We start from the raw sequence: 228,393 nt of genomic DNA on the forward strand, positions 1-228,393 counted from the left end.
TGGCTCTGAGTCCTTAATGTTGATTATCGAGTTCCGAGATCGGAATTCTTTGAACCCATTGGGCGTACGGTACTCGTTCGGATTGGCAGGATTAAGTTCTTCGATCAGAACATCCTGATCATCCAGATAGGCCGAGGTCAGCCCCCAGCCCATTCGGTCGCTACGCCCAGTCAGAATGGCTGGGATTCCGGGGATCGTGCCGCCAATCACACCACCTTTAGACAGCTCCATCCGTGCAAGATACCAAATCGCAGGGGCGCTCAGCTCAAGATGTGGGTCATTGGCCAAGAGCGTTCCGCCCGCTGCGGACCGTGTTGTTGCTGCTGCCCAAGCATTTGATGCGCCGGCTAAACCACGTGGATTGAATGGTGATAGCGGATGATAGTCACGAGGGGTGGCCTCAACAAATCGCTGCGTGCCAGGTACAAGAGCGGCATATTCAGGAAGTGCGGCAATGCCAGCGCCTGGGAAATCTGGCATGATGTCAGACAGGCGGTTGTCATCGGGTACCAGCAGAGAGACCCGCGCGCGCAGAACTTCCTCGTCCAGATGAGCAGCCAGCTGAAGCGCCATAACCCGCTGGATGGCAAGGGAATCCGCAGGCCGCCAAGGTGCAATTGGCGCAGAGAAAAGGAACATTTCCGGTGCGCCGCGTCCCAGCGCTTCTGTGTTCACTTCGTTGATGCGGGCATTCACGCCGTTGGCATAGGCTGACATCAACTGGCGGGTACGATCAGACAGTGAATCCACCGACTGCACCGACAGTGGGTATATATCTAACCGGCGGATCAACTGATCAATTTCAACGGTTGTGGGGCCGAAGACTTCAGACAATCGTCCTTGGGCGGTGCGGCGCAAAGTGACCATTTGCCAGAGGCGATCCTGCGCGTGGGCATAGCCAAGGCCAAAGAAAACATCCGCGTCCCTTTCACCAAAAATATGCGGCACATTGGCGTTGTTGCGCACAATTTCTACTGGTGCGCTGACAAATCCTGTCTGCAAGTCTTTGTTGTACTCCGGCAAGGACCGAGAGGCGAAGAAATAGACCAAAGCAATGGCCAAACCACCAAGTACCAACAGGCCGCTTAAGATTCGCAGCAGCCATTTAAAAATTAACGCCATGTCTTGCCTTTATCGCCTTGCGCTTCGGGATGCGCCCGCCATTAATACGGGCCAGTATTACTGCGAAACTGTGACAGGGGAAAGCACATGGCGAAGGTTGCGTTTTTGGGATTGGGCGTAATGGGTTTTCCAATGGCAGGACACCTGCAGTCGGCAGGTCACGAAGTCACGGTTTTCAACCGGACAGCGGCCAAAGCGGAGGCTTGGGTGGCCCAGCATGGTGGCAAAATGGCGCTGACGCCGGGTGAGGCTGCTTCGGGTGCAGGCTTTGTCATGGCCTGTGTCGGGAATGACGATGATTTGCGTCATGTCTGTATTGGAGAAGGTGGCGCTTTTGCGGGTATGAAGCCGGACGCTGTGTTTGTGGATCACACCACGGTGTCTGCGAAGGTGACTGCGGAGCTCTATACTGCGGCCAAAGATGCAGCGTTGAATTTCGTAGACGCTCCAATTTCAGGTGGTCAGGCGGGCGCTGAGAACGGCGTTTTGTCGATTATGTGTGGCGGTGACCAAGACGCCTATGATGCGGCTGAGCCCATCATGCAGTCTTATGCCCGTATCTGTCGCCGCATCGGCGATAGCGGCGCGGGTCAGATGACCAAGATGTGCAACCAGATCGCTATCGCAGGCTTGGTTCAAGGCCTGTCCGAAGCGCTGCATTTTGCCGAAAAAGCGGGTCTTGATGGGCGTGCGGTTGTCGAAGTGATTTCGCAGGGGGCCGCAGGCAGCTGGCAAATGCAGAACCGCTATGAAACCATGCTGGATGATCATTTCGATCATGGGTTTGCGGTGGATTGGATGCGCAAAGACCTGGGTATTTGCCTTGATACTGCAGACGAAACCGGTGCGAGCCTGCCGGTCACAGCTTTGGTCGATCAGTTCTACAAAGACGTCCAGAAAATTGGCGGCGGTCGCTGGGACACGTCCAGCCTTATCAAACGCCTCCGCGCTTTGGATTAATCCCGTGCCAATTCCGGATGCTCATAGGCCTCTGGATAAGGCATCGGATGAAAAGGGCCCAGCGGCACAACATTGTTCCACGAGCGGCCAAAATATCCCTGGCGACAATGCACTAGAGAATTGCTCTCTGAAACGCCAGGGAGTGCATAGACACGACAAAGCCAGCGCCACAGATTTGGATAATCCAATATGCGCGCGCCGTTGAGTTTCATGCGCGTGTAGTAAACCGGGTCATGGCGATAAAGCGTCGGGAAGAGGCGCAGGTCTGCTTCAGTGAAATTGGAACCGGTCAGAAACGCGCGGCCGTCTGAAAGCTGACCCTCAAGATGGGCAAGGGTATCAAAGTAGCTTTTATAGGCAGCTGCATATACTTGCTGATCAGAGGAGAACCCTGCTTTATAGGCGCCATTATTGATGGTGACGTAAATACGTTCGTTAAGCGCACCAATGTCTTCTCTCAGAGCTTGGTCGTCAGCCCCGGATGGATAGAGAATTGGACGCCCGTCTGGTGCGCCTAAAAGATCAGCCTGCGCATCCAGCATTCGAACAATCTCTGCGCTTTCATTGGACACGATGCGCTTTGACACTTTGTCATATAGGATCGGAACAGATTTCTCCGTCGAGCCCTCGGCCTCGTAGATATCTTTGACCAAGCGATAGTCTTGCCCGGTTCCCGTTTCCAAGGTGCATTCTGGTAAAGCCGCATTGGACAAAGTGGCTATTCGCTCAGGTGCGAACTCCCAATGATTGGGACCAGAAGGATCGAGCTCTGTTGTCCTGTTCGGAAAAGCAACATCCATCGTAATGCTGTCTTGCAGCCCCAGAACATTCCGCGCCAGCGTCACGCGGTGACACCAGGGACAATTCAAAGCGACAAAAAGGTGGTAGCGACCAGGTTCTGCAGGGAAATCTTTGCCTTGCCCCAGGACTGAGCGGAAACCGCTAACGCCGCGCACAAACTCCCCCCTAGAGCGCCGACAGCTGGCGTCATTCTGAGATTCTTCAGTCGCGTCGTTGGTCATATCGCTCTCCTTCTGGAGCGATCATGCGGCGGATTCGTGCTGAATTCTATAGAGAAGCCCGCGCATTTAATGTGCGCTAACTGATGGAAAAGGCCCAGCCAAATGGCTGGGCGCTAAATTTACGGAATAATCCGTGTGTATTTTGTGCCTTCCAGCGTCGCGCCGACACGCAGGCCTGCCCGGCCAAAGACGACAGCCAGTACCGGCGCTGTCAAAGTTGTGGTCTCTGTCGCCAGGCTGTCGCCCTGATCGGAAATCACATATTCAAGGTCAGCACCTGCAGCCCAACCGCTGGAACGGCGGAAGTTCAGAAGCGCGTCTTGGGTCATGAAGAACAGTACGTGTGCGTATTGCTGAGCGCCGATCTGCAGGCCGAAGTTGGCTTTGGTGGTTGAGTAGTAGTCGACCGTTATACCGTCCACCAACAGCGCTCCGCGTCCATAAGCGCCGCCGAAGCCGAGTCCCGCCTCGGTCACCAAAGGCATGACCAGCATGCCCACGGATTTTGCTTCCAAATCCACGGTGTTGGGGTAGGTGGAATACATGTGGTTCAATGTCTGATCGACACGTGCGTCGATTGCCGCGCCACCGTTGCCACCAATGCCATTGCCGCAGGCGGCTGTCACAGATGCGCCCGCCAAAGCCGTCAGCGCGAAGGTCCGTCTGTTCATAGATTTCATGGTCTTGCCCATATCAAGTTAAACTGCTGTACGCCGCATATTTTGCGGTCTTGTCGCGACTATAGCGAAACACCCGAAGATTGTCATCTAAAGCCGCGTAAATGCGCGATTAAGCGCTGAGTCTTCAGCCCTTCGCCAATGCCTTGGCCACTGCGGGTGCAAAATAGGTAAGGATACCGTCACACCCGGCGCGTTTGAACGCCAGTAGGCTTTCAAACATGGCCTTATCACCATCAATCCAGCCATTCTGCGCTGCGGCTCTGATCATCGCGTATTCACCAGAGACTTGATAGGCAAAAGTTGGAACGCCAAAGGTCTCTTTCACTCGGGAACAGATGTCGAGATAAGGCATGCCCGGTTTGACCATAACCATATCCGCACCTTCCTGAAGGTCACGCTCAACTAGTCTAAGCGCCTCATCAGTGTTCCCTGGGTCCATCTGGTAGGTTTTCTTGTCGCCCTTCAAAGCACCTGACGCACCAACCGCATCGCGGAATGGGCCATAGAAAGCGCTCGCGTATTTGGCAGAATAGCTCATCAGCATGGTTTTCTGATGTCCCGCCGCCTCAAGCGCTTCCCGGATCGCACCAATGCGATTGTCCATCATGTCCGATGGGCCGATGATGTCTGCTCCGGCTTCAGCCTGGCTCAGCGCTTGTTTCACAAGAGCTTCGACGGTGCGATCATTCACAATCTCACCGTTATCGACAAAACCGTCATGGCCGTTGATGTTGTAAGGATCCAGCGCCACATCCGTCATCACAGCGATGCCGGGAACTTCTGCTTTGATGGCACGGGTCGCGCGGTTGGAGAGGTTTTCAGGGTTCCAGGCCTCAGCACAGTCTTCGGTTTTCTTCGAAGGGTCCGTGTAAGGGAATAAGCAGATCACTGGGATGCCGAGATCGCGGGCCATCTTTGCTGCTTCAACAACGCGATCAACCGAATATCGGTTGACGCCCGGCATGCTTTCAATCGGTTCCACAACGTTTTCGCCGTCGCGCAGGAACACAGGCCAGATCAAATCTGACACGGTTAATTGGTTTTCCTGCACGAGCGCGCGAATGGCGTCAGTCTGACGGGCGCGGCGAAGGCGCGCGGCGGGGAAGGGAGCAACCGTAGGGCGCATGTTTACCTCTCAAAGTGTTGCTATCCAGTTGCCATGGATAATCCTTGGCGACAAGGGTAGGAATTGCCTCATGCGCGCGCTATGTGGGGGCGTTGAAGACAAGGATGCCGCTGTGGACTGGTATAGTACCGTACTCGAATTGATCGATCTGCGCAGTTTCTCGAACCTGTGGTTCTGGATCATGTTGGCCGTGATTTGGTCGTCAGCCAGCCACTGGGTGCTGGGTGTACCTTATGACCTCGTCCTGCGTGCGCGCCGCAAAGGTGGACGTCATGAAGAAGACCTGCATGATCTTGTTCGCATCAATGTGGGGCGTCTGCTGTTTATCGGCCGCGTATCCGGACTATGGATGACGTCTTTCGGCTGTTTCTCACTCAGCATCATTGCGGTTCTGGGGTTCTTTTATCGGATCGAATTTGCGCAGGCGATTTTCCTCATCATGTTCCCGCTGGCCTTTGTCGGGCTTTTGACGCTGGCGACGGCGCGCGGAATTGAGGCGGATGAGGTGGTTGGCGAGGAGCTTTATAAACGGCTCGCACGGCATCGGGTCTATGTGCAACTCATTGGTGTTATTGCCATTTTTGTGACCTCAATGTGGGGCATGTACCAGAATTTTCAGATCTCACCTCTGAACTAACAGAGCAGTTTGATAAGGCAGAAAAATGCAGCAGAAGCATGTCACCATTGGCGGCGCACCTGAAGGCTATGACGCCAAGCTGATCTTGGATGAGATCGCTAAATCTGGTGGTCCTGTCATCCACGTGGCGCGCGATGACAAACGTATGGCGGCGATGAAGGCGGCATTGGCCTTTTTCCTGCCTGATATGCCTGTGGTGGATTTTCCGGGCTGGGATTGTTTGCCTTACGATCGCGTCTCGCCCAATGCTGATATATCCGCTGCGCGCATGTCGACGTTGGCGGGGCTGTTGCATGGGGCGATGCCCAAGAAGTTTGTGCTGCTGACCACTCTAAATGCGGCTACACAGCGTGTTCCCGCACGCGAAGTTTTAAAAGACGCAGTGTTCCGTGCCCAGGTGGATTATCGTATTGACGAACAAGCCCTGCGCGCCTTTCTGGTTCGCATGGGGTTCACGCAAGCGCCAACTGTTATGGAGCCAGGCGACTATGCGGTTCGCGGCGGGATCATCGATATTTTCCCTCCGGGTGACACTGGACCGGTGCGCTTGGATCTTTTCGGCGATGTGCTGGATGGTGCACGACGCTTTGATCCGGTTTCACAGCGTACGACTGAAAAGCTTGATCTCATCGAACTCGCGCCTGTGTCAGAGGTTATTCTGGATGAGGCGGCAATTACGCGGTTTCGTCAAAACTACAGAATCGAGTTTGGCGCGGCTGGCACGGATGATCCGCTTTATGAGGCGGTCTCGGCGGGACGCAAACATCAGGGTGTTGAGCATTGGCTGCCATTCTTCCATGAGCGGCTGGAGACCCTGTTTGATTATCTGCCTGAGGCATCAATTTCACTTGATGACCAATCTGAAGCGATGCGTCTTGCACGCTGGGAGTCAGTGGCCGATCAGTACGAAACACGCAAACACGCGCTGAGCCAAAAGAAACGGCTCGATTCCGTCTATAAACCTGTGCCTGCAGAGCAGTTGTATCTGGATGAGGCCGCCTGGAATGAAACCGTTGGTGACAAACGTGTTCTGAGTTTCAAACCTTTGCCGCAGGCTTCTGGCCCCGGTGCCATCGATAGTATGGCGCGGATCGGACGCAATTTCTCTCCAGAACGCCAGCAGGAAAATATAAGTCTTTTTGGTTCATTAGCATCCCATATTAAAGCAAAACTTCAAGACGGGCCGGTTGTCGTCGCGTCTTACTCTGAAGGTGCGCGGGAACGACTATCTGGGCTGATCGAAGACGAAGGATTGGCCGAAACCGTCCTTGTGGATAACGCAAAAAATATCGGGAAGTCAGGGCTTTATCTGACGGTCTGGGCGTTGGAGAATGGCTTTGAAGCACCTGGTCTGACGGTGATATCCGAACAGGACGTGCTGGGCGACCGTCTGATCCGTGCGCCAAAGCGTAAACGCAAAGCAGAGAACTTCCTGACTGAGACACAATCTCTGTCACCTGGTGATCTGGTGGTGCATGTGGACCACGGGATTGGTCGCTATCACGGGATGGAAGTCATCACGGCGGCAGGTGCTGCGCATGAATGCCTGAGCCTGGAATATGCCGAAAGCTCGCGCCTCTATCTACCAGTCGAGAACATCGAACTCCTTTCGCGCTACGGCCATGACGAGGGGTTGCTTGATAAGCTCGGCGGTGGGGCATGGCAGGCTAAGAAGGCGAAGCTCAAGGAACGTATCCGCGAGATGGCGGATAAGCTTATCCGCGTGGCTGCTGAACGTGCTTTACGAAGCGCGCCTATTTTGGAAGCCCCGGATCATGCCTGGGAGAGCTTTTCAGCCCGTTTCCCGTATCAGGAAACCGATGACCAGTTGAACGCCATAAATGACGTGCTTGATGATCTGACGAATGGCCAGCCAATGGATCGTCTGGTTTGCGGCGACGTAGGCTTTGGGAAAACCGAAGTCGCCATGCGCGCGGCCTTTGTCGCGGCTATGACAGGTGTTCAGGTCGCGGTGATCGCGCCAACAACCTTGCTGGCACGACAGCACTTCAAAAGCTTCCAAGAACGCTTCCGTGGCTTCCCATTGGAAGTTCGTGGCCTGTCACGGTTTGTCTCTGCGAAGGAATCTGAGAAGACCCGCGAAGGCTTGGCGAAAGGCACTGTTGATATCGTCATTGGCACTCATGCGCTGTTAGCAAAAAGCGTGCGTTTCCAGAATCTTGGCCTGCTAATCGTTGACGAAGAACAGCACTTTGGGGTGGGCCACAAAGAGCGTCTGAAACAAATGCGATCTGACATTCACGTGTTGACCCTGACAGCGACGCCAATCCCTCGAACCCTTCAACTCAGCCTCTCCGGAGTGCGCGATCTGTCGATCATCGGCACACCGCCTGTGGATCGACTGGCGATCCGCACCTATGTCAGCGAATTTGACGCGATCACGATCCGTGAGGCGCTGTTGCGGGAGCATTATCGCGGTGGTCAGAGTTTCTATGTGGTGCCGCGGATTTCAGACCTTCCAGAGATTGAAGAGTTCCTGAAAGAACAGCTGCCAGAGCTGACTTATGTGGTTGCGCATGGCCAGATGGCAGCCGGTGAGCTCGATGACCGCATGAATGCTTTCTATGACGGCAAATACGATGTGCTCTTGGCGACAACCATCGTGGAATCTGGCCTTGATATCCCCACGGCGAACACGATGGTTGTGCACCGTGCAGATATGTTTGGCCTGAGCCAGCTGTATCAAATCCGTGGCCGGGTCGGTCGCAGCAAAACCCGCGCCTATGCATATCTGACAACAAAACCACGCAAGAAACTAACGGCAACTGCTGAGAAGCGCCTGCGCGTGCTGGGGTCGCTTGATACGCTGGGTGCCGGCTTCACACTCGCGAGCCAGGACCTCGACATTCGCGGGGCAGGCAACCTTTTGGGTGAAGAACAATCAGGCCAGATGCGGGATGTGGGGTATGAGCTCTACCAGTCCATGCTGGAAGACGCGATTGCCAAGATCAAAGCGGGTGAGATGGAAGGCCTGTCTGACACTGACGATCAATGGGCACCACAGATCAACCTTGGTGTGCCGGTTCTAATCCCAGAGAAATTCGTGCCTGATCTGGATGTGCGTCTGGGACTTTATCGGCGTTTGTCTGGTCTTTCGACCAAAGTTGAGCTTGAAGGCTTTGCCGCCGAACTCATTGACCGGTTTGGTAAATTACCGCGCGAGGTCAACACCTTGCTCTTGGTCGTGCGCATCAAGGCGATGTGTAAAAAGGCAGGCATTGCCAAGCTTGATGGTGGGCCAAAAGGCGCGACCATTCAGTTCCATAACGACAAGTTCAAATCGCCCAAAGGCCTTGTTGAATTCATCACAGAACAAAAGGGCCTTGCGAAGATCAAAGAGAATAAGATCGTTGTGCGGCGCGACTGGAAGAGTGAGAAGGACAAGATCAAAGGCGCCTTTGCGATTGCCCGTGATCTTGCCCATAAAGCGCGCGTCGAAAGTTAGACTACGAGCTTGAGGTCAGGCCTCAAGCTCGATCGGCGCGTCACGCTGCCCAAGACGCATCATCAGCAGTAATGCGATGAATTCAAACATCAGGACCCCCATAAGCAGGGAAACTGGTGTTCCCTCGAAGCTTAGGCTAATCGGTATTGCAAGAATGGCAGCGCCAATCGTGGCTATTGCGCTGTTTATCGAAGCTGCCATTCCAGCGATGTGTCCCAACGGTTCCATTGCCAGCGAGTTCAAATTCCCGAACACAAAGCCGATTGAAATGAACATCGTTGTTGCCCAGAAGAAAAACAGCCAGACGCTGGTTATCCCTAAAAGCCAGAGCACGAGTGTCATTGAGGTGGTAATAACCACACCTAAAATCGATGCCTTAATCAATTTGCGCATGCCATAACGTAGAACCAGTTTGCCGTTAATGATGCTGGCGGGCATTGACAGGATTGCGGATGCCGCAAACAGCAGTGGGAATTGGTCTGCCTTGTCGTAGGTTTGAGCGTAGATTGGTTGTACAGTCGAAATGCTAGAAAATAGCGCCGCATACACCATCATCTGCGAGGTGACCGAGAACCGGAAGACGCGGTTTGAGAAACACTCACGTACAGCCGATGAAATAGCTCGGGCAGAGAGTTTCGTTCTGTTTTCACGCATCAGCGTTTCAGGTTGTCTCGAGGCCAGCCAGAGGCTTACGATTAAGGCAAACGCGGCAAATATGTAGAAAATCGCACGCCAGCCATAAGTATTCATGACCATCTGTCCCATCGAAGGCGCAATTGCGGGAACGACGGCAAAAACCGTCATGGCAAAGGACATGATCGAAGCCATTTTTTTGCCCGAGTAAAGGTCACGGACCATGGCCATGGCTGCAATGCGCGGGCCTGCAACCGCCAGACCTTGCAGGAAACGACCTGCGAGGATCCCTTCAAGATCGGAAGCTGCCGCCGCCCAAAGCGCGCCAAGGGCGTAAATCATAAAACCGATTAGAATGATGTACTTACGTCCGTAAGCATCCGAGAGTGGCCCTGCAAAGAAAGTACCAATTCCCATGCCGAGGACAAAAATCCCCACGACCAGCGTGGCGTTTTCAGGTGCTGCGGGACTCAGCTCTCGTCCCATCTGTGTTAGCGCCGGGAGCATCGCATCGATGGACAGGGCGATCGTCGCGAATAGCATGGCGATCAGAGCAACGAATTCTGTCTGCCCGAGTTTGGGTTTTGTCGACATGACAATTCCTTTGATTTTGGGAGATCAAAGCAGACGAGATTAAGCTTTCGCGTGACTTTGACATTTCGCGCGAACTTATCCGTGAAATATCATTATGCAAGTACGGAAACATGCATTGTCGGCCATGCGTTTATGCATAGCAGCAGCAACGCGTGTAGCTCTAGGCTTCTGCCTGTTGCTCGCGCAGTTCAGCAATGACTTTGCGCCAAAGCTCTGGCTGCTGAGCCCCTGGAACCGCGTGGCGTCCACCGACAATGAAGGTCGGGACAGAATTCACCCCCATTTCGCGCGCCATGGCGTCGCGTTGTTTGATCTCTTCGACATCCGCATCACTTTTCAGAAGTCGCTGCACCATGGCGGCATCCATGCCAACGGCATCCGCGAGGTCTGCGAGTACTTCGTGGTCGCCGATGTCGCGGCCATCCACAAAATAGGCCTGAAAGAGCGCATTTACGATGGCGTTCTGTTTGCCTTCGATTTTGGCCCAGTTGATCAGACGGTGCGCATCCAGCGTGTTTGGCGTGCGCTTAATATCACCCACATTCAGTGTGATATTGGCTTTTTCAGCATGCTCAACGATCTGAGAATAGACGCGCACAGCGTTCTCTTGGCCGCCAAACTTGGTTTCCAGATACTCCGCACGATCCATACCGGCAGCTGGCATGTCCGGGTTCAGCTGAAACGGGTGCCATTCAATCAGGAAGGGGTGATCGCCTTCCTGCTCCAGCGCGCGTTCAAGCAGAGTCTTGCCGATATCGCACCACGGGCAAATCGGGTCGGACATGATATCAAGCTTGATCGGATCCATGGTGTTTGGCCTCATAGTCGGCGCGCAGCCGTTTTCGGTCGAGCTTGCCATTCGCGTTGGTCGGCAAAGCATTGACCCTTTGGTAAATTCGCGGCTGCTTGTAACGTGCCAATGCGTCTTTGGCAAAAGCTTCTAGTGTTTCTGCGCTGACATTCTCGTCAGTCACATAAAAAGCAGCGATCACGCGGGTATCGGTTTTGATCTCGACATCCGTCACGCCGATCTGTTGCACTCCGGGCAGGGCAGAGAAGGCCATTTCGACTTCCAAGGGAGAAACGCGGAAACCACCAGCGTTCATCATGTCATCAGCTCGGCCCTCGTAGTGGATACTGCCATCTTCAGACATATGGCCAAGGTCACCGGTCAGGAACCAGTGGCCGTGAAAGCGGCGTTGGGTTGCGTCAGGTGCGTTGAAGTAGCCTAGCATCAGGCCAGGATCATCATGATGAATGGCAATTTGACCTGTTTCGCCGAGAGCAACCGGTCCGTTGTCACCCAGTAGTGCAACACGACGACCTGCTTGCGGTCGACCTAGTGCGCCGGTTTCCGCACGGTTTCGGGGAGCATGCGAAATGAAAGTTGAACATTCGGACATGCCAAAAGCTTCGAAAATGTCAGTACCTGTGCGCGTCAGCCAGCGGTCGCGTAAGGACTCCGAGAGTTTTTCTCCGGCTGAGAGTGAATGGCGCAGGGTGTCAAGTTCCAGCAGGGTCTCGCCCTGTAGCAGCTTGCGATAAACACCCGGAACTGCAGCAAAGATGCTGGCTTTATGCTGCGCCATGATCTGTGGGATATCGCCAATGGGTGTGTCTGGTTCAAGGATCAGGCTGGTTGCACCGATGCTCCAAGGGTCCATCAGGCCAGCGCCCATGGTGAAAGTCCAGTTGAAGGCGCCAGCGTGCAAAAGGCGATCTGCGGAGTTTAGACCATACCAGTCATTCATCATCATCCGTCGTGCCCAGATTGCGCGGTGAGCGTGCATCACGGCGCGTGGCGTGCCTGAGGTGCCAGAGGTGTAAACGATGTAGGCGAGGCGGTTCGGGTCAGCCAGATGATAACTGGCCTGGGCGCCATGTTTCAAAGATTGCAATTCTGATTGGCTTATCACTGGGCAGGTCGGATTGCCGGTGGCAACCTCCGGTGCGCTGACGACCAAAGCAGGTGAGAGCTCGGCAATCATTTTGTCAACTTCTCGATCAGTCAGCATGCTGGATGTCGGTACAGGCACCATGCCGACCGCGATCGCCGCCAGATAGGTGATTGGGAAATCCACCGTATTTCCCAGGCGCATCAGAATTATGTCACCCGCGGACAGGCCCTGATTCAAAAACCCCTGCGCAACTCCAAGAACGGCCGCTTCAAGTTCGGCATAGCTCAACGTGGTCACACCTTTGGTGCTGACCACGGATAATGCTGTTTTGCCTGGCTGTTCCGAAGCCTTCTGCAGTACGTATTGCGCCATATTGAAGGGCGACGGGCAGGGCGGCGGTGCACCTTTATCAAAGATCGACAACATAAATTTGTGCTACGCGGCGATGGGCTTTGGCGCAAGCCGTCTGAGATGCGGCGCGACCAGATGGCACGTTGAGCACGTGGATTGCTTTGCTGATCTGGCTTGATGTTTGCCGCCCTGAGGCCTAAAGACCCAGAATGAAGGATGAAAACCAGAAATCTCTTGTTCAAGTCGCGCGTGAAAACGGAACCCAGGAAGAAGCGGAACCGTTAGATCTGGGCGTGCGTGTGCGCGAATTGCGCAAGGCACGCAATTGGACCCTGGAACAGGCCGCCACACAAGCTGGCTTGGCGCGTTCCACGCTGTCCAAGATTGAGAACGGGCAGATGTCTCCGACCTATGACGCCCTGAAAAAGCTTGCAGAAGGTTTGGAAATTTCAGTTCCGCAGCTTTTCACGCCGCCCATCAAGGGGCAGGTGAATGGTCGCATGATCATGACAAAGCAGGGGCAGGGAGCAGAGCGTATCACCGCGACCTATGAACATGAGCTGTTGGCCGAGAACCTTACCAAAAAGACCATGCTCCCTTATCGCGCCCGCGTCCGCGCGCGCTCAATGGATGAGTTTGACGGATGGGTGCGCCATGATGGCGAAGAATTCCTCTATGTGCTGACAGGTGTGATCAAGCTCTACACAGAGTTCTACGAACCGATTGAGATGCGCCGTGGCGACAGCGCTTATTACGATGGTGCCATGGGGCACAACGTGATTTCAGTCAGCGAGGAAGATGCAAATATCCTGTGGGTGACGTCTCTCGTTTAAGACTTTGCAACAGTTTCGAGGCTCGTGGCCAAATCACCATAACCGGTGAAACGGTATTCGAAGGCAAGGCCCAGTCGATCGGCACATTCGCGCGCTTTTTCAACCAGAGCCGGATCATTGATCTGGGCTTGGTAAACCAGCTTTTCATAATTGCCAAAGATCATGTCACGCAGTTCTGGGTGCTTGTCCAACCCCATGGGCTTCCAGACAAAGGCGTCAAACTGACGAACCAGAAAATCCGTGAGATAGAAACTGGTGAATTGAGTTTCTGTCAGCTCTGCGAAACGATCATTGCCTTCAAAGAAACTGTAGCAGTGGGGGCCCGCGACCATTTCCACGCCAAGTTCATCGCAAGTCGCCTTGAGAAGACCGCCAGTGCCGCAATCTGCGTAAACGACGAATATTTTCTGATAGTTATCCCGCTCTCTCGCCACGACTTCGCGCACTGCACCAGGGATCTTTTCAGGGCGAATATGATAGATCGCGGGCAGGCAGCTCAGCACCATGTGATCCCAGCCATTTGCGTTTTTCAAAGCCAAGATCTCGCGCGCCAGAGCACCGCAGGCCAGAAGCAGAATGCGGCCAGAGGCAGCGTCTGCATCCAAGCCTTTGTCGGTCAATTGTTGATCACTTACATCTACCATCGGAACTCTCCCAAAATAAAAGCCCGCACATTGCTGCACGGGCCTAAATCGATCTAGTTTGATAAAAGATCAAGCGTGCAAAGCGTTATGCTTGCGACCCATCATCTCTTTGGCTGTTTCAACCGCAACAGCAGCATCACGGCAATAAGCGTCAGCACCAATAGCCTTACCAAATTCTTCGTTCAGAGGTGCACCACCCACCAGAACGATGTAGTCTTCGCGGATCCCTTTGGCGACCAGCTCATCAATGACCACTTTCATGTAAGGCATTGTGGTTGTCAGCAGAGCAGACATGCCCAGAATGTCTGGTTTTTCGTTTTCCAGCGCTTCCAGGTAGTTCTCAACTGGGTTGTTGATGCCCAGATCGACAACTTCAAAACCAGCGCCTTCCATCATCATTCCGACGAGGTTTTTACCGATATCGTGGATGTCGCCTTTTACAGTGCCGATCACCATTTTACCGATCTGTGGTGCTCCGGTTTCAGCAAGCAATGGTTTCAGGATGGCCATGCCACCTTTCATCGCGTTTGCCGCCAACAGAACTTCTGGAACAAAGAGGATACCGTCACGGAAGTCTTGACCAACAACAGTCATGCCACCAACCAGTGCACGAGTCAGGATGTCATAAGGTTCCCAACCGCGCTCAAGAAGGATGTTTGTGCCTTCTTCAATCTCTTCCTTCAGACCGTCGTAGAGGTCGTCATACATTTGATCGACAAGCTCTTCGTCGTTCAGTTCCGACAGGATGATTTCTTCTTCGTCTGACATTCAATTGTTCCCACGGATACAAATTTCTCTGCACCCTTCTCTCATTTTCTGCCCAATAATCGATGTTTAATTCCGACCACGGTGCGTTCAGTTCCGACTTATAGAGCGAAAAGATTATGAATGCTTTTGAAAAATATTCATTGATAACATGTCGCTCACTTCAATTGTTCTTGCTTTGTTCTATATTTGGCGCCAAATTATCGGCATGCCCCATGATTCAGAGATTTCCATTGATGAAAAACGACGTCGTGCGCGTGGCGCTGTCAGTAATGTCAGCGGACGGTTCGAAACTCATCAAGAGGTAGAGACATTTGACGGCTGGGACATCGAGGAAGAACGCTCTGTTTTTGCAACCCATGTCGAAGATGAGCTGGCGAAGTCGATCATCACTAGAAATAGTTCACCTGACATTCCCTTTGATCGCTCGATTAATCCATATCGCGGCTGCGAGCATGGCTGTATCTACTGTTTTGCACGCCCTACGCATGCGTATCTGGGCTATTCACCTGGGCTGGATTTTGAGACGCGCCTGACCGCAAAAGTGAACGCGTCAAAGCTGCTGGATAAAGAATTGCGCAAACGCGGCTATGCTGTTGCGCCGATTGCCATTGGAACCAATACGGACCCGTATCAACCGATCGATAAAAGCTATCTGATCATGCGCCAATGCCTTGAGGTACTGCAGAAATTCAATCACCCGGTCATGATTGTCACCAAAGGTACATTGATCGAGCGTGATATTGATATTCTTGCAGACATGGCTTCGCGCGGGTTGGCCCATGTTGGGGTCTCGGTAACCTCGCTTGATAATCGCGTGTCGCGTCTGATGGAGCCGCGTGCGCCCGTGCCTGCGCGGCGGTTGAAGCTGATTGAGAGATTGAGCAAGGCGAGCATTCCCGTGCGAGTGATGCTGGCGCCGGTTGTGCCTGGCATCAATGATCATGAGATTGAGCGCATTCTGGGGTCTGGTGCGCAGGCGGGGGCCAAGGCCGCAAGCTGGATTTCCTTGCGATTGCCGCTTGAAGTCTCGGAGCTCTTCCAAGAATGGCTTGCGGCGCATTTTCCCGATCGGGTGAACAAGGTTATGAAGCAGATCTGTGACATGCATGGTGGCAGACCCTACGACCCCGAATGGGGGAAGCGTATGCGTGGGGAAGGGCACTTTGCCGAAATCATGGCCCATCGCGCAGGCCTTGCGATGCGCAAAAATAAGCTTTCCAAGAAGCTGCCGCCCTTGAATACGGATCTTTTTGCAGTGCCTTTTGAGGCAGGTAATCAATTGAGTTTGTTTGACTAATCTCCTGAGTAAGGGAATAAACTCTGTTGTGAAATACGCTTTGCCCTCATAGGGTCAGCGCATGAAGAAAGTGTTGTTGTTTCCCGTGCTTATGTTGTTTTCCTGTGGTTTGGCCGCACTCTACGGCGCGGTGCACAACCAAATCTCATACACTGTCGGGCCTGTCTATTTTCACGAGTTGAAATTCATCCAGTTCCGCATCGATCCAGAATTTCACAACAGGATCGGAGCTGCTTGGGTTGGCGTTCAAGCGAGTTGGTGGATGGGTTTGGTGATCGGCCTGCCGATCTATCTACCGGCTTTGTTCATCAGAGGAACGGCTCCATTCGTACGCGGGTTCATGCGCGTCTCGCTATTGGTTGTCATAATAACTTTGCTGGTTGGCATGGCGGCGCTGATCTATGCGGAATTAAGTTTCTCTCAGACGAGGTATCCCGATGGTCCTTGGGTGCAAAGGGTCTCTGATCCGCTGGCCTTCGCGAAAGCGGGACACATGCATAACTACAGTTACCTCGGCGGAATGATTGGTTTGCTTGTGGGTGTATTTCTGGCGATTTGGTTTGCGCGGCAATCCCGTAAGCAGAATTAAGCCAGTCAGAAACAAAACAGCCGCGAGATGAAATCGCGGCTGCTGAAATGATGAATGATCATGCTTTTGTGTGGCTTAACCGCGGCGACGGCGGCGGCGCTTTGGTGCTTCGTCTGAACCTTCCTCGGTGCCATCCACTGCGGAAGAGAACCCACCAAGTTCGCTTGTAATTTTCTCAAGCGATGGGCGCTCGCTGCGTTCACGGGTTTCCAGCGCCTCTCGCATCGCCACAAGATGCTCGCCCTTTGTACCACAGCAACCACCGATGATAGTTGCGCCAGCATCGCGTGCCATAACTGCATATTCTGCCATCAGTGGAGGGGTGCCATCGTAGTGGATGTGGCCGTGTTCGTATTTCGGGATACCAGCGTTGCCTTTTGAGATGATCGGACGCTCGGTGCCCTGAGCAGAGAAGCCCAAAACCGTGCGCAAGAGATCGGATGCGCCGACGCCACAGTTTGCGCCAAAACCAATCGGAGGGTTTGGCAGGTCTTCAACAAGCTTAACCAGATCGGCAGAAGTCACACCCATCATGGTGCGGCCCGCGGTGTCAAAGCTCATGGTGCCACACCACGGCATATCGGCCAGCGCAAAGCCTTCGGCCGCTGCACGAAATTCTTCTGGGGCAGAGATGGTTTCCAGCCATAGCACGTCCACACCGCCTTCTTTCAGGCCTTCTGCCTGCTCATGGAACATTTCAACCGCGTCTGCATGAGACAGGGAGCCAACGGGTTCCATGATGTCACCGGTCGGGCCAACAGAACCCGCGACGACAATGGTGCGGCCAGAGGCATCTGCCACCTCACGACCGATTTCAGCCGCCAGACGGTTCAATTCGCGCACGCGACCCTGCGCATCGTGAAGTTTCAGGCGAGAAGCGTTGCCGCCAAAAGAGTTGGTCAGGAAGAGGTCGCTGCCTGAATCCACCGCAATCTGATATAGTGCTTTGATTTTTGCGGGCTCATCCGCGTTCCACAGCTCTGGCGCATCGCCAGACATCAGGCCCATGTTGAATAGGTTGGTGCCTGTTGCGCCATCAGCCAGCAGCCAGTCGCGTGTTTCCAGCAGGCGGGTCAAAGCGTTCGTCATGATTATGCCCTTCAATCGGGTCCCTTTAGGGAGTCCTAAATACAGTTGTACTCCCATTGCCACGTGGACGCAGGGAGCACAAATGCATTCTCTTCAGGATGATTATGAACGCGGAGCAGGATGCGTATGATTTGCAACCACATAGGCTGGTGATGGCACCGGCTTTGCGCGTTTAACAGAGCGGATCAGATCAAGTGCAGCCAGGGTCAGTTGACCACGTCCCGGCGAGGCCATGTAAAGCGGCTGCCAGCGGGGATTGAAGCAGGCTTTGAACTGACGCAAACCTGGTCCCCCGGCTTTTGCGAAAAAGATGCTGCGCAGGCGTTTTTCAATTGCGGAATGACCGCTTAGAGCACCCGCAGGTGCGGCTGCGAGAGATACACATGGAACGTCTTTTTCTTGAGCTACTTCAATCGCTTGCTGGACGAGTAGGTGCATTGTGCCATCAGGGGCATCTGAAGTGGCGCGCATCAGGTCAAGGCACCATTCATGACGGGTTTTGTGGAAGGAGACAAAGCCGATCAACTTGCCATCGAGATAGGCCAAAAATACAGCCTGACCCATAACGTAGTTTTCTTCGAATTGCCCCATCGACAAGCCGCGCGCACCACCGTGATTTGTTTCCCATTCGCGCGACACTGCTGCCATCTCTTCCAGAGGCAATTTGTCGGTCGGTGAGACGATCTGAACGCCTGCTTTTTCAGCCTGACGCAATTTGCGGCGCAGCTGACGGTATTTTGAACCTTCAAGTGAGTGTTGGTCAGGGCAGATCAGAGCTTCATCAGAAATGTGAAGAACAGACCACCCCTGACGACGTGCGCGCAGTGCGTGGCGCCCGGTGATCTTATACTTACAAATCACTCGGTTTTGCTCTCGCGCGATGCGCTTCAGAGGCGCTGCGAGATCAGAGACATCTCCGTTTACCGGATCAAAAAGTGTCGTCAGCGTCTGGCCAGTGCGCACGACACCATAGGTGCCTGCGGTGCAATGCAGGATAGATCCGCCGTTCTGACGCATAACGCCAAGCTCGGCGCGGGCGGTTTCTTGGGTCAAAGTGCTGTCGACACACCCATCAACGCTGCTTGTCCATCCATCTACCTTGCGCGCCATTGGGCGCAGCAGGGCGATGCCGCCGATGATGGCAGGGACAGCGTAGTAAACCATACGGAAGGCAAGGATCGCGGCCATGATCTCCATTTCAGGGAAATGCGGAAGAAGTGCGAGAACTGTTAGTTCAAAAGGACCAACACCACCCGGAGTGCCTGAAAGGATCGCTGCGCCAAGCGCTAGCAAATAAACGGGTAATAGTTGCGCAATTGTCAGGTCGATCCCAGCCGGTAAAAGTGCCCAGAAAGCAACGGCAGCGGCCATGACGTCTAAAAAGCAGAAACCCGCTAAAGCCATAATCGCTGGCAGGGTAGGGAGTTCGATCTCCTTGCCTGCACGTTTCAAGACGGGTTTCAGGAAGGCAATTCCCATCAAGCCAATAGTGATTGCCAAGATTGAGCAGGGGATTGCTGCTGGTACGTCCGCTGCCGGTAGGATCAGGATCGCAATGGAGGTGATCGCGGCCCAGGCCGCAAGGAAGCTAAGTGTTACAAATGCTGTGATTTTTGCGCTGTTTACCAGGCTGAGACCTGGCTGCATACGCCAGCGTATAAATGCGCCAACGACGGCGCCCGCGCCGGTGGTTTGACCAACAGCAATCGCCGTTGCGCCTGTAATGGTCGCACGGCGATCAGAAACACCTGTTCTAAAATGACGATGTGCCACGACGTCATAACGCGCGATGGCCCAGAAGCTTACGGCTGTTGCGACAAGCGCCAATGCCCATTGCCACGGCTTAACCGCCATGACAGCAGCCCAAAGCTGCCCAAAATCGATATGTTGTAATTGATTATAAAGTGCCCAACAGCAAACAGCGCCGATGCCAATCGGTACCAAATGCCGTAGCACAGTTCTTGCGCGACGGATTGCCTGCCCCAAATTCGTGTCCTCAGTTTCTTTGGTCCCGCCGTAGCCATTCTGCTCAGCAGGTTGGAGGGAATCTTAACAGGGGCTGAATTAAAGGAAGTTTAAAGCGAGCGACATGCGACACATACACCGCTCGCTTTGTGGTTGTTTTTGCAACAGTTTTCGAAGCTGACGTTAAGCGTCAGGATCTTCTGCCAACTGACCTTTGGCTTCGATGACGCACTCTTTGCGTTTCGCACGGATTTCATCGGAGGTGATTTTGCCTTCCAAATCAGCCGTCACCTTACGGATCACGTCTTCGTCGCCCGCTTCTTCGAAGTCAGCCACGATGACCGTTTTGGCATAGGCTTCCGCCTCATCACCCGAAATGCCCATCTTCTCAGCCGCCCACAGACCCAGCAATTTGTTGGCGCGTGCCTCTGCTTTGAATGTCATTTCTTCATCATGTGCGAATTTTGCTTCAAAAGCTGTTTCGCGGTCGTCGAATGTGTTCATGGCCTACCTCTTGGAAATTAACGCGTTTCTCCTAATGATATGCGCATCTGGGCCGGTTGTCGCAAGGGGGAAGCTTATCTTGCGACATTTCATTGCATGGATTAAGAGAGCGCCAAGAAGCGGGGAGTCGGTTCCCGCCCATCTGGAAAGAGCTCTCATGGCACGCGGAAAGAAAATCTACGAAGGCAAAGCTAAGGTTCTTTATGAAGGCCCAGAGCCAGGCACGATTGTGCAATACTTCAAAGATGACGCGACCGCGTTTAACGCTGAAAAAAAAGACGTTATTGACGGCAAGGGCGTGCTGAACAACCGCCTGAGTGAGTTCTTCATGGTTGGCCTTGGTAACATCGGTGTGCCGACACACTTCCTGAAACGCCTGAACATGCGCGAGCAGCTGGTACGCTCTTGCGAGATCATTCCTCTGGAAGTGATTGTGCGTAACTACGCAGCGGGCTCTATGGCGAAACGTCTGGGCATGGAAGAGGGCACACAGCTGCCACGTCCGGTTGTTGAATACAGCTATAAAGACGATGCACTCGGTGATCCGCTGGTACCAGAAGAATATATCGCGGCTTTCGGCTGGGCGAGCCAGCAGGATATGGAAGACATTCTAAGCATTGCGCTGCGAGTAAACGACTACCTCTCTGGCGTCATGTATGGCGTGGGCATCAAACTGATCGATTTCAAAATCGAGATCGGTCGCGTTTACGAAGGTGACTTCCAGCGTCTGGTTGTGGCGGATGAGATTTCCCCTGACAGCTGCCGCCTGTGGGATATCGAAACCGGCCAGAAGCTCGACAAAGACGTATTCCGCCGCGACCTGGGCAATCTGACCGATGCCTACTCTGAGGTGGCGCGACGTCTGGGTGTTCTGCCGAAAAATGCCACGCCGATTAATAAACCGACCTTGATCAACTAACCTGAGGCCCCGTCGATGACGGGGCTTTTTGAGTATTTTTGCAAAGAAGAAGCCGGGGACTGAGCTTCTTAACTGAGCTGGAGAAGAGCGACATGAAAGCACGTGTCTATGTGATGCTGAAAAACGGTGTTTTGGACCCACAGGGTGAGGCGGTGCGCCACGCACTTGGCTCCCTTGGTTTTGACGGCGTCGAAGGGGTGCGTCAGGGCAAGGTGATTGAGTTGGATCTGGCAGAAGGCACCACCGAGGCAACCGTGACCGACATGTGTGAAAAGCTGCTGGCGAACACTGTGATCGAAAGCTACCGGGTGGAGCTGTCCTGATGAAAGCAGCTGTTGTTGTTTTTCCGGGCTCCAACTGTGACCGCGATCTCGCAGTCGCATTTGAACGCGCTGGTGCAGATGTCACCATGGTGTGGCACAAGGAAACCGATCTGCCAGCGGGCGTGGACATCGTTGGTGTTCCGGGTGGCTTTTCTTATGGCGATTACCTGCGCTGTGGTGCGATTGCCGCGAACTCACCGATCTGCCGCGCGGTTGTGAAGCATGCGGAAGCTGGTGGTTTTGCGCTGGGGGTTTGCAACGGATTTCAGATCCTGACCGAAACCGGACTTCTGCCTGGCGCTCTGCGCCGCAATGCCGGTCTGAAATACATCTGCCGCACTGTTGGCCTTGAAGTTGTGACCTCTCAGAGTGCTTTCACAGCTGGTTACAATGCAGGAGATGTGATCGACATCCCAATCGCGCACCACGATGGCAATTATTTTGCTGACGATGAAACACTGGCGCGCCTGAAGGGGGATGACCGCATTGCCTTCACCTATACAGACAACCCGAACGGCTCTGTTGCTGACATCGCGGGTGTGATGTCTGCCAACAAACGCGTGCTTGGTATGATGCCTCACCCTGAACGGGCGGCGGATTCTGGCCACGGTGGCACCGACGGGACGGCAATGTTTAGCGCATTGATGCAGCAGGTCGTGTCTGCCTGACTTGAGTGCGCCGCCTCGGCGGCGTACCTTAACCCCATGAGTGGGGAAACCTTGAACACCGATAAGAAAAGCCGATTGCGCACCATTTCCTGGCGTGTGCGTGCTGCTTTGCTGTTGCTTTGCATTATCGCAGGCACAGTGATTTGGGTTACCAACTCGCTTTTGACGGATCGTTTTACGCAGAACACGCGCAACCGGGCGGAGCTGCGACTGGCGCTCTATTCCGGGAACCTGCTGTCTGAACTCCGCCGTAGCGCAATTGTGCCGCAGCTTCTGGCCCGTGACCCGGAACTGATTAGGGCGCTGGAAACCGGCGACTTCAGCCAATCGACCGCGCGTTTGATTTCCTTTGTTGAAGAAATCGGTGCGGCGTCTTTGTTCCTGCTTGATACGGACGGGCGTACAGTGGCTGCGACGGATCGCAATCGCCTGGGTGAAAACCATAGGCAGTCGTCCTATTTCGTGGATGCCATGCGGTCGAATTCAACGGTCTTTACGGTCGAGCCACGTGAAAGTGCGGGCTATAGTTTCACCTATTCAAGGCGGTTGGATGATCTGAATATCCCGCTTGGGGTGATCATCGTTGAAGTCGATCTGCAGAAGTTCGAACGGGCCTGGGCCGGGATTTCTGATGCGGTGTTGGTCACCGACTCCACGGGCACCATCATTCTCGCCACAGAGCCGCGTTGGCGGGGGCTCACAGAAGACGCAGCGCTTGTGCGTCAGCCAGCGCAGGGTGCGATCGAACGTGCGTTGCAAGCGACCTCGGATTGGACGTCACTGTCTGCTGATGCCTATGTGCAGGGCGAAGCGGTAATGCGCAAAGAGGCGCGTATCCCGTTCCGTGGCTGGCAAATCGCCAGTTTCACCACCTACACCAATGTACGTGAGCGCGTGAATGCGGTGCTCGCGCTTGAGATCATGGGATTCGCCATCCTATTGGCACTGGCCTTCTATTTTCTCAGCCGAAAGAACGCCTTGCGTATGGCTTTGTTCCAACGTGAATCGGCGAGCCTTCGCGCATTGAACCACAGGCTGCAGCGAGAAATCGCCGAGCGCGAACGCATGCAGGCGAGCCTTGAAGTGGCCGAACAAAGCCTCGCGCAGAGTTCAAAATTGGCGGCTTTGGGCGAGATGTCTGCAGCTGTTTCGCACGAGTTGAACCAGCCGCTAGCGGCGATGAAAACCTACCTTGCTGGTGCGCGACTTTTGGTTCGTCGCAATCGACCTGAAGAGGCTCTGACTTCCTTCACACGGATCGATGATCTGATTGAGCGCATGGGTGCCATTACTAAGCAGTTGAAAAGCTATGCCCGCAAAGGCGGAGAGGACTTTCGCCCCGTAGAACTTGGGGGTGCGCTGGGGTCTGCTCTGTCGATGATGGAGCCGCAGCTGCGTCAAAGGCAGGTGAAAATCGGGCGCATTGTGCCAGATGATCCGGTGCTTGTGATGGGCGATCAGGTGCGCATTGAGCAGGTCATGGTGAACCTTTTGCGCAATGCCTTGGATGCCACAAAGGGAGAGGATGAACCCGAGATAGATGTGATCCTTGCGGCCGGGGAAACCGCCACGCTGACAGTGCGGGACAATGGTCCGGGGATTGAGGATCTCGATAACCTCTTTGAACCATTTTACACGACCAAGCAGCCTGGAGACGGTGTTGGACTTGGTCTTGCCATTTCTTCAGGGATCGTGAACGACCTAGTGGGCCGATTAACGGCACGCAATGGTCAGGGACGGGGGGCTGTATTTGAAATGCAACTCCCTATCTTAACTGGTGAGATTGAGGCTGCGGAATAACGCGGAGAGAACTATGGCTCAGGCAATGAAAATCGCGATTGTGGATGACGAAAAAGATATGCGTCAGTCCATCAGCCAATGGCTGGCCCTGTCGGGATATGACACAGAAACCTTCGCAAGCGCTGAAGATGCGCTCAAGGTTCTCGGGCCGGAGTACCCGGGCATTGTGATTTCCGACATCAAGATGCCGGGCATGGATGGCATGCAGTTTCTGAAAAAGCTGATGGGCTCTGACAGCGCACTGCCGGTCATCATGATCACAGGTCACGGCGATGTACCGATGGCCGTTGAGGCCATGCGCGTCGGGGCGTTTGATTTCTTGGAAAAGCCCTTCAACCCGGATCGCATGAGCCAGCTGGCTAAGAAAGCTGCCAATGCACGCCGCCTGACCTTGGACAACCGCATTCTGCGCAAAGAACTCTCGGATGGCTCCCAGCTGATGAAGAAGCTCATTGGGTCTTCGCCTGTGATGTCCCGCCTCAAGGAAGACATCCTCGACCTCGGCCAAGCTGATGGACACGTGTTGATCGATGGTGAAACCGGCACAGGTAAAACGTTAGTTGCGCACGCATTGCATGCGGTGGGCAGCCGGGCAGGGAAGAAGTTTGTTCTGGTCAGCTGTTCTGCGCTGGAAGAAGACGCGCTGACAAAACGCCTCTTTGGCCCGATGCTGCCAGAAGACACGCAATTGCCTGCGATCGAGGAAGCGCGCGGCGGTACTTTGGTTCTGGAGGACATTGAAGCGCTGTCTGACACGCTGCAGGCGCGCCTGCTGAGCGTGATCAATGATCAGGGCACGCCAGCAGAGACTCGGATTGTGGCGATCTGCAACCTGCAAGAACAGAACCGCACCTGTGAAGACGCACTGCGCTCTGATCTCTTCTATCGCCTTGCGGCCCTGCGCATCACTGTGCCGCCCCTGCGTCAGCGTGGCGAAGACATCCTGACGCTCTTCACGCGCCATGCGGAGCAGTTCTCAGATGAATATGGCTGTGATGCGCCGCAGGTCTCTGCCCAAGAAGCGGCCCAGCTTCTGCAAGCTCCATGGCCGGGCAATGTGCGCCAGCTGATCAACCTCGCTGAACGCGCGGTTCTGCAATCCCGTCGTGGCGGCGGCACCATTGCCTCTTTGCTGATGAATGATCACGAGGAGATGCAGCCTGTCATGACTACAGAAGGCAAGCCGCTGAAAGAGTATGTCGAAGCCTTTGAGCGCATGCTGATCGACAATACCATGCGCCGTCATCGCGGCTCTATTGCCTCCGTTATGGAAGAGCTTTGCCTGCCACGCCGGACGCTCAACGAGAAGATGGCCAAATACGGCTTGCAACGGGCGGACTATCTTTGATTTCTGTAACGCGCAGACATGACAAGTGATTAGATCGTCATGGGATGGTTACATCATTGATGTTACCACAGCCGGCATAAGAAACCGGAGCTTCCCGTGACGACAATTGCAGCATTTCTCTTTGATATGGACGGTTTGCTTCTGGATACAGAGCGCCTGTTCATGCAATCGCTGATTTCATTGACGGATCAGGAGGGCATCAACAGAAGCAAGGCCGAGGAGTTCTATCTTGGCCTTATTGGGACAAGCGCCGCTGAAACCTCTCGTCAATTACAGGACTTTCTGCCGGGTCATATGAACCCAATTGCTTTCGAAAAGGCCTGGCGTGACGCCTACGATCAACGTGTTTCGCAAGGTGTACCGCTCCGGCCATATGTCAAAGAAACGCTGGAAACCTTGAAATCGCATCGCGCGCGTATGGCAGTCGTCACATCCACACATGGTCTTTTGGCGCGAGCAAAGCTGCAAAAGGCGGGCATCGACCTCTATTTTGATGTTGTCAAAGCGGGCGACGAAGTTTCCGCAAACAAACCCGACCCCGCTCCCTACCTTGAGGCGGCCGCGGCGCTCGGCGTTAAGGCTGAAAACTGCGTGGCCTTTGAAGATAGCGACTCCGGAACCACTGCTGCCGCCCGTGCGGGTTGTCGAACATTTCAAATCCCAGACCTTCGACCTACGGGGCTGCCTTTGCCTGAGCTGGGGCAAGAGGTTGTGGAAAGTTTGAGCGCAGCGCTGACGCAACTTAAGGTATTTGAGACGGCTTTAACCACTCCTGAGTGATTGAATCGCGATTCCCCATTGTGTTTTCCACAGGGCTGCCCTTATGTAGGGGTGACGGAATGCGTTTTTTGATACGCTCCGCATGAGTTTCGCTGGTTGAAGGCCGCGAAGGACGCTGAAGCGCCCGGATTTCAACCAGATTGATTATGCCCAAGCGCAAGCCTGGGCAAAAGAACCGCCCGGACCGCGTCACCGCGGAGGGCATGTAATTGGCGCCACATGTGACCATGGGCGTCGGAGAAGAACCGCGATGACACGCGCGCTGACATTGATAGACCGAGCAGAGGCCGCCCGCGGCCCCCTCGGCCGCGCGACACCCATCGCCACGACTAGACACCCCACGCAGAGCAATGAACCGCCCGGATTGACACCCCGGCGCGTAAGGCTTTCGCGCGGGTGCAAACGGAAAACATGGCTAAGAAAATGCTCATCGATGCCACCCACGCCGAGGAAACTCGCGTTGTGGTGGTTGACGGAAACAAGGTTGAGGAATTCGACTTTGAATCCGAAAACAAACGCCAGCTCGCTGGCAATATCTATCTAGCAAAAGTTACACGGGTCGAGCCGTCCTTGCAGGCGGCGTTTGTGGACTATGGCGGAAATCGTCATGGGTTTTTGGCTTTCTCTGAAATCCATCCTGACTATTATCAGATTCCGGTCGCAGACCGCGAAGCTCTGATGGAAGAGGAACGTGCCTACGCGGAAGCGATGAAGGCACGGGATGAAGAAGACGAAAAGCCAAAGCCAAAGCGCGCCCGTCGCTCACGCTCTAAGTCTCGCAGCAAAAAGGCTGAGGCGGCGCCAGCGAATGATCAGATCGAAGGTATGGAAACCATCGATCTGGAAGAAGGCGCGACCGGGGAAGACAGCGTTGCCATCGTTGATGATGCAGAAACTGCAAAACCAGAGACTGAAGTTGTAGCAGAAGCACCTGTCGAGGCAGCTGAGGAACCAGCTGCTGAAGCACAAGCTGAAGAATCCTCCGTTGAGGAACCAGCCGTGGAAACAGAATTCGCTGAAACTAGCGACGATGCTTCTGAGAAAGCCCCATCTGAGGAAGACGACAAGCCAGGCAAGACCATGGCTGCGAAATCTGATGGTGATGAAAAAGATGCGGTTGCCACTCAGGATCCTGAGACTGGTGAAGAGACCGTAAAAGACGCAGCACCTGCCGAAGAAGCCGAAGCGGAAGCGACCGAAGAAACAGCTGAAGCACCGGCTGAAGAAGAGGCTGTGACTGAAGCTGCGCCTGAAGACGTCACAGAAGAAGCGCCTGCGGAAACTGAGACAGCGCAAACAGCGACAGAAGAAGCGTCGGAAGAGAATACCGAAGAGAGCGCTGAACAAAACAAATCTGACGACGCTTCTGAAGAGGCCGCCTCTGAAGATAACAATGACGAGGAAGAGGAAGACGAAAAGTCCCGCAAATCCCGTCGTAAATCCAAGGCGAGTGAAAAGGACACATCGATTGAATCCGTAGCGGATGACGATGATAGCGAAGATATCCGTCCGCCACGCAAGCCGCGTCCACGTCGTTACAAAATTCAGGAAGTCATCAAGGTTCGCCAGATCCTACTGGTACAGGTCGTTAAAGAAGAGCGCGGCAACAAGGGCGCTGCTCTGACAACCTACCTCAGCCTTGCAGGTCGTTACTGCGTTCTGATGCCAAACACCGCGCGCGGTGGCGGCATCTCTCGCAAGATCACCAATGTGACCGACCGCAAGAAGCTTAAAGAGATCGCAAACGAGATCGACGTGCCAACGGGCGCGGGTCTGATCATTCGGACGGCTGGCGCGAAACGCACCAAGACCGAGATCAAGCGTGACTATGAATATCTTCAGCGTCTGTGGGAACAGATCCGCGAGCTGACTCTGAAGTCTTCCGCGCCTGCGAAGATCTATGAGGAAGGCGACCTGATCAAACGCTCGATCCGCGACCTCTATTCACGTGAGATCGACGAGGTTCTGGTGGAAGGCGAACGCGGCTATCGCATCGCCAAGGACTTCATGAAAATGATCATGCCGTCCCACGCCAAGAACGTGAAAAACTATCAGGACGCGCTGCCTTTGTTCGCGCGCTATCAGGTGGAAAGCTACCTCGGTGGTATGTTCAACCCGACAGTGCAGCTGAAATCTGGCGGCTACATCGTGATCGGTGTGACCGAAGCACTGGTGGCAGTCGATGTGAACTCTGGTCGTGCGACCAAAGAGGGCTCCATCGAAGAGACTGCGCTGAAGACCAACCTGGAAGCGGCAGAAGAAGTTGCACGCCAACTGCGTTTGCGTGACCTCGCCGGTCTGATCGTCATCGACTTCATCGATATGGACGAGCGCAAGAACAACACCGCGGTTGAGAAGCGTCTGAAAGATAAGTTGAAAACCGACCGTGCGCGCATCCAAGTGGGTCGTATCTCTGGATTTGGCTTGCTCGAGATGTCCCGCCAGCGTCTGCGTCCGGGCATGATCGAAGCGACCACTCAGCCATGTCCACATTGTCACGGTACAGGACTTATTCGTTCCGATGACAACCTCGCGCTGAACATCCTGCGTCAGATCGAGGAAGAAGGCACGCGCCGTCGCTCTCGTGAGGTTCTGGTCAAAGCACCAGTGGCAATCGCGAACTATCTGATGAATCAGAAGCGCGAACATATCGCTCAGATCGAAGCGCGCTATGGCCTGTCCGTGCGTGTTGAAGCAGATGTACATTTGATTTCACCTGATTTCTCCATCGAGAAGTTCAAAACTGCAACTCGCATCGTACCGGAACCATCCGCGCCGGTTGTGTCTGTTGATACGAGCCTGATGGATCAGATCGACAGCGATATTGAAGACGCGGAAGTGGTTGAAGAGACCCCAGCGGCTGAGGACGAAGAACAAAAGCCGAAGAAACGCCGTCGTCGTCGCCGTCGTCGCAAAGGTCGTGGCGACCAAGCGGGTGATGAGGCGTCTCAAGAGAACAGCGATCAGGAAAACTCTGAGTCTGCAGACAGTGCCGAGTCTGAAGCAGCCAAAACCGATGAGGCCGAAGCTCCGGACACGGAAGCATCTAAGGATGATGCTGCGGAAGAAGCGAAGGACGCAGAAAAAGACGAGGCCAAGGAAGAAAAGCCAAAGCGTCGTCGTCGTCGCTCCAGCAAATCGAAAAAAGCTGAAGAAGAGAAAGCTGTGGAAGCACCTGCCGAGGAGGTGCCAGCAGAAGAGCCTGTGAAAGCCGAGGCTGAACCAGCTCCAGAAGCACCAGCAGAAGCTCCGGTTGAAGCGGCGGCACCAATCGAAGATGCGGGCGACGTTCAAGTTCTTGAAAAAGAACCAGAGCCGCAGGTCGAAGAGGTGAAAGTGGAAGAGGCCAAGGTTGAAGACCCTAAGGCAGATGAACCACCAAAGCCAAAACGCCGTGGCTGGTGGTCAATGAAATAAAGAATGCGCCGGATCTTTGATCCGGCGTTTTTTATTCCGTGTAGTTAAATCCTTAGGGGTTACGCCCCTCGGCCTGCGGCCTCACCCCTGAGTATTTTGCAAAGGTGAATAAGGGTCAGCCTTTTTGAACGGTGAAGTAGATCGCGCCGTTTTCTTCATGGCTTTTGATCAAAGCATGGCCCTGTTCATTACAGAAATGCGGCACATCGACGATGGAGGCCGGATCATCGGCGATCAACACAATCTGATCACCTGACGACAACGGCATCATGCGTTTGCGCAGCTTCAAAACGGGCAAGGGGCAAAGTAGCCCCAAAGCATCTATTTCTGGAGTATCCGTCATAACGTGCCCATTAGCGCTGATGTTTCAGCAAGTCCACAGGCTTGTGATAGCCCGTGTGCCCATATGCCTCGTGACGTGGCTCGCGCGATGGCCTGTGTGAGTCCTATGTTTGGAATAGATATCATCGACGCCGCGCTACTGCCGGCCATGATTGTTGCGCTGGTGGCAGGGTTTATCTCTTTCCTCAGCCCCTGTGTGTTGCCAATTGTGCCACCCTATTTGGCCTACATGAGTGGCGTGTCTGTCACCGATCTCTCAGAAGGCAAGGCACAGAACAAAGCGGTCATGCCAGCGCTCTTCTTTGTGCTGGGCCTGTCGACGGTGTTCTTATTCCTTGGATTTACCGCTTCGGCCATAGGAACGCTGTTTTTAGAGTATCAACAGTGGTTTAACTATATCGCCGGTGCGTTGGTCATGTTCTTTGGAGCGCATTTTGTTGGCGTTTATCGCATTGGTTTCTTGGATCGAGAGGCGCGTATCGACGTAGGTGATCGCGGTGGCAGCTCTTTTGGGGCTTACATCCTTGGTCTTGCCTTTGCCTTTGGCTGGACGCCCTGCATTGGGCCGCAATTAGGTGCGATCCTGTCGATGGCCGCCACAGAGGCCTCTGTCACACGCGGTACGCTGTTGCTGGCCGTCTATGCCGCGGGTCTGGGAATACCCTTCCTGCTGGTCGCCGCCTTCTTGCCGCGCCTCACAGGTGTCATGGCTTGGATGAAACGTCATATGGAGCGTATCGAGCGCATCATGGGCCTTTTGTTGTGGACCATTGGCCTTCTGATGCTGACTGGTGGCTTCTCAGCCTTTTCTTATTGGCTTCTAGAGACATTCCCGGCCTTGGCGGTTCTGGGTTAAGGCGTTACTCTGATCTCAACTGACGTGCAGTAAGACACGCGGAGATCAGATTGGCCGAGCAGATGCCACAAACCGTCAAAACGCGCCGGGTGTTTTATATCCCCGGCTATGATCCGATTCATCCGCGTCGGTATCGCGAGCTTTACCGCAAGGAGGGCGCGGCGCAGGGCGATATTTCAGGCTATGAAGTTGCGCTGAAACCCAAACAGACCAAAGGTGCCTATGGTTGGCGTGTCGAAGGCTCGATTGAAGGCGGGGAAACCGTTGCCGACGTCGAGGTCCTCGTTTGGTCAGATATCGTGCAGGACAGCATGGATCTGGGCGTTTGGGCGACCTATCAGCAGATGGTTATCACGGCCTGGCGTTATATCGGCTCCGGCGCGCTTTGGCGCTTGATGCGCCTGCGCAAAGGGCCCGTCGTTGCCGCGCTTTATCCCGTTGTCTTTCTGGTGGTTCAGCTGCTGCTCGCGCTGTTGGTTGCAGCGGGCATTGGTTGGCTGATTTCCCTGTGGCTACCCGCGTGGGTGGGGCTGCTTGGCTTGGGCGTCGTACCACCGATGCTGCATTGGTTCAAAAAGCAAGATAATAAGATCCTCGCCTATTACCTGATGCATGATTATTCCTATTCAGCCTCCACGCGCGGATCTAATCCCCCCGAACTCGAAGAGCGGATGTCGGAATTCGCTGCGCGCATTGCGGAGGTGCTTGAGGGGGATGCGGATGAGGTTCTGGTGGTCGGCCATAGCTCTGGAGCGCATCTGGCGGTCTCTGTCATTTCCGATCTGATCCGGGCAGGGAAGGTTAAACCAGGCGGCCCCGTATTAAGCTTTCTTTCACTTGGGCAGGTGGTGCCCATGGTGTCCTTCTTGCCCGAAGCGCGTCGGTTGAGAGCGGATTTAAGGTATTTGTGCCAAAAAGAAGAACTGACTTGGGTGGATGTAACAGCGCCTGGAGATGGCTGCGCCTTTGCGCTCTGTGATCCGGTGTCTGTGACTGGCGTCGCACCTGACGAGGGTAAACTTTGGCCATTGGTGCTGTCAGCGGCTTTCACGCAGACCCTCAGCCCAGAGCGTTGGGCGGAATTGCGGTGGAAGTTTTTCAGACTGCATTTCCAATATCTCTGTGCTTTCGACAATCCTGGTGACTACGACTACTTCAAGATCACGGCTGGTCCAGTGACCTTAGGGCAGAGATTTGAAGGGCGTCACCCATCAGCCTCCCGGATTGAAGCGCCGGTCAATAAATTCACTTCGGTGACGCAATGATGGTGAAGCCGCCAAAACCGCCATCAAGGCCGCCTAAGGTTTCGTTGATGCAATATGCGAAGCTTTTCAAACAAGACATTCTTTCGGCTCAGCCGGCGCGGCTTTACCGGGCATGGATGGCCGAGTTTCGCACGCCTTTCTTTCGGTCCTATCTGGTAAACCAGCCCAATCTGGTGAAGACGGTTTTAAAGGATCGTCCAGATGAGTTTCCGAAGTCGGAGCGGGTCTCAGAAGGGCTTAAACCTCTGCTTGGAAACTCGGTTTTCCTCACCAACGGAGAGGTCTGGAAGAAGCAGCGGCGCATCATTGATCCAGCTTTTGAAGGCGGGCGGCTGCGCGATACTTTTCCGGCGATGTGGTCAGCGGCGGAGGCTGCGGTCGAACGCCTGAAAAGCCAAACAGGGCGCGACATAGAAATCGAAGAAGAAACCAGCCACGCGGCGGCGGATGTGATCTTTCGCACGCTCTTCTCGATCCCGATCGAACATGAACTTGCAAGTCAGGTCTTCTCAGAGTTTCGGAGCTATCAACGAAGCCAGCCCATCTTGAATATCGCAGCTCTGGTGCCGCTGCCGCGTTGGATGCCGCGGTTTTTCAGTCGCAAAACCAAAGATACCGCGGCATCGATCCGAGCCTTAATCAGCCAGCTGACGAAGGAACGCATGGCGGCGATTGAGGCGGGCACCGCTCCGGATGATCTGGCAACGAAGATCATGACAACCACAGACCCGGAAACCGGAGAGCGTTTCACGGCAGAGGAAATGGTTGATCAGGTTGCGATCTTCTTTCTGGCGGGTCATGAAACCAGTGCGTCAGCTTTGGCCTGGACGCTTTATCTGATGGCGCTTTATCCGGATTGGCAGGAGAAACTGGCGGAGGAAGCCAAGGCGCTTGAAGGGCCAGATTTCTCAGTAATGAGCAGGCTCAAGCTCAGCAGGGATGTCTTCCGCGAAAGCCTGCGTCTTTACCCGCCTGTGCCAATGATGGTGCGAGAAAGCAAATGCCCAGTCGAGTTTCGTGATCGGAATGTGGCCAAGGGCAGCCAGATTGTCCTTTCGCCCTGGCATCTGCATCGCCATGAGCGCCTATGGGACAACCCGGATGGTTTTGACCCGACACGCTGGCAAAGCGAAAACGGTAAGCAATGCATGCGCGAAGCTTATATGCCGTTTTCGGCAGGGCCACGCGTCTGTACCGGTGCTGGCTTTGCCATGGTTGAAGGGCCGCTGATCCTTTCCATGATCCTGCGCGATTTCAAGATTGAAGCTGTAAAGGGTAGGGAGCCGGTGCCCGTTGCGCATCTGACAGTGCGCAGCAAAGATGGGATCTGGCTAAGGCTTACGCCTCGATCTTGACATCAGAGATGAAAAGAGGCGCCGAAGCGCCTCAAATTCTTTGGTTTGGACCATCTCGCTTAGAACCAGCTCGATACTCGACGCGCGCCACCAGAGATATCTTCTCCGACGCCTTCAACGGTTGCACAAGCCGCCAGAGCGGCACAGAAAACAAATGTCAGTGCGATTGCCTTCATCTTATTCCTCATACCACCAAGTTTCTGGTGTCATCCAAAAGCCTTCGCCGTAGATCGGCGTTTTATCCGGGTAGCGCATTTCTTTCACATGGGCAATGCGGCCGACTGCATAGTTCCAGAAAGGGATCACATAGCGTCCAGCCATCAGGGTCCGGTCCAGCGCTTTGGTGGCTGCCACGAAGTCCTCCTGGCTTTCGGAAGTCAACATTGCGGTGATCAAACCGTCAATCGCTGGTGATTTCACACCCATCCAGTTGCGTGCGCCTTCCTGATCCGCGGCTTCGCTGCCCCAGTAAAGGAACTGCTCGTTACCCGGGCTCAGAGAGAGGCTGCGACGGAACCATGCCAGATCGAAGTCATAGCTGTTTGTGCGTTCGGTATATTGAGGCCCATCCAGGACCTCGATTTTGAGGCCGATGCCCAGACGATCGAGCGACTCTTTATAGATATCGACCACTGACTGGGTTTCGGTATCTCCTTGGCGCAGGGTGATGTTGAGAACCAGCGGTTCACCGGCTTCGTTCTTCAGAACGCCCTCGTCAATGGAGAAGCCCGCGTCAGTCAGAAGATCTGCTGCTTTGCGGATATTTGCGCGGTTGCGTGCGGTGCCATCAGAGACCGGCAGGCTATAACCTTCAAGCGCGCCTTCGGGAAGAGCGCCAGCGTGATCGCTTAGAAATTCTGCCACGCGCCCTTTGGCGGTATCATGCTCCATGCCCAGCACTGAGTTGCTGAAGTAGGAGGTGATGCGTGGCTGGCGACCACCGGTGATGGTGTCATTAATAAATTCAAAGTTGAAAGCCTGCAAAAGTGCCTCGCGCACCCGGATGTCATCCAGAGGCGCACGGCGTGTGTTCATCACCAGACCGGTCATGCCAGACGGCTTTTGGTGCAGGAATTCGCTTTTGACAACGTCACCAGACTGAGCGCGCGGAAAGTCATAGTTAGTTGCCCATTTCTCGGCATTGAATTCGCGCAGGAAGCTGATTTCACCAGCTTTGAAAGCCTCGGTCAAAACGCCTGAGTCACCAAAGAACTCAATCCGAAGTTCATCAAAGTTATGGGTGCCCCGGCGAAAAGCGAGATCTTTGCCCCAGTAATCTGGGTTCCGGCTAAGAACAACGTAGCGGTTCGCTTCAAAGTCGCTGACCATATAGGGCGAGGTGCCCATCGGCACTTGCTCAAGCGTACTGTCATTGATGTCCATGCCATCCCATTGGGATTTCTTCAGGATCGGACGTAGGCCCGCAATCAGCGCAAGCTCGCGGTCTTCCACAGCGAAGGTCATGCGGACAGAGCGCTCAGCGGTCTGTTCGATGGTGTCGATTTTCTTCCAAAACCCGTGATAGCGCGGGTGACCTACGGTGCCCAGCGTCTCATAGGACCAGATCACATCTTCGACCGTCACAGGGCTGCCATCCCAGAATTTCGCCTCAGGTCTCAAAGTGAACTCAACCCATTCGCGATTCGGTCCGGTCTCGATTGTCTCTGCCAGAAGGCCATAAAGCGCGAAAGGCTCGTCGCGGTTACGGCCCATCAGGCTTTCATAAGCGAAGAAGCGCAGCTGCCATGGCACTTTGCCCTTACGCACGAAGGGGTTAAGCGAATCAAATCCACCGTTGTTGCCGGTAACGATTCGTCCGCCCTTTGGCGCATCGGGGTTCGCATAGGGCAATGATACAAAATCTGGTGGCAGAACCGGGTCGCCATACATAGCGATGCCATGTTTGGGTTCCGCGAAAGCCGATGTGCCCATGAAAATAAGAGCCAAAGCGGCGCTTTTTTGAATAAATCTGCGGAAACGATCTGATGCCATCTGCCGAACAATCCCTCAATGCCTTTGTTTCTTTGGCTATAACGTAGCGAGGGATTCCTGCCATATCAAACTTTTAGCTTGGACTCTTGGCATGAGATTGCTTATAAAGATGTCACTGCTCGATAGGTTTCTTGCCTGTATGAAACCTGCCTCAATAACTTTACGCCCGCTTCGCGCGGGCGTTTTTTTTGGTTAAACGAAACTGCAGTCTTTTGTCCGTAGGAATACCTGCGGCGTGATTTCCCCTTATTTTGCGAATGCAGCATGCTATGTTGCGACCGCAAAGTTAATTTGAAAAGCGTCAGGGGACAGGACATGGCAGTGCAGGGCAAGACAGCAATCATCACTGGTTCAAATTCAGGAATCGGTTTGGGGATTGCGCGCGAGTTGGCAAAGGCCGGCGCGAATGTGGTTCTGAACTCTTTTACCGACCGCGATGAAGATCACGCTCTGGCGGCGGGCATTGCTGAAGAGTTTGGAGTCTCTGCGCAGTACGTGAAAGCGGACATGTCAAAAGGCGATGAATGTCGCGCTCTGATTGAGAAGGCGGGCGGCTGCGATATTCTTGTGAATAACGCGGGTATTCAGCATGTGGCCCCGATTGATCAGTTTCCGGTCGACAAATGGGACGCAATCATTGCGATCAATATGAATTCGGCCTTTCACACCATGGCGGCTGCGCTACCTGTGATGCGTGAACGTGGCTGGGGACGGATTGTTAACATCGCTTCGGCCCATGGTCTCACCGCATCGCCTTATAAGGCCGCCTATATTGCTGCAAAACATGGTGTTGTTGGCATGTCAAAAACCGTGGCCCTTGAAACTGCCGAAGAACCGATCACCTGCAACGCCATCTGTCCGGGTTATGTGCTGACACCACTGGTTGAAGCGCAAATTCCTGACACGATGAAGGAATACAATATGTCCCGCGAGGAGGTGGTGAAGAATGTCATGCTGACGCGCCAGCCTTCCAAGGAATTTGCGACCGTCGAACAGCTGGGTGGCACAACGGTTTTCCTCTGTTCTGATGCAGCGGCTCAGATCACAGGCACAACGATCAGTGTTGATGGTGGCTGGACTGCGCTTTAAGCGACTGTGATGAGGGGCGCTGCCCCTCAAACTCCCCGAGGTATTTTCGCCAAAAAGAAGGGTATAGGCCGTGGTTCGGATTAACTTGGCTTTGCAAGGCGGCGGCGCACATGGCGCGTTTACCTGGGGTGTACTGGATGTATTGCTGCAGGAGCCTGATGTCGAGATTGCAGCGATTTCTGGCACCTCTGCCGGGGCGCTGAACGGAGCGGCTCTCAAAGCCGGTTACCTTTCAGGTGGGGCTGAAGCTGCGCGCGAAAATCTGGATTGGCTCTGGGGCAAGATGGGGGCCATAAGCGGGCCCGCTATGACCCAATGGATGGGCAGCTGGGGCGCAGGCGCCGTGGCCAAAACGCTGGAGTATTCCTTGCCCTTTATGATGGCTGATATGGCGAGCCGCATGGTTTCACCCTATGCCTACGGCCCTTTTTACAGCCATCCGCTGAAACCTATCGCCGAAGCTTTTAATTACGAGAAGATTTGCTCTGATCACCCGCTGAAGCTCTTTGTCTGTGCGACCAATGTGCGGACCGGCAAAGCAAGGGTTTTTTCCTGCAATGAAATCAACACCGATGTGCTTCTGGCTTCGGCCTGCCTGCCGACGCTGTTTCAGGCCGTGGAAATCGATGATCCACAGACCGGGCGAAAGGATGCCTTTTGGGACGGGGGCTATACTGGCAACCCAGCCTTATGGCCATTCTTTGCACCAGAATTGCCTGATGACGTTCTGATTGTGAACATCAACCCGATCGAGCGTGGTGCAACGCCTGTCACGCCTCAGCAAATTCAATCGCGTATAAATGAGATCAGTTTTAACTCATCTCTCATGAGCGAGCTGCGCGCGATTTCTTTTGCCAAGCGTCTGATAAAAGAAGGTGCAGTTAAGAAGGGCGACATGAAGGATGTGAAAATCCACATGGTTGCTGATGATGATCTGATGAATGAGCTTTCAGTCGCGACAAAAATGGTGCCCGTACCCGCGATCCTTGCGCGACTAAAAGCGGCCGGTGAAGCGGCGGCAAAGGCGTTTTTAAAAGATCACAAGGCCAAGATTGGCAAGGAAAGCTCGGTTGATCTGACAGCGATGTATGGCTGACTATTCCGCCGCCTTTGGAGTGTCGTCTCCCAGATCAAGCGTCGGTTGGCTTGGATCTTTTTGATTTGGATAGACAAGACCTGCAGAAATCACCAGTTTTGCGGCATCTTCGACAGACATGTCGAGTTCGATGACATCGCTTTCTGGAAAAAACAGCAGGAAACCTGATGTCGGGTTTGGTGTTGTCGGTACAAAGACAGACAACAGCTGATCATCATGCGCTGCACGCTCATTGACCTCGCCCTTGGCGGTGGTCGAGATAAAGCCAACCGCCCAGATGCCCTTGCGCGGGTATTGCACAAGGCAGGCTTTCTCAAAGCTGCGCTCTGACTGCGCAAAGACGGTTTCAGCGATCTGCTTCACGCCGGAATAGATCGAACGCACGACGGGCATGCGATCCACCAGCGTTTCGGCGTAGCGGATCATAGAGCGCCCCATGAGACCCTTCGCGACCCAACCGATAAAGGCTGTGAAGATCAGGAAGAATACAACACCAACACCTCGGATATTGATTTTGACGTCTTCACCAATCCAAGCGTTATAGCGTTCGTCGCCAATCACATAACGCACAAGATTATCCGGCTGGTAGAATTCCGGAACAAATGGCAGCACAAAGCCATCCACCCAACCAATGAATGTCCAGATCAGCCAAATGGTGAACGCCACAGGCGCAATCACCACGAGACCGGTCAGGAAAGACGACCGTAACCGGGATAGAAAACCCGGCTTTGCCAGATGCGGGGGCTCGTCAAAGGGTGTTGTCATCGTGTGCTCATGTGTTTCTGGCTAGATAAGACGTCCAGCCTACCGCTTCAATAACGTGAGAAATAGAGGGCGTTAACCCTCCAATGCGCAAAGTTCGACCGCAATTTGCGAAGCGAGACGCGCATTGTTCAAAACAAGCGCAATATTGGCCTCTAATGACCGGCCTTCAGTCAGCTCAAAAATACGTGCAAGCAAGAAAGGTGTGACGCCTTTGCCGCTTACGCCTTGTTCGTCTGCTTCTTGAGTGGCCTGCGCAATAATCGGGGCCAGAACATCTGCTGCGATCTCAGCCTCTGATGGGATTGGGTTTGCAATCAACTGCCCCCCGGGCAGGCCCATACGTCTGCGCATTGCGTGGCTGGCTGCGATTTCTTTCGCTGTATCCAAGCGCAGTGGCGCTGCGAGGTCAGATTGCTGAGACCAGAATGCCGGGAAGCTGTCTTGACCATAAGCAATCACAGGCACGCCTTGGGTTTCGAGAACTTCAAGGGTTTTAGGCAGGTCGAGAATAGCCTTTGCACCTGCGGCTACAACGCTGACAGGGGTGGCGGCTAGTTCCGTCAGGTCGGCAGAGACGTCAAAACTGAGTTCAGCACCTTTGTGCACACCGCCAATGCCACCGGTTGCAAACACCTTGATGCCCGCCAGATGCGCACCGATCATGGTTGCGGCAACAGTTGTTGCGCCTGTGCGACCGGCTGCAATGCAAACTGGCATGTCAGCGCGGGAGACTTTCATGACATCTTTCGCCGTTGCAAGCGCTTCCAATTGCGCATCATCCAGACCGATGTGCAGCACGCCATCCATCACTGCGATGGTGGCTGGTGTTGCGCCGTGCTCGCGCACCGTCGCTTCGACTTTGCGCGCCACTTCGACGTTTTGCGGGTAGGGCATGCCATGGGTGATGATCGTGCTTTCCAGCGCGACAATCGGAGTGCCTGCGTCTTTGGCTTTGGCCACTTCAGGCGACATGACAAATAGGCTCATTTCGGGTTGCCTCCGGATACGTAAATGGCAGCGGCGCGGATCGCGCGATTGAGGGCTTCGTCGCGGTCAGCACCTTCGTTTTCTGCAGCGATATGCGCCGCCATGAAGGTATCGCCTGCGCCGGTTACACGGGTGACCATGACGGACGGAGGAACTTGCGTGATAATCCCGTCTGGTGTCGCGTCACTAGCGCTCTTGCCGCCATCGGTTACAAGCGCGCGCAGAGCGCCGCGTTCCAAGAGGCCAGCAGCGGCCTCTTCAGACGAGGTGAATTCTTTCTGACACAACAGACCTGCTTCTTCGAGATTTACGTAAAGCGTCGCGCGCTGGTGAACCAGGAAAGGCAGCAGGCGTTCAGCTTTGCCCGGAGAGGCAGGAGCAACCCGCAGATCAGCCTTCGCAAAGGCGGAGCTTACCGCGATCTTCTCAAGCAGGCTTTGGGTCAGGTTGCCATCAAGCGCGATATAGCCTTCGTATGGCGTCTCTTCACTGCCCAAGGTGCCATCATTCAGCGCGCGCAGGATTTTGCTGCCAGCAGCTTCCAATGAATGCGCATCGGCGATGGCGGCAATCAACCCATTTGCGCCTTCGACAGCCATATAGCGGTCGGTTGGCAGATCTTCTGAACGGTAAACATGGGTGGTTTCCAGGCCCAGATCTTCGCAGGCCTCAATCAGGTCGTCGCCTTGGGTATCGCGGCCAATCGCTGTCAGAAGCGATGGTTTTAAACCGAAACGGGCAAAGGTCATGGCGATGTTCATGGCGACGCCGCCGGGCAGGCGGGTGATCCGTCCAGCCACATCCGATCCCTGACGCATATGCACCGGCGCGCGGCCGATTACATCCCATAAAACAGAGCCGATGCAGAGAATATCATGTGATTTGGTCATAGATCGCTTTTGGCGTCAAAGCGCACAAGAGGCAAGGGGGATGACCTATTCGGGCACCGCAAATGTGAGTGCCGCCCAGAGGCTTTCCCAATCCAATTTACGCTCTTTGGTAAGTGCCGCATCTGGTCGCCGTAAAACGACGGAGTCGATCAGATAGCTGTGGCCTCTCGTAACGGGAATCGTGACCACACCTTTTGCATCTGCTCGCAGAAGTGAAATCACAACCTCGCCGGACGGGTTTCGATCAAACATCTCAACCTGCGCGTCAGCGCGAGGCTTGTCTTTGTAGAACAGCTGCAAGGGCAAGCCGTCACTCAAATCATCCGTATAAGGGTTTTTCAATGCTACGAATTCAATTTCCAACCCCGCGCGATCATCAGAACCTTCGCCATACCCCACTGCAACCAAGGACTTCGCGAAGCGGCTGTAGCCTTCTGATATGGGATAGGCCGGATCGAGCAGAGCAGATGTGTCGAGGTCTTTGTGGTTGACGAAGTCCTGAAATTTCTCAGGTTCTCTGTAAGTAATTGTCGACATTGTTGTCTGGTGCACGATCCGCAGCAGCCCCGCGGTTTCTATGTCCAACGAGAGCGCGGGATTGTCACCTGATCGCCCCTTGATGGCTGTCACAGTTTCCGCGATGCGCAATTCAGAGCGCTGGACGCGGCGGTCAAACCAACTGAGCGCACCACCTTTGAATTCTTGCCCATTTCGGAAGTTGGCCACCAGCGCCTCACCGGGTTCAACTTGAAAATTCACTGGCTCGATCCAGAACTCATGGCTAAGACTTGGCGTGGCGGCCATAACCGCAAGAACTAAGGACGTAACGAGGCGCATGATTTCAATTTCCAAGGGCTTGGCCCATAAGCTGATGCAATGGCTGTTTTTGTCAATCATTTCAGTGAGTATTTTCTCAACCTCTTCTCAAGCCCATGAGCTCAATCCGACCATCATAGACTATGTTGTTGAAGACGGCGTTATGACGCTGGATTTACGAATGAACGCCGAGGCCTTCATGTCGGGGCTGGATCTTGATGGATTGAGTGACACGAATGAAGCTGAGAAAGCGCAGGATTATGATGATCTGCAAGCAAGGGTTGGAGACGAGATCGAGGCGCTTTTTGAAGGTAGCTTTGATGAATTTGCCAGCGGGCTTTTGATCTCGACGGGTGACGCAGAGATATTGCCGAGTTTTGTTTCCATCGAGACACCTGCGGTTGCGCTGCCTGAATTTGCACGAGTGAGCGCAGTGCAGCTAACCGCGGAAATTCCTGCAACTGCTCAGTCGTTGATCTTTTCCTGGGGGCAGGGGTACGGGATTGTTGTGATCCGCCAACAGGGCGTTGACGAGCCCTATACGGGTGTTCTGAGCGGTGGAGAAACAACGCCACCGATCAGTATTAAAGGCGGTGCCGCGCTGACTGCTTGGCAGAGTTTTGTCAGTTACATTCCTGTGGGCTTTGATCATATCTTGCCCAAGGGACTTGACCACATCCTCTTTGTTCTGGGGCTGTTTTTCCTCTCATTGCGGATGGGCGCACTGCTTTGGCAGGTCACTGCTTTTACCGCAGCACACACGGTGACGCTTGCGTTGGGGGCATTGGGCATTGTGAATGTGCCGGGCAGCATCGTGGAGCCAATTATTGCTGCCTCTATTGTCTACGTCGGTGTCGAGAACATCCTGAGCAATGGGCTGAGCAAATGGCGGCCAGTTGTGGTTTTTGCCTTCGGCTTGCTGCACGGGCTTGGCTTTGCGTCGGTGCTTGGCGACTTTGGGTTGCCGAGCGGCCAGTTCATTCCGGCCCTTTTGGGATTCAACATAGGTGTTGAGCTGGGGCAGCTGGCAGTGATTGCGATGGCCTTTTTGGCTGTAGGCCTCTGGTTCGGCTCAAAGTCTTGGTACAAAGCCTATATCGCGAACCCAGCATCCGCTGTGATTGCTCTGGTTGGAGCCTATTGGGTTGTAGAACGGGTGTTTTTGTAGGATGGGGTTTTACCCCACCACAAAACCATGCATCGGTGGGGTAAATCCCCACCCTATGCCTATTTCATCGCTGCCATGAATTGCTTCATGCGCGCAAGCGGGTCTTCATCCCGCCAGATTTCTTCGCCGATGCCGAAGAAGTCCGTCACAGGCGCGAGTTTGCGGATAGTGTCTTCGTGCAGCGCACCTTCTGCCACCACGGGCACTTCAATCATCTGAGACCACCAGTCAAAGAGCTCATGCTCTGCGATGGTGCCGTCACCCAGGGGCGTTTCTGCAACTGGACCGAAACAGACATAGTCTGCCCCCATCTCACCCGCTGTCATGCCGTCGTGGCGAGATGCACCGCAGAAAGTGCCAACAATCGCGTCATCTCCGAGGTCCTTGCGCACTTTCCTCACAGACCGAGAGCCATCCACCAGATGCACACCGTCAAGGCCCAGACGTTCCGCAAGCAGAACATGTTCTGAAATCACCAGGGCGATGTCACGTGGGTAGCAAACCTCACGCACCGCGTCCGCCGCGCGGCTCAGACGGTCCTCATCACGGGTTGCCATTGCAACGCGCACGCAGGCCACCTCGACCTCATCCAGCACCTTTGCAAGTTCTGTTGGAAAGGTGCTGAGTTCGAACTCTGGCGGTGTGATCAGATAAATCTGTGGTTGCTCGATGTCAGACATAGTGCATTTCCCGGAACGTCTTTTGCGCTGCTATAGCGTGGAAAATGCGCGTTGGCCATCACCAAGCGTCATTTAGATGGCATTGCGCCCACGTAAGCCTTTGCCAGCGCAAGGATTTGCTGGCGTCGAGCGTCATCTTCAAAGAGATCTTCATCGGCGTCAATAAATCCCGGCATTGGCCGTTTGGTGAACGCCATCTCGCTGGCGCCATTGATGGCGAGCGCATCCGCTTCCAGCTCTTTCCCAACGCGAAACATGCCGCCACCCTTGTGCACGCCACAAAGCATATTGCCGTTCAGCATGAAGCAAATGCCGCCAAACATCTTCTTTTCAACGATTCCCGGTTCATCCACCAGATCATCGCGCAATAATGCCAAATGTCCTTCGTCATAGGCCATGATGACCTCCTTAAATCACTTGCTTATTGCAAGTAAACTGCGAGATGACTTGTTTTGCAAGCATGCTCTGGGTATGAGCCGCTGAATTCAGTCGGAGAGAGCCATGCCAAGTCCAAATCCACAGCCAGCTATTGTGCTGGTGCGCCCGCAGATGGGCGAAAACATCGGTGGTGCCGCACGCGCGATGTGGAACTTTGGATTGGATCGCATGCGGATCGTGAATCCGCGGGACGGCTGGCCAAACCAAAAGGCAGTGGCAATGTCATCTGGGGCAGGGCGACTGCTGGATGAGGCACAGATTTGCAACTCTGTTGCCGAAAGCATTGGCGATTGCACATATGTTTTTGCGACAACCGCGCGGGCACGAGATCTGACCAAGCCAGTGATGACACCTGAGCACGCCATGCAGGTGGCACGCGAAAAGATTGCCGCCGGTGAGAAGGTCGCTGTTCTTTTCGGCCCAGAACGGGCTGGGCTTGAGAATGAAGATATCGCGCACGCCAATGCGATCATCAATGTGCCGGTCAATCCTGAGTACGCGTCGCTCAATCTTGCGCAATGCGTTTTATTGACAGCTTACGAATGGATGCGTGGCACAGTTGATGTAGCGCCTGAACGTATGGAACTTGCTAAAACCGAGTGGGCCAATCAGGCGGAAGTTGAAGCATTGGCACGTCATTATGAAGAGCGTCTGGATGAGGCTGGCTTCTTCTTTCCAGAACCCAAAGCTGAAGGCATGAAGGTGAACCTGCGTAATATGTGGTCACGCCTACCTCTGACGCGTGCGGACGCACAGATGTTGCACGGCATGTTGCGCCAACTGTTGCGCCGTAAAGACTAAGCGGACCAAGCGCCGCAGCGACACAAATATCAATCCGACCCGCTTGAAGAGCAGGGGGCGCGGCCCTAGTCTCCGATCAAACCGCAAGGACAGAAGAATGAGCCAAAAGCGTAGCATTTTCGAAGACGTCTCTGAAAAAGAAACACCGGCAACGCCCGCTAAGGGCGCAATCGACGCTGCTCCGAAAGGCGCGCGGCGAGGCATTCGCGCCTGGTTGATGGCGCTCTTTGCGCTGGTTGTTGTGATGATCGTCGTCGGTGGTCTGACCCGTTTGACAGACAGCGGATTGTCGATCACCGAATGGAAGCCCGTGACTGGTGCTGTGCCACCTACCAGCGAAGCTGCTTGGTTAGAAGAGTTTGAAAAATACAAGCAGATACCAGAATATCAGTTGCAAAACAAAGGCATGAGCCTTGCTGAGTTCAAAACCATATACTGGTGGGAGTGGGGTCATCGCCAACTGGGTCGTGTGATTGGCCTTGTCTGGGCTGTCGGTTTCCTTGGCTTCGCAGTGACCCGAAATATCCCAACTGGCTGGACCGGGCGCCTGTTCCTGATCGGTGCATTGGGTGGCCTTCAGGGCGCCATTGGCTGGTGGATGGTCTCGTCAGGTCTGGAAGGCACCATGCTCGATGTGGCTTCCTATAGGCTTGCCACGCACCTCGGACTGGCCTTTGTCATCTTGGGCTTCATTGCCTGGTATATATTCCTTCTTGGACGTCAAGAGCGTGATCTGCTGCAAGCCCGCCGCGGCAAAGAAGCAAAACTGTTCTCACTCTCCACTGGGCTTTTGCATGCAAGCGGCATTCAAATTCTACTCGGTGCGCTTGTGGCAGGCATCGACGCGGGCCGCAGCTACACCGATTGGCCGCTGATGGGTGGGCGCATCCTGCCTGAAGGCATGTTTGAACTTGTGCCTCTGTGGTCAAACTTCTTTGAAAACGCAGGTACCGTGCAATTCATGCACCGCATCTGGGCCTATCTACTTTTCGCGTTTACCATTGTTGTCTGGCGCCGCGCACGCAGTTCAGCGCATGACAAAACCCGCTTCGCATTCAATCTCGTCATGGCTGCTATGACAATTCAAGCGGTACTCGGAATTATGACAGTTTTGTATATCGCTCCTTGGCAGCTTGCGATTTTGCACCAGTTGACAGCAGTTGCCGTTTGGGTGTTGATCCTGCGGGCCCGTTTCCTCAGCCATTACCCGATCTCGACTGGGATTAAGGGAGGTTAGGATTATATGAAAGCTTTCAATGATTTGATGGCGTTTCAAAAGGATACCGAGGCATTGGCCCAAGTGGCAGGCCGCCTTGGTTGGGATCAGGAAACCATGATGCCGGCAGCCGCGGCTCCCCAGCGCGGCGATGAAATGGCTGCGATGGAGAAAGTGCTCCATGCGCGCCGCATTGATCCAAAGATCGCAGAATGGCTGGACACGGTTGACGTAGATGCGTTGGACGCCGTTGGCGCGGCGCAAGTGCGCGAAATCCGCCGTTCTTACGATCGTACCTCTAAAATTCCCGCTGACCTCGCTGCTGAGATCGCGCGCGTCACCAGTATGTCACAGGGCACATGGGCCAAAGCGCGTGCGGCAGAAGATGTCGCTGCATTCTTGCCAGCTCTGGAAGAGGTCGTGCGTCTGAAGCGTGAAGAAGGTCAGGCACTGGCTCAGGGCGGTGACGTCTATGATGCGATGCTGGATGATTACGAACCGGAAATGACGGCTGAACGTCTGGCTGAGATCTTTGACGCAATGCGCCCACGCCTCGTGGATCTGCGCGCAAAGGTGTTAGACGCAAAAGCACCGCGGGCCTTGATGGGGTATTTCCCGGAAGCCAAGCAATTAGCGGTATCTAATAAGCTCGCGCAGGCCTTCGACTATGATTTCAACAGCGGTCGTATCGACAAAGCGGTGCATCCGTTTAGTTCTGGCTCCGGTCTGGATGTGCGTATCACGACACGTGTGAGCACGGATGATCCATTCAACTGCTTCTATTCGACGATCCATGAAGTTGGTCACGCCTGCTATGAGCAAGGCATTGATAACGCTTACCTTCTGACCCCTCTGGGGCGTGGCGTGTCGATGGGCGTGCATGAAAGCCAGAGCCGCATTTACGAAAATCAGCTGGGCCGATCCCGTGCATTCACCGGTTGGCTTTTTGATTTGATGCGCGACTGCTTTGACGAGTTTGATATCTCCTCAGAGGAAGACTTCTACGCCACAGTCAACCGCGTCAACAAAGGCTATATCCGCACCGAAGCGGATGAAATCCAGTATAACTTACACGTCATGCTGCGGTTTGATCTGGAGCGCGCACTGATGAGTGGTGACCTAGCGGTTGCGGATCTGGAAGCGGCTTGGAACGATCGATTTGCGGCCGATTTCGGATATACGGTTGATAAGCCAAGCAATGGCGTTCTTCAGGATGTACACTGGTCCGTAGGTCTTTTTGGATATTTCCCAACCTACGCTTTGGGCAATGTCTATGCGGGTTGTTTGCACGAGGCCCTGCGCAATGATGTGCCCGATCTGGATGCGCAGCTGCGCGACGGTAATACCTCAGCTGCGACTGGCTGGTTGCGTGAGAGATTGCAGCAACACGGTGGGTTACGCTCTCCGCAGGAGACTATTGCTCTCGCCAGTGGCATGGAGCCAGGGCCCGAACCAATGTTGAACTATCTCGAAAAGAAGTTCTCGGAAATATATGATCTTTAAAGAAAAAGGCCGCTTCTTAATGTAAGAAGCGGCCTTTCTTTTCCAGGGTGTTGGAAGATTACTCTTCCGCGCTACCCTCATCGTCTTCTTCATTCTGTTCTGCGATCCAAGCCACAGAAACAACTTCTTCACCCTTGCCAGTGTTGAAGACCTTCACGCCACCTGCAGAGCGGCTGCGGAAGGAGATGCCATCAACTGGCACGCGGATGGACTGACCTTTGGAGGTCGCCAACATGATCTGATCGCCTAATTCGACTGGGAAGGAAGCCACAAGGTCACCGCCGCGCATCGCCTTATCCATCGCGGCGACACCCATGCCGCCCCGGCCACGTACCGGATAATCATGAGAGCTGGAGAGTTTGCCCGCGCCGCCAGATGTGATGGTTAGGATCAAGTTCTCTGACGCGGACATTTCTGCATAGCGTTCCTGAGAAATCGTCGCGTTTTCATTGGCTTCTTCGTCAGTTGCACCTTCGTCATCTGCCCCTGCCACAGCACGGCGCATTTTCAGGTAAGCAGCACGCTCATCGGTTGTGGCGTCGAAGTGGCGGATGATCGACATGGAGACAACTTTGTCTTTCGCGCCCAGTTTCACACCGCGCACACCGGTAGAAGCGCGAGAGTTAAACACCCGCACATCGGTCGCCGGGAAACGGATCGCGCGGCCAGAGTTTGTGACCAGCATCACGTCATCCTCATTGGAGGCGATGCGCGCGTTGATCATCTTCCAATCTGCGCTATCGCCTTCAAATTTCATCGCAATTTTGCCGTTGGACTTCACGTTGGTGAAATCGCTGAGCTTGTTGCGACGCACTGTGCCGTGGTCGGTACAGAAGACAACTTGCAGGTCATCCCACTCTTTTTCATCACGATCGACAGGCATGATCGCCGCAATCGAAACGCCCTGTGGGATTGGCAGAATGTTCACAATCGCTTTGCCCTTAGACGTCCGGCCACCCAGCGGCAGACGCCAGGTTTTCAGTTTGTAGACCATACCGTCGGTGGTGAAGAACAAGAGCTGCGTGTGGGTGTTGGCCACAAAGAGAGTGGTGACCACGTCCTCTTCTTTGGTTTGCATCCCAGACAGGCCTTTACCGCCGCGTTTCTGCGCGCGGAAGTCCGCCAGAGCTGTGCGTTTGATGTAGCCGCCAGAGGTGACGGTCACCACCATGTCCTCACGCTCGATCAGGTCTTCGTCGTCCATGTCGCCGGACCAGTCTACGATCTCGGTACGGCGTGGAACGGCGAATTTTTCTTTGACTTCAGTCAGTTCGTCCGAAATCAGACCCATGATGCGCTCGCGAGAGGATAGGATCTCAAGGTATTCCTTGATCTTGCCCGCCAGTTCTTCGAGCTCATCGGTGACTTCTTTCACACCAATCTGTGTCAGACGCTGCAGCCGCAGTTCGAGGATCGCACGAGCCTGGGTTTCAGACAGGTTATAGGTGCCATCATCATTCATTTTATGGGTCGGATCGTCGATCAGCTGGATGTAGCCAGCAATATCAGACGCCGGCCAGCGGCGGGTCATCAGCTTTTCGCGCGCTTCCGCCGCATCGGCAGAAGAGCGGATCGTCGCGACGATTTCATCGACGTTGGATACTGCAACCGCCAAACCACACAAGATGTGGCTCCGCTCGCGCGCTTTGCGCAGCTCGTAAGCTGTGCGACGCGCCACAACTTCTTCGCGGAAGTCCACGAAGGACGTCAGGAAGGCACGCAGGGTCAGCTGTTCAGGGCGGCCACCGTTCAGCGCCAGCATGTTGCAGCCAAAAGATGTCTGCATCGGCGTAAAGCGGAAGAGTTGGTTCAGAACAACCTCAGCGGTTGCGTCGCGCTTCAGTTCAACAACAACACGCACGCCGTTACGGTCTGATTCATCCTGAACGTGGGCGACGCCCTCGACCTTCTTCTCGCGAACCTGCTCGGCGATCTTCTCGATCATGGACGCCTTGTTTACTTGATAAGGAATCTCATCAATAACAATGGCATAGCGATCTTTTCTAATCTCTTCCACGCGGGTTTTTGCGCGGACAATCACAGAACCACGGCCTTCGAGATAGGCTTTGCGTGCTCCAGATCGGCCCAGCATAATACCGCCGGTCGGGAAGTCTGGGCCTGGGATATATTCAATCAGTTCTTCGCTAGACAGATCGGGATTTTCGATCAGAGCCAGTGTAGCTTCACAAACTTCACCAAGGTTGTGTGGCGGGATGTTGGTCGCCATACCAACGGCAATACCTCCAGCACCGTTGACCAGCATATTCGGGAAGCGAGAAGGCAGAACGGTCGGCTCACGGTCCTTGCCATCGTAGTTGTCTTGGAAATCGACTGTATCTTTTTCGATATCCGCGAGCACGAAAGCTGCCGGCTTGTCCATGCGCACTTCGGTATAGCGCATCGCCGCCGGGTTATCGCCGTCCATCGAGCCGAAGTTACCCTGACCATCCAAAAGCGGCAGGGACATCGAGAAATCCTGCGCCATACGCACCAGGGCGTCATAGATCGCGCTGTCACCATGCGGGTGGTATTTACCCATAACATCGCCAACAGGGCGCGCTGACTTACGATAGGATTTGTCGTGGGTGTTTCCGGTCTCATGCATCGCATAGAGGATGCGGCGGTGCACCGGCTTAAGGCCGTCCCGCAGGTCCGGAATTGCGCGGCTCACGATCACGCTCATTGCATAATCGAGGTATGAATTGCGCATTTCCTCTTCGATAGTGATCGAAGGGCCCTCATGTTCCATGCGAACTACAGGGGTTTCGTCTTCATTCTCAGGCGTTTCTGGCGTGTCGTTCACGTACCGTGCTCGCTTCTTTTTTACATCAATATTTTGTTGCTATTTTTATAACAGACCCCGGATATGGGGTGCAATGGCAGAGCCGCCGAAAGCACGCTGCTTTCGGCGGTTTTGCTGTAACACGTTGTTTTATATTGATGAAAATCCGCTGATTTTCGCTGGAAATTACGCAGAGCAGCTGGCCCCGCCAAGGACGCAGAATTTTGCGCAATGGGGATGGTTCAGTTGAACAGGTTTTTCGGCCTCTTCAAGGCTATATCCGAGATCAAATTCCGCCTCATAAGGCAAAAGCGTACAAGCAATCACAGAAGTCTTCTCTGCGCCCTTGTGCTTTACCACCATGCGCGAGTTTGAACACATGACCTGAGTAGGTGATTTGTCCAATATTCCCCAGCAGGCGGTCGTTATTTCTGGTACCTCAACTTTCTCGTCCATTTCTGGAAAAAGAACAGTGATTCCAGGGTTTTGAGCATCAATGTCAAAGTGATGCTTTGCGTATAAATCAGCATAGCCCTGTCGGGAATCTGTGTCAGTTTCCCCCCAAACAGTGCGTCCGGCGACAGCCATGGCGAATCCATTGTCGCGCAGCCATTCCATGCCAGTGATGGTTTTATCAAAACTGCCTTTGCCACGTTCCTTGTCGTGCAGGTCAGCGGACCAATGATCCACCGAAATGCGTAGGGTCAGTTTGCCAGGAAAGTCTTTCTGCAGCTCAAGAAGTCCCGCTTTGACCTTCTTGCGCTGCATCGGCAGCATCGCATTGGTCAAAATGAGCACCTCATAGCCGCGATCAAGCGACCTGCGAGCCATTTCGACCATATCCGGGTTCATGAAGGGCTCACCGCCGGTGAATGCGATCTCACGCACGCCCCATTTCCGGTCTTCTAGTTGATCCAGATAGTCGGAAACTTCATCCGCAGTCAGGTAAACCAAGGCATCATTGGTTGGGGAGCTCAAAATGTAGCAATTTTCGCATTCGATATTGCAGAGCGTGCCGGTGTTGAACCAAAGCGTTTGCGGATCTTTAAGCGCGACATGCGCACGTTCTTCACCCTTTGCTGTGACAAAGGGATCCTGAAACTTCGCGATATTTGCGTTATCTTTCATAAGCCTGTCATTCCCGTGTTTCTTTTGTGCTATCGAAGAATAGGACGTCTGCAAACCCGTTTGAGTCGCTATGACACAGTTGTGAAGCCGGGCTTGTTTGAAATGTCGGAGCCTGCTAAAGCGTCGTTAGCGCTAACGTAGATGCCCATAGAGGTACCAGGAGGGGTTTCATGGTTTCACGTATCATCCCGGTCGAGCGGTTTGATTTGATTATTTTCGGTGGTACCGGAGATCTGGCTCGGCGGAAAATTCTGCCGGGGCTTTTCAGGCGGTTTGCTGATGGCCAAATGCCGGAAGGTTCGCGGATCATTGGTGCAGCACGATCAGAAATGGATCAAGCCGCGTTCCAGGAGTTTGCGGAAGAAGCGATCAGTTCCTTTGCTGGGTCTGCTCCAGAAGATACTGTTTTAAAGGCGTTTTTGGATACGCTTGACTATGTGACCATTGACGCTCTTGGCGAGGATGGCTGGGCTGAACTCTCTGCCAAAATGCGTGATACAGCTGTTCGGGCTTTCTACTTTTCTGTTGGTCCGAGTCTGTTTGATGATCTCGCAATGCGTCTGCACAAGCATAATCTGGTCGATCCAGAGACGCGAATTGTGGTTGAGAAGCCATTTGGACACGATCTTGAGACGGCGCGGGCCTTGAACAAGGTTCTGTCTGCGCATTTTGATGAAAGCCAGATTTATCGGATCGACCATTATTTAGGTAAAGAAACCGTGCAAAACCTGATGGCGGTGCGGTTTGGAAATATGCTGTTTGAGCCGCTTTGGAACAGCCAATACATCGACCATGTGCAGATCACTGTAGCTGAAGAAGTGGGCGTCGGCGGACGTGGGGGCTACTATGACAAGTCTGGTGCCATGCGCGACATGGTGCAAAACCACCTGATGCAGCTCCTATGCCTTACGGCCATGGAACCCCCTGCAAAGTTTGATCCCGATGCTGTTCGAGACGAAAAGTTGAAAGTTATCAGAGCATTGGAGCCTGTTGAGCCGCATCACATCGTGCGGGGTCAGTATAGCGAAACCGGTGATGAACAGGGGTTCCGCGATGATGTGGAAAACCCAAAATCCTGGACCGAGAGCTTTATCGCCCTGAAGTGCCATGTTCAGAACTGGCGTTGGGCCGGAACACCGTTTTATCTGCGGACCGGGAAGCGACTGCAGGCGCGGGATTCCGAGATCATTGTGGTTTTCAAGGAAACTCCGCACTCGATCTTTGGCATGGAAGCAGGTGGTGGTCGCAATGAGTTGCGCATTCAGCTGCAGCCCGATGAAGGCATCACTTTGAAAGTGACCATCAAAGAGCCGGGGCCGGGTGGTATGCGCTTGATGGATGTGCCGCTGGACATGTCCTTTGCTGAAACTCTGGGTGATCATGCGGACACGCCGGATGCCTATGAACGGCTCATTATGGATGTGATCCGGGGCAACCAGACGCTCTTTATGCGCGACGATGAAGTTGAGGCAGCCTGGGCCTGGACCGATCCCATTATTCAGGGCTGGGAAAGTGTCAATGACGTGCCAAAGCCCTATGACAGCTACAGCCAAGGGCCGACGGACGCTGCGCTTCTGATGCAGCGCGATGGCCGAGAGTGGAGAGAGATTGGCGCATGAAAATAGAGACTTACGCAGATTTCGAAATGATGACAATCAATGTTGCGCAACAGATCGCAGGAGATTTGAACGCATCATTGATCAATCGAGATCGTGCTTTGCTGGCCGTGCCGGGCGGGACGACCCCGGGGCCGATCTTTGATGATCTTTGCGCCGCAGATCTGGATTGGTCGCGGGTTGATATCATTCTAACGGATGAACGCTGGGTGCCCGGCGATCATCCACGAAGCAATACGAAACTGTTGAAAGAACGCCTACTGGTTAATCGCGCCGCAGAGGCAACGCTGCTGCCGCTCTATGCTCCGACAGAGGAACCCGAAGAAGGCCTCCCTGAGCTTATCCCGGGCATCGAAGCACGCCTGCCGATTGCGGTCGCGGTTATGGGCATGGGGGCAGATATGCACACAGCCTCATTGTTTCCTGATTCTGCAGAGCTGCAAACCGCGCTGGGGCCTGACGCGGCAGCACTCATCCCTGTTCGCCCAGCGAGCCAGCCAGAGGCGCGGATCACATTGGCCGCGCATGTTCTAAATGGTGCCTTGCACAAACATATTGTTTTCAGAGGAAAAGATAAGCGTGAGGCATTGGAAAATGCGCGTAATCTGCCTGCGGAACAGGCTCCAATTCGCGCTGTGATGAATGGCGCGACAGTTCATTACTCGGAGAGTTAACCTATGTGGGATCGCTTGAAGGACCGCCACGAAGCAGCAAAAGATCGGAAAATCACCGATCTATTTGATGAAGATCGAACAGAAGCTTTTGGCATCGAGACAGATGGACTGTTTTTTGATTTCAGCAAAACAAACATTGATCCAGATACATTCGCTGATCTGATAGCGCTGGCCGAAGGGCAGGGTGTGCCTGCCAAACGCGATGCGATGTTTGCGGGTGAAAAAATCAACGAAACGGAAGAACGAGCGGTCCTCCACACTGCGCTGCGTAACCTTGATGGGGATGCCGTCTATGTTGATGGCGAAGATGTTATGCCGGGTGTCAAAGCGACCCTGGCCAAAATGGCTGCTTTCGCTAACGCTGTGCGGTCGGGCGCGTTTCAGGGCCAAGGTGGCAGGATCACTGATGTTGTGAATATCGGTATCGGAGGGTCTGATCTGGGCCCAGCCATGGCCTATCCAGCTTTGAGACCCTTTGCTGATGGCCCAAAGTGTCACTTTATCAGCAATGTCGATGGTGCTGATTTGGCTGACAAATTGGCCGAACTTAATCCAGAAACGACTCTGGTACTTGTTGCGTCTAAGACATTCACCACTATGGAAACCATGATGAATGCGCAGAGCGCTTTGGATTGGATGTCTGCGAGGGTCAAGGAACCCGCAAGCCAGTTTGCAGCGATCTCAACCGCAGAAGAAGAGACCGCTGCATTTGGCATCCCTGCTGAACGGGTCTTTGGTTTCGAGGACTGGGTGGGCGGTCGATATTCCATGTGGGGACCAATTGGCCTGTCAATCATGCTGGCAGTTGGACCGGAGCATTTCACCGAATTCCTGCGTGGTGGGCAGGCGATGGATGTGCATTTCCGTGAGGCGCCACTTGAGAAGAATATGCCGTTTGCACTGGCGCTGACCGGTATTTGGCATCATCAGATTTGTGGCTATGGCACGCGCGCTGTGCTGCCCTACGAAAACCGCCTGTTGCGACTTGCGGCCTACTTGCAGCAGCTTGAGATGGAATCAAACGGCAAAAGCGTAAGCCTCGCAGGCGAAGCGCTTGACCAAACGGTTGGGCCGATCGTCTGGGGCGAACCGGGAACCAATGGTCAGCACGCGTTCTATCAATTGATTCACCAAGGCCGTCAGGTCGTGCCGTGTGAGTTCATTGTTGGCGCAGTAGGGCACGAACCAGAGCTGGCGCATCACCACAAGGCGCTCTTGTCCAATTGTCTTGCGCAATCTGAGGCGCTGCTTTTGGGACGCGACTATGAAACCGCTGAAGGTCTGATGGCTGCAAAGGGCTATACCGGCGACGCGTTGAAAGCTCACGCCATGCAGCGTGTATTCCCAGGCAACCGGCCTTCGACCACACTGATGTACAAAACGCTGACGCCATTCGTGCTGGGGCAGATCATTGCGCTTTATGAGCACCGGGTGTTTGTGGAAGGGGCCATTCTGGGCATCAATTCCTACGATCAATGGGGCGTGGAATTGGGCAAGGAGCTTGCGAAGAAGCTTGCGCCTGCTGTGGAAGATGATGGGTCTACTGAGGGGCTTCATGCTGGAACCGCAGCGCTTGTGACACGAGCCAAAGCCCTTCGAGTTTCCTGAAGTATCACATCAACTCAAACAAAAAGCGGCTCGCAATCTGAAGACTGCGAGCCGCTTTAATTTTGTGGGTTAAGTCTTATGCGCGACGACGACGGCCACCGCCGCGACGACCACGACCACCGCCTGCAGCATCATCAGACGCGTTGAACTTGATCCATTCTGCGCCGCCTTCGTCGTTGTTGGTCAAGAAGTTCGCCGCACGGATCGCTTCCATCTCTTTACCTGCGCGTGGCTTAGTGGAACCCATTCCGAAGAGTTTAACGAAAGCCTCATCATCCATATCCGCTGGCAGGATAATGCCAGTGGCTTCAATCTCTGCTTTCTTCTCAGCGATCTTTTTAGGACCAACCGGCAGGGCAACTGGGTTCATGATTGCAGAGGTCATGCCTGCGCCCATGGCCATTGGAAGGAAGGCGTTGTTGATACCGTGACGGTTTGGCAGGCCAAAAGAGATGTTGGACGCGCCACATGTGGTGTTCACACCCAGTTCTTCACGCAGGCGACGTACCAGGGCGAAAACCTGCAAGCCGGCTGTGCCCATCGCGCCAATTGGCATCACCAGAGGGTCTACCACGATGTCATGTGCAGGGATACCGAAGTCAGCTGCACGCTCTACGATCTTTTTCGCAACCGCGAAACGCACGTCAGGATCTTCGGAAATACCGGTGTCATCGTTGGAAATCGCCACAACTGGCACGTTGTATTTCTTAACCAGCGGCAGAACCATCTCCAGACGCTCTTCTTCGCCGGTCACAGAGTTCAGGAGCGGGCGGCCATTCGCTGCCTCAAGGCCAGCCTCCAATGCGCCAGGCACAGAGCTGTCGATGCAAAGAGGGGTGTCGGTGACTTCCTGCACCTTTTCGACCAACTCTTTCATCAACGCAGGCTCAACAAAGTTGTTGTCTGCATAGCGCACATCTTCTGCCATCTTGTTGGAGAAGACCGCGCCGGAGTTGATGTCGAGCACGGTTGCGCCGGCTTCAACTTGGGCAATCGCATCAGATTGCACGCGGGAGAAGTCGCCTTGCTCAAGCTCTGCGTTCAGGATCTTGCGGCCTGTTGGGTTGATGCGTTCGCCAATTACGCAGAATGGCTGATCAAACCCAATGATCGCAGTTTTTGTATTAGATTCAACGACGGTACGGGTCATAGTAGATCCTTAGCTTGAATGTGATGCCGGTGCTTGAGCACCATTGTCTTGCGCCCATTGGGCGTTGGTTTTGATGCCGCCAAGCGGGAAGAAGTGGACGGACTCAATGTTGAAATCCGGATTGGCTGCTTTGTGTTCAGCAAGCTCGGTCACAACCTCGGTTGGCTCGTAAGGCAGCATCAGTTTGGTCACATCCATCGCGCGTTTCTGCAGAACTTTCAGAGACGGTCCTACGCCGCAGGCGATGGCGAATTTGATCATTGTCTGTAGCTTGGCAGGACCCGCGATACCGATATGAACCGGGATATCAATGCCAGACGCTTTCAGTCCGTCAGCCCATTCGATGATCGGCTTTGCTTCGAAGCAGAATTGAGTGGCCAGCGCCATTTTGGCGTCGGTGCGCTTGGAAAACTCTTGCTTCCAGCTCAGGGCCTCATCGACGTTTTTGGTAGAGCCGTCAGGATCAATGTCTTTGTTGCCCTCAGGGTGACCAGCGACGTGCAAGCGGCTAAAGCCCGCTTTGTCAAAAAGACCTGTTTCCAGAAGCTGCATGGAGCTGTCAAAGTCACCTTTCGGCGCGTTCAGACCGCCGGCCAGCAAAAGCGCTTGCTTAACACCAGCTTCGCCCTGGTACATGGAAATCCAGTTTTCCAGCGTCGCTTTGTTTTCAATGATACGTGCCGGGAAATGCGGCATGACATCAAAGCCTTCTTCGGAAAGCCGTTTTGCGGTGGCAACCATGTCTTCGATTGGCGTGCCATCGATATGCGCGATATAAACGCGGGTCTCGGCAGGAAGGATATCCTGGAACCGATCGACTTTCGCAGCCGTGCGCGGCATCACTTCGATAGAGAAGTCACGCAGGAAATCGGACACAACAGGGTTCACCGGTTTCCCGGCTTGCGCCTTGCGTGAAAAGTTCAAAAGCGCCATCAGCGTCTTCCTTATGCCACCGGCCATATTGAGTTGGGCCTATGCCCGGCCATCGTTGTCTATGAGCGCCATCAATCGCGCTTTGTCGTATTCTGCCTCAAGTTTCGCTGCTGCCTCAGCAACGATATCAGCAGGGTCTCCGTCCACAACATAAGGGTCCGCTTTGCGCCATTCCGCCAGATAATCATCTGTGTCTGCCGCGCCAGATTTCATCGCTGCGCGATCGATGGCTTGTTCAAACCGTTCAGATAATTGCTTTTTCGCACCGCGACGACCTTTGCCGACAATCACCTGAGCAGGAATATCTCGCCAGTAAACTATTGTGACGTCCGGCATGACGTGATTCCTTATATGTTGCCTGAGCATTCCTAGCTCAAGGGTTGGCAGATGCGTTGCGCGTTTTCGACTTAATGGTCGCTTTCAGCGACGTCAGCCCTTGTAACGCCCAATGCTCAAAGGGGCGAGAGGGAAGGGGCTGAAAAATCCTAATGATGATCTTGAAGGAAGCCGATGCGAGGGATTGCGCGGGCGAAGACAACTCACTAGGTTGGAGGTAACTCGAAATGGAGGGCGTGACTATGGCGCCCAAGCGTCCCAAAGGTGCGGGCGCATTCCCGAAAGCGGTAGAGAGCCCCGCGCCGAAAAAGCCTGATTCTAGTGAGCTTTACGCCGCTTTGGATCTGGGCACCAACAGTTGTCGCATGCTGATTGCTCAACCGAAGGGCAGCCAGTTTCATGTGGTTGATAGTTTTTCCAAGTCGGTGCAATTGGGCGCCGGTCTTGAAAAAACTGGTCGCCTGTCGCGCAGCTCCATGCGGCGCACGATACAGGCGATGCGCATCTGTCAGCAAAAACTCAAGCGCCATCGCGTAAAACATATGCGTCTTGTGGCGACAGAAGCCTGTCGCCGTGCGCGCAATTCCAAAGACTTCGTCAAGCAAGTGCGCCGGGAAACTGGGCTGCAGTTGGAGATCATTCCACCAGAGGAAGAGGCACGTCTTGCAGTGATCAGCTGCGCGCCTCTGGTGTCCACCAAGACCGAACAGCTGCTGGTGGTGGATATTGGCGGCGGTTCCACGGAGTTGGTGTGGATCGACCTTTCTAAGGTGGATCATCGGGATCGACCTAAAGCCATCATGCGCATGCACCATGGGCTTCAGAACGTTGAAACCCTGTTCCCAACCGCGCGTGTTGTGGATTGGATTTCTGTCCCGCTTGGCGTGGCGACACTGCGCGATCAGTTCAACGATGTCGAAGACGATGCCGCACGCTTTGCCTTGATGAGCTGGTTCTTTGAAGAAAATCTCTCAGAGTTTGCGCCCTACAAAGATGAGCAACCCCGCGAAGGTTTCCAGATTGTCGGCACTTCCGGCACGGTGACCACAGTGGCTGCAAGTCATTTGGGGTTGCGGCGCTATGATCGCACCAAGGTAGATGGCCTGCGCATGACGTCAGAGCAGATCGATGCTGTGATCAGTGATTACTTGCGCCTTGGTCCTGCAGGTCGTCGCAAAGACCCTCGGATCGGGCAGGATCGCCATGCGCTGATCATGTCAGGCTCCGCGATCTTACAGGCGCTTTTACGCTGCTGGCCAACGGACCGGCTCTCTGTCGCGGATCGTGGCCTGAGGGAGGGTCTGCTTTATGCGCAGATGTCGGCAGATGGTGTCTTGGAAGACGGGCCGTTCTAAGGCATAAGCAGCGCCCAGCCCGTATCGGCCAGATTGGATTGAACGATGCCCAAGAGTAAGAACACATCAGGACGCGGTCAGCGAGACCTTAAGGTGAAGGTGAAAACCGCACGCGGTCGGAGCCTCAGCTCGACCCGTTGGCTGCAGCGTCAGTTGAACGATCCTTATGTGAAACGCGCACAGACAGAAGGCTATCGCGGACGGGCAGCGTTTAAGATTTTGGAACTCGATGAGAAGTACCGCTTTCTTGTGCCAGGCGCACGTGTCGTTGACCTTGGCTGTGCTCCTGGCGGCTGGTTGCAGGTCGCTGTGAAGCGGGTGAACGCTTTGGGTGAAAAGCCCGGCAAGAAGATCGGCACAGTTTTGGGTGTGGACTTGCAGGAGGTCGAACCTCTGGCAGGCGCAGAAGTGCATCAGCTGGACTTCATGGAAGATGACGCGGACTTGAAAGTCAAAGAATGGTTGGGTGGGAACGCCGACGTTGTTATGTCTGATATGGCAGCGGCTTCATCAGGACATAAACAAACGGATCACCTGCGCATTATCGCACTTTGCGAGGCGGCGGCTTATCTGGCTTTTGATGTCTTGGATGAGGGGGGGACCTTTGTGGCCAAGGTTCTGGCCGGTGGTGCTGAGGGCGATTTGCAAAAGCTGCTCAAGAACAAGTTCACCAAAGTGGTGAACGTGAAACCGCCGTCTTCTCGAGCAGATTCATCAGAGAAGTTTGTGGTTGCTACTGGCTTTCGAGGCTAAGACTTACCGCTTCAGAGACGCGCAAGCCATATTACGGAACGCTTCCATTTCATCGGAGCTCGCAGCAGAAGCGATGCGGTTTTGGCCCGCAAAGGCGTTCCCTTGGCGCATCAGTTCAAACAGGCGCGCGTGGCGTGGCATTGTGGGTGCATTGCGAAAATCGTCTTGACGCATAAACATGTGAAACCTCGTGAAGGTGTAAAGTTCACCTTGGTTTCACCAAAGAATTCAGGCTTTTGAGGCCCCGAATTTGGGCTGAAGTAAGAAACTTTCGGGGCTTGAAGGCCGCTCGAGGGATCTATCCACGTTCAATGTGAATGGTTTTTAGGGGATCTGAGTTGACTTCATCAACCATACTGCCGGTTGTCAGAATAGGGGCCGCATCGATGTCTTCTGCATCCAAAAGCGCGGAGATTCTTTCGACAGAGGCAAGCAGCATGCCCTGTTCCCAGCTTTCGAGCTGTTCAAACCGTTCAGCAAAGCGGCGCTGCATAGGGTCAGGTGCATTCTGAAGCGCCTTATGGCCCCGGGCTGTCAGTGAGATTATCTTCTGCCGTCGGTCCGCGGGGGACACTTCGCGTTGGACCAATTCGCGACATTCGAGTTTGTCTAATAGGGTTGTCACCGTCGCCTGAGAAACCCGCATTTCGCGGGCCAAGGACTTCGCATTGGCGCAAGAAGTGTCGCAAATGAACTTAAGTAGTCGCAATTGGACAGGAGTCAGGCCAACAGATCGCGCAACCTCACGGCCATGCAGTTCTGTCACTCTGAGAATGCGCCGCAGCGCCGTAAGGGTTGCGTGGGTTCGATCCATACTCTGGTCGCCTGAGTGAATTGATGCGGGTTTTCTTTACTGACACTAAGTATCAGCAGGATACCCAAATTCTACACATAATCGTTACTTCTCATAGCTCTAATGCGCAAAGGGATACTTTACGCCACGGAAACCTGGGTTATGGTTGGACAGTGAGGGCTGCAAATGATTAGCCTTACTAAGCAAATTGGCTCCAACAAAAAACAAGGGGCCTCAAGGGGAGATATCTATGTCTAAGAAACTACTCGGCGCTGCCGCCTTTGGTGTTATGATGATGCCGGGCGTTGCCTCTGCAAGTGAATGCGGAGAGGTGACCATCACCGAAATGAACTGGGCGTCTTCTGCAGTCATTACGGAAGTTGCGAAATTCATCATGGAAAATGGCTATGGCTGTACGGTTCAAAAAGTACCGTCTTCCACAACGCCATCTTTGGTGTCTGTTGCTGAAACCGGCAAGCCAGACATCGTAACCGAACTCTGGATCAATGGTGCGCCGGCCTACAATGAGCTGCAAGACGCTGGCAAAATCACCACTTCCGCGGACGTTCTGTCTGACGGCGGCCTCGAAGGCTGGTGGGTGCCACGTTACATGGTTGATGCAAATCCAGAGCTGGCAACGCTGCAAGGCCTTCTGGACAATGTTGACCTGCTCGGTGGCCGTTTCCACAACTGTCCTGACGGTTGGGCATGTAAAAACACCAACGCGGACTTGGCACGCAACTTCGGTCTGGAAGAAGCAGGCTTTGAAATCTTTGTGCACGGTTCCGGTGAAACGCTCGCGACATCCATCGGCGCGGCCTATGAAAATCAAGAACCATGGCTGGGTTACTACTGGTCCCCAGATCCACTGATGGCGAAATATGACATGGTCGAAGTTGACCTTGGTGTGCCTTACAATGAAGAGGTCTTCCTCTGCGCGGCAAATGCGGAATGTACAGCAGAAGGCGTGTCCTCTTGGCCAGTTGGTCCGGTAAAAACAGTTGTGACAACCGACTTCGAAAGCCGCGAGCCAGCGATTGCTGAGTTTATGTCCAACATGAGCTACGACAACGCGACCGTTCTTGATTACCTGGCTTGGATGGACAGCAACAAAGCCACCTACGAAGAGGCAGCTGTTTACTTCCTGCTAAACAACAAAGAGCTGTGGCAGAGTTGGGTCAGCGAAGAAGCAAACGCTAAGCTGGCGGAATTCTTCTAAAAAATAGCAAAAAATAATGAGCCTGCACTCGGTGCAGGCTCAATTTTTTTATGCGCCAGAAGCGCAGGGGGACAATTTATGGCGACCTATGATTTTCTTTTTGAAAACCTTGGTATGAAGGAGTGGTGCGACGACGGGGGGGGATCGGGCCCTGTCTCCATGGCCGATCTTCTAGCGCGGAAAAAAGGCGGTGAGGTAGAGACGTCGGTTTGGGACCTGCCGTTTCCTTCAATGGACGCCTTTAACGAATCCTGTTCGAATTTTCCAAAATCTCGTGAACTGACCTCCGGTTTGGAAGATGGCTTTTTGGCGATCAAGGATGTTCTTAAGTTTATTTTGGACCCCGTAACAGAGCCGCTCAGCTGGATGCTGGATGGGGCCATGTGGTTGGCAGAAAGCACACCGTGGTGGATTGTGATTCCATTCCTTCTGCTAGTCACTTACTGGGTTTCTCGTTCCTGGAGTATTGTGATTTCTGTTGGGGCCTCCATTCTGGGGCTGGCCTTTATTGATCACTACCTTCCGGCAGTTCAGACACTGTCGATTGTTTTTGTTTGTGCGGCCATATGTGTCTTGCTCGGTGTGCCCATAGGCATTGCTATGTCGCGATCAAACCGATTGCAGCGCGGTGTTCTACCAGTGCTCGACATGCTGCAAACCCTGCCGACCTTTGTTTACCTGATCCCATTGATCTTCCTGTTTTCTGTCACAGAATCCAAACTCTATGGCATTGCGATCATCCTCTACGCGATTGTGCCAGTGATCCGTCTGACGGACCTTGGTATTCGTATGGTTGACAAGGATGTGCTTGAAGCTGCGCAGGCTTTTGGCATGACGCCACGCCAGAAACTTTACCAAGTCCAGATCCCTCTGGCGCTGCCTAACATTATGGCCGGTGTAAACCAGACCATTATGATGAGCCTTGCGATGGTGGTGATTGCCTCTCTGGTGTCCGCACCGGGTCTGGGTGTTCTCGTTTTGCGCGGCATCCGCAACCTAGAACTTGGTGTTGGCCTCGTGGCTGGCCTCGGCATCGTCATCCTTGCGATCATTCTGGATCGTGTCACCAAATCAGCTCTCGCGCGTGTCAACGCAGCGCAGCATCACTAAGAGGCGCATGACATGAGTGAACCTATGATTTCAATCCGCAATCTCTACAAAGTCTTTGGTGGGAACCCTCAGGGCGCTATGGAGCTTGTGCGGCAGGGCATGGGCAAAGAAGAGTTGCAGGCCACAAATGGCCATGTGCTGGGTCTGAAGAATATCAACGTTGATCTCATGGAAGGTGAGATCACGGTGATCATGGGCCTGTCCGGGTCAGGTAAATCGACCCTCGTGCGCCATATCAATCGTCTGATTGATCCAACAGACGGGCAGCTCTTGGTGCAGGGACAAAACGTGATGGATTACGATGAGGACCAGCTGCGCGATGTTCGTCGCAAAGTTATGTCCATGGTGTTCCAGCACTTCGCTCTTTTGCCGCACCGCACCGTGCTGCAGAATACAGCCCTTGCTCCGGTTGTCCGTGGTGAAGACAAATCTGCCTATGAACCTGAAGCCAAGAAATGGCTCGAACGGGTAGGGCTCGCGGGTTACGAGGAAAGTTATCCGCATCAGCTCTCTGGTGGCATGAAGCAGCGCGTAGGTATTGCCCGTGCGCTGACGTCGAACGCACCTATCATGTTAATGGACGAAGCGTTTTCCGCCCTCGATCCGCTAATTCGAACTGATATGCAGGACTTGCTGCTTGAACTTCAAGTAGAGCTGAACAAGACCATCGTCTTCATCAGCCATGATTTGGATGAGGCGTTGAAACTCGCTGATCACCTTGTCATTCTGAAGGATGGCGAAGTTGTGCAGCAGGGTGAACCACAGCATATTTTGCTAAACCCCGAAGATGATTACATCGTGGACTTCATCTCTGACATCAACCGCGCGCGCGTGTTGCGAGTGCGCTCCATCATGGAGCCTCTGAGTGGTGAGTCAGGCCATGCAGGCGAAATTCAACGTGAGGACACGCTGGAGCAGGTCATTGCACAAACTGGCGGGGAATCTAGTGGCACCTATCTGGTGAAACATGAAGGTGAGCCTGTAGGGGAGTTGAAAATGAGCACCCTTGTGCGGTCATTGGTGCCGCAGAAGCGCAGTGGGCAATAACCTGTTTTAAAGAACTGACGCTGGATGACATGAGCCCGACCATGGAAGTGGTCGGGCTTTACTTTTTGGGAACCTTTCAACGCATTTGGCGCAATTCCAGTCGCTATCAAAACTTTGGACATTGAACTGTGAAATCGATTACATGGCTGTGTGATCTAGATTTGAATTGAGTGAACAAATGCAAAAAATGCCAAACATCGGCTACGGCACTTGGAATCGGCCAGAGCAAGCGGCTTATGACGGGACGCTGGCTGCTTTGGAAGTTGGTTACCGTCATATCGATGGGGCGGAAGGTTATGAGAATGAGGAGTTCGTTGGGCGGGCGATTTCTGATTTCGGAATAGCGCGCGATGATCTTTGGGTGACAACCAAAGTGGCGCCCGAAAGCTTCGGCCCAGGCCAGATCCGCCCACATGTTGAGGCCTCATTAGATAAACTCGGTGTTGGACCTGTGGATCTGCTGTTGCTTCATTATCCATCCATCAAGGATGAGTATGAGATCGAGGACTATATGGCGCAATTTGCCGAGGTCTATGATGCAGGGCTTTGCCGCAATATCGGTGTATCAAACTTCACCAAAAGCTATATCGACAAGGCCGTTTCGCTGCTTGGGGATCGTCCTCTCATGACCAACCAGGTGGAATTGCATCCGTTCTTGCACAACCGACTGATTGTTGATCACTGCGCTGCACTTGGCATTCCCATGACAGCCTATTCACCGCTGGCGCGTGGTGCGGTAGTCGATGATCCGCTTCTATGTTCGATTGGCAGAGATATTGGGGCGACCGCCTCGCAGATTGCCCTCTCTTGGCTAATATCCCAAGGGTACACGGTTATTCCATCTGCCAGTACAAAGATGCGGATTGCAGAAAACTTCGAAGCAAAAGATATCACGCTGTCAAAAGAGCAAATCTCGAAAATCGGAACTCTCAATAAAAACATGCGTTTGGTAGATGGCCCTTGGTGCCCAGAATGGGATGTTGATTAGATCTGTATGAAACATCAGAGCGCGCTGCATTTGTTAGCAAGTGCTTCGTCGGGGTTGGTATGGAGTGATGTTTGCGGAAAATGGTGGGTCGTGAGAGGCTCGAACTCCCGACATCTTCGGTGTAAACGAAGCGCTCTACCAACTGAGCTAACGACCCATAAGCCATGTCCGCATCACCCTTTGGTAGTGACCGCCAAGTGAAAGCGGGGGTGATGGTGGGTCGTGAGAGGCTCGAACTCCCGACATCTTCGGTGTAAACGAAGCGCTCTACCAACTGAGCTAACGACCCGGTGAGGCAGCTTTTAATCTTTTAGTCAGGGGAAGGGCAAGGGCTAATAAATACTTTTTTTGAAATTTTTTTGAAGCCCTCGATCATCCGTATTTTTCTCATATTAACAACGGCTTCTCACACGCAGGATAGTCGCTTTGGGGTAAGGGTACCAACCCAGTTTCGCGAAATCCCCTTTGTTTCATTGTGTTTTTAAGCCGCGAGAAAGGCGGTTTTTCTCAAGTGTGAAAAAAATGCAAAATAGTCTTCGCAAATCGCTTGACGATATCTTCGGCTAAGCATAAACCCCTCTCACCGCAGCGACGGAGACGCCGCAGCGGGACACTTCAGAGAGCGGTTGTAGCTCAGTTGGTTAGAGTACCGGCCTGTCACGCCGGGGGTCGCGGGTTCGAGCCCCGTCAACCGCGCCACTCTGAAGCCTCGCCTAGGGAAGGCACCATAGATCGAGAGGTCAAGCGCGCGGTTGTAGCTCAGTTGGTTAGAGTACCGGCCTGTCACGCCGGGGGTCGCGGGTTCGAGCCCCGTCAACCGCGCCACTTTCGACCTAAAACAAAGCACCCCTCGGGGTGCTTTTTGTTTTTCTGATTGCGATGTTATCTACCGATTAATCGTCAAAATGCGCTTTGTATCTTGGGGCAAAGAAAGATGTGAAGGCTTTCACCTCTGGCCGTCGGTAGGCTGATTGGCTCACCAAGAGCCAGCAGGTGTTGTAGACTTCTGGTGGCAAATCAAAGCAGTGGACAAACGCGTCGTTTGTTTTGAGGTAGGTGCAAGGCATTGGGCCAATTCCAGCGCCCATTTTTACTGCAGAAATGAGCGTTTCAATATCCGAACAGGTCATCGCGATCTGACTAGGATCAATGCGATCCAGCACCCAGTTATTGATGAGCCTTGGGATATTCTTGCCGCGATAGACGACGAATTTGTGTCCGCTTAGGTCATTCTCAGACGTCGGATGCCCGTGTTTGGCGACATAGCTGTCTGAGGCGACCAGCGCGCCTTTGATGTCGGTTATTTTACGACAAATCAAAGTTTCATCGTCAATCTTCCTGTCAAAGCGGATCGCAACATCGGCTTCGCCAGCGGAAAGATCGACAAAATCATAGCGGCGAATAAATTCAAACTGGACTTTGCCTTGGTTCTCTATGAATTCTTCTAAGATTGCAGAAAACTGACTGGTAAAAACTGAATCTGGCGCTGTGAGCCTGATAATGCCTGTTGTGGTTGCATGCAGCGTCGCGGCTTTTTCATAAAGAGCCGTCGTCGCTGCTTCGATGCCTTCTGCATGCCAGATCAGTTCTTCGGCATCGGCTGTTGGTCGGAAGCCACGCGTGTTGCGCTCAAACAGCGTAAGTTGCAGCGCGTGTTCCAGCGCTTCGATCCGGCGCGCTACGGTCGGCTGCGCGATCCCAAGCTCTTTGGAGGCAGCCAGGGTAGAGCCTGTACGAAGTACCGACAAGAAGATGCGAACGTCTGACCAATTATGAAAAGCGTTCTTCATTTTTGTAGAACAGCATAACGCTGGAGCGGATACCAGAGATTTTCTGCACCTCATAAACTGGTCCCGGTTCTACTTGGAGGTATAGCCAATGACATTTACACTGCCGTTTTTTGGAATTCTGGATTGGAAGTCCATTCTGCGCCCCTCGAATAAAGGTAATCAGTCTCCTGTTCAGGAAAACGCCTCAGAAGATGAAAGCAGTGAGGCTGAGCGTGCGTTCTTACGCGAAATCATGCGTGAGAATCCTGAAGCTTTGCAAAGTGAGATTGGGGTCATGGCGCTGATGAGCCAATATCCTCGGAATTTTTGAAATCTGATGAGAGCGCTCGCTGGCAAACAATCCGATGTTCAGAATATTCGTCTGTGGGGTAATGGCGGAGAGACAGGGATTCGAACCCTGGGTCCCCGTGAAGGGACAACGGTTTTCGAGACCGCCCCGTTCGACCACTCCGGCACCTCTCCGCTGAGGGCGGCACTTCTGCCTTACCTTGGTCTGAGCTTCGCGGATGTATAGCGGAAAATTGACTGGTGCAAGCGGGATTCACATTGTCTGAACCAAGTTCCGTATTAAGTTGGAGGTAAGCCATTCATCCCGGAGGACCCTTCTTGCTTAAGTCTGTCATTTCCTTTGCTTTTGCAACTGTCGTCGCGGCCAGCAGCGCCCTTGCAGCCAACCGAGAGGATGTGAAGTCCTTCCTGGAAACCACAGGGTTTGATGTTGCCATTGAATCCATTGCTGTTGGGGCGGGGGGCGCACCTTCGATGCTGGGCCTTGAGGGCAATGAATTTGGGAAGGTTTGGACGGAGCTGACAGAGCAGACCTTTGTGCCAGCTGACATGGTGGATCAGGCATTGGATCTGCTGGAAGAGCGCCTTGATCAGGACTTGCTGGTTCACGCGTCAGATTTCTACGGCAGCGATCTGGGGCAGCGCTTGGTCCACGCAGAAAACCTGTCGCATCTGGATGATGATGATCTCAAGCAGATCGCCGGGCGCCAGATCGTGGCAGGCATGGTGGAAGCAGGGGATCCAAAAATCGAGTATTTTCAGCGGATGCATGTCGCGATTGATCCCGAAGGTCTGGGGCTTAAGGCTGTGCAGGTCATCCAGGTACGGTTCCTTCTGGCGGCCTCACGCGCTGGCGTAATCCGGCAGGATCTGGATGAAGAGATGCTTTGGGCGCAAATCGAAGAAAATGAAGCGTCAACACGACGCGCCATTCTGGAAAGCTCGATTGCGGGCGGAGCCTATACTTACCAAGGTTTCACCGCCGATGAGCTTGAGGCTTATACGCTGGCACTGGAAGATGAGCGCATGCAGAAGGTTTATCAGATCATGAATGCGGTCCATTATCAGATCATGAGCGACCGAATGGACGCGCTGGCATTACATCTGGACAAACTCATGCCCAGTGAGGAGCTGTAATTCGCGCGAAGCCTAATTTTTCATAGAAAAAACACGGCTTCGCAGCATTGCCTGCTTGACTTGTTATCCACATGGGAACATAAGCGCGCATCGGCGTAAGGATTCCTTGCGCCGTATCTTATTGTAACAACGCCTCGTGAGGGGCGCGCAGTTCGAGGCGGTGCTTCTGTTAGGAAGGACCGAAACACCTAGAAATAGGGGCCATAGAACGCGGTCATATGAAGGAAAAGGGACATGTTCGCAGTCCTGAAAACCGGTGGCAAACAGTATAAAGTACAGGCAGGCGATGTTCTGCGTGTCGAAAAACTGGCTGCTGACGCGGGTGAAAAAATTCAATTCAACGAGATCCTGATGCTCGGCGGTGACAAAACCGTTGTGGGCGCACCTCTTGTTGAAGGCGCAGCTGTACAAGCTGACGTGATCGACCAGATCAAAGGCGAAAAGCTGATCAAGTTCGTGAAACGTCGTCGTAAGCACAGCTCTAAGCGTACTGTTGGCCACCGTCAGAAACTGACGCTGGTTCGCGTAACAGACATCCTGGCATCAGGTGCCGACAAATCCGGTGTTAAAGCCGCGATCGGTTCTGGTTCCGTTTCCGGCGCAGCTGTGGAAGCAGCGGCTCCAGCGAAAAAGGCAGCTCCTAAGAAAGCCGCTCCTAAAAAAGCAGCACCTGCTGCTGAAGGCGCAGACGATCTGAAGAAACTGTCCGGCGTTGGTCCAGCTCTGGAAAAGAAACTGCTGGAAGCTGGCGTTACCACATTCGCGCAGATCGCGGCATGGGGTGAAGCAGAGATCGCAGAATTCGACGAGAAGCTGTCTTTCAAAGGCCGCATCGAGCGCGAAGGCTGGGTTGAACAAGCCAAAGAACTGGCGAAGTAAGCGAAGTATAGGAGACTAACGATATGGCACATAAAAAAGCTGGTGGTAGTTCCCGTAACGGTCGCGACTCCGCGGGTCGTCGTCTGGGCGTCAAAAAATACGGTGGCGAAGCGGTTCTCGCAGGCAACATCATCATGCGTCAGCGTGGTACAAAGATGTGGCCAGGTGAAAACGTGGGCATGGGCAAAGATCACACCATCTTTGCAACCACCGACGGTAACGTGAAGTTCCACAAAGGCCTGAAAGGCCGCACCTTTATTTCGGTTCTCCCGGTGGCGGAGGCCGCTGAGTAAGCCGACCTTAAGGTTATGAATCAAAAGGGGGATCGGCTTTAGGGCCGGTCCCCTTTGCGTTGCGAGGTTTTCAAAAATCTCCTGAAGTTGTGATGCCGAAATTCGGTCAGATTTTCAGGATAGCGTGATGTTAACCTTGTAACGCAACCGGGCTGCATCCACCTTGGATGCGCACGACTTCGGAACAAATGTGGGGCCAGAAATTGGTTTGGGAGGACCGGTTTTCAAGCTTAACCCGCAGATGAGCCTGATCGTGTGAGGCCCGGATAGAGAGCCAGAGTACAAACCCCGTTTGTAGTCTGATTGGGTATGTTTGGAGGATGTGCAGATGATGCACGATAAGATTGTGAACCAACTGGTTATAGAGGCGGAACGTTTCGTTCTGCGCCCTCTGCGTCGGTCCGACCAGGGGATGATTGAACATTACGCGGGCGAGCGTGACCTCGCGCGCATGACAACATCTATTCCGCACCCGCTACCACCGGGTGCAACCGAAGCCTTTATCGCACGCTCTCACGACGAGGGCCGCAGCGAAGACGTCTGGGCCATGGATGGTACTGCAGAGGGCAATTCTGAAGTTATGGGCGTGATCTCCCTTGATCGCGTCTCTGAGGATCAAGCTGAAGTGGGCTACTGGGTTGCACCGCCTTATTGGAACACTGGTGTGGCGTCTGAGGCCGTGCGCACATTGATTGCAGCAAACCCACTGGGGTCCAAAACCCTCTTTGCCAGCGTCTTTCAAGATAACCCGGCTTCGGCGCGTGTGCTGACCAATTCCGGCTTTCAATACCTTGGGGATGCCGAAAACTTCTCGGTCGCACGCAATGCCCCGGTGCCAACATGGACATATAGCCTAAAACTCGATTGAGCTTGCCCCCGTCTATGCTGTAACAGGCGGGGACACCCCGCCTGAAAGGACCGCCACAATGAAATTTCTTGATCTGACAAAGGTCTGTATCCGCTCGGGTGGCGGTGGTGGTGGCTGTGTGTCCTTCCGCCGTGAAAAGTTCATCGAATATGGCGGACCTGACGGTGGTGACGGTGGCAATGGCGGTTCTGTTTGGGCCGAAGCAGTCGAAGGTCTCAACACGCTGATCGACTTCCGCTATCAGCAGCACTTCTTTGCGAAATCCGGCCAAGCGGGCATGGGCAGTGGCCGTACTGGCGCAAGAGGCGATGACATCGTATTGCGCGTGCCTGTCGGCACAGAGATCATGGACGAAGATCAGGAGACTGTGATTGCGGACCTGACCGAAGTTGGCCAGCGTTTCTTGATTGCAAAGGGCGGCAATGGTGGCTGGGGCAACCTGCACTTTAAGTCGTCAACCAACCAAGCCCCACGTCGTGCAAACCCCGGCCAGCCGGGCATTGAACGCACGATCTGGCTGCGCTTGAAACTGATTGCGGATGTCGGTCTGCTGGGTCTGCCAAATGCTGGCAAATCCACCTTCTTGGCTGCGACATCCAACGCGCGTCCAAAAATCGCGGATTACCCTTTCACGACCCTTTACCCGAACCTCGGTGTTGTCGGGGTTGATGGTGTTGAATTTGTAGTCGCTGATATTCCCGGTCTCATCGAAGGTGCGTCCGAGGGTAGGGGGCTTGGCGACCTCTTCCTGGGCCACGTCGAACGCTGTGCGGTGCTTTTGCATCTTGTGGATGGCACTTCTGGTGATCCCGCAAAGGACTATGAGACGATCATTGGCGAACTTGAGGCCTACGGTGGCGTTTTGGCTGATAAGCCGCGCATCACGGTGCTGAATAAGATCGACACCATGGACGAAGAAGAGCGCGCCTTCCTGAAGGAAGAACTCGAAACTGCCATCGGCGCGCCAGTGATGTTGATGTCTGGTGCCAGCCAAGAGAATGTAACCGAAGTGCTGCGCGCGCTTCGGAGCCAGATTGACGACAATCGGCTGCGTCAAAAACAGGCCGAACATGAAGACGAGGAAGAAGCACCTTGGCAACCCTAACCACGAGTTTGGCCACCGCAAAACGACTGGTGATCAAAATCGGGTCCGCCTTGCTTGTGGACCGGAGCAATGGGGCATTGCGTAAAGACTGGTTGCTGGCGCTGGCCGAAGACGTTGCTTGGTTGAAAAGCCAGGGCACTGACGTCGTTTTGGTTTCTTCTGGGTCCATCGCTCTCGGGCGAGGCGCTTTAAGGCTTGCCTCTCAAGATCTTCCCTTGGACCAATCCCAAGCGGCGGCGGCTGTGGGCCAAATCCGTCTGGCGCGTGCTTACGAAGAAGCGCTGGCACCTCATGATATCATGACTGCACAGGTTCTCGTCACATTAGAAGACAGCGCTAACCGTCGGAGATATTTGAATTCTCGCGCCACGCTCAATCATCTTCTGAAGATGGGTGTGGTGCCGATCGTGAATGAAAACGACACTGTCGCCACCGATGAGATCCGCTATGGCGACAATGATCGACTGGCCGCTCAGATTGCCCTGACCACAGGTGCTGATCAACTCATACTGCTCTCAGACGTCGACGGGTTTTATTCTGACAATCCTCAGAGCAATCCAGATGCGATCCGTTTTGAAGTTGTGGATGAGATCACGCCAGAGATCGAAGCTATGGCAGGTGACGGCCTCTCCGGGCTTTCCAAAGGCGGTATGATCACCAAGCTTCTGGCCGCGAAAACTGCAACCGGCGGCGGCTGTGCTATGGCCATCACAGAGGGCTCCGTTATGCGGCCATTGACGGCTCTGGAAAACGGTGCAAATGCGACTTGGTTCACAGCCCAGGTGACCCCACAACAGGCCCGCAAACGCTGGATCAGCTCCATGAAACCGCAAGGCGCGCTGACCATCGACGATGGTGCTCAGGGCGCGCTGAGCAAAGGCAAAAGCTTGCTGCCTGCCGGCGTGACCGCTGTCACAGGATCCTTTGAACGCGGTGATCCAGTCGAAATTCTCGCCAGTGACGGGCGGAAACTGGGGCAGGGGCTCTGCACCTGTACCGCCCAGGAAGCCGCTCAAATCAAAGGACGCAAGTCGTCTGACATTGAAACCATCCTGGGATACCAGGGCCGCACCGCGCTCATTCATCGGGATGATATGGCCCTCTAGTTTTCTTTTTGGCATAAATACCTCCGCCGGAGGCATCCTCCGGCTCAACCAACGCAAAGGATAGATCTGATGAAAGACATCACAGATATCGCCGCCCTGATGAGTGACATTGGCCAACGCGCCAAAGCCGCAAGCGCAGAGCTGGCCTTTGCCCCGCCGGAACAGAAAGAACAGGCTCTGACCGCTGCTGCGGATGCGGTTTGGGAACGCCGTGATGAGATCATTGCCGCCAATGCCAGAGACCTGGACTATGGCCGCGACAAAGGTCTGAGCCCAGCCATGATGGATCGTCTGATGCTCGATGAATCTCGTATTCAGGGCATCTGTGACGGGTTGCGTGCCGTGGCAGGCCAGGATGACCCTGTTGGCGAAGTCCTTGCTGAATGGGACCGCCCAACGGGTCTCAACATCAAACGCGTGCGCACACCTTTGGGCGTTATTGGCGTCATTTATGAAAGTCGTCCAAATGTGACTGCTGACGCTGGTGCGCTCTGTTTGAAGTCCGGGAATGCGGTCATCCTGCGCGGTGGCTCTGAAAGCTTCCATTCATCTGGTGCGATCCATGCTTGCCTTGTGGATGGCCTGAAAATGGCCGGTCTACCTGAAGACGCAGTACAACTGGTCCCAACGCGTGATCGCGCAGCAGTACAAGAACTGCTGACCATGGTTGATACGGTTGACGTGATCGTTCCACGCGGCGGTAAAGGTCTTGTTGGCCTCGTGCAGCGCGAAGCGCGCGTTCCAGTTTTTGCTCACCTTGAAGGCATTGTTCATATCTACATCGACAAAGACGCCGATGCTCAGAAAGCCATGGATGTGATCCTGAATGCAAAGACTCGTCGCACCGGGATTTGTGGCGCAGCGGAATGTCTGCTGATCCACGAGGACGTCAAAGACACGCTTGGCAAAGACGTTTTGGCGATGCTTTCTGAAGCAGGTGTTACGATCCACGCTGGTGAAGCGTTCCTGTCTGTTGAAGGTGCTGTCGCGGCAACCGATGAAGATTGGGGCAAGGAATATCTCGACATGGATATTGCTGCAAAATCAGTCGCTTCCGTGGATGATGCTATCGCGCATATTCGTCAGTTTGGCTCCAACCACACCGATTGCATCATTACAGAAAATGACGCCACCGCGGCGCGGTTCTTTGAACGTCTGGACAGCGCGATCCTGATGCGGAACGCATCCACGCAGTTTGCGGACGGCGGTGAGTTTGGCATGGGGGCAGAGATCGGCATCGCAACCGGCAAAATGCATGCGCGTGGTCCGGTGGGTGCCGCTCAGTTGACCAGCTTCAAATACCTGGTCGAAGGCAACGGCACCACCCGCGCCTAAAACTGCATCAGTATCCGCGTCTCCGTCATGTTGATACTGATATGACGGCTCAGGTGCCCCAGAGCCTCTGGGAGTAGTGCAAAGGAGACGGTTGCCGGGATGATCTCATCCGGCGACCGACTTTGTGAGAGCGGCGTCCAGAGGGCTTCGGTGATCAAGAGATTGCTGCTTTCCGCCGAGAGACTCCATTTGTCATCGATCTTTTTGATGATGACCGCTCCGCCACGCGGCATCGCGCGTTCTAGGCAGAGAACCGCTAAAAACACCGCCTGCGTCTCTTTGCGTGAGACATCTCCATCGATTTGCCAATCAAACAAAAGCCGATCAGAAGCAATGGCCTGTAAGGCGTCTTTCACTTCCTGCTTTGGAACGGAATTGCTGGCGCTGCTCTGACCAAAAGCGATGCGAAAGAACCTCACACGTCCGCTGGCATTGGCGGCACTATCGCTGATCAGGGCTGCCTCTTCTTCACCACCTCCCATGCTTAGAAGTTCCGCCCCATTGGCGCAGGCCCCAATCGGGCTGATGAGATCGTGGCAAATACGCGATGCGACAAGTTCGTGAAGATGGGGGTTAATCATGATGGGAATTACCGATAGAGAAGGCTTATGGAAGATTTGAATGCATTTTTGGAACCGGGCATGATCGTGCGCCATCCTGACCAACCCGATTGGGGGCTGGGACAGGTCCAATCCAACATCGCTGGAAAAATTACGGTGAACTTCCAGGAGGTTGGAAAAGTCGTATTGGACAGTCGTCGCGTGGGTCTGTTGCCGGCCATGACAGAATAGAAGCCATAAAGTGTTAATGAAGAAATAATTCTACTTTAAATTGAATTCTTCAAGCTGTTTATGCCAGCGATCGGCATAGAGTTGCCAAGCCTCTCCGGGCCGCATAAAACCGCAGAAAAGAGCACTCTACCTGTCATGCGCGCATCCACCGATCATTTTGAATTAAAACTCGCCTGCACCGAGGAAGACATCCTCGCGGCTCAACATCTGCGGTATCAAGTCTTCGTGCAGGAATTGGGCGGGCAGGGCGATCTTGTGGACCACGAGGCGCAGTTAGAGAAAGACGAATACGATCCGCATTTTGATCATCTGATGCTGCTCGACACCACGCGCGGTGAAACTGTGAAGGAACAGGTCATCGGCGTCTATCGTCTGTTGCGCGATGACATGATGCCCAAGATCGGGCGCTATTACACCGAGGGTGAATATGATCTGACCGTGTTGAAAGAAAGCGGTCGCAAACTCATGGAACTGGGCCGCTCCTGCCTGCATGCCGACTACCGGGGCGGGGCGGCGATGTATCTCTTGTGGAACGGACTTGCGGATTACGTCAACAAACACGGTGTTGAGATCCTGTTTGGTACCGCGAGTTTTCATGGCACCAATATTGAGGAGCTGAAAGAGTCCCTTTCCATGCTCTACCATCGTCATCTGGCGCCAGATGACCTGCGCGTTAGGGCCGTTGATAAACACTATCAAAACATGAACTTATGCGCCGAAGCTGACATAAATCGCGTGAAGGCGATGCGCGATGTGCCTGCACTGATCAAAGGCTATCTGCGTCTTGGTGGAAATATTGGTGATGGTGCCTATGTTGATCATGAATTCAACACAACAGATGTTTGTTTGGTGATGGACACTGAAAAACTAAACGCCACCCAGCGCAGCATCTATACGCGAGGCGCTTAAGATGAGCTCTCCCACATGGACCGGGGAGGAAAGCTACCCAGAGATGAAATCCATCTCGGCATTGGGATGGCTGCGAGTGGTGCTACGCGGAAGTGTGATCGCAATGATCATGCTGTTTGGCATCGTAAGCCTCACGCTTATTCGGATATTCGAAAAACCGATCTTTGGTATACGCAGACCGGTCGGGAGCTTCGTTCCCGCTCTGGTATCGCGTCTTTGCCTCAGAGTCATGGGCATTCGTTTCCAAACCCAAGGCACGCCGATGAGAACCGGTGGCGCTGTGGTGGCGAACCATTCGTCCTGGCTGGATATATTCACACTGAACGCAAAGAACCCGGTGTTCTTTGTTTCAAAGGCCGAAGTTGCCCGATGGCCCGGCATTGGATTCATCGCAAAAATTGCGGGCACCGTTTTCATCGCGCGGGATCGCAAAGAAGCGGCTGCTCAGAAGCAGCTTTTTGAAGATTGCCTGGCTGCCGGGCAAAAACTGCTCTTCTTCCCTGAAGGCACATCCACGGATGCACTTCGAGTTTTGCCATTCAAATCAACGCTCTTCGCGGCCTTTTTTGCAGATGGCCTTAAAGAACACATGCAAATCCAACCTGTGACGGTAAACTACCACGCACCAGAGGGCGAAGACTCCCGCTTTTATGGCTGGTGGGGGGATATGGATTTCGGAGCACATATGCTTCAGATGCTGGCGGCGGCGCGCCATGGGCACGTTGAGGTCATCTTTCACAATCCAGTCGCTGTTGCGGATTTTGCCAACCGAAAGGCTCTTGCCGCTGATACCGAAACCAGTGTCAGATCCGGGCACTTTCGCACAGCGATCGGCCAATAAAACAAGGTCTCTGCTTCTTCTTTGCAAAAATACTCAAAAAACACCGTATTTCGCGAAAAAGAAGACCTCTCGGCTCTTGTCAGCCCTCTAAAACCCATGTAAAGCGCGCCCATTCAATCCCGCAGGTGGGGGTTGGTCCATTTGGGGGAGACATCCTCAAAGGCCCGCCGGTTGGAGCATCCGCTCTCACTTTCCCCCACTCAGGCGTAAACCGGAAAAGGAAGAAAGCATGGCTCACGTTGAGTTCACCATGCGCCAGCTGCTTGAAGCAGGCGTACACTTTGGTCACCAGACACAGCGCTGGAACCCACGCATGGCCGAGTATATCTACGGCGCGCGTAACGGCATCCACATCATGGACCTCACACAGACCGTTCCAATGCTGGACGCGGCTCTGAACGCAATTCAAGACACTGTTGCTAAAGGCGGTCGCGTACTGTTCGTTGGCACCAAGCGTCAGGCATCTGCACCAATCGCAGACGCAGCTGAGAAATCCGCTCAGTACTTCATGAACCACCGCTGGCTCGGCGGCACGCTGACAAACTGGAAAACAGTTTCTCAGTCCATCAACCGTCTGAACGCGATCGATGAACAAATCGCATCCGGCGGCGAAGGCCTCACCAAAAAAGAGCGCCTGGGCATGGAACGTGACCAGCAGAAACTTCAGGCATCCCTCGGCGGTATCCGCGAAATGGGTGGCGTTCCTGACCTGCTGTTCGTCATCGACGTGAAAAAAGAAGCACTGGCCATCGCAGAAGCTAACAAACTGGGTATCCCAGTGGTTGCTGTTGTTGACACAAACTGCTCCCCAGCAGGCGTTGACTACGTGATCCCAGGCAACGATGACGCATCCCGCGCGATCGCTCTGTACTGTGATCTGGCAGCACGTGCCGCTCTGGAAGGCATGTCCGCACAGCTGGGCGCTGCAGGCGTTGATCTGGGCGAATTCGAAGAAGCACCAGTTGAAGAAGCTGTTGCTGAAGAAGCCGCCGCAGCAGACGCGTAAGCGTTACAAATTTGACATGAGGGCAGGGTAGGCCCGCCCTCATTAAGATTTCTCAAATTCTCAGGAGAACCAAGATGGCTGTTACTGCCAAGATGGTGAAAGAACTGCGCGAGATGACCGGCGCAGGCATGATGGACGCTAAAAAAGCCCTGACAGAAACTGATGGTGATCAAGAAGCGGCAATCGATTGGCTGCGCACCAAAGGTCTGGCGAAAGCGGCAAAGAAATCCGGCCGTACAGCGGCTGAAGGTCTGGTTGCGGTTAAAGTAGAAGGCGGCAAAGGTGTTGCTGTTGAAGTTAACTCTGAAACCGACTTCGTTGGTAAGAACGCTGACTTCCAGAACATGGTTGCAGGCATCGCAGGCGCAGCAGTTAACGTTGCAAACGTTGAAGAGCTGGCAAACGCAGAACTGAACGGCAAACCAGTATCCGAAGTGATCACTGACGCAATCGCGACAATCGGTGAAAACATGTCCCTGCGCCGCATGGCATCTGTGGAAGGCGACGTTGTTGCGTCCTATATCCACAACCCAGCAGCAGACGGCATGGGCAACATCGGTGTTCTCGTAGCCCTGAAAGGTGGCGACGAAGCGTTTGGTAAGCAGGTTGCAATGCACATCGCAGCGGCAGCGCCTCAGTCCCTGTCCGAAGCAGACCTGGACCCAGCGGTTGTTGAAAAAGAGAAAAACGTTCAGATCGAGATCGCACGTGAATCTGGCAAGCCAGAGCAAGTGATCGAAAAAATGATCGTTGGCCGTATGAAGAAGTTCCTCGCAGAAGTCACTCTGCTTGGCCAGAACTTCGTCATCAACCCTGACCTGACTGTTGAAGCAGCTGCAAAAGAAGCAGGCGCAGAAATCGTTGGCTACGTGCGTATGCAGGTTGGTGAAGGCATCGAGAAGAAAGAAGAAGATTTCGCAGCAGAAGTTGCGAAGGCAGCTCAAGGCTAATCTTTCCTTCACTTATGTTAAGAAGCGCCGCCCAATTTTTGGGCGGCGTTTTCGTTTTTTGGTTGTGAATAATAATGAACGGCGCCGAAGATGGGGATCTTCAGCGCCGATCTGTTTTCGGACCCTGTCATGGGGATGGAGGTCCGGAACAGCTGCAAAGGCCTTTATTATTGGGCCTTTGACTTTGTATGCCATGTGCTTGTCATGACAAAGAGCGCAGAGCCCAGTAATCGCTGGGGGTGCGCCCTTCATGTCCCAGGCCTTAGGCCACACTCACGGGAACGGTTAATCCTTACAACGTATCCGGGTGAGGTGAAGGTAAGGAATTCCTTACCTTTTGCACATTCCTTTACCCAGAGTTGTTCTCAACTCTCCACGATAAATATTTGGTTGAGAAATGTAGCTTTGAGTACCGCTTGAGCGGTGGTTTCAACCCCAAGTGACTCTCGTGCAAGCCGCAGATGTTTCTCGACCGTGGCTGTTGTTCGTCCCATCAGCGTGGATATATCCTGAATGGTTTTTCCATCTGAAACCCATTCCAGCACTTCGCGTTGTCTCTTCGTTAAAGCACGCTGCGGATTGCTGTAAGGAAGGTTCAAAAGCTTCAGATGAAGCACATTGTTCATCAGAACTAATGTATCGCCGTGTTCAGACCAGATATCATCCAGCACGCTTTGCGGAACTCCGGGTGGTCCGATCAAGCTGATCGCCCCCTTGGCCCGCATGGACACTGACTTAAAACTTACAGTGTAACCCGCTGTAACTCCGTAGCTTTTGTTGAACTCAAAGACCTCTTGCTCTTCCCGGGTCATAGGGCGTTTCAGCATCACCGCGGCTATATGTTCCCAACTTTGAGCACCCACATGATCAAGTGCCCACCTGATCATAGGACCATGCAGAAACATCCGTTCGCCAAAGAAACGCGTGAGATACGCGCGGTCGAGATTGGACAGCACAACGAAATCCTCAGGATCACCGAGGTTATAGTCCACCCGAAAGTTCGTGTAGCCGTACAGAAGTCGATCAAAGCCATAACTGGCCATTTTTTCCAGGTGCATGCTCCACAGAGCTTCCTGGGTCGTCGCACTTGTAATCTCGGCAATATAACGCAGCGTTGCGTCGTCCATTTGTTACCTGACGTGGTCGATCAGCGCCTCAATTGCCAAACGATATCCGGTGGCACCAAAGCCGCAGATCTGACCAACTGCAACCGGGGCGATGAATGATTTGTGCCGGAATTCTTCACGGGCATGAATATTTGAAAGATGGAGTTCAATAACGGGCAGGGCGACCGATGAGATCGCGTCCATCAATGCAATAGATGTATGAGTGTAAGCGCCCGCGTTCAAAACAATCCCATCGTGATCGCCTTTGGCATCATGAATGGCATCGATTAATTCGCCTTCATGATTGGACTGCTTACAGACAATTTCAACGCCCAGGGCTTTGCCGTGGGCTTCGCAAATATCTTCGATATCTTGCAAGGTGGTGCTGCCATAGACCTCTGGCTGGCGTGTGCCCAGCAGGTTCAGATTTGGTCCGTTCAAAATAAGAATGGATGTCATGACAGTGTCCCCAGTGTTTAAAACTGTTTAGCGCGAAGGGTTTGGCAAAGTCCACCTTCAGAATGAGATCACAAAGAAGCGCTGCAAAATTGCGTCAAAGGGCAGGGGTGCCACTCCGGTTTGAGGGCCAAGAAAGGCTTGCAACAAAGGGTTTCGCGCTATAAGACGCCCTGTCCGCCTCGGCTGGATCAAGTTCCCCGCAACCTTGCAAAAACGGGTCATATCATGACACGCATTCATATTCCCGGCATTCTTGCCATGGCGGCCATCGTGGTCGCGTCAAACATTCTTGTGCAATTCCTCTTCGGCAATTGGCTGACTTGGGGCGCATTTACATATCCGCTGGCCTTTCTGGTCACAGACCTGATGAACCGCATCTATGGCGTTCAAGCCGCGCGCAAAGTGGTTTTTGCAGGTTTCATCGTTGGCGTGATCTGTTCCATGATTGGCACTCAGATCATGATCCAGGGCGACGGGTTTGAATATCCAGCCGTCACATTGCGCATCGCGATTGGTTCCGGTCTGGCGTTCCTGACAGCACAGCTTCTTGATGTTGCGATCTTTGATCGCCTGAGAGACGGCGCCTGGTGGCGCGCACCGCTGGCATCCACGCTGATCGGCTCGACCATCGACACGGCGCTGTTTTTTACAATCGCATTTTCTGCGGGCCTGACATTTGTCGAGCCAGCGAACGATGTGTCCTGGGCGAACGAAGCGCTACCAATCCTCGGCGCTGGCCCAGTTGCGCCGCTGTGGGTGTCACTGGCAATTGCCGACTGGTCTGTGAAGCTCAGCCTCGCGCTGATCGCTCTGGTGCCGTTCAGAGTAATTGTTGCTCGTATTACCGCTAAGCAAAGCGCTGCATAAGCCTGTGCCTTTAAGCTTTTGAAGAGAAACGCGTTTCTTTAAGTTGAAGCGCGTTTCTCGTCACATCATTAATTTACATAATTACCATTATACGTATTAATGATGCGCTGATTTTGATACGCGGCATCACAGCCCCCTTCGGATCAATTGCGTAGCAAATCGAACTCTGGATCGTATTGGGCCTTCGCGACAACTTCCGCATCCACCAGATCCCCGCAAAGATCAATCTTCAACGCCTGACCAACTCGCGAGAGATCTGGCTCAACAAATCCATAGGCCAAATTCAATCCCGTCCTGTGGCCCCATTCACCGGATGTCACGGTACCAACAACCGAGCCGTCGACCATAACCGATGCGCCGCCATGTGCCGGTTGCGTTGTGCTGTTCACACTCAACGTCACCAGTTTACGCTGTGGCCCAGCTTTCTGACGCTCAAGCAGCGCTGCTTTACCGATGAAGTCTGACTTCTCCAAATTCACAAATCTGGAGAGCCCAGTTTCAAACGGATCAAATTCAGTGAGCAAGTCAGCTTTCCAATGCAGGAACCCTTTTTCCATGCGCATTGAATCCACGGCACGCGCGCCAAAGAGAGATAAGCCATGTGCCTTGCCTGCATCTCTCAACGCCAGATATGCCGCATAGAGCGATGCATTTGGGACGTGGATTTCATAAGCCAGCTCGCCAGAAAAACTCACAGCCATAACAGTGGCTGGTGCAATCCCAATGAAGCATTCGCGCACAGAGAGCCAAGGAAAGGCTTCCTTGCTCCAATCTGCACGGGAACAAGCTGACAGCACCTGACGGGCTTTGGGACCAGCGAGAACCAAGATGGTTTGATCTTTTGTCAGGCTTTTGATCTGAACATCTTCTTCAGCTTTCAGATGTGATGTGAGCCAATCCATGTCATGATATTCGCTGGCGGCAGCTGAGCCGTACCAAATCCGATCCGGGCCGCGATCAGTGGCAGGGATATTGGCAATCGTTGCTTCGCATTTGATCATACCCTGATGGTTCAGAAGGTAACCGAGACCCACACGCCCTGCCCGTTTTGGGACGTTTCCGCAGATCAAGCGATCCATAAACTGGTGCCGATCAGCACCTGTGATCTCTAAGCGATTGAAACCATTGACTTCACAGAGACCGACATTGGTTTGAATGTTCTTAACTTCGGACGCAACTACGTCAAAAGTCTCGTCAAAACCAAAGCTCAAACTTGGATGAAAATCCGGTTTTGGCTTGATGTAATCAACGCGTTCCCAGCCGTTCACAACCGTGAACTCAGCCCCTTCCGCAGCGAAGATCGGCGTCAAAGGCGTTGTCTTTGCAGGCCGCCCAGCTGGGCGATGTTCATGTGGGAAATGAAAGCGAAACTCATTCTGATAGTCTTCAATGGCCTTCAACGCGGTCAATTCGACGTTGGCATGCCCAGTGAACCGGCGCGGGTCGATGCACCAGGTGTCATAACAGGCCTCGCCATGCACGATCTGCTGTGACAGCAGCCAGCCATGGCCCCCGCCCTCACCCAACCCTGCACGCAAGCCTATGATACAAAATGCATTTTTCTTTCCGGGAATTGGGCCGACAAGCGGGGTACCATCGATTGTGTAGGTGATCGGACCATTCACAATGCGCTTGATACCCACCTCAGCCAACACAGGCATCCGCTCAAACGCGCCCTCCAGCACCTCCATGACACGATCCAGATCATCCGGGCAAAGATCATTGGCAAAGCTTGGACTGATGCCGTCCATGCCCCAAGTTTTGCAGTCCTGTTCATAGAACCCAACAAGCAAGCCGTTCTTTTCCTGACGGGAATAATAGTCTGAGATCGGACAGCGTAAGAGCGGCATGCGATGGCCAGCGTCGATGATGGCTGGAATGTCTTCGGTAACGAAATACTGGTGCTCCATAGAAGCCACCGGATGATGCACCCCCATCATTGCACCCACTTCATTGACACGGTAGCCACAGGCGTTGACCACGATATCCGCATCAATCGTCCCGTTTGTGGTTTCCACGGTCCAGGTGTCATCACTTTTCTGCGTCAAAGCGGTCACAGCCGTATGCCGGTAGACCTCGGCCCCTGCCCTGCGCGCGTGAACCGCCAGCGCCTGACAGAGCTGCGCCGGGTCAATGTCGCCGTCCTCACCATCCCAGAGCCCACCAAGCAGATTGTCGGTGGAAATCAAAGGATGTCGCCGCGCACATTCTTCTGCATCTAAAATCTCATACTCCACGCCCATACCGCGGGCCATGGATGCGAAATGCCGGTAGCCCTGCATCTGTGCTTCGGTATTGGCGAGGCGTATGCCGCCGTCGCCATGATGATAGCCCACCGGGTAGTCTGCATCATCGCGCAACGTCTTATAAAGCGCGATCGAGTAGGATTTCAGGCCGACCATCGTCTGGTTCATGCCAAAATTCGTCACCTGCGCCGCAGAGTGCCATGTTGTCCCTGACGTCAGCTCGTCTCTCTCGATCAAGACAACATCGGTCCAACCCTCCTGCACCAGATGATACAGTGTTGAACACCCAGCGATCCCGCCACCAATGACGGCAACTTTCGTGCGAGACTTCATATGACCTCCGATTTCAGGGAAAGCAGCGCCCTGCTCTTCTCCCGGTTCTAGGCGTAGATTTTGAAGCTGTCCGGCGGGAATTTCCCGATTAACTGACAGCAAATTGGCGATTTCATGATTTGAAAACTGATAATTTCTGGCATTTTATTCGATGCAGTGAGCAAAATCGTTAAGAAACCTCACGCCTCATAGGTCCTAATTATTTGATAAGTATATGTATTTCAAAATAATGTAAAAAACATTCACATGAACCCTTGTTTCACGCCGCCGTGATACCAAATTGATTGATGTGAAAGGCATTCACATTAACACTCAACCACGGAGACGAAAATGACATCTGTTGCCACCGCCACCCCAAACACCACTCATATGGGATGGTTTTCTCGGAGCGAGGCATGGCTGGACAGTAAGGGTAAAGGTGCCTGGATTGCCGCTATGGTTCTTGGCTTCGTCTTCTTCTGGCCGGTTGGCCTGGCCCTACTCTTCTATATGATCTGGAGCAAAAAAGGTATGTTCGGAAAATCCTGCCGCAAATCGAAGTCCCGCCATCGCATGCATATGATGCATTCTTCTGGCAACACAGCGTTTGACGCTTATCGCGACGAAACCATTTCGCGTCTGGAAGAAGAACAAGCAAACTTCGAAGCTTTCCTTGAGCGTCTGCGCGAAGCAAAGGACAAGTCTGAGTTTGACCAGTTCATGGATGAGCGTGCAAAAAAGGCTGCGAAAGAGCGCGAAGAGCAGTCTGAAGACGCATAAGCGTTCACGACCCAAGACGCCTAAAACAAACAGGCTCCCGAATTTCGGGGGCCCAACTTTAGAAAAAGCCATAGACGGCAAAGAGAGAGACATGAACACCCGCGCTTACGCACTTCCTGACCCGCAAACTCAGCCAGAGTTTTATGCAGACGTTCCAGTGAAACGTTTGATTGCCTGGGTCATTGATATGGTCCTGATCGGCATTCTCAGCGCGCTGGTGCTGCCGCTGACACTATTTACAGGCATCTTCTTTTTTGGCGTGATCTTTATGATCATGAGCTTTGTCTACCGTGTCGTCACAATCGCCAATGGGTCTGCCACACTTGGCATGCGTTTTGTCGGCATCGAACTACGCACCCAAAATGGCGAGCGCTTTGAGCTTGGGCATGCCTTCCTGCACACGCTGGCCTATCATATTTCATGGGGCTTTTTCATCCTGCAGATCATTTCCATGGTTCTTATGATGACCACATCGCGCGCCCAAGGTCTGACCGACCACTTTATGGGCTCGGTCGCGATCAACAAGGCCGCGCGTTACTAAACGTTTTCAACGCTTGGCGAGGCCGCAAACCGTTGTTACAGTCGGACTGATCTGTAACAATATCGCGGCCTCGTATGCGTCATTCGCTCCCACTTGCCCCTCAGTTTTATGTCACGGCACCGCAGCCGTGCCCGTATCTACCGGGGCGCATGGAGCGTAAGCTCTTTACCGCACTTCAGGGCGATAACGCGCAGGAACTCAACGATGCTTTGTCGCATCAAGGCTTTCGTCGTTCACAGAATGTGCTTTACCGGCCAACCTGCAGTGATTGCGGCGCCTGCCTGTCAGCCCGCATCAATGTTGCAGATTTCAATATCACCAAAAGCCAAAGACGCATCCTGAAACGCAATCAGGGACTAAACCGAAAGGCAACTTCTCCCTGGGCCACAGAAGAGCAGTATGAGCTTTTCCGCACCTATCTAGAGGCACGCCATGCCGATGGCGGTATGGCCGATATGGATGTCTTTGAGTTCGCGGCGATGATTGAAGAAACACCGATCCGCTCTCGAGTTGTTGAATATGTCGATGAGGATTCAGACGATCTGGTGGCCGTCTGTCTGACCGATGTCTTCGAAGATGGCGTTAGCATGGTCTACAGCTTCTTTAGCCCGAATTATCAGCGCAACTCACTTGGAACCTTCCTGATATTGGATCACATCCGCATCGCATTAGAAGCCAACCTGCCCTACGTCTATTTGGGCTATTGGGTGCCGGGCAGCGACAAGATGGGCTATCAGGCCAAGTTTTCTGGCCTTGAGGTCTTTGCACAGGGCAGCTGGCAAAAGATTGAAGATCCTGAAGACTTTGATGTCGAAGCAATGACCCAACCGAGAGAGAAAATCTCGGATCAAGTGGCCAATATTGGCTTGCCTGATACAGTTTTTAAGGGCTGAACGGGTCTTCTAATTCTTCTTATAAAGCGCGAGACAGGAAGATCTTTAGATCAGCCGAGAATTCCAGGCCAATTTTTCAAGCCAGCCGCGATGTTACCGGGAATGTCCTGCCGCCATAGTTCTTGCGCGCGAAGGTTTGCGTTGAGGTAGAGCTTCCCTTCGTGGATTGTCCAGGCTTCCGGGATCGTTGGGGCGAGATAGCCACGTGATGCGGCAAAAGCGCAGTAGCCGCCAAAGACTGGCGCATAGGTTTCAGGGTCAGATTCAAACTTGGATGCATTGCTGCGGCTCGCAAAATGCCACTCTGCGCCATTCCAAACCACTGTATGATCTGCCGATCCCGGCACCGGTTTTGACTCTTCAAAATAGGCAATCGGATCAATGGCATTGATCGCTACCGGATTCTGAAAAACCTTAGGTTTTTGCGCTATTGCCATGTTCGGAAACATCGTAAGCGCAGCAGGTGTCGCAGTCAGAAGAGCAAGCGTTTGTCGGCGTGTCAGCATGATTAGTCTCCATAAATTCTGTTCAATAATAGGCGCAATGAGACCGCATTGGAGCCAGGCTAAACGGAACGTGATATTGATGTGACCACCGATACTGTTCCGTCCTTGGACGTTGCCTGTGCTTGAGGTCAACAAAAAGGGCCCCGCAGGGCCCTTCTCTATATCTCCACCGATACTCTGATCAGTTGCCGATTAGGTTTGGCAGGATCGTCACAATCGATGGGAAGAACCACAGGATTGCCAGCCCCAGGACCTGGATCAGAACAAATGGCGCCACACCGCGGTAGATATGTGTGGTCGTTACGCTCTTCGGTGCCACCCCGCGCAGATAGAACAGCGCGAAACCAAACGGTGGTGTCAGGAAGGATGTCTGCAGGTTTACAGCCACCATGATCGTGACCCACTTCGGATCAAAAGTACCACCGTAAATGACCGGCCCGACGATTGGGATCACGATGTAGATGATCTCAAGGAAGTCGAGGACGAAGCCCAGCACAAACAAGACAAGCATCACGATCAGGAAGACCGTCAGCTCGCTGTCAAAGGAGCGCAGGAACTGCTGGATGTAATGCTCTCCACCGAAGGAAATCACCACGAGGTTCAGGATCTGTGACCCGATCAGGATGGTAAAGACCATGGAGGTCACCTTGGCCGTTTCGCGCACTACAGGTGACAGAACCGAGTATTTAAACAGGGTCCAGCAGCTGTAGAGAATCCCAAACATCGCAAAGAGATAGGCGCCATACGCAACCAGGAAGGCGAGCCATGTTTCCAAGGATGCATCAGACTGACCAATCCGCAGATCAAAGTTCACACCCACAAGCAACATGATGACAATCGCGAAGGCGCCTTGGATGATGACTTTTCCGGACTGATCGTTTTCACGCAGTTTGCGGTACGCCGCCAAGAGGATCGCGCCCCCTGCCCCCAAAGCCGCAGCTGGGGTTGGGTTGGTGATACCACCTAAGATGGAGCCGAGAACTGCAACAATCAATACGAGTGGTGGGAAGACCACACGCAGCAGCTCGTTTCGTCCCAGCAAAGCAACCGCGTATTTCGCACCATAAAGAGCTGCGAGAATCGGTAAGATCATCATCACCAAAGCTGTGCCCGGTGATGTGGTCGGTGTGACCCAGATCGCGTTGACCAGAAGGGTCAAAACAACTCCGGCCGCACCGATCAGCAGTGGACGAGTATCAGCGCTTGGAGCAACGCCGCGCGCTGTTGTCATCATCAGAGCAAGGAACATCATTGCGATGGCCAGACCGGACCCAATCGGGGCGGCATTGGCAACGCGCTCTGCAAAGATTTCTGCACGTTCCTCTTCTGTCAGCTGACGGCTGTCCTGGACACCACCTGCTTCATCGATGGCTGCCTGTTCTGCAACGGCTATATCCCAAGCTTCTTGACCATGAAGATCAATCATCGAAGCCTGACATTGCTCACTTACAGAGGTCCGCAGGCTGGCCGTTTTACCGCTGTCAGTGAAACTGTCGACGATAATGTTCTGACCGCCCACGACATTGACGGAAGACAGCAGGATTAAACCGCCGATCAAAACAACTGGAGCAGCAACAAACCAAGTCAGACGCTCATTGCGTGTCACCACCTCAGCGCTGGAGTCCGCGAACTCAACTGCTGGTGCCTTGGATGGGTTCAGCATCGCGTAACCAAAGGCATAGAAACCATAGAGGAAGGCCAGCATGATACCGGGCAGAAGTGCCGCTTGGAACAACGTCCCAACCGAAACAACCGCAGGCTCGCCCAGATAGGTCAAGGCGTCCGTACAGCCGGCAAGCTGTGCACGGGTCTCCTGTGCTGTAGAATAAAGATCACCCGCCAAAGTGCCCAAAAGAACGATCACGATGGACGGCGGAATGATCTGACCTAGCGTACCAGAGGCTGCAATCACACCTGTTGCCAATTCAGGCGAGTAGTTATTGCGCAGCATGGTTGGCAGAGACAACAGACCCATGGTGACAACTGTCGCGCCCACGATACCTGTTGAGGCCGCCAGGAAGGCACCCACAACCACAACCGATACAGCCAGACCGCCCGGCAGCGGGCCGAAGACACGCGCCATAGTGGTCAAGAGATCGTTTGCAATCTTGGAGCGCTCAAGCGTGATGCCCATCAGAACAAACATTAGAACCGCAAGTAGTGTCTCGATGGATTGTCCCGCCAGAACACGCTCGTTAATCCGGTTCACAACAAAGGAAAGGTTGCGATCAAGCGCGGTTTCCCAGCCTGAAACAAAAACCGGTTCAGCAATTGTGGGCAATTCAGGATACCTGAAGACCGAAATCTTATCAGGATTTACCCCGTCTGAAATCAAAGCATTATAGGCGTTTGATCCGGTGTCGATCGCCTGGTGAATAAGCAATCCCGCGCTGTCCAATGCCGCGATAATGCCAAAGGCAATAATGCCTGCACCACCGATGGCAAAGGCCACTGGGAAGCCCGATAGAATGCCCCCGAAGAGGCAAAGGAAGACGATAATCAGGCCGATTTCGACCCCATCAAGTCCGAATAACATAGTCTCTGTCCCTTACCTCAGTGTGTGCCTTCGTAGGCTTCTTCACCTTCGCCGAGCGTGTCTCGATCCAGGTATTTTCCTTCGCTTTCAGCGCCTTCCACCATCTCAAGGTAAGAGCGGTAGAAAAAGGCAACGGCTTGCAAGAAAACCATGCCCGCAAAGGCGACCAGGAGAATTTTGAATAGGAAGTAAGCGCTAAAGCCGTTTGGTGAGAAACCGATGGTTTCAATGTTCCAGCGCAGCGCGCGCGATTTAAGAAGCAGACGATCCAGCTGATCAGATGCTGACGGTTTCGGCACGATCAGGTGGCGCCACAGGAAGAACCAGCCATACATCCATGTCAGAACAGCCACTGGCATCATGAAGAGCAGAGACCCCAGCATGTCGATGATCTTTTTGGTCTTTCGTGAGACACCGGAATAGATCAAGTCCACCCGCACGTGACTGCCTTGCACAAAGGTGTAAGTCGCGCAAAGAGCAACGATCATCGCGTTGTAAAGCTTTAGTTCTTCGGACCACCAGCTGATGTCGAATTGCACCGGAATACCAAAGCCGAATACCAGATCAGGCCGCGTGAAAATCCTTTGCATAAAGACGATGATAATCTGCTGCAGAACCATCAGAAGGCCTGCCCAAGCAAAGAAACGCCCGATTGTGTTTGCAAAGCCTTCTAGGCCGCGAACAACTGTCCAAAGCACCTGACGTTTCCAGATGCCCACAAACGTTGTCACCAGAATGACGCTGAAGACGGCAAAGAAGAACTCAACCGATCCACCGTAGTAGATGAAGCGCATAATGGCTTCTTTGTTGCTCCAGTCGAGCCACAGCGACGGATGAGTGATTGCGTATCCGATATTATAGAAGGCCATCGCGATGTTCTGGACAAACCAGAGTACACCTTCCCCGATGGCAGACAGAACCTGCCCAAAGCTGGCCGTGCCAGAGTCTTGCATGATTTCCCCCTGAAATCTTCAACGATCTATCTGCTCCCTTTATACAGCTAGATCGAAAAATTGCCCCGAATTTCGGGGCCATTGTGTTGCATAGGGTGTGCTTAGCCGCCGAGTACGCGGTCGCGCTGTGCGACAAATACGGATTCAGACTGGCTGATCCAGCCAGATGTAGAACCACGAGATGCTTCTGCGGAGTTACGGATCTTCGCGAAGAGCTCATCATCCATATAGCTGTCCATGACTTCGATGGACGCACGACCAAACGCGTCCCAGATTTCATCGTTGAACTGCAGAACTTTTACGCCCGCGGACTTCAGACGCTGCAGCGCTGGACCGTGGTTCGCAATGAACAGAGCAAGGTTGTTTTGGTTTGTAACTGCCGCTGCGGTTTCGATTGCTGTCTGCTGTGCAGGTGTCAAATCTTCGAAAACGTCGCGGTTTGTTGCGAGTGCAAGACCAACGCCTGGCTCATGGAAACCGGAAGCATAGTAGAACTTGGTGATTTCCTGGAAACCAGCCTTCTCATCCGCCCATGGGCCGATCCATTCGGTTGCGTCCAGAGCACCGGAAGCCAGTGCTTGATACACTTCGCCGCCTGGGATCGCTTGAACGGATGCACCAAGTTTACCCATCGCCTGGCCACCAAGACCCGGCATACGCAGCTTCAGACCTTGGAAGTCATCTGGGCTGTTGATCTCTTTGCGATACCAACCGCCAGCCTGTGTACCTGTGTTACCTGCCAGGAATGTTTTCAGACCAAAGATCTGACCCAGCTCGTCATGCAGCTCTTTACCACCACCTTGGTAGTACCAGATGTTTGTTTCAGTCGATGTCAGACCAAATGGAACACCTGTGAAATACGCATAAGCTGGATGCTGGTTCAGGAAGTAGTATTCCGCAGCGTGGTACATATCGGCCTGACCGGAAGATACCGCGTCAAACACTTCAAACGCGCCAACCAGTTCGCCAGCTGCTTTGATGTCGACAGTCAGCTGACCGTCTGTCAGTGCGCTGATCATGTCTGCGCTTTGCTGTGCCGCGTCAAACACACCTGCCAGACCGCGACCCCAAGAGGTCACCATAGTCAGTGTGCGTTTGCCTTGTGCATAAGCTGGTGCTGCAAGTGTTGCAGCGCCTGTGCCGGCAAGTGCAGAAGTTTTTAGAAAAGAACGACGATCCATAAGGTTCCTCCCAATTATTAAAGCGCATCTGCCCCCCTTAGTGGCAAATGTGCGGACCGTTTCGAGTGTCATGAGCCTAGCTTTGGGGTGCTGATGTTAAAATACCGACTACTACGTACTGAGGGCAGGTTTCCCTGACTTTCACCTGATAATCGGGCATTTTCTTTGGCCAATTTTGCCAAGTCGCGTCGCTAACAGTCAAAAAGGCGCTATGATTTGAGGCAAAGAGGCCCTATTCGAATCGATTATGGGAGCATTTTTGAAAAACTTGCGGCTGTCTTACGGGCAAAAACTGTTTTTGCTTGCCACTTTGCCATTGATCTTGGCAGTGGCCGCGATCTCAATCTTGGTGGCCAATCAATCCCGACAAATGGCGGAACGTGAGATCAAAGAGCTCGAAGTCCAGTTGATTGAAGCAAAGAAAGACGAGCTGAAGAACTATCTGGCGCTCGCTCGTAACGCCTTCATCAATATCTACGGACGCGCCGGACCCGATGACGAAGAGGCTCAACTGCTTGTCAGCCAGATCCTCGCATCAATGGTTTACGGCAATGAAGGGTACTTCTTTGTCTATGATTACGAAGGCAATAATCTCGTCAGCCCGCGCCAGACCTTTCTGATCAATCGGAATTGGAGTGGTATGAATGACCGTGAAGGCGTGCCTATCACGGATGAGCTCATTCGCATCGCGCGCTCTGGCGGTGGCTATCACACCTATGATTGGCCAAAACCCAGTACAAATCAGCCCGCTCGCATGATTGCTTATGTCAATGGCTTGCAGGATTGGCAGTGGGTCATCGGCACCGGTGTCTTCATTGATGATATTCTGGTTTCTGTTGCCGCCGCCCGTGCGCAGGTTGAAGCCCGTGTTCAACGCACCTTCCTTTATATCGGCGCGATCACCCTCGCGGCTGTGCTGCTGGTATTTGTCACAGGACTGATAATTAACATTCGTGAACGCCGCCTAGCAGATGCAAAGCTGAAGAAGCTGACCCAGCGAGTCTTTGATGCCCAAGAAGAAGAGCGCGGGCGCGTTGCCCGGGAACTTCATGATGGGATTTCTCAGATACTGGTCGGTGTGCGTTATGCGCTGGATTCTGCGCGTCGACGCGTAAAAGTCGGCGACAATCGCGCAGAAGATACACTGGAACGCGGTATGGATCACCTCAATACAGCGATTCACGAAGTTCGACGTATTTCTCGTGACCTGCGCCCCGGTGTCTTGGATGACCTGGGCTTGGGCCCTGCCCTGCGTGCTTTGACAGAAGAATTCAGCGAACGCACGGGGATTGAAACCGAATTCCAGACCGTTGTGTTCCGAAACAGGCTCAACCCAGATGCAAAGTTTTCGCTCTATCGCATTGCTCAAGAAGCTTTAACTAATATTGAGCGTCACGCAGCAGCCACAAAGATTTCGATTGATCTCAGAGGCCATAAACGCGGCGCCACCATGCGCATCAGCGATAATGGCAAAGGCTTCCCGCAGCCGCGCAAACGCGGCGAGAGCGTTGGCGGCCTGGGCTTAAGAAATATGCAAGAACGCGTAGAGCAGCTGAATGGTACGCTCCGTGTCTTTTCCAGTAAAAGTGGCACAGTGGTGGTCGCTGAGGTTCCCCTCAGCCACATCCTGCCCCCAGAACAAGACGGCGATACGAAGATGGAGGCCAAAGCATGACCGATAAGATTTCTGTGGTGATCGTAGACGATCACCCTATGGTCGCGGAAGGCATTCAATCGATTTTGGAAAGCTACGATGACTTGGATGTGCGCGCGACATTGACCAATGGCGCTGAAGCTGTGGCCTATCTGAAATCCAATACCATCGACGTGGTGCTGATGGATCTGAACATGCCTGGGATCGGCGGTTTAACTGCCACTGAGATGGTGCTGGAAAGCAAGCCCGACATGCGCATTCTAATTCTGTCGATGCATGACAGTCCGGAATATATCTCAACCGCACTGAGCCATGGCGCGCGTGGCTATGTCCTCAAGGATGTGCCCACTGAAGAGATCAAAACCGCCATCGATACCGTGATGCGCGGAGAGCGTTATCTCTGCACAGGAGCAAAAGGATCATTGGAACCTGTTGAGGACGGCGACCGCGAAACCCTGACCAGTCGAGAGCAGACTGTCCTGCTGCAGCTTGCCCAGGGTAAATCCAACAAAGAAGTCGCCATAGAACTGAACATTTCGGTGCGTACAGTCGAGACCCATCGTAAAAATATCAAACGCAAACTGGGCATTAGTTCCACTGCCGGACTGACTCGTTATGCGATCGAACACGGCGTTTTGCAGCAAACTGGGGTGCAAACCTAAAAATTTGCCGGTGCTATTTACGAAAAAATCACGTCACACCCCCAGATGCGCAACTTTCGAAAAGATTTTTTATTGTCTTAGGTCATAAAATTCTACTTTTGCCTGTTGACGCCCCCATTCTGGCCTCATAATGTCCCCCGCAACGCAAGAAGGACCTGACGCATGTTAGAGCTAGTCGTCATCGTAGAATTTAGGCGCATGGGCCGGTAACGGTAATCCAGAATGAACCCCATGCGCCCTCGAAATTCTCGGGGGCTTTTTTGTAGGCATAACGTTGCAAGTGGAGAAAAAGATGACACGCAACATGACCGGCGCGAAAATGGTAGTCCAGGCTCTGAAGGATCAGGGTGTGGACACAGTCTTTGGCTATCCCGGCGGTGCGGTGCTACCGATTTACGACGAGATTTTTCAGCAAAATGACATTCGCCACATTCTGGTGCGTCACGAGCAAGGCGCGGTACACGCAGCCGAGGGTTATGCGCGTTCCACTGGTAAGGTCGGCGTTGCGCTGGTGACATCCGGTCCAGGCGCAACCAATGCGGTGACCGGTCTGACCGATGCTTTGCTCGACTCAATCCCAATTGTTGTCATCTCAGGTCAGGTTCCAACCTTCATGATCGGCTCTGACGCTTTCCAGGAAGCGGACACTGTTGGCATCACGCGCCCATGCACAAAGCACAACTGGCTCGCGAAGGATACAGAGACGCTTGCTGAAACTCTGCATCAGGCTTTCCATGTTGCGCGTTCTGGCCGTCCGGGTCCGGTTCTGATCGACATTCCGAAGGACACCCAATTCGCCAGCGCTGAGTACACCGAAGCCCGCGCGGCAAAGGTTGATCACTATCAGCCACAGCTCAAGGGTGACATCACCGAGATCACAGAACTCGTTGAATTGATGGAGAAAGCTGAACGCCCAGTTTTCTACACTGGCGGCGGCGTTATCAATTCCGGCGATGCGGCAAGCCAATTGCTGCGTGAGCTTGTCGACACCACAAACTTCCCGATCACATCCACATTGATGGGTCTGGGCTGTTATCCTGCATCTGGCAAAAACTGGCTGGGCATGCTTGGCATGCATGGTCTTTACGAAGCCAATATGGCGATGCATGACTGTGATCTGATGATCAATGTTGGCGCGCGCTTTGATGACCGGATCACCGGTCTGATTTCCGCCTTCTCGCCGAACTCCAAGAAAGCGCATATCGATATCGATCCAAGCTCGATCAACAAGGTGATCCGCGTGGATGTCCCGATTGTTGGTGACGTGGCGCATGTTCTGGAGGACCTGTTGAAAGTCTGGAAGGCCCGCGGCCGCAAGACCAACAAAGAAGCGGTGCAAAAGTGGCACGCGCAGATTGCAGAGTGGAAAGCGGTACGTTGTTTGGACTTTAAACAGGAAGGCAGCACCATCAAGCCGCAATACGCCCTGTCCCGTCTTGAGGCCCTGACCAAAGACATGGACCGCTATGTCACCACTGAGGTTGGCCAGCACCAGATGTGGGCTGCTCAATATCTTGGTTTCGAAGATCCAAACCGCTGGATGACCTCCGGTGGTCTGGGCACCATGGGCTATGGTTTCCCAGCCTCCATCGGCGTTCAGATGGCGCATCCAGACAGTCTCGTGATCAACGTGGCCGGCGAAGCGTCCTGGTTGATGAACATGCAGGAAATGGGCACCGCGGTTCAGTTCCGCCTGCCAGTCAAACAGTTCATTCTAAACAACGAACGTCTGGGCATGGTGCGCCAGTGGCAGGAGCTGCTGCATGGCGAACGCTATAGCCACTCCTGGTCCGAAGCCCTGCCCGACTTTGTGAAACTGGCCGAAGCCTTTGGCGCCAAAGGAATTATCTGTTCCGATCCTAAAGATCTGGATGATGCGATCATGGAAATGGTCAATCACGACGGACCAGTGATTTTCGATTGTCTGGTAGAGAAACATGAAAACTGCTTCCCGATGATCCCGTCAGGTAAGCCACACAACGAAATGCTTCTGGGCGAAGCCTCCACCCAAGGCGCCATCGAAGCTGGCGGCGCGGTACTGGTGTAAGGAGAAAGATCATGGCTGCTTTGAAAATTAAAAAAGGCTCCACGAGTCATTCCGCCTACAACCTGCGCCCGGATTTCTCCAATGTGGAAGAAACCCACACGCTGGCAGTGGTTGTTGATAACGAACCGGGTGTTTTGGCGCGCGTTGTTGGCCTCTTCTCTGGCCGCGGCTACAATATCGAAAGCCTGACAGTGGCTGAGGTGGATCACACTGGCCACCAGTCTCGTATCACCATCGTGACCACCGGGACACCGCAAGTGATCGAGCAGATCAAAGCTCAGCTTGGTCGTATCGTTCCGGTCCATGAAGTTCATGACCTGACCGTTGAAGGCCCATCTGTTGAGCGTGAACTTGGGCTCTTTAAGGTGGCTGGCGAAGGCGAGAAACGCGTTGAAGCCATGCGTCTTGCTGACATCTTCCGCGCCAATGTGGTGGATTCTACACTGAACAGCTTTGTGTTTGAAATCACCGGAACGCCGGAAAAAATCGACGCATTCGCCGAATTGATGCGTCCACTCGGCCTGCAGGAAGTGGCCCGTACAGGTGTTGCAGCCCTGTCTCGTGGTGCACTTTAAGAGTTTGAATATATCGTTGTATTGAGGGGGGCTTATGCCCCCTTTTTCATGTCTTGATTAAAGCATACAAATGCCAGCTCGCATGGCCTAAAACGGGCAGCACGACGAAGAGCCCCAGAAACCCCGGCAACATCGCCAGGAACAGTAATACCGAAATTACGAGGCCCCAGGCCACCATAGGAATGAAGTTCGAAGCGACGGTTTGAAAACTCGTGATCATAGCGGTGACAAAGTCGACTTCACGATCCAATAACAATGGGATCGAGATCACAACCAACATGTAGAGCAGCAGAGCAAATGCTCCGCCTACCGCTGAACCAAACGCTAGCATCATCAACCCGTTCGCAGTGAAGTAGACCTCTAGACTGGTTGAGACATTGGTCATCGTCGAAAGCCCCAGAAAGAGCGCGAAGATCATATGTGCCAGAAAGAACCAAAACAGAAAAACAATGATAATGACGGCACAGAGCGAGGGCAGTTGCCGCCGCCCCTGATCGAGCACCACGCCAAAGATGCGCCGCGGAGACGGCAATCGACCCAATTGCCTCTGATGTGAGGCCTCATAAAGTCCTGTGGCCGCAAATGGTCCCAGCAATGGAAAGCCAATCGCAGCAAAGACCAGCCAATAGGTCTGCCCGGTCGCAAGCGTGATCCAGGTGATCAGCCAGCCCCCCACAAAATACACCGCGGCGAAAATCAGCCCGTAAATTGGCAGTGCGCGAAAGTCATGCAACCCAAGTCTAAGCGCTTCTTTTAAGGTGGAAAATTCCACGGCGCCCAACTCGGGCACCCCCATCGGTTTACCACCCTCTGAAATGGACGGCGTCCCAGGTGCCTCGTTCATACAACTCCTCCAGTGTATGTTCGCGCACCACCATCAAACGAAAAAGCGCCCCGCATTGCAAGCGAAGCGCCACTCTTGTTTTCTTTTTGGCCAAAATACCTCGGGGGTTTGGGGGCTGCGCCCCAGCTTCACTCGCCTTGCGCGTCAGCCCGGCTTTTGCCCGCCACATCCATGGCCAAAGTCGCCGCCATAAAGCCATCAAGATCGCCATCCAGCACGCCTTTGGTGTCCGAGGTCTCATGGTTCGTGCGCAGGTCTTTCACCATTTGGTAGGGTTGCAGAACGTATGACCGGATCTGGTTGCCCCAGCCGGCATCACCTTTGCTCTCATGCGCCTCGTTGATGGCTGCATTCCGGCGATCCAACTCCTGTTGATAAAGGCGAGATTTCAAAGCCTTCATCGCAATATCGCGGTTCTGGTGCTGCGACTTCTCAGAAGAAGTCACCACAATACCCGTTGGAATGTGCGTGATCCGAACAGCCGAGTCCGTGGTGTTCACGTGCTGACCACCAGCCCCTGAAGAGCGATAGGTATCGATGCGAATTTCAGACGGGTTCACCTCGATCTCGATATTGTCGTCAACCACCGGGTACACCCAAACAGAGCTGAACGACGTATGACGCTTTGCGGCGCTGTCATAAGGTGAGATGCGCACAAGACGGTGCACGCCGCTTTCGGACTTGAGCCAGCCATATGCGTTGTGCCCTGAAATCTTATAGGCCGCAGACTTGATACCCGCTTCTTCGCCCGCGGTTTGCGATTGCAATTCAACGGTATAGCCGCGCTTTTCTGCCCAACGCACATACATCCGCGCTAGCATAGAGGCCCAGTCGCAGCTCTCCGTACCGCCCGCGCCAGAGTTGATTTCCAGGAAAGTGTCGTTGCTATCTGCTTCGCCATCTAGCAGCGCTTCAAGCTCTTTCTCTGCAGCGGTTTCCTTCAGTGCAAAGATCGCCTGTTCTGCGTCTTTTACGACCTCTTCATCTTCTTCCATCTCACCGAGTTCGATCATCTCGATGTTGTCAGAAAGTTCGGTCGCCAGAGCTTTGACGCCATCGATGGCATCCACCAGCAACTGACGCTCGCGCATCAGTTTTTGCGCGGCTTCCGCATCATCCCAGAGGTTAGGGTCTTCCACACGCGCATTGAATTCTTCCAGACGGAATTCAGCGGTTTCCCAGTTCAGACGTTGCTTCAAGAGGTCAATGGACTTCTCGATCTCTGTCACTGTGTTTTGAACTTCTGCGCGCATCTGAGGCCCCGTTATTCGTTATGAATTAGGGTGATAAACCACAGCGAAAGGACGGGCAAGGTCACCCGGCCCTGCCCTTTGCAAATAAAGCTGCCGTGTCAGTAAAGCCCGCCGGAACTCAATGTGCCGAAGGAAGCGTCAGGCCCCACTATCGTGGTCTCACCGGTGGATGTGGTCACGGTTTGACCAGAAGAAGCCACATCATCAAAGAGCGGCAAGTTCGACCCCATGGCGAAACCACCATCAAATGCCACGCCAAAGATCGGCTCTTCGCCCAGACGGAAGTATTCCGCCACAACGCTTTCACCACTTGCTTCATTTGAAAGCCGCGCGCCTGTGAAGCGGTCGATCTTGATAAACTGCCCGCCCGGTGGTACGCGGAACTTACCCGCGCCGTATTTTTCAATCGCTTCGCTCATAAACTCCTGGAACACCGGACCACAGGTATTGCCGCCAAAGGTGCCACGGCCTAATGGACGCGGCTGGTCATGGCCAATGTAACAGCCAGCCACCATTGTGTTGGTGAAACCTACAAACCAAACGTCTCGCGCTTCGTTGGTTGTGCCGGTCTTGCCAGCAACTGGCACTGGCAGGTTGATCGCGCTTGCCGCCGTTCCGCGATCAACAACGCCACGCATCATAGAAGTCAGCTGATAGGCGGTGATCGCGTCCATGACGCGTTCGCGGTTGGTTGAGATTTTCGGGGCACGATCTACTGCAATGCGTGGATCAAGACACTCCTCACAGTCCCGCTGATCATGGCGGTAGATGGTCTTGCCATATCGGTCCTGCACGCGGTCAACCAGTGTTGGCTCTACGCGTTCACCACCGTTCGCGAACATCGCATAGGCCGATACCATGTTGAAAAGCGTGGTTTCTTCCGAACCAAGTGAGTTCGCAAGATAAAGTCCCATATCGTCATAAACACCGAAGCGACGCGCGTAGTCGCCGACAACATCCATGCCAACCTCTTGCGCCAGACGGATTGTCATCAAGTTCCGAGATTGCTCGATCCCGGTGCGTAAAGGCGTTGGACCGTAGAACTTGTTGGATGAGTTGCGCGGACGCCAGAGGCCCTGCGGTGTGTTGATCTCAATCGGGGCATCAATAACGATTGTCGCTGGGGAATACCCACTGTCCAATGCCGAAGCATAGACAAACGGTTTAAAACTAGAGCCCGGCTGACGACGGGCTTGGGTTGCGCGGTTGAAAACTGAGTCCTGATAGGAGAAGCCGCCCTGCATGGCAATCACGCGACCGTTGTTCACGTCCATCGCCATAAAGCCGCCCTGCACTTCTGGTACCTGACGTAATGTCCAGCGCACGAAGCTGCCATCACTGTCTTTGGTCATCGCGCGAACCAGCACCACATCGCCAGTCTCCAGCAAATCGCCTGCAACCTTGGCTTTTCGCCCTAATTCGCCATCATCGTTAAGCAGTTTACGTGCCCAAGTGACGTCTTTGGCTGTTATGAAGTGGCCATCTTCATCGTCTTCGACATTCTCGATGCCAATCCGGGCGTCATTATTGCCTACGCTCAAGACAACAGCTGGATACCATTGACCGTCGGCCTGCACATCGCGAGGCACTTCGACCTTTGCGAGCTCTGCACGCCACGTCGCTTCATCCGCCAGAACCTCTACTGGAAGTGTCTTTCCGGTCCCACGCCAAACGCCTTGCGCGCGGTCGTATTTTTCAAGCGCGTGCTGAAGAGCGACTGCAGCAACTTCTTGAAGTTCTGGATCAAATGTCGCCCGTACGGCCATGCCACCTGTGAAGAATTCCTCTTCACCAAAATCGCGGCTTAGCTGGCGGCGGATCTCGTCTGTGAAGTAATCCCTTGGAGGCAAAGCAGATTTGAAGCTTTCATAATCCCCTGCCTGAACTGAAAGCAAAGGTTTAGCAATCGCGGTTTCATAAGCTTCTTCAGGTAGATATCCGTTTTCCTTCATTTCTTTCAAAACGAAGTTACGCCGATCGATCGCCGCCTCTTTATGGCGAACCGGATGCAGGTTCGACGGCTTCTTTGGCAGGGTCGCGAGGTAAGCTGCCTCTTCAGGGGCAAGCTCTGACAGCGTTTTGTTGAAATAAGTTTGCGCAGCCGCGGCCACTCCGTAGGAGTTCTGACCAAGGAAGATTTCGTTCAGATAAAGTTCCAGGATTTTGTCTTTATCCAGAACACCTTCAACGCGGTTTGATAGGATCAACTCTTTGATCTTGCGCTCAGCAGAGCGATCTCCCGACAGAAGGAAGTTCTTCATCACCTGCTGGGTGATCGTTGATGCGCCCCGCAGACGGCCACCGCGTGCGGCCTCTACCGCTGCAGCCAGCATGCCGCGCGGATCATAGCCCTTGTGTTGATAAAAGTTCTTATCTTCCGCAGAAATAAAGGCCTGTTTCACCAGATCCGGGATTTCCTCTGCTGGAACAAACAGACGGCGCTCACGCGCGAATTCATCGATAATCTTGCCTTCACCCGAATATATCCGGCTGATCGTCGGCGGGCTGTACTTCGCCAAAGCTTCCGTGCTCGGCAAATCCTGGCCATAGACGTAAAAGACTGCGCCAATTGAGATCGCAACAACAGCCGCGCCCATAGTTATGAGCGTGAAAATGCTACCAAAAAAGGACAAGATAAAGCGTATCACCGGAGCCCCCGCGTCGTGTACATGACTCTATACTGCGTCGCATCAGAACGGTCAAAACACTAGGTGGTGAAATGCGGGCGAAATTTCGCCTTTTGCCTCACTGGCGCACCAAATTCCGCGCCGCCTTGTCGGCAATGACCCAAGCCTGAAGCCCATCGCGAATGCCCTCTGCGGCACGGGCACGCCATTCCGCATCTGTCAGGTTTTCCAGATCGCGCGCTGAAGACATAAAACCCACCTCGATCAACACCGATGGAATATCTGCAGCCTTCAACACCGAAAACCCTGCCTGCCGGTATGGTTTTCGGTTGAGTTCACCAATTGTGCCCTGAAGCCCAAGCACCATGGCCTTGGCGAGGCGTTCTGAACGTGGCTCTGTTTCCCGCCGTACGAGATCAAGGAGCACGTTTGCAATCAAGTCATCAGTGCCTGTCAGATCGATTCCAGCCAAAACATCAGAGCGATCATGACGTTCCGCCAAATATTGCGAGGCAGCATCGCTGGCTTTTTCTGACAGCGTATAGACCGTCGCCCCATGGGCCTGCCCTTGCTGCACGGTATCTGCATGTAAAGACACAAAAATATCTGCGCTGACTTCATGAGCAATGGCCACCCGACGCTCTAGCGAAACAAAGACGTCTTCGTTTCGTGTTAGCACCACCTCAAAGCCACCTGCCCGTCGTAGAGTGTCACGCAATTCGCGGGCAAAGGTTAGCATCAGTGCTTTTTCTTGCACTCCTCCACGTTCAGCTCCTGGATCAACACCACCGTGGCCTGGATCGAGCACAACGACGGTTGCTGCCCAATCTGATTTTTCTGGGCGCTCCACGTCTTCAACAACGGGTTTCGGCAAATCCCAACGCGGATCATATGGCGCGCCAGAACGTGAGGCGAAACTTTCCGCATCCGTAGCGAACATTTTCACCCTTAATTGTGCTTCGCTCGTGGACGGGTCGATTTTCATCTCGGCGGTTTCCACCAGCATCGGGGATGCGAGGTCAGCAACTAAGCGACTCCAGCCCGGACGGAAACCGCCCACGCGTACTTCAGAGATATTATCGCCTTTCAAGAGATCGCTTCCGGTAACCCCTGTCCAATCCACCTCACGGAAGTCGATCACCAACCGGCGAGGCGCATCCAACGTAAAGACACGCCAAGGCACGCCTTGAGATAAGGCAAGATCAATGCTTGCCCGCCGTTTACCCTGATCTACAATCTGGCTTTCAGAAACATCCAAACGCGCCAGACCACTAAAGTCTTGGGCAAAGACGCTTGTCCCAAGAATTGCCGCACCGGCGAAGGCCAGGATTTTCAGAAATCTGCTCATATCACATGCTCTTTGGCTGTTTCACAGCAGTGTACCCTGTTCCGATCCAGCGCGGAACCGAGATAATTGAGGTCATGCGCGAAGATGTGCCGCTGCCCTTCACAATTCGGGGAAGTCATCAACAAGCGGTTGAGTTTCAGAGGATTTTCCGTCCTAGTGTGCGCATGTTTTTACGTCGCCTTTGTCAGAGCGTATTTAACGCTCCATTCCCTACCTGGACGGCATTGGCCTTCGCTCTGTTGCTAATGATCTCTGCTTTGCCCGCAAAGGCAGTCTCTCTATTGAGAGATCCAGATATTGAGTATTCTTTACAGCAAGTTGCAAAGCCGATCTTAAACGTCGCAGGGCTTGGAAATTCCATCAAAATTCTTGTGGTGAATGACAGCTCTCTGAATGCATTTGTGCTTGATAACAAACACATATTCATCCACGCGGGTCTGCTGATGCGCATGGATAATGCTGACATGCTACGCGCTGTAATTGCTCATGAAGCGGCACATATCGCCAATGGGCACCTTGCGCGACGCCATCAGAATATCGGCAATGCGCGTACAGTTGCAGGACTTGGAGTTGCACTCTCGGCGCTTGCGGCCGCAGCCACTGGAAATAGCGAACTAGCAGCGGGTGTTGCCGCAGGTGTCACAAGCTCAGCGAGCCGTGTTTTCCTCTCGCATACGCGGGCAGAAGAAGCGTCAGCAGACAAATCAGCAATTCAGTACCTTGTGCGTTCAGGTACAGATACCCAAGGCATGGTACAGGTCTTTGATCTCTTTAGCGGACAGGAACTGCTAAGGCCGGAACGCCAAGACCCCTACACACGGACCCACCCACTGACACGCGATCGTCTGCGGAATGCGAAGGCGGCGGCCACAGCCTATGCAGGCAAAGCCAAAGACGATACCTCAGCCGATTATTGGTTCCATAGGGCCAAAGGTAAACTCACAGCCTTTATGCGCAGCCCCAAATGGACAAAGCGCACTCTGAAAGAAAGCCCCAGTGAAGACATTCGGCTGATGCGTGAGGCGGTGATGCATCATCGTCAGTCCAACTCTTCCAAGGCGATAGCAACGTTAAACCGCGCAATCGCCAAACGCCCCAATGACCCATATTTTTATGAGCTACGCGGGCAGTTTCAGATCGAAAGCCGTCAGGTTGGTGCTGCGGTGTCATCCTACAAAGCCTGCGTCGATCGTGCTCGGAACAATGCCCTTTGCCAGGGCGGATATGGCCGCGCCCTTCTGGCGGCAGGCCAAACCAAGTCCGCGCTGAGGGCACTTGAAAAGGCGCGCAACTTGGATTTCCGCGATGGACGCATTCTCAGAGACCTTGCTTCAGCCTATGCTAAAAATGGCAATGCTGGCATGGCCTCCGTGGCCTCCGCAGAAAGATACGCCTTGCAGGGGCGTTTGAAAGATGCAGGAATTCAAGCCAAACGGGCCGCGGGATTGCTGCCAGAAGGATCAAGCGGCTGGCGCCGCGCACAGGATATCATCTTAGCCGCAAAACGGGCTGAGAAGAAAAAGAGATGACAGGAGAAAGAGCATGAAAACCCCAATTCTGGCTGCGGCCTTCGCCGCCTTGGCCTTACCGGGACAGGCGATGGATATCGGCCAGATGAGCGATGAAGAACGCGCTATCTTCCGCGAAGAAGTCCGCGCCTACCTGTTGGATAATCCCGAAGTGATTATGGAGGCCGTCGCGGTTCTTGAAGAACGTCAGGCTGCGGGGCAGGCAGCGCAGGATATGACGCTTGTGCAAGTCAACGCCGATGACATCTTTAACGATGGCTACAGCTGGGTTGGTGGCAATCCCGAAGGTGATATCACCTTAGTGGAGTTCGTGGATTACCGCTGTGGTTACTGCCGTCGTGCGCATGACGAAGTGAAAGAGCTTGTGGAGAGCGATGGAAATATCCGCCTCATCGTGAAGGAATTCCCGATCTTGGGTGAAGCCTCGACGCAAAGCTCGCGTTTCGCCATTGCTGTAAAACAACTATCGGGCGCCGACGCCTATCACGCTGCCAATGATGCACTCATTCGTCTGCGTTCTGACGCCAATGCGCGTAGCCTGCGCAAGCTGGCGACCTCACTGGGATTGGACGCGGATGCGATCCTGGCGCATATGGACAGCGCTGACGTGACTAATGAAATCCAGAAGACACGAGAGCTGGCGCAGCGGTTGCAGATCACCGGCACACCGACATTTGTGATGCAAGATGATATGCTGCGCGGCTATCTTCCGCTTGAACAAATGCGTGAGCTTGTCGCCTCAAAGCGCGGATAACACAGCAGATTATACGACAAAAGCCGCCTCATGGGCGGCTTTTATATTTGATGAATTTGTGAGTATTTTATTGATCCGTCGCTACTGATTGCGCTGCCGCAACGGCGACAAAATCAGCCAAGGCCTGATCGTCAGAGAGATCGGCAACGGCGAAATTGTCTTGCACCGCGTCAATACCGATTGGCACATTGCGAACGACGCTAGAACCCGCACCTGCTGGTCCGCGAATTTCGCCATTGAGCTTGAAATAAATAGAACCAGACATGCCGGCCTGCAGAGTTGGTTCAAGTTCTGTCTTTGGTACCTTGAACTCTTCACCCGCATTCAGAGTCTTTTCAAACAAGATCGATCCGTTGGCAGAACGTACCCGCACCCAAGCTGGGCGCACTGCAAACATTACAACTTCAGGATCTGCCTCTTCCAAAACCTGTGGAACCACTGGTGCAGCTGGCGCTACGTATTCGGCAACCTCAACTGTTGAAGGCTCCGGTGTGAAAGTGCCAACGGACTGTGGATTTAGCGTCGAAATTGGCGCATCACGCGCAACGAGTACAGGCACATCCAAAGCTTGCGGACGGTACAGGCGATCAAGGCTTGTGTCAGGTGGTGTAAAGACACCGGCATCTGTTGTTTCCGTCGTAGATGTCGCCTCGTTCAAAGGGTCAAGATCAGAAAGAACGACTGGGGTTTGCTCAACAGGAGCGAGGCTTACGCGTTGAACTTCATTCAGAACGCTCCAGCCGCCGTAACCAATGCCTGCAATCAAGGCCAGAAGAACCAGAGAAGATCCGATCGCACGTGGCTCGATACGTGCCAGAATGGATTCTTGCGCTGGAATGAACGGTGCCGCAGGCGCAGCAAATGGATCACGGTCTACAGGTTTTGCGATCACCGTGGTATCAGCACGTTTCCCAGAGGCTTCTGACGACATCCCATGCGCCGTTTGGAAACCGCTTTCTGTGCAGAATTTCGAAAACGTCTCATCTGGGTCCATCCCCAGATAGCGCGCATAAGACCGCACATAGCCCGCAATGAAACCCGGCGTTTCAAAGGCCGATGGATCGGAATTTTCGATGGCAGCGATGTAGGAGGCTTTGATGCGCAGTTCCCGTTGAACGTCGAGGAGCGATTTACCCATCGTGGCCCTTTCGCCACGCATTTCGTCCCCTAGCCGGAAATCATAGTCGTCAAACCCTTTTGGCCCCTCTTCGACAGCCTCAGATTTGCGCCATTTGCGCCTGATCATACTCTAAGCCTCACTGTAAAACGGCCCGAGAATTTTCCCCGATTCGAACCGCCCCTACTCTATTGCGACTAGAATAACACAGAGCAAGTTAATTTGCACCTTTCAGGTATTTAACCCGCAAGCTCGGCACGATTCAGCGCACAGTGAGACCACAGTTCATCCATCGCGCGAACAAGTGCATCGATCTCTTTTGGACCATGAACTGGCGAAGGTGTGAAACGCAGGCGCTCTGTACCACGTGGCACTGTTGGGAAGTTGATCGGCTGTACGTAAATACCGTGATCTTCCAATAGCATATCGCTGAGTTTCTTAGTGTGAACTGGGTTGCCGACAATCACAGGAACAATGTGGGTTCCGTGATCGATGATCGGCAGACCTAGACCTTTCAGACGCATTTTCAGAATTTTAGCCTGCAGCTGATGCTGATCACGAATGGTCTGATCCTGTTTCAGATGCGCAATGGAAGCTGCAGCACCCGCCGCCACAACCGGTGGCAAAGACGTCGTAAAGATGAACCCCGGCGCGTAAGAGCGGATCGCGTCACACATCTTTTCGCTGGCAGCGATATAGCCGCCGTGAACGCCAAATGCCTTACCAAGTGTACCGTTGATGATGTCCAGACGATCGGTCAGACCATCACGCTCTGACACACCGCCGCCACGCGGGCCATACATGCCAACCGCATGTACCTCATCAAGGTAAGTCAGCGCACCGAATTCCTCTGCCAGATCGCAGATCTCGGCAATCGGACCAATATCACCATCCATGGAATAGACAGATTCAAAGGCAATCAGTTTTGGTGCGGTTGGATCATCCGCAGACAGCAACTCACGCAGATGGGCCACGTCGTTGTGACGGAAGACACGTTTGGCACCACCGTTGCGGCGAATGCCTTCAATCATCGACGCGTGGTTCAGCTCATCAGAATAGATGATCAGACCAGGAAAGAGCTTTGGCAGTGTCGACAGCGTTGCATCGTTTGCGATGTAAGCGCTGGTAAACAGAAGCGATGCTTCTTTCTGGTGCAGATCAGCAAGCTCGGCTTCCAGACGTTTGTGATAAACCGTGGTGCCAGAGATATTGCGTGTACCACCAGAGCCCGCGCCAGTTGCGTCCAGTGCCTCGTGCATCGCTTCCAGAACAACCGGGTGTTGACCCATGCCCAGATAGTCGTTGCCACACCAGACAGTGATCGGCTGCTGCGTACCATCTGGCTTATTCCAGACTGCATGCGGGAACTGACCCTTCTTACGTTCGATATCAATAAACGTACGGTAACGGCCTTCTTCGTGAAGGCTGTTCAATGCGGCATCGAGTTTGGCGGAATAGTCCATTCCGATCCTCCGGTTTGCTGGCGCGCAGCTTGCGACCCGTTGTCAACCGACAGATTCGTGCCAGTGACGAGGTTTGATTAGATGCTGGATATAATGCGCGATTTCCTTTGTGACCAGAATACATTTCACCTCTCGCGACACTTTGATCCATATCAAGGGTTCTGGACAGTGCGGATAAGGCTGATAGGTTTCCGAAAATCATCATGATCCTCCTGAAAGAAACGACATGACTCTGGAAAACGTACTGTCTCGTATCGACGCCGAGATGCCCGCCGCCACCGATCGCCTGCTTGATATTCTGCGAATCCAGTCGATCTCTACCGACCCGGCTTACAAGGCCGAATGTGAAAAGGCTGCGGACTGGCTGGTTGCTGATCTGAAATCCATCGGAATCGATGCAGAGAAACGCGCGACCCCTGGCCACCCGATGGTCGTTGGTCACGTCGAAGGCGATGGTCCGCATGTTCTGTTTTATGGCCACTACGATGTGCAGCCGGTTGATCCTTTGGAACTCTGGGATAATGACCCATTCGCCCCTGCCATTGAAGACACCGCAAACGGCCCGGTTATCCGTGGTCGCGGTTCCTCTGACGACAAAGGCCAGCTGATGACCTTTGTTGAAGCCTGCCGCGCCTGGAAAGCGGAACATGGCTCCCTGCCCTGCAAGATCACCTTCTTCTTTGAAGGCGAAGAGGAAAGCGGCTCACCATCATTGGTGCCTTTCATGAAAGACAATGCGGAAGAGCTGAAATCAGACATCGCTTTGATCTGTGACACCGGCCTCTTTCAATCCAAAACCCCAGCGATCATCACATCGCTTCGCGGATTGCTCGGCGAAGAGCTGACAATCAAAGCGGCCAATAAAGACCTTCACTCTGGCATGTTCGGTGGCGTCGCGATGAACCCAATCCGCGTTCTCACCAAAATCATCGCAGGTCTTCACGATGAGACGGGTCGCGTTACGGTTCCGGATTTCTACGACGGTGTTCCTGAGATGCCAGCGGATCTCGCGGCTCAATGGAAAGCGCTGAACTTTGACCACAAAGCCTTCTTGGGTGACGTCGATCTTTCCGAACCTGCGGGTGAAAAAGGTTTCACTCCGCTGGAAATGATCTGGTCTCGTCCAACCTGCGAAGTGAATGGCATCACCGGTGGTTATACAGGTGAGGGCTTCAAAACGGTTCTTCCAGCAGAGGCATCCGCCAAGATCAGCTTCCGCCTCGTCGGCGATCAGGATCCGCATACAATCCGCGAAAGCTTCCGCGCCTATGTTAAAAGCTGCCTGCCAGCAGATTGCACCGTGGAATACAAAGGCCACGGCAATTCCAAAGGCTCTGTCATGGCGACCGATCATCCGGCGTTTGAACAGGCCCGGTCAGCTCTCTCAGATGAATGGCCAGAGGCTGCTGCTTTCGCTGGCTGTGGTGGATCGATTCCAATCGCCGGTCACTTCAAAAACATTCTGGGCACGGACGCGATGCTCATTGGGTTTGCGAAGGACGATGATCAAATCCATTCACCAAACGAGAAATATGACGTCGAAAGCTTCCACAAAGGCATTCGCAGCTGGGCGCGCATCTTAGATGCCATGACCCGCGGCTAAATACCTGTGCGTCCAACCGATCTGGTTGGGCGCACATCCCTTTGATATTGCGGTTGAAATCTCGAAATTTGGCAAGATGAAAAATTCTTTTCAAGAATATGACATTTGCCCCTTGCACCTCCCCCGGCCTTTTGAGTAAACACCGCCTCACGGAGAGGTGGCCGAGTGGTCGAAGGCGCACGCCTGGAAAGTGTGTAGGCGGGAAACCGTCTCCAGGGTTCGAATCCCTGTCTCTCCGCCATTATCCCAAAAATCCACATCATGCCCTTCCGCTTGTGTTTTGCGCGCGCTCAGTTGACTCTGACGCAAAAGGAACTGTCCGTGATTGATCATTTTGGAATTAACGTCAGCGACTTCGAAAGATCGAAGGCGTTCTACGAACACTGTCTGAAACCCTTGGGTCATTCATTTGTATTTCGAGTACCCCTAGAGCAAACAGGCGGTGTCAAAGTTGGTGGTTTTGGCAAAGACCGCGCAGGGTTTTGGATCAATGAATGCAATGTAAAACCGCAGCCGCTGCACTTTGCGTTTTCAGCTGAAAACAGGGCGCAAGTTGATGCTTTTTATGAAGCGGCGTTGGTTGCAGGTGGCAGCGATAATGGCGGCCCCGGTCTCAGAACGCACTATCATGCGCATTATTATGGGGCTTTTGTATTAGACCCGGACGGCAACAACATCGAAGCCGTTTGCCATAAGGCGCCTTAAATACGGGAAACGAAAATCTGACGTCAATCGTTCAGGAAGATATTCACCCGTCTGTTCTGACGCCCTTTCTTCTCAATCTTGCCAATCCGTATCGAACCAATCTCACTTGTGCGTGCAACATGGGTGCCACCGCAGGGTTGGAGATCAATCTGATCGTCACCCTGCCCGATCCGAACCAATCTGACGCGACCTGCGCCACTGGGTGGGCGCACCGACATGGTTTTCACAAGACCTGGGTTGGCATCCAGTTCCGCATCAGTGATCCAATCCTCAGCCACTGTATAGTCCTGTGAGATCAGCTCATTGAGTTGGGACTGCAGCAGTTCTTTGTCTTCCGGCGCTTCGGGCATATCGAAATCCAACCGACCTTTCTCAGCGCTGATCGAGCCACCAGTGACCGGCAATGGGATGACCACCGACAGCAGGTGCAGAGCTGTGTGAACGCGCATATGGCGATGGCGGCGCTCCCAGTCGAGTTGTTGGATGACCTTAGCGCCAACCGGTGGCAAGGCGGCCGGTTCCGCAGGCACAAGCGCAATTTTGTCGCCATCTGCTTTGACGGCCGTGGCTATCGCTAAGGTTCCTGTATCCCAGATCAGGTTGCCGCTATCGCCAGGTTGACCGCCGCCTGTTGGATAGAAAATGCTGGCATCCAGAATGATGCCGCCTTCTGGCGTGTGGGCTTCGACATAGCCAGTGGTTTCTCGCAGATATGGGTCTTCGCGAAACAGCGGGTCGGTCATTCAACGCTCTCCTGATCCTTGTCTTTTGGCTTCTGGCCATGGCCCGGCAGAGCCTCCGGGTTGCGCAGCCAGATATCTGTCTGCGGGAATGGAATCTCGATGCCTTCCGCCATGAAACGTTCTGCGATGGCGAAGTTCAACTCTGACTTCACGCTCAGGACCCAGTTCACATCGCGTAAGATGGCACGAATTTCAAAATCTAAAGAACTCGCACCGAACCCTTGGAAAATAACACTGGGTTCCGGATGTTGGACCACCATTGGGTGATTGTTGGCGACCTCCAGCAGAATTTTCTCGACCTTGCGTGGATCGGTCCCATAAGCGACTCCAACGGGTACAATCACGCGACCAATCGTGTTGCCGCGCGTGTAGTTCGTCACAGTACCGCTGACGAGATCCGCGTTAGGCACAATCACATCGGTGCGGTCGAAAGTTTCGATGCGGGTGGAGCGCACCGAGATATTACGCACGTAGCCCATATTGCCGCCAACCTCGATCCAATCGCCTTCTGAGACTGGGCGCTCAATCAGCAGGATGATGCCACTGACGAAGTTAGAGACCACATTCTGCAAACCAAAACCGATGCCGACAGAGAGCGCACCAGCAACAAGCGCGATGGAGCTAAGATCAAGTCCTGTCGCGTTGATCGCTATAAGGGCCGCAAGGAAGATACCGACGTAACCAAGCCCAGAGACCACAGCATTCTGACCACCACGATCCATTTTCGTTTTGGGTAGAATAGAATTTTTCATCGCGCCCTGCAGCAGGCGCGTCAGTGTGAAGCCAGCAAAGAAAATCAACAGGAAGGTAAAGAAATCAGTTGGCGAATATTGCGTGTCGCCGATTTGAACACCCTGCGTGAGCCGAAGCCACACTTCTGCGAGATCAGAGCTGCGGGCGCCCCAGACCATGGCCAGAACCGGCATCGCCGCAACAACCAGAGCGACGCCTATGAGAACGGGAATGAGGCTGTCTTTGGCCCCTTCACCATCCCCCGTCGCCAGAGAGAAAACCGCCATCACCACACGTTGCAGAACAAGCACCACTGCCAGAACCTGCAGTGTAGTGATCGTTGGGATCATGAGTTTGAGGCTGCCATTAAAGTAGCCAATCGCGGACATGCTGATACCAAAGATGGCAATACCAAAGAGCACGCTCCCCATCAGGGCAATCAAGCGGTCTCCATAGTTGATATCGCCTCCTTCAGTCCGGTGCTGACGCAGCAGAACTGCAAGGCGCCAGAAAACTACGCCTGTGAGAACAAAAATTGGGAAATAGATCACTGCCTTGGAGGCATCTGACCAAGTATCATAGCGCGCGAGTTCGCTAAGCAGCACCTCAAAGCCTAGCAATGCTCCCAATATGCTCGCATAGAGTCGGCCAGCAATACGTTGTTCAAGCGGCAGGCGAATAAATGGATCGACCTGCATGGACTTCGGGAAGACTTGCGCGCCAAGCCAAATCGACCCCAAAAAGAGAAAACCCGCCCACATCAGGTTTGACAGGATCAACTCCCCGCGAAGCCCTGGCATACCGGTTGCATAGACCGCTGAGATAAGTGCCCAGAGGCCTGCCAAAGGCAGGATGATCTGGCCCAAAGAGACTGCCGATGCTGCAAGCCACCGACCGAGCGTGGCGGATTGAACCTGAATTGATTGCGCCAGACGCACAAACCAGCGGCGGCCTCGCGACAACAGCAGGAATGCCAGGGCCAGCAGGAAGATGACTTCTGGAGCGTTCTTTTTGAGTTCGGCGAATTGGATTGGGTTCTTCCAAGCCGAGTTGATCTCATTCCAGGTGCCGATAAGAGAGCCAAGCGCTTCTTCGGCGGCATCCGGCCAATAGACCGGGTTCAGTGGAATCGGACCACGCTGCAGAAGCGCATCCGACTGGCGTTCGCGCAGAATGTCATCCACGCCTCCGATCAATCCGTCCGCTTCGGTATAGGCAACCTCTGCGGTTTGAACCGGTGCACGTAGAACCGAAAGGCTAGCTGTTAAGGACTGTCGCTGAGTGGAAATTTCAGCTGGTTCACCGCCTTCGGGTTCTGGGCCTAGCGCATCAAGCTGTGCGCTGACTATTTCGATTGCATTGCTGTTGGTGCTGCGCGCCTCGTCAAAGGTATTGCGCCAGCTCACCAATTGACTGCGCAGGTCTTCAAGGGCGGTATCTGACGCCCTGCCCGCATCAACGGCTTCCGTGGCGCGTGTGGCAACGCTTTGCCATGCTGCATAATCAGGCGTTGTACTCTGTGCCCAAAGAAAAACCGTGCTGCTCAGAAACAGCACGGTCGTCACCAAAACGCGCAATGCGTTAAACATGATATCCCTCAAACGTCTTCAAACACGCCCGGAATGCTTTGCGGGCCTTCATTCAGCCAGCTGGGCACCGGTAGACCTTTTTCTTTTAGGAAGGTCGGGTTGAACAATTTGGACTGATAGCGTGTACCGTAGTCGCATAGGACGGTCACAATGGTGTGCCCTGGGCCCATTTCTTTGGCCATCTTGATCGCGCCTGCGACGTTGATGCCCGAAGAGCCGCCCAAACATAGACCTTCGTGTTGCAGTAAATCAAAAACCACTGGCAGGGCCTCATTATCTGAGACCTGATACAGCATATCCGGAGTGAAGCCTTCGAGGTTTGCCGTCACGCGCCCCTGCCCGATGCCTTCGGTGATTGAAGAACCTTCCGCATTCGGTGCGCCGTCGCGATAGATGGTGAACATGCCAGAACCCATGGGATCAGCCAGTGCCACTTTCACACCTTTTGGCTGAAGCGCTGCGCCAACGCCGGCCAGTGTGCCCCCTGATCCAATGGCACAAACGAAACCGTCCACCTTGCCGCCGGTCTGTTCCCAAATCTCAGGACCAGTGGTCTCTATATGGGCTTGGCGGTTGGCGACGTTGTCAAACTGGTTCGCCCAGATCACACCTTCGTTGGAATTGCGTGCCATTTCTTCGGCCAGTCGGCCAGAATAGCGGACATAGTTGTTTGGGTTCTTGTAGGGCGCCGCTGGCACCTGCACGAGCTCCGCCCCCGCGAGCCGGATCATGTCTTTCTTTTCCTGGCTCTGGGTTTCGGGGATCACGATCACGGTTTTGAACCCCATGGAGGCGCCAACCAGCGCAAGACCGATACCGGTGTTGCCTGCGGTGCCTTCCACAATTGTGCCACCCGGACGCAGGTCGCCGCGAGCGATCGCATCTTTGATGATATAAAGCGCGGCGCGGTCCTTAACAGACTGGCCAGGGTTCATGAACTCGGCTTTGCCCCAAATCTCACACCCTGTTTCTTCACTTGCCTTGTTCAGGCGGATCAATGGGGTGTTGCCAATGGCGTCGGCTAGATTCTGAGGGTTACGCATCGGTGCGCCTTTCGAGTCGATCTGAAACTACACTAGGCATGTCTAAGTGGCTGGCGTTGGGAACTCAAGTCGAAGCCCGTATCGCGTCGCGACGTCGCGCCAACCAAAGTGCTGCCAAAACCAATGGAGCATTGGCTGCTTGATAGCGATCTACCATCTCCATGAGTTCATCAAAGCTGAAGAGATATGACTTGATATCTTCGGCTTCGGTATCAAGCCCGGCGACACCGGTGATGTCATCTGGCAGGTCAGCTTCGCCCACAAAGATATGAAAAAACTCGGTGTTACAGCCCGGAGACGCGTAGACCTTTGCAATCGAATGCAATTTCGAAACGGTGATATTGGCCTCTTCTTCTGCCTCACGCAGAGCGGCCCCCTCAGCTGTTTCGCCCGGATCAATGCGCCCTGCGATCGGCTCAAGCATCCATGGCGCTTGATCACCCCGCGCCCATGGGCCGGTTCTGAATTGCTCGACCAACAAAACGCGATCACGTTTTGCATCATAGGGCAATAGCAGCGATGCATCTGACCCAACAAAGACTTCGCGCTTCACGTTTTCAACTGTGTGCCCACGATAAGATCGGTGTGTAACCGTATGTTCTTCAAGCGTAAAGAAGCCTGCGTGCTTGCGATCAATTGAGGATGCCACCACATCATCTCGCGTGAACCGACTTGGACTTAACGCATGATTTTCGCGTTGCGCAGCGATTTTAGACGCAGCCCGTGCGCGAATGCTAGGGAACATAAAGTCAAGTTCTTCGTGTGATTTCTCACCAAAATAGCTCATGGCCTCCTGCGCTGCGAGGCAGGTCAGCTCTGACCAGCTTTCTACCCATTTATCAAAATCCCAGGGCCCTGCCGCATGCAGTTGATCGGGCATCGGGAAATAGACATGGGCTGTCATAGCCCCTGTATCGGTTTTGATGTCAATTGGAGTCAGTGAATAATCAAAGCCGCCTTCATAGAAATTCAGCCGAGCGACTTCTTCTTCGGTTAGGTTTTTCACCACAAACCCTGGCGCACCCCGACCTCCAAACACAATCACCGGGAAATCAGCACCTTTGACGGCGCGCGCTGTATACCCCTCGGCAATGCCGGCGATAACGTCGTCTTCGTTCAAGCCACGCCCTAAGACGATCTCCAGCAAAGGTTTGTGCCGGAGCGTTCCGTAGAAAAACAATGTTGACAATTCTATCTCCAGCGTCGGGAGGTGGCTTCTGCCAGCAGGCCGCAGAAGACAGCGCCGCCCAGCAAAGTTGTGATGATGTTAACCTGCAGCAAAAGCAAGCCATATTCAGTCATCATCGAAAAGATATCCTGGATCGCCTCAGATACACTGCCGTAGCGCAGTTTTCGCGAGTTTTCATACATGATCCAGAATGAGTGCGCGAAAAGGACCAGCAGCAACATGGCCAGCATTCCTGTGAGCCCATTGTTGATGCTCTGCGCCACCCCGCGTCCAGCGCGTTTGCCTATGAGCTTCCAACCCACATAGGCAGCGAAGCCCGCGTTCACCAATGAGAAATACCCAAAATCCGTGCCTTCAGGCAGCAGGGGCTTCACCTGCTCTGACACGACAATCGCGAGCAATCCAAGCGCAATGGCTGACATGAGCTTTGCTGCTGTTGGCATCCGTAACCTGCGTTTCTACCTCTGTGATAGATTAACGGGCAGAGCGTTCAATTTGCAATAGGCGCGAGGTGTCACGCTGGGCCTGAGTTTTAGAGCAGATCGTCTAAGGCGGTCAGCAACTTGTCGATGTCCGCTTGTTCTGTGTAATGCACAAAACTCAGCCGTAAGACCCCTGGAAAAGGCTGTACGTTTTGCGCTTGTAGGGCACGCACCGCATAGAAATCCCCCGCGCTGGCCATGATGCCACGCTCTGCCAACTTCTCAGCCAAGGCATGCGGGTCAGCCTGACAGGCCAGCGCGACCGTTGGCGCGCGCTCTTCTGCATTGCTTGGCCCCAATACACGAATGCTGTTTTTGCTATTCAGGAAATCGAGCATGGGTTGCAGCAGCTTTGTTTCGTGCGCGCGCAGCAGATCATGTACTGCTTCCCCCTTTTGGACCGGGCCGCCTGATATCCCATGATGGGCCGCGAGGTCATCGAAATAATCGATCATACCAGCGCTCGCCGCAATCTGCGCATGGTCCGGTCCTGCTGGTGTAAAGCGTTTATAGAGACTATCGGCATTGAAGAAATGCGCCTGGTTCGGAAGGATTTGCCCCAGATTCCGCCGGATCGCCATCACGCCTTGGTGGGGTCCATAAACCTTATAGGCCGAGAAGAGATAAATATCAGCGCCCAGAGCACCGACATTTGGAATGCCGTGCGGCGCATAGCTGACCCCGTCCACGCAAACAAAGGCCCCTGCCGCATGTGCCAAAGAGGTGATTTCGACTACGGGGTTGATCTCACCAACCACGTTAGAGCAATGCGGAAAACACACCAGCCGCACTGTATCATCCAGCAAGTTGGTCAGATCATCTGGATTGAGGTGCCCTGTGTCGGGGTCAATTTGCCATTCTCGTACTTTGATCCCGTCCTCTTCCAGCCGCCGCCAAGGTCCTGTGTTGGCCTCGTGATCCTGATTGGTGACAATGATGGAATCACCGGGAGAGAGCCATTTTCTGAAAGCCTGCGCGAGAACATATGTATTTTGAGTTGTTGACGGCCCAAAACTGACTTCATCCGTATCAAGCCCCATCCAAGCCGCCATCCGCGCGCGGGCTTCATCCATTTCTTCACCCGCTAAACGACTGGCATCATAAGGACCATAGGGCTGAACTTTACGCTGCGTGTAGTAGCGTGTCAGCCGGTCGATGACCGGGCGGGCTGTGTAAGAACCACCGGCGTTTTCAAAGAAGGACTGGCCGTCAAGTTCCGCTTGTTCAAAAACGGGGAACTGGCTGCGTACATAACTAGAATCTAGGTTCATTCAACAGGCCTTCATTTCTGATTATTGATTTTCTCGAAAGTCGCGTCCACGAAATTTGCCGTTGCACCAAGTTTAGCTACATATCGAAATTCATGGCTGCCTATACTCGCTTCACATATACCGTTCCGCTCTACACCTTCATACAGTTCACGCTCAGAACTTACTTCAACTCGGCAATCACTGTATTCAATAAATTGAACCAGCCCCCGCTCAGACATTTCTTCAAAGTAATGTGAAGTCGTCGCTAAGAGAAACTCTTCATCGGTTGCGGTTTCGCTTAGCGCTACCCAAAAGAGCGTTGCATAAACAGAAATCGTTGCAACAGCGATCAGAAGAAATAGTGTTCTAATTTATTCACTCCTCGTGGCTTCAGAGCGCGGCTCTTATTTTCTCCGCCTGCTCTTTCAAAACACCAAAATCCGCCATCTGACCCGGCGCGCGTAGTGGCGTGCCCTCGTGGCGTGGCAGAATATGGTAGTGCAAATGGAAAACTTCTTGCCCACCCGCGGCTTCATTGAATTGCTGGAAAGTAATGCCATCCGCGTCAAAGGCTTTCATGACGGCATGGGACATTTTCTGGGCTGTTTTCAAGCAGGCCGCCAATTGCTCAGGCGTTGCATCCAGCATATTCCGTGCAGGCGTTTTGGGGATGACAAGGCAGTGACCGTCCACACGCGGCATGATGTCCATAAAGACATAGGTGTCATCATCTTCATAGAGTTTCTCGCTCGGGATCTCTCCGCGCAGAATCTTCGCAAAGATATTGTCGTTGTCATAGGCCATGGCGTGGTCCCCAGTGTCGGATCAGTGGTATTTGCGACTCCGTTCTGCGAAGCCTTTTGCCTATTCAAAAGCGCTTTTAACTGATTATGCAAGCGCTTGTGAAATCTTGTGGAAATCCCATTCCATCCCTTGCAAAGCACCGCGCCAAGGCCTAAATCTTAACCGTCCTTCGGGACTATGGACATAAATGCGCTCGCAATAAGCGGATCGGACCCGGGGGCGGTACCCGGCGTCTCCACCAAACACTCTGGCGGCTTCCTTCATTTGGGGTTGTTCATCAGAAGAGCGGGGACGAAATAGGATCGACGAACGTCTAAAGGGGTTAGCTTTGTCTCGGCTGTCTGCCACCGTTACCGGCGAAAACTGTACAATTGCAAATGACAATCGTGCTCCAGTAGCAATGGCTGCGTAAGCAGTCGGAGATACTGAAACTTAAGTCCCTGGGCTAGCTGCCCTTGGCGGGGTTCGTAGGTACCTGGCAACAGAAACCTACATTTCCCACTCTTCTTTCGTTAACGGAATGGCCAGAATTTTATGTCATTTCTTCCGCTAATTTAAATTAGTGGGATGCCTGTAATGACAGATAAGGTCGAATTGCTGGAGAGCTGGTTCCAACGGGTTTGGATCGATGCGGATCTGGACGCGATTGATGAGTTCTTCTCTGATGATGCGGAAGCCAAGGGGTTGCTGCCCGAAATGCGCCTTGGTCCGCAGGACTATCGGGACTTTGTGCCTTTGGTTTTGGCGCTTGTGGAAGACCTGAATGTCGAGCTTGTGAACAGCACAGAAAACGAAGAGTGGATTCAGTCGCTTTATAAGGTCACGGCGCGTTCGACGGTTAGTTCCGCACCAATTGTGGTGCTTGGGCAAGTGAGCGTGCGTGTGAAAGACGGTAAATTCACCGAAGCTTATAATTGCTTTGATTTCATGGGCATGTTTGAACAACTTGGCCAATTGCCGGAGCAATCTTTGGCGATTTGCCTGACCGGTGGGACTTTGAGTTAAGCTTGACGGGGCAGCGTCGCTATGTAACCCATTAAGACATGGGGAGTGCGATGTCCCCGTGAGGCTCAGGCTGAATGATCGCATCCTTGTCACAAAAACAACGGGTGCAATATGTCTGGTTTCAATGAGATTTCCCCCAAGACCCTTATGCGTTTGATCGGGACCGATGGCTGCCCAGTCATTGTGGACGTGCGCATCGAAGAAGATATCGCCGAGATCCCGTTTGCGGTGCCCTCTTCCTTTCGCCATCGCTATGAGGATCTTGATAATTTGGAGGATCGCCTGCGAGGGCGGTCCGCTGTCATTATTTGCCACAAAGGCAAAAAGCTGAGCGCTGGAACTGCGGCTTGGCTGCGGGCCAAGGGTATCCATGCTGAAGTGCTCGAAGGCGGCGCCGTCGCTTGGGAGGCAGCCAGCCTGCCAGCGATCCCAATCTCAACGCTGGATCAGATTACCTCGCGCTGGGTGACGCGGCATCGGCCCAAAATCGATCGTATTGCCTGCCCTTGGTTGATCCGCAGATTTGTCGATCCAGAGGCAGAATTTCTGTTCGTGCCACCAACAGAAGTGAATGACGTTGCAGCGCGGTTTGGCGCAATCGCCTTTGATATGCCCGAAGGGGATTGGACCCATGAAGGCGACAAGTGCAGCTTTGATATGATGATCAGGAAGTTTGGTCTCAGCCACCCTGCCCTCGACCGGCTAGCCATCGTTGTGCGCGCAGCAGACACCAACCAGCACGCATTGGCCCCTCAGGCGGCAGGGCTTCTAGCCATCAGCGCAGGTTTGTCTCGGTTGAAAAAAGACGACAACGCGCAAATGCAGGCTGGATTTTTGATCTACGATGCGCTGTATCGTTGGGCGAGAGATGCCTTTGATGAAGGGCACGGACCCCACTCGAGCGGAGATCAGTAATGTCCCCAAATTTTGCTGACTTGTGGCGCGTCTTCGGGCGCATCGGATTGTTGTCCTTTGGTGGGCCCGCCGCTCAGATTGCTCTGATGCATAAGGAGCTTGTGGATGACCGCCCGTGGTTAACGGAGAAGCAGTTTCTTGGGGCGCTTTCTTTCTGCATGTTGCTGCCCGGTCCTGAAGCCATGCAACTCGCGACCTATGCGGGGTGGCGATTGAAAGGCCTGTGGGGCGGAATTCTTGCAGGAGCTCTATTTGTGGTCCCGGGTGCGCTGGTGATTTTGACACTGGCGGCCGCGTACATCAGTTATGGCACTTTACCCATTGTTCAGGCAGCATTTATTGGTGTGAAGGCCGCTGTTGTTATTGTTGTTCTGCAGGCTTTGCTGAAAGTTTCCAAGAAAGCTCTGAAGTCGAACTTCGCCTGGGTACTTGCCGTATTCGCTTTCTTTGCAATTTACGTGTTGCAGCTTCCATTTCCTTTGATCATTGCACTCGCCGCCGCAGTCGGTGCAGTCTTGGCGAAACCTCATGAGGAAGATACACCCCGGATCTCTTCAGCGAGCCCTATCAGCCATAGCAACACGATACAGACAGTTGTGCTGTGGTCTGCACTTTGGGCAGCGCCGGTGGTTCTGGTGGCCGCAATCAATCACACGTTTCTCACCGAGATCGCCTTATTTTTCAGCAAACTGGCCGTGGTGACCTTTGGCGGGGCCTATGCGGTTCTGGCCTATATGACGCAAACCGTCAGTTTTGACTTTGGCTGGATCAGCGCTGGCGAAATGATTGATGCGCTTGGTCTGGCTGAAACTACTCCAGGACCACTTATTCTGGTCACTGAATTTGTTGGCCTGCTGGCAGGCTACAAAGAAGGTGGTGCTGGCCTGATGATTGCCGCAGGAGCGCTTACACTTTGGTGCACCTTTATCCCCTGTTTTCTTTGGATTTTTGCAGCAGCTCCCTACGTCGAACAGCTGCTGTCACAACCCCGACTGAAAGGTGCCTTGGACGCCATCACTGCGGCTGTTGTAGGTGTCATCCTGAACTTGTCACTCTGGTTTGCGCTGCATGTGCTCTTCTCTGAAACCGTGGCTACAGACATAGGATTGATACCGGTTTTCCACAGCATTGACTTCTCAGCTGTGATCTTACTTGCACTTGCAGGTGCTCTTTTGTTGTGGCGCAAGATGAACCTGCCTTTGGTTTTAGCAATCTCAGCAACCTGCGGCATCTTGTTGTCGTTTGTATGATGAATTCTTAGCGAGGCCGCTTTCGTTTCGGAACGAATCTTTTATGCTGTGATTGAAGCGAGGAAATAGGGTTCAACATGACCGCAACGATTGATTACGGAAACCTGATGCATCGAGCGATGCGAGGCCTTATCCAGGAAGTTCTGGAGAATGTTCGTGACAATGGTTTGCCCGGTGAGCACCATTTCTTCATTACCTTCGATACACAGCATCCTGATGTGGAAATCGCGGATTGGCTCTCAGATCGCTATCCAGGTGAGATGACCGTTGTGATGCAACACTGGTTTGACAATCTGACTGTCACCGATGAGGGCTTTGCGGTTACGCTGAATTTCGGAGATGCTCCTGAGCCGCTCTATATCCCATATGACGCGATCAAAACCTTTGTAGATCCCTCAGTAGAGTTTGGTTTGCGTTTTGAAACGCAGGAAGCGGAAGAGGATGAGGAAGAGGCACCAGAGCCTTCCATCGTCGAGGATATCGCTGAAATCGCTGAGATTGCCGAACCTGAGAAAAAAGACGCTGATGTGGTGAGCCTCGATAGCTTCCGCAAAAATTGATTGTTGCCCTATTCTCGGATTGTCCTTTCACGTTGTGGAATTGCCGTCTGTGAACGGTTCGCTCGAGGCACTGATTTGATAACGGTTTGATCTAAACTCAGTTGTTTGGCCAATGTTAACGCAATCGGTTGGTATTCAACGGTATACAGTATTGCATCTTACGGATTCGACGTTAAGACATTGGCTAACTCAAGTTTCCGGAGGATCCGATGACCGACACCCGTACCGAAACCGACAGCTTTGGCCCACTGGAAGTTCCTTCCGAAAAATACTGGGGCGCGCAAACACAGCGTTCGATCATGAACTTCCCAATTGGTTGGGAAAAACAACCTGTCGCCATTGTGCGCGCGTTGGGTGTGATTAAACAGGCCTGCGCGATGGCCAACAAAGAAAGCGGTAAGCTGGACGCGAAGATTGGTGATGCGATCATTCAGGCGGCGGGCGAAGTTTTTGAAGGCAAGTTTGACGACAATTTCCCGCTGGTGGTTTGGCAGACAGGGTCTGGTACGCAGTCCAACATGAACTCCAACGAAGTCATCGCGAACCGCGCGATTGAAATCCTTGGCGGCGTGATTGGCTCCAAAGATCCAGTGCACCCAAATGATCACTGCAACATGGGGCAGTCTTCCAACGATACCTTCCCAACCGCGATGCACATTGCCGCTGCGATGACTGTGCGTGATGTGCTGCTGCCGGGTTTGACGAAACTGGCAGAAGGCCTGGAAGCTAAGTCTGATGAGTTCAAAGACATCATCAAAATTGGCCGGACCCACACACAAGATGCGACGCCTCTGACCTTGGGCCAGGAATTCGGTGGCTACGCGCACCAAATCCGTCAGGGCATTGCCCGCGTCGAGGCCGCCCTGCCCGGCATATATGAGCTGGCGCAAGGTGGTACTGCGGTTGGTACTGGCCTGAACACTCAGCATGGCTGGGGCGAAAAAGTCGCGGCCAATATGGCTGAAATCACCGGGCTGCCATTTGTAACTGCACCAAACAAGTTCGAAGCATTGGCGGCACATGACGCCATGGTCTTTATGTCTGGCGCTTTGGCAACTGTTGCAGGCTCTATGTATAAAATCGCCAATGACATCCGCTTCCTGGGCTCTGGCCCACGTTCCGGTCTGGGCGAGCTGATCCTGCCTGAAAACGAGCCTGGCTCATCCATCATGCCGGGCAAGGTGAACCCAACGCAGGCCGAGGCGATGACACAGGTTGCTGCCCACGTCATGGGCAACAATGCTGCAATGACCTTCGCTGGTTCTCAGGGTCACTTTGAACTCAACGTCTACAATCCAATGATGTCCTACAACCTGCTACAATCGATGCAGCTCTTGGGTGATGTCGCGGATAGCTTCACCGAACGCATGCTGAACGGCATCCAAGCCAATGAACCACGCATCGACAAGCTTATGAAAGAGTCGCTGATGCTGGTGACAGCGCTTGCGCCAACCATTGGTTATGACAACGCCACTAAGGTTGCGAAGACCGCCCATAAGAACGGCACCACTTTGAAAGAAGAAGCCATCGCGCTTGGGTTTGTGGACGAGGCAACCTTTGATGCGGTTGTGCGCCCTGAACAGATGATTGGTCCAAAAGACTGATGTCTGAACCGGTCAATCTGAACCGGTTTCGAAAGGAAAAAGCGCGGGCTGAGAAAAAAGCCCGCGCTGATCAAAACGCTGCGAAGTACGGGCGCACCAAGGCTCAGAAAGACGCAGAGAAAAAACTCAACGAAATTGAAAAGCGCCGCCTTGATGGGGCTAAGCGAGACGAGACATGAGCCGTCCCGTCAAACGCTCATTGACACTCAAAGGTCACCGCACCAGCGTTTCTTTAGAGGATGAATTCTGGATCGCTTTCAAAGAAATCGCTGCTGAAAAACAGCTTCCTATCAACGTTCTAGCGGCTCAAATTGATGCGGATCGTGATTTAGATGCCGGACTTGCCAGCGCCATCCGCCTCTATGTGCTGCACCACTATCGAAGCACTAACTAGTTTATTCTTCTTTGCAAAAATACTCGCGCCGCAGGCATGGCGCAAAGCGCCAATCAGCCTCCAGCAGCAACCAGACGCACACGCTCGATCATAGCGCGCAGCCCATTAGAGCGCTGCGATGAGAGGTGTTCGTTCAAACCGAGACGCTCCATTTCCGCACGTGCATCGACCTTCAATACATCAGCCACCGCCAACCCGTTATAGAGTTTGCGCAATACGGCGATCAGACCGCGCACAATCATCGCGTCACTGTCGCCATCAAAGGTGAACACGCCGCCCTCGATCTTTGGATGCAGCCAAACCTGACTGGCGCAGCCATCCACTTTGGTGGCAGGTACCTTTAGGACCTCATCAAGGGGCTCCATCGCTTTACCCTGCTCGATCACATAGCGATAGCGGTCTTCCCAGTCCTCTAGGAATTCAAAATCTTCTACGATCTCTTCAAACGCTTCGGTGGCCATCTGCTCATCCTCATGGTGGTGTCTTTGACCTAGTTCGCCACAGCAAAAAGGTCCAGACCCGCCTTGCGGCTTTTCAAAGCGTGACCAATGCGCTAACTCATTGGCAGGGCAAATTGGGGCAGATGATGCGCAAGACACTTGGGATACTGTTGGTTTCTTCCATTGCACTTACCAGCTGTGGGCGCGTCGCAGAATCGCGATTGAACCCATTGAACTGGTTTGGCCGCGCAGAACGTGTTGAAGTGCCACAAGAAGAGATCAATCCGCTGATCCCGCAAAAGCGTCAGAGCATTTTTGAGCGCGGTCCAGAAGTCTATGCGGGCACCGCAGTGCTCACGATTAGCGACGTAAAAATCGAACGTGTTTCTGGCGGGGCTATCATCCGTGTTTTGGGCACCGCACAGACACAGGGCGCCTTTGAGGCCCGTCTGACGCCTGAAAATGATGATGAGCTGCCTGTGGATGGTGTACTGACCTACAATCTTGAGGCCATTCAGCCCGCCGGGTATCGTCAAGGCCCTGAACGCTCTCGTGAAATCAACATCGCGCGCTTCCGTACCTTCCAAGATTTGGAAGGCGTGCGCACGATCCGTATCGTGGGTGAAGGCAACGCAATGCAGGTGCGTCGCCGCTAAAACTAGCGCAGATTTACAATCTTGATATTGCTGCCTTTGGCAGACAGTGCAATCTGACCGTCACACAGGCGCAATGCGTCTTCGCCAAAGACTTCTCGACGCCAGCCAGACAAGGACGGGACATCGCGCTCGCCGGAGGCAATCGCGTCGAGTTCTGCTGCGGTTGCAATCAGTTTGCTGGCCACACCAGAAGATTCGGTTTTCGACTTCAGCAAGACTCGTAGCAAATCTGCTAAAGCAGGATTCACTTGCTGATTGTCGCGTGCTTTTTTCACACGTGGCATGTCAGCGGGCGGGCATTCAACTCCCGCCTTGATGGCTTTCAATATTCCATCGGCAATATCGCCCTTACGTGCTTCGCGCAGCAGAAGTCGTGAACGCCCCAGGTCCGTCTGGGTCACTGGTTTGGTTGAAGCCAGCTCAATCAGCGCGTCATCTTTGAAAACACGGTTCCGCGGGATGTTGCGGGTCTGCGCATGTGTCTCGCGAAACTTCGCAAGTTCGCGCACTACAGCAAGGAATTTTGGTGTTGTGGTTCGTGTTTTGACCCGCTGCCAAGCATTGTTCGGTTCCATGATATAGGTGTCTGGTGAGGTCAGAACCTGCAGCTCTTCTTTCACCCAGCGCGCACGGCCTGTCTCTTCTAGTTTCTCTGCAAGGAACTCATAGATTTTGCGCAGGTGGGTCACATCACCTAATGCGTATTTCTTCTGAGCATCTGTCAGAGGTCGGCGTGACCAATCTGTGAATCTGCTAGACTTATCAAGACCTTGTTTGGCAATCTTACGCACAAGAGTTTCATAACCTACTTGCTCGCCAAAGCCGCAGACCATCGCGGCGACTTGCGTATCAAACAATGGGTCTGGGAAGACACCTGCTTCGATGAAGAAGATTTCCAGATCCTGACGCGCCGCGTGGAAAACCTTCACAACATTGGTGTCGCGGAAGAGATCGTAAAGCGGTTCGAGAGACAGACCATCTACAAGTGGATCGACCAGAACGGCGTTTTCATCGCCCTCGCCCGGATAGGCCAGTTGCACAAGGCAGAGTTTGGAATAATAGGTCCGCTCGCGCAGGAATTCAGTGTCGATCGTGACATAGGGATGCCGGCGCGCTTGTTCACAGAATTGCGCCAGTTCGTCCGTCGTTGTCAGTGTTTTCATGAAGCGGCTGTCTTCGTTCTTAGTTGTTGATTGCCCTTGTCATAGGCTTACGTGCAATTTTACTGAATTGCAACGCAGCTGCCGCCTATGATTGCGCAGATCAAAGTGTAACGAGGTCTGTGTTGCCTGCTGCAAAGCGACGAAGCACCGCTGGATAGAGTTTATGTTCCTGCACCAGAACCCGTGCAGCCAGGCTTTCTGGCGTATCATCTTCTAGTACTGGGACTTTTGCCTGCCCCAATATTGGGCCATCATCCAGCTTTGGCGTGACCAGATGCACGGTGCATCCGTGTTCTTTGTCACCTGCCTCCAGCGCACGTGCGTGCGTATGCAGGCCTTTGTATTTTGGCAAAAGCGATGGATGGATGTTCAGCATCCGCCCTTCCCATGGGGCCACAAAGCTCTCTGTCAGAACCCGCATAAATCCTGCAAGGCACAGGATATCAGGATTGGCTGCATCAAGCTGTTCATTCAACGCAGCCTGGAATGCTTCGCGGTCGCCTTTGAACGGCCGATGATCGACCGAAGCCGTCGGTACGCCCAGTTCCGCTGCTTTCTTCAACCCGCCGGCATCGGCGTCATTCGCCAAAACCAATACCGGTTCCGCCGCATGATCGCCTGTCAGCATATCTTCCACGAGGCGGACCATGTTTGATCCGCCGCCAGAAATGAAGATCGCAATCCGTTTCTTCACAGCAGGGAGCCCGTGTAGCGCACGCCCTCGCCCTGAGTGACAGAACCCAGCTGGTAAACTGTTTCACCTGCGTCTGTCAGCAGCGCTGTCAGCGCTTCTGCTTGATCTGCTTCAACAGACAGGATCATGCCAACGCCGCAGTTGAAGGTCTTCAGAGCCTCTGCCTGATCCATGCCGCCTGTCTTGCAGAGCCATTGGAAAACCGCAGGAAGTTCCCAGGCGTTCAGATCGATATCTGCACCCAAGCCCTCTGGCAGAACGCGTGGCAGGTTCTCAGTCAGACCACCGCCAGTGATATGCGCAAGCGCATGCACGCCCCCTGCCCGCACGGCTTCCAGTGCTTGCTTCACATAAAGACGAGTCGGCTTCAGAAGTGACGCGCCAAGTGTGCCATCTTCCCAAGGGCAATCGTCTTCCCACTTAAGACCGGAGACTTCGACAAGCTTGCGCACCAAAGAGTACCCATTGGAGTGAATACCGTTTGAGGCAAGGCCGATCAGAACGTCGCCCTCTTTCACACCTGCAGGCAGATCCGCACCGCGTTCCATCGCACCAACAGAGAAGCCTGCGAGGTCAAAATCACCCGCTTCATACATGCCTGGCATTTCTGCGGTTTCACCACCAATCAACGCGCAGCCAGACTGGTAGCAGCCTTCCGCGATACCTTCGATGATCCGCGCGGCTGTTTCTGTTTCCAGTTTTCCGGTCGCGAAATAGTCTGGGAAAAACAGAGGCTCAGCGCCCTGACAGACCAGATCGTTCACACACATCGCCACCAGATCGATACCAACGCCATCAACGTTACCTGTATCAATCGCGATCCGCAGTTTGGTGCCAACACCATCAGTTGCGGCAACCAGAATTGGGTCTTTGTAGCCTGCATCTTTCAGATCAAACAGAGCTCCAAAACCGCCCAAACCCGCCATCACACCAGAACGTGTGGTCCGTTTCGCCGCTGGTTTGATGCGCTCAACCAACTCGTTGCCAGCATCAATATCTACACCTGCGTCCGCATAGGTAATGCCGTTCTTGCCGTCGCTCATCGGGGTCTCCTAGTCGCTGTTGCGAAGCCCCTAAACCATGGGGGCTCAAAGGGCAACGCTTGCGGAGCAAAAGGCATCGATTTCATCACCAATTCCGCTTGACCCGCCTTGCGGTTGTGCTAGCACTAGCCCTCACGGTGGGCCTGTAGCTCAATTGGTTAGAGCAGAGCGCTCATAACGCTTTGGTTGCGGGTTCAAGTCCTGCCGGGCCTACCAAATCATCATCTTCCGCCGTTATCTAATTAGAATCGCGCTCTAAATCGCAATCACGATATCGGCTTGCAAACCTCCCAGAGTATCGCTTTTCTCAAGACGCAGAACCCCGCCATGGGCACGTGCAGCGTCTGCTGCAATGGAAAGACCCAGTCCGACCCCACTGCCCTTATCCTGATTGCGCGCAGGTTCGAGGCGACTGAAGGGTTTCAGCGCCTCCTCGCGTTGCTCTTCTGGTATCCCAGGGCCATTGTCCTCGATGCGAATGATGACAGAGCGCTTCATCTGAATGGCGCTCAGCTGCACCGTTTCTCCGTAACGAAGCGCGTTGTTGATCAGATTTTCGATCGCGCGTTTCATCACCATCTTCTTAAGCATAAGAGGCCGCGAGATATTGCAATTCATCACCACCACGCTTCCAGCAGAAGATGAAAAACCCTTAGCGATATCATTGAAAAATGGGCAGAAATCGACTTCTTCTGGGCTGACTTCACTGGCGCCACGGGCAAAGCTCAGGAATTCGTCCAGCATATGCTGCATGTCATCAACATCGCGCTCCAGAGGCTTGCGGTCTTCCTCTTCCAGAAACGAAAGCCCTAGCCTCATGCGCGTCAATGGTGTCCGTAGGTCGTGGCTCACACCTGACAGCAACAATGTGCGCTGTTCGATCTGGCGTTCGATACGTGCGCGCATATCCAGAAAAGCTCCACCTGCTGCGCGCACTTCCAGCGCGCCGCCCGGAGTGTATGGGACGTTTCGACCGCGCCCAAAGGCTTCTGCGGCTGCTGCGAGCCTTGTAATTGGGCGTAATTGATTACGTAGATATACAAACGCAATCAATGTCATCAGGCCGCCGAAAAACACCATATTCACAAGCAATTGGTGAGGGTTTGTTGCCGAAACTCTCGCGCGCCTGAAATCAATGAGAATGGGGCCAAATCGAGAGTCGGCCAGAACCCTTGTATCTCTGTCATCGGGTAGCTGAATGGCCGTCACCTGCGGCAGTTCGTCCATCAGAACCCGCGTGACTACGGTGCCTGAGAAGTCATACCAGCGTCTTTGCGAATCCAATTCGGTTGTTTCAGTGAAGGATATGCTGATTTCAAGATCCATCAGGATATCTTCCACCGCCTCCAAAGCAGCCACCTGCGAAGGTGCAGCGTCAATCTCTCTAAAAACAAGCCTCAATTCATTGGATAATGACCGGGTCATCTGGGAGGTCACGCCTTCAAAGTGGCGTTGAATAAAGACAACTGAAACAACCAGTTGCAATGTAACAACCGGTAAGATCAAGATCAAAGCGGCGCGACCATAGAGCCCACGCGGCACGTATTGTTTGAGCCAAGTAAAGTTCATGCGCTAAACCTAGCCGTGAATGCGCCCGGAAGGAAACAGGATGTCAGAGCAGATCGACGAAAAGCCGCCAAAGGTTGGCGAAGCTATCGTGTTGGAACGTGGGCTCCGGGTGATTTTGGCGCCCAACCCATCTCCAATGACCTATTGGGGCACGAACACATATTTGCTTGGTGAAAAAGACATCACGGTCATTGATCCTGGCCCTGACAGTGTTGAGCATTTGCAGGCTATTTTGAAAGCCCTGGAGCCCGGCCAGAGCATTTCTCAGATCGTGGTGACCCATAGCCACAAAGATCACTCCCCTTTGGCAAAGCCTCTAAAAGAAAAGACAGGAGCCGAGATTATTTCCTTTGGTGATTCCTTAAGCGGACGCAGTGCGGCGATGGCGGAGCTGGCCAAGACCGGAGAGATTGGTGGAGGCGAAGGTGTGGATGCAGACTTCTCGCCGGATCGATTGGTCAGTGATGGTGAGGTCATTGCGGCTGAAGATCGCGCACTTAAGGTGATTCATACGCCTGGCCACATGGGGAACCACATTTCTCTGGCTATGGAGGATGCCTGTTTTACCGGTGATCACATTATGGGTTGGGCCAGCTCCCTCGTATCGCCGCCCGATGGCGACCTCACTGATTTCATGGCGTCCTGTGAACGGCTCGCGCAGGAAAACTGGCGGGTATTTTATTCTGGTCACGGCGCGGCAATCACTGAGCCGAATGCAAGATTGCAGTGGTTGATCACCCACCGCCGATCCCGTGAGGCAGAGATTCTAGCGCAGTTGAGGCTATCTCCGGCGGATGCCGTAGGGCTTGCGCAGACGATCTATCATGATGTGAACCCAAAACTCTTGCCAGCGGCACAACGCAATGTGCTTGCGCATCTTGTTGATCTCTATGGTCGAGGCCTCGTGCTCCCTCAGCAAGCCTTTGAAATAAATGCCACATTTGAGTTGGTGTAAAAAATTCACGCGAAAACGAAAAAAATGTAACAGCCCCTCTGGACGCCGAAAAAATCGCCCTATATACGATCCCTCGTTGTTCCGGCGTAGCTCAGCGGTAGAGCAGTTGACTGTTAATCAATTGGTCGTAGGTTCGATCCCTACCGCCGGAGCCAACATAAATACCTACGCATTTGTTCCGGCGTAGCTCAGCGGTAGAGCAGTTGACTGTTAATCAATTGGTCGTAGGTTCGATCCCTACCGCCGGAGCCAAATGCAGGTTTTTCCCCTCCTCAGCGGCCTTTGAAAAGACCACCAAGGATTCCCCGTACAATTTTGCGGCCTGTTGTGCCGGTTAGCTCTTTGACCACCATTTTGGTCATCTTTTCGCCAAAGCTTTTCTGTGATGAGCGTCGGCCTGTGTTGCGGCTGGATGAGCGACCAACGCGGGAACCACTATATCGTCGTGCAGATGAATATTCGCGTGCCGCGACAGACATTTCCTCTTCTTCCGCTTCCAAACGTTCTGCCTCTTTCGCTGCCTGTTCGGCACGGGACTTTAGAATTTCAAAGGCGGATCGGCGATCAACCTTTGCGCCATATTTTTCGTCTAAGTCACTGGCATTGATCACTTCTTTACGCAGTTTATCAGAGATTGGCCCCAGTTGTGATGACGGAGGTCTGATCAATGTACGCTCAACAATGCTGGGCACACCTTTTTTCAGAAGCGTCGATGTCACCGCCTCGCCGACGCCAACATCGCGAATGGCCTCTTCGGTTGAGAAGCGCGGATTGTCGCGATAGGTTTCTGCTGCGAGACGCAGATTTTTGCGGTCTTTGGCCGTAAACGCTCTTAGGGCGTGTTGGATGCGGTTACCAAGCTGGCCGAGAATGTCCTCAGGCACATCAGCCGGGTTCTGGGTGATGAAGTAGACCCCCACACCCTTGGATCGGATCAGGCGGGCCACCTGCTCTACCTTGTCGACCAACGCCTTTGGCGCGTCTTCAAACAAGAGGTGTGCCTCGTCAAAGAAGAAGACCAGTTTTGGTTTATCTGGGTCTCCGACTTCTGGCAGGTCTTCGAACAGCTCACTCAGCAGCCACAGGAGGAAAGTCGCATGTAGCCTTGGAGAGGCCATGAGCTTGTCCGCAGCCAGAATATTCACTTGCCCTCGCCCGTTTTTATCTGTGCGGATGAGATCGCTCAACTCCAAGGCAGGCTCACCAAAGAAGCCTGCTGCGCCCTGGTTCTCAAGCACCATCAGACGGCGCTGAATGGCGCCAATAGATTGCACTGAAATATTGCCGTATCTCAGCGACAGGTCTTTGCGGCTTTCGCCAAGCCAAACCAGCAAGGCCTGCAGATCTTTCAGATCAAGCAGTGGAAGCCCCTCTTCGTCAGCCAACCGGAACGCAATGTTCAGGATACCTTCCTGCGCTTCTGACAGTTCCAGCAGACGCGAAATCAAGAGAGGCCCCATTTCGGAAACTGTTGTTCTGATGGGATGGCCCTTCTCGCCAAAGAGATCCCAGAATGTCACCGGGAAGTCTTCGTAGAGGTAATCTGAGTATCCGATCTTTTCGGCACGGCTGGTGAAAGCCTCATGCAGTTTGAAATCAGCGCTTCCTGCAGCCGCGAGGCCAGAAAGGTCGCCTTTCACATCCGCCATAAAGACCGGCACGCCAGCATTGGCAAAACCCTCGGCCATGATCTGCAGGGTTACAGTCTTACCAGTCCCTGTGGCACCAGCGATCAACCCGTGACGATTGGCATATTTCAAATTCAGAAATTGTTGTGTGGCATAGTCTTCGCCACCGCCGCCCAAAAAGATGGAGTTTTCTGCTGAACTGTCCACGATCTGACCTCTACTATTCACAGGAGCACCAATCTGAGTGAGATTGACGCAAAATATTGGTCTTCACAGTGCCAAACTACCGAGCAAATTCAACGTAAATCGCTGTTTCGACGGGATTTTAAGGTCTGAAGTCCCAACTATCCTTATTTGTGAAGAAAAATTGTCTATTCACCGTTGACCAGCACGGAGATTCATCTTAGCGTCCATTTCATAAAATAAGTCGGCCAGTCCGACGGGGAGAAAAAAGACAAAAAGGGGCCATCGGCCCCTTTTTCTTTTTAATGCGAATACGCTGAATTCTGGTATGGGCGAAAACCCGCAGATCAGAGTCGAATTTCACAAATTGAAAACTGACACTCTTTCTTGGGCATGATATGCGCTTGGGAGATTTGAAACACTGGGGGCACTATGCTCGACACTTTGAAAACATTTGCTCTGGCTGCTGCGATTGCTGTGCCGACAGCCACTTTTGCTCAGGATGAAGCGCCTGCAACTCAGGCAGAGGCACCTGCGCCGGCCACCGATTTGGCGACAGGTCAACCGGTTGTGCCAGAAGTGAAAAGCGAGACATTTGGCGATTGGAAAGTGAATTGTCAGGAGCTTGATGGGCAAGAACGCTGTGAGATGACACAGCTGCTTTTGAACGATGACGGCAGCCCTGCAATCGAAGTTTCGCTCTTCCGTGTATCCAACCAATCTCAGGTTTTTGCTGGTGGCACAATCGTTGCCCCACTGGGTACGCTTTTGACCTCTCAACTGACCATCTCAATCGATGGCGCACTTGGGAAACGCTATCCATTTGCATTCTGCCTGCCCGATGGCTGTGTCGCGCGCGTTGGTCTGACCGAAGAAGATGTGAACGGCTACAAGAAGGGCGGTAAAGCAGCTGTCGCCCTAGCGTCCGTTCGCGCACCGGATCAGGTCTTCAACTTTGATATGTCTTTGACGGGTTTTACAGCAGCCTTTGATCGCTTGCCGCAGTAGGTCTTGGAATATCGAAACGAATAAGGGGCTCTCGTTTGAGGGCCCCTTTTCTTTTGTCTGATACAAAGTGTTCTTAGGCAGACTTCAGCGCTAGGACTGCATTCAAACCGCCAAACGCAAAGGCATTTGAAAGCACTGCATCGACTTTCGCCTCACGCGCTTCATTTGGTACGACATCCAAAGCACACTCTGGATCGGCCTCTTCATAGCCGATGGTTGGAGCAATCACGCCTTCTTTCAGCGCCATGATGCAGGCCAGAAGTTCCACCGCGCCCGTGCCTCCAATCAGATGACCATGCATCGACTTGGTAGAGCTGATCATCAGATCGTCTGCATGGCGGCCAAATACGTCAGCCACAGCCGCACATTCCGTTTTATCATTGGCTGTGGTGCCTGTACCATGCGCGTTGATATAGGCGACGTCTTCGGCATTCAGCTTTGCATCTGCCAGAGCGCCTGAGATTGCGCGGGCCGCACCTTGTTTCGAGGGCATCACGATATCGCTGGCGTCAGAGCTCATGGCGAAACCTGCCACCTCAGCAAGGATCTCTGCACCGCGGGCTTTGGCGTGTTCAAATTCTTCAAAGACAAAGACACCTGCGCCCTCACCCTGAACCATACCATTTCGGTTGGCCGAGAAGGGACGGCAGCCATCTTTGGACATAACGCGCAGCCCTTCCCAGGCCTTAACACCACCAAAACACAGCATGCTTTCTGAGCCACCTGTGACCATCACTGGCGACATGCCCGAACGGACCATTTGGAAAGCCTGGCTCATCGCGTGGTTCGAACTCGCGCAGGCCGTCGCCACCGTAAAGGATGGGCCCTTAAGATTAAATTCCATCGAAATGTGGCTAGCGGCTGCGTTGTTCATCAGCTTTGGAACAACAAAGGGGTGCACCCGGTTTTTGCCATCTTCATAGACGGTTCGGTAATTTTCATCGAGCGTCTGCATACCGCCACCAGATGTACCGAGAACAACGCCAGATTTCGCTGCAAGCTCGCCAGAGAACTCGAGGCCTGATTGTCCCACGGCCTCGCGCGCAGCGATCAAGGCGAATTGAGTGAAACGATCATAAAGGGCCTGTTGCTGACGATTGAACAGGCTTTCTGGTTCAAAACCAGTCACTTGCCCGCCAATCTTAATCGCCAGTCGATCCACATCACGCATGTTCAAAGGGCCAATGCCGCATTTGCCTTCTTTCATAGAAGACCAGGTGTCGGCGACATTGTGGCCGAGGGCGTTGATTGTCCCGGCCCCTGTGATGACTACTCGTTTCATCAGATACGTCTTTCGAAAATCTCAGAAGGTCTTAGGCTTGTTCGGCCACCAGCTTTTCGATGCCGGCAATGATGGTGGCGACGGATGAAATATCGAAATCGCTTTCGGTTGGCTCATTGGCGTTGAACGGCACAGAGATATCAAAGGCTTCTTCAATGGCGAAGATGCTTTCGACCAAACCAAGGCTATCGATACCCAGATCCTCAAGGGTGCTTTCCATTGTTACGTCAGATGGCTCCAGCACAGCCTGCTCAGCAATGATCTCAATGATCTTGTCTTTGACGCTCATCGTTTGTTCCTTTTGCCAGACCTGCAGTGTGATTTAGTCTTTCGGAGCCAAATTTAAAACCGCTTTCTTCAAAGCTTCGATTTCTTTGGCCAATCTCGGAAGACGACGCAGACCTTTATATGCCTCGATATGAGTTTCCATTTTCATGGCGGGATAACCGAGCATTGCCCGACCAGATGGAACATTTGACAGCACCATCGTGCCCGCGCCGGTGATCACATTGTCGCCGATCTTCAAATTGTCTCCGACCCCGGTTTGCCCGCCAAGCACGGTATTATTCCCGATTTGTGTAGATCCTGCGACACCGACCTGCCCACAAAGCAAAGTATTGTCGCCAATGATCACATTATGGCCGATCTGAACGAGGTTATCGATTTTGGTGCCATTGCCGATCTTAGTGTCGCGAATGGTGCCACGATCGATGGTGGTGTTTGCACCCACTTCAACATCGTCTCCGATTGTTACGGATCCGATGCTGTGAATCCGAGCCCAAGACTGGCTGTCAGCGCCAACTTCCTGCCCGAGGGATTCGCGAGCGGTTTCAACATGGCTTTTTTCTGGTGTTACAAAAGAGAACCCATCTCCGCCAATACGCGCACCAGACTGACACCAGAAGCGATCTCCAATTGATATTCTCGCCAGGAGGCTCACGTTGTCCCTAAGAACAGCATCTGCCCCAAGCGCGACATCAATCCCCACGTAACATTGCGCGCCAATTTGGCAATTGTCACCGATCCTGGCGCCTGCTTCGATCACAGTCATTGGGCCGATGCTGACGTTTTCGCCCAGCTCGGCCTTTGGATCGACAATGGCGCTCGAATGAATGCCTGGGGCGAGCCCATGCCCAAGGTCGAATTGACGCGTTAATGCAACCATAGCAAAACGCGCTCGTGGCACAGTGATGGCAGCCTCAAGTCCCATGGCTTCCCAATCCGCGCCCTCCCACAGGACGGCGGCTTTGGCGTCGCCTTTCGCGAGACCTTCGGCAAACTTAGGGCTTAGTGCGAGGGCTAGATCGCGTTCACCTGCTTCCGCGGGTTCCGCAATCGCTTCGACCAAAAGATCAGAGGCACCAAGGGCTTGTGCCCCAAGTGCCTCTGCAATGTCTTGAATGGAATATTCCATTAAACCCCCAAAAACTTAGGGGCGTATTTAACTGCGAACGGCGCGCAAGACCACCCCTTCGTTCGCCAGAGCCTTCCATATCTTTGCGTCACGACCATAGATATCACGGCGGAACTGCATTGGACCCTTCGCCTTAGTGAAAGCGGTACGGTAGATGATGTGCACCGGAACGTGTTTCACCAGATCAACTTGCTTTTCACGACCGGTTTCTAGATGCCCGTGGAATACACCTTTAGGATCGCTGGTTTGTTTGGACAGCAATGTGTAGGCGAATTCGAAAGGCTTGTGCAGGCGGATACAACCGTGGCTATAAGCCCGTGTTTCTCGCGAAAACAGGTTTTTCGCCGGCGTATCGTGCAGATAGATGTTGTAGCGGTTCGGGAACATGAACTTCACCAGACCCAGCGCGTTAGAGCGGCTAGGCGGCTGTTTGATGTCAAACGGGAAGTTCGCTTTGGTGAACTGCGTGAAATCTGTGTCTGCACGGCTCACGGTGCGGCCAGAACGATCGATCAGACGCAGGTGGCTAACAGCATTCGGGTTCTTCTGCAGCATCGGCAGATATTCTTTGGTCGCAATGGAGCGCGGCACGTTCCAGGTTGGGTTGATCACCATGTGTTCCATAGTGTCAGAGAACTCAGGGCTCACCCGATCGCTTTTTGTCGCGCCAATCACTGTGCGTGTGCGGAAGGTTTCTTTGCCATTATCCATGATGACAGCAGAGTAATCAGTCAGGTTCACAAGCACATGTCGCTTACCGCGGCCACCTGGCATATTTGTCCAACGCTCACGTTCCAACGCGACCAGAACGGATTGCAAACGCGTCTCAACAGATTTGTTGATCTCTGCAATTGTGCCTTTTCCAGCCACCCCGTCAGGGTTCAAACCGTGTGCAAGTTGAAACTGTTGAACCGCTTTTTGAATATTGCTGTCATAAGACTGCGTAGAGCTGCGCTTGAGGAAGCCCATTTTGATCAGGCGATTGCGCAGTTGAACGACAGCCGCACCTGTCGCACCCGGCTCAAGTTTACTCGACTTAACGACATCGCCGTAGCCGCCTTTGCCCAAAAGCTTCTCTAGGCGCATCTTTTCTTTCATGAGGCGCGTGTATTCAGGCGTGTTTGGCGTCAGCGATTTGATGTAGCTGCGCGGTGAGCTTTTTACAAAATTCGCCAGATAGGCTTGGCGATCCCGATATGGCACCTTACGCACGATGTTCTGATCGACACGTTTTGGCGTCAGCATTCCGGTCTGTATGTCGCGCGCATACTTCAAGAAGGTCTTTGAAAGCTCTACTTCCACTTTGCCCAAATCACGGGTTGTCTTAGCGGCTTTCAACTGGGCTTTCAGTTGATCGATCTTGTATCGAGATTCACTGAGCCCGTGATAAGAGGCATTTTCCAATGCCGCAAAGAGAGCTTTACGCCGCTCGCGCGGCTTATTTCCCTTACCAGTCCAGACTGGTTCATAACCAGCTTCTCGGTAAAACGCGGCCAAATCCGAATCTTTGGCAGCAGATTCAGCAATGGATTGCTTGAAAGCAGTCACCTGAGCGAAGCCAGGGGTTGCGTTTAAACCAGTAAAAACAACAAAAGATAGAACGGCCAGCGCTTTAGGCAGCCCTTTAACACCACGCATTACGATACCCTCAGTTCGATCATAATTTCTTGATTGCCATATTTTTTCCCGCGTCAAAGGGGAAAAGTCCATTCACATTTTCCTGAATTCTCAGATCATTTTCTGTCTGATGCATCAAGGCATCTTCTTAAGGTCGTATTAATACATGCCCACTATTTGCGCAAAATTCCGCGCAAATACAGTGCTTCCCTATAAAGCACAAATCTTTTGCTTGGTGCACGAATCAACTTGTGACATAAGTGCCTCACATCTGGGGATAACATAGCTACGCAATGTCGTAGCGCAGGTAGGCGACGGGACAGGCGCAAGAAATATGACGACCGAGGGCTCTTTGAGCATTTCGCGGCGTGGACTGCTAGGTGCATTTGCAGCTACAGCAATCACAGCCGCACCTACATTCTCCAATGCAGCTGGCTTTTTGCGCGGTGGCGGCGACGTTCGTCGTCTGCGCATGTACTCCGGGCGAACCGGTGAAAGCATAGACACAATTTACTGGATTGAAGGCGACTACATCAAAGACGCCATCAAAGAAATCAACTACTTCATGCGCGACTGGCGCACGGACGGTGTTAAAAACATCGACTTTCGCACCATCGACATAATGGCCGCGTCCCACAATCTGCTGGATGCAAACGAGCCTTATATGATGCTGTCGGGTTACCGCAGCCCTCAAACCAATAATATGTTGCGCAGCCGCTCTCGCTCAGTGGCGAAGAACTCTCTGCACATGAAAGGTCAGGCGGTTGACTTGCGCTTGGGTTCACGTTCTGTCGGACAGATCGCAAAAGCTGCAACAGCTTGCCGCGCAGGCGGCGTTGGCCGCTATTCCCGCTCTAACTTTGTGCATATGGACTGTGGTCCGGTACGCACTTGGGGGCGCTGAGTTTCAAACCAGTTACGAGTATCAAAAAAAACGGGCGCCAAACGGCGCCCTTTTTTGTTGCCAGTGTGTTGTTTGAATTATCCCGCAGCGCGCCATGTTGCGCGTGAACTGCCAACGAAATTCCAAACCGCCCCAACGATGGCACCGCAGGCACTTGCGATCGCCCAGGTTGGCAATACGGAATAAACAGCAGATGCAATCGCGACATTGACCACCGCCCCAATTCCGCAAACACCAAAGAAACTCAGCAGGCCACGCCAGAAGGCCATGCCTTTAAGTGCCATGTCGCGGTAGGTGACAAGGTTGTTCAGGATGAAGTTCGATGTGATTGCCAAAGAGACGCCGAAGATCTGCGCCCAAAGGAAATTCTGAGTCAGCAGCAGCAGTGCGAGCTTCACACCGAAAAGCTGAACAAACACACCCGACAGGCCGACAAAACCAAAGAGAATGAAGCGGATCGAAATTAGACCACCGGTCAAACGGGCCAAGATCAACCCAAGAAACTCAAGCGTCACAGCGGCATCCATCTTAGATTCTCCAAGATGACGTTCCCGGAAGGTGAAACCAACCTCTCGTGTAGTCCAGCGCCCACGGGAGGAAGACAACATATCTGCCAGAATTTTAAAGCCTGAAGGCTGTAGTTCCGTGACCACCTGATTAAAGCTCGTGCGGCGCACCATGAAGAAACCGCTCATTGGGTCACTTGCGTCTATGCGCAGGAACCGGCGCGCAAGGCTTGTCGCCTGATCACTGCCCCATTGGCGGACCGTCGACAACCCCGTGCCAGAGCTGCCACCTTCGGCATTGCGCGTGCCAATCACCAGATCAACAGCATCGTCAGCAGTTAATGCCTCCAGCATCACCGGCAAACGTGTCTCATCATGCTGCAGGTCTGCATCCATCACTGCACAGAAAGGCGCGACGGAAGAAAGGATACCTTCAATGCAAGCCCCTGCCAGTCCACGACGTCCAATCCGGTGTAGAACACGCACTTTAGGGTTCTCACGAGAAACAGCGCGCACTTCCTGAGCCGTTCCGTCCGGACTGTCATCATCCACGAAGACAACTTCCCAAGACTGACCCATCAGGGCTTTCTCCAACAGGTCGACCAGCGGGCGCACATTGTCCTTCTCGTTGAAGGTTGGCACCACAACCGTCAGGGTTGGAATATGGGAGACAGAGCTGCTCACGTTGGCCTCAAGATGATCGTTAATTCGATAGCGCTACTATCGCCCCTGCCCTCTATTGTCCATTCTTATTGACACTTTGACCCGCCCCTCTATCGTGCCCGCATGTTGCGTTCTCCCGTTCAGATTTCCTTGTTCTTTCTGGCACTTCACTTGGCTCTGGCGGGTTTTATCCCGCTGGTCGAGGATGAGGCTTATTACGCACTTTGGGCCAGTGATCTGGCACCGGGGTATTACGATCATCCGCCAATGGTCGCCTGGTTCATTTGGCCGGGTGTAGAACTTTTTGGCCTCCATCCGTTGGGCGTTAGATTGCTTGGAGTATTAGGCGCAACTGTAGCAGGCCTGATGGTCTGGGATACAGTCCGATATCTGACCGGGAAATCCCGAGACGGCGGTTGGGCACTTCTGTTTTATAATCTCAGCGTTCTCACGATGGCACTCAGCTGGATTGCGACACCTGATGCGCCCTCAGCTGTGTTTTGGGTCATGGCGATCTGGGCGGCTGTCCGAGCCAAAGACAGCAAAGGTTGGGTATGGTGGCTAATTCTTGGTCTGGCAGTTGGCGCTGGTGGAATTAGCAAATTCAGCAATGCCTTTGTTGGTCTTGGCATTTTTCTTTGGTTGATCGCCACTTCTGAAGGGCGTCGCCAGATGACATCGATCAGACCCTATGTCGCTATGGTGCTCGCGGTTCTGGTGATGGCGCCCTACCTCATCTGGAACATCACAAATGACTGGGTTGGACTGGAGCGTCAGCTCACCCGTGTTGGTTCGCAAGAGCTGTCGTTGTGGTTCGCGGGAGAGTACCTGATTTCCTTGATCATCCTCCCAACGCCAGTGATCGCTTACTTTGCGCTCAAGGGGTCCGTTCAGAAATCTGATGGCAGGCAGCTCCTACTCTGGGCCACTCTGCCTTTTGTCATCTACATGGGATACCACTCGCTTTCTCAGCAAGTGCAGCTCAACTGGACCGCGCCATTGCAGGCGATCTTTGCGATTTGGGCGGGGCTTTATATCGGTGGGATTTCAAATCGGATAGCCGGCCTGGCGGCTGGCATTGGTCTTGCATTATCAGGGCCCGTTTTGGTTCTGGCGGCTTCACCATGGGTGCCACTTGGCACGGCGCACAACCCACCAAACCAAATGCGTGGATGGGATGAGGCGACAAGTGCTTTCCAAGAAGCGATTGCAGCAAGTGATGCGAAATGGATTGCGACGAAACACTACGGGCGAACGGGTCGCCTTTGGTATCAACTGAATCCGATGCCCGTCTGGTCGGTCACAGAAGCAAATAGGTACATGTTTCGTGAGGCCTTTCCAGAGCATCTATGTGAAGCAACGGCGCTACTGGTCCTAGAGGAAGCAGGAAGCACCGAAGAAGCGCTGAAGTACTTCAAGACGGTAACTGCTCAGGGCCAAATTTCCCGCACCCATCTGGGGCTTACGCTTGCGCAATATCAGTTGTTTAAGGTGTCAGGCCTTCGAAGCACAGAAACCTGCTCAGGCAACTGATAGTTTCTTTTCAACAATGGCTTAGAGAAGTGGCGCACACAGAGGGTTTTAATACGAACCCTGACGGTGTTGCTGATCCGCTCGATTTTGAAGAGGTTTTCCAAGAGCTTGAACGTTGGAATGAAGTTCTAAAGTACGAAAAGCACTTGCTGCCCAAAGGGCCGCGCCCATGAGCCGCCTCGCACCGTTTTCGTTGCGCCTTACACCTGCAGAACGATCTCAGCTTGAATCTCAGGCTGGGGGTATGTCGTTGTCGGCCTACATTAAGTCCGTGGTTTTTGCCGCTGAAGCTCCCAAATATCGGAAGCGGCGCAAACCACCTGTTGCGGAGCAACAGTTACTTGCTGAAGTGCTGGCGCGGCTGGGTCAAACGCGACAGGCCAACAACCTCAATCAAATCGCCAAGCACTTGAACCAAGGCACGTTGATCGTCGATCCAGAATTGGAAGAAGACCTCAAACGGGCCGTTGCCGAGGTGGCATGGATCAGAGCGACCATCATGGATGCCTTGGGAGTGAAGCAATGATCCTCAAAGGCTCCCAACGAGCGGGTGCGAAAGCGCTCGCCGATCACCTCATGAATGATCGTGACAACGATCATGTAAACTGCTTAGAGTTGCGTGGATTTTTATCTGAACATTTACACGGGGCTTTGTCTGAGGCCCACGCCATTTCTAAAGCGACTTTTTGTAAGCAGTATATGTTTTCGTTGAGTTTGAACCCGCCACAAGACCATGCGGCCTCTGAACAAGAGTTCTTGGACGCGGCAGATCGCGCCGAGAAAGTGCTTGGTCTTGAGGGGCAACCCCGCGCGGTTATCGTGCATGAGAAGGAAGGTCGTCGGCATGCCCATGCTGTGTGGTCCCGCATTGATGCGGACACGTTGACCGCAATCAACCTGCCTCACTTCAAAAACAAACTGCGGGATTTATCGCGTGATCTGTTTTTGGATCATGGCTGGCAGTTGCCTGATGGTCTGGCTACCTATGGGAACAAGTCGCCGCTCAACTTCACGCTCGAAGAATGGCAACAGGCCAAACGCCAAGGGCTTGATCCGCGTGAGATCAAACAGGCGTTTCAGCAAGCATGGGAACGATGCGACAGTCAATTAGGTTTCAAGAATGCCTTGGAAGATCGTGGCTATTTCCTCGCTCGTGGTGATCGACGTGGGTTCGTTGCCTTGGATGTCGATGGCAAAGTCCATGCAATCCCCAAATGGACAAGCCTCAAAGCCAAGGAGGTGAACGCCAAACTTGGCTCTCCTGAGAATTTGCCGTCTGTCGAAGAAACCCGCTCCATGATCCGATCCAAAGTCACCGATCAGATGCGGGACTATATCGGCGAGGTAAAGGATCGACAGAAGCAAGACATGGAGCCGCTACGCGACAAGCTGCGGGACGTGAACAACGCTCACCGCATTGAACGTCAGAAGCTAAAAGTTGGGCAAGACAAACGCTGGGCGGATGAAACGGCATCACGGCAAGCGCGTTTCAACAAGGGGTTACAAGGCGTGTTTGATCGCTTGAGCGGCAAAGCCAAATCGATCCGTGAGCAAAATGAGATAGAGGCCCGTAAGTCTGCCAAACGAGATCAAAAGCAACGCGACTTCATGGTGGTTGAGCAGATGAAAGAACGTCGTGCCTTACAGAGTGAATTCCGCAAAATCCGCCGTAAACATCAAGATGAACGTAAGCTGTTGGCTTCCAAAATGCGCCAAGCACTTAATCAAACCAGATCGTTGTCCATGCACGTGAAGCGGCGTGAACGGGATCGTGGTCTTTCCCTGTAAAATAGAAGGATTTTCTCTACATGGATGAACTGATTTATTATTTCGGCATGACAATCGTGCGCATTGTCATGGTGGTAGCCTCACTGACCGCTGGTTTTGTTCTCGGTTGGTTGTTCTCTCCAAAATCAGCTGGCTTTCGCAAAATCGTATTCTACGCCATTGCAGGTTTATTGGTGTTTGCTGCGGTTTTCCTAAATAACTTCTTGGGTTGGAATGCTGCGATCCTTTTGTCGATCTTGGCATTCGGATTTGGGTTGGCCTATTGGCTCGGCGGACTTGCCACTGGTTTTTTTGATAAACCAACCACTTTTGGATCAAGTCGCTGGGCAACACATGAAGATGTGATTGAGAAAGAAGCATTCGGCACCGATGGCATCCGCATTGGGCAATTTGAAAACGCTGAAGGTGAAATGGAATGGGTATCCTACAAGGGTGATCGCCACTTGCTCACCGTTGCCCCCACCCGTGCAGGGAAAGGCACAACTCAGATCATTCCTAATCTGCTCACATATGAGGGGTCAGCTTTAGTCATCGATCCCAAAGGAGAAAACGCCTTTAGCACCGCTGAGCGCCGATTTAATATGGGACAGGAAATCCATATCGTTGATCCATGGGCAGTGACACCACTCGAAGATCTTCAGGTGTCTGCCTTCAATCCGCTTGATTGGTTGGATACCACCGATCCTGATCTACCAGAAAATGCAATGCTACTTGCCTCTGCCCTTGTCGTGGAAGGCAACAGCAAAGATCCGTTTTGGGATGAGGAAGCTAAAGCTTTGCTTCAGGGCCTGATCATGCATGTGGCTACTGACGCTGAGGAGGATGGTCATCGTCACCTGCCGCGCGTACGTGAGTTGTTGGTTCAAAAACAAAGCGAGCTGGACAAGACATTTGCAAAAATGGCGAAGTCCATCCATCCGATTATCCGCAGTACGGGTGAGCGCAGCCTGCAAAAAGAGGAAAAGCTCAAAGCCAGTGTCATCGCCACAGCGCAGTCCCACACCCATTTCTTGGACAGTGATCGCATCCGCATGAATATGAAGGAGTCGAGCTTCAAGTTTGAAGACCTCAAAACCAAAACAATGACGATCTATCTCGTCTTGCCCTCAGATCGTCTGAACACATTTGGTCGTTGGCTGCGTCTGTTGGTGCAACAGGCTATCACCGTGAATGCCCGTAACATCGAAACCAAACCAGATAAATCAATTCTGTTCTTGCTGGATGAGTTTGCGGCACTGGGGCGTCTAACAATGGTTGAGCAAGCCTATGGCCTTATGGCGGGATACGGGATGCAGCTTTGGGGTATTGTGCAGGACTTCAACCAATTGGATCGTATCTATGATAAAGGCTGGCAGAGCTTCGTCTCAAACTCGGGTATGATCAATTACTTCGGCTCAAGCGATAAAATGACGGCTGAGTATTTCTCAAGTCTGTGTGGTGAAACGACGGTTTGGTCGTTGAGCAATGCAATCTCGCGTAGTTTCTCACAAGGTGGTGGATCGTCCTCTGTGTCGGACACAACTACACCTGCACAGCGAAAGCTGGCCTTTCCAGATGAGTTGATGCGTTTTCCGCAAACTCACCAAATAGCTTTCCTTGAAAACATGCATCCGCTGCGAGCCACAAAAGTACGTTGGCACAAAGACTCTGAACTCAAAGCACTTGGGCGCAGTATGCACGACTAAGGACACGACGGGCGGACTAATCCGCCCGTTACATAATTCCATCTGTGACAAGGGATTTTCCAATGACCAACGAGAAGGACAAGAGCAAGGGGCCGACAGAGCCGTTCAATGAAGCGGCATATGAAATGGAAGTCGTGTTTGACTCCGAAATTGACGATCAGCTAGGCGACGACACCGAAGAGGAAAAACTGCGAAGCAACACTGCCCCGAAACATGATCCAAAAAATCAAAAGAACAAGGGCTATACACCAACGGGGTCAGGTCCGAGTTTAGGTGCATCTTCCTCACGATCACAGGGGCAAGAACCAGTTCAGCCCCAAACCACTGAACCACAGCTTTCTTATGAAGAGTGGCAACACCAACTCCGCAATGGTGATCATACGTACGAAGAAGAGTTCAATGGATTGCGTGTGAGAACTTGGATGGCAGAACAGCCATCTCAGGACAATATCCGTGGCGGTCATATTTACGAAATGATTGTGACCAAAGGGGATTATGGTAGCGAGGAACGAATGGCACACTTCCAAGATGGCGCCTGGGAAAAGACCCCTGAGCAAACGCCTGAAATTCAAGCGGTCGCGCTTGCAACCTACGAATATGATTCTGCTTTCTTGGAAGCAGAGATAGAAAAAGAGATTGCTGAGAGAGAGCAACAGCGAGCGGCAGACAAAGACCGAAACAACGGTCAATCCCGATAAAAATGGATTTACGTCAGCATTTGTGACATAATATTTTGGATGAATATTCTAAATACTGACTTTTTACCAAATCATGAGTGGACTGGCAGAATGGTTAAGAACGCCTTTGGTGTAGACGAAGCCATTAAGCTTCCTGAACCTCACTGGAAACACTTTGATTGGCTGGCATCCATTGGCGCGGATATGGATAAGTTCACGATGGAATGTGATGTGAACCGTCATAATAATCCGATGTTTCACACATCATTTTCAGGATATGTGGAGATGATGCTTGTCAAAGACGAAGCTCGTCGTCACCGCGCAGGTGATCATGTACCTTTGTTCATCAATCCCAATCGTTCAACGTCGTTGAAGAAAATTCCTTACCATCAGGAATGCATAGCCAGAGATGTCGTTGATTCAAATGGCGCAACCGTGACGGTCAGCATGTCGCGAGGTCGCTGGAAATATCTTGATTGGCTGGAGTGTAAAGGCACGGACATTGCTCAATATATAATTGATGCTGATCTGTTGCGCCAAGAACCGCAGTGGAAAGGGCGAACGCTGAAGGGCATGTTGGATGCTCTTCTTCTTGAGGATGAAAAGAAGCGATATTTCAGCGACGAACCAAGCCCACTGTTCATCAATCCAGAAGGATACGACGAGTAAGGACTGAAGGGGTGGCGCATTTCGCGCCTGACCCTAATCGAAGGTAGGCGTGATCCTGAAAATAGTAAGGCTAGTTTTTATGATGGAGAATGGAATACGCCACACTCGACCTTTCTTGAGAAGCAAATCGTCATGGAAAAACGCGATGAGTACAATGTAGTAAAAACATGAGCAATTGAAGCGCGATCAGGACAAAAACCAAATCACGATTTCAACCTGTAATTCTTTGCAAATAAAGCATAAAAATGATAAAATTCAGATATGAAACATCAGAATGTAAGACTTACTCATGGCAGTGAATTAATCGGGCGAAAACTCAAAAATTGCTTCGGCGTTGAAGAGACCGCTGTCTTGCCTCGTTTCAGTTGGAGATATTACGATTGGTGTGTTGAACAAGGCTTCGACATGGAAGCTTGGGTGAAGATGGTTGATGAGCATCGCCCTCAGGAACTTACGTTTAGTGAAGTCCTCGAAGGCGCATTCTGGAAAGATGAATGTAAGAGATTTCATGCTGGCGAACATGTGCCACCTTGGAAAGAGCCAGAAGGTTGCACTGAATATATTGAGTCACTTGAAGAAAGAGGCAAAATTTAATTATCGAAATAATGGAAACAGGCAACGTTCCCATTTTTCCGAAAAAGCGGTTAGGTCGATCCTCCAGCTTAAAATTGGTTTTGAATATTTAGAGTAAAAAATGTCCGTATCAGATCAAATTGGCAGAGTTGGTGAAGATTATTTTCAACTCCTAGCAAATCAAGCTCAGTTGATTGTGGGTCAAGTGAATCCTGATCGCATCGGAAAAGACCGAATTGTCGAATTTGAGTTAGCCGATAAAAACCATGTTTCCTTCGACAAAAGACCCGCGCCACGCAGTGCGTCTGTACAAATAAAAACAATTCTCAAGTCTAATGATCGAGTTACTGTAAGCCTCTCTGTTGCAGAACGGCTGGCCAAAGACCCTAGACCAACATTTATTTGCATCATTCGTGTTGATGACGAATTTGAGGTTGTTGATATGTTTCTTGTACACCTTCTGGATGCACAACTGGAAAAGATATTAAAACGCCTGAGACAGGAATATTCAGAAGGCAATGAAAAGCTACATAAAGCATCCACGAGTTTCACGATTGCTGACGGGATAGAGGTCAAGCGGACCGCGAAAGGCCTTAAGAGCGCATTTAGCTCAATTATTCCCGAAGATATGGAAAACTACTCAAAAGAGAAATTTCATCAAATCGAAAATTTGGGTTTTGACGCCACGAGTTTCCTTACGAGCAATATCACATTTTCAAATCTGACCACACAAGACTTTGTGGACGGTATGCTGGGTTTAAAAAAACTAGACGTGGTAAGTTTAGAGGTGTTGGAAGAACGTTTTGGTATTAAGCTTCCCCTTGAGATGACGCAGGAGGTTCCCAATGGACCTGGCGTGTTGGAAGTAAAACCTACATCTTCAACAAAGGGTGTCGTTTCACTTAGGAATACGGCCCAGGACCTAGAGGCAAAAATCGAATGCGATTTGGTGTTCCCTGGTATTCCAAATTTACCTTTGGAGCATTTGAAATTTATTGCTCGCACCGAGGTCTGCGACTTCATTATTGGGCAGGATAAATTCAAGATCGAGCCTAAAAATTCTATCATGGCAGATGCTAAACTCTCTCTTGAGCACTGGATTAACTTGCTGACCTCTTGGGAGGTTACGTCCCAAGATGATTTTGAAGTTTCTATATATACGCCTGAGGGAAAGCGCCTAATCACGGGCATGTGCAATCAATCGGACACGTCAAGTAGAAGAACATTGATTGGAGACATAACGATTTGTCAGCAGCTGCAAAAAATTCGTGAGCATGTATCTGCGCCCGATAGCGAAATATCGCTCGCTGAAATTGTGGCTTCGCAAAATGAAATTCAGCTTGCCTATTGTTGTTTCTTTGAGCCTGATACAATTTCTGGCGACTGGAATTTCAAGTTAGATGCAACATTTCCTGTTGAGAAAACGAATAACCAAACACTTCTAATTTATTCTTTTTCGGTTGGAAGTGAGGAGTACGCTTTTGGGCTACGTTTAGATGTAGATGTAACGCATACTGAGAAACACATCGAGTTGTCAGCCAAATCGTTTTCGGCGCTTCAATTAATACGAGTTGGGATCCAATTCAAATCCATGAAGGTTTTTGAGGACACGCTCTACAAGATTTCGGGCATAAGCTTGAGGATAGTTTCATCTAGGTTGGAAGACAGTCCAGTTGAGGCTGCTAACAATTCAATAATCGTTTAATGTGTTTTGCTAACTACTTTGTATTTCTCTAATTCATCCAATGCTTTATTCATGGTTTTTGACATTTTAGGTCTGCCTACATGAACGCCCCTGGCTTTAGCGGCTGCCATACCCGCCTTGGTTCTTTCTGATATTAAAGAACGCTCATATTCTGCGAAGACGGCAAGCTGCCCATACAGCATTCGTCCAACTGCTGTGGTGGTGTCGATGCCCTGCGTAATTGCTTGAAAATCTACGCCCCGATCCCGCAAATCACTGAGCAATTGCAATAGATGAATGGTTGAGCGTCCCAACCGATCCAGCTTCCACACGACTAGAGTGTCGCCCTCTTCAAGGCAATCCAGTACATCGTCTAGTCCTCTGCGTTTGGTCACAACACCAGAAACACCGTGATCGCCATAGATGGCGTCACATCCTGCGGCATAGAGTGCATCTATTTGCAGTGCTTCGGTCTGATCTCGATCCGAAACACGGACATATCCGATTTTGCGTCCTTTGGTTTTTCCAGATTTCATATCTTGATCGTAACAGGCGGATTTTGTCTCACAACTCTGTTTCATAACGTTTTCTCCGTTGCAAAAAGGGTTCCCTTTTCAAACCCGCGCATACGGTCGATTTGAGACAAAAGTGCTGACCAATAAAGTTGTGGATAATCAACGGTCGGATGACTTTTGTGGTGATGTGTGACACACCTACTAAAAGGGAACCCTTTTTACGAACTCGCCAAAATCTATGGAGAGTTCGCCATGAGATTCTTTTCTGGTTTCATCGTCGGGCAAGCCGCCAGTGGCAAAGGTGGTGTCGGTAACGCCGCCTTTGGGATCGTCATGCTGTTTGCAGTAGCGTTTTTAATTGTTGCGGTGGGAGCTGTATTGGCTTCTCTGTTCGGCCCTTTGTATAGCCTCGTCCATTTCACAATGTGGGCGCAGCAGGAGTACTTTACGCTAGCACTAATCGCAGTTTGGGCTGTGTTACTTCCCTTGATCCTGTTTGCATATCTTGTCGCTGTATTTGGAAATCGCAATCAACTTTGGTTTGCGGCGGGTGGACTGGCGGCGCTGAACTGGATCGCATTTAAGACCACTCATCTCGTCAGAAACGCGCCGCTCTCAGATTGGTTCAAAGACAGTAAACCTGATGAAGTGTTTCAAATGGAACTTGGGTCTATCGCCTTGTGTTTTTGTGCTTTGGTTGGCTTGCATTTCCTCGCGCATTGGAAGCTCAGCGAAGAGCTTCGTCAAAGGCCGTTCAAGTTTCTCAAACGCAAGGCACTGCAAGCATATGACAGTAAAGCCCTAAGTTGGGCTGTTGCCGTCGCTTGCTGTCTGGTGTTGATTGGCACAGCTGTCATTTTCTTCGACCTTGACGCCGAGAACATTGCTGAGTCTATGTCGAAAGGTCAAATGGACTTCTTCGAGGCGTTCGAGCACCGCGTCTTTGTGTCGTTTGGGCGCTACATGCTTTCAGTTGCCGCCATCTTCTTGATGGGTGCCTGTACAGCTGCAAACCTTTTGCGCCTTCGCAAAGCGACGCGGAAACAAGCTTAAGAATTGTCGGGCAACTAATTTGCCCGATAAATCAGCCGTTCGCCTGCAATTTCTGTCTCGGTGTAGTCAACCTCCAGATCGCGGGTGATGGCGTCCATGTCGATGTAGTTTGCCAGATGATCAGGGATTTCACCGAAAAAGCCTTCATCAACAAACTGCTCGGCCAGTTCTTTCATGCTATCCACATGGTAGATATCAACGTCAAAATCTGATGGATTAACATTCGCAGGATCAAAGCTGTATCCAGCCTCACCAATGGCAATGATAAACACCGTTTTGTCGTGATCATCCCAGCTTTCGCACGCTTGGAAATACCCGCCAATATTGGCCTGATTGATCCCCCATGCTTTGGCTAGATCACAGTCGATATAATCTCCATCAATGAACTGGATGTCGTATTCCTCGATGCGTTCACCGTAATCGTTACGATTGTTGCTTTCTTTGGCGGCATATTCTTCAAGGCTCTCGAAATAGAAACCACTGGCGGCGAAGTCATACGGTTGAGCGTGTAGTTGTGGCATTGTCTTGTCTCCTCTTCTTTGATCTGACGGGTTGCGCATGCAACCGTCTGGCTTCCGCCGAGGAGCGGGGGTGCAAGGATCAAAGGTGCGTTTCGCAGGATCAGAGCCACGCGGAGCTGCAACGCATGTGAAGCGAGCATGGCGAGAACCCACCCTTTGATCCGCGCTGGGGACGGCAGTCCTAAGTTTGTCGAGGGGGTATCGGGGGAACTGACAAGTTCATTTGATTGGTGTTCAATCGGCCAAAAGGATTGTGCATGGTTTGGTGCAGGTGGAGAGGCAAGTCTCCAAATCCTGCGAGGGAGTCACAAGGGGCGACGATACGCTCTTTGGTCGGGTTCAGCGCCGATGCGCTGACGGCATTCAATCCGCGCAGGGTTGATTTATGAGGTGTTGGGGAGAGATGACATCTCCCCGACGAGTGATCAAACACCGATATGTTTGCATGGCTGGGATGGGTTCAATACCGATCTCAGTCATCAGCTTTGGGGGATACAACGGGGGAGCGCAGCAGCCCCCTTGTCAAGCGTGTGGTACTACCACACACAGCTTGCGGCATCAGTAAATGCCGTAATCAGCTTCCAAGACTCAGCGTGTGGTTTCAAGTGAAGTAATTCGCAACGGCACGATGGCGGCTCTCATTACGCACGATCAAGTAAACGCGCTTACAAATAAGGGTGATGGGTCTCGATTAGATTCTTGGTAAGTTGCTCGCCACGTTTAGCAATGAGATCTAAATCTTTCTGGCTCATTGGATCGAAGTCTGTTGGGTAATCAAATGTCTGATCACGCGACACCAGATCGGAAGGTGGGCATGGCAAAGCAGAGTCGTTTTGCCCAAGATAAGGCAGAAGAAATCCTTTGATTTCTCCGTTTCTCTGTAGCCTATGAAGTAGGTCAAATGTCATTGAATGCGTCCGCCTATGAATCGTGTTAATTGTCTCGATCATTCTAGAGGGCCAAAAATAGGGGATGGACGAACCATCAGGGATACCTTGACCCGCTACACAAGCGATAATGAAATCTACTTCGGTCACATTGGTGCTGAAATTGCCATCTCTCTTGGGAACCAAGCAACTAGTTCCCAAGTTGTCGTAAACACCGCCATCACTCACGATAGTTCGGTGCGTCGCGGTCTCGCCGCGTTTGATATAGGGCTTTTGTTCGTCAATTGCAGGGAGGATTGCTGGGAACGAAGCGCTTGCAGCAACCGCCTGGGCGACTAGGGTGTCTTCAGTAAGAATTCCAAAGCGCCAACATCCAGATTCCATCGAGCCATATCGATAAGCCGACTGTGTCCTAAGTTCGGTTGCGTTGATGACAATCTGCAAGTTTTTTCTTTTGATATTTTTGAGACGCTTGCCTTCAAAGTATTCACGATCCAGAAATTTAGCGAAGGCGGTAGTTCTGCTGGCGAACCTAGGAAGCGGTGTCCGCAATAGCGCCTTCAAACGCCTAAGGCCTTTGCGGTAAATTCCAAAGATGCCAAGCGCAGACAAAAGCAAACGTACAACGAAGCTAATTGCGGTAAGCAATCCAGAGGTTACAATTGTCCCCAGAATTTTGATGGTTTCACTTGAAAAAAGAGTATAGCGTATGATGCCTTTTTTTAGACCTTTAAGGAGTAGTTTTTGCATCTTGCGATCAAATTCTTCAAAGCTATCGTCAGAATAAGCCCAAAGTGCGCCAATGACACTTCCACCTGAAACAGTAGATAGTGTTTGAATACGATCAAGGAGGCCACGATCATTCAAAGCTCTCATACAACCAAGGTGAAATGCCGCTGCTCGTGAACCTCCACCCGATAGAGCAAGCCCAAATTTAAATGATTTACTGGTCATCGAGAACCTTCAGGTCAGCTATCGGAATAATGCGGAACTCGTTTCGCCTGAAAAGGTGGAAACGCCAGGTTGGACGGGTGGCTGCATGGCCGATGATTAACATCACGACATGACGCGGAGTCTTTTCCTGCTCATGGAGGAGCTGAGCCATAGCCTTTAGATCAATATCGCTAGGCTTCGGTATTGAAACAGGGTGTGTATGCCAAACGCCCACAAACTTCGTTGAGTTTCCGCTCTCGTTCGCGTGGTATTCGCACTGCTCATGAGTTCCCTCGATGCCGCATTCAAACAGTTCGGGAGATTTAGTACTGTCAGGTGGTGGACCAGTGGCAACGTCAATCGAAATGATGCCGAGCGCGTCATCAATTTCGCCAAGTAAAATGCCGCCAGTTTCATCCTTATCGCTGCCAGTGCGGGCGTTAGATTTCATCTCAGTTTCAATGGCTGTTTGCGCTCCGTAGGAGAGATGAACTCGGTATTCGTGTAGTGCTTCGACATGCGTGCTTGGTTGACCAAGCTCGACAATTCGCGAAGTTATTGCACCATGTTCGTTAGGCGAACCGACGAAGAAAGCGGTAGCCGCTGAGTGGTCTCTTTTAACTAAGGCCGAACTTGCAAACCTAAAAAAGGAAGACGCAAAGTAGGCAATGTCTGCCGCTGAACCTACGAATGTAGGCTCGGAGCAACCTGGCTCGGGCTGAAAACCTGGCTCAAGCTGTTCTGCTGGCCAGAAAGCTTTAGCAAAAGCTTTCAGATCAGGATCAGACATTGCTGCAAGTTTAGTGTTTCGCAAAACATCCGAAGGGCCTAACCCCGTACCTTCCAGGTTGAGCGTAGCTATGCCTTTGGATGCGTCAGAATTTATTGCACACCGCAACATCGGAGGGACAATTGCCTGAGTTCCGAGACTAAGTTGCAGAGCTATTGCAACCCGTTTCGACGCGGTTGCATCAATGATCAGATCAAAGTCGCTGATCATGTGTCCCTCAGGCCAGCCTTTCGTGAGATCAGCATTTGAAAAGTCAATGTCTGCTTTTGGATTAATTCTTTCCAGTTCCCTAGTGAGTGCGCTCTCTTTTGTGAAACCAACTTGATAATGTTTGAATTGTTGGCGGACGAGAATGCCAGGATTAACGGTCGAATTATCAAACAAACTAATCTTAGTTACGCCCGCTCGCGTCAGGTATTCACCTATGTGAGTGCCGAGAGCCCCACATCCAAGCAAAGCAATTTTCTTTCCTAGGAACCAGTTGGCGTCTGTTCCTTTGTCACGGCGAAAGGTAACTTCAGGACGAGTATCATATACACGACACCATTGTGTCTTAGCTTTGGCCGCCCATTCCAAGACAATCTTCCAAGATTCCAGATTTGCTTCGGCGTCGTCTTCCAAGATTATGGATTGGAGCGCTTTCACGTGCTTGGCATCCATCTTCCATGCGCTCAAGTGCTGTTTAATTGGTTCGCCAGCAGCCCGACGCCTCATGGGCGCGCCCACTATAAAATACAGAGGCTCATTGTTTGGCTGGCAAAGAGCAAAAACCTTTAGAATGGAAAAGAGTAGATCAAAAGGAACCCCGCGAGTTTCAAGGGTCGAAATAAGCTTGCTGATCGTATCGGGGTACTCCATCGGCATCGCTTGATTAAGAAGCACAACGGCGGCAAACTTTTCGTCTTTAGGGACAGAACTTGGCGTTTTCACCCACTCAGATATATCGAAGCAATACTCATTTCTCTTGATAAGTTTTGCAGCTCCAATCCAGAAGTTATTTCCTTTTGGTATTTCTGGTGCATCAACTTCGACTGCAAGCTTGGTTTCGGAAGTAGAGTATTCGATGGGTGGATGAAGTGGCGCGTCATCTGGATCAAGTTGATTACGTGCAGCATCTCGTAGCCAATTGTCCAGACGCTGAACAAACCCAAACATTCCATCCTGGGCCGCCCACTCGACATCGGTCGCTTGAAATAAACACAAATAGTCTCCCCATTGAACGTGGTCACGTCCGAGGAAACGCTTGTGCGCGAAATGTGCAGTAGGAGGCTTTACAGGGAACCTAGGTGATACATGAATTCTAAGTGGTTCGCGCTTTCTGAACTTAAGTCCACCCTCTTCGAATTCATAGCTATTGGTTTCAATAGACACACGAATTGTTAGAGACTCGCCCTCACAAGTTGGATACTTAATGTCGACAATATCCAAAGTGTCATTGCTAGCTACAGAAATGTCTTTTAACTGCTCAATAGCAAGCAGTTGCCCCTTAGTTGTATGTTCCACCATACCCAACCTGCTCTGTCGGAGGGGTGTCCGACCCTCTTGCATCGTCAACAGCACTAGCCAGCTTGTTTGTAGAAGTCGCTTCTACTATTTCTTGATCTGCAAAAGTTCCATCCGAAGCATCAAAGACGAGCGGTGCGCCTTCTTCTCCATCTTCTTGAGTACACAAAAAACCACCGTCCGCGATTTCTTCGTATCGATTTTTTGCTTTTGCGTGAGGTGGGTTATCGCCTGATGAGTTTTTTGATGGCACTTTCTCGCTGCTTGCAATGATTACGCCACCTTCAACTTGGTATTCTGCTAGGTCATCAAGAATATCCTGCTTTAAAACCTCGCTTTCGCCTTCTTTGTGGTACATGGCTGACTTGCTACAATGATGAGGTGCAAGGAAAATCTTCCATGCTAGGTATTCCTCGTTCTGAGCTTCCTTCGTCGTATCAAAGATTTTACGAAGTCGTGGGTAGGCTATGTCCCCGAATAGAAGCGCGCCTCCTTTTGATGGGTCATCACCAAGAACGATTTGCATACATAGGCTTGTATTGTTGCGATCACCATCGGTTTCTTCCGCGAACGGAGCATGTATGAAAGCGTTGAATTCACCTTCATAGTTTGAGCCATCGATCTCTGTTACAGAGTTGCCTGGAATAGTTAGGCGCTCTTCAGGAAAACCGTCATACTGTTCTTCTTTCAGGAGATCATCATATCCGATGATTCTGACACGATCACCTGCCTCAGTTTCTCCATTAGAGTTTATCGTTTTTTTGACACGGCGTTCCGCTTCCTCTTTGAAAACGACCGCATCAGGGCACAAGTCTTGATCATTTTCTACGAAGACACGTGGTGTGAACCAGATTTCGCCTATCGTCACTCGATCAAGCAAATCTTCAAAACCTTGGATGTGATCCTTGTCAGGATGTGTCAAAGCAAATGCCGAAAGGTATGGCTTCCCGTCTACAGTCGGCAAATTTTCCTCTAGTTCGTCTACCAACGCGGCGTGGTCATCGCTTGCTTCGCCTGCGCTGTGTAGGTCCCGAAGATCAACTTGCAGAACGATACCATCTTTAACGACAATCGAGGTGCTGTCTCCTGTGCCAACAGGCCAAAACATTATTTTTGGTTCATCAAACATATCTGTCTCCGCGCTGTTCGAAATATTTCACCAGCGTTTGCTTCTAAAACTTACTTTCTGCACAACTTATATTGTTGCCAGATAGAGAATATACAAGATGAAGTAGCTAAGTGAAGGCTGAATTGTCGTTCTTCCACATAGCCAGTGCCTCAAAAACTATCTTTGTGGCAATAATTTGCAATGCGTGCTGTTCGTCAAAATTAAAGATACAGGTGGAAAGATGAAAAAAAGATTTCAATACTAATGCGGCATATGAATGCCAAGATAGGCCGAATATTTGGGGGGTGATTGCATTTGCATTCAATCCAAAGTGACGCGGCAAAATTGTAAATTAAAGATTTCAAAAAACGTAGAAACAAGAGGACGTAAATTATATGATTAACAAAGGTCAAATTACTCCTACTGAGTTGTCCAATCGCATCAAAAATCATGAACTGTGGCTGAAAGACCCGTCCAAAGGAAAACGATTTCAAGCTTATAATCAAGACTTTATAGGTATGGATTTTGCAGGGGACCTCTCCAAGGCAATTTTTGAACTTTGTGATCTAACCTTTACTAAGTGGAAAAACGTTAGAGTTGACGAGGTCATTTTCGAGCGTTGCAATTTTTCCCATTCAGAACTCGAAAGTGTTCGAAACTCGCCTGGCAAAAAACTAACTATAGAGACTTGCAGCTTCTTTCGAGCAAAAATAACGGGGTGCCAAATATACGATGCGCGTTTAACGGACGTCGGTTTCGCCAGCGCAACGTTGACTAACTTTACGATCAATAGCTCCAGCTCAACAGATTTATCTTTTCGTAGTGCTGTTTGGAACTACGGTGGCTTCGTCAAAGGAACAATAAACCGAGCTAATTTCGAAAACTGTAAGGTTTCGAATATTGTTGTCTCTGATTGTAAAGCTTACGTTTGGTACGCTCCGAAGTTCGATTTTTCGAAAGTGACTGTTTTTAAAGATACAGAATTCCTTGCTTGTGATTTTGAAGAAGCTCAAGCAGAGGGGCTGACATTTGGGCAAGGTCGAAGCAACCCTTTGGGCATAAAGTCATTAGGTCGGTCTAAATTTGTTGGTGCAAACCTACAAAATTGCTTCTTCGAGGATATCGAAGTTTATGGTTGTGACTTTTCGGGAGCTTCGCTTTCGGATGCGAACTTTTCGAGTGTTGACTTAATTAATGCCAAATTTATTGGCGTAGACGCAAGCCCGTTTACCATGACAGGGTGCTCTGCATACAAAGCTTCATTCGTAGAAGCAAAAGGTAATAATTGGTACTTGGCAGGCTGTGAACTATCGAGAGCTGATTTTACGAATGCAGAAATCTCTAGTAGCCAAATGAAATATTGCGATTTGACGGGCGCAAAATTGTTTGGGGTAAGTGTTACAAAAATTAGCTTTACTGGAAGCGAATTGGACGGAGCGACATGGGTCGATGGCCAGTTTTGCAAGGTGGACTCTAAGGGATATTGCAAGTTATGAGCTGAAAATTGGAACTACCGACAATGAATATCTTAGCTGAATCGGTAAATCGCGTTGCTTCCCATTTCGATGAAAAGTTGCTTGAAGGGCTTTCGGTGGTTTTGACCGACCACAAAGGCATCTACGCGTCGATAGATCGGTTTGAGTTTCCGAGGTTGCAGGTATCCAGCGTGACTATAGAATTCATTAGCCAATTTGCTGAGGCTGATGGTAAGAAATTTTCCGTTTTCGACGCTCTTGATTGGCTAGTGATGCACGAACTTCAGCACCTGCGTCTTGGTCATTTCGAACTAGGATTCGTGTTTGATGTGGCTCAGCGAGCTAAAACTCAATCTTGGAAAGTAGCTAATGTCATTCCTGAGAAAGCTTATCGCGTAAGTCAGTGCATTGAAATGCAGGCGGACCATGAAGCGATAAGTTACTCGCTTGGCAGCTATTTAGAAAATAGCTGGTCTGAAATGCGCAAAAAAATCGCCGCAATTTCTGCAATGATGGTTTTGATTGAGCGAGAAGACGCCGTGATTAAATCTGCCGAAAAAACACACCCCAAGGCTGCAACACGAATTTTTCAACTTCTGTGCCACGTTGCTGAAATGCCTTTGATAAAAGCACATTTGGAAAACGACCCCAGTGTGCTTCCCACCGCGAACAAGATTGAACGCTTCGGGAAAGAGGTTACTTTGCCTTGCTACTTCGACGCATTACGGCTGGCAGAAGTAGGAGGAGCTATGAGCATTCAAGCTGACCTCGGAGCCCCTCAAGACTTTTTCGCAGACATGGAGTTGGTCAAACTGGGTCAGCCTCACCGATATTCTTATCTCCGGACCGAGGGTGCGAAAGAGTGGGTGACGCTTTGGAAATGCAATGAGATGCTGAAAACAACTATGCAAGCCTTCACGTAGGTCTTTCGACGAGAGTTTGACTTCAAGCTCACATCAACTCGATACCACGGTCGGACCAGTGACCAAAGTTTCAAAGTTTTCCAGCTTTCTATATGTTGCGTCCTGGCTTTCCAGCAGTTCCTTCACTTCATCAGCGGTCAAATTAATCTCGCTAATTCCAGAATGTTTGGTGTACCGAGAACCGATCAGCGTGTTTCTTAAGCTCTCCCGTCTATCTACGTAGACGCCTGTTAACAGTTCTTCACTTTGGTATCGTCTGAACTTGTACTGGCATATGCCGCTGAAATCGCTGTCGCGAAGTCTGTAGCCGATAAATACACTGTCTAAGTAGTGTGCAATTTCTCTATGCTCAGTTTCAGTTTCCTCAATCTGTCCATTTTGGTTGTAAACTTTGGCCTGAACACTGATACCACGCTCATTGTATCCGATTTCTACCAATCCCAATCGATTTGCAATTTGGTTATCAGACTGATCATCCTTTCGGTAACTTACGGTAATCCAGAGACCTACCTTATCAACCAACCTTGAGCTAGCATTTTGAAGACGTGTTTCAGCGTTGTCGGTGTAGTCGATTAAGAAACCCTTGTCGGACTCATCAAATACTGATCGGTTCCAAGTCCGTTTTATCAACGCTTCAAAATAGTCTTCGAAAGTTTTGAGAACGTCTCGGTCAATCGTGGCATATATTGGCGATTGTTCGCTTTCATCCCCTGAAACCCATCCCCAAAACACTTCAGTTGGTCGTGACGATGCATAGTCCAAAATAATGAAGTTAATTGTTGGCATTGTGTGTTTCAGTACAAAAACCCGATGCTCTCCTTTATGGCGAGAATTGGGTGATATTGCTTTGTATCGATCCGAAAAATATTCTTTTATACCAACGACATCCTGCCAAAGCCCTCGATTATTGTTGTTGAGCCATTTTTCGTAGCTAGCTATGACGCGGCTGTTTTTCGAGTTGTCTGAAGATATTGGATCCGGGATGTCCAGAAACATGTTTTTGACATTTGTCGCTTCGGAGAGCCTCTCCAATAAGGCTTCTGACGCCTTTATCTTGTTAGGGAAAACCTGAAAGGTTTTTGATCTGTTTGCTAGAAGTTCTAATTTTTTGCTTTGGCGCTGGTAGTCTTGAAAAAACAGTTCACGTTGTCGCTCGAATGACTCCGATAGTTTTTCGATTTCGTCTTTTTGTCCATCTACGAGACCGCGAAACCACATCCAGTTCAAACCAAGCAGTACGGCGATTGATCCAGCGGTTGAAATAAGCAGTCGCATTGCCTCGCGTTGTGAGTCGCCTGGAGCATTTTCTGTGGAAAGAAAAATCGCGATCCAAGTTAGCAAGGTTCCAATTATGGTAATAATTGTTGACCAATATGGGTGGTCTGCTATATGCTGAATTCTTTTTCTTAATGAATTTTTGTTATTTGAGGAGTTATTCGTGTCAAAGTTACTGTCTTTATTTAATTCAAAATCTCGCATTGATCACACCATTGCGTCTGGTCTTATAGGTTGGATGCTAGTCACGGCGTTTTATGCAACCGTTCCAAAAGCACTAATGAATTGGGAAGAAAGTGCGGTTCAGGAACAAATTGTGCAAGAACATTCGAGTCTTGATCTACGCCCGAAGTAAATATGACTCAAATTTGAATGCCTACCGCTAGCGTATGAAACTTGCGCTGGTTTTATGCAGCTCACACTGGTTGTTCCTCACCCACTCTACCATCAAATCTATTTGGGACGGAAAATTAATCTCAGTAGATGTTACCAGCACGAATTCATGAACGCCCTCATGCTCTTCTTCATAGAGGGGATCAGGGCCTCTAATACCTTGCGGTAGAAAATTTAGTCCCGTTTTCAACACTGCTGAAGTCATGGCCCTTGGCCCAATTTCAATGTTGTACCAATGCCCATGAACTTTTTGAAATAGGATAGCTGATCTTTCCTCATGACTTTCAAATTCCAGGCAATAGAGAGTACCAAATCGAATGGTGGTCGCAACTTTCCCACGCTGGCTGTTACGCCTTGCGATACCAAACTCCGTTGGTACAGACATAATTTGCAAATTATCGGAATGCGCCTTTTCATCAACGATGGCTTGCCAAAGTTGCTCTGGCGTCTCTGAGAATATTGCAGGCGCTAGGCTGTGCGCCTTTCCAAAATGGTTCTCAGAAATCCATTGATAGATCAACTTTGCATAAGAACGCCTGATTTTGCCTCGCCTAAAGGTGGACATGTAGTCCGTGCCCATAAGTACTCTTCGCCCTAAAGCGGCGTCCATGATTGCTTCGACGCTGATGTCAGCGGCATCGGCCACAGCACGAGTTGCTATATATAACTGCTTGCGCTCATTCTCGCTGGCTTTCAGCCAATCAATATCCACAAAAAATTCCTAAACAATAATACCCGATTGAACCCGCTGTAGTCCTCGTGCTCAGCCAAATTGCTCACACTATTCTGCCTACATACGCACCCGACTATTGAATTTTTCACTATCGGGATCAAGCGTTCACTGATATTTTGTTCCCTTTATGTTCTCGCTAATTGCGATGTGGAGAGGAGGACGAGAACCAGAGTTTGAATAACGCCATTGGGCAGAAAGATGAGGCTATGACCAAGAAACCACCAGAATTTAACCCAGAGACCGCACCTCCTGCCCTAACGATTGATTGGGATGCTTACCTCCCATTCTTTGAGAACGAAGATATTTCGGAGAAAGATAAGCGTGAACTAATAGAAGCTCTTTGGGCAATCATGGTCAGCTTTGTCGATCTCGGATTTGGGATTAGCCCTGTACAGCACGATTGTGGAAAAGGCGTAAGTTTAGCCACGATGCAGCGCGAGGCTGTGTTAGACTTAAACATCAGCCAGCCAGCCGAAGAAAACACATTGTCCGCTCAATTTGATGCGGTTGCGAGAAAGGAGTCCCGATGACCACAAACACCTATTCACACGCAGTCATTTACTGTCGGGTTTCTTCAACAAAGCAAAAGATGTCAGGTGGAGGCTTGGAAAGCCAAGAGCATCGCTGCCGTCAATATGCACTGGCGCAAGGTTACGATGTTTCCGCAGTTTTCCCAGATGATGCATCTGGAGGCGGAGACTTTATGAGGCGTCCTGGCATGGTTGCATTGTTGTCGTTTCTCGATGCACAGCCAGACAAAAACTATGTCGTGATCTTTGATGATTTGAAGCGTCTGGCGCGGGATACGCAGTTTCATATTGGATTGCGGCAAGCGCTACAGGCGCGAGGCGCAAAGGTCGAATGCCTTAACTTCAAATTTGAAGACACACCAGAAGGTCGATTTGCTGAAACGATCTTTGCTGCTCAAGGTGAATTAGAGCGTGAGCAAAACCGTCGCCAAACCATTCAAAAGATGAAGGCGCGGGTTGAAAAGGGCTATCACGTATTTCAAGCCCCTACTGGATATAGGTATCAGCGCACCAGAGAACATGGAAAGCTTCTTGTAAGGGCCGAACCAGTGGCCTCCATCTTGCAGGAAGTGTTAGAGGGTTATGCCAGCGGACGGTTCCAATCAAAATCTGAGGTGCGGCGGTTTCTTGAAGATCACCCTGATTATCCTGACACCAAGGTTCATCCACAGCGAATCCAAGATTTTCTGACACGACCTGTTTATGCTGGAATGGTTGAAGCGGCGAGTTGGGATGTCTCGCTACGTCAAGGACACCACGAACCACTGGTGAGCTTCAACACCTTCCAAAAGGTCCAAGAGCGGCTGTTTGGGCGTGCTAAAGCCCCTCAAAGAGTAGATGTGAGCGAGGATTTCCCTCTGCGTGGTTTTGTGCTGTGCGCTGAGTGTCAAAAGCCTCTAACGGCGAGTTGGTCAACCAGCAAGACTGGTAAGAAACATCCTTATTACTGGTGTAAGACGAAGGGATGCTCATGTCATCGCAAGTCGCTACGTCGGGCCGATGTAGAGGGCGCTTTTGAAACTGTCGTTAAAAAATTGCAGCCTTCGCTGGGCTTCTTTGGCATCTGTTTAAAGATGTTCAACGACGCTTGGGGAATGCGACATGAACAAGCAGAAGCGAAGGCACTTTCTGCTGGTAACAAAGTTAAGTCAATTGACGGACAAATCGAGAAACTGGTTTCGCGGATCATGGACAGTGAGCAACCAACGGTTATTGCGGCCTATGAGGCACGTATCGCTCAATTGGAAAAAGATCGGCTCATTCTTAAGAGTCAGAGTAATAATATCGTTGAAACGGAGACCCCCTTGGCGGAGTTGTTCGAACTCGCGTTCAGGTTCCTCGCAAACCCTTGGAATATTTGGGAAAGAGGCGATTTGGCTGCGCGTCGATTAGTGCTGAGATTAGCCTTTCAAAGCCCAATTTCTTATGATCGTGAAGAAGGTATTCGAACCCCATTTTTAGCCTTACCTTTCAAGGCGTTAGCAGGAGTAAATATGCTTGAAAATGGAATGGCGCACCCATGAGGATTCGAACCTCAGACCTCTGCCTTCGGAGGGCAGCGCTCTATCCAGCTGAGCTATGGGTGCCTAAGGCTCGTTATAGCCTGAGGAATTTTCGCCGCAAGCCGGAAAAGGGCCCGCGGCGGAATATGAGCTAGGCCAGCAACTCGTGTGCGAGTTCCAGCGCGTCCACCAAGGCGTCAACCTCTTCGGTGGTGTTATACATGCCAAGGGACGCACGGCAGGTGGCGCTGACGCCGAGGTGATCCATCAATGGACCTGCACAGTGATGCCCTGCCCTGACGGCCACGCCGCGCTTATCGAGAATGGTCGATATGTCATGCGCATGGGCAGCGCCCTGCAGGGTCATGCTGAAAATGGCGGCCTTACCCGGAGCATGGCCTTGGATATTGAGCCAGTTGAGACCTTTGAACTTCTCAGCCGCATAGTCACGCAGAGCGCTCTCATGGGTCGCGATGTTGTCCATGCCGATGTCCATCAGATATTCCAAGGCAACACCAAAACCGATTGTCTGCACGATGCCTGGAGTGCCCGCTTCAAACTTCATCGGTGGATCATTGTAGATCACCGCTTCTTTGCTGACCTCTTTGATCATGTCGCCGCCACCAATGAAGGGGCGCATTTCGGCCATGCGTTCTTTCTTTACAAAGATCGCGCCAGAGCCTGAGGGGCCGTAGAGCTTATGCCCAGTGATCGCGTAGAAATCGCACCCGATGTCCTGCACATTCACAGGCGCATGCACAGAGCCTTGGGAGCCGTCTACCAGTACTGGAATGCCACGTTCATGCGCTTCTGTCGTGATGGTTTTAACATCAACCATGGTGCCCAGCACATTGGAACACTGGGTGATCGCGACAAGTTTAGTCTTTGGTCCCATCGCATCGATCACAGCCTGCGGATCAAGGCTGCCATCGGCTGCCACATCGACCCATTTCAGAACCACGCCCTGACGTTCCCGCAGGAAGTGCCATGGCACGATATTGGCATGGTGTTCCATGACGCTCAGCAGGATTTCATCGCCCGCTTCAAGCTGTGGCATGGCCCAGCCATAGGCGACCATATTGATGCCTTCGGTGGTGCCGGAGTTCAGAACAATCTCGTCTTCATCAGCCGCCCCCAGAAAACGCGCGATTGTGCCGCGAACGGATTCATATTTTTCAGTCGCGATATTGCTCAGGTAGTGCAGCCCACGATGCACATTTGCATATTCATGCGCGTAGGCATTGGTGATCGCATCAATCACCACCTTGGGTTTTTGCGCGGAGGCGCCGTTGTCCAGATAAACCAGCGGTTTGCCATTCACCTCGCGCGACAGGATTGGGAAATCCGCGCGGATTTTTTGCACATCATACATTAGGGGGTTCCAGTCGGTCCAAAGCCAAGGAAAGTCAGAGTAAGTGAGAGGATGAACACAAGTCCGATAAAGCCAATCAGCAAGTTAGCCATGGCTTTTCCAAAGGAATCAAAGCCTTGCGCTTCGTTAACAAAGCTCAAAAGTATCCAAACACCATAGAGCAAGGCCAATGATGTCGCGAGCAAAGCAACGCCTGGTGCTGCGATCATCAGAATAAATCCACCCAACTGAACGGCCAGACGCATATACTGTAGCCAAGTGACAAGAGCTAGCAGGTCGTTGAAGCTGGCAACGCCTCCAATGAATTTGCCACCCCAATAGAGGCTCAGCGTACCAACCGACATACTCACAAAGAAGAGCACTGCGAGAGTGATCGGAGAGATCGCTTGTGCCATGGGCGGTGCTGCAGGTGGAAAGGCCAATATGGTTAGCACAAAGGCCACCGCATTCAGGATCGTCGCGAGCGCCAGCCCCTGCCAGATGGTGGGCCCATCAAGTTTTAGCGCAAGTACCTGACGCGCAGCCTCTTTGGGGGCTTTGATCGTGTCGATGAAAAGCTCTTTCCACATGGCTCAGGCTGTCTCCTCTCGCGCGGCAGACAGGCCTGCGAACCAGAAACTCAACAACGCGGCGACCCATAGGAATCCGAATATATTGTTCAGAAGTCCCGGTCCGATGAAACCTGCTATCAATCCTTGAAATAGGATGATGGGGCTGCAGGCCAGCAACGCCCAGAACAATGCCATACGGGCTTTGTAGCCCGTGGTTCCGCCAAAAGCTTTCAGGATGATCTGGGTTACAAAGGCTAAAGCATAAAACACCAGAGGCATCATAAATACCCAGCCCATCAGTGCGCCGCCGATCAAAGGCATAATGTCGGTTTGCTCGAGGTGGGCTTCGCGAGAAAGACGCGGCCATTGGGCCACGAAAATCACGATGCAGGCTGACATTAGCACCGCCAGCGCACGATCTTCGCGCGGACCATCTGCCTGCCGCCTTAGGGCGACAGACTTCGGTCTGCGATAGGTCGCTAGGATGTCGCGTGTGACAGACATCAGCCGCGACGACGCTCCAACCAGCCTTCAAGGCGGGTCAGGATGCACTCAGCCAGCGCCTCGTTTTCGACTTCTTCCACCGCTTCTGCAAGGAAGGCCAGCGTCATCAAGTCCGTTGCGATGTCTTTTGGAACGCCACGGGCACGTAAGTAGAACATGCCCTCTTCGTCTGTGGCACCTGAGGTGGAGCCGTGGGAACAGGCCACGTCATCAGCATAGATTTCCAGCTCTGGCTTAGCGAGGAACTGACTGTCATCATCAAGCAGCAGTGACTGGCTCATCTGATAGCCATCGGTTTTCTGCGCATCTGGTTTCACCAGGATCTTGCCCTGGAAGACGCCGGTGGCCCCGTTGCGCAGAACCTTCTTGAAGACCTGACGGCTTTCGCAGTTCACTGCATCATGGGTGATAAAGACCGTGTCATCATGGTGGAAATCACCATCGCCAACACAGGCACCAGCTACATGCACGACGGCATCGTCGCCAAGAAGCTCCAGCACGCATTCATTGCGGGTCAGAACGCCGTTCACCGTCAGAGTGAAAGACTTGAACACGGACTCTGCGCCAATGCGACCAAAGATGTGGGTTGCTGCGCGACGCTCATGATCGCGGCCTTGTGCCCGCACGTGGTGGAACTCGGCCTTATCGGCCACGTCCACTTCCATGACTTTGTTGAAACGCGCCGCCGCTGGGCCGTTTTCTAGCACAGTGACGGACGCGCCCTCTTCCAGTTTGATCACATGGTGCAAGATCGCGTCAGAATTTTCATCTTCGTGCTTGTAGATAAAGCTGACCGGGCGGTTAACTTGACCCGTCACGCGGATCACGATGCCGTCTTCTGCCAAGGCTGTGTTCAACGCCGCAAGAGGACGCTGGACTGGTGTCTGACCATTGGCCTCCAGTTGACCATAAAGGTCTTTGGCCCAGTGAATGTCTTTGGACACGATGTCAGACAGGCATTCGATGGTGAACCCTTCGCCTTCCAGATCGTCAGACAGGCCCGCATCAAAGATGCCATCCACGAAAACAACCTTCAGACGGTCGATCTCGTCAAACATTGGTGCTTCGCCGTGATCAAACGGCGCGGCTGGTGTGACCTCCTGCGCGGTCAGCGTATCCGGGCGGGTGTATTTCCAATATTCGTCACGGCGATGTGGCAAGCCGTTGTCGACGACACGCGCCATGGCGGCGTCGCGGATCGCGGTGATCCACCCTGCCCCGGCTGGCACGGAAACACCGTCCAGCAGGGCAGCCGTCGCTTCCTGTTTTTGCTCCAGAAAACCCATTACGCGATCTCCGCCAGAATGTCGGCGTAACCGTTGTTTTCGACTTCCAGCGCCAGCTCTGGGCCACCGGTTTTCACAATGCGACCGTCCGCCATGATGTGCACAACGTCTGGTTTGATGTGATCCAGCAGACGCTGGTAGTGGGTGATCACGAGGAAACCACGGCCTTCGTCACGTAGCGCATTCACGCCCTCAGACACCAGTTTCATCGCATCAACATCCAGACCGGAGTCTGTCTCGTCCAGGATGCACATCTTTGGCTCCAGCATCGCCATCTGCAGGATTTCGTTCCGCTTCTTCTCACCACCAGAGAAGCCAACGTTTACAGGGCGTTTCAGCATGTCGGCATCGATCTTCAGCGTTTTGGCTTTTGCGCGAATTTCCTTGAGGAAGTCAGCCGCAGATAACTCTTCTTCGCCGCGCGCTTTACGCTGTGCGTTTACTGCCGTGCGCAGGAAAGTCATATTGCCAACGCCTGGAATCTCAACCGGGTATTGGAATGCAAGGAACAGACCCAGTGCTGCGCGCTCTTCTGCTTCCAACTCTAGCAGGTCTTCACCACCCAGAGAGGCCTCGCCTTCGGTCACTTCGTAACCGTCACGACCGGACAGAACGTAAGACAATGTGGATTTACCAGAGCCGTTCGGCCCCATTATCGCGTGTACCTTGCCAGCTTCGACTTTCAGGTCGACGCCTTTCAGGATTTGCTTGTCTTCGTCTTCAAGTTTGACCTTCAGGCCTTTGATTTCCAACATGTTCTTTTCCTCATCCGCCGCGCTACGGCGGTCATCTCTTGATTAGTATCTGGGCCACAACCGACCCTAAAAACCCGCTGACAAAACTTGTCGCCAGCACTTGTGTATTTGATAGCATTGGGGCGAGCTGGCTGATCACAAAGGCAAAACCGGCACAAAACAGACCGGTTGTGCAGGCCGCCATGATCATCGCCCGCAGCATCAGCTAAGCACCACAGCGGTGCTAGAGGCCGAGACCATCAGCAAGGATTGGCCGCAATAACCAACATTCATTTCTGCGCTTGTCAAAACCTGCGCATATTCAGTTTTAAGCTGGACCTTTTGGCCCTTGGGTTCCAACACATTCATTTCCTTTGCTAGCAGCTGCAAACTGGCTGAATACAATTTCGCCCCCTGAATGAAACATTCAGAGGGTCTGATTCAAGAAAGATGGCCCCGTCCTTGAGGTTACTTTTAGCGCGAAGAGCTAAGGGCATTTCCTCCGCGAATAATTCGGGGACCATCGGGTTTGTTATCTGGTTGACCATCAAACGCATTCTCCTCCGGTGCTTCGCCAAAATAGATTGGCACGCCTCGGAACAGCAGCGAATTCGGAGCGGCGCGCGATTGCTCGTGGTCGACGAATTCCGGTGTGTAGATCACGGACATTGGATGTGGAAACCAATGGGAAAGATTGTGAAAACCCATAAAGGCGACCCAGAGCCCAACGATCTGGCATGTAAGATGCTGTTTGCTCTTTATGCTCAGCGCTGTTCGAATAGCAAATATCGTCCCAAGCGCCACCAATGCATTGATCGCGATTTGACCGATCGTCAAATCCTCGATCGCTGCGGCTCCCATCATATGATGGCTTACCAGCCGCACCAAAATGACTGAGAGTATTCCGGATAGAAAGGCCAGAACAAAACTGAATACATATCCAAAATTTTCTATGTAGTTGGTTTTGATAGCCTTTTTTGGATGAGATTGTTTCTGCGCGTTTAATCGCGCCATTCGTTCCTGAAATTCCGTTTGTTGCAATGACATCTACGCTAATCCTTTGCGTAATTTTGAAAACACGCAAGGGTTGTGCGATTGAATCGCGCCAAAAGTTTGTCAAAGCTTGGAATATGTCAGGAAATTTACGCACGATTAGTCTAGAACCACCGCTGTACCAGAAGCGGAGACCATCAGCATGGATTGACCGACCACTTCATAGTCGAGATCCACACCCACAACTGCATTTGCGCCTTTGGCAGCCGCACGTTCTTCAAGCTCGCGCAGAGCGGTGTCGCGCGCATCCTGCAGCTTGCTTTCGTAAGCGCCAGAGCGGCCGCCAACGATATCAGTGATGGATGCAAACACATCGCGTACAACGTTCGCGCCCATGATCGCCTCGCCCACGACAATGCCGCGGTACTCTTTGATGCTACGTCCTTCGACGGAATTCGTTGTCGTAATGATCATTTGAGACTTCTCCGACGTTGATGCCCAAGGGCCGGCCATTAACCGACCGATCCTTCCAAGCTAATCGCAACCAGCTGCTGCGCTTCCATGGCGAATTCCATCGGCAGCGCCTGCAGCACTTCTTTGGCGAACCCGTTCACGATCAATGCGACGGCTTCTTCTTCGTCCATGCCACGTTGGCGGCAGTAGAACATTTGCTCGTCATCCACTTTGGATGTCGTCGCTTCGTGTTCCACGCGTGAGCTGTTGTTTTTGACTTCAATATACGGAACGGTGTGTGCCCCGCATTTGTCGCCAATCAGCAAGCTGTCACATTGCGTGTAGTTGCGAGAGTTCTTGGCTTTCGGGTGCATCGAGACCAGACCACGATAGGTGTTCTGAGCCACACCGGCAGAAATCCCTTTAGAGACGATGCGTGACTTGGTGTTCTTGCCCAAGTGGATCATCTTTGTGCCAGTATCAGCCTGCTGGTGGTTGTTCGCAATCGCGATCGAGTAGAACTCGCCCTGGCTGTCGTCGCCACGCAGGATGCAGGACGGGTATTTCCAGGTCACTGCAGAGCCAGTTTCAACCTGTGTCCACATCACTTTAGCCCGGTCGCCACGGCAATCCGCGCGTTTGGTCACGAAGTTATAGATGCCGCCTTTGCCTTCTTCATCACCGGGGAACCAGTTCTGAACAGTGGAGTATTTCACCTCCGCATCTTCTTCGATGATGATCTCAACCACGGCTGCGTGCAGCTGAGCTGTGTCGCGTTGTGGTGCTGTACAGCCCTCCAGATAGGACACATAGGAGCCCTTATCGGCGATGATCAGCGTGCGTTCAAACTGACCCGTGTTTTCCGCGTTGATGCGGAAATAGGTGGACAGCTCCATTGGGCAGCGTGTGTTTGGCGGGATGTAGACAAAAGACCCGTCAGAGAAGACCGCTGAGTTCAGCGTGGCATAGAAGTTGTCGGATACAGGTACCACGGAGCCGAGGTACTTCTTCACCAGCTCAGGATGCTCTTTGATCGCTTCGCTGATGGAACAGAAAATCACGCCAGCTTTTTTCAGCTCTTCTTGGAAGGTCGTGCCAACAGAAACAGAGTCAAAAACCGCATCCACGGCCACTTTACGCTCTTCTTCTGGGGCTTCAACACCAGCCAGAAGCGCCTGTTCTTTCAAAGGGATACCCAGCTTGTTGTAGGTTTCCAGCAGCTTTGGATCGACCTCGTCCAGGGACTTCGGTTTGGTCTCCATGCTCTTTGGACGCGCATAGTAATACTGGTCCTGAAAATCAATTTCCGGGTAATTGACCATGGCCCATTTCGGCTCTTCTTTGGTCTGCCAGCGTTTGAAGGCTTCCAGACGCCATTCGGTCATCCACTCTGGTTCGTCATTCTTCTCAGAAATCAGACGCACGATGTCCTCGTTCAGACCTTTTGGAGCGTACTCCATCTCGATCTCGGTTTCCCAACCGTATTTATACTTGCCACCGACTTCGCGGACGGCGTCGACAGTTTCCTGATCTACGCCCTCTTTGACGTCTGTATGTTCCATTGTGGCCATCTCGCGTCTCCTAGTCTCACGCCGCTTTGGCGCGATGTTTTTCCAATTGGGACAGCCACTTAGCGGCAAAACCCAATACCTGTTCTTCGCGCGTGTCAGGTCCAAGGCTGACCCTGATTGCGCTGGACGCCACGGCGGCGTCATATCCCATGGCCGTTAAAACGGCGCTTGCTTTAACCTTGCCTGACGAGCAGGCCGATCCTGCGGAAATGGCATAGCCTGCCAGATCCATTTGCATCACCTGCGTTTCGCCTTTCCAGCCGGGAACTGCAAGGCAAGAGGTGTTTGGCAGGCGGTCAGAAGACTGCCCTACAAAGATGGTGTCCGGCGCGGCTTCGGCAAGGGTTGTTTCAAGCAAATCGCGCAGGCGTTTCACCTCGTTCCAAATACCGCTTTCTAAGTCACGCACAGCGGCTTTGGCTGCCGCTGCAAAGCCAGCTGCACCGATTACATTTTCTGTACCTGCGCGGCGGCCCATTTCCTGCCCGCCGCCCTTGAGGCGTGCTTGAATATCCGTGCCGCGTTTCACAATCAGGGCGCCGATACCTTTGGGGCCGCCCAGTTTGTGCGCAGAGACTATCGCCATCTCGCAACCAAGCCAGTTGAAGGCAATTGGCAGCTTGCCGAAGGCCTGTGTGGCGTCACAAAGCGCAAGGCCTTGAGGTAGTTTCTGGATAATCCCGGTCTCTGAATTCGCCAGCTGCAAGGTTGCGTTGGCAGGATCACCCACAGTCACAACACCATCGGTGTGTGTCGGTAATTCGCTTTCAATCCAAGCCCTTACAGCGTCATGTTCAACTAACGATCCGGCAAACCCTTGCCCTTCCATCGCCAATGCTGCGGCTTCCGTTGCGCTGGAGGTGAAGATCACATCCGCCCCATCTGCGCCAAAAGCTGTCGCGACATCTGCGCGCGCTTTTTCAAGCAAAGATTTCGCCTTACGCCCTTCCGCATGTACCGAAGACGGATTGCCTGAGACATCCATCGCAGCGATCATTGCCTCCCGCGCTTCAGGGCGCAACGGCGTAGTTGCGTTATGGTCCAGATACGCCCTCATTCGCAGTCATCCACCACGGCAAAGAGGTTCGGAACGGCCGGGCATGGCGCGAGGCCGTTTTCAATGACGTCAGACAGGCGTGTCTGATGTAGAAAGACATAAACATGCGCCGACAGGCCCTCCCACAGACGGTTCGCCATGGACTGCGCGCGAGAGCCTGATTGTGCGCCCGATGCGCCCGCCCCTGTGTGAAGTGCAGAGACTGTTTCATCGACCGCTGACAGCACATCCACAATACGAATCTCAGATGTAGGTTTTGCCAATCGGTAACCGCCGCCCGGACCGCGTACAGATTCCACCAATTCAGCGCGGCGTAATTTCACAAAGAGCTGTTCCAAATAGGCCAGAGATATATCCTGACGCGCCGAAATTTCAGATAATGTCACAAGCTTTTCAGCTGGTTGCAGGGCAATGTCCGCCAGAGCAACAACAGCATAACGACCTTTTGTCGATAGTTTCATCTGCCTCTCGCCCCCAGCGAATTGATTGACCTGAAACGCGTCAAAGCGTACACCGCTATGAGCGCTGTTGGACCACATGTCCAAACACATTAATTAGAACCGTTCTAAAGTGGCTGAGCAAATCCGTCAAGATATGCTTCGGCTCGAAATAAGGAGCAGGGAAAACCTATGCCCGAGGTCATTTTTCCAGGACCAGAAGGTCGTCTTGAAGGCCGTTATCACCCACAAAAAGACCGCGATGCACCGATCGCCATCGTGTTGCATCCACATCCGCAGTTTGGCGGGACCATGAACAACAAGGTTGTCTACAACCTGCACTATGCTTTCTACAACATGGGTTTCACAGTCCTTCGGTTTAACTTCCGAGGTGTTGGCCGTTCCCAGGGTGAATATGACCAAGGCGTTGGTGAGCTCTCTGACGCGGCGAGTGCACTGGATTACCTGCAATCCATGAACAATAACTCCAAACATTGCTGGGTCGCTGGCTTTAGCTTTGGGGCCTGGATTGGCATGCAGCTTCTGATGCGTCGTCCAGAGATTACGGGTTTCATCTCTGTGTCTCCGCCAGCCAATATGTATGACTTCAGCTTCCTGGCGCCCTGCCCGTCATCTGGTCTGATCATCAACGGCACCAACGACCGTGTTGCGCCTCCTTCTGACACCACTGCGCTGGTGAACAAGTTGCACGAGCAGAAGGGCATCACCATCACGCACCAGGAAATCGAAGGCGCGGGCCATTTCTTTGAAGAGCCACATATGGACACGATGATTGGCAATACAACTGAATACGTCAAACGTCGCCTGACTGAAAACACACGGTAATTCAATGAGCTACATCGATTCCCTCGCCGAAAAACTCGCCCGGGACGTTCTGCTGGTGCAGAAGGAAACCGACGATCTAAATTTGGTGCAGGAAATCGGAAACGTATTGGAGGCCTCGTCATCCAAGATGCATGAGGCCTTCATGACCGCCATTCGCGTCTACGATTCAGAAGCGCGTGCACGCAAATTGCTGGATGTAAAGATCGCAGCTGCTGCAAAGGCTGCAGGGCTTAACCCGAATGACTGACCGGATCGCGCAGCAGGTCGCATTCCTCACTGAAATTGACAAATTGAAAGCCGTGGATCGCATGAATCCACTGCTGGATGGGTCTCGGCCTGAAAATTCGGCTGAACATAGTTGGCATCTGGCACTTTATGCACTGGTCTTCTGGGATTTTGCCCATGAAGACGCTGATTTATCGGCCGCCATTCGAATGCTGTTGCTTCATGACATCGTTGAAATCGATGCCGGCGATCACCCCATTCACCTTGTTTCCGACTGGAGCGTTGTTGCCGAAAAAGAAGCACAGGCTGCAGAGCGTATTTTTGGGTTTCTTCCTGCGGATCAAGCGCAGGCGCTTAGAAATGACAGGCTAGAGTTTGAGGCGGGTATTTCCCCTGCGGCTTACTTTGCGAATATGCTCGATCGCTGTCAGCCGATTTTTCAAACCATCTTTAATGAGAAGTTGGAACAATTACCGCCTGTCGACCACCTGGATGTGGTGAAAGCCAATCTCTCCACGGGTCGCGCGACCCATTTGAAGGATGGTTTCCCAGATGCCTATGCCGAGGCAAGCAAGCAATTGGGTTGGCAGGAAGATGGCGGTTCTGAGATATTCCTTCAACGCCTGGCTTTTGTGAATGAAGTGGACCGGTTGAAATCCGTCCTGCGCGCCACGACGCTTTGTGATGGATCTCGGAGAGAGAATTCTGGTGAGCATTCATGGCATATTGCTATGTACGCAATCATTTTGGCTGAGCACGCGGATCGTCCGATCAATATCGACCGTGTGATCCAGATGCTTTTGATCCATGATCTGGTCGAAATCGACGCGGGAGACAAACCCATTCACGGCGATCACGATGTTGCGGAAATCGAAGCCATCGAACAGGCGGCCGCAGATCGGATCTTTGGACTTTTGCCGGTGGATCAGGGTCAGAAATTGCGTGCCTTGTGGGATGAGTTCGAAGCGGCTGAAAGCGATGATGCGGTTTTTGCGAAATCCGTCGATCGCGTTCAGCCAGTCATCGCTAATCTTGAAACTGGTGGTGGAAGTTGGATTGAGTACAATGTGTCTCGCCAGCAGCTGGAAGATCGCGTCGGTTGGAAAGTCGCAAAAGGCGCCCCTTCCCTATGGGAGCACCTTCAGGCTCGTATTCGCGAGTGGTTTCTGGAAAACCAACTGCTCTAAGCTGGATGGAAATTAAATTCAGTCGCACCAGAGTTGTCTATTTTTAAAAGCTTACCCGGTTCAAGTGCGGTCCAACCGCTTTCTTCCGTTTCCAATGGCTCAGAAACAACAGCCCAGCCCTTCCGCGTTTCGCTGTAGCGATAATAGACTGAGGGTGCGATGTGATCGCTGCTGTAGCGCGCGGCGTAAAGTGACTGACCATCGCTGAAGGCAGCTGATAATCGCATATGGGGTGTAACGCCGGTTTCGCGGCTCAACGTTTCTAGCTTTCCAACCGCTTTTTCCATTGCACCAATGGGATCGCGATCCAGCCCTAATCCCAGTGCCAATAGGAAAAGAACTTCTGAATCTGTGCTGCCCTTTCGGAAGGCGTAATGCTCATCCGCGATGGCCATATCAGCGGCCTTACGGAATTTCTCAAACCCACCGACTTGGCCGTTATGCATGAATGTCCATTCCTTAGCTGCGAAGGGATGGCAGTTGTTTCGTGTGATACAGGAACCGGTGGATGCGCGAACGTGAGACAGGAATAACGGCGATTGAACGTGGTGAGCTATTGCTTTCAGGTTTTGATCTGACCATGCAGGATATACATCGCGATACAGGCCCGGTTCAGGTCTCGCGCCGTACCATGAAATTCCAAAACCGTCACCATTGGTCGCTGTCTTACACTCGGTGGCTTCCATGCTTTGAGCGACCAGAGAATGCTCTGGCAATGTGATGATATCTTCGAGGAAGATAGGTTCTCCGATATAGGCGGCCCAGCGGCACATTTATTCGCTCCTGTATGCTTTGCTGAAGTCATACTTTCTGCCGGGCGTGTCTGTCTATTGCGCGAAATGCACATCTTCGTTGGAGGTTTTGCACAGGTTCAACTACAATCGCCGCTTTTGGGCTAGCAATTCGGCGCTCTTCGCGTTAGGGCGCGCGAGAACTTATTAGAGGCGCGCTCATGGACCTTCGCAATATCGCGATCATCGCACACGTTGACCACGGTAAAACCACACTGGTGGACGAGCTACTTAAGCAATCTGGTGCCTTCCGGGCCAACCAGGAAGTGGCCGAACGCGCCATGGACAGCAACGATCTGGAACGCGAGCGTGGCATCACCATCTTCGCGAAACCAACCAGCGTTGAGTGGAACAACACCCGTATCAATATCGTGGACACCCCGGGCCACGCCGACTTCGGCGGCGAAGTTGAGCGTATCCTGAGCATGGTTGACGGCGTTGTGCTGTTGGTGGATGCGGCGGAAGGCCCGATGCCACAGACCAAATTTGTGACCTCCAAAGCGCTGGCGCTGGGTCTGCGCCCGATCGTGGTTCTGAACAAAGTCGACAAACCAGATGCCGAACCTGATCGTGCGCTGGATGAATGTTTTGACCTTTTCGCGTCTCTGGACGCATCCGAAGATCAGCTGGACTTCCCACACATGTACGCCTCTGGCCGGTCCGGCTGGGCAGACCATGATCTGGATGGTCCGCGCAAAGACCTCTCTGCCCTTTTCAACCTGATCGTGAACCACGTGCCAGAGCCAAAGCAGATCAAACGCCAAGGCGAAGATTTCCGCATGCTGGCAACCACTCTGGGCTCTGACCCATTTGTGGGTCGTATCCTGACCGGTCGCGTTGAATCCGGCACATTGAAAGTCGGCGCCACCGTTCAGGCACTGTCTCGTGTTGGTCAAAAGATCGAACAGTTCCGCGTGACCAAGATCCAGGCTTTCCGCGGTCTGGCGCAGCAGGACATCGATGAAGCGCAAGCCGGCGACATCGTGTCTATCGCAGGTATGGCGAAAGCCACCGTGGCCGATACAATCTGTGCACTGGCTGTTGATGAACCTCTCGATGCACAACCAATCGATCCTCCAACAATCACTGTGACCTTCGGCATCAACGACTCCCCTCTGGCGGGTCGTGACGGCAAAAAAGTCCAATCCCGTGTGATCCGTGACCGCCTCTACAAAGAAGCGGAATCCAACGTTGCGATCAAAATCTCCGATACGCCGGGTGGCGAAGCCTTTGAGGTTTCCGGTCGCGGTGAACTTCAGATGGGTGTTCTGATTGAGAACATGCGCCGTGAAGGCTTTGAACTGTCGATCTCTCGACCGCAGGTGATCATGCGCGAGGAAGATGGACAGAAGATCGAGCCAATCGAAGAGGCCACCATCGACGTGGATGATGAATACTCCGGAGCGGTCATCGAAAAGCTAACCGGTTCCCGTAAAGGTGAGCTGGTTGAGATGCGCCCTGCTGGTGCTGGCAAGACCCGCATCATCGCTCATGTCCCATCCCGTGGCCTGATCGGCTATCACGGTGAATTCCTGACTGACACCCGCGGTACGGGCGTTCTGAACCGCGTCTTCCACGGTTGGGCGCCTTACAAAGGCGCAATCCCCGGTCGTCGCGCAGGTGTTCTGATTTCCATGGAAAACGGCACATCTGTGGCTTACGCCCTCTGGAACCTCGAAGAGCGCGGTAAGATGATGATCGGTGCGCAGGCAGATGTTTACCAGGGAATGATCATTGGTGAGCATTCCCGCGACAACGATCTGGAAGTGAACCCGCTGAAAGGCAAAAAGCTGACCAACGTGCGTGCATCCGGTTCCGACGACGCCGTGCGTCTGACCACTCCGATGGTGCTCTCACTGGAAGAGGCGATTGCCTATATCAATGACGACGAACTGGTAGAAGTCACACCGAACACCGTGCGTCTGCGTAAGCGTTATCTGGACCCGCACGAGCGCAAGCGGATGTCCAAAGCCGTTGGGTAACTTATGGGGGTTTCACCCCCAAACCCCCAGGTATTTGAACCAAAAAGAAAGGGCTTTCGGGCCCTTTTATTTATGGGCGATCAACATGTTGATCAAAAAGGATTGCGTTGCCGTCGGGGTCGCGAAGCGTGATGCTCGCGGGGCCGGAGCTGTTTGGATCGGCTGTGGTGTCGAGCCTGAGGCCTGCGGCTTGCAGGCGGGTTTGAAGGTCTCTGACATCTTCGAAATCATCTAGCGGCTCCGCACTTTGGCTCCAGCCAGGGTTTATCGTCAGAATATTGCCTTCAAACATTCCCTGAAAAAGGCCGATCACGGTTGTTCCGTTTTTGAGGATCGCAAAGCCATGTTCGCTCATGTCGTGGAACTGCTCAAACCCAAGGGTTTGATAAAACTCTATCGAGGTCTTGAGGTCTTTGACGGAAAGACTGATTGAAAAGGCACCAAGCGACATACGATCCTCCTAAAAATGAATTGAGGATAAGATGACACGAGTTTGGGGTATGACCGAGAGATTTATGCGCTGACTTCGATGATGGTCAAAGACCGCTCAGAGGCACCGTCGGCAAATGCAACGGCCGCTTGGTAAGCTGGACTGTGGTAGCAGGCTTCAGCTGTAGTCAAATCAGGAAAGCGCACGATGGTATGTCGTTCAGCCCCGATGCCTTCGAGCTGTTTGAAGGCCGCGCCGCGGGCGATGAATTCACCGCCCATGGCTTCGATGACTGGGACCGCGCGCTTGGCGTATTCGGCGTATGCCTCTGGATCAGAGACAGTGACATGGCTGATCCAGAGTGCTGGCATTACGCGCCCAGGACCGCTTCGGCAGCTTTGATGGCCGCCTCAGCGTTTTCAGTCGACTTCGCGCCTCCCTGAGCCATGTCAGGACGTCCACCGCCGCCTTTGCCGCCGAGCTCAACCACAGCTGCGCGCACCAGGTCCGGCGCTTTTACAGTGTCTGTCAGGTCTTTGGTCACACCCGCCGCGACGGCAGCCTTGCCATCTGCGTCTGCGATCAACAAGACTGCACCACTTTCAATGCGGGCCTTATGTTCGTCGATCAGCGCCGGCAAATCGCGCCCGGAAACACCGGAGAGAACTTGAGCAACGAACTTTATGCCGTTGATTTCCTTAGCCTCTGTTCCGCCGCCTTGGCCAGATCCACCTGCCATCGCGAGTTCACGACGCAATTGCGCCACTTCGTTTTGAAGTGCCTTACGTTCGTCTAAGAGGCCTTTGACACGATCAACCACATCTGTCGGCTGAGCTTTCAGAACCGCCAGAACATCGTTCAATCGCGCGGCCTCCGTAGCGGAATGCGCATCCGCCGCTGGGCCGGTCAAAGCTTCGATCCGGCGTACGCCCGCTGAGGACGCGCTGTCACCCAGCAGAACAAAAGATCCGATATCTCCGGTCTGTTTGACATGGGTGCCACCGCAAAGCTCCAGTGAGTAGGTATTGCCATCCAGGCCTTTGCCAGTGTCTGCCTGACCCATGGAGACGACGCGGACCTCATCCCCATATTTTTCGCCAAAGAGCGCCTGCGCGCCGATTTCACGCGCATCATCCGGTGTCATGATCCGCGTTTCCACCGCGGTGTTTTGACGGATATAGGCGTTCACCTCTTGGCTGACCTGCGCGAGCTCCGCAGCTGTCAAAGCTTTGGTGTGGCTGAAGTCAAACCGCAGACGATCCTCAGCATTAAGTGATCCACGCTGAGCTACATGATCGCCAAGCGCATTGCGCAAAGCTTCGTGAAGTAGGTGCGTCGCAGAGTGGTTCGCTCGGATCGCTGTACGGCGCGCGTTGTCCACCTCAAGCTGAGCCCCCTGCCCGGATTCAATGCTGCCTTCGACCACCTCTGCGATGTGAATGAAGACGCCGGCCGCTTTCTTGGTATCTGTGACCTTCGCTGAACCTGTCTCGGTCTTGATCAGGCCGGTGTCGCCAACCTGGCCACCAGATTCTGCATAGAATGGGGTCTGGTTCAGGATGATCTGTACTTTGCTATCGGCTTTATCGATCTGGGCCCCTTCTGAGACCAAGGCCATGATCTGCCCCTCGGCGACTTCTGTGTCATATCCAAGGAAGTCGGTGGTGCCTTTGTCTTCGGCGATGTCAAACCAGATTGTGCTGTCCGCAGCTTCGCCAGAACCTGCCCAAGCTGCGCGTGCTTTGGCCTTCTGCTCCGCCATAGCCGCATCAAAGCCATCCGTATCAACTTCGCGACCCTTCTCGCGCAGAGCGTCCTGCGTGAGGTCCAACGGGAAGCCGTAGGTATCGTAGAGTTTGAAGGCCGCCGTACCTGGCAGCTGAGCGCCGTCTTCCAGACCGGAGAGTTCGTCATCCAGAAGTTTCAAACCGCGATCCAGTGTCTGTTTGAAACGGGTTTCTTCTAGCTTCAGTGTTTCTTCGATCAGAGATTGCGCTTGACCCAGCTCAGGATAGGCCGCCCCCATCTGTTGCACCAGTGATGGCACGAGCTGGTGCATTACGGGATCTTTCGCACCTAAAAGGTGTGCGTGACGCATTGCGCGTCGCATGATGCGGCGCAGTACATATCCGCGACCATCGTTGGATGGCATCACACCATCCGCGATCAGGAATGATGTGGAACGCAGGTGGTCGGCAATCACACGGTGGTGCACGTTTTTGTCGCCGTATGGGTCAACGGACGTTGCGTGCGCAGAGGCTTCGATCAGCGCCTTCATCAGGTCGGTGTCGTAGTTGTCGTGGCTGCCTTGCAGAAGCGCGCCAATCCGCTCCAGACCCATGCCGGTGTCGATGGACTGCATGTCCAATGCCTTCATGGAACCGTCTTCGAATTGCTCGTTCTGCATGAAAACGACGTTCCAGATTTCGATGAACCGGTCGCCATCTTCTTCAGGCGAACCCGGAGGGCCACCCCAGATGTGATCGCCGTGATCATAGAAAATTTCAGTACAAGGTCCACAAGGGCCAGTTGGGCCCATCTGCCAGAAGTTATCGTTGGTGGCGATGCGGATGATCCGATCTTCTGGAACACCAACTTTTTTCCAGATTTCAAAGGCTTCGTCGTCGGTGTGATAGACCGTAGTATAAAGCTTTTCCTTCGGAATCTCGAATTCCTTGGTGATCAGCTCCCACGCAAATGGGATCGCGTCGTCTTTGAAGTAGTCGCCAAAGCTGAAGTTGCCGAGCATCTCAAAGAAAGTGTGGTGACGCGCGGTATAGCCGACATTGTCGAGGTCGTTGTGCTTGCCGCCTGCCCGTACACATTTCTGAGAAGATGTCGCGCGCTGATAGTCACGCGTCTCAACCCCGGTGAAGAGGTTTTTGAACTGCACCATGCCTGAGTTTACGAACATCAGGGTTGGGTCGTTGCGCGGTACAAGCGGGCTGGAAGGCACTATTTCATGGCCCTGCTTTTCGAAGTAGTTCAGGAAGGTTGACCGAATGTCATTCAGACTTGGCATGCGTCAGGCTCTCTGGCGGATTTTATGGTTCTAGAAGGGTTTATCCCCAGCCGACGGGGGTGTCCACTGCCCTGTGTGCAGAAAGCATAAAGGCCGCGATCATGCGCGGCCTTTTGAAAGATTTTATCCGGTCTTAGTTGTCTTCAACCAAGGCGTCATTGTCATCAATGCCAGGCGGCATATCGAAATCCAGACCATGGGCTGCACGGATTTTATCTTCAATCTCCAGTGCGACGCGGGTGTTCTCCTTCAGGAATGTCTTGGCGTTCTCACGACCCTGACCAATGCGTTCATCCCCATAGCTGAACCAGCTGCCGGACTTCGCAACAATCCCGGCTTTTACGCCCAGATCCAGCAATTCACCCATCTTCGAGATGCCTTCGCCATACATGATGTCGAATTCAACCTGCTTGAATGGTGGTGCCACCTTGTTCTTAACCACTTTCACGCGTGTTGCGTTACCAACAACTTCGTCGCGATCTTTCAATGCACCGATGCGGCGGATGTCCAGACGCACAGAGCTGTAGAACTTCAGCGCGTTACCACCGGTTGTGGTTTCAGGGGAGCCAAACATAACGCCGATTTTCATCCGGATTTGGTTGATGAAGATCACCATGCAATTTGAGCGGCTGATGGACCCGGTCAACTTACGCATCGCTTGGCTCATCAGGCGAGCCTGAACACCCACGTTGCTGTCACCCATGTCACCTTCAAGTTCGGACTTTGGCGTCAAGGCGGCCACTGAGTCGACCACGACCATATTCACAGCGCCCGAACGCACCAGCGTATCAACGATCTCAAGCGATTGCTCGCCCGTGTCTGGCTGCGAAATCAGAAGCTCGTCCAGATCAACACCCAGTTTTTTGGCGTATTGCGGGTCCAGTGCGTGTTCCGCATCCACAAAGGCGCAGACGCCGCCCTTCTTCTGCTCTTCTGCAATGCAGTGCAGTGTCAGTGTGGTTTTACCGGAGCTTTCTGGGCCGTAAATCTCAACGATCCGGCCTTTTGGCAGACCGCCAATGCCTAAAGCGATATCAAGGCCCAGAGAGCCTGTGGATGTCGCCTCGATTTCTTGGATGGCATTGCCATCACCCAGTTTCATGATTGAGCCTTTGCCGAACTGGCGTTCAATCTGTGCCAGTGCGCTATCAAGCGCCTTTTGTTTGTCGGAGGATGCCTTGCTGCTCATATTCAAAAGATCTGCCGTTGCCATTGGTTGCCTTCCTTATTCCACACCCGCGCTGAGGCGGCAATGATTGGCTTTGTTCTTATCTTGTTCTCATTTTTATGAGATCAAAACAAGAACATTTCAATAAAAAATTTTCCTAAAATCACTTTTGACCAAAACCATTAAGCGTTAGTTTACTAGAAACAAATCTCGAGCAATCCAATCATTGAGGCCCTTAAATGCTTGTTTTCTGGAAGGAAAAACTGGTTATCCTGGCCGTTCCAAAGACCGGGACGACGGCGCTCGCTGAGGCATTGGCGCCACAAGCGGACATTGTCATCAATGATCCTCCAGAGCTGAAACACGCGCCGGTGTTCCGCTATAACCGATTTTTTCGCCCGATGTTTGAAAAGGCCTGTGGTGTGGAACACATGGATTTGATGGCTATCATGCGTGAACCGGTGGGCTGGCTGGGAAGTTGGTTCCGATACCGTCAGCGCGACTTCATGAAGGGAAAGCCAAATTCCACACATGATGTGAGTTTCGATGAGTTTGTTCTTGAATATTGCAAGGAAGATCGTCGGAGTTTTGCCAATGTGGGCAGTCAGGCAAAGTTTTTAGAGCCTCGCCCCAATGGCACCAAAGTAACCCATCTATTTCGCTACGAAGATCAGCCTGCCTCTCTGGCATTTTTGGCTGATCGATTAAATGTGGAACTTGAACTCCCACAGCGAAACGTATCACCAAAAATGGATCTGGAGCTGTCACCAGATGTCCTTGAGCACCTAAAGGAATCCCGATCAGAAGAGTTCGATCTATACAACAGCATTCGCTAAAGGTTCAGACATATGGCGATGCACGGTGCTCGTCAGTTCTTCTAATGAGAATGGCTTTGGCAGGAATATTGCGTTGGGAATGTGATTTGATTCCTCTGCAAATTTCTCTTCTGCATAGCCCGAAATGAAGACAACTTGAGTATCCTCTCGGTCCTTAAGAGCTTTGCGTACCCATGTGGGGCCATCCAACCCCGGCATCGCGACATCTGTAAGGAACAGATCCACATGCAAGGATTTGTCTTCCAAGATCTCAAGCGCATCTTCACCGCAAGCAGCCTCAAGAACTGAAAATCCCTTAAGACGTAGAGCACGGGAAGCAAATGCACGAACAGGCGCTTCGTCTTCCACAAGCAATACCGTGCCCTCATACCGCTTATCCTTAACCTTCTTGGGCGTGTTTCGCACGAAAATTGGCGCGTTGTTTGCTGATTTGGGGAAGAGCAAAGTGAAGGTTGTGCCTACACCGCATTCACTATCTAGGAAAATAAAGCCTCCCGATTGCTTCACAATACCATAGGCGGTTGAGAGCCCCAGTCCGGTGCCCTCCCCGGTGCGTTTCGTGGTGTAAAAGGGTTCGAAAACCTTTTGCTTTTTGTCATCCGCGATTCCGGTTCCCTGATCGCGCACTTGTACGCGAACATAATCGCCCGGCGGTACGGTGGCGCGTTCTTTGACCAGAGGCTTCTTGAGCCGGATGTTTTCTGCACTGACAATTACATCGCCTCCGGCAGGCATCGCATCGCGCGCGTTGACAACAAGATTTATTACGACCTGCTCAAATTGCTGCGCATCGAGATAAACAGAATGCAGATCATTCCCTTTGTTCACAATCAAATTGATGTCGTCGCTTACGAGGCGGTTTAGCAGATGGCTGAGGTCAGACAGGCATTCTCGAAGATCGGTCGTCGCAGGTTGCAAGGTCTGTTTGCGTGAAAAGGCCAGCAGTTGCCCAACAAGCGCGGCCGCGCGGTTTGCATTTTGGTGAATTTGCATAAGGTCTGCAAATTCTGGATCGTCATGATCGTGACGTAACAGCAACAGATCACAATGGCCGGCGATGGCTGTGAGCAGGTTGTTGAAATCATGGGCAATGCCTCCGGCCAACTGGCCAATAGCCTGCATTTTTTGACTTTGTACGAATTGTGCTTCGAGTGTCTTAAGTTCAGTGGCGTCGTGAAACACGGCGTAAAGGACGGCCTCTCCTTGGTCAAAGGCACACCCCAAGGTGACCTGGACATAGCTTTCGCGATCCTCGCGCTTTAGACGCAAGAATTCATTCAAATGTTGTGCGCGACCTTCTGCGGCTTCACGCAGCCAGTCTGAAAGCGGGCGACCGAGCCCCTCCATCACATCACTCAGATGGGAACTACTGTCAGCCTGGGGGCCAATAAGCTCAAGTGCAGTTCGATTTTTCGCTAAAATCGTGCCCGTCTTGTCAATCTTCAGCACTGCGACTGGAAGGTCTTCAAAAGATAGGTCAGAGGCGCTTTTACTACTGCTATTGGCGGGGACCAAAAAGATTTCCCGCCGCTCACCACTCAGGGTGTTTTCAAATAAGAAACAGGGCCTCAACCCTTGTTTGCTAATTACAAGATTAAGGTCGGATATGGTTGGTTCGCCTGTAAACAGCTCATCAATTCGAGTAGGACGCGCCCCAAGAAATTCACGCGCTGCATGATTGAGGAAAAGGATCGTACCGTTTGATGCCACTGTTAGCATTGGCAAGTTTGGCACCTCAGCCCGTTTCTGGCGATCTCTTCCTTGAATATTGAGTGAACAGGAAACCCTTCCGTTACGGATTTTGCTCACTTCCAGCTCAATCGCCCCTTCACGGGTGATAATAGTATCTTTGGCCTTTTGATCTGGGCGTGCGTTTTTAATAAGAGTCAAAAGTGTCTGAGCGCCTTCAACGGTTCTCATCCTCAAATCAGCCTCCAGGAAGTCAGCGTTTAATCCTTGCTGCCGTGCTTGTTCGTTGCGCAGCAAAACACGCCCTTTGTCATTGAGAATGAACTTAGGATTTGCGCTGTCTTCAATCAGACTCTTCAGCTCTTGCAAGTGACGCTGACGAGAGCGGTTCGCCAAATACGTGATCAAAATGCGTAGGGCCAAGAGCGCGAAAAGGCCGATGGCTAAGTATAAAGCGGTCTCGTTTTGTTGATCATCGGTTGCAAATAGCCAAATGGCACCGATCGAAAGAAACAGCACAATCAAAGATGCTGTTTCCAAAGGATTTGTGCCGCGTTGTTTTCGCGCTTCATAATCGGCAGTGGACAAACGACTACTCCCTCATCACCCGTCACGCCATCATTGATAGAAATTGGTCAATAATTCCTAAACAGGTTAAAACCCGCATAGGTTGAATTACAATAGGTAATTCTTTTTAAGGCTTCTGAAGCAGAGCGGTAAAAAATCCATCGCAGCCATCCAGTGGTGTCCAGCTTCTTTGGTAGAGACATTGCCAGTCTGGATTGTCGGCTAAGAAAACAGATATCTGATCTTTGTTTTCAGCATCCAAGAGAGAGCAGGTTGCATAGGCCAAATAGCCTTTGCTGCGAACAAGACTTGAAGCATCCGAAAGGATATTTCTTTGTATTAGCAGTGTTTTATTAAGCGAAGTTCGATCAAGCTTCCATTTGGCATCAGGATCACGACGCCATGTTCCACTACCGGAACATGGAACATCGCAGAAGATCAAATCGAAGGCGGCATTCGCACTCAGGTCAGCTGTGGCAAGGATTTTGGCTTTCACACCAGCCCGTTTGCTGCGTTCTGGTAGGTCTCTTAGCCGGGATGGGTTCGCGTCATGGGCGAAATACCGCCCTTCGAATTTCCCCGCCATGGCCAAGAGCTTGCCACCGCCTCCGGCACAATAGTCTAGAACACGCCCCAGGCCTGCATCTGTGGCAGCCTTAGACAGCATTTCAATCGCGGCTTGGCTGGCCGCGTCTTGAAGTTCGATTTCACCGAACCGAAAAGCGGCAGAATTTTTGATTTTCCGAGCACCCTCCTGAACTTCGAGCGCTGTCTTGGAGGCAGGATGTTCAGTTGTTTTGATACCCTCAGCGATTAATTTGGCTTTAGCGGCCTCACGCGTAGCCTTGCGAAGATTTGCACGAACAACAACCGGCGCGCGGTTTTTGAGATGTTGTTCAATCTCATCAAATTCATCACCAAGAGAGGCCTTCAGGTCGGCTGTGATCCAGTTCGGCAGGTCAATTGTTTCCCCGATTTCTGAATGCGATTTCTCAGATTCGGACAGCTGATCAGGCGCATAAGAAATTCCGGTGAAAATCTCTTCGGGATCAATACCTTGGAGCCTGAGGAGACCGATCATCAACGCTCGCGGGGAAGCCCCGCCGCCTGAATACGCCGCTGATTTCTTACGCCGCAGTACATCATATACATGGTCTCGAATTGCGGCACGGTCTTTAGATCCCGCAAACCGGGATTTGCGGGCCCATTGTGTTAGAACCCGCTCTGCTGGCGCGCCGTCCAGAATGGGCTCCAGGAGCTCAATCGCTGTTTGAACGCGCGCCGCAGGTGTCATTAGCCAACCCGGTAGTTTGGCGCCTCGCGCGTGATCTGAACGTCATGCACGTGGCTTTCTTTCAGCCCTGCCCCGGTGATCTTCACGAAGTTGGCTTTCTTGTGCATATCTTCAACCGTTGCGCTGCCGGTGTACCCCATAGCTGCACGCAGACCGCCCACCAGCTGGTGGATCACAGTGCCTGCTGAGCCTTTGTAAGGCACCTGACCTTCAATGCCTTCCGGCACGAGCTTGTCAGAAGCCGCATCTTTCTGGAAATAGCGATCTGCTGATCCACGCGCCATTGCACCCAGAGATCCCATGCCGCGGTAGGATTTATACGAACGGCCATTGTACAGGATCACTTCGCCCGGGCTTTCGTCTGTACCCGCGATCATGGAGCCAACCATAGCGCAGGAGGCTCCAGCTGCGATTGCTTTCGCAAAGTCGCCAGAAAACTTGATGCCACCGTCTGCAATAACCGGTGTTTTGCCTGCTGCTGCCGCGCAATCCATGATCGCTGTCAGCTGAGGCACACCCACGCCTGCAACCATGCGGGTTGTACAGATAGAGCCAGGACCAATACCCACTTTGATCGCATCCGCACCTGCGTCGATCAGCGCTTTAGTCGCTTCTCCGGTTGCCACATTGCCTGCGATCACCTGAACTTGATTTGAAAGTTTCTTCACGCGGGTTACAGCGTCCAGAACGCCTTGTGAGTGGCCGTGCGCTGTGTCGACAACGATGATGTCCGCGCCTGCATCAATCAGCAACTCAGAGCGCGCAAATCCGCTGTCGCCAACAGAGCTCGCCGCAGCAACGCGCAGACGACCGAGGTCATCCTTACAGGCGGTCGGGTTCAAAACGGCCTGCTCTGTGTCTTTCAGCGTCAAGAGACCTGTCAGCTTGCCTTCACCATCGACAACCAGCAGCTTTTCGATACGGCGGGCTTTCATGAGGCTCTTGGCTTCTTCCAGATCCGCAGGCTCCTGAAGCATCGCGAGATTGTCAGATGTCATCATGACCGACACTGGCGTCTCGTCGCTTTCTGCAAAACGCATGTCACGATTGGTAACGATGCCCACAACGCGGCCAGTTTCATCGACAACCGGGAATCCAGTGACTCGGTAGCGCTCCATCAGCACCTTGGCATCTGCCAAAGTCTGGTTTGCTTTCAATGTGATCGGGTTGTAAACGATCCCACTTTCAAAGCGTTTCACCCGGCGGATTTGCTTGGATTGTTCTTCTGGATCGAGGTTCTTGTGAATGACACCCATGCCACCCGCTTGCGCCATGGCAATTGCCATACGGGCCTCGGTGACTGTATCCATCGCAGAGCTCAAGAGCGGGATGTTCAAAGAGATCGAATTAGTCACGCGCGTGCGTGTATCTGCCGTGCTTGGCAGCACCTCAGAAGCGCCGGGAACCAGCAATACGTCGTCGAAGGTAAGGGCCTCACGAATCTCCATCACACATCTCCTTGGGTGGGGTCGTTTGGCGCTTCCCTATTGCATGTTCGAGGCAGATGCGAAAGGCCTTTTCTGCATGTGAAGGTCGGCAATGAGCATGATTTGATCGCTTCGCGGCTTTCGCTTTCCAAATATTCGCCTATTGTCGCCGAAACGAGCGCGAAATTGACAGGTGCAGACATGAGCCAGGATCCCTTAGTGATCTTTACCCCGTCCGGAAAACGAGGTCGTTTCCCGGTAGGAACGCCCCTTCTGACGGCGGCCCGTCAACTGGGTGTGGACTTGGATTCGGTTTGCGGTGGTCGCGGGATTTGTTCGAAGTGTCAGATCACGCCATCCGTTGGAGAGTTTCCCAAACATGGCGTTACGGTTTCCGAAGATGCGCTTTCTGAATGGAACGCGGTAGAGCAGCGCTACAAAGACAAACGTGGTTTAATTGATGGGCGTCGCCTGGGGTGTCAGGCGAAGGTGCAGTCAGATGTTGTGATCGATGTGCCACCAGAAAGTCAGGTCCACCGTCAAGTGGTGCGTAAACGCGCTGAAGCACGCGACATCACCCTAAATACGGCTGTGCGACTTTACTATGTCGAGGTCGAACAGCCTGACATGCACAAACCGTCTGGTGATTTGGAACGTCTGAAGACAGCGCTGAAAAATCAATGGTCGATCGAAAACCTGACCATTGACCCAACCCTGCTGCCTCAGTTGCAGCCTCTGTTGCGGAAGGGTGAATGGTCAGTCACTGTCGCGGTTCATCAAGGGCATAACAGCGACACAGCTGAGATCACGCGTGTCTGGCCGGGTTACTATGAAGGGTCCGTCTATGGGCTCGCTGTTGATCTCGGCTCGACGACCATTGCTGCACACCTCTGCGATCTCAAATCAGGTGAGGTTGTTGCATCGTCAGGTATCATGAACCCGCAAATTCGCTTCGGCGAAGATCTGATGAGTCGCGTAAGCTACGCCATGATGAACAAGGGCGGCGATCAGGAAATGACAAAGGCTGTGCGTGAAGGTATGCGCGCTTTGTTTGATCAGATCGCTGGAGAAGCAGAGATTGAAAAAGATCTCATTTTGGACGCGACCTTCGTCTGCAACCCAGTGATGCATCACCTCTTCCTTGGCATCGATCCTTTTGAGTTGGGTCAGGCACCTTTCGCCTTGGCGCTCAATACATCTTTGTCGTTGAAAGCCAGTGATTTAGAGCTTGGTCTTCATCAAGGTGCGCGTGTCTATCTCCTGCCATGTATCGCAGGACATGTGGGTGCGGATGCCGCGGCAGTTGCTTTGTCGGAGTCCCCAAACACCTCCGAAGACCTGGTGTTGCTGGTAGATGTTGGCACAAACGCTGAGATCATTCTTGGGAACACAGACCGCGTACTGGCTTGCTCCTCACCCACTGGTCCGGCCTTTGAAGGTGCCCAGATCAGCTCTGGCCAGCGCGCAGCCCCTGGTGCGATTGAGCGCGTTGAGATTGATCCGGTGACGAAAGAACCAAGGTTCCGTGTCATCGGTTCTGAACTTTGGTCTGACGAAGAAGGTTTTGACCGCGAAATCGCCACAACCGGGATTACTGGCATCTGCGGTTCAGGGATTATCGAGGTCATTGCAGAAATGCGCCTTGCCGGGCTTCTTGATGCCTCAGGCCTCATCGGCAGTGCAGAGCAAACCGGCAGCGCACGCTGCATCGCTGACGGGCGCACGCATTCTTATCTGCTCTGGGATGGTTCAGCAGATGGCGGACCCGTCATAACTGTGACCAATCCTGACATTCGTGCCATTCAGATGGCTAAGGCCGCGCTCTACTCTGGTGCACGCCTTCTTATGGATAAGTTTGAGGTCGACACTGTTGATCGTATCGTACTGGCCGGCGCCTTTGGGGCACATATCTCGGCCAAACACGCCATGGTTCTGGGTATGATCCCCGATTGCCCACTTGAAAAAGTCACAAGCGCTGGCAACGCTGCGGGTACGGGCGCACGAATTGCGCTGTTGAACATTGATGCCCGTCAAGACATCGAAAAAACCGTGGGCGAGATTGAAAAGATCGAAACAGCTGTGGAGCCGCGCTTCCAGGAACATTTCGTAAATGCCTCTGCGATGCCAAACTCCGCAGATCCGTTCCCGATCTTAAACGCGCTCGTGGCTCTACCTGATGTTTCCTTCAATGCGGGCGGAGGCGAGGAATCTGACGGGGGTCGGCGTCGACGCCGGCGGCGCGGATAGCTGATCTGCCTTGCGGTTGCCTCTTCTGTCAGTTAGTCCAATGCGGGCGCGGGTATGGTGAAAAGGTATCACGGCAGCTTCCCAAGCTTTAGTTACGGGTTCGATTCCCGTTACCCGCTCCAACTTCCTAACGCCGCTTAATTAAAAAGGCCGGGCTCAAGCCCGACCTACATTCATTCCATCTGCTTGGTGTTAGTTACCCTAAAGCATACCCTGCCCCGCGCACAGTGCGCACTGGGTCTTCACCGCCATGCAAACAGAGCGCTTTGCGCAAACGCCCCACGTGGACGTCAACGGTGCGGCTATCAACGTAGATATCACGGCCCCATACCCGATCCAGCAGCTGTTCGCGGCTCCAGACGCGGCCTGGCTTCTCCATAAATGTGGACAGCAGGCGAAACTCTGTCGGGCCGAGTTTCAACTGATTGTCGGCACGTGTGACGCGATGGGTTTCGCTGTCTAGGATGATATCTTCAAACTCCAGACGCTGACCGACGGTCGAGGGGCGAACGCGGCGCAGTTGATTGCGCACACGTGCCATCAGCTCCAGTACGGAATAGGGTTTTACGACATAGTCGTCGGCCCCAGTTTCTAGACCACGCACACGATCAACTTCTTCAGACCGCGCAGAGAGCATAAGGATTGGAATAGAGCGTGTTTCTGATCGCAGCTTCAGGCGACGACAGATCTCGATGCCTGAAATTCCCGGCAACATCCAATCAAGGACAATGATGTCAGGCGCTTCCTCTGAGACAAGAAGCATCGCTTCATCGCCATCAGAGGCTGTCACGACGTCAAAGCCTTCGGACTGAAGGTTATAAGACAGAACTTCGCGCTGCGCAGGCTCGTCTTCGACAAGCAGAACTTTTGGATGATCAGACATGGTCTTTTCGTCTTAGGAATTTGGTACCGAGGCCTCAGGGTCGCGGGAGGTGATGTCTTCTTTGATGCGGCTTTCATCCGGCATGCTGCCAGTCACCAGATAGATCACCTGCTCGGCGATTGCGGTGACATGGTCCCCCATGCGTTCGGTGTTCTTGGCGATGAAATGCAGGTGCATACATGGAGTGATGTAGCGCGGGTCTTCCATCATGAAAGTCAGGAACTCACGGAAGAGCGCGTTGTACATCTGATCGATCTCACGATCGCGTTCCAGAATGTCATAAGCCAGTTCAACGTCGCGTTGGATATAGGCATCCAGTGCATCTTTTAGCATCAGTTGCACTTCGCGGGCCATGCGGCCAAGCGCGGTGCGGGAACCTTCGACTGGCACCATCTGGACAAGTACAGCGTTCCGTTTCGCCATGTTCTTGGCGTAGTCACCAATACGTTCGAGGTTCCCCCCGATTTTCATCACTGATAGGATAACGCGCAGGTCAACTGCGGCCGGCGCGCGCAGAGCGATGATACGGGAGGCCTCTTCGTTGATCATCTCTTCAAGGGCATCAATTGCCTTGTCGCTTTTGCGAACGCGATCAGAAAGTTCTTCGTCCCGGTCACGCAGCGCTTTAGCGGCATCCAGGATGTTCTGTTCGACCAGACCACCCATTTTCATGATATGGGCCTGAACGCTTTCCAGATCGCGGTCAAAGCCTGAAACAATATGCGTATCGTTCATTGAAAAAGTCCTTAGCCGATCCGACCGGTGATGTAGCTTTCGGTGCGCTCATCGGTTGGGTTGGTGAAAATTTTGGAGGTGTCGTCGTACTCGACCAGATTGCCGAGGTGGAAGAACGCAGTCTTTTGTGAGACACGCGCCGCCTGTTGCATGGAGTGGGTTACGATGACCACGGAATAACGGGATCGCAGATCGTCGATCAGCTCTTCGACCTGTGCGGTTGCAATCGGGTCAAGCGCTGAACACGGCTCATCCATCAGCAGAACCTCTGGTTCTGTCGCGACAGCACGAGCGATACACAGGCGCTGTTGCTGACCACCAGAAAGGCCAGTGCCCGGTGCGTGCAGACGGTCTTTAACCTCATCCCAGATCGCGCCGCGACGCAGGGATTTTTCAACGATCACATCAAGGTCGGCTTTAGAGTTCGCCAATCCGTGGATGCGCGGGCCGTACGCGATATTGTCGTAAATCGACTTTGGGAATGGGTTAGGCTTTTGGAACACCATGCCCACCTTTGCGCGCAGCTGAACCGGGTCAACCTTTGGGTCGTAGATATCTTCACCATCCAGCGCGATTTTACCTTCGACACGGCAGATATCGATGGTGTCGTTCATGCGGTTCAGGGTGCGCAGGAAGGTGGATTTACCGCAGCCTGACGGGCCGATAAAGGCGGTCACGGTTTTGTCTTCGATCTCAACAGAGACGTCTTTGATGGCGTGGTTGTCGCCGTAGTAGACTTGGACCTTGTCCGCGGCGATCTTGATGTCTTGTTGCTCCACGGCGGTCTCCAGATTTGGTGCGTCGTACATGGGTTTGAAACCTTCTAACAGATTACCAGCGGCGTTCGAAGCGGCGGCGCAGGATCACTGCGATTGTATTCATGGTGACAAGGAAAACGAGCAGGATGATGATGCCACCCCAGGCGCGTTCATAGAACGCTGGGTCGGCACGTTTGGCCCATTCGTAAATTTGTGCAGGCATGGCAGAGTTCGGCGACAGAAGGCCTTCGGCAATGCCCGTTGGTGCGTTCGACGCGATGAAGCCGATCATACCGATAAGAAGCAACGGAGCGGTTTCACCAAGCGCCTGCGCCAGACCAATGATGGTGCCGGTCAGGATGCCCGGAGCCGCGAGAGGCAGCACGTGGTGGAAGACCGATTGCATCTTAGACGCGCCTAGACCCAGAGCCGCGTCACGGATGGACGGAGGCACAGCCTTTAGGGACGCGCGGGTTGAGATGATGATCGTTGGCAGAGTCATCAGCGTTAGTACCAGACCACCGACCAGCGGCGCTGACTGTGGCAAGTGCATGTAGTTGATGAAAACCGCCAGACCCAGAATACCAAATACGATGGACGGAACCGCCGCAAGGTTTGAGATATTCACCTCGATGATGTCGGTCAGCCAGTTCTTCGGTGCGAACTCTTCCAGATAGATCGACGCGGCAACACCGATTGGCAGAGCCAGACCCAGAACAACCAGCATCATGAAGAAAGAGCCAGCCATTGAGACGCCGATACCCGCAGCTTCTGGACGTTGGTCAGAGGCGTCTGCGCCGATGATAAAATTCAGATTGAACTTCTTTTTGATCACGCCCGCCTCGACCAGCTGATCCACGAAATCAAGCTGTTCAGGTGAAATATTCTTGTCATTAGCGATGCTTTCGCGGCTCACGCGACCTTTAAGGTAGCCATCCACGCGGCTGTTGGCCAGGAAGGTCATTTCAACGGTGGAACCGATCTGATTGATGTCTTCCAGAACCAGGTTCCGCAGGTCTTTCGCAGCCGATTTGGATAGCAGACCGGCCATGGCTTTGGACTTGAGCTCGGTTTCAATGCCAAGCTCTTCGACCTTGGCCTCGAAAGCACCTTTCAAAAGCGGCGCATAGCCGAAGGTGGATACCTTCTTAATCTTCTCAATGTCGCGCTCGCCTTTTTTGTCGAGCTTGCTTTCCAGAAGTTCGACTTCAAGCGTCACAAAGGTCTGCTGGAAGGCGCTATAACCGTTGCCGATAATAGTCGTCAGCAGCACGATCAGCATCAACAGGCCGGTTGCGATGGCCGCGATACCGTACATTTTGAAACGGCTTTCGGCTGCGTTGCGCTTTTTGGTGCGGTCGTCCAGCGTGTGGATCGACGTCTTAACAGCTTTAGGGGCTGCATTCGGCCCAGTGTCAGGCATGGATGCGTCGCTCATTCGTACTGCTCCCGATATTTGCGCACGATGTAGAGGGCGAGGATGTTCAGACCCAAGGTCAGCACAAAGAGTGTCAGACCAAGGGCAAAGGCCACCAGTGTTTCAGGGGAGGCAAAGTCGCCGTCACCTGTCAGCTGGCTGACGATACGTGTGGTGATGGTTGTCAGGGCCTCGAGTGGGTTGCCGGCAAAGCGGGCAATGGCCCCTGCCCCCATGACCACGATCATGGTCTCACCGATCGCGCGCGAGGCCGCCAGAAGGATGGCACCAACGATGCCCGGTAGAGCCGCTGGCAAAACCACCTGTTTGATGGTTTCAGACTTAGTTGCGCCAAGGCCATGAGAGCCATCCCGCATTGCCTGTGGCACCGCATTGATGATGTCGTCAGACAGCGAAGACACGAATGGGATCAGCATGACGCCCATAACGATGCCCGCTGTCGCAACGGAACGCGCATCAGTCATCCAATCAACACCCAGCACACCGCCGTCACCAAAGATTTTCAGCAGGAACGGACCGAATGTGACCAGAGCGAAGAGGCCGTAAACGATGGTTGGAATACCCGCGAGGATCTCTAGCAGCGGTTTTGCAAAACTGCGCACCGGCTTGGAGGCATACTCAGAAAGGTAGACCGCTGCGAAGAGACCGATTGGCACAGCCACAATCAGCGCGACGATGGAAATATAAATCGTGCCCCAAAGCAGCGGCAGGATCGACAGTTCGGAGTCGCCACGGAAGTTTGGTGCCCATGTGGAACCGAAGAAGAAATCCGTCCAGCTGTGCAAGCCAAAGAAGTTTTTAGTTTCAAAAACCATCGACAGGACGATGCCAACGGTGGTCAGGATTGCGATCGAAGCGGCCGCGATCAGCAGGATCAGCACGCCATTCTCTACAACATTGCGTGCCCGGAAATCTTTGTGGCTGCGCAAATAGGAATAGCCAAAACCAGCAGCAGCCAGAGACAGCACAAGCAGCGTCATCATCAGCGTGCCATCGGCATTCTGAGCCCGATAGGCCTGTGCGGCTTCCATGACCTCTGGTTTCACCTCAGAGCCAAGTGCAACGCCAATTTCACCAAGACGGCTTCGCACATCAGTCAAATCAGCGCGCATATTGTCGGCTTGGTCGCCCGTCAAAGCGCCCTGCGCAACAGCCAGATCAAGACCATCCGCGATGCGGCGCACGTCGGACATCACCAGATCCAACGGTGTACCTTCTTCAAGGCTCTCGACGGAAATCATGGACGAGACGGAGTTTTCGATGATCATCGGCTGCGCCAAGGACCAGATCGCCAAAACAAGCGCTGACGGTACTAAGACGGAAAGCGCAACATTCATCCCATAATAGATGGGCAGAGAATGCAGGTTCCGGCTATCGCCATCCCCCGAGGACAGCGCCCGCTGTCTTCCAAGAAAAAAGCCGACCGTTGCAAAAGCAATCACGATCAGCACAAGCCACAACACAGGCATGAGAACTCCGGATTCTGGTTAGTTTGGACTGGCCAAACGAATAAGGGATGGCGCGCAATCACGCCATCCCCAAATAAGCCTTAGCTTACATGTTTGCGCCAAGAACAGCTTCTTCGGAAACCGCTTCTTGTGTCATTTCCAGCTCTGGGTCAGACACCAGGCCGTATTCTGCCAGAGGGCCATCTGGGCCAGCGATTTCGTCTGCAACGAAGAATTCAGCGTATTCTTTCAGACCTGGGATCGCGCCGATGTGTGCTTTCTTCACGTAGAAGAACAGTGGGCGGGATACTGGGTACTCACCAGTCGCGATGGACTCGGTGGAAGGAACGATGCCGGACATAGTTGCAACTTGCAGCTTGTCGGTGTTGTTCTCGAAGAATGCCAGACCGAAGACGCCGATGCCGTCTTTGTTGGATTCGATGGATGCCAGAGTTTCTGTGTAGTCACCGTCGATGTCTACAGAAACGCCGTCTGTACGCAGTGCGATACACGCTTTTTCAGCTGCTTTCTTGTCGCCGCCCAGATCCGCTTTGATCAGGTCGAATGCGCCAGTTTCTTCACAGCCCGCCAGGATCACTTTGTCCTCAAAGACTTCACGTGTGCCGTGCTTTGTGCCTGGGATGTAAGCTGCCAGAGGCTGCGCTGGGAACGCTGGGTTCACGTCTGCCCAAGTTTTGTTTGGGTTGTCGACCAGCTTGCCGTCTACCAGAACTTTGTCAGACAGAGCGTTGAACCAGTCAACAGGTGTGAATTCAAAGCCGTTGCCGTTGATGTCGGATGCGAAAACGATGCCGTCATAACCGATACGAACTTCAATGATGTCAGTTACGCCGTTTTCTGCGCAAGCTTTGATCTCTTTGTCTTTGATTTTGCGGGAAGCGTTGGCAACGTCGATGGTGTTTTCGCCAACACCTTCGCAGAAGCGCTTCAGACCTGCGGAAGAACCACCAGATTCAACAACTGGGGTTGGGAAGTCGAAGTTCTCACCGAAAGCTTCAGCAACGATGGAAGCGTATGGCAGAACAGTGGAAGAACCGGCAACTTGCACTTGGTCGCGTGCAGCAGCAGAGGTGGCAGCAACGGCAGCGATCGCCAGTGCGGAAGCAGTCAGCTTGACAGACATGTAATTAACTCCTGAGTGTCCGAGCCGCTTTGTTTCGCGGCTTCGGGGCTGGAAGTAGGTGTTTCTGGCAAAGCTTTTGTGACACCAATGTAACGCTTTTATGACAAGCCTCGTGACGTGCGAAAAAACGTTAATTTTTTGGCAAAATAACCGTGAAAGTACTTCCTTCTCCAAGCGTACTTTCGATTTTCATACGCCCTCTGTGACGGGCGACTATGTGTTTTACAATCGCAAGGCCCAGTCCGGTGCCCCCCATCTCGCGAGAGCGGTGAGAATCGATGCGGTAGAATCGCTCTGTCAGCCGTGGCAGGTGTACGGGATCAATACCGGGGCCCGTGTCGGTGACCGAAATACGAACCGCGGCTTTACGCAATGTCGCGTCTTTTTCGACCTGCTCGACCCGAACTGTCACTGTCCCTTCACTGCCTCCGTATTTCACGCCGTTTTCAATGAGGTTCGTGAAGACCTGGATCAGTTGATCCCGGTCAGAAGGCACTTTCAGCGCACCATCGGGTTTTTCAAAGATGATTTGATGATCAAGAGATTGGGCAACCTCGTTCAGATTTCGAACCACGGTCGATAGGATGTCCCCGACGTCTTCTGCAGTCCGAGGACGCATACGCGCGTCTTCTTCGACACGGCTGAGCGATAGTAGGTCGCCCACTAGCCTATTCATACGACTGGCTTCCCCCGCCATGATGCCCAGAAAACGTTCGCGCGCTTTCGGGTCATCTTTCGCAGGACCACGCAGAGTTTCAATGAAGCCAAGCAAGGCCGTCAAAGGTGTCTTCAGCTCATGGCTCACATTGGCGACAAACTCTCGACGGATTTCACCGGCTTGCTCAACATGTGTGACATCCTGAAAACAGGCGAGCACGCCGATGTCATCACCCAATGATACAAACGAGCAGTTCACTTCAAAGCGTGTTTCCTGACCTTCTTCATTGTGTAGATAGATCGCCTTCTGAGGTTCCTTTGACTGCAAGCATTTCTCTATTGCGGAAATCAATCCAGGCTGGCGGAACACCATCACCAGCGCCCTATCCTCAGACGCATTCGGTTGCAGAGCAACGGCGCGGGCATTGGCGCCACGCACACGTGAATCCGTGCTGACAAATAAAGCAGGCAGCGGGATCGCTTCGAGCAGCGGGGCAATCATGGTCGGACCTTCGTCTTGGGCATTTGTGCGCAGACTTGGGGAACGGGTCTCAATTGTAAACCCTGTTTATGCCTCTAGCTCAGTGGTGCTAACCCTTTACGGAAGCGTCGCATATTGGCCTGATATCCTAATGCGCTTTTGCGCAGGCCTTCGATACCCGCCTCATCCAACTGCCGAATGATTTTGCCGGGTGCGCCCATCACCAAAGAGCCATCTGGAATTTCTTTGCCTTCTGTGATCAGCGCATTGGCACCAATCAAGCAATTCTTTCCAATCTTCGCACCATTCAGCACTGTCGCGCCCATACCAATCAAGCTGTTATCGCCAATGGTACAGCCATGAAGCATTGCTTTGTGTCCTATGGTGCACCCTGTCCCAATTATCAGCGGATACCCCATGTCGGTGTGAAGTATGGAGTTTTCCTGAATATTGCTGCCAGCGCCGACCACAATAGCTTCGTTGTCACCTCGCAGAGTGGCCCCAAACCAAATGGAGGCCTCTTCTTCGACAATGATTTTGCCGATTACATTTGCATCCGGCGCAATCCACGTGTCATCTGCAACCTCTGGGGAGACACCATCCAAAGCATAAAGGGTCATTCTTCTACCTCGGTGAATTCCTGATGTAGGCCGCGGATAAAATCCATCATGCCAGGTTGTTGGGAAAGCTTTAGCCGCTCGGCCGAGATAATCGCTTTGAGCCTTTCAAAAGTTGTGTCTAAATCATCATTTATCAGCACGTAATTGTAGCCATCCCAGTGGCTGATCTCATCCCAGCTTTTTGACATGCGCTTCTGGATCACCTCGGCCGCGTCTTGACCGCGGCTCTCAAGCCGACGACGCAACTCTTTAATGGAAGGCGGCAGCACAAAAATCGACAACACGTGATCCTGCAGGGAGGATCGGCTGATTTGCTGAGCACCCTGCCAATCCACGTCAAACAACACATCTGCCCCGTTTTCGATGGCTTTCTGCACTGGAGCCTTTGGAGAGCCATAGAAGTTCCCGAAAACGTGGGCGTGTTCCAGCATGCCGTCTTTGGCAACGGTCTCTTTAAAGGCATCTTCAGTGAGGAAGTGATAATCCACCCCATCTTCTTCACCAGAGCGCGGCGCGCGCGTGGTGGCTGAGACAGAGAACTCAATGGTTGGATCCCATTCACGCAGGCGCTTAGAAAGCGTCGACTTCCCGGCTCCTGACGGAGAGGAGAGGATAATCAAAAGGCCCCGGCGGGTATCAACACGGTTTTGCATCGTTATTCCACGTTTTGAACTTGTTCTCGCATCTGATCGATCACCGCTTTGAGATCAAGACCAACACGGGTTAGATCGACATTCTGTGCTTTCGAGCAAAGCGTATTTGCCTCACGGTTGAATTCCTGCATCAAGAAATCGAGTTTCCGACCAATGGGGCTGCCTTGTTTGATCAAATCCTGCGCTGCTGCGACATGGGCTTTCAGCCGGTCTATTTCTTCTGTGACATCCGATTTGACCGCAAGCATTGCTAATTCCTGAGCAATCCGCGCCTCATCAACACCATCAGTATTATCCATAATCTTTTTTAGATTTGTCCGAAGGGTTTCCGCGACTTCAACTTTGCGCTGATCAGCAATTTCTAATGCCTTTTCAGTGATCTCTGCGATTTCCTTAACCTGTCCAAGTAAGAGCGTTTCCAAAGTGGCTCCCTCGTTTTCGCGCATTTCAATGAAGCTTTTCAGCAGTTCTGGATAGGCTTTGACAAGCGCCTTTGATAGGGCTTCTGAATTGCCATCTGCATTGGTGCTTTCCAAAACCCCCCTGACTGCGAGCACATCAGTTGCATTGCTTGGGGATAGCGTGTGACCCTGATCAAGTGCTTTCTGCTCCACTTCCGCAAGTGCAGCCAGTACTGCATCTAACGTTGCATGATTGAGCGCTAGATTGGCCGCTTCTTCAGCGCGCTGTACCCGGAGGCTGAGGGTCATAGAGCCACGTGTCACAGCTTTAGATGTTGCAGCCCGCAGTTGCGGCTCTAGCCCTTCGATCCAATCTGGTACGCGAAAGCGAAGATCGAGCCCCTTGGAGTTCACACTCCGAAGCTCCCAGGCCCAAGTGTAGCCCTCGGCTTCCCCTTTGCCCCCGGCAAACCCGGTCATGGACTGCAACATGCTCGCTCTCCTGTTTTTTCTTTACCTATCACTTCGAAACCCGGCTTGACCATGGCAAATCAAAGCTGGATTTCTGATGCGTAATTAACCAATTCGTAAGAAGTTGCGCTAATTTTCATTCAAATCTGCCATATTAAGAAAACGGTAAGCATGAGGTTGTGCTGGCCGCTTAGACAAGCATCGAGGCTTGAATTGGGAGTGCGCAGATATGATGAAGGGTTTCTTCGGTTCAACGGGTGGATCGCTTTCTAAGCAGGATGGCGAGTCAGGTTTCGCTGCTGCAGTTGAAGTGGAAACCTATTGGCAGGCTTTACGGGATCAAAACCATGTTCCCCACCGCCGCGACCTCGACCCTCGCGGAATCCGGGGATCGCTGTCCAAGGCCTTCGTTCTTGAGTGCAATGAGGGTGATCAGCCTCGGTTTCGCATCGTGGGGTCAGATCTTTGCGACTTGCAAAAAACAGACCTTCGTGGCTTGCCAGTGACCACTCTCATCCCGCTGCACAAACGCCCAATGATGGAAGAAATGATAATGGACGTGGTGCGGCTGCCGGCGCATGCTCAGTTGGATTTCATGTCAAAAACTGCTGAGGGTGAGACCTACGATCTCCGCATGGTTCTTATGCCTATGAATGATGATCAAGGCCGATGCACACGCATTCTTGGTTGTTTGGATTTTGAAACACAGTTGCTTTCAAAGCGCCGTCGACTGGACTTAAAAATGACGGGTTCCATCATTCGTCCGCTTGGAACAGAACGACAAGCGATCGTTCGACGCATGCATCACCGTGGCCTGAAGCTCGTCACGTCATCTACAACTGTTCGTTCCAAAGCTCGTCGACCTCGTTCTGTGCCATACCTGACTTTGGTTACGTCATAAGAAAAAGGCGCACCCGAGGGCGCGCCTTATATTTTTCTTCTTCACAGCGGATTAGCTGGCTTTTGCCGCCAATGTATCAGCGCGCAGGCTGGATAGCTCTTCTGCCACCAGGAATGCCAATTCCAAAGACTGGCTGGCGTTCAGACGTGGGTCGCAAGCTGTGTGGTACCGATCGGACAGGTCTTCTTCGGTTACGTCACGTACACCACCGGTGCACTCTGTGACGTCTTGCCCGGTCATCTCGAAATGCACACCACCAGGGATCGTGCTTTCCGCTTTGTGGACCGCGAAGAATTCCTGAACTTCACGCAGAACGCTATCAAATGGGCGGGTTTTGTAACCCGTCGCAGATTTGATGGTGTTGCCATGCATCGGATCACAGGACCAGACAACATTCGCGCCTTCTTCCTGAACCGCTTTGATGAGGCGTGGCAGGTGATCACCTACAGTGCCTGCACCGAAACGTGCGATCAGGGTCAGACGGCCTGCTTCGTTTTCTGGGTTCAGCTTCTGCATCAGAACTTTCAAGTCGTCAGCAGTGGTTGTTGGACCACATTTCAGACCGATTGGGTTTTGAACGCCCTGCAGGAACTCAACATGCGCACCGTCTGGCTGACGTGTGCGGTCTCCGATCCACAACATGTGGCCTGAACCGGCCAGCCATTTGCCAGAAGTCGAATCCAGACGTGTCAGCGCTTCTTCATACTCCAGCAACAGCCCTTCGTGGCTGGTGTAGAAATCAACGGTGTGCAACTCATGCTCATGCGCGCTGTTGATGCCTGCGGCTTCCATGAAATCAAGCGCATCAGAAATGCGGCTCGCCATGGCACGGAACTTCGCGGCCTTTTCACTTTCGGTAAACCCAAGAGTCCAACCGTGAATGTCACGCATATCCGCGTAACCACCTGTGCTGAACGCACGTAGAAGGTTCAGCGTCGCTGCTGCCTGAGTGTAAGCTTGCAGCATCTTGGATGGATCCGGGATGCGGCTTTCAGGGGTGAAGTCCAGCTCGTTGATGATGTCACCACGGTAGCTTGGCAGCTCTACCCCATCCACCGTTTCAGTTGGTGCTGAACGTGGTTTTGCGAACTGACCCGCCATACGGCCGACTTTCACAACAGGCACTTTGGCGCCAAAGGTCAGCACCATTGCCATCTGCAACATCACTTTGAAGGTGTCACGGATATGATCTGCGCTGAACTGATTGAACGCTTCCGCACAATCGCCACCTTGCAGCAAAAAGGCCTCGCCGCGAGACGCGGCTGCCAGTTTTGCCTTAAGGCTCCGCGCTTCGCCAGCAAAGACCAAGGGCGGATAGCTTGCGAGCTTCGCTTCTACAGCGTTGAGCGCGTCCTGATCCGTATAGTCCGGCATCTGAACCCGGGGCTTCGCGCGCCAGTCAGATTTTTGCCATTCTGCCATTGTCTTTACTCCGAATTGAATAAGCTAGTTTGCCCGCTAACAATCGCGGACTGGCAACGTATGCCAAATATCGATCTTGACGAAAACCCCGCAAATGCTTCAACTGCCATATCTGCGCAATTTTTGAAAAGTGAGACTCAGCGAGCGTGACACAAGACTACATTTCTCCAGTGCCAGTTGAACCGTCAGCACAGGAACCGCGCAGATTTGTCTTCGTTTTATTAAATGAGTTTACACTCTTTGCTGTTGCCACAGCCACTGAATGTCTACGCGTGGCCAATCGCATGTCAGGCAAACAACTCTATAGCTGGGCCAGTACTGCCGAATCTCTGGAACCCGTTGTAAGTTCAGCGGGAATTGCCTTTCCGGTAGATATCCCTTTCGATGAAGTCACCCGAGACGATACACTCATAGTCTGCGGTGGATTGAATATTCAGTCTAACTCCACAGCGAAAACCATGGGCTGGCTTAGGAAGATTTCCCGTCAGGGCGTTAAGATCGGCTCTTTATGTGCTGGCGCGCACGCCTTGGCCAAGGCCGGGTTGCTGGATGGACACCGCGCGACCATTCACTGGGAAAATCAGGATGGATTTATCGAGGATTTCCCAGAGATTCAGCTGACACGCTCGGTCTTTGCGATTGATCGCAATCGATTCACTGCGGCAGGCGGCACAGCTTCCATTGATCTGATGTTGCGTATGATTGCCGATGATCATGGAACTGGTCTGTCAAATGCCGTGGCGGATCAATTCATTTATTCATCGATCAGAACCGATCAGGATTTCCAGCGTCTATCAACGCCTACCCGTATGGGCGTGCGCCACCCACGCCTTGGTCAGGTGATCGATCTGATGGAAGCCAATATTGAGGAGCCTGTCAGCCCCTCTGAACTCGCTGAAAGCGTCGGCATGTCCACGCGCCAGCTTGAGCGGTTATTCAGGCGTTATCTCGATCGTTCCCCTAAGCGATACTATATGGAACTTCGGTTGGGACGCGCGCGTAACCTTTTGATGCAAACGGATATGAGCATCATAAATGTGGCCATCGCTTGCGGGTTTTCTTCGCCGAGCCATTTCTCAAAATGCTATCGCACGCACTATGGGATCACCCCTTATCGAGAGAGAGGCAGCATGGGGTCTTCAGGCAGTTAGCGGGAGATTTGAAAGATTGCCCCGCGATCTTCCGAGATAAACCAAATCGTCCCGTCAGGCGCTTGCCGAACGTCGCGCACACGTTTGGTTTCAGCTGACTTCAAGGCCTCAACTTCCGTGAGGTTTGCCCCGGATAGTCTTGAAATATAATCAAATTTCAAACTTCCAATGAAGATGTCACCTTGCCACTCATCAAAGAGATCATCTTCATAGACCATCAGGCCCGAAGGCGCGATCGAAGGATCCCAGAAGTGTTCCGGTTGTTCCATGCCCGCTTTTCTGGTGCCTTCGCCGATCTTGCCACCAGAATAGTGGCGTCCATAAGCGATGACGGGCCAACCGTAGTTCTTACCCCTGCGGACAAGGTTCACCTCATCCCCGCCACGCGCCCCGTGTTCCACAGCCCAAAGCCGACCTGATTGATCAAAAGCCATTCCCTGTGGATTGCGGTGGCCGTAGCTCCAAATTTCTGCCTGAGCAGAGGTGCCGCCCGTGAAAGGGTTACCATCCACGGCTTCGCCAGATTTGGCAATTCTCAGGACACTGCCATTGTGGGTTGCCAGGTTCTGCGCGGAGGGGCGATCCCCTCTGTCTCCGATGGTGACATACAGAGATCCGTCCGGCCCTTCGGCTATTCGGCTGCCGAAGTGACGCCCGCCGCTCGACCCCTCTGCGATTTCAAAAATCGTTTCCACTTCAGTGAGCGCGCGCTTGTTCACATCCAGACGCGCACGCGCGACTGCTGTGCCACTGCCTCTTGGCTGTTTCTTAGCAAATGTCATGAATATGTTTTGAGTGATGGCAAAGTCTCCTGGCACCAGAACATCCAACAATCCTCCCTGCCCCTCGGCCTCAACATTCGGCAGACCTGAAATACGGTATTTGCTGCCGTTTGGATCAACGAGATAGAGGCGCCCACGACGTTCCGTGACCAGAAATTGGTTCTCTGGCAAAAATCCGATCGCCCAGGGTGTTTTGAATCCTGATGCAATGCGGGTCAGGGTCAGATCCCCAAGAGAGCTCTGCAAAGTCTGCGCCGTAGCCCCAATCGTTGAAGCCATAAAAAACAAACCAATCAACAAAACGCGCATATATGCTCCTCCCACCGTTCCCAGATGATATTGGAGCATCGGAGCACTGGGTAAAGGTGCCATTTAAGATTGTGATCAGATCGATTGGATGCAGATCGGCAACAGTTTTGACTTTCACCGGCATATTGTTGCCCGAATCGTCATTCATCCTACCCGAAGGGACATGGGCCAATCCGCCCGCCCCTTTGTAACGAGGACCGAAGAAAAGCAGACTAAAATCAGGTTCTTGGAAGAGTATGAGGAGCAGTCAAATGCCGATTACAATGCAAAACGACCCGAAGCAGTCATCCGGTTCAACACGTCCGAAACCGCCGGTAAAAGCGACCGAGCAGAAGCCAGAAGGCAAAAAGCCGATCTTCACCGATTGGGCGTCTATCTAAGCTGACATCACTTGTCAGTAGCTTCGAATTCCTGATGGGACAGGTTCCTGAACCGTGGTAATGCGGTCTTCATGGGAACGCCGATTTCAACCATCAAAAACCTTGGCCCGGCCTATGAAGAGGCCTGCGCCCGCGCTGGAATACATTCGGCCGAAGAATTGCGAGAGATCGGTGCAGATGATGCCTATGGGCGCATCCTGAAAACCGGCCAACGCCCTCACTTTATTGGATATTACGTTCTGGTCATGGCCCTGCAAGGTCGCCCCTGGAACGATTGCAAAGGCAAGGAAAAGGCCGAGCTTCGCAAACGCTTTGATGCGTTGAAAGCTATGACCTTTGATAAGGGGCGCTCTGATCTGGAAACCATATTGAACCAGATCGGTGTGATTGAACGCCCCTCAGGCTAAGTCTTACTGTTCGATCATATCGACGCGCGTTGCGTGGCGGCCGCCTTCGAATTCAGTGCTTAGGAATGCATCCACGATCTCAAGAGCCAGGCTTTCGCCGATAACCCGTGCACCAAGAGACAGCATCTGCGCGTTGTTATGCGCGCGGATCATCTTTGCAGAGAAGGTATCGCTGCAGACGCCGCAACGGATACCCGGCACTTTATTGGCAGCCATCATGATGCCCTGCCCGGTGCCACATAGAATGATACCCAGATCAGCTTCGCCATCGGCAATCTTCTGAGCCGCAGCTTGGCCATGCAGCGGGTAGTGCGTGCTCTCAGAGGTCATCGGGCCAATGTCGATGGCTTCATAGCCAAGATCAGCCACATGTTTGGCAATGGTTTTGCGCAGTTCGATATCAGCGTGATCGCTCGACAATACGATGCGTTTTGCAGTGGTCATAGTTGTTTCCAATTCGGTGGTATCCCATTGGGGCAAAAGAAAAGCCGCCTCGCGGGAAACGAGACGGCCTATCTGAATTCTCAGATCACAGCGTGGCTTAGCCAACCAGCTCCAGACCGGAGAAGAAGTATGCGATTTCAACAGCCGCTGTTTCTGGCGCGTCGGAACCGTGTACGGAGTTCTCACCTACGGACTCAGCGAACTCTGCACGGATGGTGCCAGGTGCTGCGTCTGCTGGGTTGGTTGCGCCCATAACTTCGCGGTTTTTCGCAATTGCGCCTTCACCTTCCAGAACCTGTGCAACGATTGGCGCGGACGCCATGAATTCGCACAGTTCGTCGTAGAAAGGACGCTCTGCATGTACTTTGTAGAACTCACCTGCTTGGGCTTTGGTCAGGTGGATGCGCTTCTGAGCAACAACACGCAGGCCTGCTTCTTCGAATTTGGCGTTGATTGCGCCAGTCAGGTTACGACGAGTTGCATCAGGTTTGATGATGGAGAATGTACGTTCCAGAGCCATTGGAGAAACCTCGGACTAAAAGTTGAATTTGGGCGCGCAGTAGCATGGGGCACATCGTTTGGGAAGCCCAAAGGCGGCCGTCACAACATCAATTCCAACATCTAACCGAAAGCACCCTTCAAAACTTAGTTCGCTGTGTGGGACTAGGCTCAATAATCATTCTAGAACTATTCATCATACTTAGTATGATTATAACCATAAACCCGCAATTCACACCTAGTCTGAATATCATACTAATGGAAATATCTGAAAAACGACCTGATCCAGTTGTACATTGCCAGTCCCTAGTTGGTGGCAAATGGAAACTCCTGATCCTCTACGTCATCAAATCCGGCAGCAATCGCTTTGGCGCGATGCAAAGAGAGATCCCTGGCATCACAAAACAGATGCTGACACAGCAACTGCGGGAACTTGAGGCTGATGGGCTTCTGGATCGTAAGATATTCGCAGAGATCCCACCACGCGTTGAATACACCATGACCAAGCGTGGTCGTTCGCTTCTTCCGATCGTAGATGCGATGAAAACTTGGGGGGAATGGGATCTTGCGGCGGATGATAACGACAAAGACCGCTATCAATTGGCAATGAATTTCTAATTCGCTTTTATTTCCCAATTAAATTTGTCAGGTATTTCGGTGTCACGATTCGTGGCACCTATTGAAAGGATATACTGATGAGAACATTGTTATTGGCTGGATTTATCAGCCTCGGCTCCATGGCCCAAGCAGGTACAGAAGCCCTGCCCCTGACTTATGAAACTTTTGAAGTTTCCGTTCCGCATATGGATTTGGAAAACTGCCCGAGCGGAATGGATGTGACCAACGCATTTTGCCGCGCAACTCTACATCATGAAGAGTTCCACGTATTCGCATTCTCTTATGATAATGAAAGCCCATTGGTTGGCTTCAAAACTTACTCTGCAGAAGGGCTTGATGCGCTGCTGAAGTAAGCAAATGCGATTGACAAGCCACGCCGCGTCATAGACTGCTCGCAGCCATGTTACGTATTCAGGATATCTCCTACAAAGTCGAAGGCCGTTCTTTGTTTGAAGACGCGTCAGCGACGATTCCGACGGGCCATAAGGTCGGTCTGATTGGCCGCAATGGTGCAGGCAAAACCACGCTGTTTCGTCTGATCCGCGGTGAATTAGCGCTAGAAGGCGGTACGATCTCCCTGCCAGCACGAGCGAAGATCGGCGGTGTGTCGCAAGAGGTTCCAAGCAACGAAGTATCTTTGATAAATACGGTTTTGGCGGCTGACACGGAACGCGCTTCTTTGTTGGCAGAGTCCGAAACAGCCACCGATCCGGAGCGTATCGCTGAGATTCAGACGCGCCTGACAGACATCGACGCCTGGAGTGCCGAAGCGCGCGCCAGTTCGATCCTTAAAGGTCTTGGGTTTGATGACGCAGATCAGCTTAAGCCATGCTCTGCCTATTCTGGCGGTTGGCGCATGCGCGTTGCATTGGCTGCTGTTCTGTTTTCAGAGCCAGATTACCTACTGCTCGACGAGCCGACCAACTATCTGGACCTTGAAGGGGCGCTTTGGCTGGAAAACTATCTGGTCAAATACCCGCACACGGTTCTGATCATTTCCCACGACCGGGAACTTCTGAACCGCTCGGTGAACGGTATCCTGCATCTGGATGAGCGTCGTCTGACCTACTACACTGGCGTTTACGATCAATTCGTGGATCAAAGGAACGCACAGCGGGCCGTTCAGGCCGCGGCGGCTAAAAAGCAAGACGCGCAGCGTGCGCATTTGCAGGCCTTTGTTGATCGTTTTAAAGCCAAAGCCAGCAAGGCAAAACAGGCGCAGAGCCGTGTGAAAATGCTGGAAAAAATGAAGCCCATTACAGCGCCGGAAGATGCGGCACGTGTGGTTTTCACCTTTCCCCAACCAGACGAGCTGTCGCCGCCAATTATCTCTACTGAAGGCGCCTCCGTCGGCTATGGCGACACTGTCGTTCTGAAGAACCTTGATCTGCGTATCGATCAGGATGATCGCATCGCTTTGCTGGGTAAAAACGGTCAGGGTAAATCCACACTGGCGAAATTGCTGTCCGGCCGCTTGGAAAAAATGGGTGGCAAATACGCCAAGTCCAACAAGCTTAAGATCGGATTCTTTGCGCAGCATCAGGTAGATGAGCTTTATGTTGATGAAACACCCATCCAACACCTGATGCGCGAGCGCGGTCATGAAGGACAGGCGCGCATTCGGGCGCGTCTCGCTGGTTTTGGTCTTGGAGCCGCCCAAGCGGACACGGAAGTTGGGCGTCTCTCTGGTGGGCAAAAGGCACGTCTGTCGCTGTTGCTGGCCACATTGGATGCACCGCAACTGCTGATCCTCGACGAACCGACAAACCATTTGGACATCGAAAGCCGGGAAGCTTTGGTGGAAGCGCTAACTGCCTACAAGGGTGCTGTCATTCTGGTCAGTCACGATATGCACCTTTTGTCTTTGGTCGCAGATCGTCTGTGGCTGGTGAACGACGGGACGGTCAAACCCTATGAGGAAGACCTTGCAGCCTATCGCAAGTTGCTTTTGGCCGCTGACAAGCCTGCCAATTCCAAGAATAAGCCCGCGAAACCGCCGGCTAAAAAAGCCACTCGTGACGTGATTTTGGCTCTGCGTGCCGAGGTTCGAAAATGCGAAGCGCGCATTGAAAAGCTGACTGAGATGAGTGATAAACTCTCTAAGAAACTCGCGGACCAGTCGCTCTATGAGGATGGTCGATTGGACGAGATGGAAGTCTGGCAAAAGAAGTATGGCGAAGTCATGGAAGCACAGGATCGTGCCGAAGAGCTTTGGATGACTGCGCTGGAAAAGCTTGAAAAAGCTGAGAGTTAAGACTTAGGGTCACCGTCATGGATACCGCGTTTTTGATCACGTCCTTCGCGACGCTCTTTGTGATTATTGACCCGATTGGATTGCTACCAATCTTCATCGCTTTGACACCAGGCATGTCAGCGGCGCAACGGCGTGCGATTGCCTTTCGGGCAAGCATTGTTGCCTTCATGATCCTTGCGCTCTTTGCGTTTTTTGGCGAGGCCGTGCTTGGATTTATCGGCATTTCAATGCCCGCTTTCCGCATAGCGGGGGGCGCGCTTTTGTTTTTGACCGCGTTAGACATGCTATTTGAACGCCGCACCAAGCGGCGCGAAGATCAGGCGCATGAAAATGAGGAATACGACAGTTCCAGCGATCCATCTGTCTTTCCTCTGGCAATCCCGTTAATTGCCGGCCCGGGTTCGATCGCGACCGTCATTCTACTTGCGGGGCAAACCCCTGGCATTCAAGGTACTTTTCTGGTTTTGGGTGTCGCACTTGCAGTGATTATTTCAGCGATTTTGCTGTTCCTTGCTGGTGGCATTTTGGAACGAGCGCTCGGAAAAGTGGGCATCACCGTTGTCACGCGCTTGCTCGGTATGTTGTTGGCTGCGCTTTCCATCCAGTTCATTCTCGACGGGCTGAAAGCCTTTGGTTTCGCCTCGTAACAGCCAAGTACACTTCCTATATGACTGATTGGAGGCTTTATGGATCACTTCTCAGTCGGACATTTAATTTACCTGGTGGTTTTGACTGCCATGGTGCTGTTTTGGTTCTTCTCTGATGCCCGACAATCGCTCGGAAAATCCCTGCAGCACGCAGTGGCATGGGGGTTAATTTTCCTAGGTGTGATTGCTGCGGTGTCGATGTGGGATGGAATCAAGGCAGCTCTTGTCGGTGAGCCTCAGCGCATCGTCTATGCCGATACGCCCGCAATCGAGATCCCCCTTCGGTCCGATGGTCATTACTACCTGACTGCTGAGTTGAACGGATCATTGATTGATTTCGTTGTCGACACCGGGGCGACTTCGATAGTTCTAAATCAGTCAGATGCGAAACGTGCTGGGATCGACCCAGCCGATCTTCGGTTCAATGGTCGTGCGCGGACTGCAAATGGTACAGTCGCGACAGCGACCGTTGTGATCGATGACTTTGCTGTTGGCCCGTTTCGCGATAAGAATGTTGTCGCACAGGTCAACCAAGGGGAGCTCGACGTTTCACTTTTAGGGATGACCTACTTGTCGAAATATGGGGAAATCGTCATCTCGGGCGGCAAGATGATCCTATCGAGATAGATGAGAAATGGCTGTTAACCAGCTGTCTTTTCAGCTTTCTTCTCCCACCGGCCGCTTTCTTCTGACCAGTATTGAGCTGAACAACCCGCATCTGTCAGTGCTTTCCACTGGCTTCGTGCACGGGCGACGGCTTCTTCATCCAGACCATCAAAAAGCACACAGGTGCGTTCGTAGGATTGCACGTCCTCGGCGCTGACTTCAGCCCCATCGACTGTCATGACGCAGGCGGCGTTATTGGCATTTGTGGCATCCGTCGACAGCAAGATCGGCTGAAGCGCATCATGTGAGCCGCTGGCCTGGCCATGGGGCAGAAAGTCCTCTTCCCGCCCCAACCAGAGTTTCTGATCAAGCCAATCCATTCGTGATGCGTCTTTGCCACGCACAATCACCCGCCAACCCGCACCGCGTGCTTTTGCAAGTAACATCGGAAGGGCAACCTCAAGCGGGCTTTGTGTCAGGTGGTAAAAATACGCGGCACCCATGGATCAGTCTTTGATTTCAAAGCGGTCTGAAACCAGACGGTTCAGAGCCAGAACACCCCATCCAGATGCCCCTTTAGGCGCATAGGTGGTGTCTGTCTTGGTGCTAGCGACACCGGCGATATCCAAGTGAATCCAAGGGGTTTCATCCTGAACAAAGCGGTGCAGGAACTCTGCTGCAGTGATGGATCCCGCTGCGCGACCACCCACGTTCTTCACGTCTGCAATGCGAGACTTCAGCAGATCAGCATAGGCTTTGCCCAGAGGCATCTGCCAAGCGCCCTCGCCTTCATTGCCAGCCGCTTTCAGGAAGGCTTTTGCAAAGCCATCGTCATTCGAGAAAACACCCGCATTCTCATGACCCAATCCGATAATGATGGCACCCGTGAGTGTCGCGAGGTCGATCATGGCCGAAGGTTTGAAAGTTTCTTGTGCATAGTGCATCACGTCACAAAGCACCAAGCGGCCTTCTGCATCAGTGTTGATCACTTCGATGGTGTCACCCTTCATGGATGTCACAACATCGCCCGGACGGGTCGCATTGCCAGAAGGCATGTTCTCCACCAAACCAACGAGGCCAACGACATTGGCTTTCGCCTTGCGTAACGCCAACGACCGCATAGTGCCGGCAACAACGCCTGCGCCGCCCATATCCATGGTCATGTCTTCCATGCCACCAGCTGGCTTCAGGGAAATACCACCGGTATCAAAGACCACGCCTTTGCCGACCAGTGCCAGTGGCGCAGTTCCATCTTCACCACCCATCCATTTCATCACGACAACTTTGGACGGGCTGACGCTGCCTTGCCCCACTGAGAGCAGCGCACCCATACCGAGTTCTGCAAGCTTGTCCTCTTCAAGCACTTCAACTTCCAGACCCAGATCGCTCATCGCAACAAGGCGGTTCGCAAAATCCTCTGTTGTCAAAACGTTTGCAGGTTCATTCACCAGATCACGTGTAAAGAATGCGCCCTCAGCGATCGCCAAAAGCGGTGCTGCTTTCTCTTTCACTTCGTCAGGTTTGGTCACCATGACCGTCACAGCGCGCGCGTCGTCCGCAGCTTCTGCGGTTTTATGAGCGTCAAAACCATAGTCCCTGAGCGCCAGACCAAGGACGATTTGTTCGGCTTTGTTGTGGTTGCCAAGACAAACCAAGACATTGTCTTTGCCGCGTTTTTTCGCAAGAGCAACGCCTGCAGCACGGGCCTCTTCCTGAGTGGCGCGTTTATCCAGGCAGATTACATCGACTGCATTCGCCGCCATACCGACGGGATAGGCAAGAACGCGCGCATCTCCGGCTTTAAGCTCATCTTCCGATAGGCGAGCAACAGCGCCCTTAGTCAACCTATTGACGCGTCGCGCTGCGTTATCCATGCGCCCATCTGGTGTAACCAGAATGGCCACTCGGCCAGCAAATGTTGAGATTTCATCGATATTGACGTCTTCGAAAGTGAAAGTAACCGGTTTAACCAAAACGCTGCTCCTATTCTGTTGCCAATAGTCCTAACCAATCCCTGAATTGATGACCAGATAGCAGTTTTCCCTCTTGGCCATTTGCTCTAATGTCGGGCGAAACATTGTTTTGCCTTGGGGGGCATCCATTGAGCAGATTCGACCGCTATATGCTGTCGCAACTAATGATGCTGTTTGGCTTCTTTGCGCTGGTGCTGGTCTCCGTCTACTGGGTGAACCGGGCGGTGATCCTGTTCGACCGGTTGATTGCCGATGGCCAACCGATTTCAACCTTCATCGAATTCACCGTGCTCAGCCTGCCTGCAGTGATTAAATTGGTTCTCCCTATCGCGAGTTTCGCTGCTGCAACCTACGTGACCAACAGACTGAGCAGCGAGAGCGAGCTGGTCGTGATGCAGTCCACGGGTTTCAGCCCATGGCGATTAGCGCGCCCTGTGATGACCTTTGGTGTGTTGGTCGGATTTATGATGGCGGCGCTTTCGCTCTTCCTGACGCCCCTGAGCCTCACCCAATTGGATCAACGCGAACGCGAAGTCGCTGAGAATGCAACCGCTCGGCTATTGACGGAGGGGACGTTCCTTCAACCGACCGCAGGTGTGGTTTTCTATATTCGCGATATCTCCTCTGACGGGGTTTTACATGATGTGTTCTTGTCTGATCAAAGCGATCCGGAACAGAATGTGACCTATACGGCGAACGAAGCCTATCTTGTGAAGGCAGACACAGGTCCTAAGCTCATCATGGTGAATGGCCTCGCCCAGATCGTCACAAAGAGCGATCAGCGCCTTTTCACCACCAATTTCGCCGATTTCACCTATGACATCAGTGATTTACTTGGCAGCACGAGCAACACACGTAAATCCTTGGAGCGCACTGCGACCTTTGATTTGATCATAAGACCTGCGGAAGTCTCGACGCTCCTCAGCCTGCCAGAGGGTTGGATTGTTGCTGAACTCCATAGCCGGATCGTGCAGATCATCACCTGTGTTGTGGTTTCCCTGATCGGTTTTTCTACGTTGATCGTCGGAGGTTTTAGCCGTTTTGGTGTTTGGCAGAATATCGTCTACGCCTTTGCGATTTTGATCACACTCGAAGCCCTGAAAAACGGCGTAACAGATCCGGTTAGACGGGACGCCGATATGTGGCCGCTCATGTATGCACCCTCACTAGTCGGTGGTCTTTTGATTGTCGCTATGCTTTACAGCCGAACCCGATCAGGACGTGCTAGAAGGGCGGTGACCACGTGACATTGTATTTCTACTTTGCACGAAAATTTCTTTTCTTTTTCATTGCGCTATCAGGTGTATTTGCAGCACTTTTGTTGCTGTTTGATCTCGTGGAACATCTGCGAGGATTTGATGCCTCAGAAGTCGGTTTCATTGGTATCTTCCAACTGATGCTGCTGAACATGCCGCAAGAGTTTTATCAGATCCTACCGCTGATCATGATCCTCAGCTCCCTTGCGCTTTTTCTAAACCTTTCTCGAAGCAGTGAATTGGTCGTCGCGAGAGCAAGTGGCAGGTCTGCCCTAACCTCTTTGATGTCTCCGATTGTTGTGGCCTTGTTGATCGGGATGATTGGGGTGACCACCTTTAACCCGATCGTCGCTGCAACGGCGAAGCGTTATGATGATCTTTCCGCCAGCATCAAACGGGGTGGTAGCAATGCGCTGACGTTCTCCCGTGAAGGTATTTGGTTGCGCCAAGGTGGCGAGACCGGTCAAACCGTGATTTTCGCAGTCGGTGCGAACCATGACGCAACGACATTGCGACAAGCAACTTTTGTAACCTATGATGGTTCAGGCCCAGTTCGTCGAATTGAAGCGGATCAGGCGCAACTTCAACTCGGATCCTGGCAGTTGAAGGATGCGAAAATCTGGCCCCTTGAACGCGGAAGCAACGCGGAATCTCTTGCCGAGGTCAAAGCGGACTTTACGCTTCCCACCAGCTTGACAGCGGAACAAATTCGAGACGGATTTGGCAAACCACGCACAGTGTCAGTTTGGGAGTTGCCTCGCCTAATTTCACAGCTAGAAGAAGCAGGTTTTTCCGCTCGGCGTCATAAAATGTGGCTCCATATGGAGATGGCGCAGCCGATTTTCCTGATTGCTATGGTGATGGTTTCTGCCGCCTTTACCATGCGCCATACACGTATGGGTCGCACTGGTGTCGCCTCTCTTTTAGCGACAATGTCCGGCTTCGGCCTATACTACATTCGGAATTTCGCCCAAATTCTCGGTGAAAATGGCCAAATCCCAATTGAACTTGCCGCTTGGACTCCGCCGATCGCCAGCGTATTTCTTGCGATGGGCCTCTTATTACATATGGAAGACGGATGACGCTGCCAAAGACATCGATATCAGCTTTGGCGATTGCGATTTTTGTCGCGGCAGCTCCGATTGAGCTCCACTCTCAAGCTGCGCAAGAAGATCAGGTGATCCTTGTCGCGGATTCTGTATTCCTGCGTGGTGACAATCTGTTAACGGCAGTAGGCAATATCGAAGCGATCTATGGCGAAACCACACTGACGGCCAGCAAGATCATCTACGATGGTCAGACCGACAAGGTCACTATAGAAGGGCCAATCGAAATCACGGATGCTTCCGGCACCCAGATTTTTGCTGAGTTTGCCGAGCTCGATGCCGACCTGCAAAACGGTCTGATCCAAAGTGCGCGTCTTGTCTTGGATGAGCAACTTCGGATTGAGGCCGACCAGCTTCAGCGGATCGAGGGCAAGGAATCTCGGCTGCTGAATGCAACAGCAACATCCTGCAAAACTTGTGAGGATGGCCAGCCACCACTTTGGCAAATCCGAGCGCGGCGCGTCACCCATGACCAGGAGGCGCAGCAACTTTTATTTGACGATGCGCAGTTCCGTTTGATGGATATCCCAGTGATGTATCTACCTCGGCTGCGCCTGCCAGACCCAACGGTTGAACGCATGTCAGGTTTTTTGATCCCAGGCATTCGGTCTCGTTCTCGCATCGGCCTTGGTGTGAAAATCCCCTATTTCATAGCCCTTAGCGATCACAGAGATCTGACCTTGACTCCGTTCATCGCTCAGAATTCTACAACATTAGAATGGCGTTATCGGCAAGCGTTCAAGCACGGCAAGCTGTCATTCAATGGTGCTGTATCAAAGGACTCCTTCAGCGGGTTTGGCACTCGTGCATTTGTTTTTGGCGAAGGTGAGTTTGATTTAAGAAACGACTATCAGCTGAGTTTTAATCTGCAGCAGGTTTCTGACTCCGCTTATCTGGCTGACTATAACTATTCGAGCCTTGACCGACTGATTAGCGACGTCACAATCTCACGCGTCAACCGTCAGGAAAATACACGATTGTCGATCACCAATTTCGACACAGTGCGAACCGGCGAAGACATCAATGTCATTCCGTCATGGGTGATCTCAGCACGTAAACAGAAACGATTTAGCCCGCAGCGCCTAGGTGGCGAAGCCTTTTGGGAGCTGGAAGCCCATAGCCATTATCGCGCGTCTGATGTGAACACGGATGTAAATGCAGATAAAGTCGTCGATGGTCGCGATGTCTCCCGCGTCAATGCAGAAATTGCTTGGCGCAAGGATTGGCTGACGCAGCAGGGTCTGGTGATTGGCACAGAGCTACGTGGCAACTTGGACGCGGTCTCCACACGTCAGGATGCCACCATATCCGACACAAACTATGTTGAGTTCACACCTGCGGCTTCCGTCAATCTTCGCTATCCAATGATCAGCCGCGCCGCTGCGGATGCCACTTACATCTTTGAACCCATTGCTCAACTTGGTTGGAGCGGTGGCACACTGCGCGCCGGAACCACAGATCAAATCGCGAATGACGAAAGCACACGGGTAGAGTTTGACGAAGGGAACCTGCTGTCGCTGTCACGCTTTCCATCCGATGACCGCAGGGAGCGTGGTCTGGTTGGCGCCTGGGGATTCAATTGGTCGCGATTTGCCGATGACTGGAACATGCATCTGACTTTGGGTCAGGTGGTGCGTACCGAAACCCATTCTGACTTTAGCTCCAGTTCGGGACTAGACGGCAAAGTCTCCGATTTCCTGGTTGCGACCAAGTTCGAAAACGCTTCCGGGATCGAAATTACTGCACGCGCACTGGTCGACGGCATCAAAGGTCTGAGCAAGGCTGAAGCCCGGGGTGGCTGGTACAATGATCGTCTAGGCCTTAATGCCTCCTACATTTGGCTTGATGCCGACGACGATGAAGACCGGCTTTCAGACCTGTCTGAGCTTAACTTTGACGGCTCTTATCGCATCGGGCGTCATTGGACCGGTTTAGCGAACTGGCAATATGATATTGCCAGTGACGCCACGGCCCAGGCCGGACTTGGAATTGAATACCGCAACGAGTGCATTCGATCCAAATTTGAAGTTTCGCGTCGATTTACATCGTCGACTACGGTACAACCGGCCACGGACTACAGCTTTACAGTTGAAATTCTGGGCTTTACGACAAGAACAAGCGACAAAAGCTACGCAAGAACATGTGAGCATTCGGCAGGGTGAGATGAAGATGAAACTAAAGTCCTATCTGATTGGAGCCGCAGCTGCAGGCGCATTCTGTTTGACCACTTTAAGCGTTTCAGCGCAGAGCCTCTTTAGCCCCGCGGCCACCGTGAATGAAGCCGTGGTCACCAACTACGAAGTGCAGCAGCGCGCTGCGTTTTATAAGGTGATCCGTCGTCTTGGAAACCTGGAGAAGATTGCGCTGGAAGATCTCGTCGAGGATCGCTTGAAGGCGCAGGCCGCGCGTGAGCTGGGGATCGAGATTGATCCTGAACAGCTTGAAACCGGTATGAATGAGTTTGCAGGTCGTGCAAATCTCAAAACGGATCAATTTCTACAGGCCATCGCACAAGAAGGCGTGGAGCCGCGCACATTCCGTGAATTTGTGCGCAACGGCCTTTTGTGGCGCGGTGTAGTGCAGGCGCGTTTCCAAGGGCGTGTACAAATTTCCGAAGCAGAAATCGATGCTGCCCTCGGCAGCGCGGGCCAATCAGGACTGCGTGTTCTATTGTCTGAGATCATCATTCCTGTGACGCCGCAGACTGAAGATCAGGTGCTTGATTTGGCAAACCAGATCAGCGAGCTCACCAGCTATAAAGACTTCGCTGAAGCCGCGCGCCGGTTCTCTGCCGCGAATTCTCGTAACAACGATGGGCGTTTGGAATGGTTGCCACTCAGCCGCCTGCCCGGCCCGCTTCAACCTGTTATTCTGGAGCTAAAGCCTGGTGAAGTCTCTGCGCCGCTGGAACTGGAAGGTGCATTGGCGATCTTCCAGATGCGCGGCATCGAAGAGCTGCCAGTCAGTAGGCCTCAGATTGCTGCCATTGAGTACGGCGTTCTAAGACTCGCGGGCGGACGTAGCCCTGAAACACTGGCTCAAGCCGAAAACATTCGTCAGAGCATCGACACCTGTGACGACCTCTATGGTGTAAACTTCGGTGGCCCAGAGGAAGCCCTAACCGTAGAAGCGCGCCAGCCTTCAGACATTCCACGCTCCGTAGCTTTGGAACTTGCAAAGCTAGATCGTCACGAAGTTTCAACCGCCCTGACCAGCGAAGATGGTTCTCAGCTGCTCTTCATTATGATGTGTGGCCGCACTTCCGCCATCAATGAGGAAGCCAGCCGCGATGACGTACTGAATGCCCTGCGCAACCGTCGTTTGAACTCTTATGCAGATGGCTATCTTGAGCAGCTTCGTGCAGATGCCACGATTGATATCAAATGAATGAAGCTCCAATAGCCCTGACTTGCGGCGAACCCGCTGGGGTGGGATTGGAATTGGCAGAAAAAGCATGGTCAGCTCTGAAAGATGAGCTGGCCTTCTTTTTGATTGCCGACCCTGCACATCTGCCCGGCTCTATCCCGACTCAAGTTATCAATTCGCCAGAAGATGCGCCCAGCGTCATGGCAAACGCCCTACCCGTTCTGGCGCATTCGTTTGACGGTAAATCCGTACCGGGTGTGCCTGACGCCAAAAATGCGCAAGGTGTGATCGATGTGATCGCAAGTGCAGTGGACTTGGCTATATCCGGGGCCGCGAGTGCCGTCTGCACTTCGCCCATTCACAAGAAGGCGCTAAAGGATGGCGCTGAGTTCCCGTTTCCAGGTCACACGGAATACCTCGCGCATTTGGCAGATGTAGATCAGGTTGTGATGATGCTGGCCTCTGATGAGTTGCGGGTCGTGCCCACCACCATTCACATAGCCTTGAAGGATGTGCCGGAGGCACTGACGCCTGAACTGATCAAAAGAACCATTGAAATCACCAACACCGATATGCAGCGCTACTTTGGTCTATCTTTACCACGACTGGCTGTTGCTGGGTTAAACCCGCATGCTGGTGAGGGTGGTACCATGGGCGTTGAAGATCGAGATGTCATTGCACCAGTTCTCGATCGCCTGCGTGCAGATGGCTTTGATCTGAAAGGTCCGATGTCGGCAGACACGATGTTTCACGCCAGAGCGCGCCAATCTTATGATGCCGCCATCTGCATGTATCACGATCAGGCTCTCATTCCGATCAAGACACTCGACTTTGATCGCGGTGTGAACGTCACACTTGGCCTGCCCTTCATCCGTACCTCACCCGATCACGGCACCGCGTTTGATATAGCAGGCAAAGGACTTGCCAATCCAACAAGCACCATTGAAGCGCTCAGAATGGCAGCGAAAATGGCCAGGGCTCGCGAAAAAGCGGTTGTGACCTAAAGGCTTTCGGATCAAAAGACCCTATGGCAGCTATCGACAATCTTCCTCCGCTTCGCGATGTGATCGAGAAACACGGTCTTTCCGCTCGTAAATCCCTTGGTCAGAACTTCCTGCTTGATCTGAACTTGACCGCCAAAATCGCGCGGCAGGCGGGGGATTTGACAGCTTGTGATGTGCTGGAGATCGGCCCCGGTCCAGGTGGTCTCACAAGAGGTCTCCTTGCTGAAGGTGCGCGCCGCGTTCTTGCGATTGAAAAAGACGACCGCTGCATGCCTGCGCTTTCTGAAATTTCAGAGGCCTATCCAAATCGGCTTGAGGTCATAAACGGCGACGCGCTTGAGATAGACCCGCTTGGCCATCTGACCCAGCCCATCCGCGTTGCAGCAAACTTGCCATACAATGTGGGTACCGAACTCTTGGTGCGTTGGCTTACGCCGAAGGAATGGCCGCCGTTCTGGGAGAGCCTGACACTGATGTTCCAACGCGAAGTCGCAGAGCGCATCATCGCGAAGCCCGGCAGCAAGGCTTATGGTCGTTTGGCTATATTGTCCCAGTGGCGAGCTGACGCGCGGATTGTGCTCCACCTGCCACCAGAAGCGTTTTCACCGCCACCAAAGGTTCACAGTGCTGTCGTTCATTTGAAGGCACTCGAAACACCGCGTTTTGAGGCGGATGCGGCAACTCTCTCTCGCGTCGTCGCAACAGCGTTTAATCAACGTCGCAAAATGCTTCGATCTTCTTTGAAATCGCTGACCCCTGACATCGAAGACAGGTTGGTCGCTGCAGGGATTAAACCAACAGATCGCGCAGAGGTGGTTTCTTTGGAAGCCTTCTGCGCCCTGGCTCGTGAAATGGCGAAAAACTAAGCCCATCGTTCGCACAAAGAAAAACCCGGGTCAGGCCCGGGTTTCTTTTATTCTGCGGCTTTGGTTTCTTCCGCGTCAGGCTGTTCTGCCTTTGGCTTGCGAGTGCGCTTTGGCTTTGCGGGCGCTTCTTCCGCAGAGCCTTCAACATCGGCTGCAGGCTTACGAGGGCGTCTCGCGCGCTTTGGCTTTTCTGCGGCTTCAGGTGTTTCCACCAATCCGCTGCCAGCATCATCCCCAATCACATCAAGGCCAGCATCTGATGGTTGATCATCTGCGGGGGCAGCTTCAGCCTGTGGCGCAGGTTGATTGCTTTCGCGTTCTTGACGCTCTGCACGTGCGGCACGCTCACGATCCCGCTCTGCTTGACGCTCGCGGTTCTGGCGCTCTTGCTCTTCACGACGCGCTTCCATTTCACGCTGAGCTTCTGACAACATGCGCAGATAATGCTCTGCGTGCTGTTGAAAGTTCTCGGCCGCGACACGGTCGTTGCCCAGTTGAGCATCGCGCGCCAACTGATTGTATTTATCAATAATCTGCTGCGGAGTACCGCGCACTTTGCCTTCCGGTCCGTTACTGTCAAACACGCGGTTGACGATATTACCGGAGGGACGGTTGTTGCGGTTATTCTTATTCCGCGAACGGGATTTCTGAGATCTCATGGTTTGGAAGTCCAGCCCTGGATTCATTACTTAAACGATGACCCGACTAGCAAATCTGCCTGAAAGCCTTGGTCACACTATTTTCGGCTTGGCGTTCAGCGGGACCGCCTTATGGCATCCACCGCATGAACTTATCCTGAGTACCCTTCCCAGAATGCGCTTACAAGGGGGGGTACCCAATATTTGTGAAAAAAATGCGTGTTAGCAGCCGTTTTTCGCGCATTACCCTGTATTTATGGCTGAAACGACACGATCTCGACCATCTAGGTCGCTGATCACCATAACGTGGGTCAAACCTGCATCGCTGAAAATTTGAGCAACATCAGGGCCTTGCTTCCAACCAATCTCAACCAGAATACGCCCGCCATTGTTCAGATATTGCACTGCGCCATTGGCCAAAATGCGATAAGGTGCCAGCCCATCGCCACCCGGTGTCAGGGCCAAATGCGGATCATGCAGTGCCACATCTGGATCCAGATGCGCCATTTCTTCTTCGGTGATGTAAGGCGGATTTGAGAGGATCAGATCAAAGCGGCCCTCGATTTTTTCAAACCAATCAGACTGAACCAATTCCAGCCGTTCTTGAACCGCGTGTGTCTTCGCATTCCGTCCTGTGACTTCCAAGCAAGGCTGGCTGACGTCGCTGCAAATCCCTTTGGCGGCAGACCACTCTGCCAGCAAAGTCACCCCAATAATGCCGCTGCCACAACCCAAATCGATCAGACGTTTTGCAGGTGTCCCATTCAGCGCCTCGGCAATCAGAGTTTCCGTTTCAGGCCTTGGGTCCAGCACATCGGGCGTCACTTCAAAGTCCCGCCCCCAAAACACTCGGCGCCCCAAGATACGCGACACTGGTTCGCGTGCGGATCGCCGCGCTAAATATCCATGAAAAACCGACACCTGTTCAGTCGTTACAGGCCAGTCAGGTTCCAGCGTCAGACGCGCAACAGGTAGATCGATGGCTTCGGCAAGCAGTAGACGCGCATCCCGTTCTGGTCCTGGAACTCCTGCATCACGCAAAGCACGCGTCCCCTCCATGAGAACCTCACGCAGGATCATCACTGCATCTCTGCAAGCATCGCGGCCTGATCATCAGCTGTCAGCGCATCAACAATCTCATCGATGTCGCCCTGCATGACCTGATCAAGCTTATAGAGCGTCAGGTTGATACGGTGATCGGTCATGCGCCCTTGTGGGAAATTATAGGTCCGGATGCGTTCAGACCGATCCCCGGAGCCAACCTGCGATTTTCGATCAGCTGAACGTTCACTATCGATCCGTTGGCGTTCCATATCGTAAAGCCGCGTTTTTAAAACCTGCATCGCAATCTCGCGGTTGCGGTGCTGGGATTTCTCAGAAGACGTTACAACGATACCCGACGGAAGGTGGGTGATGCGCACCGCAGAATCCGTTGTGTTCACGTGCTGCCCCCCGGCCCCAGAACTGCGCATGGTATCGATACGAATGTCACCGGGGTTAATTTCGATGTCTACGTCATCCGCTTCAGGTAATACGGCAACGGTGGCCGCAGACGTGTGAATACGCCCACCGCTTTCAGTTGATGGAACTCGTTGCACCCGGTGAACGCCACTTTCGTATTTCAGACGTGCAAAGACGTTTTCGCCTTTGATATGGGCTACAACTTCTTTGATGCCGCCAAGTTCCGTGGCGCTTTCTTCGATGATCTCAAAGCTCCAGCCCCGCGCTTCGGAATAGCGCTGGTACATCCGTAGCAAATCGCCAGCAAACAGAGCTGCCTCATCGCCACCTGTGCCAGGGCGGATTTCGATCATTGCAGGACGCGCGTCCGCCGCATCTTTTGGTAGCAGTGCAATCTGCAGGTCTTTTTCAGCCTCTGGCAGACGCGATTTCAGCTCAGGCAGCTCTTCCTCTGCCAGCTCCCGCATATCGGGATCATCCATCATGGACTCAGCTTCCTCAAGATCAGCCAGCAGCTGCTTATAAGCCGCGATCTGTTCAACCACGGGCTTTAGCTCGGAATATTCTTTTGCCAACGCTGCAATATCTGCACCCGCTGCACCATCCGCCATCTGCGCTTCAAGATACTCAAAGCGTTGGGCAATCTGTTCTAGTCGTTCAAATGGAACCATGGCGCTACCTTCCTGATCAGCGCAGTTTGGTCAAGGGGCGATCCTATGATAAACTTATGCCATGCAACGTTTCTGCGCTTTGATACTCGTGATTTTGATGGCCAGCCCTGCTGTTGCCGATGTGATCTCACCGAAAGGAAAGGTGATTGATTGCTATTGCACAGACAAAACCGGCGGTCGGGTTGAGCTCGGCGAGTACACCTGCCTAAGGGTTGATGGGCGATCCTTTATGGCTCAATGTCAGATGTCGCTGAATGTTCCCATGTGGCGCGAGATTTCACCTGGATGCCTCAGTTCAGATGCCGGTGACCACATTGGAGGTCAAAGCGTTAATCCAACGATCCACGCGGGCAGCATTCACTCCCAAATATGAACGTCCGAACACCGAGCGGGCATGGATAAGTAGATCACCGCCTTCGCGTTGAACAGTTGTGTAATCAGGAAATCCCCAAAAAAGCGATCTCGTGACATAAGTGACATGGCCTTCTTTTGGGTCACCCGCGGCAATTCGCTCCGCTACTCTTGCGAGGTAAGTTTGTGTAGACCTAGAATATCGCCTTCTATTCGGCGCTTCACCCCTCCCGTTTGGGTTTCATCCATTGAAAATTCCAATCTCATATGAAGTTCTGCGATGTCTTGCGGTGTAAGCCGGACATAAAGCATCGCAGACAGAACAATTAGAACAGGAAAGGAAAGCAGAATTGATTTCACAATAGCCTCAATTAGTGGCGATTTCCTGGCGCTTAAACATGTGGCTAGGCTGAGGCTCAATCATTATGTGACAGAGCAGGAACACCTGGCCGAGATATTAAGAAAATTAGTAGATTTGGCTGTTTCTTTTTTGTCTAAAACTTTAAAGCAGCGCGATAAATGCAATTACTTCCTCTGCTTAGGTAACACATGACCCACAAATTCGGTGCACTGGCCCTTTCGACCGTTTGCGCGATGACCATCGCCCATGCTGTTTCTGCAGGATCACTCGGCGATCCGGTGGTTGAAGCGCCGATTTCGACAGTTGCCGAAGAAACTTGGCAGGGCGTGCGTCTTGGTTTGACTTACAATACCGAGATCGCCAGCAATACCTATGAGACCTCTGAAGATGTGCCCTTCATTAATGGCAGCAACGTCGGTTCAGATGACCTTGGTGGGTTCCTGGGGTATGACTTTCAGCGCGGAAACATTGTTTTCGGCGTAGAGCTTCAAACATTGCCTCGACAAAATCCGGTTCAAGGGAACCCGACACGCGTGCATGGAAACATGAATTCTGTTCGTGGCCGCATTGGCTACGCGACCGATACAACGCTGTTTTACGGATCCCTCGGTGCAGCGCGTAGCGATTTTGATGACGGCGGCAATATGATGAAACTCAATGGCTATGTAGCCGGCATTGGCATCGAACGTAAGCTTGGTAAAAACAGTTTTGTCGGCTTTGCCGTTGATCACTTCGAACTGTCCGGAACGCGATCTGCGAATGCCGTGGACGCCAGCCACACAATCGCGCAACTGCGCATCGGCTTTCGCTTTTAATAGTGAAACCTTGGGTGCAAACAGGCGCCCGCCCGTTTCAATCCTGCTTGGCTTTGGTAAGGTGCCTTAACGAGTCACCTCTGGGGCCAAAGCAGTGTCAAATTCCGATCAATCCGATATTATCCACAATCCAAAAGGTGGTATGCCGCGCCTCCTGGAGATCATGCGCCGTTTGCGTGATCCTGAAACGGGCTGCCCATGGGATATCGAACAGGATTTCAGCACCATTGCTCCCTATACCATTGAAGAGGCTTACGAAGTTGCCGACGCCATTGAGCGCGAAGAATGGGATGAGCTGAAAGGCGAGCTGGGTGATTTGTTGTTTCAATCAGTCTTTCATGCCCAGATGGCTGATGAAAAAGGCCTCTTCACTTTCAATGATGTGGCCGACACCATGTCAGACAAAATGGTCGCTCGGCATCCGCATGTCTTTGGCGATGAAAACCGAGACAAATCAGCAGAGCAACAGACCAAGGACTGGGAGACCATCAAAGCCGCCGAACGCGCCGGCAAAGCTCAGAAGGGCACATTGGATGGGGTGGCGGTCGGCCTCCCTGCTCTGCTGCGCGCCGTGAAGCTTCAGAAGCGTGCCGCCCGTGTTGGATTTGACTGGCCGGATGTCAGCCATGTCCTTGCCAAGATCGTAGAAGAAAGCCACGAGCTTGTTGAAGCCCGCGAAACCCTGACGCAGGAAGACATCGAAGAAGAATTTGGGGATCTCCTGTTTGTCATGGCCAATCTCGCCCGCCACATGAATATCGAACCGGAATCCGCATTGCGGGCCACCAATACCAAGTTCACGCGGCGGTTTGAAAAGGTCGAAGCCAAACTTGCCGAACGTGGCAAATCGCCAGAGCAATCAGACCTCGCAGAGATGGACGCACTTTGGGATGAAGTGAAGGCAGAAGAAAAGGCGGCAAAAAACCGCGAATAAAATTCCCGACAACAATATTCAGGTATTGACCCGACCAAAAAACTCGGATTAAAGCACAGCCATCGTAACCAACAACGAATGGTCTAAAAATGTCCGTGAATATCAAATCGACTATCTTCGCAGCTGCCGCCACGACGATTGCCCTGCCTGCTGTTGCTGAGGAAGTGAACGTATATTCTTACCGCCAGCCTGAACTGATCAAACCTCTGACCGATGCGTTTACTGCCGAAACCGGTATCAAAGTAAACGTCGCATACTTAGCAAAAGGCATGATCGAACGCCTTCAAGCCGAGGGTGACCGCTCCCCGGCAGATGTGATCCTGACCGTCGACATTTCGCGCCTTGCAGGTGTTGTGAACGCAGGCCTCACTCAGCCTGTTGAAAGCGAAACACTGAACGCGAACGTGCCTGCAGACTATCGCGACCCAGACAATCACTGGTTTGGCCTGACCACCCGCGCCCGCATTGTATACGCCTCCAAGGATCGCGTCGCGGAAGGCGAAGTCACCACCTACGAAGATCTGGCAGACCCAAAATGGGAAGGCCGTATCTGCACACGTTCCGGCACCAACGCTTATAACGTCGCTCTGACTTCTGCGGTTCTGCATCACCACGGTGAAGAAGGCACACAGGCTTGGCTCGAAGGCCTGAAATCCAATCTCGCACGCAAACCACAAGGTAACGACCGCGCACAGGTCAAAGCGATCTGGGCAGGCGAATGTGATATCTCTGTTGGCAACACCTACTATATGGGCAAGATGCTTTCTGATGACGAGCAAAAAGCCTGGGCGGAAAGCGTGAACATCGTCTTCCCAACCTTTGAGAACGGCGGCACACACGTGAACGTTTCTGGTGTGGCAATGACAAAATCTGCGCCAAACAAAGACGCAGCACTGAAGATGATGGAATTCCTAACCTCTCCTCAAGCACAGGAAATCTATGCCAAAGCCAATTACGAATACCCAATTGCCGAAGGCACACAGGCTGATGCGCTGGTGCAAGGCTGGGGCTCCTTTGATGCCGACGACGTCAACCTGATGACGCTCGCAGGCAACCGTGACGCCGCCCTAAAACTGATCGAGACGGTCGACTTCGACGGCTAAGCCCCTTTACAACTAACCAAAAAAGGGCGCTCCGGTCATCCAGAGCGCCCTTTGCTTTTCTTTTTGGCTAAAATACCTTGGGGTGAGGCCAAAGGCCGAGGGGCAACGCCCCTCCTCCCACTGGACAAGCCTCAAAGCACACCTCAATGTATGCTCAAAATCATTGAGGCACTTATGACAGCTCCACGCAAAATTATCATCGACACCGACCCCGGGCAGGACGACGCTGCTGCCATTATGCTAGCGCTTGGCAGTCCCGAAGAGCTCGAAGTTCTCGGCATTACCTGCGTTGCGGGCAATGTGCCGCTTGCACTGACACAGAAGAATGCGCGCATTGTCTGTGAATGGTCGGGTAAGCCAGAAACAAAGGTCTTTCAGGGCTGTGACGCGCCCATGGCGCGCAAACTGGTCACAGCAGAACACGTGCATGGCAAAACAGGTCTCGACGGCCCGGATCCGCTGCCGACACCTTCGATGCCTCTGCAAGAGCAGCACGCCGTGGATTTCATCATCGACACACTTCGTAAGGAGCCTGCTGGCGAGGTCACTCTCTGCACTCTTGGCCCACTCACCAATATCGGGACAGCGTTTTCTAAAGCCCCCGATATCATCGATCGCGTGCAAGAAATCGTCATGATGGGTGGCGCTTATTTTGAAGTCGGCAACATCACACCAGCCGCTGAATTCAACATCTATGTTGATCCGGAAGCCGCTGATATCGTATTTAAATCTGGCCGACCAATCACAGTTATGCCACTGGATGTCACCCATAAAGCACTCACAACAACAGCACGTGTTCAAGCCTTCCGTGACCTCAACACCGAGGCCGGGATCGCCCTCGCTGAGATGCTTGATTTCTTTGAGCGGTTTGACGTCGAAAAATACGGTTCGGAAGGCGGCCCATTGCATGATCCCTGCGTGATCGCTTACCTGCTCAAACCTGACCTCTTCAAAGGCCGCCACGTGAACGTGCAAATCGAAACCACATCAGAGCTGACGCTCGGCATGACCGTTGCCGACTATTGGGGTGTGACCGATCACGCGCCCAATGCGATGTTCATGCAGGATGTGGATGCGGACGGCTTTTTCGCCCTTCTGACCGAAAGAGTTGCCCGCTTATGAGTGCTGCCCTCCACCTCGCCAAACCCCAAGACCTTGAAAAACTAATGCCTCTTGTGATGGCTTTTCACAATGAAATGGGGCTGGGGACCGAAGAAACCACTCTGGAGCGGGCATTAATCCCGCTGTTAGATGGCTCACCCTATGGAGCAGTTTATCTCATGGGGCCTGCACGAGCACCGATGGGCTATGTCGTTCTGACCTTCAGTTGGTCGCTGGAACTCGGTGGCATGGATGGCTTCATCGATGAAATCTATCTGCGCCCTGCGGTGCGTGGCAGAGGCATCGCCTTGGAAACCTTGCACAGCCTGCGCAAAACCATGAAGTCCGCGGGTGTCATGGCGCTGCATCTGGAAGTTGACCGCGAAGATGAAACCGCCCAGAAACTCTACCGCCGGGCACGATTTGAACTGCGCGAGCGCTATTCTCTCATGACATTAATGCTATGAGGTTTATATAGGCTCCATGAGCCTATCGATCCCCTTCGCCAATACATATGGCACCTTGCCACCACAGCTTTTCACGCGGATGAAGCCGACATCAGTGGCAAATCCGTCTTTGATTGCCTTCAATCATGATCTGGCCACTGAGCTAGGCATAGAAAACGCCGAAGACAACGCTGAATTGACTCGGATATTCGCGGGCAATGAGGTGCCACACGGAGCTGACCCACTCGCGCAGCTTTATGCGGCCCATCAATTTGGCCAATGGAATCCGCAACTTGGCGATGGGCGCGCCCTGATGCTTGGGGATGTAAAGACGACCAAGGGGCGCTTTGATATTCAGCTCAAAGGCTCTGGCCCGACACCCTACTCTCGCAATGGTGATGGACGCTCTTGGCTCGGCCCAGTTCTGCGCGAATATGTGATCTCTGAGGCCATGCATGCCTTAGGCATCCCAACCACCCGCGCTTTGGCTGCGATAAGCACAGGCGAGCAGGTCTTCCGCGAAACCGCCCTGCCCGGTGGTGTCTTTACTCGCGTGGCTGCAAGCCATATCCGTGTTGGTACTTTCCAAGTGCTTGCTGCTCGTCGTGACATGGAGGGCCTTAAGGCACTTTTCGAACATGCAGTCGAACGCCACTACCCTGAGGCCAAAGATCCGCTGGAGTTTCTGCAATCGGTCATTCAAGCCCAAGCCAAGCTCGTCGCGAAATGGATGTCTGTTGGCTTCATTCACGGCGTTATGAACACCGACAACTGCACGGTGTCTGGTGAGACCATCGACTACGGTCCCTGCGCCTTCATGGATGAGTTCCATCCGATGCAGGTCTTTTCCTCGATTGATCGACATGGGCGCTACGCTTATGGCAACCAGCCTGACATTATCGTCTGGAACATGGCGCAGCTCGCGACTTGTTTGGTGCCACTGATGCCAGATACGGATCAATCCGTGAAAGACTTTACCGAAGCGGTTCACGCCATGCCAAAGATGCTGCATCTCAATTGGCGCAAGGCCTTTACGGCAAAGCTCGGAATCTCGTCGCCAACTGCCGAAGACGATGTTTTGATCCAGGACCTGCTGCGTATCATGACAGATGAGAAGGCTGATTTCACCAACACGTTCCGCGCGCTGTCAGACAATATCGCTAATCCGCCGCTCGATCAGTCCGACGCCTTCGCAAGCTGGATGCAACGCTGGCAAACGCGCATCGAGCGTGAGGACAACCCTTACGCACTGATGCGCACCACTAATCCTTATATCATTCCGCGCAACCACCAGATCGAAGCGATGATACAATCCGCCGTTGACGGTGATTTCGCCCCATTCCACAGGCTCAATACGTTGCTTTCAAAGCCGTTTGAGACCTCGGCAGAAGCTCTTCCTTACACACATCCGCCAATGGATGACGAGCGTGTCGAGGCAACTTTCTGCGGCACTTAGTTCTAAATGAAAATGCACCCCTAACGGTTTGATAAAATGACATTCCTCCAAATCACATCTTTGCTGATTGTGCTCGCCGGAGCCTTCGGTGCAATCAACCATCTGTTCCTGAAACTGCCTTCCGCTATTGGTATTCTTGTTGTCGCTTTGCTTGCGAGTTTCGGCGTGCTTGGCCTTGATCTCCTCATGCCATCACTAGAAATCGCTGCAACTGCAAGCGCGATCGTAAACGATCTGCATTTCTCTGATGCTCTACTCGAAGGCATGCTGGGGCTTTTGCTCTTTGCGGGCGCGCTGCATGTCAAACTGTCCGACCTCAAGGCCCAATGGCGGCTTGTGTTCCTTATGGCGACACTGGGCGTAGGGCTTTCAACTGCCATCGTAGGTCTGGGCTTTAGCTGGATCACCGGTATGCCACTGATGATTGCCCTGGTCTTTGGCGCTCTGATCACGCCAACCGATCCTGTCGCCGTGCTTGGCGTTCTCAGAGAAGCCAACCTCAAAAAATCCATGGAAACCAAAATCGCAGGCGAGTCGCTTTTCAATGACGGTGTCGCTTATGTCGTCTTCCTTGTCATCGTCGGGTTGGCCTTCCAAAGCGACGCACATCATGGTGCGGGAGCGTCTGATGCGATCATTCTGTTTGTTCAAGAAGCCTTTGGTGGGGCCATTCTCGGCGTCGTGCTTGGCTGGCTGACCTTCCGCGTCATGCGCCGGATTGATGACTACAGCCTCGAAGTCCTTCTGACGCTGGGTCTCGCATTTGGAGGCTATTCGCTGGCTGTCTATCTTCATTTCTCAGCCCCGATCATGGCGGTCTGCGCGGGGCTTTTGATTGGCGACATCGGCACCAAACACGGTATGACCGAGGAAACACGCCAATATGTCGATGCCTTCTGGAAGCTCATCGATGAAATCCTGAACGCCGTGTTGTTCCTGATGATCGGTTTCGAAGTCTTCGCCATAGCCTCTGAAACTGACTTCCTGATCGCTGGCGTTGCCTCAATCGCGCTCTCCCTGATCGCCCGTCTCACCGCCGTTGCGGTGCCCGTAATGATCCTGAAACCCTTCCGCGAATTTTCAAAAGGTGTAATTCCGATCATGACCTGGGGTGGTCTCAAGGGCGGCATCTCCGTTGCGCTGGCGCTTTCTCTGCCGGACAGCGAGTGGAAACCGATGATCCTGACCGCAACCTATGTCGTGGTGATCTTCTCGATCATCGTTCAGGGATTGACCGTGGCGCCTTTGGCCAACAAGGTCGGACGCGAACCTGACTTGGTGTAGGAGGTCCTCATGACGGATTATCTGGTATACGACGTCTTTTCAGACGAAGCCTTCGGCGGCAACCAACTGGCAATCATTCCGGTCGCCACTGCCCTGCCCGAAGAAGACCTTCAGCGCATCGCGCGAGAATTCAACTATTCTGAGACAACCTTCGTCTACCCGCCAGAAGATCCATCAAACACCGTGCGTGTCCGGATTTTCACACCGACGATGGAAATTCCATTTGCGGGCCACCCGATTGTCGGCACAGTCATGGCCCTCCATGACATGGGCGGCTCATCTGAAATGACGCTTGAGCTGGGTGTTGGACCGCTCAACTGTGTTGTCAGAGATGGACAGGTTTCTTTCACCACAAGCGCTGAGCTTGAGATCATGGCAAAACCAGAGATCGCTTTGGTGGCAGCGGCGCTTGGTTTGGATGAGTCCGACATCGAATGCGCAACTCATGTGCCCACGATGGCCTCCCTGGGCCTGCCGTTCACCATCACTGAACTGACCACCAGAAAGGCTCTGTCCCGAATTATCCCTGAAATCAATGTGATGCGTCGAGGTGCAGAAACCTACCCTGCCTCGCTCGATTTCGCGCAGTTTGCCTATTTCCCGGAAGGCGAGACGATCCACGCCCGGATGTTTGCCCCGCTTGATAATATCCCCGAAGACCCGGCGACGGGTTCGGCTTGCGCGGCTCTTGGTGCGCTATTGGTTAAAGCAACTGGTAACGAGCAGAGCCTGAACATTCGTCAGGGCGAAGACATGGGACGGCTGAGCCTAATCGGCTTAACCACAAATAGTGGCGCGGTCACCATTTCTGGGACCGCAAAACGCACCATGCAGGGTCAGTTGGTTTACTAAGTCAGGAGGCTTTGCTGCCGGGCTTTCCGCCTTTGCGGCCACGGGATGCCCCCCCTCGACGACGGCCACCGCCTCCACCGGGCTTACCACCCCCCGGTTTGCCACCGAAGTTACCGCGTCCACCCGGACGGCCACCACCACCGCCACCACCACCGCGACGACGACCACTGCCGGTTTTCTTCGGCTGAATTTCAGCGCCTTCCCAAGGGCGACCTGAAGCCACTGGAATGGTGAACTTCATCGTCTTTTGAATGGCCTTCAACTCATCAACTTCATCTGGAGCGCAGAACGCCACAGCGGCCCCATCCATGCCGGCCCGCGCGGTACGACCGATGCGATGCACATAGTTGTCGGGCACGTTTGGCAGATCATAGTTGTAGACATGACGTACGATCGGAATGTCCAGGCCTCGCGCAGCAACATCCGTCGCTACAAGCACGCGGGTTTCTTCCGCGCGGAAAGCCGTAATTGCCCGCTCACGCTGGCCTTGGCTT

General features: G+C 52.8%; 217 protein-coding genes, 11 tRNA genes and 1 other RNA gene (2 of these 229 only partly in view). 118 read left to right on the forward strand and 111 right to left on the reverse strand.

Annotated elements, in window-relative coordinates; genetic code table 11:
• Positions 1–1,122 carry the start of a penicillin acylase family protein gene (locus M0D42_RS05070; RefSeq protein ID WP_265020516.1) on the reverse strand. 1,338 nt of this gene lie to the left of the window's left edge, so 1,122 of the gene's 2,460 nt are visible here — the first part of the coding sequence; its start codon is at positions 1,120–1,122; its stop codon lies off the left edge, out of view.
• Between the two features lie 87 nt (positions 1,123–1,209).
• Between M0D42_RS05070 and M0D42_RS05075 the strand changes: the two genes are divergently transcribed.
• Entirely contained in the window at positions 1,210–2,082 is an 873-nt protein-coding gene (locus tag M0D42_RS05075) for an NAD(P)-dependent oxidoreductase (protein WP_265020517.1), read from the forward strand.
• On the opposite strand, the gene M0D42_RS05080 is transcribed toward M0D42_RS05075, so the two are convergent.
• The 3 genes from M0D42_RS05080 to hemB all read right to left on the reverse strand — a co-directional run bounded on the left by M0D42_RS05080 (position 2,079) and on the right by hemB (position 4,910).
• Positions 2,079–3,104 carry a glutathione S-transferase C-terminal domain-containing protein gene (locus M0D42_RS05080; RefSeq protein ID WP_265020518.1) on the reverse strand — a complete coding sequence of 342 codons (1,026 nt, stop codon included), beginning with the start codon at positions 3,102–3,104 and terminating at the stop codon, positions 2,079–2,081. The two genes, M0D42_RS05075 and M0D42_RS05080, sit on opposite strands and share 4 nt — an antisense overlap.
• A 119-nt stretch (positions 3,105–3,223) precedes the next feature.
• Positions 3,224–3,784, reverse strand: a complete 561-nt coding sequence (locus M0D42_RS05085; RefSeq protein WP_265020519.1) for a YSC84-related protein — start codon at positions 3,782–3,784, stop codon at positions 3,224–3,226.
• Between the two features lie 124 nt (positions 3,785–3,908).
• The gene (hemB, locus tag M0D42_RS05090; RefSeq protein WP_265020520.1) at positions 3,909–4,910 is read right to left on the reverse strand and encodes a porphobilinogen synthase; all 1,002 of its coding nucleotides are present in this window, start codon (positions 4,908–4,910) and stop codon (positions 3,909–3,911) included.
• Between the two features lie 112 nt (positions 4,911–5,022).
• Between hemB and M0D42_RS05095 the strand changes: the two genes are divergently transcribed.
• Positions 5,023–5,547, forward strand: coding sequence for a component of SufBCD complex (locus M0D42_RS05095; protein ID WP_265021104.1), 525 nt, complete (start codon positions 5,023–5,025; stop codon positions 5,545–5,547).
• 25 nt (positions 5,548–5,572) lie between these two features.
• Positions 5,573–9,013 (forward strand): transcription-repair coupling factor, encoded by a 3,441-nt coding sequence (gene mfd / locus M0D42_RS05100; protein ID WP_265020521.1) that lies wholly within the window; start codon positions 5,573–5,575, stop codon positions 9,011–9,013.
• 15 nt (positions 9,014–9,028) lie between these two features.
• Here the strand turns inward: mfd and M0D42_RS05105 are convergent, their stop codons facing one another.
• The 3 genes from M0D42_RS05105 to M0D42_RS05115 form a co-directional block, all read right to left on the reverse strand.
• Entirely contained in the window at positions 9,029–10,240 is a 1,212-nt protein-coding gene (locus M0D42_RS05105; RefSeq protein ID WP_265020522.1) for a multidrug effflux MFS transporter, read from the reverse strand.
• A 160-nt stretch (positions 10,241–10,400) separates the two neighbouring features.
• Positions 10,401–11,048, reverse strand: a complete 648-nt coding sequence (locus M0D42_RS05110) for a DsbA family oxidoreductase (protein WP_265020523.1) — start codon at positions 11,046–11,048, stop codon at positions 10,401–10,403.
• Complete coding sequence (locus M0D42_RS05115; protein ID WP_265020524.1) at positions 11,029–12,564, reverse strand: class I adenylate-forming enzyme family protein; 1,536 nt, start codon at positions 12,562–12,564, stop codon at positions 11,029–11,031. The genes M0D42_RS05110 and M0D42_RS05115 overlap by 20 nt, the downstream gene beginning before the upstream one ends.
• Positions 12,565–12,698: 134 nt before the next feature.
• On the opposite strand from M0D42_RS05115, the gene M0D42_RS05120 reads away from it, so the two are divergent.
• Positions 12,699–13,322, forward strand: coding sequence for a helix-turn-helix domain-containing protein (locus M0D42_RS05120; protein ID WP_265020525.1), 624 nt, complete (start codon positions 12,699–12,701; stop codon positions 13,320–13,322).
• Here M0D42_RS05120 and M0D42_RS05125 read toward each other — a convergent pair.
• Together M0D42_RS05125 and M0D42_RS05130 are read right to left on the reverse strand one after the other, a co-directional pair.
• Positions 13,319–13,966 (reverse strand): DUF1638 domain-containing protein, encoded by a 648-nt coding sequence (locus M0D42_RS05125; protein WP_265020526.1) that lies wholly within the window; start codon positions 13,964–13,966, stop codon positions 13,319–13,321. The genes M0D42_RS05120 and M0D42_RS05125 overlap by 4 nt on opposite strands.
• Positions 13,967–14,035: 69 nt before the next feature.
• Positions 14,036–14,734, reverse strand: a complete 699-nt coding sequence (locus tag M0D42_RS05130) for a corrinoid protein (RefSeq protein WP_265020527.1) — start codon at positions 14,732–14,734, stop codon at positions 14,036–14,038.
• 205 nt (positions 14,735–14,939) lie between these two features.
• On the opposite strand from M0D42_RS05130, the gene M0D42_RS05135 reads away from it, so the two are divergent.
• Positions 14,940–16,031: a PA0069 family radical SAM protein gene (locus tag M0D42_RS05135; RefSeq protein WP_265020528.1), complete on the forward strand. Its 1,092-nt coding sequence runs from the start codon at positions 14,940–14,942 to the stop codon at positions 16,029–16,031.
• 61 nt (positions 16,032–16,092) lie between these two features.
• Positions 16,093–16,620, forward strand: coding sequence for a hypothetical protein (locus M0D42_RS05140; RefSeq protein ID WP_265020529.1), 528 nt, complete (start codon positions 16,093–16,095; stop codon positions 16,618–16,620).
• 75 nt (positions 16,621–16,695) lie between these two features.
• Here M0D42_RS05140 and bmt read toward each other — a convergent pair whose 3' ends face one another.
• From bmt to M0D42_RS05155, 3 genes are all read right to left on the reverse strand, one after another.
• Positions 16,696–17,709 (reverse strand): betaine--homocysteine S-methyltransferase, encoded by a 1,014-nt coding sequence (gene bmt, locus M0D42_RS05145; RefSeq protein WP_265020530.1) that lies wholly within the window; start codon positions 17,707–17,709, stop codon positions 16,696–16,698.
• A gap of 102 nt (positions 17,710–17,811) precedes the next feature.
• Positions 17,812–19,563, reverse strand: a complete 1,752-nt coding sequence (locus M0D42_RS05150; protein ID WP_265020531.1) for a phosphatidylglycerol lysyltransferase domain-containing protein — start codon at positions 19,561–19,563, stop codon at positions 17,812–17,814.
• A 294-nt stretch (positions 19,564–19,857) separates the two neighbouring features.
• Positions 19,858–20,178, reverse strand: a complete 321-nt coding sequence (locus M0D42_RS05155) for a DUF1476 domain-containing protein (RefSeq protein ID WP_265020532.1) — start codon at positions 20,176–20,178, stop codon at positions 19,858–19,860.
• 157 nt (positions 20,179–20,335) lie between these two features.
• Here M0D42_RS05155 and purC point away from each other — a divergent pair, with 157 nt between their 5' ends.
• From purC to M0D42_RS05190, 7 genes are all read left to right on the forward strand, one after another.
• Positions 20,336–21,097, forward strand: coding sequence for a phosphoribosylaminoimidazolesuccinocarboxamide synthase (purC, locus tag M0D42_RS05160; RefSeq protein ID WP_265020533.1), 762 nt, complete (start codon positions 20,336–20,338; stop codon positions 21,095–21,097).
• Positions 21,098–21,189: 92 nt separating this feature from the next.
• Positions 21,190–21,420 (forward strand): phosphoribosylformylglycinamidine synthase subunit PurS, encoded by a 231-nt coding sequence (gene purS, locus M0D42_RS05165; protein WP_058314488.1) that lies wholly within the window; start codon positions 21,190–21,192, stop codon positions 21,418–21,420.
• Positions 21,420–22,088, forward strand: coding sequence for a phosphoribosylformylglycinamidine synthase subunit PurQ (gene purQ / locus M0D42_RS05170; RefSeq protein ID WP_265020534.1), 669 nt, complete (start codon positions 21,420–21,422; stop codon positions 22,086–22,088). Before purS ends, purQ begins: the two co-directional genes overlap by 1 nt.
• Positions 22,089–22,124: 36 nt before the next feature.
• On the forward strand, positions 22,125–23,888 hold the full coding sequence (locus M0D42_RS05175) for a sensor histidine kinase (protein WP_265020535.1): 1,764 nt from the start codon (positions 22,125–22,127) through the stop codon (positions 23,886–23,888).
• Between the two features lie 13 nt (positions 23,889–23,901).
• Entirely contained in the window at positions 23,902–25,236 is a 1,335-nt protein-coding gene (locus M0D42_RS05180) for a sigma-54-dependent transcriptional regulator (RefSeq protein ID WP_265020536.1), read from the forward strand.
• A 96-nt stretch (positions 25,237–25,332) separates the two neighbouring features.
• The gene (locus M0D42_RS05185) at positions 25,333–26,016 is read left to right on the forward strand and encodes an HAD family hydrolase (protein WP_265020537.1); all 684 of its coding nucleotides are present in this window, start codon (positions 25,333–25,335) and stop codon (positions 26,014–26,016) included.
• A 411-nt stretch (positions 26,017–26,427) separates the two neighbouring features.
• Complete coding sequence (locus tag M0D42_RS05190) at positions 26,428–29,433, forward strand: ribonuclease E/G (protein ID WP_265020538.1); 3,006 nt, start codon at positions 26,428–26,430, stop codon at positions 29,431–29,433.
• A gap of 115 nt (positions 29,434–29,548) precedes the next feature.
• On the opposite strand, the gene M0D42_RS05195 is transcribed toward M0D42_RS05190, so the two are convergent.
• Entirely contained in the window at positions 29,549–29,776 is a 228-nt protein-coding gene (locus M0D42_RS05195) for a sulfurtransferase TusA family protein (RefSeq protein ID WP_265020539.1), read from the reverse strand.
• A 105-nt stretch (positions 29,777–29,881) separates the two neighbouring features.
• Here M0D42_RS05195 and M0D42_RS05200 point away from each other — a divergent pair, with 105 nt between their 5' ends.
• From M0D42_RS05200 to M0D42_RS05210, 3 genes are all read left to right on the forward strand, one after another.
• On the forward strand, positions 29,882–30,631 hold the full coding sequence (locus tag M0D42_RS05200) for a cytochrome c biogenesis CcdA family protein (protein ID WP_265020540.1): 750 nt from the start codon (positions 29,882–29,884) through the stop codon (positions 30,629–30,631).
• Positions 30,632–30,693: 62 nt separating this feature from the next.
• Positions 30,694–31,896: a hypothetical protein gene (locus M0D42_RS05205; RefSeq protein ID WP_265021105.1), complete on the forward strand. Its 1,203-nt coding sequence runs from the start codon at positions 30,694–30,696 to the stop codon at positions 31,894–31,896.
• Entirely contained in the window at positions 31,896–33,251 is a 1,356-nt protein-coding gene (locus M0D42_RS05210) for a cytochrome P450 (RefSeq protein ID WP_265021106.1), read from the forward strand. The genes M0D42_RS05205 and M0D42_RS05210 overlap by 1 nt, the downstream gene beginning before the upstream one ends.
• 59 nt (positions 33,252–33,310) lie before the next feature.
• On the opposite strand, the gene M0D42_RS05215 is transcribed toward M0D42_RS05210, so the two are convergent.
• Together M0D42_RS05215 and M0D42_RS05220 are read right to left on the reverse strand one after the other, a co-directional pair.
• Positions 33,311–33,427, reverse strand: coding sequence for an entericidin EcnA/B family protein (locus M0D42_RS05215; protein ID WP_265020541.1), 117 nt, complete (start codon positions 33,425–33,427; stop codon positions 33,311–33,313).
• A gap of 1 nt (position 33,428) precedes the next feature.
• Positions 33,429–35,243 (reverse strand): extracellular solute-binding protein, encoded by a 1,815-nt coding sequence (locus M0D42_RS05220; protein WP_265020542.1) that lies wholly within the window; start codon positions 35,241–35,243, stop codon positions 33,429–33,431.
• Between the two features lie 315 nt (positions 35,244–35,558).
• On the opposite strand from M0D42_RS05220, the gene M0D42_RS05225 reads away from it, so the two are divergent.
• Together M0D42_RS05225 and M0D42_RS05230 are read left to right on the forward strand one after the other, a co-directional pair.
• Positions 35,559–36,332 carry a 3-hydroxybutyrate dehydrogenase gene (locus M0D42_RS05225; RefSeq protein WP_265020543.1) on the forward strand — a complete coding sequence of 258 codons (774 nt, stop codon included), beginning with the start codon at positions 35,559–35,561 and terminating at the stop codon, positions 36,330–36,332.
• 70 nt (positions 36,333–36,402) lie between these two features.
• On the forward strand, positions 36,403–37,428 hold the full coding sequence (locus M0D42_RS05230) for a patatin-like phospholipase family protein (protein WP_265020544.1): 1,026 nt from the start codon (positions 36,403–36,405) through the stop codon (positions 37,426–37,428).
• On the opposite strand, the gene M0D42_RS05235 is transcribed toward M0D42_RS05230, so the two are convergent.
• The 4 genes from M0D42_RS05235 to M0D42_RS05250 all read right to left on the reverse strand — a co-directional run bounded on the left by M0D42_RS05235 (position 37,429) and on the right by M0D42_RS05250 (position 40,907).
• A complete protein-coding gene (locus tag M0D42_RS05235; protein ID WP_265020545.1) occupies positions 37,429–38,193 on the reverse strand; it encodes a DUF502 domain-containing protein in 765 nt (254 codons plus the stop codon).
• A gap of 72 nt (positions 38,194–38,265) precedes the next feature.
• Entirely contained in the window at positions 38,266–39,180 is a 915-nt protein-coding gene (locus tag M0D42_RS05240) for a pseudouridine-5'-phosphate glycosidase (RefSeq protein ID WP_265020546.1), read from the reverse strand.
• On the reverse strand, positions 39,177–40,070 hold the full coding sequence (locus M0D42_RS05245) for a PfkB family carbohydrate kinase (RefSeq protein ID WP_265020547.1): 894 nt from the start codon (positions 40,068–40,070) through the stop codon (positions 39,177–39,179). Before M0D42_RS05245 ends, M0D42_RS05240 begins: the two co-directional genes overlap by 4 nt.
• A gap of 45 nt (positions 40,071–40,115) precedes the next feature.
• Positions 40,116–40,907 (reverse strand): DUF4198 domain-containing protein, encoded by a 792-nt coding sequence (locus M0D42_RS05250; protein WP_265020548.1) that lies wholly within the window; start codon positions 40,905–40,907, stop codon positions 40,116–40,118.
• Between M0D42_RS05250 and M0D42_RS05255 the strand changes: the two genes are divergently transcribed.
• Positions 40,906–42,054, forward strand: coding sequence for a HupE/UreJ family protein (locus tag M0D42_RS05255; protein ID WP_265020549.1), 1,149 nt, complete (start codon positions 40,906–40,908; stop codon positions 42,052–42,054). The two genes, M0D42_RS05250 and M0D42_RS05255, sit on opposite strands and share 2 nt — an antisense overlap.
• Before the next feature lie 59 nt (positions 42,055–42,113).
• Here M0D42_RS05255 and M0D42_RS05260 read toward each other — a convergent pair whose 3' ends face one another.
• Together M0D42_RS05260 and M0D42_RS05265 are read right to left on the reverse strand one after the other, a co-directional pair.
• On the reverse strand, positions 42,114–42,734 hold the full coding sequence (locus M0D42_RS05260) for a thiamine phosphate synthase (RefSeq protein ID WP_265020550.1): 621 nt from the start codon (positions 42,732–42,734) through the stop codon (positions 42,114–42,116).
• A 68-nt stretch (positions 42,735–42,802) separates the two neighbouring features.
• The gene (locus M0D42_RS05265; protein ID WP_265020551.1) at positions 42,803–43,132 is read right to left on the reverse strand and encodes a TfoX/Sxy family protein; all 330 of its coding nucleotides are present in this window, start codon (positions 43,130–43,132) and stop codon (positions 42,803–42,805) included.
• Positions 43,133–43,235: 103 nt separating this feature from the next.
• Here M0D42_RS05265 and M0D42_RS05270 point away from each other — a divergent pair, with 103 nt between their 5' ends.
• The 3 genes from M0D42_RS05270 to M0D42_RS05280 all read left to right on the forward strand — a co-directional run bounded on the left by M0D42_RS05270 (position 43,236) and on the right by M0D42_RS05280 (position 46,692).
• A complete protein-coding gene (locus M0D42_RS05270; protein ID WP_265020552.1) occupies positions 43,236–43,973 on the forward strand; it encodes an RNA methyltransferase in 738 nt (245 codons plus the stop codon).
• 97 nt (positions 43,974–44,070) lie between these two features.
• Positions 44,071–45,210, forward strand: coding sequence for a heme A synthase (gene ctaA / locus M0D42_RS05275; RefSeq protein WP_265020553.1), 1,140 nt, complete (start codon positions 44,071–44,073; stop codon positions 45,208–45,210).
• A 6-nt stretch (positions 45,211–45,216) separates the two neighbouring features.
• Positions 45,217–46,692: a carboxypeptidase M32 gene (locus tag M0D42_RS05280; RefSeq protein WP_265020554.1), complete on the forward strand. Its 1,476-nt coding sequence runs from the start codon at positions 45,217–45,219 to the stop codon at positions 46,690–46,692.
• A 58-nt stretch (positions 46,693–46,750) separates the two neighbouring features.
• On the opposite strand, the gene gyrA is transcribed toward M0D42_RS05280, so the two are convergent.
• Both gyrA and M0D42_RS05290 read right to left on the reverse strand, forming a co-directional pair.
• A complete protein-coding gene (gene gyrA / locus M0D42_RS05285) occupies positions 46,751–49,495 on the reverse strand; it encodes a DNA gyrase subunit A (RefSeq protein ID WP_330221189.1) in 2,745 nt (914 codons plus the stop codon).
• Positions 49,496–49,660: 165 nt separating this feature from the next.
• Positions 49,661–50,602, reverse strand: a complete 942-nt coding sequence (locus M0D42_RS05290; RefSeq protein WP_265020555.1) for a radical SAM protein — start codon at positions 50,600–50,602, stop codon at positions 49,661–49,663.
• A gap of 170 nt (positions 50,603–50,772) precedes the next feature.
• Between M0D42_RS05290 and zwf the strand changes: the two genes are divergently transcribed.
• The 3 genes from zwf to pgi are packed head-to-tail and all read left to right on the forward strand — an operon-like array spanning position 50,773 to position 54,500.
• Positions 50,773–52,221 carry a glucose-6-phosphate dehydrogenase gene (zwf, locus tag M0D42_RS05295; protein WP_265020556.1) on the forward strand — a complete coding sequence of 483 codons (1,449 nt, stop codon included), beginning with the start codon at positions 50,773–50,775 and terminating at the stop codon, positions 52,219–52,221.
• Positions 52,218–52,892 carry a 6-phosphogluconolactonase gene (gene pgl / locus M0D42_RS05300; protein WP_265020557.1) on the forward strand — a complete coding sequence of 225 codons (675 nt, stop codon included), beginning with the start codon at positions 52,218–52,220 and terminating at the stop codon, positions 52,890–52,892. Before zwf ends, pgl begins: the two co-directional genes overlap by 4 nt.
• A 3-nt stretch (positions 52,893–52,895) precedes the next feature.
• Complete coding sequence (pgi, locus tag M0D42_RS05305) at positions 52,896–54,500, forward strand: glucose-6-phosphate isomerase (protein WP_265020558.1); 1,605 nt, start codon at positions 52,896–52,898, stop codon at positions 54,498–54,500.
• Positions 54,501–54,576: 76 nt separating this feature from the next.
• On the opposite strand, the gene M0D42_RS05310 is transcribed toward pgi, so the two are convergent.
• Genes M0D42_RS05310 through M0D42_RS05320 form a run of 3 tightly spaced genes read right to left on the reverse strand, consistent with a single transcriptional unit; the run spans position 54,577 to position 56,919 of the window.
• Positions 54,577–55,650 (reverse strand): methyltetrahydrofolate cobalamin methyltransferase, encoded by a 1,074-nt coding sequence (locus tag M0D42_RS05310; RefSeq protein WP_265020559.1) that lies wholly within the window; start codon positions 55,648–55,650, stop codon positions 54,577–54,579.
• Between the two features lie 9 nt (positions 55,651–55,659).
• Positions 55,660–56,583: a methylenetetrahydrofolate reductase gene (locus tag M0D42_RS05315; protein WP_265020560.1), complete on the reverse strand. Its 924-nt coding sequence runs from the start codon at positions 56,581–56,583 to the stop codon at positions 55,660–55,662.
• 39 nt (positions 56,584–56,622) lie between these two features.
• Positions 56,623–56,919, reverse strand: a complete 297-nt coding sequence (locus tag M0D42_RS05320; protein WP_265020561.1) for a virulence factor — start codon at positions 56,917–56,919, stop codon at positions 56,623–56,625.
• 242 nt (positions 56,920–57,161) lie between these two features.
• Between M0D42_RS05320 and M0D42_RS05325 the strand changes: the two genes are divergently transcribed.
• Positions 57,162–58,274 (forward strand): Ppx/GppA phosphatase family protein, encoded by a 1,113-nt coding sequence (locus M0D42_RS05325; RefSeq protein ID WP_265020562.1) that lies wholly within the window; start codon positions 57,162–57,164, stop codon positions 58,272–58,274.
• Between the two features lie 45 nt (positions 58,275–58,319).
• Positions 58,320–59,027 carry an RlmE family RNA methyltransferase gene (locus M0D42_RS05330; RefSeq protein ID WP_265020563.1) on the forward strand — a complete coding sequence of 236 codons (708 nt, stop codon included), beginning with the start codon at positions 58,320–58,322 and terminating at the stop codon, positions 59,025–59,027.
• A gap of 3 nt (positions 59,028–59,030) precedes the next feature.
• Here M0D42_RS05330 and M0D42_RS05335 read toward each other — a convergent pair whose 3' ends face one another.
• Together M0D42_RS05335 and M0D42_RS05340 are read right to left on the reverse strand one after the other, a co-directional pair.
• A complete protein-coding gene (locus M0D42_RS05335; protein ID WP_265020564.1) occupies positions 59,031–59,207 on the reverse strand; it encodes a hypothetical protein in 177 nt (58 codons plus the stop codon).
• A gap of 118 nt (positions 59,208–59,325) precedes the next feature.
• On the reverse strand, positions 59,326–59,841 hold the full coding sequence (locus M0D42_RS05340) for a MarR family winged helix-turn-helix transcriptional regulator (RefSeq protein ID WP_265020565.1): 516 nt from the start codon (positions 59,839–59,841) through the stop codon (positions 59,326–59,328).
• A 229-nt stretch (positions 59,842–60,070) separates the two neighbouring features.
• Between M0D42_RS05340 and M0D42_RS05345 the strand changes: the two genes are divergently transcribed.
• The 4 genes from M0D42_RS05345 (at position 60,071) to M0D42_RS05360 (ending at position 64,184) form a co-directional block, all read left to right on the forward strand.
• A complete protein-coding gene (locus M0D42_RS05345; RefSeq protein WP_265020566.1) occupies positions 60,071–61,039 on the forward strand; it encodes an ABC transporter substrate-binding protein in 969 nt (322 codons plus the stop codon).
• Between the two features lie 78 nt (positions 61,040–61,117).
• The gene (locus tag M0D42_RS05350; RefSeq protein WP_265020567.1) at positions 61,118–62,149 is read left to right on the forward strand and encodes an ABC transporter permease; all 1,032 of its coding nucleotides are present in this window, start codon (positions 61,118–61,120) and stop codon (positions 62,147–62,149) included.
• A gap of 12 nt (positions 62,150–62,161) precedes the next feature.
• Entirely contained in the window at positions 62,162–63,196 is a 1,035-nt protein-coding gene (locus M0D42_RS05355; protein WP_265020568.1) for a quaternary amine ABC transporter ATP-binding protein, read from the forward strand.
• Between the two features lie 178 nt (positions 63,197–63,374).
• A complete protein-coding gene (locus M0D42_RS05360) occupies positions 63,375–64,184 on the forward strand; it encodes an aldo/keto reductase (RefSeq protein WP_265020569.1) in 810 nt (269 codons plus the stop codon).
• Between the two features lie 81 nt (positions 64,185–64,265).
• On the opposite strand, the gene M0D42_RS05365 is transcribed toward M0D42_RS05360, so the two are convergent.
• Positions 64,266–64,341 (reverse strand) — tRNA-Val (locus tag M0D42_RS05365).
• Between the two features lie 56 nt (positions 64,342–64,397).
• Positions 64,398–64,473: transfer RNA gene (locus M0D42_RS05370), tRNA-Val, on the reverse strand.
• Between the two features lie 333 nt (positions 64,474–64,806).
• Here M0D42_RS05370 and M0D42_RS05375 point away from each other — a divergent pair.
• A tRNA-Asp gene (locus M0D42_RS05375) sits at positions 64,807–64,883 on the forward strand.
• A 49-nt stretch (positions 64,884–64,932) separates the two neighbouring features.
• Positions 64,933–65,009, forward strand: a tRNA-Asp gene (locus tag M0D42_RS05380).
• Positions 65,010–65,077: 68 nt separating this feature from the next.
• Here M0D42_RS05380 and M0D42_RS05385 read toward each other — a convergent pair.
• On the reverse strand, positions 65,078–65,974 hold the full coding sequence (locus tag M0D42_RS05385; RefSeq protein WP_265020570.1) for a LysR family transcriptional regulator: 897 nt from the start codon (positions 65,972–65,974) through the stop codon (positions 65,078–65,080).
• A gap of 88 nt (positions 65,975–66,062) precedes the next feature.
• Between M0D42_RS05385 and M0D42_RS05390 the strand changes: the two genes are divergently transcribed.
• Positions 66,063–66,284 carry a hypothetical protein gene (locus M0D42_RS05390; protein ID WP_265020571.1) on the forward strand — a complete coding sequence of 74 codons (222 nt, stop codon included), beginning with the start codon at positions 66,063–66,065 and terminating at the stop codon, positions 66,282–66,284.
• 62 nt (positions 66,285–66,346) lie between these two features.
• Here M0D42_RS05390 and M0D42_RS05395 read toward each other — a convergent pair.
• Positions 66,347–66,436 (reverse strand) — tRNA-Ser (locus M0D42_RS05395).
• A gap of 144 nt (positions 66,437–66,580) precedes the next feature.
• Between M0D42_RS05395 and M0D42_RS05400 the strand changes: the two genes are divergently transcribed.
• From M0D42_RS05400 to M0D42_RS05430, 7 genes are all read left to right on the forward strand, one after another.
• A complete protein-coding gene (locus M0D42_RS05400; protein ID WP_265020572.1) occupies positions 66,581–67,399 on the forward strand; it encodes a DUF2059 domain-containing protein in 819 nt (272 codons plus the stop codon).
• Between the two features lie 234 nt (positions 67,400–67,633).
• Positions 67,634–68,278: a 50S ribosomal protein L21 gene (locus M0D42_RS05405; RefSeq protein WP_265020573.1), complete on the forward strand. Its 645-nt coding sequence runs from the start codon at positions 67,634–67,636 to the stop codon at positions 68,276–68,278.
• A 23-nt stretch (positions 68,279–68,301) separates the two neighbouring features.
• A complete protein-coding gene (gene rpmA / locus M0D42_RS05410; protein ID WP_265020574.1) occupies positions 68,302–68,571 on the forward strand; it encodes a 50S ribosomal protein L27 in 270 nt (89 codons plus the stop codon).
• Positions 68,572–68,899: 328 nt separating this feature from the next.
• The gene (locus tag M0D42_RS05415; RefSeq protein ID WP_265020575.1) at positions 68,900–69,439 is read left to right on the forward strand and encodes a GNAT family N-acetyltransferase; all 540 of its coding nucleotides are present in this window, start codon (positions 68,900–68,902) and stop codon (positions 69,437–69,439) included.
• 58 nt (positions 69,440–69,497) lie between these two features.
• Positions 69,498–70,544: a GTPase ObgE gene (gene obgE / locus M0D42_RS05420; protein WP_265020576.1), complete on the forward strand. Its 1,047-nt coding sequence runs from the start codon at positions 69,498–69,500 to the stop codon at positions 70,542–70,544.
• A complete protein-coding gene (proB, locus tag M0D42_RS05425) occupies positions 70,532–71,650 on the forward strand; it encodes a glutamate 5-kinase (protein ID WP_265020577.1) in 1,119 nt (372 codons plus the stop codon). Before obgE ends, proB begins: the two co-directional genes overlap by 13 nt.
• 69 nt (positions 71,651–71,719) lie before the next feature.
• Positions 71,720–72,985, forward strand: a complete 1,266-nt coding sequence (locus M0D42_RS05430; RefSeq protein ID WP_265020578.1) for a glutamate-5-semialdehyde dehydrogenase — start codon at positions 71,720–71,722, stop codon at positions 72,983–72,985.
• On the opposite strand, the gene M0D42_RS05435 is transcribed toward M0D42_RS05430, so the two are convergent.
• Positions 72,982–73,566 carry a histidine phosphotransferase family protein gene (locus M0D42_RS05435; protein WP_265020579.1) on the reverse strand — a complete coding sequence of 195 codons (585 nt, stop codon included), beginning with the start codon at positions 73,564–73,566 and terminating at the stop codon, positions 72,982–72,984. The genes M0D42_RS05430 and M0D42_RS05435 overlap by 4 nt on opposite strands.
• A gap of 27 nt (positions 73,567–73,593) precedes the next feature.
• On the opposite strand from M0D42_RS05435, the gene M0D42_RS05440 reads away from it, so the two are divergent.
• From M0D42_RS05440 to tsf, 5 genes are all read left to right on the forward strand, one after another.
• A complete protein-coding gene (locus M0D42_RS05440) occupies positions 73,594–73,776 on the forward strand; it encodes a DUF3553 domain-containing protein (RefSeq protein WP_265020580.1) in 183 nt (60 codons plus the stop codon).
• A gap of 135 nt (positions 73,777–73,911) precedes the next feature.
• Complete coding sequence (locus tag M0D42_RS05445) at positions 73,912–74,685, forward strand: GNAT family N-acetyltransferase (RefSeq protein ID WP_265020581.1); 774 nt, start codon at positions 73,912–73,914, stop codon at positions 74,683–74,685.
• 1 nt (position 74,686) lies between these two features.
• Positions 74,687–75,526, forward strand: coding sequence for a lysophospholipid acyltransferase family protein (locus M0D42_RS05450; protein WP_265020582.1), 840 nt, complete (start codon positions 74,687–74,689; stop codon positions 75,524–75,526).
• 229 nt (positions 75,527–75,755) lie between these two features.
• On the forward strand, positions 75,756–76,532 hold the full coding sequence (gene rpsB / locus M0D42_RS05455; RefSeq protein ID WP_265020583.1) for a 30S ribosomal protein S2: 777 nt from the start codon (positions 75,756–75,758) through the stop codon (positions 76,530–76,532).
• A 74-nt stretch (positions 76,533–76,606) separates the two neighbouring features.
• Positions 76,607–77,482, forward strand: coding sequence for a translation elongation factor Ts (gene tsf, locus M0D42_RS05460; protein WP_265020584.1), 876 nt, complete (start codon positions 76,607–76,609; stop codon positions 77,480–77,482).
• 365 nt (positions 77,483–77,847) lie between these two features.
• Here tsf and M0D42_RS05465 read toward each other — a convergent pair whose 3' ends face one another.
• Together M0D42_RS05465 and aroQ are read right to left on the reverse strand one after the other, a co-directional pair.
• On the reverse strand, positions 77,848–78,609 hold the full coding sequence (locus M0D42_RS05465; RefSeq protein ID WP_265020585.1) for a LuxR family transcriptional regulator: 762 nt from the start codon (positions 78,607–78,609) through the stop codon (positions 77,848–77,850).
• A gap of 3 nt (positions 78,610–78,612) precedes the next feature.
• A complete protein-coding gene (gene aroQ, locus M0D42_RS05470; RefSeq protein WP_265020586.1) occupies positions 78,613–79,047 on the reverse strand; it encodes a type II 3-dehydroquinate dehydratase in 435 nt (144 codons plus the stop codon).
• A gap of 225 nt (positions 79,048–79,272) precedes the next feature.
• Between aroQ and M0D42_RS05475 the strand changes: the two genes are divergently transcribed.
• Complete coding sequence (locus M0D42_RS05475; protein WP_265020587.1) at positions 79,273–79,914, forward strand: queuosine precursor transporter; 642 nt, start codon at positions 79,273–79,275, stop codon at positions 79,912–79,914.
• A 143-nt stretch (positions 79,915–80,057) separates the two neighbouring features.
• Here M0D42_RS05475 and M0D42_RS05480 read toward each other — a convergent pair whose 3' ends face one another.
• Positions 80,058–82,493 (reverse strand): GcvT family protein, encoded by a 2,436-nt coding sequence (locus M0D42_RS05480; RefSeq protein ID WP_265020588.1) that lies wholly within the window; start codon positions 82,491–82,493, stop codon positions 80,058–80,060.
• Positions 82,494–82,823: 330 nt separating this feature from the next.
• Here M0D42_RS05480 and M0D42_RS05485 point away from each other — a divergent pair, with 330 nt between their 5' ends.
• The 3 genes from M0D42_RS05485 to M0D42_RS05495 all read left to right on the forward strand — a co-directional run bounded on the left by M0D42_RS05485 (position 82,824) and on the right by M0D42_RS05495 (position 84,686).
• Positions 82,824–83,252, forward strand: a complete 429-nt coding sequence (locus M0D42_RS05485) for a DUF2852 domain-containing protein (protein WP_265020589.1) — start codon at positions 82,824–82,826, stop codon at positions 83,250–83,252.
• Between the two features lie 91 nt (positions 83,253–83,343).
• Positions 83,344–83,793, forward strand: coding sequence for an RDD family protein (locus M0D42_RS05490; protein WP_265020590.1), 450 nt, complete (start codon positions 83,344–83,346; stop codon positions 83,791–83,793).
• 74 nt (positions 83,794–83,867) lie between these two features.
• Entirely contained in the window at positions 83,868–84,686 is an 819-nt protein-coding gene (locus tag M0D42_RS05495; RefSeq protein ID WP_265020591.1) for an arginyltransferase, read from the forward strand.
• Between the two features lie 50 nt (positions 84,687–84,736).
• Here the strand turns inward: M0D42_RS05495 and M0D42_RS05500 are convergent, their stop codons facing one another.
• The 4 genes from M0D42_RS05500 to M0D42_RS05515 all read right to left on the reverse strand — a co-directional run bounded on the left by M0D42_RS05500 (position 84,737) and on the right by M0D42_RS05515 (position 89,862).
• Complete coding sequence (locus M0D42_RS05500) at positions 84,737–85,192, reverse strand: YHS domain-containing (seleno)protein (protein WP_265020592.1); 456 nt, start codon at positions 85,190–85,192, stop codon at positions 84,737–84,739.
• A gap of 181 nt (positions 85,193–85,373) precedes the next feature.
• Positions 85,374–87,728 (reverse strand): TRAP transporter large permease, encoded by a 2,355-nt coding sequence (locus M0D42_RS05505; protein ID WP_265020593.1) that lies wholly within the window; start codon positions 87,726–87,728, stop codon positions 85,374–85,376.
• 17 nt (positions 87,729–87,745) lie between these two features.
• Positions 87,746–88,681 (reverse strand): TRAP transporter small permease subunit, encoded by a 936-nt coding sequence (locus tag M0D42_RS05510; RefSeq protein ID WP_265020594.1) that lies wholly within the window; start codon positions 88,679–88,681, stop codon positions 87,746–87,748.
• A gap of 101 nt (positions 88,682–88,782) precedes the next feature.
• On the reverse strand, positions 88,783–89,862 hold the full coding sequence (locus M0D42_RS05515) for a TRAP transporter substrate-binding protein (protein ID WP_265020595.1): 1,080 nt from the start codon (positions 89,860–89,862) through the stop codon (positions 88,783–88,785).
• Positions 89,863–90,109: 247 nt separating this feature from the next.
• On the opposite strand from M0D42_RS05515, the gene M0D42_RS05520 reads away from it, so the two are divergent.
• The 4 genes from M0D42_RS05520 (at position 90,110) to ilvN (ending at position 94,800) form a co-directional block, all read left to right on the forward strand.
• Positions 90,110–91,537 carry a cache domain-containing protein gene (locus tag M0D42_RS05520; RefSeq protein WP_265020596.1) on the forward strand — a complete coding sequence of 476 codons (1,428 nt, stop codon included), beginning with the start codon at positions 90,110–90,112 and terminating at the stop codon, positions 91,535–91,537.
• The gene (locus M0D42_RS05525) at positions 91,534–92,178 is read left to right on the forward strand and encodes a response regulator transcription factor (RefSeq protein ID WP_265020597.1); all 645 of its coding nucleotides are present in this window, start codon (positions 91,534–91,536) and stop codon (positions 92,176–92,178) included. The genes M0D42_RS05520 and M0D42_RS05525 overlap by 4 nt, the downstream gene beginning before the upstream one ends.
• A gap of 292 nt (positions 92,179–92,470) precedes the next feature.
• Positions 92,471–94,225, forward strand: coding sequence for an acetolactate synthase 3 large subunit (locus M0D42_RS05530; RefSeq protein WP_265020598.1), 1,755 nt, complete (start codon positions 92,471–92,473; stop codon positions 94,223–94,225).
• Positions 94,226–94,236: 11 nt separating this feature from the next.
• Complete coding sequence (gene ilvN, locus M0D42_RS05535; protein ID WP_265020599.1) at positions 94,237–94,800, forward strand: acetolactate synthase small subunit; 564 nt, start codon at positions 94,237–94,239, stop codon at positions 94,798–94,800.
• Between the two features lie 46 nt (positions 94,801–94,846).
• Here the strand turns inward: ilvN and M0D42_RS05540 are convergent, their stop codons facing one another.
• The 4 genes from M0D42_RS05540 to M0D42_RS05555 form a co-directional block, all read right to left on the reverse strand.
• Positions 94,847–95,644, reverse strand: coding sequence for a DUF2189 domain-containing protein (locus M0D42_RS05540; protein WP_265020600.1), 798 nt, complete (start codon positions 95,642–95,644; stop codon positions 94,847–94,849).
• Between the two features lie 128 nt (positions 95,645–95,772).
• On the reverse strand, positions 95,773–96,897 hold the full coding sequence (prfB, locus tag M0D42_RS05545) for a peptide chain release factor 2 (protein WP_265020601.1): 1,125 nt from the start codon (positions 96,895–96,897) through the stop codon (positions 95,773–95,775).
• Between the two features lie 98 nt (positions 96,898–96,995).
• The gene (locus M0D42_RS05550; RefSeq protein WP_265020602.1) at positions 96,996–99,545 is read right to left on the reverse strand and encodes a penicillin-binding protein 1A; all 2,550 of its coding nucleotides are present in this window, start codon (positions 99,543–99,545) and stop codon (positions 96,996–96,998) included.
• Between the two features lie 97 nt (positions 99,546–99,642).
• The gene (locus tag M0D42_RS05555) at positions 99,643–100,872 is read right to left on the reverse strand and encodes an N-acetylmuramoyl-L-alanine amidase (RefSeq protein ID WP_265020603.1); all 1,230 of its coding nucleotides are present in this window, start codon (positions 100,870–100,872) and stop codon (positions 99,643–99,645) included.
• A gap of 164 nt (positions 100,873–101,036) precedes the next feature.
• Between M0D42_RS05555 and M0D42_RS05560 the strand changes: the two genes are divergently transcribed.
• On the forward strand, positions 101,037–102,401 hold the full coding sequence (locus M0D42_RS05560) for a M48 family metalloprotease (protein ID WP_265020604.1): 1,365 nt from the start codon (positions 101,037–101,039) through the stop codon (positions 102,399–102,401).
• Positions 102,402–102,414: 13 nt separating this feature from the next.
• The gene (locus tag M0D42_RS05565; protein WP_265020605.1) at positions 102,415–103,155 is read left to right on the forward strand and encodes a DsbA family protein; all 741 of its coding nucleotides are present in this window, start codon (positions 102,415–102,417) and stop codon (positions 103,153–103,155) included.
• A gap of 67 nt (positions 103,156–103,222) precedes the next feature.
• Here the strand turns inward: M0D42_RS05565 and M0D42_RS05570 are convergent, their stop codons facing one another.
• Positions 103,223–104,401: a helix-turn-helix domain-containing protein gene (locus M0D42_RS05570; protein WP_265020606.1), complete on the reverse strand. Its 1,179-nt coding sequence runs from the start codon at positions 104,399–104,401 to the stop codon at positions 103,223–103,225.
• A 110-nt stretch (positions 104,402–104,511) separates the two neighbouring features.
• On the reverse strand, positions 104,512–105,735 hold the full coding sequence (gene hemA, locus M0D42_RS05575) for a 5-aminolevulinate synthase (RefSeq protein ID WP_265020607.1): 1,224 nt from the start codon (positions 105,733–105,735) through the stop codon (positions 104,512–104,514).
• Between the two features lie 226 nt (positions 105,736–105,961).
• Between hemA and M0D42_RS05580 the strand changes: the two genes are divergently transcribed.
• The 3 genes from M0D42_RS05580 to M0D42_RS05590 all read left to right on the forward strand — a co-directional run bounded on the left by M0D42_RS05580 (position 105,962) and on the right by M0D42_RS05590 (position 108,043).
• The gene (locus M0D42_RS05580) at positions 105,962–107,338 is read left to right on the forward strand and encodes a M20/M25/M40 family metallo-hydrolase (protein ID WP_265020608.1); all 1,377 of its coding nucleotides are present in this window, start codon (positions 105,962–105,964) and stop codon (positions 107,336–107,338) included.
• Positions 107,339–107,489: 151 nt separating this feature from the next.
• Positions 107,490–107,579 (forward strand) — tRNA-Ser (locus tag M0D42_RS05585).
• An 80-nt stretch (positions 107,580–107,659) separates the two neighbouring features.
• Positions 107,660–108,043: a VOC family protein gene (locus tag M0D42_RS05590; RefSeq protein ID WP_265020609.1), complete on the forward strand. Its 384-nt coding sequence runs from the start codon at positions 107,660–107,662 to the stop codon at positions 108,041–108,043.
• Between the two features lie 23 nt (positions 108,044–108,066).
• On the opposite strand, the gene M0D42_RS05595 is transcribed toward M0D42_RS05590, so the two are convergent.
• From M0D42_RS05595 to M0D42_RS05625, 7 genes are all read right to left on the reverse strand, one after another.
• A complete protein-coding gene (locus M0D42_RS05595) occupies positions 108,067–108,786 on the reverse strand; it encodes an alanyl-tRNA editing protein (protein WP_265020610.1) in 720 nt (239 codons plus the stop codon).
• On the reverse strand, positions 108,783–111,107 hold the full coding sequence (locus M0D42_RS05600) for a DUF3772 domain-containing protein (protein WP_265020611.1): 2,325 nt from the start codon (positions 111,105–111,107) through the stop codon (positions 108,783–108,785). Before M0D42_RS05600 ends, M0D42_RS05595 begins: the two co-directional genes overlap by 4 nt.
• An 8-nt stretch (positions 111,108–111,115) precedes the next feature.
• Positions 111,116–112,150 (reverse strand): cysteine synthase A, encoded by a 1,035-nt coding sequence (locus tag M0D42_RS05605; RefSeq protein WP_265020612.1) that lies wholly within the window; start codon positions 112,148–112,150, stop codon positions 111,116–111,118.
• Positions 112,151–112,214: 64 nt separating this feature from the next.
• Positions 112,215–113,339: an NUDIX domain-containing protein gene (locus M0D42_RS05610; RefSeq protein WP_265020613.1), complete on the reverse strand. Its 1,125-nt coding sequence runs from the start codon at positions 113,337–113,339 to the stop codon at positions 112,215–112,217.
• Positions 113,340–113,341: 2 nt separating this feature from the next.
• Positions 113,342–113,782, reverse strand: a complete 441-nt coding sequence (locus M0D42_RS05615; protein WP_265020614.1) for a TrgA family protein — start codon at positions 113,780–113,782, stop codon at positions 113,342–113,344.
• Between the two features lie 89 nt (positions 113,783–113,871).
• The gene (locus M0D42_RS05620) at positions 113,872–115,092 is read right to left on the reverse strand and encodes an aminotransferase class V-fold PLP-dependent enzyme (RefSeq protein WP_265020615.1); all 1,221 of its coding nucleotides are present in this window, start codon (positions 115,090–115,092) and stop codon (positions 113,872–113,874) included.
• 369 nt (positions 115,093–115,461) lie between these two features.
• A complete protein-coding gene (locus tag M0D42_RS05625; RefSeq protein WP_265020616.1) occupies positions 115,462–115,875 on the reverse strand; it encodes an HIT family protein in 414 nt (137 codons plus the stop codon).
• A gap of 125 nt (positions 115,876–116,000) precedes the next feature.
• Between M0D42_RS05625 and ssrA the strand changes: the two genes are divergently transcribed.
• The 8 genes from ssrA (at position 116,001) to M0D42_RS05665 (ending at position 121,603) form a co-directional block, all read left to right on the forward strand.
• Positions 116,001–116,371, forward strand: a transfer-messenger RNA (tmRNA) gene (gene ssrA / locus M0D42_RS05630).
• An 80-nt stretch (positions 116,372–116,451) separates the two neighbouring features.
• On the forward strand, positions 116,452–116,880 hold the full coding sequence (locus M0D42_RS05635) for an ester cyclase (protein WP_265020617.1): 429 nt from the start codon (positions 116,452–116,454) through the stop codon (positions 116,878–116,880).
• 111 nt (positions 116,881–116,991) lie between these two features.
• Positions 116,992–117,795, forward strand: coding sequence for a sulfurtransferase/chromate resistance protein (locus M0D42_RS05640; RefSeq protein WP_265020618.1), 804 nt, complete (start codon positions 116,992–116,994; stop codon positions 117,793–117,795).
• Positions 117,795–119,045 carry a chromate efflux transporter gene (gene chrA, locus M0D42_RS05645; RefSeq protein ID WP_265020619.1) on the forward strand — a complete coding sequence of 417 codons (1,251 nt, stop codon included), beginning with the start codon at positions 117,795–117,797 and terminating at the stop codon, positions 119,043–119,045. The genes M0D42_RS05640 and chrA overlap by 1 nt, the downstream gene beginning before the upstream one ends.
• A gap of 77 nt (positions 119,046–119,122) precedes the next feature.
• Positions 119,123–119,605: an SspB family protein gene (locus tag M0D42_RS05650; RefSeq protein WP_265020620.1), complete on the forward strand. Its 483-nt coding sequence runs from the start codon at positions 119,123–119,125 to the stop codon at positions 119,603–119,605.
• A gap of 209 nt (positions 119,606–119,814) precedes the next feature.
• A complete protein-coding gene (gene fumC, locus M0D42_RS05655) occupies positions 119,815–121,209 on the forward strand; it encodes a class II fumarate hydratase (RefSeq protein ID WP_265020621.1) in 1,395 nt (464 codons plus the stop codon).
• The gene (locus M0D42_RS05660; protein WP_265020622.1) at positions 121,209–121,388 is read left to right on the forward strand and encodes a DUF4169 family protein; all 180 of its coding nucleotides are present in this window, start codon (positions 121,209–121,211) and stop codon (positions 121,386–121,388) included. Before fumC ends, M0D42_RS05660 begins: the two co-directional genes overlap by 1 nt.
• Entirely contained in the window at positions 121,385–121,603 is a 219-nt protein-coding gene (locus M0D42_RS05665) for a ribbon-helix-helix domain-containing protein (protein WP_265020623.1), read from the forward strand. Before M0D42_RS05660 ends, M0D42_RS05665 begins: the two co-directional genes overlap by 4 nt.
• Positions 121,604–121,656: 53 nt before the next feature.
• Here M0D42_RS05665 and M0D42_RS05670 read toward each other — a convergent pair whose 3' ends face one another.
• The gene (locus M0D42_RS05670) at positions 121,657–122,064 is read right to left on the reverse strand and encodes a SufE family protein (protein WP_265020624.1); all 408 of its coding nucleotides are present in this window, start codon (positions 122,062–122,064) and stop codon (positions 121,657–121,659) included.
• 125 nt (positions 122,065–122,189) lie between these two features.
• Between M0D42_RS05670 and M0D42_RS05675 the strand changes: the two genes are divergently transcribed.
• On the forward strand, positions 122,190–122,699 hold the full coding sequence (locus M0D42_RS05675) for a hypothetical protein (protein ID WP_265020625.1): 510 nt from the start codon (positions 122,190–122,192) through the stop codon (positions 122,697–122,699).
• Between the two features lie 2 nt (positions 122,700–122,701).
• Here M0D42_RS05675 and rnd read toward each other — a convergent pair whose 3' ends face one another.
• From rnd to purM, 3 genes are all read right to left on the reverse strand, one after another.
• Entirely contained in the window at positions 122,702–123,862 is a 1,161-nt protein-coding gene (gene rnd, locus M0D42_RS05680; RefSeq protein ID WP_265020626.1) for a ribonuclease D, read from the reverse strand.
• Between the two features lie 100 nt (positions 123,863–123,962).
• Positions 123,963–124,556 carry a phosphoribosylglycinamide formyltransferase gene (purN, locus tag M0D42_RS05685; RefSeq protein WP_265020627.1) on the reverse strand — a complete coding sequence of 198 codons (594 nt, stop codon included), beginning with the start codon at positions 124,554–124,556 and terminating at the stop codon, positions 123,963–123,965.
• The gene (gene purM / locus M0D42_RS05690) at positions 124,553–125,599 is read right to left on the reverse strand and encodes a phosphoribosylformylglycinamidine cyclo-ligase (protein WP_265020628.1); all 1,047 of its coding nucleotides are present in this window, start codon (positions 125,597–125,599) and stop codon (positions 124,553–124,555) included. The genes purN and purM overlap by 4 nt, the downstream gene beginning before the upstream one ends.
• Positions 125,600–125,738: 139 nt before the next feature.
• Here purM and M0D42_RS05695 point away from each other — a divergent pair.
• Positions 125,739–125,815 (forward strand) — tRNA-Ile (locus M0D42_RS05695).
• Between the two features lie 39 nt (positions 125,816–125,854).
• Here M0D42_RS05695 and M0D42_RS05700 read toward each other — a convergent pair.
• Positions 125,855–127,168 carry an ATP-binding protein gene (locus tag M0D42_RS05700; RefSeq protein ID WP_265020629.1) on the reverse strand — a complete coding sequence of 438 codons (1,314 nt, stop codon included), beginning with the start codon at positions 127,166–127,168 and terminating at the stop codon, positions 125,855–125,857.
• Positions 127,169–127,208: 40 nt separating this feature from the next.
• Between M0D42_RS05700 and M0D42_RS05705 the strand changes: the two genes are divergently transcribed.
• From M0D42_RS05705 to M0D42_RS05715, 3 genes are all read left to right on the forward strand, one after another.
• A complete protein-coding gene (locus tag M0D42_RS05705) occupies positions 127,209–128,123 on the forward strand; it encodes an MBL fold metallo-hydrolase (protein ID WP_265020630.1) in 915 nt (304 codons plus the stop codon).
• 80 nt (positions 128,124–128,203) lie between these two features.
• Positions 128,204–128,278: transfer RNA gene (locus M0D42_RS05710), tRNA-Asn, on the forward strand.
• A gap of 22 nt (positions 128,279–128,300) precedes the next feature.
• Positions 128,301–128,375 (forward strand) — tRNA-Asn (locus M0D42_RS05715).
• Positions 128,376–128,395: 20 nt separating this feature from the next.
• Here the strand turns inward: M0D42_RS05715 and M0D42_RS05720 are convergent.
• Positions 128,396–129,958, reverse strand: a complete 1,563-nt coding sequence (locus M0D42_RS05720) for a DUF853 domain-containing protein (RefSeq protein WP_265020631.1) — start codon at positions 129,956–129,958, stop codon at positions 128,396–128,398.
• Between the two features lie 408 nt (positions 129,959–130,366).
• On the opposite strand from M0D42_RS05720, the gene M0D42_RS05725 reads away from it, so the two are divergent.
• Complete coding sequence (locus tag M0D42_RS05725) at positions 130,367–130,942, forward strand: invasion associated locus B family protein (protein WP_265020632.1); 576 nt, start codon at positions 130,367–130,369, stop codon at positions 130,940–130,942.
• A 73-nt stretch (positions 130,943–131,015) separates the two neighbouring features.
• Here M0D42_RS05725 and M0D42_RS05730 read toward each other — a convergent pair whose 3' ends face one another.
• From M0D42_RS05730 to M0D42_RS05745, 4 genes are read right to left on the reverse strand one after another with little or no spacing between them, the layout of a single operon-like run.
• Entirely contained in the window at positions 131,016–132,224 is a 1,209-nt protein-coding gene (locus M0D42_RS05730) for a beta-ketoacyl-[acyl-carrier-protein] synthase family protein (RefSeq protein WP_265020633.1), read from the reverse strand.
• Between the two features lie 31 nt (positions 132,225–132,255).
• Complete coding sequence (locus M0D42_RS05735; protein WP_058316120.1) at positions 132,256–132,513, reverse strand: acyl carrier protein; 258 nt, start codon at positions 132,511–132,513, stop codon at positions 132,256–132,258.
• A 33-nt stretch (positions 132,514–132,546) separates the two neighbouring features.
• Positions 132,547–133,638 carry a UDP-3-O-(3-hydroxymyristoyl)glucosamine N-acyltransferase gene (gene lpxD, locus M0D42_RS05740; protein ID WP_265020634.1) on the reverse strand — a complete coding sequence of 364 codons (1,092 nt, stop codon included), beginning with the start codon at positions 133,636–133,638 and terminating at the stop codon, positions 132,547–132,549.
• Between the two features lie 27 nt (positions 133,639–133,665).
• A complete protein-coding gene (locus tag M0D42_RS05745) occupies positions 133,666–135,276 on the reverse strand; it encodes a L,D-transpeptidase family protein (protein ID WP_265020635.1) in 1,611 nt (536 codons plus the stop codon).
• A gap of 313 nt (positions 135,277–135,589) precedes the next feature.
• Between M0D42_RS05745 and M0D42_RS05750 the strand changes: the two genes are divergently transcribed.
• Positions 135,590–136,159 (forward strand): YcbK family protein, encoded by a 570-nt coding sequence (locus M0D42_RS05750; RefSeq protein ID WP_265020636.1) that lies wholly within the window; start codon positions 135,590–135,592, stop codon positions 136,157–136,159.
• A gap of 77 nt (positions 136,160–136,236) precedes the next feature.
• Here M0D42_RS05750 and M0D42_RS05755 read toward each other — a convergent pair whose 3' ends face one another.
• A complete protein-coding gene (locus M0D42_RS05755; RefSeq protein ID WP_265020637.1) occupies positions 136,237–137,349 on the reverse strand; it encodes a glycosyltransferase in 1,113 nt (370 codons plus the stop codon).
• Between the two features lie 102 nt (positions 137,350–137,451).
• Between M0D42_RS05755 and M0D42_RS05760 the strand changes: the two genes are divergently transcribed.
• The 8 genes from M0D42_RS05760 to M0D42_RS05795 all read left to right on the forward strand — a co-directional run bounded on the left by M0D42_RS05760 (position 137,452) and on the right by M0D42_RS05795 (position 145,958).
• A complete protein-coding gene (locus M0D42_RS05760; protein ID WP_265020638.1) occupies positions 137,452–138,861 on the forward strand; it encodes an ArnT family glycosyltransferase in 1,410 nt (469 codons plus the stop codon).
• Positions 138,862–139,030: 169 nt separating this feature from the next.
• Positions 139,031–139,387 (forward strand): MobC family plasmid mobilization relaxosome protein, encoded by a 357-nt coding sequence (locus tag M0D42_RS05765; protein ID WP_265020639.1) that lies wholly within the window; start codon positions 139,031–139,033, stop codon positions 139,385–139,387.
• Positions 139,384–140,649 (forward strand): relaxase/mobilization nuclease domain-containing protein, encoded by a 1,266-nt coding sequence (locus M0D42_RS05770; protein WP_265020640.1) that lies wholly within the window; start codon positions 139,384–139,386, stop codon positions 140,647–140,649. The genes M0D42_RS05765 and M0D42_RS05770 overlap by 4 nt, the downstream gene beginning before the upstream one ends.
• A gap of 20 nt (positions 140,650–140,669) precedes the next feature.
• Positions 140,670–142,334: a type IV secretory system conjugative DNA transfer family protein gene (locus tag M0D42_RS05775; RefSeq protein ID WP_265020641.1), complete on the forward strand. Its 1,665-nt coding sequence runs from the start codon at positions 140,670–140,672 to the stop codon at positions 142,332–142,334.
• A 62-nt stretch (positions 142,335–142,396) separates the two neighbouring features.
• The gene (locus M0D42_RS05780; protein WP_265020642.1) at positions 142,397–143,032 is read left to right on the forward strand and encodes a hypothetical protein; all 636 of its coding nucleotides are present in this window, start codon (positions 142,397–142,399) and stop codon (positions 143,030–143,032) included.
• Between the two features lie 90 nt (positions 143,033–143,122).
• The gene (locus M0D42_RS05785) at positions 143,123–143,680 is read left to right on the forward strand and encodes a hypothetical protein (protein ID WP_265020643.1); all 558 of its coding nucleotides are present in this window, start codon (positions 143,123–143,125) and stop codon (positions 143,678–143,680) included.
• Positions 143,681–143,941: 261 nt separating this feature from the next.
• Positions 143,942–144,274 (forward strand): hypothetical protein, encoded by a 333-nt coding sequence (locus M0D42_RS05790; RefSeq protein ID WP_265020644.1) that lies wholly within the window; start codon positions 143,942–143,944, stop codon positions 144,272–144,274.
• A 100-nt stretch (positions 144,275–144,374) separates the two neighbouring features.
• Positions 144,375–145,958, forward strand: coding sequence for a hypothetical protein (locus M0D42_RS05795; RefSeq protein WP_265020645.1), 1,584 nt, complete (start codon positions 144,375–144,377; stop codon positions 145,956–145,958).
• On the opposite strand, the gene M0D42_RS05800 is transcribed toward M0D42_RS05795, so the two are convergent.
• On the reverse strand, positions 145,955–146,518 hold the full coding sequence (locus M0D42_RS05800; RefSeq protein ID WP_265020646.1) for a recombinase family protein: 564 nt from the start codon (positions 146,516–146,518) through the stop codon (positions 145,955–145,957). The two genes, M0D42_RS05795 and M0D42_RS05800, sit on opposite strands and share 4 nt — an antisense overlap.
• A 123-nt stretch (positions 146,519–146,641) precedes the next feature.
• On the opposite strand from M0D42_RS05800, the gene M0D42_RS05805 reads away from it, so the two are divergent.
• Positions 146,642–147,505, forward strand: coding sequence for a hypothetical protein (locus tag M0D42_RS05805; RefSeq protein ID WP_265020647.1), 864 nt, complete (start codon positions 146,642–146,644; stop codon positions 147,503–147,505).
• Positions 147,506–147,519: 14 nt separating this feature from the next.
• Here M0D42_RS05805 and M0D42_RS05810 read toward each other — a convergent pair whose 3' ends face one another.
• The 4 genes from M0D42_RS05810 to M0D42_RS05825 form a co-directional block, all read right to left on the reverse strand.
• Positions 147,520–148,026 (reverse strand): antirestriction protein ArdA, encoded by a 507-nt coding sequence (locus M0D42_RS05810; protein WP_265020648.1) that lies wholly within the window; start codon positions 148,024–148,026, stop codon positions 147,520–147,522.
• Between the two features lie 665 nt (positions 148,027–148,691).
• Positions 148,692–149,867, reverse strand: coding sequence for a patatin-like phospholipase family protein (locus M0D42_RS05815; protein WP_265020649.1), 1,176 nt, complete (start codon positions 149,865–149,867; stop codon positions 148,692–148,694).
• On the reverse strand, positions 149,857–152,142 hold the full coding sequence (locus tag M0D42_RS05820) for a ThiF family adenylyltransferase (RefSeq protein ID WP_265020650.1): 2,286 nt from the start codon (positions 152,140–152,142) through the stop codon (positions 149,857–149,859). The genes M0D42_RS05815 and M0D42_RS05820 overlap by 11 nt, the downstream gene beginning before the upstream one ends.
• A complete protein-coding gene (locus M0D42_RS05825; protein WP_265020651.1) occupies positions 152,123–153,268 on the reverse strand; it encodes a hypothetical protein in 1,146 nt (381 codons plus the stop codon). Before M0D42_RS05825 ends, M0D42_RS05820 begins: the two co-directional genes overlap by 20 nt.
• Before the next feature lie 374 nt (positions 153,269–153,642).
• On the opposite strand from M0D42_RS05825, the gene M0D42_RS05830 reads away from it, so the two are divergent.
• Positions 153,643–154,743 (forward strand): pentapeptide repeat-containing protein, encoded by a 1,101-nt coding sequence (locus M0D42_RS05830; protein WP_265020652.1) that lies wholly within the window; start codon positions 153,643–153,645, stop codon positions 154,741–154,743.
• An 8-nt stretch (positions 154,744–154,751) separates the two neighbouring features.
• Complete coding sequence (locus M0D42_RS05835; RefSeq protein WP_265020653.1) at positions 154,752–155,645, forward strand: hypothetical protein; 894 nt, start codon at positions 154,752–154,754, stop codon at positions 155,643–155,645.
• A gap of 33 nt (positions 155,646–155,678) precedes the next feature.
• Here M0D42_RS05835 and M0D42_RS05840 read toward each other — a convergent pair whose 3' ends face one another.
• Complete coding sequence (locus M0D42_RS05840) at positions 155,679–157,124, reverse strand: hypothetical protein (protein ID WP_265020654.1); 1,446 nt, start codon at positions 157,122–157,124, stop codon at positions 155,679–155,681.
• A gap of 178 nt (positions 157,125–157,302) precedes the next feature.
• Complete coding sequence (locus M0D42_RS05845) at positions 157,303–158,025, reverse strand: hypothetical protein (protein ID WP_265020655.1); 723 nt, start codon at positions 158,023–158,025, stop codon at positions 157,303–157,305.
• 227 nt (positions 158,026–158,252) lie between these two features.
• Between M0D42_RS05845 and M0D42_RS05850 the strand changes: the two genes are divergently transcribed.
• Complete coding sequence (locus M0D42_RS05850) at positions 158,253–158,576, forward strand: hypothetical protein (protein WP_265020656.1); 324 nt, start codon at positions 158,253–158,255, stop codon at positions 158,574–158,576.
• A complete protein-coding gene (locus M0D42_RS05855; protein WP_265020657.1) occupies positions 158,573–160,099 on the forward strand; it encodes a recombinase family protein in 1,527 nt (508 codons plus the stop codon). The genes M0D42_RS05850 and M0D42_RS05855 overlap by 4 nt, the downstream gene beginning before the upstream one ends.
• Here the strand turns inward: M0D42_RS05855 and M0D42_RS05860 are convergent.
• The 11 genes from M0D42_RS05860 to M0D42_RS05910 form a co-directional block, all read right to left on the reverse strand.
• Positions 160,086–160,162 (reverse strand) — tRNA-Arg (locus M0D42_RS05860). The genes M0D42_RS05855 and M0D42_RS05860 overlap by 14 nt on opposite strands.
• Before the next feature lie 67 nt (positions 160,163–160,229).
• Complete coding sequence (locus tag M0D42_RS05865; RefSeq protein ID WP_265020658.1) at positions 160,230–161,450, reverse strand: cysteine desulfurase; 1,221 nt, start codon at positions 161,448–161,450, stop codon at positions 160,230–160,232.
• Positions 161,450–162,019 (reverse strand): YIP1 family protein, encoded by a 570-nt coding sequence (locus tag M0D42_RS05870; protein ID WP_265020659.1) that lies wholly within the window; start codon positions 162,017–162,019, stop codon positions 161,450–161,452. The genes M0D42_RS05865 and M0D42_RS05870 overlap by 1 nt, the downstream gene beginning before the upstream one ends.
• 3 nt (positions 162,020–162,022) lie before the next feature.
• Complete coding sequence (locus tag M0D42_RS05875) at positions 162,023–162,505, reverse strand: YIP1 family protein (RefSeq protein WP_265020660.1); 483 nt, start codon at positions 162,503–162,505, stop codon at positions 162,023–162,025.
• Positions 162,505–163,791, reverse strand: coding sequence for a SufB/SufD family protein (locus M0D42_RS05880; RefSeq protein WP_265020661.1), 1,287 nt, complete (start codon positions 163,789–163,791; stop codon positions 162,505–162,507). The genes M0D42_RS05875 and M0D42_RS05880 overlap by 1 nt, the downstream gene beginning before the upstream one ends.
• On the reverse strand, positions 163,791–164,546 hold the full coding sequence (sufC, locus tag M0D42_RS05885) for a Fe-S cluster assembly ATPase SufC (protein WP_265020662.1): 756 nt from the start codon (positions 164,544–164,546) through the stop codon (positions 163,791–163,793). The genes M0D42_RS05880 and sufC overlap by 1 nt, the downstream gene beginning before the upstream one ends.
• A 453-nt stretch (positions 164,547–164,999) precedes the next feature.
• Positions 165,000–165,572, reverse strand: coding sequence for a hypothetical protein (locus tag M0D42_RS05890; protein WP_265020663.1), 573 nt, complete (start codon positions 165,570–165,572; stop codon positions 165,000–165,002).
• A 105-nt stretch (positions 165,573–165,677) separates the two neighbouring features.
• On the reverse strand, positions 165,678–165,992 hold the full coding sequence (locus M0D42_RS05895; RefSeq protein WP_265020664.1) for a heavy metal-binding domain-containing protein: 315 nt from the start codon (positions 165,990–165,992) through the stop codon (positions 165,678–165,680).
• A gap of 38 nt (positions 165,993–166,030) precedes the next feature.
• A complete protein-coding gene (sufB, locus tag M0D42_RS05900) occupies positions 166,031–167,542 on the reverse strand; it encodes a Fe-S cluster assembly protein SufB (protein ID WP_265020665.1) in 1,512 nt (503 codons plus the stop codon).
• 16 nt (positions 167,543–167,558) lie between these two features.
• Positions 167,559–168,599 carry a cysteine desulfurase family protein gene (locus tag M0D42_RS05905; RefSeq protein ID WP_265020666.1) on the reverse strand — a complete coding sequence of 347 codons (1,041 nt, stop codon included), beginning with the start codon at positions 168,597–168,599 and terminating at the stop codon, positions 167,559–167,561.
• Complete coding sequence (locus M0D42_RS05910; protein WP_265020667.1) at positions 168,596–169,060, reverse strand: Rrf2 family transcriptional regulator; 465 nt, start codon at positions 169,058–169,060, stop codon at positions 168,596–168,598. The genes M0D42_RS05905 and M0D42_RS05910 overlap by 4 nt, the downstream gene beginning before the upstream one ends.
• A 168-nt stretch (positions 169,061–169,228) precedes the next feature.
• Here M0D42_RS05910 and M0D42_RS05915 point away from each other — a divergent pair, with 168 nt between their 5' ends.
• From M0D42_RS05915 to M0D42_RS05925, 3 genes are read left to right on the forward strand one after another with little or no spacing between them, the layout of a single operon-like run.
• A complete protein-coding gene (locus M0D42_RS05915; RefSeq protein WP_265020668.1) occupies positions 169,229–169,882 on the forward strand; it encodes an alpha/beta hydrolase in 654 nt (217 codons plus the stop codon).
• Positions 169,883–169,886: 4 nt separating this feature from the next.
• Positions 169,887–170,129, forward strand: coding sequence for a hypothetical protein (locus M0D42_RS05920; protein ID WP_265020669.1), 243 nt, complete (start codon positions 169,887–169,889; stop codon positions 170,127–170,129).
• Positions 170,122–171,294 (forward strand): HD domain-containing protein, encoded by a 1,173-nt coding sequence (locus M0D42_RS05925; RefSeq protein WP_265020670.1) that lies wholly within the window; start codon positions 170,122–170,124, stop codon positions 171,292–171,294. The genes M0D42_RS05920 and M0D42_RS05925 overlap by 8 nt, the downstream gene beginning before the upstream one ends.
• Here M0D42_RS05925 and M0D42_RS05930 read toward each other — a convergent pair.
• Positions 171,291–172,067, reverse strand: a complete 777-nt coding sequence (locus M0D42_RS05930; protein WP_265020671.1) for a class II glutamine amidotransferase — start codon at positions 172,065–172,067, stop codon at positions 171,291–171,293. The two genes, M0D42_RS05925 and M0D42_RS05930, sit on opposite strands and share 4 nt — an antisense overlap.
• Before the next feature lie 179 nt (positions 172,068–172,246).
• Between M0D42_RS05930 and typA the strand changes: the two genes are divergently transcribed.
• Complete coding sequence (typA, locus tag M0D42_RS05935; RefSeq protein ID WP_265020672.1) at positions 172,247–174,067, forward strand: translational GTPase TypA; 1,821 nt, start codon at positions 172,247–172,249, stop codon at positions 174,065–174,067.
• 70 nt (positions 174,068–174,137) lie between these two features.
• Here typA and M0D42_RS05940 read toward each other — a convergent pair whose 3' ends face one another.
• The 4 genes from M0D42_RS05940 to recA all read right to left on the reverse strand — a co-directional run bounded on the left by M0D42_RS05940 (position 174,138) and on the right by recA (position 178,732).
• Positions 174,138–174,518 carry a VOC family protein gene (locus M0D42_RS05940; RefSeq protein ID WP_265020673.1) on the reverse strand — a complete coding sequence of 127 codons (381 nt, stop codon included), beginning with the start codon at positions 174,516–174,518 and terminating at the stop codon, positions 174,138–174,140.
• Between the two features lie 62 nt (positions 174,519–174,580).
• Entirely contained in the window at positions 174,581–174,868 is a 288-nt protein-coding gene (locus M0D42_RS05945; RefSeq protein WP_265020674.1) for a DUF1330 domain-containing protein, read from the reverse strand.
• Positions 174,868–177,519 carry an alanine--tRNA ligase gene (gene alaS / locus M0D42_RS05950; protein WP_265020675.1) on the reverse strand — a complete coding sequence of 884 codons (2,652 nt, stop codon included), beginning with the start codon at positions 177,517–177,519 and terminating at the stop codon, positions 174,868–174,870. The genes M0D42_RS05945 and alaS overlap by 1 nt, the downstream gene beginning before the upstream one ends.
• Before the next feature lie 133 nt (positions 177,520–177,652).
• Positions 177,653–178,732, reverse strand: coding sequence for a recombinase RecA (gene recA, locus M0D42_RS05955; RefSeq protein WP_265020676.1), 1,080 nt, complete (start codon positions 178,730–178,732; stop codon positions 177,653–177,655).
• A 194-nt stretch (positions 178,733–178,926) separates the two neighbouring features.
• Here recA and M0D42_RS05960 point away from each other — a divergent pair, with 194 nt between their 5' ends.
• Positions 178,927–179,523 carry a gamma-glutamyl kinase gene (locus M0D42_RS05960; RefSeq protein WP_265020677.1) on the forward strand — a complete coding sequence of 199 codons (597 nt, stop codon included), beginning with the start codon at positions 178,927–178,929 and terminating at the stop codon, positions 179,521–179,523.
• Here M0D42_RS05960 and M0D42_RS05965 read toward each other — a convergent pair.
• The 3 genes from M0D42_RS05965 to guaB all read right to left on the reverse strand — a co-directional run bounded on the left by M0D42_RS05965 (position 179,503) and on the right by guaB (position 184,521).
• Complete coding sequence (locus tag M0D42_RS05965; protein WP_265020678.1) at positions 179,503–181,800, reverse strand: ATP-binding protein; 2,298 nt, start codon at positions 181,798–181,800, stop codon at positions 179,503–179,505. The two genes, M0D42_RS05960 and M0D42_RS05965, sit on opposite strands and share 21 nt — an antisense overlap.
• Positions 181,801–181,906: 106 nt before the next feature.
• Complete coding sequence (locus M0D42_RS05970; protein WP_265020679.1) at positions 181,907–183,073, reverse strand: RsmB/NOP family class I SAM-dependent RNA methyltransferase; 1,167 nt, start codon at positions 183,071–183,073, stop codon at positions 181,907–181,909.
• On the reverse strand, positions 183,073–184,521 hold the full coding sequence (gene guaB, locus M0D42_RS05975) for an IMP dehydrogenase (RefSeq protein ID WP_265020680.1): 1,449 nt from the start codon (positions 184,519–184,521) through the stop codon (positions 183,073–183,075). Before guaB ends, M0D42_RS05970 begins: the two co-directional genes overlap by 1 nt.
• 180 nt (positions 184,522–184,701) lie before the next feature.
• Between guaB and M0D42_RS05980 the strand changes: the two genes are divergently transcribed.
• A complete protein-coding gene (locus M0D42_RS05980) occupies positions 184,702–186,747 on the forward strand; it encodes an ASKHA domain-containing protein (protein ID WP_265020681.1) in 2,046 nt (681 codons plus the stop codon).
• A gap of 48 nt (positions 186,748–186,795) precedes the next feature.
• Positions 186,796–186,869: transfer RNA gene (locus tag M0D42_RS05985), tRNA-Gly, on the forward strand.
• Positions 186,870–186,943: 74 nt separating this feature from the next.
• Here M0D42_RS05985 and phoB read toward each other — a convergent pair.
• The 10 genes from phoB to M0D42_RS06035 form a co-directional block, all read right to left on the reverse strand.
• Positions 186,944–187,630, reverse strand: a complete 687-nt coding sequence (gene phoB / locus M0D42_RS05990; RefSeq protein ID WP_265020682.1) for a phosphate regulon transcriptional regulator PhoB — start codon at positions 187,628–187,630, stop codon at positions 186,944–186,946.
• Positions 187,631–187,642: 12 nt separating this feature from the next.
• The gene (gene phoU, locus M0D42_RS05995) at positions 187,643–188,365 is read right to left on the reverse strand and encodes a phosphate signaling complex protein PhoU (RefSeq protein WP_265020683.1); all 723 of its coding nucleotides are present in this window, start codon (positions 188,363–188,365) and stop codon (positions 187,643–187,645) included.
• 11 nt (positions 188,366–188,376) lie between these two features.
• Positions 188,377–189,174, reverse strand: a complete 798-nt coding sequence (gene pstB, locus M0D42_RS06000) for a phosphate ABC transporter ATP-binding protein PstB (protein ID WP_265020684.1) — start codon at positions 189,172–189,174, stop codon at positions 188,377–188,379.
• 22 nt (positions 189,175–189,196) lie between these two features.
• Positions 189,197–190,561, reverse strand: coding sequence for a phosphate ABC transporter permease PstA (gene pstA, locus M0D42_RS06005; RefSeq protein WP_265020685.1), 1,365 nt, complete (start codon positions 190,559–190,561; stop codon positions 189,197–189,199).
• Complete coding sequence (gene pstC / locus M0D42_RS06010) at positions 190,558–192,030, reverse strand: phosphate ABC transporter permease subunit PstC (protein ID WP_265020686.1); 1,473 nt, start codon at positions 192,028–192,030, stop codon at positions 190,558–190,560. Before pstC ends, pstA begins: the two co-directional genes overlap by 4 nt.
• An 85-nt stretch (positions 192,031–192,115) precedes the next feature.
• Complete coding sequence (locus M0D42_RS06015; RefSeq protein ID WP_265020687.1) at positions 192,116–193,153, reverse strand: substrate-binding domain-containing protein; 1,038 nt, start codon at positions 193,151–193,153, stop codon at positions 192,116–192,118.
• A 130-nt stretch (positions 193,154–193,283) separates the two neighbouring features.
• On the reverse strand, positions 193,284–194,312 hold the full coding sequence (locus M0D42_RS06020) for an ATP-binding protein (protein ID WP_265020688.1): 1,029 nt from the start codon (positions 194,310–194,312) through the stop codon (positions 193,284–193,286).
• Positions 194,313–194,386: 74 nt separating this feature from the next.
• Entirely contained in the window at positions 194,387–194,911 is a 525-nt protein-coding gene (locus M0D42_RS06025; protein ID WP_265020689.1) for a gamma carbonic anhydrase family protein, read from the reverse strand.
• The gene (gmk, locus tag M0D42_RS06030) at positions 194,908–195,564 is read right to left on the reverse strand and encodes a guanylate kinase (RefSeq protein ID WP_265020690.1); all 657 of its coding nucleotides are present in this window, start codon (positions 195,562–195,564) and stop codon (positions 194,908–194,910) included. The genes M0D42_RS06025 and gmk overlap by 4 nt, the downstream gene beginning before the upstream one ends.
• A 2-nt stretch (positions 195,565–195,566) precedes the next feature.
• Entirely contained in the window at positions 195,567–196,457 is an 891-nt protein-coding gene (locus M0D42_RS06035; RefSeq protein ID WP_265020691.1) for a YicC/YloC family endoribonuclease, read from the reverse strand.
• Between the two features lie 208 nt (positions 196,458–196,665).
• Here M0D42_RS06035 and M0D42_RS06040 point away from each other — a divergent pair, with 208 nt between their 5' ends.
• Positions 196,666–197,337 (forward strand): PAS domain-containing protein, encoded by a 672-nt coding sequence (locus M0D42_RS06040; protein ID WP_265020692.1) that lies wholly within the window; start codon positions 196,666–196,668, stop codon positions 197,335–197,337.
• A gap of 51 nt (positions 197,338–197,388) precedes the next feature.
• Here the strand turns inward: M0D42_RS06040 and M0D42_RS06045 are convergent, their stop codons facing one another.
• Complete coding sequence (locus M0D42_RS06045) at positions 197,389–198,759, reverse strand: class II 3-deoxy-7-phosphoheptulonate synthase (protein ID WP_265020693.1); 1,371 nt, start codon at positions 198,757–198,759, stop codon at positions 197,389–197,391.
• Between the two features lie 146 nt (positions 198,760–198,905).
• Between M0D42_RS06045 and M0D42_RS06050 the strand changes: the two genes are divergently transcribed.
• Complete coding sequence (locus tag M0D42_RS06050; RefSeq protein ID WP_265020694.1) at positions 198,906–199,910, forward strand: GlxA family transcriptional regulator; 1,005 nt, start codon at positions 198,906–198,908, stop codon at positions 199,908–199,910.
• On the opposite strand, the gene M0D42_RS06055 is transcribed toward M0D42_RS06050, so the two are convergent.
• A complete protein-coding gene (locus tag M0D42_RS06055) occupies positions 199,907–201,001 on the reverse strand; it encodes a PQQ-dependent sugar dehydrogenase (RefSeq protein ID WP_265020695.1) in 1,095 nt (364 codons plus the stop codon). The two genes, M0D42_RS06050 and M0D42_RS06055, sit on opposite strands and share 4 nt — an antisense overlap.
• 251 nt (positions 201,002–201,252) lie before the next feature.
• Here M0D42_RS06055 and M0D42_RS06060 point away from each other — a divergent pair, with 251 nt between their 5' ends.
• On the forward strand, positions 201,253–201,381 hold the full coding sequence (locus M0D42_RS06060; protein ID WP_265020696.1) for a hypothetical protein: 129 nt from the start codon (positions 201,253–201,255) through the stop codon (positions 201,379–201,381).
• A 71-nt stretch (positions 201,382–201,452) separates the two neighbouring features.
• The gene (locus tag M0D42_RS06065; protein ID WP_265020697.1) at positions 201,453–201,788 is read left to right on the forward strand and encodes a TfoX/Sxy family protein; all 336 of its coding nucleotides are present in this window, start codon (positions 201,453–201,455) and stop codon (positions 201,786–201,788) included.
• A gap of 3 nt (positions 201,789–201,791) precedes the next feature.
• Here the strand turns inward: M0D42_RS06065 and rpiB are convergent, their stop codons facing one another.
• Together rpiB and ndk are read right to left on the reverse strand one after the other, a co-directional pair.
• Positions 201,792–202,232: a ribose 5-phosphate isomerase B gene (gene rpiB / locus M0D42_RS06070; protein WP_265020698.1), complete on the reverse strand. Its 441-nt coding sequence runs from the start codon at positions 202,230–202,232 to the stop codon at positions 201,792–201,794.
• A gap of 97 nt (positions 202,233–202,329) precedes the next feature.
• On the reverse strand, positions 202,330–202,752 hold the full coding sequence (ndk, locus tag M0D42_RS06075) for a nucleoside-diphosphate kinase (RefSeq protein WP_265020699.1): 423 nt from the start codon (positions 202,750–202,752) through the stop codon (positions 202,330–202,332).
• A gap of 236 nt (positions 202,753–202,988) precedes the next feature.
• On the opposite strand from ndk, the gene M0D42_RS06080 reads away from it, so the two are divergent.
• The 5 genes from M0D42_RS06080 to M0D42_RS06100 all read left to right on the forward strand — a co-directional run bounded on the left by M0D42_RS06080 (position 202,989) and on the right by M0D42_RS06100 (position 206,876).
• Positions 202,989–203,348, forward strand: coding sequence for a winged helix-turn-helix transcriptional regulator (locus M0D42_RS06080; RefSeq protein WP_265020700.1), 360 nt, complete (start codon positions 202,989–202,991; stop codon positions 203,346–203,348).
• A 77-nt stretch (positions 203,349–203,425) separates the two neighbouring features.
• Entirely contained in the window at positions 203,426–203,701 is a 276-nt protein-coding gene (locus M0D42_RS06085) for a hypothetical protein (protein ID WP_265020701.1), read from the forward strand.
• A 47-nt stretch (positions 203,702–203,748) separates the two neighbouring features.
• Positions 203,749–205,602, forward strand: coding sequence for an ABC-F family ATP-binding cassette domain-containing protein (locus tag M0D42_RS06090; RefSeq protein ID WP_265020702.1), 1,854 nt, complete (start codon positions 203,749–203,751; stop codon positions 205,600–205,602).
• A gap of 17 nt (positions 205,603–205,619) precedes the next feature.
• Positions 205,620–206,249 (forward strand): MarC family protein, encoded by a 630-nt coding sequence (locus M0D42_RS06095; protein ID WP_265020703.1) that lies wholly within the window; start codon positions 205,620–205,622, stop codon positions 206,247–206,249.
• 39 nt (positions 206,250–206,288) lie between these two features.
• Positions 206,289–206,876, forward strand: a complete 588-nt coding sequence (locus tag M0D42_RS06100; protein WP_265020704.1) for a retropepsin-like aspartic protease family protein — start codon at positions 206,289–206,291, stop codon at positions 206,874–206,876.
• A 14-nt stretch (positions 206,877–206,890) separates the two neighbouring features.
• Here M0D42_RS06100 and M0D42_RS06105 read toward each other — a convergent pair whose 3' ends face one another.
• Both M0D42_RS06105 and M0D42_RS06110 read right to left on the reverse strand, forming a co-directional pair.
• Positions 206,891–207,358, reverse strand: coding sequence for a DNA polymerase III subunit chi (locus tag M0D42_RS06105; RefSeq protein WP_265020705.1), 468 nt, complete (start codon positions 207,356–207,358; stop codon positions 206,891–206,893).
• Positions 207,359–207,361: 3 nt separating this feature from the next.
• A complete protein-coding gene (locus M0D42_RS06110) occupies positions 207,362–208,828 on the reverse strand; it encodes a leucyl aminopeptidase (protein ID WP_265020706.1) in 1,467 nt (488 codons plus the stop codon).
• A gap of 128 nt (positions 208,829–208,956) precedes the next feature.
• Here M0D42_RS06110 and lptF point away from each other — a divergent pair, with 128 nt between their 5' ends.
• From lptF to rsmA, 6 genes are read left to right on the forward strand one after another with little or no spacing between them, the layout of a single operon-like run.
• Positions 208,957–210,075, forward strand: coding sequence for an LPS export ABC transporter permease LptF (lptF, locus tag M0D42_RS06115; RefSeq protein WP_265020707.1), 1,119 nt, complete (start codon positions 208,957–208,959; stop codon positions 210,073–210,075).
• Positions 210,072–211,166 carry an LPS export ABC transporter permease LptG gene (gene lptG / locus M0D42_RS06120; protein WP_265020708.1) on the forward strand — a complete coding sequence of 365 codons (1,095 nt, stop codon included), beginning with the start codon at positions 210,072–210,074 and terminating at the stop codon, positions 211,164–211,166. Before lptF ends, lptG begins: the two co-directional genes overlap by 4 nt.
• Positions 211,163–213,352 carry an LPS-assembly protein LptD gene (locus M0D42_RS06125; protein WP_265020709.1) on the forward strand — a complete coding sequence of 730 codons (2,190 nt, stop codon included), beginning with the start codon at positions 211,163–211,165 and terminating at the stop codon, positions 213,350–213,352. Before lptG ends, M0D42_RS06125 begins: the two co-directional genes overlap by 4 nt.
• A 7-nt stretch (positions 213,353–213,359) precedes the next feature.
• Positions 213,360–214,577 carry a peptidylprolyl isomerase gene (locus M0D42_RS06130; protein ID WP_265020710.1) on the forward strand — a complete coding sequence of 406 codons (1,218 nt, stop codon included), beginning with the start codon at positions 213,360–213,362 and terminating at the stop codon, positions 214,575–214,577.
• Entirely contained in the window at positions 214,574–215,560 is a 987-nt protein-coding gene (pdxA, locus tag M0D42_RS06135) for a 4-hydroxythreonine-4-phosphate dehydrogenase PdxA (RefSeq protein ID WP_265020711.1), read from the forward strand. The genes M0D42_RS06130 and pdxA overlap by 4 nt, the downstream gene beginning before the upstream one ends.
• A 23-nt stretch (positions 215,561–215,583) precedes the next feature.
• Complete coding sequence (rsmA, locus tag M0D42_RS06140) at positions 215,584–216,426, forward strand: 16S rRNA (adenine(1518)-N(6)/adenine(1519)-N(6))-dimethyltransferase RsmA (protein ID WP_265020712.1); 843 nt, start codon at positions 215,584–215,586, stop codon at positions 216,424–216,426.
• Between the two features lie 47 nt (positions 216,427–216,473).
• Here rsmA and M0D42_RS06145 read toward each other — a convergent pair whose 3' ends face one another.
• From M0D42_RS06145 to prfA, 3 genes are all read right to left on the reverse strand, one after another.
• Complete coding sequence (locus tag M0D42_RS06145; RefSeq protein ID WP_265020713.1) at positions 216,474–217,085, reverse strand: DUF4167 domain-containing protein; 612 nt, start codon at positions 217,083–217,085, stop codon at positions 216,474–216,476.
• 222 nt (positions 217,086–217,307) lie between these two features.
• Positions 217,308–218,144, reverse strand: coding sequence for a peptide chain release factor N(5)-glutamine methyltransferase (prmC, locus tag M0D42_RS06150; protein WP_265020714.1), 837 nt, complete (start codon positions 218,142–218,144; stop codon positions 217,308–217,310).
• Positions 218,144–219,196 carry a peptide chain release factor 1 gene (gene prfA, locus M0D42_RS06155; protein ID WP_265020715.1) on the reverse strand — a complete coding sequence of 351 codons (1,053 nt, stop codon included), beginning with the start codon at positions 219,194–219,196 and terminating at the stop codon, positions 218,144–218,146. The genes prmC and prfA overlap by 1 nt, the downstream gene beginning before the upstream one ends.
• A 61-nt stretch (positions 219,197–219,257) precedes the next feature.
• On the opposite strand from prfA, the gene M0D42_RS06160 reads away from it, so the two are divergent.
• Positions 219,258–219,569, forward strand: a complete 312-nt coding sequence (locus M0D42_RS06160; RefSeq protein ID WP_265020716.1) for a hypothetical protein — start codon at positions 219,258–219,260, stop codon at positions 219,567–219,569.
• On the opposite strand, the gene M0D42_RS06165 is transcribed toward M0D42_RS06160, so the two are convergent.
• Positions 219,492–219,704, reverse strand: a complete 213-nt coding sequence (locus M0D42_RS06165; RefSeq protein ID WP_265021108.1) for a hypothetical protein — start codon at positions 219,702–219,704, stop codon at positions 219,492–219,494. The genes M0D42_RS06160 and M0D42_RS06165 overlap by 78 nt on opposite strands.
• Before the next feature lie 392 nt (positions 219,705–220,096).
• On the opposite strand from M0D42_RS06165, the gene M0D42_RS06170 reads away from it, so the two are divergent.
• The 8 genes from M0D42_RS06170 (at position 220,097) to M0D42_RS06205 (ending at position 227,899) form a co-directional block, all read left to right on the forward strand.
• Positions 220,097–220,723 (forward strand): outer membrane protein, encoded by a 627-nt coding sequence (locus tag M0D42_RS06170; protein ID WP_265020717.1) that lies wholly within the window; start codon positions 220,097–220,099, stop codon positions 220,721–220,723.
• Between the two features lie 142 nt (positions 220,724–220,865).
• On the forward strand, positions 220,866–221,657 hold the full coding sequence (gene mazG / locus M0D42_RS06175) for a nucleoside triphosphate pyrophosphohydrolase (protein WP_265021109.1): 792 nt from the start codon (positions 220,866–220,868) through the stop codon (positions 221,655–221,657).
• An 89-nt stretch (positions 221,658–221,746) separates the two neighbouring features.
• Positions 221,747–222,760: a Fe(3+) ABC transporter substrate-binding protein gene (locus M0D42_RS06180; RefSeq protein ID WP_265020718.1), complete on the forward strand. Its 1,014-nt coding sequence runs from the start codon at positions 221,747–221,749 to the stop codon at positions 222,758–222,760.
• Positions 222,761–222,934: 174 nt separating this feature from the next.
• The gene (locus tag M0D42_RS06185; RefSeq protein WP_265020719.1) at positions 222,935–223,882 is read left to right on the forward strand and encodes a nucleoside hydrolase; all 948 of its coding nucleotides are present in this window, start codon (positions 222,935–222,937) and stop codon (positions 223,880–223,882) included.
• Positions 223,879–224,328 carry a GNAT family N-acetyltransferase gene (locus tag M0D42_RS06190; protein ID WP_265020720.1) on the forward strand — a complete coding sequence of 150 codons (450 nt, stop codon included), beginning with the start codon at positions 223,879–223,881 and terminating at the stop codon, positions 224,326–224,328. Before M0D42_RS06185 ends, M0D42_RS06190 begins: the two co-directional genes overlap by 4 nt.
• 16 nt (positions 224,329–224,344) lie before the next feature.
• A complete protein-coding gene (locus M0D42_RS06195) occupies positions 224,345–225,763 on the forward strand; it encodes a protein adenylyltransferase SelO (RefSeq protein WP_265020721.1) in 1,419 nt (472 codons plus the stop codon).
• A 36-nt stretch (positions 225,764–225,799) separates the two neighbouring features.
• Positions 225,800–227,047: a cation:proton antiporter gene (locus tag M0D42_RS06200; protein WP_265020722.1), complete on the forward strand. Its 1,248-nt coding sequence runs from the start codon at positions 225,800–225,802 to the stop codon at positions 227,045–227,047.
• 9 nt (positions 227,048–227,056) lie between these two features.
• Positions 227,057–227,899, forward strand: coding sequence for a PhzF family phenazine biosynthesis protein (locus M0D42_RS06205; RefSeq protein ID WP_265020723.1), 843 nt, complete (start codon positions 227,057–227,059; stop codon positions 227,897–227,899).
• A 1-nt stretch (position 227,900) separates the two neighbouring features.
• On the opposite strand, the gene M0D42_RS06210 is transcribed toward M0D42_RS06205, so the two are convergent.
• On the reverse strand, positions 227,901–228,393 hold the final stretch of the coding sequence (locus tag M0D42_RS06210) for a DEAD/DEAH box helicase (protein WP_265020724.1). 836 nt of this gene lie beyond the right edge of the window; the window shows 493 of its 1,329 coding nt (coding positions 837–1,329); its start codon lies off the right edge, out of view; its stop codon occupies positions 227,901–227,903.

The organism is Cognatishimia activa, assembly GCF_026016445.1.
Taxonomy (GTDB): Bacteria; Pseudomonadota; Alphaproteobacteria; order Rhodobacterales; family Rhodobacteraceae; genus Cognatishimia; species Cognatishimia activa_B.

Bases quoted from the DNA above. Each gene is read 5' to 3' on its own strand.
- M0D42_RS05075 (WP_265020517.1), top strand. From the start codon at position 1,210: ATGGCGAAGGTTGCGTTTTTGGGATTGGGCGTAATGGGTTTTCCAATG.
- M0D42_RS05080 (WP_265020518.1), bottom strand. From the start codon at position 3,104: ATGACCAACGACGCGACTGAAGAATCTCAGAATGACGCCAGCTGTCGG.
- M0D42_RS05085 (WP_265020519.1), bottom strand. From the start codon at position 3,784: ATGAAATCTATGAACAGACGGACCTTCGCGCTGACGGCTTTGGCGGGC.
- hemB (WP_265020520.1), bottom strand. From the start codon at position 4,910: ATGCGCCCTACGGTTGCTCCCTTCCCCGCCGCGCGCCTTCGCCGCGCC.
- mfd (WP_265020521.1), top strand. From the start codon at position 5,573: ATGCAGCAGAAGCATGTCACCATTGGCGGCGCACCTGAAGGCTATGAC.
- M0D42_RS05105 (WP_265020522.1), bottom strand. From the start codon at position 10,240: ATGTCGACAAAACCCAAACTCGGGCAGACAGAATTCGTTGCTCTGATC.
- M0D42_RS05110 (WP_265020523.1), bottom strand. From the start codon at position 11,048: ATGGATCCGATCAAGCTTGATATCATGTCCGACCCGATTTGCCCGTGG.
- M0D42_RS05115 (WP_265020524.1), bottom strand. From the start codon at position 12,564: ATGTTGTCGATCTTTGATAAAGGTGCACCGCCGCCCTGCCCGTCGCCC.
- M0D42_RS05120 (WP_265020525.1), top strand. From the start codon at position 12,699: ATGAAGGATGAAAACCAGAAATCTCTTGTTCAAGTCGCGCGTGAAAAC.
- M0D42_RS05125 (WP_265020526.1), bottom strand. From the start codon at position 13,966: ATGGTAGATGTAAGTGATCAACAATTGACCGACAAAGGCTTGGATGCA.
- M0D42_RS05130 (WP_265020527.1), bottom strand. From the start codon at position 14,734: ATGTCAGACGAAGAAGAAATCATCCTGTCGGAACTGAACGACGAAGAG.
- M0D42_RS05135 (WP_265020528.1), top strand. From the start codon at position 14,940: ATGCCCCATGATTCAGAGATTTCCATTGATGAAAAACGACGTCGTGCG.
- M0D42_RS05140 (WP_265020529.1), top strand. From the start codon at position 16,093: ATGAAGAAAGTGTTGTTGTTTCCCGTGCTTATGTTGTTTTCCTGTGGT.
- bmt (WP_265020530.1), bottom strand. From the start codon at position 17,709: ATGACGAACGCTTTGACCCGCCTGCTGGAAACACGCGACTGGCTGCTG.
- M0D42_RS05150 (WP_265020531.1), bottom strand. From the start codon at position 19,563: ATGGCGGTTAAGCCGTGGCAATGGGCATTGGCGCTTGTCGCAACAGCC.
- M0D42_RS05155 (WP_265020532.1), bottom strand. From the start codon at position 20,178: ATGAACACATTCGACGACCGCGAAACAGCTTTTGAAGCAAAATTCGCA.
- purC (WP_265020533.1), top strand. From the start codon at position 20,336: ATGGCACGCGGAAAGAAAATCTACGAAGGCAAAGCTAAGGTTCTTTAT.
- purS (WP_058314488.1), top strand. From the start codon at position 21,190: ATGAAAGCACGTGTCTATGTGATGCTGAAAAACGGTGTTTTGGACCCA.
- purQ (WP_265020534.1), top strand. From the start codon at position 21,420: ATGAAAGCAGCTGTTGTTGTTTTTCCGGGCTCCAACTGTGACCGCGAT.
- M0D42_RS05175 (WP_265020535.1), top strand. From the start codon at position 22,125: ATGAGTGGGGAAACCTTGAACACCGATAAGAAAAGCCGATTGCGCACC.
- M0D42_RS05180 (WP_265020536.1), top strand. From the start codon at position 23,902: ATGGCTCAGGCAATGAAAATCGCGATTGTGGATGACGAAAAAGATATG.
- M0D42_RS05190 (WP_265020538.1), top strand. From the start codon at position 26,428: ATGGCTAAGAAAATGCTCATCGATGCCACCCACGCCGAGGAAACTCGC.
- M0D42_RS05195 (WP_265020539.1), bottom strand. From the start codon at position 29,776: ATGACGGATACTCCAGAAATAGATGCTTTGGGGCTACTTTGCCCCTTG.
- M0D42_RS05200 (WP_265020540.1), top strand. From the start codon at position 29,882: ATGTTTGGAATAGATATCATCGACGCCGCGCTACTGCCGGCCATGATT.
- M0D42_RS05205 (WP_265021105.1), top strand. From the start codon at position 30,694: ATGCCACAAACCGTCAAAACGCGCCGGGTGTTTTATATCCCCGGCTAT.
- M0D42_RS05210 (WP_265021106.1), top strand. From the start codon at position 31,896: ATGGTGAAGCCGCCAAAACCGCCATCAAGGCCGCCTAAGGTTTCGTTG.
- M0D42_RS05215 (WP_265020541.1), bottom strand. From the start codon at position 33,427: ATGAAGGCAATCGCACTGACATTTGTTTTCTGTGCCGCTCTGGCGGCT.
- M0D42_RS05220 (WP_265020542.1), bottom strand. From the start codon at position 35,243: ATGGCATCAGATCGTTTCCGCAGATTTATTCAAAAAAGCGCCGCTTTG.
- M0D42_RS05225 (WP_265020543.1), top strand. From the start codon at position 35,559: ATGGCAGTGCAGGGCAAGACAGCAATCATCACTGGTTCAAATTCAGGA.
- M0D42_RS05235 (WP_265020545.1), bottom strand. From the start codon at position 38,193: ATGACAACACCCTTTGACGAGCCCCCGCATCTGGCAAAGCCGGGTTTT.
- M0D42_RS05240 (WP_265020546.1), bottom strand. From the start codon at position 39,180: ATGAGCCTATTTGTCATGTCGCCTGAAGTGGCCAAAGCCAAAGACGCA.
- M0D42_RS05245 (WP_265020547.1), bottom strand. From the start codon at position 40,070: ATGACCAAATCACATGATATTCTCTGCATCGGCTCTGTTTTATGGGAT.
- M0D42_RS05255 (WP_265020549.1), top strand. From the start codon at position 40,906: ATGATTTCAATTTCCAAGGGCTTGGCCCATAAGCTGATGCAATGGCTG.
- M0D42_RS05250 (WP_265020548.1), bottom strand. From the start codon at position 40,907: ATGCGCCTCGTTACGTCCTTAGTTCTTGCGGTTATGGCCGCCACGCCA.
- M0D42_RS05260 (WP_265020550.1), bottom strand. From the start codon at position 42,734: ATGTCTGACATCGAGCAACCACAGATTTATCTGATCACACCGCCAGAG.
- M0D42_RS05265 (WP_265020551.1), bottom strand. From the start codon at position 43,132: ATGGCCTATGACGAAGGACATTTGGCATTATTGCGCGATGATCTGGTG.
- M0D42_RS05270 (WP_265020552.1), top strand. From the start codon at position 43,236: ATGCCAAGTCCAAATCCACAGCCAGCTATTGTGCTGGTGCGCCCGCAG.
- ctaA (WP_265020553.1), top strand. From the start codon at position 44,071: ATGAGCCAAAAGCGTAGCATTTTCGAAGACGTCTCTGAAAAAGAAACA.
- M0D42_RS05280 (WP_265020554.1), top strand. From the start codon at position 45,217: ATGAAAGCTTTCAATGATTTGATGGCGTTTCAAAAGGATACCGAGGCA.
- M0D42_RS05290 (WP_265020555.1), bottom strand. From the start codon at position 50,602: ATGAAAGATAACGCAAATATCGCGAAGTTTCAGGATCCCTTTGTCACA.
- zwf (WP_265020556.1), top strand. From the start codon at position 50,773: ATGGTTTCACGTATCATCCCGGTCGAGCGGTTTGATTTGATTATTTTC.
- pgl (WP_265020557.1), top strand. From the start codon at position 52,218: ATGAAAATAGAGACTTACGCAGATTTCGAAATGATGACAATCAATGTT.
- pgi (WP_265020558.1), top strand. From the start codon at position 52,896: ATGTGGGATCGCTTGAAGGACCGCCACGAAGCAGCAAAAGATCGGAAA.
- M0D42_RS05310 (WP_265020559.1), bottom strand. From the start codon at position 55,650: ATGACCCGTACCGTCGTTGAATCTAATACAAAAACTGCGATCATTGGG.
- M0D42_RS05315 (WP_265020560.1), bottom strand. From the start codon at position 56,583: ATGGCGCTTTTGAACTTTTCACGCAAGGCGCAAGCCGGGAAACCGGTG.
- M0D42_RS05320 (WP_265020561.1), bottom strand. From the start codon at position 56,919: ATGCCGGACGTCACAATAGTTTACTGGCGAGATATTCCTGCTCAGGTG.
- M0D42_RS05325 (WP_265020562.1), top strand. From the start codon at position 57,162: ATGGCGCCCAAGCGTCCCAAAGGTGCGGGCGCATTCCCGAAAGCGGTA.
- M0D42_RS05330 (WP_265020563.1), top strand. From the start codon at position 58,320: ATGCCCAAGAGTAAGAACACATCAGGACGCGGTCAGCGAGACCTTAAG.
- M0D42_RS05335 (WP_265020564.1), bottom strand. From the start codon at position 59,207: ATGTTTATGCGTCAAGACGATTTTCGCAATGCACCCACAATGCCACGC.
- M0D42_RS05340 (WP_265020565.1), bottom strand. From the start codon at position 59,841: ATGGATCGAACCCACGCAACCCTTACGGCGCTGCGGCGCATTCTCAGA.
- M0D42_RS05345 (WP_265020566.1), top strand. From the start codon at position 60,071: ATGTCTAAGAAACTACTCGGCGCTGCCGCCTTTGGTGTTATGATGATG.
- M0D42_RS05350 (WP_265020567.1), top strand. From the start codon at position 61,118: ATGGCGACCTATGATTTTCTTTTTGAAAACCTTGGTATGAAGGAGTGG.
- M0D42_RS05355 (WP_265020568.1), top strand. From the start codon at position 62,162: ATGAGTGAACCTATGATTTCAATCCGCAATCTCTACAAAGTCTTTGGT.
- M0D42_RS05360 (WP_265020569.1), top strand. From the start codon at position 63,375: ATGCAAAAAATGCCAAACATCGGCTACGGCACTTGGAATCGGCCAGAG.
- M0D42_RS05385 (WP_265020570.1), bottom strand. From the start codon at position 65,974: ATGAAGAACGCTTTTCATAATTGGTCAGACGTTCGCATCTTCTTGTCG.
- M0D42_RS05390 (WP_265020571.1), top strand. From the start codon at position 66,063: ATGACATTTACACTGCCGTTTTTTGGAATTCTGGATTGGAAGTCCATT.
- M0D42_RS05405 (WP_265020573.1), top strand. From the start codon at position 67,634: ATGTTCGCAGTCCTGAAAACCGGTGGCAAACAGTATAAAGTACAGGCA.
- rpmA (WP_265020574.1), top strand. From the start codon at position 68,302: ATGGCACATAAAAAAGCTGGTGGTAGTTCCCGTAACGGTCGCGACTCC.
- M0D42_RS05415 (WP_265020575.1), top strand. From the start codon at position 68,900: ATGATGCACGATAAGATTGTGAACCAACTGGTTATAGAGGCGGAACGT.
- obgE (WP_265020576.1), top strand. From the start codon at position 69,498: ATGAAATTTCTTGATCTGACAAAGGTCTGTATCCGCTCGGGTGGCGGT.
- M0D42_RS05430 (WP_265020578.1), top strand. From the start codon at position 71,720: ATGAAAGACATCACAGATATCGCCGCCCTGATGAGTGACATTGGCCAA.
- M0D42_RS05435 (WP_265020579.1), bottom strand. From the start codon at position 73,566: ATGATTAACCCCCATCTTCACGAACTTGTCGCATCGCGTATTTGCCAC.
- M0D42_RS05440 (WP_265020580.1), top strand. From the start codon at position 73,594: ATGGAAGATTTGAATGCATTTTTGGAACCGGGCATGATCGTGCGCCAT.
- M0D42_RS05445 (WP_265020581.1), top strand. From the start codon at position 73,912: ATGCGCGCATCCACCGATCATTTTGAATTAAAACTCGCCTGCACCGAG.
- M0D42_RS05450 (WP_265020582.1), top strand. From the start codon at position 74,687: ATGAGCTCTCCCACATGGACCGGGGAGGAAAGCTACCCAGAGATGAAA.
- rpsB (WP_265020583.1), top strand. From the start codon at position 75,756: ATGGCTCACGTTGAGTTCACCATGCGCCAGCTGCTTGAAGCAGGCGTA.
- tsf (WP_265020584.1), top strand. From the start codon at position 76,607: ATGGCTGTTACTGCCAAGATGGTGAAAGAACTGCGCGAGATGACCGGC.
- M0D42_RS05465 (WP_265020585.1), bottom strand. From the start codon at position 78,609: ATGGACGACGCAACGCTGCGTTATATTGCCGAGATTACAAGTGCGACG.
- aroQ (WP_265020586.1), bottom strand. From the start codon at position 79,047: ATGACATCCATTCTTATTTTGAACGGACCAAATCTGAACCTGCTGGGC.
- M0D42_RS05475 (WP_265020587.1), top strand. From the start codon at position 79,273: ATGACACGCATTCATATTCCCGGCATTCTTGCCATGGCGGCCATCGTG.
- M0D42_RS05480 (WP_265020588.1), bottom strand. From the start codon at position 82,493: ATGAAGTCTCGCACGAAAGTTGCCGTCATTGGTGGCGGGATCGCTGGG.
- M0D42_RS05485 (WP_265020589.1), top strand. From the start codon at position 82,824: ATGACATCTGTTGCCACCGCCACCCCAAACACCACTCATATGGGATGG.
- M0D42_RS05490 (WP_265020590.1), top strand. From the start codon at position 83,344: ATGAACACCCGCGCTTACGCACTTCCTGACCCGCAAACTCAGCCAGAG.
- M0D42_RS05495 (WP_265020591.1), top strand. From the start codon at position 83,868: ATGCGTCATTCGCTCCCACTTGCCCCTCAGTTTTATGTCACGGCACCG.
- M0D42_RS05500 (WP_265020592.1), bottom strand. From the start codon at position 85,192: ATGCTGACACGCCGACAAACGCTTGCTCTTCTGACTGCGACACCTGCT.
- M0D42_RS05505 (WP_265020593.1), bottom strand. From the start codon at position 87,728: ATGTTATTCGGACTTGATGGGGTCGAAATCGGCCTGATTATCGTCTTC.
- M0D42_RS05510 (WP_265020594.1), bottom strand. From the start codon at position 88,681: ATGCAAGACTCTGGCACGGCCAGCTTTGGGCAGGTTCTGTCTGCCATC.
- M0D42_RS05515 (WP_265020595.1), bottom strand. From the start codon at position 89,862: ATGGATCGTCGTTCTTTTCTAAAAACTTCTGCACTTGCCGGCACAGGC.
- M0D42_RS05520 (WP_265020596.1), top strand. From the start codon at position 90,110: ATGGGAGCATTTTTGAAAAACTTGCGGCTGTCTTACGGGCAAAAACTG.
- M0D42_RS05525 (WP_265020597.1), top strand. From the start codon at position 91,534: ATGACCGATAAGATTTCTGTGGTGATCGTAGACGATCACCCTATGGTC.
- M0D42_RS05530 (WP_265020598.1), top strand. From the start codon at position 92,471: ATGACACGCAACATGACCGGCGCGAAAATGGTAGTCCAGGCTCTGAAG.
- ilvN (WP_265020599.1), top strand. From the start codon at position 94,237: ATGGCTGCTTTGAAAATTAAAAAAGGCTCCACGAGTCATTCCGCCTAC.
- M0D42_RS05540 (WP_265020600.1), bottom strand. From the start codon at position 95,644: ATGAACGAGGCACCTGGGACGCCGTCCATTTCAGAGGGTGGTAAACCG.
- prfB (WP_265020601.1), bottom strand. From the start codon at position 96,897: ATGCGCGCAGAAGTTCAAAACACAGTGACAGAGATCGAGAAGTCCATT.
- M0D42_RS05555 (WP_265020603.1), bottom strand. From the start codon at position 100,872: ATGAGCAGATTTCTGAAAATCCTGGCCTTCGCCGGTGCGGCAATTCTT.
- M0D42_RS05560 (WP_265020604.1), top strand. From the start codon at position 101,037: ATGTTTTTACGTCGCCTTTGTCAGAGCGTATTTAACGCTCCATTCCCT.
- M0D42_RS05565 (WP_265020605.1), top strand. From the start codon at position 102,415: ATGAAAACCCCAATTCTGGCTGCGGCCTTCGCCGCCTTGGCCTTACCG.
- M0D42_RS05570 (WP_265020606.1), bottom strand. From the start codon at position 104,401: ATGATCAGGCGCAAATGGCGCAAATCTGAGGCTGTCGAAGAGGGGCCA.
- hemA (WP_265020607.1), bottom strand. From the start codon at position 105,735: ATGGACTATTCCGCCAAACTCGATGCCGCATTGAACAGCCTTCACGAA.
- M0D42_RS05580 (WP_265020608.1), top strand. From the start codon at position 105,962: ATGACTCTGGAAAACGTACTGTCTCGTATCGACGCCGAGATGCCCGCC.
- M0D42_RS05595 (WP_265020610.1), bottom strand. From the start codon at position 108,786: ATGACCGACCCGCTGTTTCGCGAAGACCCATATCTGCGAGAAACCACT.
- M0D42_RS05600 (WP_265020611.1), bottom strand. From the start codon at position 111,107: ATGTTTAACGCATTGCGCGTTTTGGTGACGACCGTGCTGTTTCTGAGC.
- M0D42_RS05605 (WP_265020612.1), bottom strand. From the start codon at position 112,150: ATGCGTAACCCTCAGAATCTAGCCGACGCCATTGGCAACACCCCATTG.
- M0D42_RS05615 (WP_265020614.1), bottom strand. From the start codon at position 113,782: ATGCCAACAGCAGCAAAGCTCATGTCAGCCATTGCGCTTGGATTGCTC.
- M0D42_RS05620 (WP_265020615.1), bottom strand. From the start codon at position 115,092: ATGAACCTAGATTCTAGTTATGTACGCAGCCAGTTCCCCGTTTTTGAA.
- M0D42_RS05625 (WP_265020616.1), bottom strand. From the start codon at position 115,875: ATGGCCTATGACAACGACAATATCTTTGCGAAGATTCTGCGCGGAGAG.
- M0D42_RS05635 (WP_265020617.1), top strand. From the start codon at position 116,452: ATGACAGATAAGGTCGAATTGCTGGAGAGCTGGTTCCAACGGGTTTGG.
- M0D42_RS05640 (WP_265020618.1), top strand. From the start codon at position 116,992: ATGTCTGGTTTCAATGAGATTTCCCCCAAGACCCTTATGCGTTTGATC.
- chrA (WP_265020619.1), top strand. From the start codon at position 117,795: ATGTCCCCAAATTTTGCTGACTTGTGGCGCGTCTTCGGGCGCATCGGA.
- M0D42_RS05650 (WP_265020620.1), top strand. From the start codon at position 119,123: ATGACCGCAACGATTGATTACGGAAACCTGATGCATCGAGCGATGCGA.
- fumC (WP_265020621.1), top strand. From the start codon at position 119,815: ATGACCGACACCCGTACCGAAACCGACAGCTTTGGCCCACTGGAAGTT.
- M0D42_RS05660 (WP_265020622.1), top strand. From the start codon at position 121,209: ATGTCTGAACCGGTCAATCTGAACCGGTTTCGAAAGGAAAAAGCGCGG.
- M0D42_RS05665 (WP_265020623.1), top strand. From the start codon at position 121,385: ATGAGCCGTCCCGTCAAACGCTCATTGACACTCAAAGGTCACCGCACC.
- M0D42_RS05670 (WP_265020624.1), bottom strand. From the start codon at position 122,064: ATGGCCACCGAAGCGTTTGAAGAGATCGTAGAAGATTTTGAATTCCTA.
- M0D42_RS05675 (WP_265020625.1), top strand. From the start codon at position 122,190: ATGCGCAAGACACTTGGGATACTGTTGGTTTCTTCCATTGCACTTACC.
- rnd (WP_265020626.1), bottom strand. From the start codon at position 123,862: ATGAAAACACTGACAACGACGGACGAACTGGCGCAATTCTGTGAACAA.
- purM (WP_265020628.1), bottom strand. From the start codon at position 125,599: ATGAGCGACGGCAAGAACGGCATTACCTATGCGGACGCAGGTGTAGAT.
- M0D42_RS05700 (WP_265020629.1), bottom strand. From the start codon at position 127,168: ATGAACTTTACTTGGCTCAAACAATACGTGCCGCGTGGGCTCTATGGT.
- M0D42_RS05705 (WP_265020630.1), top strand. From the start codon at position 127,209: ATGTCAGAGCAGATCGACGAAAAGCCGCCAAAGGTTGGCGAAGCTATC.
- M0D42_RS05725 (WP_265020632.1), top strand. From the start codon at position 130,367: ATGCTCGACACTTTGAAAACATTTGCTCTGGCTGCTGCGATTGCTGTG.
- M0D42_RS05730 (WP_265020633.1), bottom strand. From the start codon at position 132,224: ATGAAACGAGTAGTCATCACAGGGGCCGGGACAATCAACGCCCTCGGC.
- M0D42_RS05735 (WP_058316120.1), bottom strand. From the start codon at position 132,513: ATGAGCGTCAAAGACAAGATCATTGAGATCATTGCTGAGCAGGCTGTG.
- lpxD (WP_265020634.1), bottom strand. From the start codon at position 133,638: ATGGAATATTCCATTCAAGACATTGCAGAGGCACTTGGGGCACAAGCC.
- M0D42_RS05745 (WP_265020635.1), bottom strand. From the start codon at position 135,276: ATGCGTGGTGTTAAAGGGCTGCCTAAAGCGCTGGCCGTTCTATCTTTT.
- M0D42_RS05750 (WP_265020636.1), top strand. From the start codon at position 135,590: ATGACGACCGAGGGCTCTTTGAGCATTTCGCGGCGTGGACTGCTAGGT.
- M0D42_RS05760 (WP_265020638.1), top strand. From the start codon at position 137,452: ATGTTGCGTTCTCCCGTTCAGATTTCCTTGTTCTTTCTGGCACTTCAC.
- M0D42_RS05765 (WP_265020639.1), top strand. From the start codon at position 139,031: ATGAGCCGCCTCGCACCGTTTTCGTTGCGCCTTACACCTGCAGAACGA.
- M0D42_RS05770 (WP_265020640.1), top strand. From the start codon at position 139,384: ATGATCCTCAAAGGCTCCCAACGAGCGGGTGCGAAAGCGCTCGCCGAT.
- M0D42_RS05775 (WP_265020641.1), top strand. From the start codon at position 140,670: ATGGATGAACTGATTTATTATTTCGGCATGACAATCGTGCGCATTGTC.
- M0D42_RS05780 (WP_265020642.1), top strand. From the start codon at position 142,397: ATGACCAACGAGAAGGACAAGAGCAAGGGGCCGACAGAGCCGTTCAAT.
- M0D42_RS05785 (WP_265020643.1), top strand. From the start codon at position 143,123: ATGGTTAAGAACGCCTTTGGTGTAGACGAAGCCATTAAGCTTCCTGAA.
- M0D42_RS05790 (WP_265020644.1), top strand. From the start codon at position 143,942: ATGAAACATCAGAATGTAAGACTTACTCATGGCAGTGAATTAATCGGG.
- M0D42_RS05795 (WP_265020645.1), top strand. From the start codon at position 144,375: ATGTCCGTATCAGATCAAATTGGCAGAGTTGGTGAAGATTATTTTCAA.
- M0D42_RS05800 (WP_265020646.1), bottom strand. From the start codon at position 146,518: ATGAAACAGAGTTGTGAGACAAAATCCGCCTGTTACGATCAAGATATG.
- M0D42_RS05810 (WP_265020648.1), bottom strand. From the start codon at position 148,026: ATGCCACAACTACACGCTCAACCGTATGACTTCGCCGCCAGTGGTTTC.
- M0D42_RS05815 (WP_265020649.1), bottom strand. From the start codon at position 149,867: ATGACCAGTAAATCATTTAAATTTGGGCTTGCTCTATCGGGTGGAGGT.
- M0D42_RS05820 (WP_265020650.1), bottom strand. From the start codon at position 152,142: ATGGTGGAACATACAACTAAGGGGCAACTGCTTGCTATTGAGCAGTTA.
- M0D42_RS05825 (WP_265020651.1), bottom strand. From the start codon at position 153,268: ATGTTTGATGAACCAAAAATAATGTTTTGGCCTGTTGGCACAGGAGAC.
- M0D42_RS05830 (WP_265020652.1), top strand. From the start codon at position 153,643: ATGATTAACAAAGGTCAAATTACTCCTACTGAGTTGTCCAATCGCATC.
- M0D42_RS05840 (WP_265020654.1), bottom strand. From the start codon at position 157,124: ATGCGAGATTTTGAATTAAATAAAGACAGTAACTTTGACACGAATAAC.
- M0D42_RS05850 (WP_265020656.1), top strand. From the start codon at position 158,253: ATGACCAAGAAACCACCAGAATTTAACCCAGAGACCGCACCTCCTGCC.
- M0D42_RS05855 (WP_265020657.1), top strand. From the start codon at position 158,573: ATGACCACAAACACCTATTCACACGCAGTCATTTACTGTCGGGTTTCT.
- M0D42_RS05865 (WP_265020658.1), bottom strand. From the start codon at position 161,450: ATGTATGATGTGCAAAAAATCCGCGCGGATTTCCCAATCCTGTCGCGC.
- M0D42_RS05870 (WP_265020659.1), bottom strand. From the start codon at position 162,019: ATGTGGAAAGAGCTTTTCATCGACACGATCAAAGCCCCCAAAGAGGCT.
- M0D42_RS05875 (WP_265020660.1), bottom strand. From the start codon at position 162,505: ATGTCTGTCACACGCGACATCCTAGCGACCTATCGCAGACCGAAGTCT.
- M0D42_RS05880 (WP_265020661.1), bottom strand. From the start codon at position 163,791: ATGGGTTTTCTGGAGCAAAAACAGGAAGCGACGGCTGCCCTGCTGGAC.
- sufC (WP_265020662.1), bottom strand. From the start codon at position 164,546: ATGTTGGAAATCAAAGGCCTGAAGGTCAAACTTGAAGACGAAGACAAG.
- M0D42_RS05890 (WP_265020663.1), bottom strand. From the start codon at position 165,572: ATGTCATTGCAACAAACGGAATTTCAGGAACGAATGGCGCGATTAAAC.
- M0D42_RS05895 (WP_265020664.1), bottom strand. From the start codon at position 165,992: ATGATCATTACGACAACGAATTCCGTCGAAGGACGTAGCATCAAAGAG.
- sufB (WP_265020665.1), bottom strand. From the start codon at position 167,542: ATGGCCACAATGGAACATACAGACGTCAAAGAGGGCGTAGATCAGGAA.
- M0D42_RS05905 (WP_265020666.1), bottom strand. From the start codon at position 168,599: ATGAGGGCGTATCTGGACCATAACGCAACTACGCCGTTGCGCCCTGAA.
- M0D42_RS05910 (WP_265020667.1), bottom strand. From the start codon at position 169,060: ATGAAACTATCGACAAAAGGTCGTTATGCTGTTGTTGCTCTGGCGGAC.
- M0D42_RS05915 (WP_265020668.1), top strand. From the start codon at position 169,229: ATGCCCGAGGTCATTTTTCCAGGACCAGAAGGTCGTCTTGAAGGCCGT.
- M0D42_RS05920 (WP_265020669.1), top strand. From the start codon at position 169,887: ATGAGCTACATCGATTCCCTCGCCGAAAAACTCGCCCGGGACGTTCTG.
- M0D42_RS05925 (WP_265020670.1), top strand. From the start codon at position 170,122: ATGACTGACCGGATCGCGCAGCAGGTCGCATTCCTCACTGAAATTGAC.
- M0D42_RS05930 (WP_265020671.1), bottom strand. From the start codon at position 172,067: ATGTGCCGCTGGGCCGCCTATATCGGAGAACCTATCTTCCTCGAAGAT.
- typA (WP_265020672.1), top strand. From the start codon at position 172,247: ATGGACCTTCGCAATATCGCGATCATCGCACACGTTGACCACGGTAAA.
- M0D42_RS05940 (WP_265020673.1), bottom strand. From the start codon at position 174,518: ATGTCGCTTGGTGCCTTTTCAATCAGTCTTTCCGTCAAAGACCTCAAG.
- M0D42_RS05945 (WP_265020674.1), bottom strand. From the start codon at position 174,868: ATGCCAGCACTCTGGATCAGCCATGTCACTGTCTCTGATCCAGAGGCA.
- alaS (WP_265020675.1), bottom strand. From the start codon at position 177,519: ATGCCAAGTCTGAATGACATTCGGTCAACCTTCCTGAACTACTTCGAA.
- recA (WP_265020676.1), bottom strand. From the start codon at position 178,732: ATGGCAACGGCAGATCTTTTGAATATGAGCAGCAAGGCATCCTCCGAC.
- M0D42_RS05960 (WP_265020677.1), top strand. From the start codon at position 178,927: ATGCTTGTTTTCTGGAAGGAAAAACTGGTTATCCTGGCCGTTCCAAAG.
- M0D42_RS05970 (WP_265020679.1), bottom strand. From the start codon at position 183,073: ATGACACCTGCGGCGCGCGTTCAAACAGCGATTGAGCTCCTGGAGCCC.
- guaB (WP_265020680.1), bottom strand. From the start codon at position 184,521: ATGGAGATTCGTGAGGCCCTTACCTTCGACGACGTATTGCTGGTTCCC.
- M0D42_RS05980 (WP_265020681.1), top strand. From the start codon at position 184,702: ATGAGCCAGGATCCCTTAGTGATCTTTACCCCGTCCGGAAAACGAGGT.
- phoB (WP_265020682.1), bottom strand. From the start codon at position 187,630: ATGTCTGATCATCCAAAAGTTCTGCTTGTCGAAGACGAGCCTGCGCAG.
- phoU (WP_265020683.1), bottom strand. From the start codon at position 188,365: ATGAACGATACGCATATTGTTTCAGGCTTTGACCGCGATCTGGAAAGC.
- pstB (WP_265020684.1), bottom strand. From the start codon at position 189,174: ATGTACGACGCACCAAATCTGGAGACCGCCGTGGAGCAACAAGACATC.
- pstA (WP_265020685.1), bottom strand. From the start codon at position 190,561: ATGAGCGACGCATCCATGCCTGACACTGGGCCGAATGCAGCCCCTAAA.
- pstC (WP_265020686.1), bottom strand. From the start codon at position 192,030: ATGCCTGTGTTGTGGCTTGTGCTGATCGTGATTGCTTTTGCAACGGTC.
- M0D42_RS06015 (WP_265020687.1), bottom strand. From the start codon at position 193,153: ATGTCTGTCAAGCTGACTGCTTCCGCACTGGCGATCGCTGCCGTTGCT.
- M0D42_RS06020 (WP_265020688.1), bottom strand. From the start codon at position 194,312: ATGATTGCCCCGCTGCTCGAAGCGATCCCGCTGCCTGCTTTATTTGTC.
- M0D42_RS06025 (WP_265020689.1), bottom strand. From the start codon at position 194,911: ATGACCCTTTATGCTTTGGATGGTGTCTCCCCAGAGGTTGCAGATGAC.
- gmk (WP_265020690.1), bottom strand. From the start codon at position 195,564: ATGCAAAACCGTGTTGATACCCGCCGGGGCCTTTTGATTATCCTCTCC.
- M0D42_RS06035 (WP_265020691.1), bottom strand. From the start codon at position 196,457: ATGTTGCAGTCCATGACCGGGTTTGCCGGGGGCAAAGGGGAAGCCGAG.
- M0D42_RS06040 (WP_265020692.1), top strand. From the start codon at position 196,666: ATGATGAAGGGTTTCTTCGGTTCAACGGGTGGATCGCTTTCTAAGCAG.
- M0D42_RS06045 (WP_265020693.1), bottom strand. From the start codon at position 198,759: ATGGCAGAATGGCAAAAATCTGACTGGCGCGCGAAGCCCCGGGTTCAG.
- M0D42_RS06055 (WP_265020695.1), bottom strand. From the start codon at position 201,001: ATGCGCGTTTTGTTGATTGGTTTGTTTTTTATGGCTTCAACGATTGGG.
- M0D42_RS06060 (WP_265020696.1), top strand. From the start codon at position 201,253: ATGCCGATTACAATGCAAAACGACCCGAAGCAGTCATCCGGTTCAACA.
- M0D42_RS06065 (WP_265020697.1), top strand. From the start codon at position 201,453: ATGGGAACGCCGATTTCAACCATCAAAAACCTTGGCCCGGCCTATGAA.
- rpiB (WP_265020698.1), bottom strand. From the start codon at position 202,232: ATGACCACTGCAAAACGCATCGTATTGTCGAGCGATCACGCTGATATC.
- ndk (WP_265020699.1), bottom strand. From the start codon at position 202,752: ATGGCTCTGGAACGTACATTCTCCATCATCAAACCTGATGCAACTCGT.
- M0D42_RS06080 (WP_265020700.1), top strand. From the start codon at position 202,989: ATGGAAATATCTGAAAAACGACCTGATCCAGTTGTACATTGCCAGTCC.
- M0D42_RS06085 (WP_265020701.1), top strand. From the start codon at position 203,426: ATGAGAACATTGTTATTGGCTGGATTTATCAGCCTCGGCTCCATGGCC.
- M0D42_RS06090 (WP_265020702.1), top strand. From the start codon at position 203,749: ATGTTACGTATTCAGGATATCTCCTACAAAGTCGAAGGCCGTTCTTTG.
- M0D42_RS06095 (WP_265020703.1), top strand. From the start codon at position 205,620: ATGGATACCGCGTTTTTGATCACGTCCTTCGCGACGCTCTTTGTGATT.
- M0D42_RS06100 (WP_265020704.1), top strand. From the start codon at position 206,289: ATGGATCACTTCTCAGTCGGACATTTAATTTACCTGGTGGTTTTGACT.
- M0D42_RS06105 (WP_265020705.1), bottom strand. From the start codon at position 207,358: ATGGGTGCCGCGTATTTTTACCACCTGACACAAAGCCCGCTTGAGGTT.
- M0D42_RS06125 (WP_265020709.1), top strand. From the start codon at position 211,163: ATGACGCTGCCAAAGACATCGATATCAGCTTTGGCGATTGCGATTTTT.
- M0D42_RS06130 (WP_265020710.1), top strand. From the start codon at position 213,360: ATGAAACTAAAGTCCTATCTGATTGGAGCCGCAGCTGCAGGCGCATTC.
- pdxA (WP_265020711.1), top strand. From the start codon at position 214,574: ATGAATGAAGCTCCAATAGCCCTGACTTGCGGCGAACCCGCTGGGGTG.
- rsmA (WP_265020712.1), top strand. From the start codon at position 215,584: ATGGCAGCTATCGACAATCTTCCTCCGCTTCGCGATGTGATCGAGAAA.
- M0D42_RS06145 (WP_265020713.1), bottom strand. From the start codon at position 217,085: ATGAGATCTCAGAAATCCCGTTCGCGGAATAAGAATAACCGCAACAAC.
- prmC (WP_265020714.1), bottom strand. From the start codon at position 218,144: ATGATCCTGCGTGAGGTTCTCATGGAGGGGACGCGTGCTTTGCGTGAT.
- prfA (WP_265020715.1), bottom strand. From the start codon at position 219,196: ATGGTTCCATTTGAACGACTAGAACAGATTGCCCAACGCTTTGAGTAT.
- M0D42_RS06160 (WP_265020716.1), top strand. From the start codon at position 219,258: ATGCAACGTTTCTGCGCTTTGATACTCGTGATTTTGATGGCCAGCCCT.
- M0D42_RS06170 (WP_265020717.1), top strand. From the start codon at position 220,097: ATGACCCACAAATTCGGTGCACTGGCCCTTTCGACCGTTTGCGCGATG.
- mazG (WP_265021109.1), top strand. From the start codon at position 220,866: ATGCCGCGCCTCCTGGAGATCATGCGCCGTTTGCGTGATCCTGAAACG.
- M0D42_RS06180 (WP_265020718.1), top strand. From the start codon at position 221,747: ATGTCCGTGAATATCAAATCGACTATCTTCGCAGCTGCCGCCACGACG.
- M0D42_RS06185 (WP_265020719.1), top strand. From the start codon at position 222,935: ATGACAGCTCCACGCAAAATTATCATCGACACCGACCCCGGGCAGGAC.
- M0D42_RS06190 (WP_265020720.1), top strand. From the start codon at position 223,879: ATGAGTGCTGCCCTCCACCTCGCCAAACCCCAAGACCTTGAAAAACTA.
- M0D42_RS06195 (WP_265020721.1), top strand. From the start codon at position 224,345: ATGAGCCTATCGATCCCCTTCGCCAATACATATGGCACCTTGCCACCA.
- M0D42_RS06200 (WP_265020722.1), top strand. From the start codon at position 225,800: ATGACATTCCTCCAAATCACATCTTTGCTGATTGTGCTCGCCGGAGCC.
- M0D42_RS06205 (WP_265020723.1), top strand. From the start codon at position 227,057: ATGACGGATTATCTGGTATACGACGTCTTTTCAGACGAAGCCTTCGGC.